Source organism: Nocardia sp. IBHARD005 (assembly GCF_052814245.1).
This window is the reverse complement of record NZ_CP199935.1, coordinates 2,800,402-3,031,087: the sequence shown is the minus strand read 5'-3', so window position 1 is coordinate 3,031,087 and position 230,686 is coordinate 2,800,402. Positions and strand designations below refer to the sequence as shown.

General features: G+C 67.7%; 209 protein-coding genes (2 of these 209 running past the window's edge). 112 read left to right on the top strand and 97 right to left on the bottom strand.

Annotated features, from left to right (window positions below):
• The 3 genes from ACTWPB_RS14145 to ACTWPB_RS14135 all read left to right on the top strand — a co-directional run.
• On the top strand, window positions 1-643 hold the end of the coding sequence (locus ACTWPB_RS14145; protein WP_446226091.1) for a zinc-dependent metalloprotease. It extends 809 nt beyond the left edge of the window; the window shows 643 of its 1,452 coding nt (coding positions 810-1,452); the start codon falls outside the window, past its left edge; its stop codon occupies window positions 641-643.
• 209 nt (window positions 644-852) lie between these two features.
• Complete coding sequence (locus ACTWPB_RS14140; protein ID WP_446226090.1) at window positions 853-1,791, top strand: TOMM precursor leader peptide-binding protein; 939 nt, start codon at window positions 853-855, stop codon at window positions 1,789-1,791.
• Window positions 1,791-3,140 (top strand): ABC1 kinase family protein, encoded by a 1,350-nt coding sequence (locus ACTWPB_RS14135; RefSeq protein ID WP_446226345.1) that lies wholly within the window; start codon window positions 1,791-1,793, stop codon window positions 3,138-3,140. Before ACTWPB_RS14140 ends, ACTWPB_RS14135 begins: the two co-directional genes overlap by 1 nt.
• Window positions 3,141-3,229: 89 nt before the next feature.
• Here ACTWPB_RS14135 and ACTWPB_RS14130 read toward each other — a convergent pair whose 3' ends face one another.
• From ACTWPB_RS14130 to ACTWPB_RS14120, 3 genes are all read right to left on the bottom strand, one after another.
• Window positions 3,230-3,553, bottom strand: a complete 324-nt coding sequence (locus tag ACTWPB_RS14130) for a WhiB family transcriptional regulator (protein WP_446226089.1) — start codon at window positions 3,551-3,553, stop codon at window positions 3,230-3,232.
• Window positions 3,554-3,686: 133 nt separating this feature from the next.
• Window positions 3,687-3,992: a hypothetical protein gene (locus tag ACTWPB_RS14125; RefSeq protein ID WP_446226088.1), complete on the bottom strand. Its 306-nt coding sequence runs from the start codon at window positions 3,990-3,992 to the stop codon at window positions 3,687-3,689.
• A gap of 110 nt (window positions 3,993-4,102) precedes the next feature.
• The gene (locus ACTWPB_RS14120) at window positions 4,103-6,259 is read right to left on the bottom strand and encodes an ATP-dependent DNA helicase UvrD2 (RefSeq protein WP_446226087.1); all 2,157 of its coding nucleotides are present in this window, start codon (window positions 6,257-6,259) and stop codon (window positions 4,103-4,105) included.
• 157 nt (window positions 6,260-6,416) lie between these two features.
• Between ACTWPB_RS14120 and ACTWPB_RS14115 the strand changes: the two genes are divergently transcribed.
• The gene (locus ACTWPB_RS14115; RefSeq protein ID WP_446226344.1) at window positions 6,417-6,650 is read left to right on the top strand and encodes a mycoredoxin; all 234 of its coding nucleotides are present in this window, start codon (window positions 6,417-6,419) and stop codon (window positions 6,648-6,650) included.
• 9 nt (window positions 6,651-6,659) lie between these two features.
• On the opposite strand, the gene nudC is transcribed toward ACTWPB_RS14115, so the two are convergent.
• The 4 genes from nudC to ACTWPB_RS14095 all read right to left on the bottom strand — a co-directional run bounded on the left by nudC (window position 6,660) and on the right by ACTWPB_RS14095 (window position 16,626).
• Window positions 6,660-7,553, bottom strand: a complete 894-nt coding sequence (gene nudC, locus ACTWPB_RS14110) for an NAD(+) diphosphatase (RefSeq protein WP_446226343.1) — start codon at window positions 7,551-7,553, stop codon at window positions 6,660-6,662.
• A 26-nt stretch (window positions 7,554-7,579) separates the two neighbouring features.
• The gene (locus ACTWPB_RS14105) at window positions 7,580-8,635 is read right to left on the bottom strand and encodes a potassium channel family protein (RefSeq protein ID WP_446226086.1); all 1,056 of its coding nucleotides are present in this window, start codon (window positions 8,633-8,635) and stop codon (window positions 7,580-7,582) included.
• Between the two features lie 330 nt (window positions 8,636-8,965).
• On the bottom strand, window positions 8,966-12,697 hold the full coding sequence (locus ACTWPB_RS14100; RefSeq protein WP_446226085.1) for an ATP-dependent helicase: 3,732 nt from the start codon (window positions 12,695-12,697) through the stop codon (window positions 8,966-8,968).
• The gene (locus ACTWPB_RS14095) at window positions 12,694-16,626 is read right to left on the bottom strand and encodes an ATP-dependent helicase (protein WP_446226342.1); all 3,933 of its coding nucleotides are present in this window, start codon (window positions 16,624-16,626) and stop codon (window positions 12,694-12,696) included. The genes ACTWPB_RS14100 and ACTWPB_RS14095 overlap by 4 nt, the downstream gene beginning before the upstream one ends.
• A gap of 115 nt (window positions 16,627-16,741) precedes the next feature.
• On the opposite strand from ACTWPB_RS14095, the gene ACTWPB_RS14090 reads away from it, so the two are divergent.
• From ACTWPB_RS14090 to ACTWPB_RS14030, 13 genes are all read left to right on the top strand, one after another.
• Window positions 16,742-17,530, top strand: a complete 789-nt coding sequence (locus ACTWPB_RS14090; RefSeq protein WP_446226084.1) for an alpha/beta fold hydrolase — start codon at window positions 16,742-16,744, stop codon at window positions 17,528-17,530.
• A 4-nt stretch (window positions 17,531-17,534) separates the two neighbouring features.
• Entirely contained in the window at window positions 17,535-17,825 is a 291-nt protein-coding gene (locus ACTWPB_RS14085) for an MGMT family protein (RefSeq protein ID WP_446226083.1), read from the top strand.
• A gap of 190 nt (window positions 17,826-18,015) precedes the next feature.
• Window positions 18,016-19,755, top strand: a complete 1,740-nt coding sequence (locus tag ACTWPB_RS14080) for an NTP transferase domain-containing protein (RefSeq protein WP_446226082.1) — start codon at window positions 18,016-18,018, stop codon at window positions 19,753-19,755.
• Between the two features lie 49 nt (window positions 19,756-19,804).
• Window positions 19,805-21,244, top strand: coding sequence for an ATP-binding protein (locus ACTWPB_RS14075; protein WP_446226081.1), 1,440 nt, complete (start codon window positions 19,805-19,807; stop codon window positions 21,242-21,244).
• A 132-nt stretch (window positions 21,245-21,376) separates the two neighbouring features.
• A complete protein-coding gene (locus tag ACTWPB_RS14070; RefSeq protein WP_446226080.1) occupies window positions 21,377-21,685 on the top strand; it encodes a hypothetical protein in 309 nt (102 codons plus the stop codon).
• A 99-nt stretch (window positions 21,686-21,784) separates the two neighbouring features.
• Window positions 21,785-23,359 (top strand): alpha/beta hydrolase, encoded by a 1,575-nt coding sequence (locus tag ACTWPB_RS14065; protein ID WP_446226079.1) that lies wholly within the window; start codon window positions 21,785-21,787, stop codon window positions 23,357-23,359.
• Complete coding sequence (locus ACTWPB_RS14060; protein ID WP_446226078.1) at window positions 23,356-23,904, top strand: hypothetical protein; 549 nt, start codon at window positions 23,356-23,358, stop codon at window positions 23,902-23,904. The genes ACTWPB_RS14065 and ACTWPB_RS14060 overlap by 4 nt, the downstream gene beginning before the upstream one ends.
• A complete protein-coding gene (locus ACTWPB_RS14055) occupies window positions 23,841-24,410 on the top strand; it encodes a hypothetical protein (RefSeq protein ID WP_446226077.1) in 570 nt (189 codons plus the stop codon). The genes ACTWPB_RS14060 and ACTWPB_RS14055 overlap by 64 nt, the downstream gene beginning before the upstream one ends.
• A gap of 118 nt (window positions 24,411-24,528) precedes the next feature.
• The gene (locus ACTWPB_RS14050; protein WP_446226076.1) at window positions 24,529-25,047 is read left to right on the top strand and encodes a DUF3558 domain-containing protein; all 519 of its coding nucleotides are present in this window, start codon (window positions 24,529-24,531) and stop codon (window positions 25,045-25,047) included.
• Window positions 25,048-25,057: 10 nt separating this feature from the next.
• Window positions 25,058-25,435: a hypothetical protein gene (locus ACTWPB_RS14045; protein WP_446226075.1), complete on the top strand. Its 378-nt coding sequence runs from the start codon at window positions 25,058-25,060 to the stop codon at window positions 25,433-25,435.
• Window positions 25,435-26,733, top strand: coding sequence for a hypothetical protein (locus ACTWPB_RS14040; RefSeq protein ID WP_446226074.1), 1,299 nt, complete (start codon window positions 25,435-25,437; stop codon window positions 26,731-26,733). The genes ACTWPB_RS14045 and ACTWPB_RS14040 overlap by 1 nt, the downstream gene beginning before the upstream one ends.
• Window positions 26,720-27,475 (top strand): ESX secretion-associated protein EspG, encoded by a 756-nt coding sequence (locus tag ACTWPB_RS14035; protein WP_446226073.1) that lies wholly within the window; start codon window positions 26,720-26,722, stop codon window positions 27,473-27,475. Before ACTWPB_RS14040 ends, ACTWPB_RS14035 begins: the two co-directional genes overlap by 14 nt.
• A 274-nt stretch (window positions 27,476-27,749) precedes the next feature.
• Window positions 27,750-27,908: a hypothetical protein gene (locus tag ACTWPB_RS14030; protein WP_378920493.1), complete on the top strand. Its 159-nt coding sequence runs from the start codon at window positions 27,750-27,752 to the stop codon at window positions 27,906-27,908.
• 50 nt (window positions 27,909-27,958) lie between these two features.
• Here ACTWPB_RS14030 and ACTWPB_RS14025 read toward each other — a convergent pair whose 3' ends face one another.
• Entirely contained in the window at window positions 27,959-28,156 is a 198-nt protein-coding gene (locus ACTWPB_RS14025; protein WP_446226072.1) for a hypothetical protein, read from the bottom strand.
• 284 nt (window positions 28,157-28,440) lie between these two features.
• Between ACTWPB_RS14025 and mtnA the strand changes: the two genes are divergently transcribed.
• The 3 genes from mtnA to mtnC are packed head-to-tail and all read left to right on the top strand — an operon-like array spanning window position 28,441 to window position 31,513.
• The gene (gene mtnA, locus ACTWPB_RS14020) at window positions 28,441-30,270 is read left to right on the top strand and encodes an S-methyl-5-thioribose-1-phosphate isomerase (protein ID WP_446226071.1); all 1,830 of its coding nucleotides are present in this window, start codon (window positions 28,441-28,443) and stop codon (window positions 30,268-30,270) included.
• Complete coding sequence (locus ACTWPB_RS14015; RefSeq protein WP_446226070.1) at window positions 30,267-30,836, top strand: 1,2-dihydroxy-3-keto-5-methylthiopentene dioxygenase; 570 nt, start codon at window positions 30,267-30,269, stop codon at window positions 30,834-30,836. Before mtnA ends, ACTWPB_RS14015 begins: the two co-directional genes overlap by 4 nt.
• Window positions 30,833-31,513: an acireductone synthase gene (gene mtnC, locus ACTWPB_RS14010; protein WP_446226069.1), complete on the top strand. Its 681-nt coding sequence runs from the start codon at window positions 30,833-30,835 to the stop codon at window positions 31,511-31,513. The genes ACTWPB_RS14015 and mtnC overlap by 4 nt, the downstream gene beginning before the upstream one ends.
• Before the next feature lie 13 nt (window positions 31,514-31,526).
• On the opposite strand, the gene ACTWPB_RS14005 is transcribed toward mtnC, so the two are convergent.
• Window positions 31,527-32,429: a hypothetical protein gene (locus tag ACTWPB_RS14005; RefSeq protein WP_446226068.1), complete on the bottom strand. Its 903-nt coding sequence runs from the start codon at window positions 32,427-32,429 to the stop codon at window positions 31,527-31,529.
• Between the two features lie 217 nt (window positions 32,430-32,646).
• Here ACTWPB_RS14005 and ACTWPB_RS14000 point away from each other — a divergent pair, with 217 nt between their 5' ends.
• Window positions 32,647-33,480, top strand: a complete 834-nt coding sequence (locus ACTWPB_RS14000) for an alpha/beta fold hydrolase (protein ID WP_446226067.1) — start codon at window positions 32,647-32,649, stop codon at window positions 33,478-33,480.
• On the opposite strand, the gene ACTWPB_RS13995 is transcribed toward ACTWPB_RS14000, so the two are convergent.
• On the bottom strand, window positions 33,477-34,310 hold the full coding sequence (locus ACTWPB_RS13995) for a helix-turn-helix transcriptional regulator (RefSeq protein WP_446226066.1): 834 nt from the start codon (window positions 34,308-34,310) through the stop codon (window positions 33,477-33,479). The genes ACTWPB_RS14000 and ACTWPB_RS13995 overlap by 4 nt on opposite strands.
• 685 nt (window positions 34,311-34,995) lie before the next feature.
• Between ACTWPB_RS13995 and ACTWPB_RS13990 the strand changes: the two genes are divergently transcribed.
• The 4 genes from ACTWPB_RS13990 to narI are packed head-to-tail and all read left to right on the top strand — an operon-like array spanning window position 34,996 to window position 41,838.
• Window positions 34,996-38,706, top strand: coding sequence for a nitrate reductase subunit alpha (locus ACTWPB_RS13990; RefSeq protein WP_446226065.1), 3,711 nt, complete (start codon window positions 34,996-34,998; stop codon window positions 38,704-38,706).
• Between the two features lie 11 nt (window positions 38,707-38,717).
• Window positions 38,718-40,409, top strand: coding sequence for a nitrate reductase subunit beta (gene narH / locus ACTWPB_RS13985; RefSeq protein ID WP_446226064.1), 1,692 nt, complete (start codon window positions 38,718-38,720; stop codon window positions 40,407-40,409).
• A complete protein-coding gene (gene narJ / locus ACTWPB_RS13980; RefSeq protein WP_446226063.1) occupies window positions 40,406-41,086 on the top strand; it encodes a nitrate reductase molybdenum cofactor assembly chaperone in 681 nt (226 codons plus the stop codon). Before narH ends, narJ begins: the two co-directional genes overlap by 4 nt.
• Window positions 41,083-41,838: a respiratory nitrate reductase subunit gamma gene (gene narI / locus ACTWPB_RS13975; RefSeq protein ID WP_446226062.1), complete on the top strand. Its 756-nt coding sequence runs from the start codon at window positions 41,083-41,085 to the stop codon at window positions 41,836-41,838. Before narJ ends, narI begins: the two co-directional genes overlap by 4 nt.
• Window positions 41,839-42,038: 200 nt before the next feature.
• On the opposite strand, the gene ACTWPB_RS13970 is transcribed toward narI, so the two are convergent.
• The 5 genes from ACTWPB_RS13970 to ACTWPB_RS13950 form a co-directional block, all read right to left on the bottom strand.
• A complete protein-coding gene (locus ACTWPB_RS13970; RefSeq protein ID WP_446226061.1) occupies window positions 42,039-42,398 on the bottom strand; it encodes a hypothetical protein in 360 nt (119 codons plus the stop codon).
• A 200-nt stretch (window positions 42,399-42,598) separates the two neighbouring features.
• Window positions 42,599-44,338, bottom strand: coding sequence for an N-acyl-D-amino-acid deacylase family protein (locus ACTWPB_RS13965; protein WP_446226060.1), 1,740 nt, complete (start codon window positions 44,336-44,338; stop codon window positions 42,599-42,601).
• 11 nt (window positions 44,339-44,349) lie between these two features.
• Window positions 44,350-46,002, bottom strand: a complete 1,653-nt coding sequence (locus tag ACTWPB_RS13960) for a class I adenylate-forming enzyme family protein (protein WP_446226341.1) — start codon at window positions 46,000-46,002, stop codon at window positions 44,350-44,352.
• Window positions 46,003-46,052: 50 nt separating this feature from the next.
• On the bottom strand, window positions 46,053-47,201 hold the full coding sequence (locus ACTWPB_RS13955; RefSeq protein ID WP_446226059.1) for a serine hydrolase domain-containing protein: 1,149 nt from the start codon (window positions 47,199-47,201) through the stop codon (window positions 46,053-46,055).
• The gene (locus ACTWPB_RS13950; RefSeq protein ID WP_446226058.1) at window positions 47,198-48,571 is read right to left on the bottom strand and encodes a flavin-containing monooxygenase; all 1,374 of its coding nucleotides are present in this window, start codon (window positions 48,569-48,571) and stop codon (window positions 47,198-47,200) included. Before ACTWPB_RS13950 ends, ACTWPB_RS13955 begins: the two co-directional genes overlap by 4 nt.
• A gap of 116 nt (window positions 48,572-48,687) precedes the next feature.
• On the opposite strand from ACTWPB_RS13950, the gene ACTWPB_RS13945 reads away from it, so the two are divergent.
• The gene (locus tag ACTWPB_RS13945; protein ID WP_446226057.1) at window positions 48,688-49,305 is read left to right on the top strand and encodes a TetR/AcrR family transcriptional regulator; all 618 of its coding nucleotides are present in this window, start codon (window positions 48,688-48,690) and stop codon (window positions 49,303-49,305) included.
• 2 nt (window positions 49,306-49,307) lie between these two features.
• Here ACTWPB_RS13945 and ACTWPB_RS13940 read toward each other — a convergent pair whose 3' ends face one another.
• A complete protein-coding gene (locus ACTWPB_RS13940) occupies window positions 49,308-51,779 on the bottom strand; it encodes a LuxR C-terminal-related transcriptional regulator (protein WP_446226056.1) in 2,472 nt (823 codons plus the stop codon).
• 271 nt (window positions 51,780-52,050) lie between these two features.
• Complete coding sequence (locus ACTWPB_RS13935; RefSeq protein WP_446226055.1) at window positions 52,051-52,272, bottom strand: hypothetical protein; 222 nt, start codon at window positions 52,270-52,272, stop codon at window positions 52,051-52,053.
• A gap of 176 nt (window positions 52,273-52,448) precedes the next feature.
• Between ACTWPB_RS13935 and ACTWPB_RS13930 the strand changes: the two genes are divergently transcribed.
• Complete coding sequence (locus ACTWPB_RS13930; protein WP_446226054.1) at window positions 52,449-52,874, top strand: hypothetical protein; 426 nt, start codon at window positions 52,449-52,451, stop codon at window positions 52,872-52,874.
• Between the two features lie 55 nt (window positions 52,875-52,929).
• Here the strand turns inward: ACTWPB_RS13930 and ACTWPB_RS13925 are convergent, their stop codons facing one another.
• From ACTWPB_RS13925 to ACTWPB_RS13885, 9 genes are all read right to left on the bottom strand, one after another.
• Complete coding sequence (locus ACTWPB_RS13925) at window positions 52,930-53,382, bottom strand: VOC family protein (protein WP_446226053.1); 453 nt, start codon at window positions 53,380-53,382, stop codon at window positions 52,930-52,932.
• Window positions 53,383-53,462: 80 nt separating this feature from the next.
• Entirely contained in the window at window positions 53,463-53,795 is a 333-nt protein-coding gene (locus ACTWPB_RS13920; protein ID WP_446226052.1) for a TfoX/Sxy family protein, read from the bottom strand.
• 223 nt (window positions 53,796-54,018) lie between these two features.
• Window positions 54,019-54,531 carry a hypothetical protein gene (locus ACTWPB_RS13915; protein ID WP_446226051.1) on the bottom strand — a complete coding sequence of 171 codons (513 nt, stop codon included), beginning with the start codon at window positions 54,529-54,531 and terminating at the stop codon, window positions 54,019-54,021.
• An 801-nt stretch (window positions 54,532-55,332) separates the two neighbouring features.
• The gene (locus ACTWPB_RS13910; RefSeq protein ID WP_446226050.1) at window positions 55,333-56,067 is read right to left on the bottom strand and encodes a sirohydrochlorin chelatase; all 735 of its coding nucleotides are present in this window, start codon (window positions 56,065-56,067) and stop codon (window positions 55,333-55,335) included.
• Complete coding sequence (locus ACTWPB_RS13905) at window positions 56,064-57,308, bottom strand: uroporphyrinogen-III synthase (protein ID WP_446226049.1); 1,245 nt, start codon at window positions 57,306-57,308, stop codon at window positions 56,064-56,066. The genes ACTWPB_RS13910 and ACTWPB_RS13905 overlap by 4 nt, the downstream gene beginning before the upstream one ends.
• Entirely contained in the window at window positions 57,305-57,685 is a 381-nt protein-coding gene (gene nirD, locus ACTWPB_RS13900; RefSeq protein ID WP_446226048.1) for a nitrite reductase small subunit NirD, read from the bottom strand. Before nirD ends, ACTWPB_RS13905 begins: the two co-directional genes overlap by 4 nt.
• 63 nt (window positions 57,686-57,748) lie before the next feature.
• Window positions 57,749-60,301 carry a nitrite reductase large subunit NirB gene (gene nirB, locus ACTWPB_RS13895; protein ID WP_446226047.1) on the bottom strand — a complete coding sequence of 851 codons (2,553 nt, stop codon included), beginning with the start codon at window positions 60,299-60,301 and terminating at the stop codon, window positions 57,749-57,751.
• Window positions 60,302-60,331: 30 nt separating this feature from the next.
• Complete coding sequence (locus ACTWPB_RS13890) at window positions 60,332-61,801, bottom strand: nitrate/nitrite transporter (protein ID WP_446226340.1); 1,470 nt, start codon at window positions 61,799-61,801, stop codon at window positions 60,332-60,334.
• Window positions 61,802-62,140: 339 nt separating this feature from the next.
• A complete protein-coding gene (locus ACTWPB_RS13885) occupies window positions 62,141-63,286 on the bottom strand; it encodes an MFS transporter (protein ID WP_446226339.1) in 1,146 nt (381 codons plus the stop codon).
• Window positions 63,287-63,625: 339 nt separating this feature from the next.
• Between ACTWPB_RS13885 and ACTWPB_RS13880 the strand changes: the two genes are divergently transcribed.
• Window positions 63,626-64,297 (top strand): FadR/GntR family transcriptional regulator, encoded by a 672-nt coding sequence (locus ACTWPB_RS13880; protein ID WP_446226046.1) that lies wholly within the window; start codon window positions 63,626-63,628, stop codon window positions 64,295-64,297.
• A gap of 161 nt (window positions 64,298-64,458) precedes the next feature.
• Window positions 64,459-65,940 carry an MFS transporter gene (locus ACTWPB_RS13875; RefSeq protein WP_446226045.1) on the top strand — a complete coding sequence of 494 codons (1,482 nt, stop codon included), beginning with the start codon at window positions 64,459-64,461 and terminating at the stop codon, window positions 65,938-65,940.
• A 92-nt stretch (window positions 65,941-66,032) separates the two neighbouring features.
• On the opposite strand, the gene ACTWPB_RS13870 is transcribed toward ACTWPB_RS13875, so the two are convergent.
• The 3 genes from ACTWPB_RS13870 to ACTWPB_RS13860 all read right to left on the bottom strand — a co-directional run bounded on the left by ACTWPB_RS13870 (window position 66,033) and on the right by ACTWPB_RS13860 (window position 69,373).
• Window positions 66,033-66,884 carry a TIGR02569 family protein gene (locus ACTWPB_RS13870; RefSeq protein WP_446226044.1) on the bottom strand — a complete coding sequence of 284 codons (852 nt, stop codon included), beginning with the start codon at window positions 66,882-66,884 and terminating at the stop codon, window positions 66,033-66,035.
• A gap of 111 nt (window positions 66,885-66,995) precedes the next feature.
• Window positions 66,996-68,177 carry an adenylyltransferase/sulfurtransferase MoeZ gene (moeZ, locus tag ACTWPB_RS13865; protein WP_446226043.1) on the bottom strand — a complete coding sequence of 394 codons (1,182 nt, stop codon included), beginning with the start codon at window positions 68,175-68,177 and terminating at the stop codon, window positions 66,996-66,998.
• A 119-nt stretch (window positions 68,178-68,296) separates the two neighbouring features.
• A complete protein-coding gene (locus ACTWPB_RS13860) occupies window positions 68,297-69,373 on the bottom strand; it encodes a DUF3152 domain-containing protein (RefSeq protein ID WP_446226338.1) in 1,077 nt (358 codons plus the stop codon).
• A 215-nt stretch (window positions 69,374-69,588) separates the two neighbouring features.
• Between ACTWPB_RS13860 and ACTWPB_RS13855 the strand changes: the two genes are divergently transcribed.
• Window positions 69,589-70,272: a TetR/AcrR family transcriptional regulator gene (locus ACTWPB_RS13855; protein WP_056812916.1), complete on the top strand. Its 684-nt coding sequence runs from the start codon at window positions 69,589-69,591 to the stop codon at window positions 70,270-70,272.
• Window positions 70,273-70,362: 90 nt separating this feature from the next.
• On the opposite strand, the gene ACTWPB_RS13850 is transcribed toward ACTWPB_RS13855, so the two are convergent.
• Together ACTWPB_RS13850 and ACTWPB_RS13845 are read right to left on the bottom strand one after the other, a co-directional pair.
• Complete coding sequence (locus ACTWPB_RS13850; protein ID WP_194826377.1) at window positions 70,363-70,590, bottom strand: DUF3107 domain-containing protein; 228 nt, start codon at window positions 70,588-70,590, stop codon at window positions 70,363-70,365.
• A 181-nt stretch (window positions 70,591-70,771) separates the two neighbouring features.
• Window positions 70,772-71,305 (bottom strand): YceI family protein, encoded by a 534-nt coding sequence (locus tag ACTWPB_RS13845; protein WP_446226042.1) that lies wholly within the window; start codon window positions 71,303-71,305, stop codon window positions 70,772-70,774.
• Between the two features lie 100 nt (window positions 71,306-71,405).
• On the opposite strand from ACTWPB_RS13845, the gene ACTWPB_RS13840 reads away from it, so the two are divergent.
• On the top strand, window positions 71,406-72,278 hold the full coding sequence (locus ACTWPB_RS13840) for a helix-turn-helix transcriptional regulator (RefSeq protein ID WP_446226041.1): 873 nt from the start codon (window positions 71,406-71,408) through the stop codon (window positions 72,276-72,278).
• A 79-nt stretch (window positions 72,279-72,357) separates the two neighbouring features.
• Here the strand turns inward: ACTWPB_RS13840 and ACTWPB_RS13835 are convergent, their stop codons facing one another.
• The 3 genes from ACTWPB_RS13835 to ACTWPB_RS13825 form a co-directional block, all read right to left on the bottom strand.
• Complete coding sequence (locus ACTWPB_RS13835; RefSeq protein WP_446226040.1) at window positions 72,358-73,047, bottom strand: ferritin-like fold-containing protein; 690 nt, start codon at window positions 73,045-73,047, stop codon at window positions 72,358-72,360.
• A 72-nt stretch (window positions 73,048-73,119) separates the two neighbouring features.
• Window positions 73,120-74,553 (bottom strand): RNA-guided endonuclease InsQ/TnpB family protein, encoded by a 1,434-nt coding sequence (locus ACTWPB_RS13830; RefSeq protein WP_446226039.1) that lies wholly within the window; start codon window positions 74,551-74,553, stop codon window positions 73,120-73,122.
• 93 nt (window positions 74,554-74,646) lie between these two features.
• Window positions 74,647-75,699, bottom strand: a complete 1,053-nt coding sequence (locus ACTWPB_RS13825) for an alpha/beta fold hydrolase (protein WP_446226038.1) — start codon at window positions 75,697-75,699, stop codon at window positions 74,647-74,649.
• A 482-nt stretch (window positions 75,700-76,181) separates the two neighbouring features.
• Here ACTWPB_RS13825 and ACTWPB_RS13820 point away from each other — a divergent pair, with 482 nt between their 5' ends.
• From ACTWPB_RS13820 to ACTWPB_RS13795, 6 genes are all read left to right on the top strand, one after another.
• The gene (locus ACTWPB_RS13820) at window positions 76,182-77,900 is read left to right on the top strand and encodes a DEAD/DEAH box helicase (protein ID WP_446226037.1); all 1,719 of its coding nucleotides are present in this window, start codon (window positions 76,182-76,184) and stop codon (window positions 77,898-77,900) included.
• 266 nt (window positions 77,901-78,166) lie between these two features.
• The gene (locus ACTWPB_RS13815; RefSeq protein WP_446226036.1) at window positions 78,167-79,507 is read left to right on the top strand and encodes an IS4 family transposase; all 1,341 of its coding nucleotides are present in this window, start codon (window positions 78,167-78,169) and stop codon (window positions 79,505-79,507) included.
• Window positions 79,508-79,800: 293 nt separating this feature from the next.
• Window positions 79,801-81,036 carry an Rv3212 family protein gene (locus ACTWPB_RS13810; protein WP_446226035.1) on the top strand — a complete coding sequence of 412 codons (1,236 nt, stop codon included), beginning with the start codon at window positions 79,801-79,803 and terminating at the stop codon, window positions 81,034-81,036.
• Between the two features lie 23 nt (window positions 81,037-81,059).
• A complete protein-coding gene (locus tag ACTWPB_RS13805) occupies window positions 81,060-81,677 on the top strand; it encodes an acid phosphatase (protein WP_446226034.1) in 618 nt (205 codons plus the stop codon).
• Window positions 81,674-81,880: a hypothetical protein gene (locus ACTWPB_RS13800; protein WP_446226033.1), complete on the top strand. Its 207-nt coding sequence runs from the start codon at window positions 81,674-81,676 to the stop codon at window positions 81,878-81,880. Before ACTWPB_RS13805 ends, ACTWPB_RS13800 begins: the two co-directional genes overlap by 4 nt.
• 3 nt (window positions 81,881-81,883) lie before the next feature.
• Complete coding sequence (locus tag ACTWPB_RS13795; protein WP_446226032.1) at window positions 81,884-82,561, top strand: endonuclease V; 678 nt, start codon at window positions 81,884-81,886, stop codon at window positions 82,559-82,561.
• A gap of 59 nt (window positions 82,562-82,620) precedes the next feature.
• Here ACTWPB_RS13795 and ACTWPB_RS13790 read toward each other — a convergent pair whose 3' ends face one another.
• The gene (locus ACTWPB_RS13790; protein ID WP_446226337.1) at window positions 82,621-83,013 is read right to left on the bottom strand and encodes a hypothetical protein; all 393 of its coding nucleotides are present in this window, start codon (window positions 83,011-83,013) and stop codon (window positions 82,621-82,623) included.
• A 146-nt stretch (window positions 83,014-83,159) separates the two neighbouring features.
• Between ACTWPB_RS13790 and ACTWPB_RS13785 the strand changes: the two genes are divergently transcribed.
• Together ACTWPB_RS13785 and ACTWPB_RS13780 are read left to right on the top strand one after the other, a co-directional pair.
• Window positions 83,160-84,104 (top strand): diacylglycerol/lipid kinase family protein, encoded by a 945-nt coding sequence (locus ACTWPB_RS13785; RefSeq protein ID WP_446226031.1) that lies wholly within the window; start codon window positions 83,160-83,162, stop codon window positions 84,102-84,104.
• A 251-nt stretch (window positions 84,105-84,355) separates the two neighbouring features.
• Entirely contained in the window at window positions 84,356-84,610 is a 255-nt protein-coding gene (locus ACTWPB_RS13780) for a WhiB family transcriptional regulator (RefSeq protein WP_022567051.1), read from the top strand.
• Window positions 84,611-84,727: 117 nt separating this feature from the next.
• Here ACTWPB_RS13780 and ACTWPB_RS13775 read toward each other — a convergent pair whose 3' ends face one another.
• On the bottom strand, window positions 84,728-86,242 hold the full coding sequence (locus ACTWPB_RS13775; RefSeq protein WP_446226030.1) for a sensor histidine kinase: 1,515 nt from the start codon (window positions 86,240-86,242) through the stop codon (window positions 84,728-84,730).
• A 30-nt stretch (window positions 86,243-86,272) separates the two neighbouring features.
• Window positions 86,273-86,488 (bottom strand): biotin/lipoyl-binding carrier protein, encoded by a 216-nt coding sequence (locus tag ACTWPB_RS13770; RefSeq protein ID WP_387222929.1) that lies wholly within the window; start codon window positions 86,486-86,488, stop codon window positions 86,273-86,275.
• Window positions 86,489-86,606: 118 nt separating this feature from the next.
• Here ACTWPB_RS13770 and ACTWPB_RS13765 point away from each other — a divergent pair, with 118 nt between their 5' ends.
• Window positions 86,607-86,681 carry a 50S ribosomal protein bL37 gene (locus ACTWPB_RS13765; protein ID WP_022597109.1) on the top strand — a complete coding sequence of 25 codons (75 nt, stop codon included), beginning with the start codon at window positions 86,607-86,609 and terminating at the stop codon, window positions 86,679-86,681.
• 84 nt (window positions 86,682-86,765) lie between these two features.
• Here ACTWPB_RS13765 and rsrA read toward each other — a convergent pair whose 3' ends face one another.
• Window positions 86,766-87,023 (bottom strand): mycothiol system anti-sigma-R factor, encoded by a 258-nt coding sequence (rsrA, locus tag ACTWPB_RS13760; protein WP_446226336.1) that lies wholly within the window; start codon window positions 87,021-87,023, stop codon window positions 86,766-86,768.
• A gap of 20 nt (window positions 87,024-87,043) precedes the next feature.
• On the bottom strand, window positions 87,044-87,679 hold the full coding sequence (locus ACTWPB_RS13755; protein WP_174552018.1) for a sigma-70 family RNA polymerase sigma factor: 636 nt from the start codon (window positions 87,677-87,679) through the stop codon (window positions 87,044-87,046).
• Between the two features lie 244 nt (window positions 87,680-87,923).
• Between ACTWPB_RS13755 and ybaK the strand changes: the two genes are divergently transcribed.
• The gene (ybaK, locus tag ACTWPB_RS13750) at window positions 87,924-88,400 is read left to right on the top strand and encodes a Cys-tRNA(Pro) deacylase (RefSeq protein ID WP_446226029.1); all 477 of its coding nucleotides are present in this window, start codon (window positions 87,924-87,926) and stop codon (window positions 88,398-88,400) included.
• Between the two features lie 93 nt (window positions 88,401-88,493).
• On the top strand, window positions 88,494-88,805 hold the full coding sequence (locus ACTWPB_RS13745; RefSeq protein WP_446226028.1) for a hypothetical protein: 312 nt from the start codon (window positions 88,494-88,496) through the stop codon (window positions 88,803-88,805).
• Between the two features lie 25 nt (window positions 88,806-88,830).
• On the opposite strand, the gene ACTWPB_RS13740 is transcribed toward ACTWPB_RS13745, so the two are convergent.
• The gene (locus tag ACTWPB_RS13740) at window positions 88,831-89,616 is read right to left on the bottom strand and encodes an SOS response-associated peptidase (RefSeq protein ID WP_446226027.1); all 786 of its coding nucleotides are present in this window, start codon (window positions 89,614-89,616) and stop codon (window positions 88,831-88,833) included.
• A 62-nt stretch (window positions 89,617-89,678) separates the two neighbouring features.
• On the opposite strand from ACTWPB_RS13740, the gene aroA reads away from it, so the two are divergent.
• Together aroA and rsgA are read left to right on the top strand one after the other, a co-directional pair.
• Complete coding sequence (gene aroA / locus ACTWPB_RS13735) at window positions 89,679-91,019, top strand: 3-phosphoshikimate 1-carboxyvinyltransferase (protein WP_446226026.1); 1,341 nt, start codon at window positions 89,679-89,681, stop codon at window positions 91,017-91,019.
• Window positions 91,016-92,020: a ribosome small subunit-dependent GTPase A gene (gene rsgA / locus ACTWPB_RS13730; protein WP_446226335.1), complete on the top strand. Its 1,005-nt coding sequence runs from the start codon at window positions 91,016-91,018 to the stop codon at window positions 92,018-92,020. The genes aroA and rsgA overlap by 4 nt, the downstream gene beginning before the upstream one ends.
• Before the next feature lie 27 nt (window positions 92,021-92,047).
• Here rsgA and ACTWPB_RS13725 read toward each other — a convergent pair whose 3' ends face one another.
• Window positions 92,048-92,908 carry an Ig-like domain-containing protein gene (locus tag ACTWPB_RS13725; protein WP_446226025.1) on the bottom strand — a complete coding sequence of 287 codons (861 nt, stop codon included), beginning with the start codon at window positions 92,906-92,908 and terminating at the stop codon, window positions 92,048-92,050.
• A gap of 188 nt (window positions 92,909-93,096) precedes the next feature.
• Between ACTWPB_RS13725 and ACTWPB_RS13720 the strand changes: the two genes are divergently transcribed.
• Window positions 93,097-93,414 (top strand): hypothetical protein, encoded by a 318-nt coding sequence (locus tag ACTWPB_RS13720; RefSeq protein ID WP_446226024.1) that lies wholly within the window; start codon window positions 93,097-93,099, stop codon window positions 93,412-93,414.
• Between the two features lie 162 nt (window positions 93,415-93,576).
• Here the strand turns inward: ACTWPB_RS13720 and ACTWPB_RS13715 are convergent, their stop codons facing one another.
• On the bottom strand, window positions 93,577-95,511 hold the full coding sequence (locus tag ACTWPB_RS13715; protein WP_446226023.1) for an N-6 DNA methylase: 1,935 nt from the start codon (window positions 95,509-95,511) through the stop codon (window positions 93,577-93,579).
• A 207-nt stretch (window positions 95,512-95,718) separates the two neighbouring features.
• On the opposite strand from ACTWPB_RS13715, the gene ACTWPB_RS13710 reads away from it, so the two are divergent.
• Together ACTWPB_RS13710 and ACTWPB_RS13705 are read left to right on the top strand one after the other, a co-directional pair.
• Complete coding sequence (locus tag ACTWPB_RS13710) at window positions 95,719-96,177, top strand: MarR family transcriptional regulator (RefSeq protein ID WP_446226022.1); 459 nt, start codon at window positions 95,719-95,721, stop codon at window positions 96,175-96,177.
• Between the two features lie 73 nt (window positions 96,178-96,250).
• The gene (locus tag ACTWPB_RS13705; protein ID WP_446226021.1) at window positions 96,251-96,697 is read left to right on the top strand and encodes a hypothetical protein; all 447 of its coding nucleotides are present in this window, start codon (window positions 96,251-96,253) and stop codon (window positions 96,695-96,697) included.
• 61 nt (window positions 96,698-96,758) lie between these two features.
• Here the strand turns inward: ACTWPB_RS13705 and ACTWPB_RS13700 are convergent, their stop codons facing one another.
• Both ACTWPB_RS13700 and ACTWPB_RS13695 read right to left on the bottom strand, forming a co-directional pair.
• Window positions 96,759-97,427: a type 1 glutamine amidotransferase domain-containing protein gene (locus ACTWPB_RS13700; protein WP_446226020.1), complete on the bottom strand. Its 669-nt coding sequence runs from the start codon at window positions 97,425-97,427 to the stop codon at window positions 96,759-96,761.
• Window positions 97,428-97,483: 56 nt separating this feature from the next.
• Complete coding sequence (locus tag ACTWPB_RS13695) at window positions 97,484-97,816, bottom strand: ArsR/SmtB family transcription factor (protein ID WP_378632642.1); 333 nt, start codon at window positions 97,814-97,816, stop codon at window positions 97,484-97,486.
• Between ACTWPB_RS13695 and ACTWPB_RS13690 the strand changes: the two genes are divergently transcribed.
• The gene (locus ACTWPB_RS13690) at window positions 97,815-97,976 is read left to right on the top strand and encodes a hypothetical protein (RefSeq protein ID WP_446226019.1); all 162 of its coding nucleotides are present in this window, start codon (window positions 97,815-97,817) and stop codon (window positions 97,974-97,976) included. The two genes, ACTWPB_RS13695 and ACTWPB_RS13690, sit on opposite strands and share 2 nt — an antisense overlap.
• Window positions 97,977-98,188: 212 nt before the next feature.
• Window positions 98,189-98,908, top strand: coding sequence for a hypothetical protein (locus tag ACTWPB_RS13685; protein ID WP_446226018.1), 720 nt, complete (start codon window positions 98,189-98,191; stop codon window positions 98,906-98,908).
• A gap of 44 nt (window positions 98,909-98,952) precedes the next feature.
• Here the strand turns inward: ACTWPB_RS13685 and ACTWPB_RS13680 are convergent, their stop codons facing one another.
• A complete protein-coding gene (locus ACTWPB_RS13680; protein WP_446226017.1) occupies window positions 98,953-100,038 on the bottom strand; it encodes a cytochrome P450 in 1,086 nt (361 codons plus the stop codon).
• 236 nt (window positions 100,039-100,274) lie between these two features.
• Between ACTWPB_RS13680 and ACTWPB_RS13675 the strand changes: the two genes are divergently transcribed.
• From ACTWPB_RS13675 to ACTWPB_RS13640, 8 genes are all read left to right on the top strand, one after another.
• Window positions 100,275-101,303 (top strand): 3-oxoacyl-ACP synthase III family protein, encoded by a 1,029-nt coding sequence (locus tag ACTWPB_RS13675; RefSeq protein WP_446226016.1) that lies wholly within the window; start codon window positions 100,275-100,277, stop codon window positions 101,301-101,303.
• A gap of 6 nt (window positions 101,304-101,309) precedes the next feature.
• Window positions 101,310-102,176 (top strand): hypothetical protein, encoded by an 867-nt coding sequence (locus tag ACTWPB_RS13670; RefSeq protein ID WP_446226015.1) that lies wholly within the window; start codon window positions 101,310-101,312, stop codon window positions 102,174-102,176.
• Window positions 102,173-102,499: a hypothetical protein gene (locus tag ACTWPB_RS13665; RefSeq protein WP_446226014.1), complete on the top strand. Its 327-nt coding sequence runs from the start codon at window positions 102,173-102,175 to the stop codon at window positions 102,497-102,499. Before ACTWPB_RS13670 ends, ACTWPB_RS13665 begins: the two co-directional genes overlap by 4 nt.
• 133 nt (window positions 102,500-102,632) lie before the next feature.
• Complete coding sequence (locus tag ACTWPB_RS13660; RefSeq protein WP_446226013.1) at window positions 102,633-103,652, top strand: NAD-dependent epimerase/dehydratase family protein; 1,020 nt, start codon at window positions 102,633-102,635, stop codon at window positions 103,650-103,652.
• On the top strand, window positions 103,649-104,416 hold the full coding sequence (locus tag ACTWPB_RS13655) for a glycosyltransferase family 2 protein (protein ID WP_446226012.1): 768 nt from the start codon (window positions 103,649-103,651) through the stop codon (window positions 104,414-104,416). The genes ACTWPB_RS13660 and ACTWPB_RS13655 overlap by 4 nt, the downstream gene beginning before the upstream one ends.
• Window positions 104,417-104,467: 51 nt before the next feature.
• On the top strand, window positions 104,468-105,982 hold the full coding sequence (locus ACTWPB_RS13650; protein ID WP_446226011.1) for a class I adenylate-forming enzyme family protein: 1,515 nt from the start codon (window positions 104,468-104,470) through the stop codon (window positions 105,980-105,982).
• A 67-nt stretch (window positions 105,983-106,049) separates the two neighbouring features.
• Window positions 106,050-106,301, top strand: coding sequence for a type II toxin-antitoxin system Phd/YefM family antitoxin (locus ACTWPB_RS13645; RefSeq protein WP_446226010.1), 252 nt, complete (start codon window positions 106,050-106,052; stop codon window positions 106,299-106,301).
• A complete protein-coding gene (locus ACTWPB_RS13640; protein ID WP_446226009.1) occupies window positions 106,294-106,707 on the top strand; it encodes a PIN domain-containing protein in 414 nt (137 codons plus the stop codon). Before ACTWPB_RS13645 ends, ACTWPB_RS13640 begins: the two co-directional genes overlap by 8 nt.
• An 8-nt stretch (window positions 106,708-106,715) precedes the next feature.
• Here ACTWPB_RS13640 and ACTWPB_RS13635 read toward each other — a convergent pair whose 3' ends face one another.
• Complete coding sequence (locus tag ACTWPB_RS13635) at window positions 106,716-107,984, bottom strand: phthiocerol/phthiodiolone dimycocerosyl transferase family protein (protein WP_446226334.1); 1,269 nt, start codon at window positions 107,982-107,984, stop codon at window positions 106,716-106,718.
• Window positions 107,985-108,100: 116 nt separating this feature from the next.
• Here ACTWPB_RS13635 and ACTWPB_RS13630 point away from each other — a divergent pair, with 116 nt between their 5' ends.
• Window positions 108,101-108,379 carry a hypothetical protein gene (locus ACTWPB_RS13630; protein ID WP_101466053.1) on the top strand — a complete coding sequence of 93 codons (279 nt, stop codon included), beginning with the start codon at window positions 108,101-108,103 and terminating at the stop codon, window positions 108,377-108,379.
• Window positions 108,376-108,699: a hypothetical protein gene (locus tag ACTWPB_RS13625; protein ID WP_446226008.1), complete on the top strand. Its 324-nt coding sequence runs from the start codon at window positions 108,376-108,378 to the stop codon at window positions 108,697-108,699. The genes ACTWPB_RS13630 and ACTWPB_RS13625 overlap by 4 nt, the downstream gene beginning before the upstream one ends.
• A 16-nt stretch (window positions 108,700-108,715) precedes the next feature.
• Here ACTWPB_RS13625 and ACTWPB_RS13620 read toward each other — a convergent pair whose 3' ends face one another.
• The 3 genes from ACTWPB_RS13620 to secA all read right to left on the bottom strand — a co-directional run bounded on the left by ACTWPB_RS13620 (window position 108,716) and on the right by secA (window position 112,296).
• Window positions 108,716-109,135 (bottom strand): type II toxin-antitoxin system VapC family toxin, encoded by a 420-nt coding sequence (locus tag ACTWPB_RS13620; protein WP_446226007.1) that lies wholly within the window; start codon window positions 109,133-109,135, stop codon window positions 108,716-108,718.
• Window positions 109,132-109,398: a hypothetical protein gene (locus tag ACTWPB_RS13615; RefSeq protein ID WP_446226006.1), complete on the bottom strand. Its 267-nt coding sequence runs from the start codon at window positions 109,396-109,398 to the stop codon at window positions 109,132-109,134. The genes ACTWPB_RS13620 and ACTWPB_RS13615 overlap by 4 nt, the downstream gene beginning before the upstream one ends.
• A 96-nt stretch (window positions 109,399-109,494) precedes the next feature.
• The gene (gene secA / locus ACTWPB_RS13610; protein ID WP_446226005.1) at window positions 109,495-112,296 is read right to left on the bottom strand and encodes a preprotein translocase subunit SecA; all 2,802 of its coding nucleotides are present in this window, start codon (window positions 112,294-112,296) and stop codon (window positions 109,495-109,497) included.
• Between the two features lie 226 nt (window positions 112,297-112,522).
• Here secA and ACTWPB_RS13605 point away from each other — a divergent pair, with 226 nt between their 5' ends.
• The 6 genes from ACTWPB_RS13605 to bluB all read left to right on the top strand — a co-directional run bounded on the left by ACTWPB_RS13605 (window position 112,523) and on the right by bluB (window position 119,464).
• Window positions 112,523-113,935 (top strand): WS/DGAT/MGAT family O-acyltransferase, encoded by a 1,413-nt coding sequence (locus ACTWPB_RS13605; RefSeq protein ID WP_446226004.1) that lies wholly within the window; start codon window positions 112,523-112,525, stop codon window positions 113,933-113,935.
• A gap of 10 nt (window positions 113,936-113,945) precedes the next feature.
• Window positions 113,946-114,491, top strand: coding sequence for a DUF6912 family protein (locus tag ACTWPB_RS13600; protein WP_446226333.1), 546 nt, complete (start codon window positions 113,946-113,948; stop codon window positions 114,489-114,491).
• Window positions 114,492-114,694: 203 nt separating this feature from the next.
• Entirely contained in the window at window positions 114,695-115,825 is a 1,131-nt protein-coding gene (locus ACTWPB_RS13595) for a ferredoxin reductase (RefSeq protein WP_446226332.1), read from the top strand.
• 236 nt (window positions 115,826-116,061) lie between these two features.
• On the top strand, window positions 116,062-117,462 hold the full coding sequence (locus ACTWPB_RS13590) for a fatty acid desaturase family protein (RefSeq protein WP_446226003.1): 1,401 nt from the start codon (window positions 116,062-116,064) through the stop codon (window positions 117,460-117,462).
• 97 nt (window positions 117,463-117,559) lie between these two features.
• On the top strand, window positions 117,560-118,804 hold the full coding sequence (locus ACTWPB_RS13585) for a fatty acid desaturase family protein (protein WP_446226002.1): 1,245 nt from the start codon (window positions 117,560-117,562) through the stop codon (window positions 118,802-118,804).
• 15 nt (window positions 118,805-118,819) lie between these two features.
• Window positions 118,820-119,464: a 5,6-dimethylbenzimidazole synthase gene (gene bluB, locus ACTWPB_RS13580; RefSeq protein WP_446226001.1), complete on the top strand. Its 645-nt coding sequence runs from the start codon at window positions 118,820-118,822 to the stop codon at window positions 119,462-119,464.
• 49 nt (window positions 119,465-119,513) lie between these two features.
• Here bluB and hpf read toward each other — a convergent pair whose 3' ends face one another.
• The 6 genes from hpf to ACTWPB_RS13550 all read right to left on the bottom strand — a co-directional run bounded on the left by hpf (window position 119,514) and on the right by ACTWPB_RS13550 (window position 126,360).
• Window positions 119,514-120,215, bottom strand: a complete 702-nt coding sequence (gene hpf / locus ACTWPB_RS13575) for a ribosome hibernation-promoting factor, HPF/YfiA family (protein WP_446226000.1) — start codon at window positions 120,213-120,215, stop codon at window positions 119,514-119,516.
• Between the two features lie 183 nt (window positions 120,216-120,398).
• A complete protein-coding gene (locus ACTWPB_RS13570) occupies window positions 120,399-121,043 on the bottom strand; it encodes a ComF family protein (protein ID WP_446225999.1) in 645 nt (214 codons plus the stop codon).
• 167 nt (window positions 121,044-121,210) lie between these two features.
• Window positions 121,211-123,019: an MtrAB system accessory lipoprotein LpqB gene (lpqB, locus tag ACTWPB_RS13565; RefSeq protein WP_446225998.1), complete on the bottom strand. Its 1,809-nt coding sequence runs from the start codon at window positions 123,017-123,019 to the stop codon at window positions 121,211-121,213.
• A complete protein-coding gene (gene mtrB / locus ACTWPB_RS13560) occupies window positions 123,016-124,887 on the bottom strand; it encodes an MtrAB system histidine kinase MtrB (RefSeq protein WP_446226331.1) in 1,872 nt (623 codons plus the stop codon). Before mtrB ends, lpqB begins: the two co-directional genes overlap by 4 nt.
• Window positions 124,888-124,957: 70 nt before the next feature.
• A complete protein-coding gene (gene mtrA, locus ACTWPB_RS13555; protein ID WP_056813049.1) occupies window positions 124,958-125,635 on the bottom strand; it encodes an MtrAB system response regulator MtrA in 678 nt (225 codons plus the stop codon).
• Between the two features lie 77 nt (window positions 125,636-125,712).
• Window positions 125,713-126,360, bottom strand: coding sequence for a dTMP kinase (locus ACTWPB_RS13550; protein ID WP_446225997.1), 648 nt, complete (start codon window positions 126,358-126,360; stop codon window positions 125,713-125,715).
• Window positions 126,361-126,436: 76 nt separating this feature from the next.
• On the opposite strand from ACTWPB_RS13550, the gene ACTWPB_RS13545 reads away from it, so the two are divergent.
• Window positions 126,437-126,625 (top strand): hypothetical protein, encoded by a 189-nt coding sequence (locus ACTWPB_RS13545; protein ID WP_446225996.1) that lies wholly within the window; start codon window positions 126,437-126,439, stop codon window positions 126,623-126,625.
• A gap of 87 nt (window positions 126,626-126,712) precedes the next feature.
• Here the strand turns inward: ACTWPB_RS13545 and ahcY are convergent, their stop codons facing one another.
• The 9 genes from ahcY to cofD form a co-directional block, all read right to left on the bottom strand.
• On the bottom strand, window positions 126,713-128,194 hold the full coding sequence (gene ahcY, locus ACTWPB_RS13540; RefSeq protein ID WP_446225995.1) for an adenosylhomocysteinase: 1,482 nt from the start codon (window positions 128,192-128,194) through the stop codon (window positions 126,713-126,715).
• A 57-nt stretch (window positions 128,195-128,251) separates the two neighbouring features.
• A complete protein-coding gene (locus ACTWPB_RS13535; RefSeq protein WP_446225994.1) occupies window positions 128,252-129,409 on the bottom strand; it encodes an alkane 1-monooxygenase in 1,158 nt (385 codons plus the stop codon).
• Window positions 129,410-129,540: 131 nt separating this feature from the next.
• A complete protein-coding gene (locus tag ACTWPB_RS13530) occupies window positions 129,541-130,200 on the bottom strand; it encodes a TetR family transcriptional regulator (RefSeq protein ID WP_446225993.1) in 660 nt (219 codons plus the stop codon).
• Window positions 130,197-130,379, bottom strand: a complete 183-nt coding sequence (locus tag ACTWPB_RS13525) for a rubredoxin (protein WP_446225992.1) — start codon at window positions 130,377-130,379, stop codon at window positions 130,197-130,199. The genes ACTWPB_RS13530 and ACTWPB_RS13525 overlap by 4 nt, the downstream gene beginning before the upstream one ends.
• Window positions 130,376-130,549 (bottom strand): rubredoxin, encoded by a 174-nt coding sequence (locus ACTWPB_RS13520; RefSeq protein ID WP_379298271.1) that lies wholly within the window; start codon window positions 130,547-130,549, stop codon window positions 130,376-130,378. The genes ACTWPB_RS13525 and ACTWPB_RS13520 overlap by 4 nt, the downstream gene beginning before the upstream one ends.
• On the bottom strand, window positions 130,546-131,784 hold the full coding sequence (locus tag ACTWPB_RS13515; protein ID WP_446225991.1) for an alkane 1-monooxygenase: 1,239 nt from the start codon (window positions 131,782-131,784) through the stop codon (window positions 130,546-130,548). The genes ACTWPB_RS13520 and ACTWPB_RS13515 overlap by 4 nt, the downstream gene beginning before the upstream one ends.
• Before the next feature lie 189 nt (window positions 131,785-131,973).
• Window positions 131,974-132,516: an NUDIX hydrolase gene (locus ACTWPB_RS13510; RefSeq protein ID WP_446225990.1), complete on the bottom strand. Its 543-nt coding sequence runs from the start codon at window positions 132,514-132,516 to the stop codon at window positions 131,974-131,976.
• Between the two features lie 100 nt (window positions 132,517-132,616).
• Window positions 132,617-134,008 carry a coenzyme F420-0:L-glutamate ligase gene (locus ACTWPB_RS13505; RefSeq protein WP_446225989.1) on the bottom strand — a complete coding sequence of 464 codons (1,392 nt, stop codon included), beginning with the start codon at window positions 134,006-134,008 and terminating at the stop codon, window positions 132,617-132,619.
• The gene (gene cofD / locus ACTWPB_RS13500; RefSeq protein ID WP_446225988.1) at window positions 134,005-134,991 is read right to left on the bottom strand and encodes a 2-phospho-L-lactate transferase; all 987 of its coding nucleotides are present in this window, start codon (window positions 134,989-134,991) and stop codon (window positions 134,005-134,007) included. The genes ACTWPB_RS13505 and cofD overlap by 4 nt, the downstream gene beginning before the upstream one ends.
• 560 nt (window positions 134,992-135,551) lie before the next feature.
• Between cofD and ACTWPB_RS13495 the strand changes: the two genes are divergently transcribed.
• The 7 genes from ACTWPB_RS13495 (at window position 135,552) to ACTWPB_RS13465 (ending at window position 141,906) form a co-directional block, all read left to right on the top strand.
• Entirely contained in the window at window positions 135,552-135,785 is a 234-nt protein-coding gene (locus tag ACTWPB_RS13495) for a WhiB family transcriptional regulator (RefSeq protein ID WP_133733920.1), read from the top strand.
• Window positions 135,786-135,900: 115 nt separating this feature from the next.
• On the top strand, window positions 135,901-136,383 hold the full coding sequence (locus ACTWPB_RS13490; RefSeq protein WP_194826429.1) for a metallopeptidase family protein: 483 nt from the start codon (window positions 135,901-135,903) through the stop codon (window positions 136,381-136,383).
• Window positions 136,384-136,455: 72 nt separating this feature from the next.
• Window positions 136,456-136,839, top strand: a complete 384-nt coding sequence (locus tag ACTWPB_RS13485) for a DUF3499 domain-containing protein (protein WP_446225987.1) — start codon at window positions 136,456-136,458, stop codon at window positions 136,837-136,839.
• A 52-nt stretch (window positions 136,840-136,891) separates the two neighbouring features.
• Window positions 136,892-138,271, top strand: coding sequence for a phosphomannomutase/phosphoglucomutase (locus ACTWPB_RS13480; protein WP_446225986.1), 1,380 nt, complete (start codon window positions 136,892-136,894; stop codon window positions 138,269-138,271).
• Window positions 138,272-138,407: 136 nt separating this feature from the next.
• Window positions 138,408-139,622 (top strand): tobH protein, encoded by a 1,215-nt coding sequence (locus ACTWPB_RS13475; RefSeq protein WP_446225985.1) that lies wholly within the window; start codon window positions 138,408-138,410, stop codon window positions 139,620-139,622.
• Complete coding sequence (manA, locus tag ACTWPB_RS13470; RefSeq protein WP_446225984.1) at window positions 139,622-140,866, top strand: mannose-6-phosphate isomerase, class I; 1,245 nt, start codon at window positions 139,622-139,624, stop codon at window positions 140,864-140,866. The genes ACTWPB_RS13475 and manA overlap by 1 nt, the downstream gene beginning before the upstream one ends.
• A gap of 125 nt (window positions 140,867-140,991) precedes the next feature.
• The gene (locus tag ACTWPB_RS13465; RefSeq protein WP_446225983.1) at window positions 140,992-141,906 is read left to right on the top strand and encodes a cation diffusion facilitator family transporter; all 915 of its coding nucleotides are present in this window, start codon (window positions 140,992-140,994) and stop codon (window positions 141,904-141,906) included.
• Between the two features lie 70 nt (window positions 141,907-141,976).
• On the opposite strand, the gene ACTWPB_RS13460 is transcribed toward ACTWPB_RS13465, so the two are convergent.
• Together ACTWPB_RS13460 and ACTWPB_RS13455 are read right to left on the bottom strand one after the other, a co-directional pair.
• On the bottom strand, window positions 141,977-143,446 hold the full coding sequence (locus ACTWPB_RS13460; protein ID WP_446225982.1) for a phytoene desaturase family protein: 1,470 nt from the start codon (window positions 143,444-143,446) through the stop codon (window positions 141,977-141,979).
• 276 nt (window positions 143,447-143,722) lie between these two features.
• Window positions 143,723-144,295 (bottom strand): TetR/AcrR family transcriptional regulator, encoded by a 573-nt coding sequence (locus tag ACTWPB_RS13455; protein ID WP_446225981.1) that lies wholly within the window; start codon window positions 144,293-144,295, stop codon window positions 143,723-143,725.
• A gap of 107 nt (window positions 144,296-144,402) precedes the next feature.
• Here ACTWPB_RS13455 and ACTWPB_RS13450 point away from each other — a divergent pair, with 107 nt between their 5' ends.
• A complete protein-coding gene (locus tag ACTWPB_RS13450) occupies window positions 144,403-144,819 on the top strand; it encodes a DUF4267 domain-containing protein (RefSeq protein ID WP_446225980.1) in 417 nt (138 codons plus the stop codon).
• A gap of 60 nt (window positions 144,820-144,879) precedes the next feature.
• Here the strand turns inward: ACTWPB_RS13450 and ACTWPB_RS13445 are convergent, their stop codons facing one another.
• The gene (locus tag ACTWPB_RS13445; RefSeq protein WP_446225979.1) at window positions 144,880-146,244 is read right to left on the bottom strand and encodes a cation:dicarboxylate symporter family transporter; all 1,365 of its coding nucleotides are present in this window, start codon (window positions 146,242-146,244) and stop codon (window positions 144,880-144,882) included.
• Window positions 146,245-146,342: 98 nt separating this feature from the next.
• Here ACTWPB_RS13445 and ACTWPB_RS13440 point away from each other — a divergent pair, with 98 nt between their 5' ends.
• The gene (locus ACTWPB_RS13440) at window positions 146,343-147,896 is read left to right on the top strand and encodes an ATP-binding protein (protein WP_446225978.1); all 1,554 of its coding nucleotides are present in this window, start codon (window positions 146,343-146,345) and stop codon (window positions 147,894-147,896) included.
• On the top strand, window positions 147,893-148,591 hold the full coding sequence (locus ACTWPB_RS13435) for a response regulator (RefSeq protein ID WP_446225977.1): 699 nt from the start codon (window positions 147,893-147,895) through the stop codon (window positions 148,589-148,591). The genes ACTWPB_RS13440 and ACTWPB_RS13435 overlap by 4 nt, the downstream gene beginning before the upstream one ends.
• Window positions 148,592-148,711: 120 nt before the next feature.
• On the opposite strand, the gene ACTWPB_RS13430 is transcribed toward ACTWPB_RS13435, so the two are convergent.
• The 3 genes from ACTWPB_RS13430 to ACTWPB_RS13420 form a co-directional block, all read right to left on the bottom strand.
• Window positions 148,712-150,040, bottom strand: a complete 1,329-nt coding sequence (locus ACTWPB_RS13430) for a cytochrome P450 (protein WP_446226330.1) — start codon at window positions 150,038-150,040, stop codon at window positions 148,712-148,714.
• 103 nt (window positions 150,041-150,143) lie between these two features.
• Window positions 150,144-150,857 (bottom strand): TIGR03089 family protein, encoded by a 714-nt coding sequence (locus ACTWPB_RS13425; RefSeq protein ID WP_446225976.1) that lies wholly within the window; start codon window positions 150,855-150,857, stop codon window positions 150,144-150,146.
• 3 nt (window positions 150,858-150,860) lie between these two features.
• Complete coding sequence (locus tag ACTWPB_RS13420) at window positions 150,861-152,282, bottom strand: LCP family protein (RefSeq protein ID WP_446226329.1); 1,422 nt, start codon at window positions 152,280-152,282, stop codon at window positions 150,861-150,863.
• Between the two features lie 226 nt (window positions 152,283-152,508).
• Between ACTWPB_RS13420 and rfbD the strand changes: the two genes are divergently transcribed.
• The 3 genes from rfbD to ACTWPB_RS13405 are packed head-to-tail and all read left to right on the top strand — an operon-like array spanning window position 152,509 to window position 155,392.
• Entirely contained in the window at window positions 152,509-153,360 is an 852-nt protein-coding gene (gene rfbD, locus ACTWPB_RS13415) for a dTDP-4-dehydrorhamnose reductase (RefSeq protein WP_446225975.1), read from the top strand.
• Window positions 153,361-153,371: 11 nt separating this feature from the next.
• On the top strand, window positions 153,372-154,277 hold the full coding sequence (locus tag ACTWPB_RS13410; RefSeq protein ID WP_446225974.1) for a glycosyltransferase family 2 protein: 906 nt from the start codon (window positions 153,372-153,374) through the stop codon (window positions 154,275-154,277).
• Between the two features lie 35 nt (window positions 154,278-154,312).
• Complete coding sequence (locus tag ACTWPB_RS13405; protein ID WP_378940420.1) at window positions 154,313-155,392, top strand: sugar phosphate nucleotidyltransferase; 1,080 nt, start codon at window positions 154,313-154,315, stop codon at window positions 155,390-155,392.
• A 56-nt stretch (window positions 155,393-155,448) separates the two neighbouring features.
• Here ACTWPB_RS13405 and ACTWPB_RS13400 read toward each other — a convergent pair whose 3' ends face one another.
• Window positions 155,449-157,026, bottom strand: a complete 1,578-nt coding sequence (locus ACTWPB_RS13400; RefSeq protein WP_446225973.1) for a carboxylesterase/lipase family protein — start codon at window positions 157,024-157,026, stop codon at window positions 155,449-155,451.
• A 191-nt stretch (window positions 157,027-157,217) separates the two neighbouring features.
• Between ACTWPB_RS13400 and ACTWPB_RS13395 the strand changes: the two genes are divergently transcribed.
• Window positions 157,218-157,439 carry an FmdB family zinc ribbon protein gene (locus ACTWPB_RS13395; RefSeq protein ID WP_446225972.1) on the top strand — a complete coding sequence of 74 codons (222 nt, stop codon included), beginning with the start codon at window positions 157,218-157,220 and terminating at the stop codon, window positions 157,437-157,439.
• A gap of 50 nt (window positions 157,440-157,489) precedes the next feature.
• On the opposite strand, the gene ACTWPB_RS13390 is transcribed toward ACTWPB_RS13395, so the two are convergent.
• From ACTWPB_RS13390 to ACTWPB_RS13375, 4 genes are all read right to left on the bottom strand, one after another.
• Window positions 157,490-157,765 (bottom strand): SelT/SelW/SelH family protein, encoded by a 276-nt coding sequence (locus ACTWPB_RS13390; RefSeq protein ID WP_446225971.1) that lies wholly within the window; start codon window positions 157,763-157,765, stop codon window positions 157,490-157,492.
• An 18-nt stretch (window positions 157,766-157,783) separates the two neighbouring features.
• On the bottom strand, window positions 157,784-158,182 hold the full coding sequence (locus ACTWPB_RS13385) for a YchJ family protein (RefSeq protein WP_446226328.1): 399 nt from the start codon (window positions 158,180-158,182) through the stop codon (window positions 157,784-157,786).
• A gap of 41 nt (window positions 158,183-158,223) precedes the next feature.
• The gene (locus tag ACTWPB_RS13380; RefSeq protein WP_446225970.1) at window positions 158,224-158,598 is read right to left on the bottom strand and encodes a hypothetical protein; all 375 of its coding nucleotides are present in this window, start codon (window positions 158,596-158,598) and stop codon (window positions 158,224-158,226) included.
• A 61-nt stretch (window positions 158,599-158,659) separates the two neighbouring features.
• Entirely contained in the window at window positions 158,660-161,209 is a 2,550-nt protein-coding gene (locus tag ACTWPB_RS13375; RefSeq protein WP_446225969.1) for an AAA family ATPase, read from the bottom strand.
• 393 nt (window positions 161,210-161,602) lie between these two features.
• Here ACTWPB_RS13375 and ACTWPB_RS13370 point away from each other — a divergent pair, with 393 nt between their 5' ends.
• The 5 genes from ACTWPB_RS13370 to ACTWPB_RS13350 all read left to right on the top strand — a co-directional run bounded on the left by ACTWPB_RS13370 (window position 161,603) and on the right by ACTWPB_RS13350 (window position 172,437).
• A complete protein-coding gene (locus ACTWPB_RS13370) occupies window positions 161,603-164,752 on the top strand; it encodes a DUF5691 domain-containing protein (protein WP_446225968.1) in 3,150 nt (1,049 codons plus the stop codon).
• Window positions 164,749-165,849: an ATP-binding protein gene (locus ACTWPB_RS13365; RefSeq protein ID WP_379433288.1), complete on the top strand. Its 1,101-nt coding sequence runs from the start codon at window positions 164,749-164,751 to the stop codon at window positions 165,847-165,849. Before ACTWPB_RS13370 ends, ACTWPB_RS13365 begins: the two co-directional genes overlap by 4 nt.
• A gap of 49 nt (window positions 165,850-165,898) precedes the next feature.
• A complete protein-coding gene (locus ACTWPB_RS13360; RefSeq protein ID WP_446225967.1) occupies window positions 165,899-168,655 on the top strand; it encodes a DUF5682 family protein in 2,757 nt (918 codons plus the stop codon).
• A gap of 181 nt (window positions 168,656-168,836) precedes the next feature.
• Window positions 168,837-170,000, top strand: coding sequence for a VWA domain-containing protein (locus ACTWPB_RS13355; protein WP_446225966.1), 1,164 nt, complete (start codon window positions 168,837-168,839; stop codon window positions 169,998-170,000).
• Between the two features lie 115 nt (window positions 170,001-170,115).
• Complete coding sequence (locus tag ACTWPB_RS13350) at window positions 170,116-172,437, top strand: ADP-ribosylglycohydrolase family protein (protein WP_446225965.1); 2,322 nt, start codon at window positions 170,116-170,118, stop codon at window positions 172,435-172,437.
• A 138-nt stretch (window positions 172,438-172,575) separates the two neighbouring features.
• Here ACTWPB_RS13350 and ACTWPB_RS13345 read toward each other — a convergent pair whose 3' ends face one another.
• The 5 genes from ACTWPB_RS13345 to ACTWPB_RS13325 form a co-directional block, all read right to left on the bottom strand.
• Entirely contained in the window at window positions 172,576-175,095 is a 2,520-nt protein-coding gene (locus tag ACTWPB_RS13345) for an ABC transporter permease (RefSeq protein ID WP_446226327.1), read from the bottom strand.
• Window positions 175,096-175,151: 56 nt separating this feature from the next.
• Window positions 175,152-175,928: an ABC transporter ATP-binding protein gene (locus ACTWPB_RS13340; RefSeq protein WP_446225964.1), complete on the bottom strand. Its 777-nt coding sequence runs from the start codon at window positions 175,926-175,928 to the stop codon at window positions 175,152-175,154.
• An 84-nt stretch (window positions 175,929-176,012) separates the two neighbouring features.
• Window positions 176,013-176,927 carry a hydroxymethylglutaryl-CoA lyase gene (locus tag ACTWPB_RS13335; RefSeq protein ID WP_446225963.1) on the bottom strand — a complete coding sequence of 305 codons (915 nt, stop codon included), beginning with the start codon at window positions 176,925-176,927 and terminating at the stop codon, window positions 176,013-176,015.
• 163 nt (window positions 176,928-177,090) lie between these two features.
• Window positions 177,091-178,302, bottom strand: a complete 1,212-nt coding sequence (locus ACTWPB_RS13330) for a CaiB/BaiF CoA transferase family protein (protein ID WP_446225962.1) — start codon at window positions 178,300-178,302, stop codon at window positions 177,091-177,093.
• 858 nt (window positions 178,303-179,160) lie between these two features.
• Window positions 179,161-179,931 carry a deoxyribonuclease IV gene (locus ACTWPB_RS13325; RefSeq protein WP_446225961.1) on the bottom strand — a complete coding sequence of 257 codons (771 nt, stop codon included), beginning with the start codon at window positions 179,929-179,931 and terminating at the stop codon, window positions 179,161-179,163.
• Window positions 179,932-180,039: 108 nt separating this feature from the next.
• Here ACTWPB_RS13325 and ACTWPB_RS13320 point away from each other — a divergent pair, with 108 nt between their 5' ends.
• The 3 genes from ACTWPB_RS13320 (at window position 180,040) to ACTWPB_RS13310 (ending at window position 185,209) form a co-directional block, all read left to right on the top strand.
• The gene (locus tag ACTWPB_RS13320; protein ID WP_446225960.1) at window positions 180,040-181,263 is read left to right on the top strand and encodes a protein kinase domain-containing protein; all 1,224 of its coding nucleotides are present in this window, start codon (window positions 180,040-180,042) and stop codon (window positions 181,261-181,263) included.
• Between the two features lie 137 nt (window positions 181,264-181,400).
• On the top strand, window positions 181,401-183,266 hold the full coding sequence (locus ACTWPB_RS13315; protein ID WP_446225959.1) for a protein kinase domain-containing protein: 1,866 nt from the start codon (window positions 181,401-181,403) through the stop codon (window positions 183,264-183,266).
• Window positions 183,242-185,209 (top strand): protein kinase domain-containing protein, encoded by a 1,968-nt coding sequence (locus ACTWPB_RS13310; RefSeq protein ID WP_446225958.1) that lies wholly within the window; start codon window positions 183,242-183,244, stop codon window positions 185,207-185,209. Before ACTWPB_RS13315 ends, ACTWPB_RS13310 begins: the two co-directional genes overlap by 25 nt.
• Window positions 185,210-185,369: 160 nt before the next feature.
• Here ACTWPB_RS13310 and ACTWPB_RS13305 read toward each other — a convergent pair whose 3' ends face one another.
• Together ACTWPB_RS13305 and ACTWPB_RS13300 are read right to left on the bottom strand one after the other, a co-directional pair.
• Window positions 185,370-186,197 (bottom strand): GNAT family N-acetyltransferase, encoded by an 828-nt coding sequence (locus tag ACTWPB_RS13305; protein WP_446225957.1) that lies wholly within the window; start codon window positions 186,195-186,197, stop codon window positions 185,370-185,372.
• Window positions 186,198-186,250: 53 nt separating this feature from the next.
• Window positions 186,251-186,529: a hypothetical protein gene (locus ACTWPB_RS13300; RefSeq protein ID WP_446225956.1), complete on the bottom strand. Its 279-nt coding sequence runs from the start codon at window positions 186,527-186,529 to the stop codon at window positions 186,251-186,253.
• 255 nt (window positions 186,530-186,784) lie between these two features.
• Between ACTWPB_RS13300 and ACTWPB_RS13295 the strand changes: the two genes are divergently transcribed.
• A complete protein-coding gene (locus tag ACTWPB_RS13295; RefSeq protein ID WP_446225955.1) occupies window positions 186,785-187,201 on the top strand; it encodes a hypothetical protein in 417 nt (138 codons plus the stop codon).
• 48 nt (window positions 187,202-187,249) lie between these two features.
• Here ACTWPB_RS13295 and ACTWPB_RS13290 read toward each other — a convergent pair whose 3' ends face one another.
• Entirely contained in the window at window positions 187,250-188,377 is a 1,128-nt protein-coding gene (locus ACTWPB_RS13290; RefSeq protein WP_446225954.1) for an acyl-CoA dehydrogenase family protein, read from the bottom strand.
• A gap of 9 nt (window positions 188,378-188,386) precedes the next feature.
• Window positions 188,387-189,559 (bottom strand): acyl-CoA dehydrogenase family protein, encoded by a 1,173-nt coding sequence (locus tag ACTWPB_RS13285; RefSeq protein WP_446225953.1) that lies wholly within the window; start codon window positions 189,557-189,559, stop codon window positions 188,387-188,389.
• Window positions 189,560-189,757: 198 nt separating this feature from the next.
• On the opposite strand from ACTWPB_RS13285, the gene ACTWPB_RS13280 reads away from it, so the two are divergent.
• Entirely contained in the window at window positions 189,758-190,570 is an 813-nt protein-coding gene (locus ACTWPB_RS13280) for a hypothetical protein (protein WP_446225952.1), read from the top strand.
• A 235-nt stretch (window positions 190,571-190,805) separates the two neighbouring features.
• On the opposite strand, the gene ACTWPB_RS13275 is transcribed toward ACTWPB_RS13280, so the two are convergent.
• Entirely contained in the window at window positions 190,806-191,720 is a 915-nt protein-coding gene (locus tag ACTWPB_RS13275; RefSeq protein WP_446225951.1) for an SMP-30/gluconolactonase/LRE family protein, read from the bottom strand.
• Between the two features lie 161 nt (window positions 191,721-191,881).
• Between ACTWPB_RS13275 and ACTWPB_RS13270 the strand changes: the two genes are divergently transcribed.
• From ACTWPB_RS13270 to ACTWPB_RS13255, 4 genes are read left to right on the top strand one after another with little or no spacing between them, the layout of a single operon-like run.
• Entirely contained in the window at window positions 191,882-192,487 is a 606-nt protein-coding gene (locus tag ACTWPB_RS13270) for an alpha/beta hydrolase (protein WP_446225950.1), read from the top strand.
• 18 nt (window positions 192,488-192,505) lie between these two features.
• Entirely contained in the window at window positions 192,506-192,904 is a 399-nt protein-coding gene (locus tag ACTWPB_RS13265; RefSeq protein WP_446225949.1) for a hypothetical protein, read from the top strand.
• Window positions 192,897-194,198 (top strand): WXG100 family type VII secretion target, encoded by a 1,302-nt coding sequence (locus ACTWPB_RS13260; protein ID WP_446225948.1) that lies wholly within the window; start codon window positions 192,897-192,899, stop codon window positions 194,196-194,198. The genes ACTWPB_RS13265 and ACTWPB_RS13260 overlap by 8 nt, the downstream gene beginning before the upstream one ends.
• Entirely contained in the window at window positions 194,195-194,899 is a 705-nt protein-coding gene (locus ACTWPB_RS13255) for an ESX secretion-associated protein EspG (RefSeq protein ID WP_446225947.1), read from the top strand. The genes ACTWPB_RS13260 and ACTWPB_RS13255 overlap by 4 nt, the downstream gene beginning before the upstream one ends.
• Before the next feature lie 271 nt (window positions 194,900-195,170).
• Here the strand turns inward: ACTWPB_RS13255 and ACTWPB_RS13250 are convergent, their stop codons facing one another.
• Window positions 195,171-199,082, bottom strand: coding sequence for an AAA domain-containing protein (locus tag ACTWPB_RS13250; protein WP_446226326.1), 3,912 nt, complete (start codon window positions 199,080-199,082; stop codon window positions 195,171-195,173).
• A 134-nt stretch (window positions 199,083-199,216) separates the two neighbouring features.
• Entirely contained in the window at window positions 199,217-201,019 is a 1,803-nt protein-coding gene (locus tag ACTWPB_RS13245; RefSeq protein WP_446225946.1) for a DEAD/DEAH box helicase, read from the bottom strand.
• Between the two features lie 62 nt (window positions 201,020-201,081).
• Between ACTWPB_RS13245 and ACTWPB_RS13240 the strand changes: the two genes are divergently transcribed.
• Together ACTWPB_RS13240 and ACTWPB_RS13235 are read left to right on the top strand one after the other, a co-directional pair.
• Window positions 201,082-201,939, top strand: coding sequence for a carbon-nitrogen hydrolase family protein (locus ACTWPB_RS13240; RefSeq protein WP_446225945.1), 858 nt, complete (start codon window positions 201,082-201,084; stop codon window positions 201,937-201,939).
• An 11-nt stretch (window positions 201,940-201,950) separates the two neighbouring features.
• Window positions 201,951-202,571 carry a phosphoribosyltransferase gene (locus tag ACTWPB_RS13235; protein WP_446225944.1) on the top strand — a complete coding sequence of 207 codons (621 nt, stop codon included), beginning with the start codon at window positions 201,951-201,953 and terminating at the stop codon, window positions 202,569-202,571.
• A gap of 7 nt (window positions 202,572-202,578) precedes the next feature.
• Here ACTWPB_RS13235 and ACTWPB_RS13230 read toward each other — a convergent pair whose 3' ends face one another.
• Window positions 202,579-203,757: an amino acid deaminase/aldolase gene (locus ACTWPB_RS13230; RefSeq protein WP_446225943.1), complete on the bottom strand. Its 1,179-nt coding sequence runs from the start codon at window positions 203,755-203,757 to the stop codon at window positions 202,579-202,581.
• A 46-nt stretch (window positions 203,758-203,803) separates the two neighbouring features.
• Window positions 203,804-204,283 (bottom strand): TetR family transcriptional regulator, encoded by a 480-nt coding sequence (locus ACTWPB_RS13225; protein ID WP_446225942.1) that lies wholly within the window; start codon window positions 204,281-204,283, stop codon window positions 203,804-203,806.
• A gap of 371 nt (window positions 204,284-204,654) precedes the next feature.
• Between ACTWPB_RS13225 and ACTWPB_RS13220 the strand changes: the two genes are divergently transcribed.
• Complete coding sequence (locus tag ACTWPB_RS13220; RefSeq protein ID WP_446225941.1) at window positions 204,655-205,398, top strand: tyrosine-protein phosphatase; 744 nt, start codon at window positions 204,655-204,657, stop codon at window positions 205,396-205,398.
• Between the two features lie 10 nt (window positions 205,399-205,408).
• On the opposite strand, the gene ACTWPB_RS13215 is transcribed toward ACTWPB_RS13220, so the two are convergent.
• Window positions 205,409-206,659: a class I adenylate-forming enzyme family protein gene (locus ACTWPB_RS13215; protein WP_446225940.1), complete on the bottom strand. Its 1,251-nt coding sequence runs from the start codon at window positions 206,657-206,659 to the stop codon at window positions 205,409-205,411.
• Window positions 206,660-206,737: 78 nt separating this feature from the next.
• Complete coding sequence (locus ACTWPB_RS13210; RefSeq protein ID WP_446225939.1) at window positions 206,738-207,532, bottom strand: enoyl-CoA hydratase/isomerase family protein; 795 nt, start codon at window positions 207,530-207,532, stop codon at window positions 206,738-206,740.
• A 174-nt stretch (window positions 207,533-207,706) separates the two neighbouring features.
• On the opposite strand from ACTWPB_RS13210, the gene ACTWPB_RS13205 reads away from it, so the two are divergent.
• Both ACTWPB_RS13205 and ACTWPB_RS13200 read left to right on the top strand, forming a co-directional pair.
• Window positions 207,707-208,426, top strand: a complete 720-nt coding sequence (locus ACTWPB_RS13205; RefSeq protein ID WP_446226325.1) for a hypothetical protein — start codon at window positions 207,707-207,709, stop codon at window positions 208,424-208,426.
• Window positions 208,423-209,382, top strand: coding sequence for an ATP-binding cassette domain-containing protein (locus ACTWPB_RS13200; RefSeq protein ID WP_446225938.1), 960 nt, complete (start codon window positions 208,423-208,425; stop codon window positions 209,380-209,382). Before ACTWPB_RS13205 ends, ACTWPB_RS13200 begins: the two co-directional genes overlap by 4 nt.
• Here ACTWPB_RS13200 and ACTWPB_RS13195 read toward each other — a convergent pair.
• Window positions 209,379-210,569, bottom strand: coding sequence for an RNA-guided endonuclease InsQ/TnpB family protein (locus tag ACTWPB_RS13195; protein WP_446225937.1), 1,191 nt, complete (start codon window positions 210,567-210,569; stop codon window positions 209,379-209,381). The two genes, ACTWPB_RS13200 and ACTWPB_RS13195, sit on opposite strands and share 4 nt — an antisense overlap.
• A 165-nt stretch (window positions 210,570-210,734) precedes the next feature.
• On the opposite strand from ACTWPB_RS13195, the gene ACTWPB_RS13190 reads away from it, so the two are divergent.
• The 5 genes from ACTWPB_RS13190 to ACTWPB_RS13170 all read left to right on the top strand — a co-directional run bounded on the left by ACTWPB_RS13190 (window position 210,735) and on the right by ACTWPB_RS13170 (window position 219,648).
• A complete protein-coding gene (locus ACTWPB_RS13190; protein ID WP_446225936.1) occupies window positions 210,735-211,520 on the top strand; it encodes an ABC transporter permease subunit in 786 nt (261 codons plus the stop codon).
• Window positions 211,520-215,125, top strand: a complete 3,606-nt coding sequence (locus tag ACTWPB_RS13185) for an ABC transporter ATP-binding protein (RefSeq protein WP_446225935.1) — start codon at window positions 211,520-211,522, stop codon at window positions 215,123-215,125. The genes ACTWPB_RS13190 and ACTWPB_RS13185 overlap by 1 nt, the downstream gene beginning before the upstream one ends.
• Before the next feature lie 174 nt (window positions 215,126-215,299).
• Window positions 215,300-219,001: a multifunctional oxoglutarate decarboxylase/oxoglutarate dehydrogenase thiamine pyrophosphate-binding subunit/dihydrolipoyllysine-residue succinyltransferase subunit gene (locus ACTWPB_RS13180; RefSeq protein WP_446225934.1), complete on the top strand. Its 3,702-nt coding sequence runs from the start codon at window positions 215,300-215,302 to the stop codon at window positions 218,999-219,001.
• Window positions 219,002-219,109: 108 nt separating this feature from the next.
• Window positions 219,110-219,388, top strand: coding sequence for a type II toxin-antitoxin system Phd/YefM family antitoxin (locus tag ACTWPB_RS13175; RefSeq protein WP_446225933.1), 279 nt, complete (start codon window positions 219,110-219,112; stop codon window positions 219,386-219,388).
• Window positions 219,385-219,648, top strand: a complete 264-nt coding sequence (locus tag ACTWPB_RS13170) for a type II toxin-antitoxin system RelE family toxin (protein ID WP_446225932.1) — start codon at window positions 219,385-219,387, stop codon at window positions 219,646-219,648. The genes ACTWPB_RS13175 and ACTWPB_RS13170 overlap by 4 nt, the downstream gene beginning before the upstream one ends.
• Before the next feature lie 92 nt (window positions 219,649-219,740).
• Here ACTWPB_RS13170 and ACTWPB_RS13165 read toward each other — a convergent pair whose 3' ends face one another.
• Entirely contained in the window at window positions 219,741-220,214 is a 474-nt protein-coding gene (locus tag ACTWPB_RS13165) for a hypothetical protein (RefSeq protein ID WP_446225931.1), read from the bottom strand.
• A 159-nt stretch (window positions 220,215-220,373) separates the two neighbouring features.
• Here ACTWPB_RS13165 and ACTWPB_RS13160 point away from each other — a divergent pair, with 159 nt between their 5' ends.
• On the top strand, window positions 220,374-220,742 hold the full coding sequence (locus tag ACTWPB_RS13160; protein WP_446225930.1) for an ADP-ribosylation/crystallin J1: 369 nt from the start codon (window positions 220,374-220,376) through the stop codon (window positions 220,740-220,742).
• Window positions 220,743-221,486: 744 nt separating this feature from the next.
• Here the strand turns inward: ACTWPB_RS13160 and ACTWPB_RS13155 are convergent.
• Window positions 221,487-222,098 (bottom strand): hypothetical protein, encoded by a 612-nt coding sequence (locus ACTWPB_RS13155; protein ID WP_446225929.1) that lies wholly within the window; start codon window positions 222,096-222,098, stop codon window positions 221,487-221,489.
• Window positions 222,099-222,177: 79 nt separating this feature from the next.
• Here ACTWPB_RS13155 and ACTWPB_RS13150 point away from each other — a divergent pair, with 79 nt between their 5' ends.
• Together ACTWPB_RS13150 and ACTWPB_RS13145 are read left to right on the top strand one after the other, a co-directional pair.
• Window positions 222,178-222,744 (top strand): TetR/AcrR family transcriptional regulator, encoded by a 567-nt coding sequence (locus ACTWPB_RS13150; RefSeq protein WP_446225928.1) that lies wholly within the window; start codon window positions 222,178-222,180, stop codon window positions 222,742-222,744.
• Between the two features lie 100 nt (window positions 222,745-222,844).
• Window positions 222,845-223,057, top strand: coding sequence for a hypothetical protein (locus ACTWPB_RS13145; RefSeq protein WP_446225927.1), 213 nt, complete (start codon window positions 222,845-222,847; stop codon window positions 223,055-223,057).
• Window positions 223,058-223,105: 48 nt separating this feature from the next.
• On the opposite strand, the gene ACTWPB_RS13140 is transcribed toward ACTWPB_RS13145, so the two are convergent.
• Window positions 223,106-223,717: a Uma2 family endonuclease gene (locus tag ACTWPB_RS13140; protein WP_446225926.1), complete on the bottom strand. Its 612-nt coding sequence runs from the start codon at window positions 223,715-223,717 to the stop codon at window positions 223,106-223,108.
• 145 nt (window positions 223,718-223,862) lie between these two features.
• Window positions 223,863-224,930, bottom strand: coding sequence for an NAD(P)/FAD-dependent oxidoreductase (locus ACTWPB_RS13135; protein WP_446225925.1), 1,068 nt, complete (start codon window positions 224,928-224,930; stop codon window positions 223,863-223,865).
• An 82-nt stretch (window positions 224,931-225,012) separates the two neighbouring features.
• Here ACTWPB_RS13135 and ACTWPB_RS13130 point away from each other — a divergent pair, with 82 nt between their 5' ends.
• On the top strand, window positions 225,013-225,597 hold the full coding sequence (locus ACTWPB_RS13130) for a helix-turn-helix domain-containing protein (RefSeq protein ID WP_446225924.1): 585 nt from the start codon (window positions 225,013-225,015) through the stop codon (window positions 225,595-225,597).
• Between the two features lie 139 nt (window positions 225,598-225,736).
• Here the strand turns inward: ACTWPB_RS13130 and ACTWPB_RS13125 are convergent, their stop codons facing one another.
• The gene (locus ACTWPB_RS13125) at window positions 225,737-226,372 is read right to left on the bottom strand and encodes a TetR/AcrR family transcriptional regulator (protein WP_446225923.1); all 636 of its coding nucleotides are present in this window, start codon (window positions 226,370-226,372) and stop codon (window positions 225,737-225,739) included.
• Between the two features lie 68 nt (window positions 226,373-226,440).
• Here ACTWPB_RS13125 and ACTWPB_RS13120 point away from each other — a divergent pair, with 68 nt between their 5' ends.
• From ACTWPB_RS13120 to ACTWPB_RS13105, 4 genes are all read left to right on the top strand, one after another.
• The gene (locus tag ACTWPB_RS13120; RefSeq protein ID WP_446225922.1) at window positions 226,441-227,988 is read left to right on the top strand and encodes a flavin-containing monooxygenase; all 1,548 of its coding nucleotides are present in this window, start codon (window positions 226,441-226,443) and stop codon (window positions 227,986-227,988) included.
• The gene (locus ACTWPB_RS13115) at window positions 227,985-228,818 is read left to right on the top strand and encodes an SDR family NAD(P)-dependent oxidoreductase (protein WP_446225921.1); all 834 of its coding nucleotides are present in this window, start codon (window positions 227,985-227,987) and stop codon (window positions 228,816-228,818) included. Before ACTWPB_RS13120 ends, ACTWPB_RS13115 begins: the two co-directional genes overlap by 4 nt.
• 17 nt (window positions 228,819-228,835) lie before the next feature.
• Window positions 228,836-229,789 (top strand): alpha/beta hydrolase, encoded by a 954-nt coding sequence (locus tag ACTWPB_RS13110; protein WP_446225920.1) that lies wholly within the window; start codon window positions 228,836-228,838, stop codon window positions 229,787-229,789.
• Between the two features lie 92 nt (window positions 229,790-229,881).
• Window positions 229,882-230,686, top strand: the 5' portion of a protein-coding gene (locus ACTWPB_RS13105) for an AMP-dependent synthetase/ligase (protein ID WP_446225919.1). The gene runs 992 nt beyond the window's last position; only the first 805 of its 1,797 coding nucleotides appear in the window; it begins with the start codon at window positions 229,882-229,884; its stop codon lies off the right edge, out of view.

The window sequence follows — 230,686 nt, the reverse complement described above, 5'->3', positions numbered from 1 at the left end:
GGACTACGCGCGCGGCATCAAGATGGACTTCTCCGCGATCGAGGAAGCCGCGCAGGGTATCGACCCGATGTCGCTGAGCGACCCGTCGAAGCTGGAGGAACTGCTCTCCCAGGGCACGTTCGAGCCGCGGACCACGCCCGAGCAGAAGCAGGCGCTCGAGCGCCTGGAGACCCTGCTGGCGCTGATCGAGGGCTGGGTCGATGTCGTGGTCACCGATGCGGTGGGTGAGCGTCTGCCGGGCGCGGGCGCGCTGTCGGAGACGCTGCGTCGCCGCCGGGCGACCGGTGGGCCCGCCGAACAGACGTTCGCCACGCTCGTCGGACTCGAGTTGCGGCCGCGCAAGGTGCGTGAGGCCTCGGCGCTGTGGCGGCGGCTGACCACCGATGTCGGGATGGAGCGGCGCGACAAGGTGTGGGAACACCCCGATCTGCTGCCCGATTCCACCGATCTCGACTCACCTGCCGGTTTCATCGACTCCATTATCGGTGGCAGCACAGGCGCTTTCGACGACCCGCTGGCCCAGCTCGCCGAGACCGAGGCGCGCGAACGCGACGCGGCCGATCTCGGCAAAGCCAAGGCCGAGGAGACCGATCCCGACGAAACCCCGCGTGACGAGGGCGATTCCGGCACCGGCAAGTCCTGATCCGCATCGCCACCGAGGTCGGTGAGAAAATTTCCGATCTCGGTGGCGCAACACGGTTCCGCGGCTGACGTTCGCCGGAAAACACGGCGACGACCCGCCGTACAGCGGCTGTTCACAATTCGAGATCCACGGGCCGACACGCCGAAAGCCTGTGGATAACTACACTTTCGGCGCACCGTGCGCGCCCGCCGGGTACCGATACTTCTGGCATGACGACCACCTCCCCATTGCGCGGCCCGATGCTCCACCCGCGAGTGACCACCCTGGTTCGCCCGTCCGGCACGGTCCAACTCGGCTGGGACCCCGAACGCGCACTGCTCCTGGAAACCACCGACCACGACACCGGAACCGTGCTCGCCTTCCTTCGCCTGCTCGACGGCCTGCAATCGCGGCCCCAGATCATCTGGCGTGCGGGCGAATTCGGTATCAGCCCCGACCGCACCATGGGCATGCTCGCCGCGATCGAGCGCGCGGGCCTGCTGCTCGAACCCGAACCCACACGGGGCAAGATCCGCGGCATCACGGTGCACGGACTCGGTCCGCTCTCCGATGCCGTGGCGATCGGATTGCGGCGCATGGGTTTTCGGCCGACCCGCTCGCGCGAGTACCGGCCCGGCACTGCGGTAGGCGCCGCCACGGGCGATCTGGTGGTGCTCACCGACGCGTTGATGATCGATCCGGGACTGTCGGTGGATCTGGTGGTGCGCCGGGTGCCGCACCTGCAGGTGCGAGTCCGCGACGGGGTCGGCGTGGTCGGCCCGCTCGTGCTGCCCGGCGAGACCAGCTGCCTGCGCTGCGCCGATCTGACCCGGGCCGGATTCGATACCGACTGGCCGCATCTGGCCGCCCAGCTGCTCGGCCGCACCGGACACGCCTCCCCCGCGGGCATCGCGGCGACCACCGCGCTGGCACTGCGCGAACTGGAGGCGATTGTGGCCTGCTCACCGCGGCGGGCACCGCGCACACTCGACGCCACCGTGGAATTGGACCTCGATACCCACGAGATCCAGCGCCGGCCATGGCTACCGCATCAGGAATGCGGGTGCCGGAAGATGACCGCACGTACGCCGGGAACCTCCCCGGTGACCGGCGCCGGATCGGCCGGTGTGAGCATTCCCATGGCACACACCCCGCGGGTTCAGCCATGATGGGTACCGTGTCCGAGATCGTGCGCCGCAGTTCCAGCCGCAATGCCAAGCTGGCCAAGATTCCCCTCGGCATCGCCGGACGAGCCGCTGTCGGGTTCGGCAAGAAGCTCGTCGGCGGTGACAAGAAGCAGATCAACGCGAATCTGAACCAGAAAGCCGCCGAGCAGTTGTTCACCGTGCTCGGTGAACTCAAGGGCGGAGCGATGAAGTTCGGGCAGGCGCTGAGTGTGATGGAGGCCGCCGTCCCGGAGGAGTTCGGCGAGCACTATCGCGAAGCGCTGACCAAGCTGCAGGCCGCGGCACCGCCGATGCCTGCGGAGACGGTGCACCGCGTGCTCGACCAGCAGCTGGGCACCAAGTGGCGGGAACGCTTCACGTCCTTCGACGACGCCCCGGCCGCCTCGGCCAGTATCGGCCAGGTGCATCGTGCGGTGTGGTCCGACGGGCGCGCGGTGGCGGTGAAGGTGCAATATCCCGGAGCCGACGACGCGCTGCGGGCCGATCTGAAAACGCTGTCCCGGATGACCGGACTGCTGTCGTCGGTGATCCCCGGTGCCGATGTGAAGCCGCTGCTCGCCGAGATCACCGAACGCACCGAGGAAGAACTCGACTACCGCATCGAGGCCGCCAACCAGCGCCGCTTCGCCGCCGCGTTCGAGGGGCACCCCACCATCACGGTCCCGAAGGTGGTGGCGGGCGCCCCGAAGGTGATCGTCACCGAGTGGCTCGACGGCACCCCGGTATCGGCGCTGATCAAGGCGGGCGCCGAGGATCCCGAGGGCACCTTGGCGCAGCGCAACCGGATCGCCGAGCTGATGGGGACCTTCCACTTCAGCTCACCCGAACTGGTCGGCCTGCTGCACGGCGACCCACACCCCGGCAATTTCCTGGTGCGCGCCGACGGCACCCTGGCCGTGCTCGACTTCGGCGCCTGCGCGCCGATGCCGGATGGCTTCCCGGAGATCCTGGGCCGAATGCTGGCCCTCGCTGTCGCCGACGACCACGCGGCGCTCACCGAGCTGCTCTACGAGCACGGCTGGGTCATTCCGGGACGTGTGGTGACCCACACCGAGATCGAGGCGTACCTGCGCCCGTTCAGCGACCCGATTCGCACCGACACGTTCCACTTCACCCGCACGTGGATGCAGCGGGTAGCGGGCAAGGCCTCCGATTTCTCCAGCCCCGAGATGAAAACTGCTCGCGCCCTGCAACTTCCGGCCGAGTACCTCACCGTCTTCCGGGTGCTCGGTGGTTCGGTCGGCATCCTCGCCCAGCTCGACGCGGACCTCGGTTTCATGAACCTGGTTCGCACCTGGGTGCCGGGCTTCCGCGCCGAACAAGCCTCGTAGGCGTCGAACACACATCCCCACAACGCAAAACGAACCGCTCACCATGACGAGGTGAGCGGTTCGCTTGCGGTACAACCCTTTTCCCGGGTTCATGCCATGATCGCGACCTTGCGCGGGCGACCGCGGGGGCGCTTGCGGGCGATCACGACACCCTGGTCGAAGATCTCACCGCCCCACACGCCCCACGGCTCGGCACGATCGATGGCCGCGGTCAGGCAGCCCTTGCGGATCGGGCAGGCCGCGCACAGTTCCTTGGCCTGCTCGAGATCGGTGGGGCTCTCGGCGAACCACAGATCGGGGTTTCCGCCCCTACAGGGCAGAGTCAAGGTGGCCTCACGCACGCGAGGGGTCTGCGCCACGGTTCGGCATGTCACGTCAGTAGTGGCCGTCGGCCAGTCCTGGGCGGTGAACACGTCGTTCTCCTTCAGCTCGTTTGCAGTCGAATGTTCGGTGTGCGAACCCGGTGCCTACGGCTGAGGAGCCGAAAAAAAATGGCCACGGATTTCGCTTCGCGCGATCCGTGGCCAGGAGGTCTGGGAGGTTTCCCTACCTAGTTCGACATTCCTGTCGAGACCTGATCACGGTCGCTGGGTGGACGCGGAGGCGGATTGCGCCGGTGAACTCCGGTGCGTAACCGGTTTCCTCGGCGATTGCTGCCGGTGCCGAAACGGCGGTCGGCTGCCAACCCACGCTGGGCTTGTCCTGGAGGAGATGAATGGAAGCTTTGGCATCGCCGCCGGACAGGCCGGTCCCCTGCAGAGCGAGGACCCCCCGGGAGGCGGACATGACAAATGCGTTCACCAGGACGCGATTGCTCATCGCATCGAACGTGGTGTTCGTGTTCGTGTTCATGTGTCTGCCTCCCTCCTGAACTCGTGTGTGAACAATTACCGCGCACCGGGATCACTCTCGGTGCGTGTTCTCCACCATAGGCAATGATCGAGAACCTAACAACTTATTTTCTACCTGGGGTTTTGTGTCGTTGCCCGCACCCGTGATGCGACGATGGCGAGCACGTCGGCGCCGTAGGATTCGATCTTCTTCGCGCCGATCCCCGCGATGGCCGCCAGCGCGGCGTCGTCGGCGGGTAGCTGTTCGGCGATGGCGGTGAGGGTGGTGTCGGTGAAGACCACGAAGTCGCGCCGCTGCAGGGCCTCGGCCTTCTCGGCTCGCCATTCCTTCAGCGCCTCGAGCAATTGCGGGTCGACCTCGCCCGGGCAGCGCCTGCAGCGGCCGAGCATGGTGGCATAGGTGCCGATCAACGGCTTGAGGCAGACCCGGCACAGCGGACGTGGGGCGTCGGCCTTGGCCGGGACTTCGACGGCGATCCGCGAGGCCGAAGAACTGTCCGGAATCAGCCCGTTGAGGAACCGCGACCTGGTCACCGGCCGATAGTCTCCGCCCGCTTGCAGTCGCCGCTGGGTCCACGACAGGCTCAGATGTTCGCGTGCCCGCGTGACACCGACGTAGAGCAGCCGTCGCTCCTCTTCCAGGCCCGCTTCGTCGACCGGCCCGTTCTTCTTGCCGAGCACATGGAAGATCGGCAGCGTGCCGTCGGTGAGCCCGGCCAGGAACACCGCGTCCCATTCCAGGCCCTTCGCCGCGTGCAGCGACGCCAGGGTGACGCCGTCGACGGTCGGCGGATGCTTGGCCTCGGCGCGGGTCGCGAGCTCGCGCAGCAGCGCGGTGAGGTCCATCTCGTCGTCATGGCTGACCAGTTCCTCGGTGAGCTGCACCAGCGCCAGCAGCGAGGACCACCGTTCCTTCGCCTGCGCGCCCGCGGGTTCCTCCGCGGTGAGCCCGACCGGTGCCAACGCGGCGCGGACAAGCGTGATCAGCGACGAGCCACTGCGGGCCTCGTCGGGCAGGTCGTCGCGCGCGTCGGCCTGACGCAACGCCGACACCGCCTGCCGTACCTCCTGACGGTGGAAGAACCCCTCGCCACCGCGCACCTGGAACGGGATCTCGCGCGCACCGAGCACCTGTTCGAACGGTTCCGACAGCGCGTTGGTCCGGTACAGCACCGCGATCTCGGCAGCCGGTGTCCCGGCGGCGATCAGTTTCTCGATCTGCCCGGCGACGGCAACGGCCTCGGCCTGCGCATCGGCGTACTCGGCGAATTCCGGTTCGGGACCCGCCGGGCGCTGGCCGATCAGTGCCAGGCGGGTGCCCGCGATGCGGCCGCGTGCGGCACCGATGACCTGATTGGCCAGCGACACCACCTGGGGTGTCGACCGGTAGTCGCGTTCGAGCCGGACCACGGTGGCGTCGGGGAAGCGCCGGGAGAAGTCGAGCAGGTAGGACGGGGTGGCGCCGGTGAACGAGTAGATGGTCTGGTTCGCGTCGCCGACGACGGTGAGGTCGTCGCGCTCGCCCAGCCACGCGTCGAGCACCCGCTGCTGCAGCGGCGTGACGTCCTGGTATTCGTCGACGACGAAACTGCGATAGCGACCGCGGAACTCGTCGGCGACGGCCGGGTAGTCCTCGAGCGCGGCCGCGGTGTGCAGGAGCAGGTCGTCGAAGTCGAGCAGCAGGCCGTCGGCGGAGGCTTTCGCGGATTCGTAGCCCTGATACACCTCGGCGACTTTGGCCACCTCGACCGGCGCGTCGCGATGATGCCTGGCGGCAGCGGCCGGATAGTCCTCTGGCGCGATCAGGGAGGCCTTGGCCCATTCGATCTCGCTGAGCAGGTCGCGCACCATTTCGGTGGAGGCGCGCAGCCCCGCCCGCTGCGCGGCCTGCGAGACCACAGGGAACTTGCTGTCGAGCAATCGCCACGGCACATCACCCACCACCTGCGGCCAGAAATACCGCAGCTGCCGCAGCGCCGCGGCGTGAAAGGTGCGCGCCTGCACCTGTCCGGCGTCGCCCCCGAGCCCCATCGTGCGCAACCGATTGCGCATCTCTCCCGCCGCCCGTGCCGTGAAGGTCACCGCGAGCACCTGGTCGGCCTTCACATGCCCACCCGCGATCAGATGCGCGATCCGATGCGTGATCGTCCTGGTCTTACCGGTGCCCGCACCGGCGAGCACACAGACCGGCCCCCGCGGTGCCCGCACCGCGGCGGCCTGCTCCGGGTCGAGGGCGGTGAGATCGAGTGCTGGCACGCGCACCATCATGACAGCGCCTCCCGACAACTTGCCGCGACGCCCAACGATCCCACGGCCCGATCGCGCGATCGCGCGCCGTCACCCGTCGGTCCCGGATCGGGCAAGGAACACCGAGCCACCTCTCGACGTTGCACATCGCGTGACTGAAGCAACCCCAGATCTGACGATGTACTCGACCACGTGGTGCGGCTACTGCCGGCGCCTGCGGACCCAGCTCGACGAGGCGGGCATCACCTACTCGGTGATCGATATCGAGGACGATCCCGCTTCGGCCGAGTTCGTCGGCAGCGTCAACAACGGCAACCACGTCGTACCGACGATCGCGTACCGCGATGGCTCCACCGCGACCAACCCGTCGCTGGCCGCGGTCAAGCAGGCATTGGCCGCCCAGCAGGCCTGATTCGCCGAGTCAGTCCGCCCAGGACTCGATGATCGATCGCGCGATCGAGATGGATCCGGGGACGAGCAGCCGTGCGCCGGGTTCCCGCGCCGACCAGTCGCCGACCTGCAAGGCGGCGCGGACCTCGTCGCGGGTGAACCACTGCGCTTCGGCGATCTCGCCATCGGAGAACACGAGTTCCTGGGCGGGATCGCCGACCGCGGCGAAGCCGACCATCAGCGAGCGCGGGAACGGCCACGGCTGGCTGCCGAGGTAGTGGATGTCGCGCAGGTCGACGCCGACCTCCTCGCGGACCTCCCGTTCCACGCAGTGCTCCAGCGATTCGCCCACTTCGACGAAGCCGGCCAGCAGCGAGAACATCGTCTCCGGCCAGCTGTGCTGACGGGCGAGCAGCACGCGATCGGCACCGTCGTGGACCAGGCAGATCACCGCCGGGTCGATCCGCGGGAACTCTTCCTCACCCGTTGCGGTCAGCCGCGACCAACCGCCGCGCGCCGACGTGGTCGCCGTGCCGTCGCCACCGTGAAATCCGGCCCGATCGTGCCAGTTGAGCAGCGCGTACGCGGTGGACAGTAGCTCCGCGGTGAAGTCGTCGACGGCACCGAGCGTCCGCAGATCCTGCAGCGTGCCGTCGAGGTCGTGCGCGCGAACCGCCCAGAGGTGACTGCCATCGACGATACCGAGGAAGACCGCGCCTGCGCCGGGCTCCTCGGCCACCGAAACGGCCGCATCGAAGACGATCTTGCCGTCCTCCACCCGCACTTTCCCGCGCGGGTCGATCCGCAGAATCTTCGCTTTCCCCCACCCTTCGCGCAGGGCGCCGGGATCGAGCCGGGCGTGCTCGGCCCGGTCGATGGTGGAACGTGACAGCAGCGGAACGCTTTTCAGCCGGAACGACACGATGCCGAGCATAGTGGGCGCCGAGGCGACTACTTTCCGGCGCGGCGGATGTAGAGCAGTTTGTCGCCCGCGTCGAGGGCGTCGACCTCGGGTTCGCCGACCCGGATCAGCGCGCCGTTGCGCACCACACCGAGCACGATGTCGCTGAGATGGCGTGGTGATCCGCCCACTTCGCTTGCCTCCACCTCGCGCTCGGCGACGGCGAAGCCCTGCTCGGGCGTGAGCAGATCCTCCATCATCTCCACGACCGTCGGTGTGGTGGTGGCGATACCGAGCAGCCGACCCGCGGTCTCCGAGGACACCACCACCGAGTCGGCGCCGGACTGACGGACCAGGTGGGTGTTCTCCGCTTCACGGATGGCCACCGAGATCTTGGCCGTCTTGTTCAGTTCGCGCGCGGTGAGCGTCACCAGCACGGCGGTGTCATCGCGATTGGTGGCGACGACGACCGCGGAGGCGCGCTGCACGCCCGTCAGGCGAAGCACATCGGATTTGGTCGCCGAACCGTGCACGGTGACCAGCCCCGCGGCGGCGGCGGCCTCGAGCGCGACAGGGTCGGTATCGACCACCACGATGTCGGACACCTGAATCCCGTCACCGACCATCGCATCGATCGCGGTGCGGCCCTTGGTGCCGTAGCCGACGACGACGGTGTGATTACGCACGGTGTGCCTCCATCGCTGAATCTTGAATGCCTGCCGCGACCGTTCGGTCAGCACGCCGAGAGTGGTACCGACCAACACGATGAGGAACAGGACGCGCAGTGGGGTGATGACGATGATGTTCACCAACCGTGCCGACGGGGTCACCGGGGCAATGTCGCCGTAACCGGTGGTCGACAGCGACACCGTCGCGTAGTACATCGCGTCCAGGAACGACAGCTCGTCGCCGGTGTTGTCGCGATAACCGTGCCTGCCGAGATAGACCACTGTCGCGGCGGTGAACAGCAGCGCGATCGCGAAAAGCACGCGACGAGTGAGCGAAACCCACGGGCTGGACTGCACCGCCGGGATCCGCAACAGACCGACCAAGGCGTAGTCGGGACTGCTGCTCAACCCCACCGGGTTGCGCGTGTCACCGAACATGCCTGCTCCTGTATTTTTGGCGGCTGGCGCCGCGTGTTTTCGGCCTGGGAACCTTGATCTTCCCTCCCTACGGGCACTCCTTCGTCGCACCCTTCGGTCAGTCCAGATCAAGGCGGCCGAAAACCGGCGGCTGGCGCCGCCAAGTGACCGGCCTAGTCGACCTCGAGCTTCCCTCGCTAAGGCACTCCCTGGTCACGCTGACAACGGTCAGGCGACGCGGGAACCCCTCGGTCAGTCCGGTTCGAGGCGGCGGAGAACTGACGCTAGCGCCACATCGTTCTCGGCCTGTGCCTCAGGAAGTCGTCCTTCGGCGATCGCAAGACTATCGGCTCAGCCGGTCTCGTGTGGATCGGTGTCGGTGTTTTCCGGTGCGGCGTCGTTTTCCGGTGCGGCGTCGCGGATGAGGCGCTCGAGTTCGGCTGGGCCTGCCAGTTGCTCGGGGGCGATGGTGCGGCCGGAGCGGATGTAATGGAATGCGGCGCCGACACGTTGGAGCATCCGGTCCTCGGACTCGCCGGTGCGGGCGGCCATCAGGCGAGCCCAGGCGAGGCGGTAGACGGCCAGCTGCATGGCGACGGCGGGCTCGTCGGCGGGGCCGGGTTCGGCGCCGGTCTTCCAGTCGACCACGATCCAGCGGCCACCGGGTTCGGCGAACACGGCATCCATCCGGCCACGAATCACCGTGCCCGCGATGCTGGTTTCGAACGGCACTTCCACGTCGACGGGGTTGCGGTGCGCCCACGGTGAGCGGCGGAAGGCGGACTGCATGGCGGCGAGTTCCTGGTCGGCGCGGCCCATTTCGGTGGTGTTGTCGGCGGCGCCGGGTAGTTCGTCGAGGCCCAGCAGCTGTTCGGTGCCGAACCAGGACTGCACCCAGGCGTGAAAGGCGGTGCCGCGCCGTGCCATCGGGTTCGGGGGGTACGGGAGTGGGCGGCGCAGGCGAGCCGCGAGGCGGGTCGGGTCGGCGCGTAGTTCGACCAAGGCGGTGGCGGGGAGTTGGCCAGGGAGTTCCACCTGCTGTTCGGCGAGTTCGGCCGCGGTGAATTCGGCGAGCAGCGCGTCGACATCGTTGATCCAGCCCTCCGGATCGTCGTCATCGGCCTCGCCGTCCGCATCGGCGTGTTCGGATCCGATGCCGGTGGTTCGGTCTTCTCGGGTGCCTCGCGCATCGTCGGGATCTGTTGGCCCGCCACGTAACCGGTCGAGGGCCTCGCGCACGAGTGCGGCGCCCTGTTCGATGGGGTCGCGACGGTTGCCGAGCGGATCGCGTGGCCACTGGGCGGTCGGCGGGTTGTCGGCAAAGGGGTTCACCGCGTCCGGTGGCGGTTGATCATCCCAGCGGGCCACGGTCGCGGCACCGAACGCTTCGCCCACGGGATCCTCGACCGCCCGTTTGAGTTCGAGCAGGAACTCCGACGGCCCCTTCGGCGAGGTGCCCGTCTCGGGCCAGTAGAAAGCCGAAACCAGCAGGACCCGTTCGGTTCTGGTGAGCGCCACGTAGAACAGGCGTCGTTCCTCGTCGAGTCGGCGGCTCTTGAGCGCGTCCTTGTGATCGGCGATCGCGCGTTCGAGTTCGGAGCGGTCGCCTACCCGGCTCAGATCGAGCACCGGCACCCCTTCGCCCGCGTCGGGTTGGGCGCGGTCGCCACGCAGGGTGGTCGGCAGTTCGGCGAGCGCGCCGAGCCATGTGCTCAGCGCGGTGGTCGACGGGAAAACAGTGGCGCTCACGTGGGGGACCGCGACGACCTCCCATTCCAGGCCCTTGGCCGCGTGCACGGTGAGCACCTGCACCCGGTCGCGCGCGACCTCCACTTCGCCCGGCTCCAAACCGTTCTCGACCGATTCCGCCGCGGTGAAGAAGGCGAGCAGTCCACTCAATGATGCGCGCGAATCAGCGGCGTACCCCGCCACGACCTCGGCGAAGGCATCCAGATGCTCGCGGCCTGCGCCCCCGCCCGCGATGGCGCGCCTGGCCTGAGTCTCCACGCCGACACCGAGGGTGCGCTCGACGTCGGCGACGAGTTCGACCAGCGGCTGCCCGCTGCGTTCACGTAACGCGGCCAGTTCCTCGCTCAACGCGGTGATGCGTGCGAACCCGGCCTCTGAATAGTGCTCGGGCAGGCCCGGATCGGCGATCGCGTCGGCCAACCCGGCACGTTCGGTGGGTTCCGGCGCCACCGCACGCAGGGCCGACGCCAGACCGGCGGCATCAGTGATCGCCTCCGAGCCGTCGCCGGGCAGACTGCCGATCGACAGCATCCGGGCCCGCTGAGACAGTGCGGCCAGGTCGGCCACGCCGATCCGCCAGCGTGCGCCGGTGAGGATCCGGACCGCCGCGCTGCCGGTGCCCGGCTCGGCGATCAGGCGCAGGGTCGCCACGATATCGGCGACCTCGGGCGTAGCCAGCAACCCGCCGAGTCCCACGATCTCCACCGGCAACCCTTGCTCGCGCAGCGCCTCGGCCACCGGCGCGGCATCGGCGTTGCGACGGATCAGGACCGCTGAGGTCGGCGGCGGTTCCTGCGCCACCCGCTTGGCGGCCCACTCCCGCGCGATCCGCTCCGCGATCCAATCCCGTTCCTGGGCAATGGTTTCCGTCAGCGCGAATTCCACCACGCCCGCATGCGCTTGGGGTTTTGCCCGCAAGGCGTCCACCGTCGCCCCGCCGCCCGCTCGTGCGAGCGCCCGCAGTGGATCGGCCACCAGATTCGCCAATGCCAGCGCTTCGGGCGGATTGCGCCAACTGGTCAGCAGCGGCAGAATCGGCGCGCGAATCCCTGGGCCGACGGGGAAGTCGGTGGCGAATCGCGGCAAGTTGGCCGCCGAGGCACCGCGCCACCCGTAGATGGATTGCATCGGGTCGCCCACTGCCGTCACCGCGAGAGCTCGCTGACCCACCCGGGATTCGCCTGCCACACCACCGCCGGGGCCGATCACTGACTTATCGCGATCACCCGCAACGGCATTCGGCACAGTATCGGCGGCTGACCGGTCACTCAGACCTGCGGCAGCGCCCCGGTGTGCCTGCCGGGATACCAAGTCCCGTTCATTCACCGCGAACAGGGTGTCGGACTCGTGGGCTCTGGCCGACCGCGTGTCACCCCGGATGCGCACCGGATGCCGAGCCCGATCCTGTTGCACCGCTTCGGCATTGCCGAACAGCGCCGAGAGCAGCACGCGCTGGGCGTGCCCGGTGTCCTGGTATTCGTCGAGCAGGACCAGCTTGAATCGAGCGCGTTCGGCGGCGGCGACTTCCGGGTGGTCGACGGCGAGCTGCGCGGCCAGCGACATCTGGGAACCGAAATCCAGTGCGCCGCGGCGGTTCAGGGCCTCGGCGAGCTGGTGGACCAGCGGCAACAGGGCGACGCGCTCACGTTGCGCGGTCACCACGCCGACCAGCGCCTGACTCGGTCCGCCGCGTTGACGTGGACCGGCGGGCAGCGTGTAGACGAGTTTCTCCAGCTCGGCGTGCGCCTCGGCCAATTGCTCTGGTTCCACCAGGTGTTCGGCGAGCTGCCCGGACAGGGCGAGCACCGCCTCGGTCACCGAGACCGGGGTGCGGTCGGTGTCGAGGTCACCGTCCCAGGACCGCACCACCTCGTGCGCGAGCTGCCACAGCTGGGTCTGGGTGAGCAGCGCCGCCGAGGGCTCCACCGGCAGCAGCAGCCCGTGCGCGGTGAGCAGCCTGCCCGCATACGAGTGGTAGGTGCTGATCTCCGGCTCGGCCCCGGCGACGATGGTGCGCAACGCGCCGCTGGGGTCTATTTCGCGCAGCAGCGGCGCGCCCGCCAACCGTGCCAGCCGCGTTCGGATACGGGAGGTCAGCTGCTGGGCGGCTTTCCGGGTGAAGGTCAGCCCGAGCACCTCGTCCGGGGCGACCAGCTGGTTGGCCACCATCCACACCACCCGCGCGGCCATCGTCTCGGTCTTGCCCGCGCCCGCGCCCGCGACGACCAGGGTGGGCCCTGGTGGCGCGGCGATCACCGCCGACTGCTCATCGGTCGGGGGTGGCAGGCCGAGCGCGTCGGCCAACCGCTGCGGGGTGACGCGCACGCCGCTCACTCGTCGGTCACCTGCCGTCCGGTGTCCTGCACCGGGCAGCTGCCCGCGACCGGGCAATGCCTGCACCCGTCATTGCGCACCGCCAGATAGCCGGGCCCGCGCGTCGCGTCGGCGGCATCGTGAATGGTGGTGCGCCACTGGTCGAGTCCGTCGCTGTCGAGTGCGCTCTGTGTCCGTTCGGCCGCGCCGGTCTTGCGGTTCGATTTGGCGACATAGACCAGCCGCGCGCCACCGGGGTCGACCACCTGGGTCGGCTCGTCCGACTCCTCCTCGTCCAGGGCACCGTGCGCGGCCGCCACCTGATAGGTCGCCAGCTGAGCGTGGTCGGCCACCGCCTTCTCACTGACCGGCGTCTTGCCCGTTTTCACGTCGACAATGACGAAGCGCCCCTGCGCATCCCGTTCGAGCCGGTCGATGCGCCCCCGAATACGCACGGCCCGTGCGCCTTCCGCGCGCGCGGGCAACACGCAGTCCACCGGCACCTCCACCCCGGCCTGGGTGAGCTCACCGCGGGTGGTGCGCACCCAGGCGAGGAAGGTCTCCAGCATTGTCTCGGTGCGGCGTAGTTCCTGTCGCGAATGCCAGCCGTCGGCCGGGTCGACCGTTCTCCACGCCTGGTCCAATGCCGCCCGCACCTGCGCCTCGGGGACATCGCCCGCCAGCGCCTGCACGAGGGTGTGCACGAGGTTGCCCTTCACGGCGTGCGGGTTGTCGCCGTCGGTGCCGCCGTGCCGTTCCAGCGCCCATCGCAGTGGACAGGTGCGCAGCAGTTCGACCGTCGAGGGTGACAACCCGATCGGCGAATCGTCGTCGTCCCAGAGTTCGCGCTGCGAGCTGAGTTCGGCGGTGCCGTACCAGTCGTCGGGGTCGGTACCCGGCACACCCGCGTCGGCGAGCCGGGCCAGCTGACGTGCGGCCCGGTCGCGACGCTCGGAGTCGGCGCGGGGATCGCACACCGCCCCGCGCAGTTCGGCGACCAGCGCGTGCATCACCAGCGCACGCCCAGGATCGGCGACGGGCAGCGCGCCGGGTTCACCGCTGTCGTCGTCGCCGACGAGTTCGGTGAGAAACCGCGATGGCACCAGATCCTGGTCTCCCGCAGCGGATTCGACAGCCGTGACCAGCAATGACCGCCGCGCACGGCTGCACGCCACGAGCAGCAGCCTGCGTTCCTCGGCCAGGATCGGTGCGGCCCGGCTCACGGTCGCGCCCGGATCCACCCCGGCGACCAGGTCGACGAGATCCTCAGTGTGCAACAGCGTGCCCCGCGAGCGCGGGTTGGGCCAGATGCCCTCCTGCACGGCCGCCACCGCCACCACGTCCCATTCCCGGCCCGCCGCGGCGTGCGCGCTGAGCAGTGTCACCGCCTCACCCTCGGCGGTGAGCGGCCGACCCTGCTGCGGAAGTTGCTGGTGCAGTAGATATTCGACGAACCCGTCGATGCTCGCCTTCGGTAGCCGGTCTACGTAAGCCGCTGCGGCGTCGAACAATTCGACGGCGGCATCGAGGTCACGGTCGGCCTGCATGCCCGCGGCGCCACCACGCCGTGACTGCCGGAACCAGCGCCGCTCCAGCCGCGAACTGGTCCACAGTGTCCACAACACATCTTCGAGACCCTGATCCCTTGCCTGCGTTTCCTTCGCCTTCGCCACGGCCCGCAGCACCCGGCGCAACGGTGCCGCTTCGACTTCGGTGAGTCCGTCGACCAACCGCTGCTCACCGACACCGACGATCAGATCGCGCAGCACCTCGGCCGAGGACTGGTCGATCAGCGGCACCGCAGCCGGTGCGGGCGCGGCGCGGGCAGGTTCGGTGACTGTGGTCGCGGCAGGCGGATTCTCGACATCCAGCAGGTCGATGTCGTCGGGCAGGCGTTCGGCGAGGTCCCAATCCGGTTCGGGTTCCGGTCGCAGCGGATCGGCTGGGTCCGGCGGCGGTAGCCAGTCGTCGTCGATCGAATCCGGTTCGGGCTCGGGCATTTCCGGCGGCGGCACCGCCTCGTCCCACAGCAGGAACTGGTCGCCACCATCGACAATGGGCTCAGCGAGCGCACCTGTGCGTTCCAGGTCGAGCACGCTGCGCCGCACACCACGACGCAACCGGCGCAGCGCGATCTGGTCGGCCCCCCCGAGCGGCCCGGACAGCAGGTCCATCGCATCGTCGGGCGAGAACATCGCCTCGATCGCCCGCCGCGAACCCGGCCGTGACGAATCCCCCGCCAACAGCACCCGCAGCGCGAGCACCATCCACGCAGCGCCACGCCGACGCGCCAACGGTTCGGCCACCGCGGGCCTGCGCACCGGCACCCCCGCCGCCAGCAAGGCCCGGCGCAGCGGTGCCAACGACAACGGCACCGACCGCACGATGACCGCCATCGCCGACCAAGGCACCCCATCGGTGAGGTGCGCGCGCCGGAGATGATCGGCGATCAGCGCCGCCTCCTTGGCGGGCGTCGACAACACCCGAACCCGCACACTCGACTCGTCGACGGGCGCCGGATCCTCAGGCGGCAGCCATACCTGCGGCGGCTCATCGGGCGGCAGCCACATATCGGGCTCGTCGTCCGGCGGCGGTTCATCGGGCGGCACCCACTGCGCCGACTCGTCGTCCGACGAACGATGCTGCGGTCCCGGCCCTACCGCTGATTCGCGGCCAGGCGGCAGATCCTCGGATGTGGTTGCCCGCTGCGATAATTCGCCACTGCGCGGACCCACCGAAGCGTCGCTGCCGGGTACCTCGCGAACGATTCGGTCTGCGCGTTCGAACAGATCGTTGTCACCCTCGAGCTCCGCGGCTTCGTCCGCTACCGCCTTGCCCCTGGTCTCGACGGGTTCGGGACGGCCGTTCTCCTGTCCTGGCAGTACTCGGTGTCGTGCGCTGCCCGGCAACTTCGCGGCGATCCGGGCGCTCGCCAATCGAATCGGTGCGCCGCTGCGGTGGTTGTGGCGCAAGATGATTCGCCGCTGGGGGACGGTGTCCAGGTCGGTGAGGAAGTGCGAATCCGCGCCGCGGAAGGTGAAGACCGCCTGGTCCGGGTCGCCCGTGACGACAGTGCTCGCGCTGCCGCTGCCGATGGCACGCACGAGCGTGGCTGCCTGCGGGTCGAGGTGCTGTGCGTCGTCGACGAGCAGGTAGCGGATCCGATCGCGTTCGGCGGCGAGCAGATTCCGGTCACCGGCCAGGGCGTCGAGCGCCGCGCCGACCAGTTCCGCGGCATCGAGGGCGGGCGCGGTGGCCTCGGGTGCGGCGACGCCGACCGACCAGCGCAGCATCGATGCCTGTTCATAGCGTTGGAAGAACCGGCCGGCCGCCACCCACGCATCGTTGTCGTGTTCTCGGCCGAGCGCCATCAATTCCTCGGGGCCGAGCCCGCGCTCGGTAGCGCGCAGCATCAGGTCGCGCAGTTGCTCGGCGAACCCGCCCACTGCCAGTGCGGGCTGCAATCGCGGCGGCCACAGGCCACCCGCCCCGTCTTCGATGTCGGCGAGATCACCGCGCAGCATCTCCCGGAGCACCGCGTCCTGTTCCGCGCCGGTGAGCAGCCGCGGCGGCGGATTACCGTGCAGTTCCGCGTGCCTGCGCAGCACCGAGAACGCGTAGGAGTGCAGTGTGCGCACCATCGGTTCGCGGCTCGCGCCCGGAATACCGCCCGCGGCGGGGCCGAGCTGGTGGGTGATGGCATCGCGCAGCGCGGCGGCCGCGTGCTTGGTATGGGTGAGGACCAGCACCGACGCCGGGTCGGCGCCGTCGACGATCCGGGCGGTCACCAGGTCGACGAGCAGCGCGGTCTTGCCCGTCCCCGGGCCGCCGAGCACCTGCCATGGCCGCCAGCCCGGACGCGGGGGTGCGGGCTGGGCCTGCTCGGCGAACAGCGCGCGAACGGACGCACCCCAAGCCCGCGGCCGGGGCGCCCGCGTTGTCCGGCGCACAAGTCGCACCGAGCTATCCGATCGCACCACATCGGCTATTGCAACAGACCAGTCCGACACACCGGCGCACCCCTACCGGGGGGACACGCTGCGCGACCGGGCGCGACCGGCCAGAATGGCAGTTGTGTCGTCGCTTCATGTGCACCGATTCGGCCCCGCCGACGGTCCCGCCGTCCTCGCCCTGCACGGTCTCACCGGCCACGGCAACCGGTGGGAAACCCTCGCAAACGAGCACCTGCCCCAGGCCAGGATCATCGCCCCCGACCTGCGCGGACACGGCCGCTCCACCTCGCTGCCGCCGTGGGATTTCGACACGATCGTCGACGATCTCGCGCAGCTGCTGCGCGCCGAGACCGACGGCCAGGTCGTCGTGGTCGGCCATTCCTTCGGCGGCGCGACCGGCATCCATCTGGCCCGGCAGCACCCCGACCTCGTGCGCGCGCTCGTCCTGCTCGATCCCGCCATCGGCATCGACGCGAAACTGATCGAGCAGATCGCCCTGGCCAATCTCGCCTCCCCCGATTACACCGACCTCGCCGAGGCCCGCTCCGACAAGCAGGTCAGTGCGTGGGGACCCGGCGAAGTAGCTCCCGAGGTCCTGGAGCGGGAGTTGGCCGAGCATCTCGTGCCGACCGAGGGTGGCCGGGTCGGCTGGCGCATCTTCCAGCCCGCCATCACCTCGTACTGGGGTCAGCTGGCGCGAGGGTTCGTGCTGCCACCCGCCGATCTGCCGACGGTGCTGGTCCGCGCCGCCAAGGTGCAGCCGCCGTATGTCAGCGCGGAGTTCCTGGCCGCCCTCACTGCCCACCTCGACAACTTCACCGCCGAGGTCTGGGACTGTGACCACATGGTCGCCCAAGCCCGCCCCGCCGACACCGCCGCGCTGATCGCCACGGTCCTGTAGCCCGATGGCCGCCACGACAGAGGAACAGGTGGAGAAGGTCCGCGAACTCGTCGCCGCGATCCCACCTGGCCGCGTCTCGACCTACGGCGATATCGCCGCCGCGGCCGGGCTGTCGTCGGCTCGCACCGTCGGCTGGATCATGCGCACCGATTCCGCGGACCTGCCCTGGCACCGCGTCATCGGCGCCGGCGGCAGGCCCGCCGCGCACCTCGCAACCCGCCAGCTGCGGTTGCTCACCGAAGAAGGCGTTCCGATCGTCGACGGCCGTGTCGACCTGCGCACGGCGCGACTCTGAGCGGCCATCTCGCGATCGGGCAGGCCGCACATCACCGCGACATCCAACCGAGTTCGCACGCTTCGGTTTCCGGTCATCGCGAGACGACCCGCTGATCAACCGCCACGCTCGGCCGCGCAGGCTGCTCGAGCATGAGCAGCACGCCTACTAGCATGACTTTCGTGCCGATTACCCGATTCAGGATCATCCGATGACCACCGCCGATGCCATTGTGCTCGCCGGTGGACGAGCCAGCCGGATGGGTGGGGTCGACAAACCGGCGATCGTGATCGGTGGTCGCTCGATGCTCGACGCCGCCCTGGACTCGGTGCGCGACTGCGCCGAGGTCGTCGTGGTCGGACCGCATCGTCAGCTCGATCCCCGGTTCGGGCAGGTTCGTGAGGTGCCGCCGGGTTCCGGCCCGGTCGCGGCGATCGGCACCGGCCTCACCGCACTCGATTCCGCCGCACCCTGGGTGGTCGTGCTCGCGGCCGACATGCCTTTCCTCACCGACGAAACCGTCCACGAATTGCTGCGCACCGCAACCGAATCCACCGCTGATGCCGTGTTCGCGATCGATGCCTCCGGTCGCCCGCAGTATCTCGTCGGCGCATGGCGGCGCACTGCGCTGGTGAGCGCGCTGGCTGGACTGGATTCGCTGGTGAACCAGCCGATGAAGGCCATCGTGCCCGCCGCGACCCTCCTGGTCGAGCTACCGGATATCGCTGACTGCGATACCGAGGAAGAGGTCCGCCGCGCCCGCGAATCCTTGGCCACCGACCGCGCGCCGGCCCGCCTCGACCTCACCGAAGCGCGCGAACGCATCGGCACCGGCCTGACGCCCCTGGTCGCCTACGAGGCCGCGCTGAGCGAAGTCCCCGGTGCCGCACTGGCCGCGCCGATCACCGCCGCGGGCCCACTGCCCCGCTTCGACGTCTCGGCCATGGATGGTTACGCCGTCTGCGGCGACGGCCCGTGGCAGTTACGTCGCGACGTCGGATTCGCGGGCGGCGCGAGGCCGGAGGGCCTGCGTCCCGGCGAAGCGGTACGTATCGCCACCGGCGCCCACGTCCCCGACGGCACCATGTCGGTCCTGCGCGACGAATTCGCCACCATCACCGGCGACGAACTGACCCGCCTGCCCGACACCCCGATCCGCGGCGATGTCCGAAAGAGCGGCGAGAACAGGAAGATCGGCGACCTCGTGGCACCGGCGGGCACGCCGGTCACCGCCGCCCTGCGCTCGGCCGCGGCCTCGGTCGAGGTCACCACCGGCACGGTCCGCGGACCGGTCCGCGCCCGAATTGTCATGACCGGCGACGAGATTCGCAGTACCGGCCCCCTCCAGACCGGCCAGACCCGTGACTCGATCGGCCCCGTCCTGCCAGATCTACTCGCAGGCTGCGGGGTTCGCGTCATCGACCGCGTCCACCTGCGCGACACGCCGCACGGCTTCGACGACATGCTCACCGACACCGCCGATTTCGACCTACTCGTCGTAGTCGGGGCCACCGGCGGCGGCGCGGCCGACCAGCTCCGCACCGCCATCGCCCGAGCCGAAGCCCGCATCCTGGTCCCCCGACTCGCCCTGCGCCCCGGCGGTTCCACCATCGTCGCCGAACTCCCCGCCGGACCGACGATCCTCGGTCTCCCCGGCAACCCGTTCGCCGCGATCGCGGTCCTGCTCGCCCTGACCCCGGCGATCGTCGCCGCCCGCACCGGCTCCCCCCTCCCCCGAAAAATCCTCGGCCCCCTCCACAACGCCGCCGAGATCACCGCCCCGGTCCAGCGCATCACCCCCGCCCGCTACGCCCCCGAGGGCGGCTGGCTCGGCGACCCCACCGTCCGCACCGCCCACCTGGCCGGCCTCATAGACCGCGACGGCCTGGTCATCGTCCCCCCGGATGCCACCGACGGATCAACCGTCGAGTTCCTCCCACTCCCCTCCTGAACAAACTAAGATCAAATCTTAGTAAGATCCCATCTTAGTTAGGTTGGATATGGAGTTCACCGGACGAACCAGAGATCTCGAGCTCCTCACCAACCAACTCAGCTCGGTCACCCACGGCCTCGCGGGCACCCCTGGTCGCGCCGTGATCGTCACCGGCCGCCGCCGGGTCGGTAAGTCACGACTTGTCCAAGAATTCTGTGACCGCGCCGACGTCCCCTACACCGTGTTCCAAGCGACCCGTGGCCGAAATCCCACCGCCGAGCGGGCCGACTTCATCGAGGCCGCGAGCCGGACCGGATCCCCTGGCGCCGATCTGATCCGTGGATTGTCAGCGACCGACTGGAACCAGGCGCTGCGGGCGCTCGCCGTCGCCACCCCGGACGATCGCCCGTCGGTCGCCGTCATCGACGAGGTGCCGTGGCTCGTCGAGCAGGATCACGAGTTCGAGGGCGCGTTGCAGACGGTCTGGGATCGCGACCTGTCCAGCAAGCCCCTTCTGTTGATCTTGGTCGGTAGCGATATCTCGGTCATGGAAGCATTGGGTGCCCGCGACCGCCCATTCTTCGGCCGCGCGACCAAAATGACGATCGACCCACTCGACGTCGCCGATGTGCAGACGATGACCGGCCTCGACGCGGCCGCGGCCATCGACGCCCGCCTCATCACCGGCGGATTCCCCCAGATCCTCACCTCATGGCGAGTCGGCATGGACCGCCTGGACTTCTTGCGCGAATCCACCGCCGATCCGCTGTCTCCCTTGTTGGTAGCAGGCGAGCTGTCCCTACTCGGAGAATTCCCCGAAGGCACGCGTTCCCGCGCCGTCCTACAAGCGATCGGCAGCGGTGAACGCACCTTCAGCACGATCGCCGCCCAAGCGGGCTCGCAGGGCGACCTCCCTGCAGGCACCCTCAATCCCCTCCTGAAAACCTTGCAGGACAAGCGAATAGTGGCCGCGGACCGCCCGCTTTCCACCGTGGCCGACACCAAGAACAAACGCTATCGAATCACCGACTCGTATTTGCGTTTCTGGCTGGCCTTCCTCGAACGCGGCATACCTCTTGTAGAACGTGGCCGCGGCGATCTGGCCCTGTCACGCATCGAGCGATCCTGGACTTCTTGGCGAGGCCGTGCCGTAGAACCCCTGATTCGTGCCTCCCTGCTGCGCCTGCTCCCTGATGAGAACTGGCCCGACACAGAAGAAATCGGGGGCTGGTGGAATCGCACCAACACCCCGGAAGTCGACCTGATCGGCACCGATAGGTCCCCGGTCGCGAAGTCCGTTCACTTCGTCGGCTCGATCAAATGGCTCGACAATCACCCCTTCGACCGCCACGACTACGACGCCCTGAGCCGTTCCCTGTTGGCCATCCCGGGCACGGATCCGAACACTCCACTGGTCGCGGTCTCCCGCTCCGGAATCACCGATGGCGCCCCAGTAGCAGCCTGGTGGAGCCCTGACGAACTGGTCAGCGCCTGGCGCCGACAGTGACACATGATCTGACGTTGCTCGGGCGAGCGGACACAACAGCGAACGGGACAATCCCCTGCTGATCCGATAGGGTCACACCCTTCTAGGCAGACACCGGATCGAGCGATCGGTCGAGTCGATGAAGGGTTGACGGTGGGGGAAATCTTGCAGGCCGACGCGGCCGCGCTTCGAACAATGGCCGCCTCGGTGCGAACTGAGGCCGACAAGATCGGCAAGCCGAGCCCGGCAGAGGCGATCGCGGCGGTCGCGACCGCCATGCCGAATTCAGCGATCGGTGCCGCCGCGGCCCGCGCGAGTGAGCCGATCATGAGTTCCTTGGCACGGATGGCGGCACAGCTGAACTCGCTTGCCGACGGTGCGACCGTCAGCGCGACCAGCTACGAGGACATGGATGCCGCGTTCAAGGCCCAGCTGGACAAATACCTCCATCCGGGGTCGTAAATGCCGGCAACAATGACTCAAATACGCAGTTGGGCGCCCGCGGCCAACGCGGCGGCGAGCGCCGCCGTCGTCACCGCCAACACCGAATTCCGCACGGCGATGACGCAGGCGGGCCGAGCTGTCGACACCACGTTGGCCGGTTGGCAAGGCGACGCCGCCACAGCGGCCGGCCTGCGCCGCCTCGAATACGAGCTCTCAGCCAATCACATCTCAGCGGCGGTGATCGACGCGGCAGACGCCCTCGCCGATGCCGCGACCTTGACCACCCTGTGCACCAACATCCTGACCATCGAAACCGAGGCCAAGGCCAAGGGCTGTGTCGTGAACGACGACGGATCGGTGTCGGCGGCGCGCGCCAACACCGGCAATCCGGCCTTGGACGTCGTCTTCCAAGCCACGCTCGACAACGATGCCGCCGGCTTCCAAAACCGGATCAAGCCGCTGTTGGAAACCGCTGGTACGACCGACGAGAAGGCGGGCGCGAAGCTCGCCGCCGCGATCGCCTCGCTGACCGGGCTGGCGCAGAACCCGCAAGGCACTCCGGCCAGCTCCAAGGTCACCGACATCATCAACGGCAACGCGTTCCTGCCCGACGACCCGAAGGCGATGTACGAGTTCTGGGAATCACTTTCCCCCTCCGACAAAGACCTACTGGCCGCCTACGACCCGAACGTCGGCAACCGCGACGGCATCCCTGCTGTCGAAAAAGACCACTACAACCGCCTCAATCTGACCAACTTGCAAACCAGTGCCCAGTCCAACCTCGATGCGCTCAACGCCCAACACCCCGATTGGGCCGAGGGCAAGAATCTCCCGACGAAGCCGTCTGAACTCGCCCAGTACGAACGGTGGAACGAGTCCCGCGATACGCAGCAGGGACTGCTCAACGGTTACAAGGCGGTGGAGACCCAAGTCAGCCAGACATCGCCGCCGCGCTACCTACTCAGCGTCGACGATGCCGGACACGGAGCGATCGCGTTGAACAACCCCGATTCGGCGAGCAATGTGGCGACCTACGTCCCGGGAACATTCGCAAAGCTGGAAGACATCGACGAAGGAATCGAACGGTCCGACAGGACGCTCGCGTCTGCGAACTCCGCCAGTCCTGGAGCGGCAAATTCGGTCATCACCTGGTACGGCTACGACGCACCACAGTCTCTATTCCCCGAGGCTGCGCAAGATCGCTTCGCCGATAAGGCCGCCCCGGCACTTGATCGATTCCAGGATGGTCTACGTGCGACCCACGACGGTCCTGCCTCGAACAACACTCTGGTCGGGCATAGCTACGGTAGTACTGTCATCGGCCACGCTGCGAGCGGCGAGAACTCGCTCGCGGTAGACAATGTCGTCTTTGTCGGAAGTCCCGGTGTTGATGTGAACTACGCAACCGATCTGCACCTCGACGGTGTGCCGGCTGACCAGAACAAGGCCCACATTTTCGCTTCGGCGGCAAGCGCGGACCCGGTGCCAGCTGTCGGTGGCGTATCACATGGGCTACCCCCGTCCGACGGAGCATTCGGCGCCACCGTATTCGAATCGAGCCACGGATCTCCCATCGACGTGCCCGGGTTTCGCGACTTCCCGTGGAGTTCCGAAGCTCACAGCAGCTATTGGGACCGCGGAAATCCGGGGCTGGTCACCCAAGGCAAGATCATCACCGGGACCTACCGATGATGACCGTGACCAGACTATTCCTTCGAACAGCGGCCGCAGCGATCGTCGCCGTGACGTTTTCAGCGTGCCAGGCGGGAACAAATGTGAACGAAAAGCTGACCATGCGTGATGCTCAGACGCAGTCGATCGAATACCTGACGAAAATGCTGGGCACTCTGCCTCGAAGCGCATATCTCGACCTTGAACACTCGCCGACTGGCACCAAGTTCTCGAGCGGCTCACTCGCGTCGTGTGACGATAACGCGCCAGGCGGGACGAGCCCCGTCAATCTTGGGTTGCAGTACTGGGTCCTCGGCATAGACAAGGCCGAAGCCGACCACAACGTCGACCTAGTTGCCGATAGCTGGACGCGAGCCGGAATCCCAGTAGACCGCAAGCGAGGCACCGGCGACTACCACGTCTACGCGGACACGTCAGACGGTTACCGCCTGGTCGTCGGCCACAATACGTTCAACGATGTGACCGTCATAGCCTCCTCCCCGTGCTTCCCTCGTCCACCAGCCAACGAGCGACCCGATGCACCCACCCGTATCGATCACCCCTAGGAATCGCGATGTCTGAGTCAGTCGAGGGGCGGTTCGAGCAGATCGCGCAGAAAGCGCGGCAAGCGACCGATCGGATCGCCCAGATCCGGGGTACGGCCTATGTTGCCGGGGTTCGGATCGAAGTCGATGCCGATGGGCGTATCACCGCCCTCGAGTCCAACGATCCGGCGATCACGCAAGCGGTCAGGTTCGCCCATGCACAAGCGATGCAATCAGCACAGGAGCTGGCCGCCGACATTCGCCGCGAACTCGCCGATGACCCTATCCTCGCCTCAGCCATGCGCAAACTGGTCGACCCGACCCCGGTGGTCCCCGATCAACAGCCGCGACCATCACCGACGGTGAACCAGCCAGTCGAACCACAGCATTGGCAGCAGCCGAGCCACCAGCGACAAGAGGCCACTCAACAACCACAGTCAACGCGCTATCACCGCGATCGGGTGGTTGGCCCGACCAGCGACGACGATACTGACCCGTATTACCAGCGCAAGTCCTGGCTTGTCTGATCCAGTAGAGTCAGCGGCCAGGAGCACGCGCTACGGCCGCGCTCGGCGGTGGGAATCACGACAACGCGTAGGGGGCCTCGTGCGGGCATGGTGGATAGTCGTTCCAGCGGTTGCGGCCGTGACATTGGCGAGCGGCTGCAACAGAAGCGAGCCGACAGAAACGGCGCAACCGGCAACTACTGCGGTCGTGACGACAAGCGTCGACCCCGAGGCCGGGCTGTGGGATCCCTGCACGTTGCCCGATTCAGCGCTGGCAGCGGCGGGGCTCAACACCTCCACCAAGGAAAAGGACGTCGCGGGCGTCAAGTTCGAGGGTTGGAAGGTGTGCGCCTGGGATGACGCCGCAAAGACCTACGCGCTGACTGTGTTCACGAGCACCCACACGATCGACGAGGTCCGGGCGCGAACCGACTGGACAGACTTCACTGCCGTCCAGATCGGCGGCTACAGCGGCCTCCAGTACCGGCCCGCCGGTTCCGCACATGACGCCGAATGCTCTATCAGCCTCACAGTCGGACGCCAGCTGGTCGATTTCAGTGTCCTGAACCGCCACAGCGCACGCAACATCGCGAAGGATGCTTGCCAGGAATCACGGCGCCTCACGGAGGTTCTGATTCAGAACGTTCCTACGAGCTGAGGAGGTCGCAATGTCGTCGTACATCAACCCGGCTGAGTGGACCACTCTGGCAACTCAGGCCGAGGCTGGACTGCTTTCGATCGATCCGGCAGTCGGCGCCAATCTCACCAAGGCTTGTGACAACCACATCGATGCTTTGGAAGATGTCCTCAGACAGGTCTCGGGGGTAGAACGCATCACGGGGTTCGGGTCGTTCAACTCGAGCCAGATCCTGGAAAAGAAATTCTCGCAAACCGCATCGGGCGGGGACCGCTGCCTCCGCGACACCATCACCCAACACATCGACGCCGTCACCACCGCCAAAGAGGTTGTCCTCAAAGCGATTGCCAACTTCCAGGCCCAAGACTCCTACACCGCAGGTCAATTCAACGGACTAGAGACGAACTGATGACCTACGAGGATTACAAGAACAAGGTGATTGCCGCCCAGGAGCAGTGGAACCAGGAACGCAGCGTCATCTACTTGACGCAGAACCTGGCCAACCTGTCGAGCCTCTTCCAGGGCGAAACTCAACCGCCGCATATCACCGGTACCGATGGTTACGACCACATGTCGCTGGAGGACTTGCAGGCTGCGGTGTCGGCGATGAAACCGAGTGTGGTCCACAGCGCATCCGAGGCATGGAACAAGATCGGCAGTGATCTGTCGACGTCGGTTGTCGCGTTCAACAATGCTTTCGGAGCAAGCGTCAACGCAGAGAACGGCTGGGTGGGGCAGGCCGCGTCGGCTGCCGTCGCCGCGGTGAACAACTACGCGAAACAATCCAGCACGTTGCCTGCTGCGGCCACCGCTGTCAGCCTGAAGCTGGCCGAAATGCGTACCGGCTTGGAGCAGACGCAGGCGTTGATGCCCGGGCTCACCCAGCGGCCGGCGCTGACGAACAAAACGCTGCCGGTCGACGGTGAGATGAAGCTGGACCAGTACACCAATGATGAGGCGCTCGAGGAAGCTCGACGCGTCTTGAGAACCGTGTATTCCCAGGTGGCAGTCCAGTCGGACAACGGGGTGCCCTTCATGCCGACCGCGCCGAAGATCGTCGCCGATGGCGGCGGTGACCAGCCGGTGCCGGGCAACGGCTCCACCGGCGGGAAGCCAAGCAGCGGCAACACGGGCACCACGGCGGGAACAAACCAGCAGGCCGAGCAGGCAACCCCTGGTTCTGGATCACCATCGGGCACCGAGAATCCGGGCACGACAACCGGATCCACCACACCATCCTCGACCGACTCGACCACCGCCGCCTCCACCACAACGCCGACGACGACGACACCATCGGGCTCCCCGACAACCACCACGCCATCCACACCCGGGACGACTCCGACCACGCCCCTCGGTACGACGCCGGGCGCGGGACGAGGCGGCGGCGGCGCACCTGGATCAGGTCGCGGCGGCACAACCGGCGGCGCTCCGAGTCCAGGTCGCGGCACGGCCGGCTCCCCGGTGGCCGGGTCGCCGACGGCCGCGGCCGCGGCCGGAAGGTCAGGGGGTGCGGGCAGTGGCCGCGGGATGTCGGGGATGCCTGGCATGGGTGCGCCAGGAGCGGGCAAAGGGCAAAATGACGATGAGCACAAGGGCGTTCCAGACTATTTGATCACGCAGGAAAATGGCGAGATACTCACTGGGCTCGGGGAGATCAAGACCGTCCCGCCGGTGATCGGCGGTGACTTCGAGAGTGCACAGCAGTAAGTTCACCGCGCAAGAGTTCGAAATCCTCTGGGCGGCATACGGTCGCGACCGATTGCCTTACCCCGTGCAATTCCGCACGGATATCAGCGATTTCGACGAACTGAAACGCATTCGAGACAGCGCGGTAGAAAGCCTGCTGACCAAATACGATCCCTCGATCGAACGTGCCCTCGACACGCTGACGAACCCCGATGCGCGACTGGAGTCGAAAGGGATTGCCGGACAAGACCACCCGCAGATCATTCGATTCCATGGCGCAATCCGTGGGGAAGCGGGCGCCACCCTCATACAGGACCATGGCCCTGCTGATGACATCGGTGGCGACGTCGTGCTCACCTGGTGCAGCGCGGACCAAGTCGCCCACTCCGCAGTGGCGGTGCTGCCCGAGCGCGAACCCGGTACCCGCGCGCCACTCGAGATTCCCCGCGAGCGGATCAGCGCTGAGGACGAACACTTCGAGTTCCGGGCGGGAGCAGTGAGCGCGATGGACCAGATCGACCGCATGTTCCGGCGCTCACGCTCTGGGTACGGTGAGATCGCGGCCTTTGCGGGCGGCGCGGTCGACGCGCGACCGACAACCCCCGAGCGCACCTTCTGGTGGATGGACTACCCGGACGGCCGCTATTACGCCCGCACCGGCGATCCGATCATCGCCGAACCACTCGACAGCAATCGCATGACGGCAGGTATCCGCCAAATGCTTCGCCGCGCCCAGCGCCGCCACTGCGAGGATCACGATTGACCACTTGCCTGGATGGGTATCATGCCCGGCATGAATGTCATTCGCGGTCGGACAAGAATGGCAAGTTTGCGATGTGCGCGGGGCGGAATCAGCCTGCTGACACGCCGAATTTCTGCTGGTCGGAAACCTATTTTGGCCGCAGGTCTACCCCCGCGCCGTATTGGTGCTTATTGTTGGACGGGTCAGGCGTGGGACGCCCCGCACGCGAGGTGGATTGCGTCGGACAGTGCGTTGAAGGCTTTATCCTTTATCCCTCGGAAAGGACCGTGTGGAGATGGCTGACAAGTCTAAAAAAGCACCGAAGAAGATGCCCAAGCAGATGCCGCGCCAGCAGCAGGAGCAGCGGCAGGAGCAGGGGCAGGACTCGCAAGGGATGACGCGAGCAGGCCAGGACGATCGGCGTGATCAGCAGCGCCGCCCCGGCCATCACTGAAATACGTGTGTCGACGAGCCGCCGGTATCGGTACCGGCGGCTCGTCCACGTCATGCCCCGATGCTCAGTAGCGCGCCTGCCCCGGATTCGTCCCGCCCCCACGGCGCCGTCGACGGATCGGGAACGGGCACCGCATCGATCAGGGTGTACTCCTGAACCCGTGCGGCGAATTCCGCGCGCACCTCGCCGGTTTCGGCGATCCGGCCCTGACACAGCACCGCAACCCAGTCGGCGACCTGGTGCGCCACGGCCAGACCGAGACTGATGAGCTGGCCCGGACACCGCCCTTCTCGGGCGTCCTCGGCTCACGCCACCTGCGTGGTGTGAACGTCGGTTCCCGCGTCAAACCCGGGCGGTTTCACCGACACCCACAGGGCATCGGTCAGCGCCTTCCCGTCGGCGGCCTTTGTTCAACCTGGTCTGGTGGGCTGGATGCCGAGCAACGCGCTCCACTCCATGGGTCCGCAGATCCCTCCGTGTCCTCGTCCGATACCGTGCTATCGGCACTGATAGACACAGTAAGGATCCGACCGTGGACGACAGTTCCCTGATCTGGGACGACGGTGTGCTCGTCACCATCGACCAGCGCGGACTGCCGCACGAGGTGCGGGAACTGCGCCTGCGCGCGGTCGACGAGATCATCGAGGCGATCAGCACGCTCGCCATTCGCGGCGCTCCGGCGATCGGGATCGCGGGCGCGTTCGGCGTGGTCATCGCTACGCGGGTACACACGGGCGACGGGGTGGTCGAGGTGGCCGCGGTGCAGGCCGAGGCCGACCGGATCGCCGCGGCTCGACCGACGGCCGTCAATCTGGCGTGGGCGGTCGACCGGGTGCGTGGCCGGATCGCCGACGGGGCCGACGCCGTGCTGGCTGAGACCCTCGACATGCTCGCCGAGGACGGCCGGGGCAACCGTGCCGCCGCAACCTACGCCGCGGACCTGGTGCAACGTCTGTGCGGTGATCGTCCGCTCCGGCTGCTCACCCACTGCAATACCGGCCGTCTCGCCACCAGCGCATTCGGGACCGCGATCGGCGCATTGCGCGTGCTGCACGAGCGCGGTGCCGTCGAGGACGTGATCGTCGACGAGACCCGCCCGCTGCTCCAGGGCGCCCGGCTCACCGCATGGGAACTGGCCGAAGCGGGCATTCCGCACCGCTTGACCATCGACTCCGCCGCCGCATGGGCGATGGCGACCGGTCAGGTCGACGCCGTGCTCGTCGGTGCGGACCGGATCACCGCCAACGGTGACGTCGCCAACAAGATCGGCACCTTCACCCTGGCGCTGGCCGCACGCCACCACGGCATCCCGTTCATCGTGGTCGCCCCGGAGTCCACCCGCGATACCGCGATGGCGACCGGCGCGCAGATCGTGGTGGAACAGCGAGCCGGTGCCGAGGTCACCGGATTCGGCGGGGTCACGACAGCACCGGCGGACACCGCGGTGTTCAACCCGGCTTTCGATGTGACACCCACCGACCTCGTCACCGCGGTGGTCACGGAAAACGGTGTGGTCTACCGGAATTCAGATGAATTCAACGAGCAAGGCCGTGCCATCACGGCTGTCACCACTGCGAACACCGGCGGCACGCGGCCCTTCGCCGAACCGGGCCGGGCGATTTCTGCCACTGCGGTGGCCGACCACGTGCAGGGGTACCACACACAGGGTCATTCGGCGCGGACCTACGGCACCCAGGCTGACGCCGACCGAGGTCGGGAGATCGCCACTACCGCACGTCAACTCTATGAGCGCGGGTGGATGCCGGGCACGGCAGGCAATATCTCCGTGCGGGTCGCCCAGGCTGGACCAGGCGGGGGCGAGGACGCCCTCATCACCGCCAGCGGATTGTCCAAAGGCGAACTGAGCGCGCACGACACGGTGCTGGTCGCGATCGCCGACACCACCGCGCGGCCCGGCCAGAGCCGGAAGCCGTCCGCGGAGACCAGCATCCATACCGCCGTCTACCGCACCCGCCCTGCCGGTGCGGTCGTGCACGTGCACTCCCCTTTCGCCACCGCGCTGGCAACCACCGCCGCGCGGCCCGGCGGCGCGGTGACTCCGGTGCGGATCACCGGTTTCGAACTGCTCAAGGGATTCGGTCTGGCCGACCCGTCGTCGGTGGCAATCCCGGTGTTCCCGAACTGGCCCGACGTCGGCCGCATCGGCACCGACATCGAAACCTATCTCCGCGAAAACCCTGCTGCCCCACCGATTCTGCTCATTACCGGGCACGGGATCACCACCTGGGGTGACACTCTTGCCCAGGCGCGTGATCGCGCCGAATGCCTGGAAGCCCTGTGCGAGTTGATCGCTCGCACGGAACGTACCGACGCCACACCTCTCGAGATCGGACCGACATGACCCTGCTGCAAGTGATGGCCGCCGACAACGCCGCCGACGTCCGGGTGCGCACCACCGACCCCACCGAGATCGGCGCCGAGCTGGCCCAGCACGGCATCGCCTACTCACACTGGGACGTGCTCGCCGACGCCGCCGCCACGGACTCCGACACCCTGCTCGCCCACTACGGCCCGCAGATCGCCGAACTCAACGCCTCGGGCCGCTACGAGCACATCGACATCGCCCGCATCCACCCCGACGCCGACAACCCGGAGTGGCCCGCCACCGCCGCCGGTGCGCGCGCGAAGTTCCTCGACGAGCACCGCCACGCCGAGGACGAGGTGCGCTTCTTCGCCGCCGGCCGCGGCTGTTTCTACCTGCGTGTGGGCGATGCCGTGCTCGCGACGGTCTGCGAAGCGGGCGACCTGCTCTCGGTCCCCGCGGGCACCCTGCACTGGTTCGACATGGGCACCACCCCCGACTTCATCGCCATCCGTTTCTTCGAGGAGGCCGACGGCTGGGTCGGCGACTTCACCGGCGACAAGATCAGCGCGGGCTTCCCCACCCTCGACGAACTGCTGGCGTGACCCGCGCGATCGTCCTCGACATCGAGGGCACCACCAGCCCCACCGATGCGGTCCGCACCGACCTCTACGGCTACACCGAACAGCAGCTACCCGCCTGGCTGGCCGAAAATGCCTCCGGCCCCGCCGCATCGGTGCTCGCGCAGACCCGCGAACTCGCCGAAGAACCCACCGCCGATACCGACCGAATCGCCGCCATCCTCACCGGCTGGCTGCATTCGGACGTGAAGGCCGAGCCACTCAAAGCCGCCCAGGGTGCCATCTGCGCCAAGGGTTTCCGCGCGGGCGCACTGCACGGCCGCTTCTTCGACGACGTGGTCCCCGCCCTGAAATCCTGGCACGACGCCGGCTTCGTGCTCTACGTCTACTCCTCGGGATCCGAACGCAACCAACGAGATTGGTTCACCTTCGCCGAAGGGGGCGACATGTCTCCCCTCATCACCGACCACTACGACCTGGTCAGCGCAGGCCCCAAACGCGAGGCCGGGTCCTACGCCGTCATCGCCGACCGCATCGCCATCCCGGCACCGGAAATCCTGTTCCTGTCCGACCACCCCGGCGAACTCGATGCCGCGGTCGCCGCGGGCTGGCAGGTCATCGGCATCCACCGCCCCGGCGAACCCAATCCCGCACGCCCACCCCACCACTGGGTGAGCTCCTTCGCCGATATCGAGTTCTGAGTCCCGGTGCGTCTCAGCCGACCTGGGCCCTGACCGCGCCCAGCGACGCACCCCGCTGCACTGTCCCGAATACCCGGCGCGCGTGGATCGCGACGGGGCTCGTCGACCATGGTGCCAGGGTGGTGGTGAACATCAGTTCACACCAGGACAGGGCGGGGATCTCGCCGGCGGCGAGGGTGGCGATGAGGGAGAGTTCGGTGTCGTGGCCGAGCCAGGCCGCTACCAGCCAGGAGGCGTCGAGGCGGCCGAGGAATTCCTCGGCGTCCTCGGGCGGGCCGTGGGGGGTGTCGACAGCGAGGTGGACGACGGCGGCGATGGCGTGGCGCATCGTGGCGTCCATGCCGATGGCGTCGTGCAGCAGCAGACTTTCCAGTGCTGAGCGCAGTTCCATCGAGGGATCGAGGGCTAGTTCGTGCATGTCGAGCCTTTCCTGTGGTTCGGACTGCTGGTCGAGGCCGCCGGTGATCGCCCGCAGCGTCGGAATAGCCGGTGGCACCGCTGGATCGACGAGGTCGGTCAGCGGGCCCGACGTCCAGTCGAGCCTGCCGAACGCCTGACACCAGTCCAGCGCCGGATTGTCTTCGGTGACAACGAGATCCAGGGCAAGTCCGGCCATCGACGCGGTGCAGGCCAGGGTGATGGCGTCGAGTCCCTCCTCGCTCACCGACAGGTGCAATGTCACCTTCTCGACCCCGGTGTCCTCGCGTGCTCGGCCCGCGAGCCAGATCGCGCGGCCTGCGGCACCCATCGCGGCGGCGAGCTGGTCGCCGCGCGGATGGTCGGCGTCGGCGTCGATGAACGGGCCGTACCAGATCGCCCTGCCCTCCGCGTCGCACACCGCGAATGTCGCCGACACGCTGTCGCCCGCGGCGGCCAAACTTATGTGGGCGTCCAGCCCCTGCTCCGTAACCCTCATCAATATCCCCGTTTTCCGATTCGAGCCGAATATCGGTACGTCTCCTATCCAATCCGTCATGAACAGACATGTCCACAGGGCGCGCACAAATATTTGTCCCCGGTGAGGTACCAACACTCGCCAGTGAATTCACGGGACCGGCGCTCCACCGAACAGGCGGCACCGCATTCGGCCCGCAACCGGGCGAAATCCGCTGATTCGCTTGTATGTTTCGACCATGCCCTTCGTGCACTCCGATTCTGTAAAGATCCATTTCCGCACCGATGCCGTCCGTGGTCCGACCCTGCTGCTCGCCCATGGATTCCTCATGGACGAATCCATGTTCGACCCGATCCGGAAGGTACTGGCGCACACCGATATCAATGTGGTGGCCTGGGATGCCCGCGGTCACGGCCGCACCGGATACGGCGGCAATCCACGCTTCGATTACTGGGACCTGGCCACCGACGGCCTGCGCGTGCTCGACGCTCTCGGCATCGAGAACGCGATTGTCGGCGGCGTGAGTCAGGGCGGTTACGCGGCATTGCGGATGGCGTTACTCGCCCCCGAACGCGTCACCGGGCTGGCACTGCTCGATACCGAGGCCGACGCGTGCACCACCGATGACGAAACCTATTACGAGAACTTCTTCGACGAATGGTGCGGTGACGGCGCATTGCGGCCATTGGCCGAAGACCTCGCGCCGCGATTGATCGGCGGCACCGATCCGCAGATCTGGCAGACCTGGATCACCCGCTGGCTCGCCGCCGATCGCACCGCGATCCGCCCGGCGGCCGACTGCCTGATCGGGCGCGATTCGGTCGGTGGGCGGCTCGGCGAGATCAGCGTGCCCGCGCTCGTTCTGCGCGGCGAACACGACCACAGCAGCACCGAGGACAAGTGCATCCGGTTGGCGGACGGGCTGGGGGGCGCGAGCGGTGTGCGCACGGTGGCGGGTGCGGGCCACGGCTGCGCGCTGACCCATCCCGAGCAGGTTGGCGCGGCGCTGGCCGCGCTGGTCACGGCCTGCGTCCCGGACGCCGTCGAGCCGGTGGCGGTCGCCGGGATCTAGTGGTCGGGACCGCGAACGCCCAGGTAGTACTGGATGCGGCCGGGATAGGCGACGGAGTCGAGCCGGAACAGCTGGACGTCGACGGTGTAGTTCGCGCCGGTGTGCAGATCACACAGCCGCATGGCGGTGTGCTCGCGCCCGTAGACGGTGTCGCCGTCGTCCCAGATGCGGCGGAAGTCGCGATATTGCGCCAATTCGTCGAGCAGTTCGGTAGCCCAGTCACCGCCGACCTGCTGGCCGATCAGGCCACGCAGCCAGTGCACGGTGAGCGTGGACTCCTTCTCCCATTCCACCATGACTTTGCGCGAGAGCGGATTGCCGAAGAACCAGCGCAGGATATTGACATCCTCGACCAGTCCGGGGAACGCGCGGTCGTAGGATTCGTTGCCCGCGAGCACATTCCAGCGCGTGTCGACATAGGCCGCCAGATCGGGTTCCTGCAGCGCCAATGTCCGGCGCATCTCGGCGCTGATCTCGGCGCGCAGATCCTCGACTGTCGGATTGTCGACAGGGGCGAGCCCGGCAAGATCGAAAAGATGTCTGCGCTCGATATCGGTCACCGGTGCGATCCGGTCGAGGTAGCGCACGAGCGCTTCGATCACCGCACGTGTGGGCCGGTCCCGATCCCCGCTCTCCAAATGCGTGATGTAACTCGAGCTGACCCCCGCCGCGAAGGCGAGTTTTTCCCTCGAAATCCGCCGATCATCGCGAAGTCGCCGCAGCAATCCGCCGAGCGTCGGCGGTTTCGGCGGCCCATCGGGTCCGTCGAACGATGGCTTCGGTAGCACCCCAACCCTTCCTGTCTGCACAGGTTCATCCTGGAGGACCATTCAAGCTCGAACCAACCGCCGACCGGAAAAGATGCCGTTTCTTTATATTGGCGCCGCGCCATTTGGGTAGTTAACCTGCGGCAACTGTGTTCGTGGTCACGAAATGCGGTGTGCTGAACCGAATCAAAAGGATTCCAATTCTCGCCGTTCAGCATTGCTCTAGGATTCCGCACCGCTCGACCGTGGCCACCACGGCCGTCGCGATCGCCACCCCCGCCGCCGACCGGATGCTGCCCCGGATCGCCTCCGGGACCCCCGCCGACGAACGCGACGATCGTCCGGTACGACCTGGTCCGCCCTGCCGCCGCCGGCCGTCTCGACACCGTGCCGAATGCCGTCCCGACTCGGCCATAGCTGTGTGTGGCGTCACATCCGCGCTGTTCAGCGGGCACACCGGGTGTGTAAACAAATGTAAACCGCGGGAGAACCAGTCGTTTCCGAAGCATCACCGCCGACCCCCCGACGCACCCCCCGATCACCGCGTTCGGCCAGCTCGCGGCCCATTCACCCTGGTGAGCCCCCGATCGCGGGTGCCGCCGCGCACCTCCCCCGTGACCACGACATTTCGCCGACCTCACACCTCACCGCGGCCCGAATCCGGATGTGAAAAGTTCGTTTTGCCGAAGGAGTCCGCCTCCTTACAGTTTTCCCAACAGCCCGATTTCACGCACTCGAAGGGGGCGTCGTGGTTAATTCGCGTACGCAAGGTCCGTCGCCCACCGATTTCGGCGACACATTGCTGAACCTCGGTAAGTATTTCCAGCGGGGCGAGGTCTCGCCCGACAACCGGTCCGTCTACAAGGTCGGCGGCCGCGATGCCGACGAGTTCTACCGGGACCGCTGGTCGCACGACAAGGTGGTGCGCTCCACCCACGGCGTGAACTGCACCGGCTCGTGTTCCTGGAAGATCTACGTCAAGGACGGCGTGATCACCTGGGAGTCCCAGCAGACCGACTACCCGTCGGTGGGCTCGGACAAGCCCGAGTACGAACCGCGCGGCTGCCCACGTGGCGCCTCCTTCTCCTGGTACACCTACTCCCCCGCCCGCGTGCGCTACCCGTATGTGCGTGGCACCCTGCTCGACCTGTACCGCAAGGCCAAGGCCGAGCTCAAGGACCCGGTGCTGGCCTGGGAGTCCATCGTCGAGGACCCGGTCAAGGCCAAGGCCTACAAGACCGCGCGCGGTAAGGGCGGATTCGTCCGTGCCGAATGGTGGGAAGCCGCCGAGATCGCGGCCGCCGCGCACGTGTACACGATCAAGCAGTACGGCCCCGACCGCGTGGCCGGCTTCTCACCGATCCCCGCGATGTCGATGGTCAGCCACGCCACCGGCGCCCGGTTCGTGTCGCTCATCGGCGGCTACATGCTGTCGTTCTACGACTGGTACGCCGACCTGCCGGTGGCCTCGCCGCAGGTGTTCGGCGACCAGACCGACGTGCCGGAATCGGCCGACTGGTTCGATGCGGGCTACCTCATCATGTGGGGCTCCAACGTCCCGGTGACCCGTACCCCCGACGCGCACTACATGACCGAGGCGCGCTACCGCGGCCAGAAGGTCGTGGTGGTCTCCCCCGACTACGCCGACAACACCAAGTTCGCCGACGAATGGGTGGCCGCGCGCCCCGGTACCGATGCCGCGCTGGCGATGTCGATGGGCCATGTGGTGCTCAAGGAGTTCTTCATCGAGAAGCAGACTCCGATGTTCACCGACTACATCAAGTCCTTCACCGATCTGCCGTACCTGATCTGCCTCGACGAGGCGGCGGATCAGGACGGCGCTCTCCCCGGCAAGTTCCTCACCGCCGCCGATCTGGGCCACACCGGCGAAGGTGTCGAGCACAAGCCGGTGTTGCTCGACCAGGCGGGCAACCCCGTCGTGCCCAACGGCTCGCTGGGCCACCGCTTCGGCGAGGGCGACGCGGGCAAGTGGAACCTCGACCTCGAGGGTGTCGACCCGCTGCTCACCCTGCTCGGCCATTCCGATGACGCGCCCGCCACCATCGCGCTGCCGCGTTTCGACACCGATGTCGCCGGGTCGATCATCCGCGGTGTGCCGACGAAGATCGTCGCGGGTAAGCGGGTCACCACCGTCTTCGATCTGTTGCTCGCGCAATACGGCGTGGGCCGCGACGGCCTGCCGGGCGAGTGGGCCAAGGGCTACGACGACGCCGAGTCGCCGTATACCCCAGCGTGGCAGGAGGCCATCACCGGAGTGCCCGCCGTTCAGGCGGCGCGCATCGGACGCGAATTCGCCGACAACGCCGAACGGTCCGGCGGCCGCTCGATGATCCTGATGGGCGCGGGCACCAACCACTGGTTCCACTCCGATCAGATCTACCGTGCCTTCTTCACCCTGACGCTGCTCACCGGCTGCCAGGGCAAGAACGGTGGCGGCTGGGCCCATTACGTGGGCCAGGAGAAGTGCCGTCCCGTCACCGGGTGGGCCACTTTGGCTTCCGCGTCCGACTGGCAGCGTCCGCCGCGTCAGATGCAGGGCACCGTGTTCTGGTACCTCACCAATGACCAGTGGCGCTACGACCCCTTCACCTCGGACTCGTTCGCGTCGCCGCTGGGCAAGGGCAAATTCGCCGGTCGCACCGCCGCCGACAACATCGCCCTGGCGAGCCGTCTTGGCTGGATGCCCAGCTACCCGACGTTCAACCGCAACCCACTCGACCTCGCCGACGAGGCCGCCGAAGCGGGCAAAACCCCCGCCGAACATGTCGTCGACGGCTTGAAATCCGGCGACCTGCGCTTCGCCTGCGAAGACCCCGACGCGCCGGAGAACTTCCCGCGCGTGCTCACCGTGTGGCGCGCGAACCTGCTCGGCTCCTCGGGCAAGGGCAACGAGTACTTCCAGAAGCACCTGCTCGGCTGCGGCTCCAACCTGCAGACCACCGATGCGACCGGGGTACGTCCGCAGGAACTGGAATGGCGTGAGGAAGGCGCCGAGGGCAAGCTGGATCTGCTTCTCGCACTGGACTTCCGCATGACCAGCACCACGCTGTTCGCCGACATCGTGCTGCCCGCCGCCACCTGGTACGAGAAGCACGACCTGTCCTCGACCGACATGCACCCCTTCGTGCACGCGTTCTCCCCCGCCATCTCGCCGCCGTGGGAGGCCAAGACCGACTTCGAGGCGTTCCACCGGATCGCGCGCGGGTTCTCCTGGCTGGCCGAAAAGCACCTCGGCACCCGCAAAGACATCGTCGCGGTGCCGTTGCAGCACGACTCTCCCGACGCGCTGGCGCAGGCCGGTGGCAAGGTACTGGACTGGAAAGCCGGCGAGTGCGAGCCGATTCCGGGCAAGACCATGCCCAAGATCGTGGAGATCGAACGCGACTACACCAAGATCGCGGAGAAGCTGGCCGCCCTCGGGCCGCTGGTGGAGAAGCTCGGTCTGACGACCAAGGGCATCACCACCTTCCCCGAGGCAGAGGTGGAGTACCTGGCCGGGCAGAACGGCACCATCGTCTCCGGCATCGCCGCGGGCCGGCCGTCGCTGGCCAAGGACACCCACGCCGCCGAGGCCATCCTGTCGCTGTCGGGCACCACCAACGGCCGTCTGGCGGTCGAAGGGTTCGAGGCGCTGGAGCGTCGCACCGGCACCGAACTGGTCGACCTCGCGAAAGAGGCTGAGGGCAAACGGATTACGTTCGCCGACACCCAGGCGCGCCCGGTTCCGGTGATCACCTCGGCGGAATGGTCGGGCTCGGAATCCGGTGGTCGCCGGTACTCGCCGTTCACCATCAATGTCGAGCGGCTCAAGCCATGGCACACCCTCACCGGTCGCCAGCACTTCTACCTCGACCACGACTGGATGATCGAACTCGGCGAGCAGTTGCCGATCTTCCGTCCGCCCCTGGATATGTCCGCGCTGTTCGCAGAGCCGAGCATCGGCAATGTGAGTGGCAACGGCCTGACGGTGCGGTACCTGACGCCGCACTCCAAGTGGTCGATCCACTCGGCCTACCAGGACAACCTGCACATGCTGACGCTCTCGCGCGGCGGTCAGACGATCTGGATGTCGGACGTCGACGCCAAGAAGATCGGGGTGGCGGACAACGATTGGATCGAGGCGATCAACCGCAACGGTGTCGTCGTGGCCCGCGCGATCGTCTCGCACCGCATGCCAGAAGGCACGGTCTTCATGTACCACGCCCAGGACCGCGCGGTCGACGTGCCGCGCATCGAAGGCGCCGAGGACACCACCAAGGAAGCCAAGGGCAAGCGCGGCGGTATCCACAACGCGCTCACCCGGGTGCTGATCAAGCCCTCGCACCTGATCGGCGGCTACGCCCAGCAGTCCTTCGCCCTGAACTACCACGGCCCCACCGGAAACCAGCGTGACGAGGTCACGACTATCCGTCGCCGCAACCAGAACGTGGAGTACTAACCATGCGCGTAATGGCTCAACTTGCGATGGTCATGAACCTCGACAAGTGCATCGGCTGCCACACCTGCTCGGTCACCTGCAAGCAGGCCTGGACCAACCGTGGCGGTACGGAGTACGTCTGGTTCAACAATGTGGAAACCCGTCCGGGACAGGGTTATCCGCGTCAGTACGAGGACCAGGAGAAGTGGAAGGGTGGCTGGACGCTCAACAAGCGCGGCAAGCTGACCCTGAAGTCGGGTTCGCGTTTCAAGCGCCTGATGAACATCTTCGCCAACCCCGACCTGCCCACGGTCGCCGACTACTACGAGCCGTGGAGCTACGACTACGACAACCTGCTGTCGTCGCCGCCCATGGACACCACCCCGGTCGCGCGGCCCAAGTCGCTGATCACCGGTGAGGACACCAAGGTCACCTGGGGCGCGAACTGGGACGACGACCTGGGTTCGGGTCCCGAGCAGGTCGGCAAAGACCCCATGCTCGGCAAGCTCGAGACCAAGGTGAAACTGGAGTTCGAAGAGACCTTCATGTTCTACCTGCCGCGCATCTGCGAGCACTGCCTCAACCCCTCCTGCGCCGCGTCGTGCCCTTCGGGTGCGATCTACAAGCGCGAGGAAGACGGCATCGTGCTCGTCGACCAGGACAAATGCCGTGGTTGGCGGCAGTGCATCACCGGCTGCCCGTACAAGAAGATCTACTTCAACCACAAGACGGGCAAAGCGGAGAAATGTACTTTCTGCTACCCGCGAGTGGAAGTCGGCATTCCGACCGTGTGCTCGGAAACCTGTGTCGGGCGGCTGCGCTACATCGGCGTGATGCTCTACGACGCCGACGCGGTGCTCGAAGCGGCTCAGGTCACCGATCCGCAGGATCTGTACACCTCCCAGCTCGGCGTGTTCCTCAACCCGCACGACCCGCGGGTGATCGCCGAGGCCGAGAAGGCCGGGATCTCCCCGGAATGGATTCAGGCCGCCCAGGATTCGCCGGTCTACAAGCTGATCGTCGACTACCAGCTGGCGCTGCCGCTGCACCCGGAATACCGCACGATGCCGATGGTTTGGTACGTGCCGCCGCTGTCGCCGGTGGTGGACGTGCTCACCGAGACCGGCCACGACGGCGAGGACGCGCGCAACCTGTTCGGCGCCATCGACGCGTTGCGCATCCCGATCGAGTACCTGGCCGAGCTCTTCACGGCCGGTGAGATCGGCCCGGTGCGCTCGTCGCTGCAACGACTGGCCGGGATGCGAGCGTTCATGCGTTCGGTGAACCTCGGTGAGGAACCCGAGGCCGATATCGCGCCGTCGATCGGCCTCGAGCCCGAGGAGATCGAAGCCATGTACCGGCTGCTCGCCATCGCCAAGTACGAGCACCGGTATGTGATCCCGATGGGCGCCACCTCCAAAGCGCACGAACTGGATTCGCTGGCCACCGGATGCAGTCTCGACACCGACGGCGGGCCCGGCATGACCGCGTTCGACCAGGTCGTCGAGAAGTTCTCGCTCTCGGACACCAATCAGGCCGCGCCCGAGGAGAAGTCGGGCCGGATCAACCTGCTCAACTGGGACGGGCGAAGCACCAGTGGCCTCCTGCCGAGCGCGAACGGCAAGACAACAGGCAACGGGGAGACCGGCAACGGCGCCGGTAACGGCAACGGCAGCAACGGCGCTGCCGTCACCGACACTCCGGTGAGCGGTGTCGCGCCATGAGTCTGCTGTCGATTCGTAAACGGCCCCAACCGGTTACCGAGATGGCCGAGCACGACCGCCTGGTCGTGTGGCGGCTGGCCGCGTTCCTGCTCGACTACCCCGGCGAGCAGACCCTGGCCATGCTCGACCAATTGTCCCAAGCCGCAGCGCGATTGCCCGACGAGGTGCAGGCGCACTTCGCCGAGCTCTTCACCTACCTGCGTGACACCCCGGCGATCGAGGTGGCGCAGAGCTACGTCGAAACCTTCGACATGCGCCGGCGCGCCAGCCTGCACCTGACGTTCTACGCCTTCGGCGACACCCGCAAACGCGGGATGGCGCTGCTGCGGTTCAAGCACGCCTACCGCCAGGCGGGGGTGGAACTCGGCGACGAGGAACTGCCCGACCACCTGCCGGTGCTGCTGGAATTCGCCGCCACCATCGACCCGATCGGCGGCGAACGCCTGCTCGGCGAGCACGTGCCGGTGATGGAGCTGCTGCGACTGTCGCTGGGCGACAACAACTCTCCCTACAGCGGCGTCCTCGGCGCGGTCCTCACCACCTTGCCCCCGGTGACCACCGCCGACCGCAGGCGCATCGCCGAACTCGCCGCCCAGGGTCCGCCCGAGGAAGAGGTCGGCCTCGAACCGTACGCCATGGACCCCGCCCTCTTCGAAGCCACGGAAGGCCGCCGATGAACGCCACCATTCCGCTCCCCGAAGGCCTGTGGCTGATCCTGCCCTACATCGCGGCGACTTCCTTTGTGCTGGGCCATGTCTGGCGCTATCGCTTCGATCAGTTCGGCTGGACCACCCGTTCCTCGCAGATCTACGAGTCCAAGCTGCTGCAACTGGGCAGCCCGCTGTTCCACTTCGGCATGCTCGGGGTGTTCTTCGGTCACGTGATGGGTCTGCTGATCCCTGAGTCCTGGACCTCGGCGATCGGCATCTCCGAGCACGCCTATCACATCGTCGCGGTCGGCGCGGGTTCCGTCGCCGGGCTCATGGTCGTGCTCGGCGTTGCCATCCTGTGCTACCGCCGGATCGCCATCCCCGCCGTGCGCAAGAACACCAGCCGCAACGACATCATGATGTACACGCTGCTGACCTTGGCCCTGGTCACCGGCCTGCTCAACACCTGGGGTTCCAACCTGCTCTGGGGCACCTACAACTACCGCACCACCGTCTCCCCCTGGTTCCGCAGCCTGTTCTCGATCAACCCAGAACCGGGTCTGATGGTCGGCGTCCCCTGGACCTTCCAGCTCCACGGACTGGTCGTCCTGGTTCTCGTAGCAGCTTGGCCCTACACCCGGCTGGTCCACATGTTCAGCGCCCCCATCGGCTACATGACCCGGCCCTACATCGTGTATCGCCGCAAGGAAGTGGACACCAAGGACAAGACCCGCTTCGCGAAGGCCTGGGACGCCCCGGTCACGCCCGACCGCTGGTAGTTCGCGGTGGGCGGCACGATCGCCCGTTTCACCGGCCCGCCTGCCACGCAGGCGGGCCGACGTCGTTTCAGCCCACTCAGCGAGAGATCCCCATCACCGCACCGAATACGTACCCCGCACCACCTAGCCCCCTGGACGGTTGATCACCAGGCCCTCAGGGAGGTATCGCGCGAGAGGCGAAAACCACCAGGGCCTGGTGATCACCTGTCCGACTGGTGATCCCGGTCAGCGAGGGCTTTTCGGGTTGTGGCGAACCAGGATTGGGTGTTGACCAGTCCGTTTTCGTTGTCTTTGCGGCCGCCGGTGAAACCGAAGAGGTCGGCGGCGTAGCGGCTCAGGACGGTGCTCTCGTTCTCTTCGAGGTCGGCGAGGACGTCGGCGTCGTCCAGCACATAGGCGACCACGGCGACCTGGCCTGCGGGCCACTCGGCGCGGTAGTTCGCCCAGCCGTCGGCGCGCACGGCGCGGGCCTTGGCGAGCAGGTCCTCGCGGAGGGCGGCACGGTCGGCGTCGGTGGGCTGACGTGGTTTGCCCCAGGTGATCCGTTTCGCGTCCGACATGTCGAGTCCTCTCGCTGATGTGCGGGTGTTCGGGCGGCGACCAGATTCGGGTCGAACACCACTCGGTCCTCAGGTGAGGGTCGCAGATCGAGGCGGGCCGGTCGCGCACCGGGCTCCGCGTGCGCGACGGGTCGGTACCGAGACCCCGACCGCGAGCAGGTTCGGCTGCGTCGCGACCAGGTCGACGGGCTGTACTCGGCCTACTCGGCGCGCAGGAAATCCCCCACTCGTTCGATGCCGAGTGCCGGATCGGCCTGACCCTCGCCGAAGACATAACGCCCGTTGACGAAGACCGCGGTGACGGTCTCGTCGTTGCGGTTGACCATGCGCGAGAGATTGCCGAAGACAGCGATCGGATCCTCGGCGTAGGCGTCGAGGGTGTCGTCGAGGTGGGCGGGGTCGATCACGACGGCGTCGGCGCGATCGCCCACGCGCAGGTGGCCGGTGTCCAGGCCGTACCAGTCGGCCAGTTCGCCGGTGAGGCGGTGTACCGCGTGCTCGACTGTCATGAACGGCTTGTCGCTGGTCGCGGCGTCGTTGACCCGGCGAAGCAGACGCAGGCCGAAGTTGTAGAAGGCCATATTGCGCAGGTGGGCGCCCGCGTCGGAGAAGCCGAGCTGGACCGACGGGTCGGCGGCCAAGACGTCGGCCACCTCGGGGCGGTGGTTGGAAATGGTTGTGCGCCAGCGCAATTTGTCGCCGTGCTCGACGACGAGATCGAGGAACGCGTCGACCGGGTGCAGGCCGCCGCGGTCGACACCCACCTCACCGAAGGTCTTGCCGATGACGGCCTCGTCGGGGCAGTCCACGATATCGGCGTCGAAGAAGTCACGGTGCCACGCGCGGGGGCCGTACTTGTTGTCGTAGTCCTTGCGGAACGAGCGACGGTACTCCTCGTCCTGCATGAGGTGACGCTGCTGGTCGAGGTGATCGGACAGGTGCAAAGCGGCAGCGCCGGAACCGAATTCCTCGAACACCGGCAGCGAGATGCCGTCGGAGTACACCTCGAACGGCACCGGCAGATGCTGCCAGCGGAAGTTGCCGTCGAGCCCGTTGATGATCTTGCCGACGGCGGGGAACATCGTGGACGCGCCGGGCACGGCCTTCACGTCGGCCGCCGACAGCAGGCTCACCTTGAGCGGATCGCGCCACAGGCCGATGCTCGACACCGCCATCGACACCAGGCTCTTGGGATTGGTGATGTCGGGCCCGCCCTGCAACGCGCGACCACGCTTGCGCAGGATCGTGTTGAGCTTGTGGCGTTCCTTGCCCTTGGCATACGTCGACGGCAGCGTCCGCGAACGGCAGGTCTCCCCATCGAGCTTGTCGAAAAGCAGCTGCTGCGAAGACATTCCGACGAATCCGGCATCGAGTGCGTCGACGAGCAAGCGCTCGATCTCGGCCAGCTCCGCCTTGGACGGCCGCACTTGCTTGCGGGTGGAGCGGTCGAGCCCCATCACCGCCGCACGGATATCGGAGTGGCCGATGAAGCCGGCCAGGTTGGGGCCCAGCGGCAACTGCTCGAGCGCGTCGATGTATTCGCTTGCGGTACTCCAGGTCTGAACGTCGTTCATCGCGCCGACCACGTATTGTCGCGGGATGGCCTCGACCCGGCCGAACAGGTCGCCCGCGGTCTCACCGTCGACGTGCACGGTCGAGAGCGAACACGAACCGAGCAGCACGGTGGTGACGCCGTGGCGCACCGACTCCGACAGCGACGGGTCGAGCAGGACCTCCACGTCGTAGTGGGTGTGGATGTCGATCATGCCGGGCATGACCCATTTGCCGGTCGCGTCGACGACTCGGGCGCAGCCGGTTTCGTCGAGTGGGGTCTGCGAGATCTCGGCGACCTTGCCGTCGGTGATACCGAGGTGTCGAACCGCGGACGGGGCGCCGGTGCCGTCGAAGAACCGGCCACCTTTGATGATGCTGTCGAACATTTCTGACCCCTTTAGATCGCGAGCTCGCGCCTGGCGACTTTACCGGTCGCGTTGCGCGCCAGCGCGTCCGAAGTGATCCGCCAGCGGGCGGGCACCTTGAAATAGGCGAGGCGTTCGGCGACGAAGGCGCGCAGTTCCTCCGGGTCCACCGTGCCCGGTTCGGCGACGATGATGGCCGCCACTTCCTGGCCGAGATCGGGATGACTCACACCGAACACCGCGCAATCGAGGACGGCCGGGTGTTCGGCGAGCACGTTCTCGACCTCGGTGGGGTAAACATTCTCGCCGCCGCGCAGGATCAGGTCGGTCCGGCGGCCCGACACGGTCAGCCTGCCCTGGTTCAGCGTGCCGAAATCACCTGAGCGCAGCCATCTTCGGTCGTCGATCGCGGCCTCGGTCGCCGCGTCGTCGTTCCAGTAGCCGAGCATCACATAGGGGCTGCGGATGCAGATCTCACCCTCTTCACCGTCGCCGACCGCGTTACCCTCCGGGTCGCGGATCTCCACCGCGACCCCGATGATCGCCCGGCCGACCGAGGCGTCGTCCGCGGCCAGGTCGAGCGGGGTGGCGACGGTCGCCGCGGTGCCGCTCTCGGTGAGCCCGTAGCTGGTGGTCAGCGCGAATTGCAGGGCCGGGATCTTCGCCCGCAGGCTGGCGAGCAACGCGGGCGAGGACGGCGCGGAGTTCAGCGAGAGCGCGGTGAGCGAGGACAGATCATGGTGGGCCACATCATGTTCCAGCAGGCGCGAGGCCATGGTCGGCACCGCGGCCCAGTTGGTGACCCGCTCGCGCTCGACCAGGCTCAGTACCCGGCCGATGTCGAAGCCGCCGTGCGGGAACACCGCTGCCGCACCGGTCCGCAGCCGCGGGATGACGAGGTTGTGCAGGCTGGCGATGTGGAACAGCGGCGCGGTGACCAGGTACCGGCGCTCACTCGGTGCGTCGCCGGGCTCCTGACCCATGAACGCGGCGAGCATGGCGTCGGTGAAACGGTGGTAGTCGCTGATCGCCACCATGTTTCGCTGCGAATGGACAACGCCCTTGGGCCTGCCGCTGGTACCGCTGGTGTAGAGGATGACGGCCGGATCGTCTTCGCCGACCGGTGTGCTGGGGATCGCGCCGCCACCGAACTCGGCGATCAGGGCGGGCAGATCCTCGTCCATGGTCACGATGGGCAGCTCGGTTCCCGCCTCGGCCAGCAGCGCGGCCCTTTTCGCGTCCGCGATGACCACGGCCGGCGTGGTGTGCTCCAGCCCGTAGGCGATCTCCCGAGGTGCCCACCAGGCGTTGTAACCGACCGGGATCGCGCCAAGGCACTGCGCGGCCCAGAACGCGATCACCCAGTCCGGGCCGTTGGCGGCGAGGATGCCGACGCGATCACCCTTGCCGATGCCGTACCTGGCGGCGAGCGCGGTGGCCAGCGCGCCCGCGGCCGCGGCGTGCTCGGCGAAGGAGATCCGGCGGTCTTCGGTGACGAGGTAGTCGCGCTCGCCCCATTTCAGGGAGTGCTCGAGCAGTTCACGCAAGCTGGCACAGCGCTGCGCGAAAACCGGAATCGGCACGCCGAGAACGGGTTCGACGGTCATCTCGAACGGTGCGCCGGGGGCGGTGAGGCCCGCGGCGACCTTGGCTACGAATTCCTGCGGGTCTACAGCGTTGGTCATGTTCTTGTTCTCCATCAGGGAATGCGGATCGCGCCGGAGGGTGCCCGGGGTCATCGGGCGCCTCCTACCGCGTCGAACGTGGCCTTCAGATAGCTGTCACACCGATCGGACCCGATCAGACCGGTGGCCATCCGATTCATGGTGTAGGCGAAGGTGATTCGACGATCCAGGTCGTTGACCACCATCGAGCCGCCGTACCCGGCCCACCAGCACACCCGCCCGGCCGGAATATGCGGGAAGGTCTGCGGCCGTGGCAGCCCGTAACCGATACCGAAGCGCAGCGGGGCGAGCAATGCCAGGTCGATGCCGTCGGCCTGCTCGCGGAAGATCAGCTCGATCGTCGCGGGTGAGAGGAACCGCCTGCCGCTCAGCTCGCCGCCGTTGGCGATCAGCGACTGGACGCGCGCCACCGAACGCGCGTTGCCGTGCCCGTTGGTGCCGCCGATCTCGGCCGCGCGCCAGGCAGGCGTTGCGGTGTCGGAGACCTCCAGCCAGGGACTGGTGAGCGTCTTGATCAGCACGCTGTCCTGGTCGAGGGTCGACAGGTCGAAATCCGCCATCTCCGGCGGGATCAGAGTGGCGATCCGGTCGGCGTGCTCGGGGCCGGTACCGATATGGAAATCCGCGCCCAAGGGCCCGGCCAGCTCGTCGGCGAAGAACCGGCCGAGCGAGCGACCGGTGATGCGGCGCACCAGTTCCCCGATGAGATGGCCGTAGTTGATGGCGTGGTAGCCCGAGGCGGTGCCCGGCTGCCACCACGGCGCCTGCCTCGCCAGCCGGGCGGCGGCGGCATCGGTGTCGTAGATGTCGGACAGCTCGATCGGCTTGTCCCAGCCAGAGACACCCGAGGTGTGCGAGAGCAGGTGGCGGACTTCGATGTCGGCCTTGCCGTTCGCCGCGAATTCGGGCCAGTAGTGGGCGACACGCTGGTCGACGTCGAGTTCGCCCCGGTCGACCAGCAGCAGCGCGCACAGCGCGGTCATCGTCTTGGTGACCGAGAAGACGTTGACCAGGGTGTCGGCGCCCCAGGGCGCCGTGTGCTCAGGATCGGCGTAACCACCCCACAGGTCGAGCACCGGATCGCCGCCGACGGTGACGCACAGGGCGGCACCGAGTTCGGCGCCGGAGGCGAGGTGTTCATCGAATGCCGCACGCACCCCGGCGAATTCGTCGCGGCAAAAGCCCGAAGAGGTGCTCATCGCGCCACCTCGGCGGTGACCCGAGCGGGCACCGGCAGTGCATTGCCCGCGGCAGCGGCACGTTTCGCCCCGCGCTCCATCTCCTTGGTCATCGAGCGCACGTACGGCTCGAATTCGGTCTGGATGGTGTGCCGGGGCGAATCATAGTAGCGCCCAATACGTTTGGCTTCCTGCGCTCTGAGCACCTCGTCGATCTGCGCGCGCGGGGGCAGGTGATAGCGGCCGGTCAGATAGGCGGCGACCAGCTTGCTCTGCTGTTCGGCGAAGTTCACCAGCGTCGGCATCGGCTGGGCGAGACCGAGATAGAACAGGTTGTCCACACCGGGCTTCATCATCATCTGGAACAGCGGGAGCCGATTGGCCGCGTCGGGCACCAGCTCGGCGTCGGTGAAGAACGGGAAGCTGATGTGGTAGCCGGTCGCGCAGACGATCACGTCGACCTGCTCGCTGCTGCCGTCGGCGAAATACACAGTGTCGCCTGACAATCGGGTGATCGCGGGCTTGCACTCCACATCGCCGCAACCTGCCCGGTGCAGGAATTCCTCACTCGCCGACGGATGCGCCTCGAAGGGCTCGTGATCGGGCGTCGGCAGACCGTAGGTCGACATCTCGCCGCGGTTCTTGCGCACGAAGCGCTGCTTGAGCGCGAGCGCGATCTTGTCGGGAATCCACGCGGGCATCGAAGCCCGGTCGCCCACTCGGCCGTTCACGTATTTGGGCAGCACCCACACGCCCCGGCGGGCGGACACGAACAGCTTCGCGGCGAGGAAGCGCTGAGAGAGTTCCGAGGCGATGTCGAGGCCCGAGTTGCCCATGCCGACCACCACGATCCGTTTGCCGCGCATGTCGATCGGGTCGAACGGGTCGTTGTAGGCGTGGCTGTGCATGAGCACGCCGTCGAATTCGCCTGGATAGTCCGGGAATCGGGGATTCCAGTGGTGGCCGTTGCAGACGATCAGCGCGTCGTAGACCTCGGTCTCACCCGTCGCTGTCCTCACCCGCCACAGACCCACGTCGTCGCGCTCGGCGGCGGTGACCAGGCTGTTGAACCGGATCCGATCGCGCAGCCCGAAGTGGTCGGCATAGTCCTTGAAGTACTGCAGCAATTGGGAATGGTGCGGGAAGTGCGGCCAATCCACCGGCGCCGGAAAGTCCTCGAATTGCAGGCGGTATTTCGAGGTGTCGATATGCAGGCTCTGATAGCACGCCGACATGCCATTGGGGTTCTTGAAGTACCAGTTGCCACCGACCTCGTCGGATGCCTCGTAGCAGTCGAACGGAATTCCGTTCTCGGCCAGCCTTTTGGCGGCGGTGATACCCGAAGGTCCGGCGCCGACGACGCAGACCTTGGGTAATTGACGTGAATCCATGCACAACTCCTGAGCGGCCTCGGCCACCTGCGACCATGCCGAGTGACGTGGACCACAGAATAGCGGCTCGCTGGACATCATGTCTAGTGAATGGGCGGATCGTCTAAGCTAGGCCGATGACGACCGAACCCGCCCGTCGTGGCTCGTTACGCGAGGAACAGAAGCGCCTGACGAAGGCCAGGATCGTCGAGACCGCGCGCAGCTTGTTCGAGACACAGGGCTACTCCGATGTTCGTGTCGACGACATCGTCGCCGCCGTCGGCTGCAGCCGGGCCACCTTCTACCTGCACTTCGCGAGCAAGGGCGAGGTGCTGCGGGCGATCGCCCAGGAAGGCACGCTGACCAGCGTCCGGGAGTTCTACGCCGATCTGGACCGGGTGCTCACCACCGGCTCTCGTGCCGCGATGCAGGAGTGGATGACCCGCGCGATCTACTGGTTCCTCACCAACAGAGACATGCTCCCGGCCTGGGACGAGGCCACCGCGCTCGAGCCGGAGTTCCGCGCGCTGGCGCGCGAGGGGATCATGACGCTGGCCGACAGCATGCCCGCCTACCTCGCGCGCTGGCCCGAACAGCGCCGCGACGAGGCCAGGCTGCGGATCGAACTACTGGTCGCCCAGCTCGAACGGTTCTTCACCCGATGGGCCATGCAGGGCACCATCGAGGTCACTACCGAGAAGGCCGCCACCGTCCTCACCGATGTCTGGTTCCCCGCGTTGCAGGCGCCGGACTGAGCTCAGAGCAGGCCGAGCACGCGGGCCTGGGCGATCGCCTCGGCACGAGCGTTGACGGCGAGTTTCTGATAGATGCCGCGCAGGTGCGTCTTGACGGTGTTCACCGAGACGCCCAGGTCGGCGGCGATATTGCCGGCCGTCATGCCGGAGGGAAGTTGACGAAGCACAATCAGTTCGGTGTGGGTAAGTTGCGGGGCGCCCGCGGTGGCGCCACGGTCGGCGCGGATCCGGTCGACGAGGGCCGCGTGCTGCCCGAAGTGCGCGCCGATCCGGGCGAGCAGTTCGGCGGCCGCGGGCACGTCGAGGAACGGACGGGTCAGCTGTTCGGTAGCCGCGTGCGCGAGCGCCTGTTCGCAGGCGTCGTCGACCTTGCGGGGACGTTCGAGGCTGTCGGCGGCGACCGCGACCAGCAGCCACGCCGCGACCAGCGATCGCGACGACAACCGCGAGGCCGCGAGCAGCGGTTCCAGCAATGCCAGCACGACAGCGGGGCGATGGACGTAAAGAGCCAGCCCCGCTTCGGCGACAGCCAGGTCCGGGGTCGGGCCGAGCACCCGGGTCGCGTGGTCGATCAACTGCTGCGCGTCTGCCCGTGCTTGTACGCGCAGCAGCAGCCACAGCACATCGGTGACCAGCTCGCCGGTGCCGTGCACCGTGGGAGATTCGTCGAGCAGGCGATGGAGCTGCTTGCTCAGCGTGACCGCGGCGGCCGAGCGATCCGCGGCGTCGGCGAACATCAGCACCCCGGTCATGATCGCTGCCTGACGCACCGGCGCGGGTACCACGGTCTCGTCGGCCGCGACAAAAGGCAGGCTCGGCAGCGGCCGCTCGAAATCCACGCCCTGCTGGTAGGCGCCGTAGGCAGCGAGCACCCTGGCCGCGCAGGCATCGGCCGAACCGGCCAGTTCGTAGCGTCGCGCGCACTCGATCGCCTGGTCCGCCAGCGCGCGTAGCTCGCCGATCCGGCCCGCGATCCCGGCCGCCACGGCCGTCGCGGTTCTCGCGCGGACCGCGACGCGACCCAGACCGGCCTGCTCGGAGTGCACGATCGCGTAGCGCACAGACGCCGCGCCACTGTCGATCTCGCCGCCGTAGATCTCGGCGATCCCGCAGTGCAGCGCGGTGTAGCAGTCGAGGTCGGGCTGTCCGGTCGCCGGCGGCAACGGCCAGCGCATCGAGGACGAATCACCCACCAGGACAGCGACTCCCGCACTCACAGCATGATCGAGGGCGGCCACCCACTCGGCCGGCACCACCGGCGCCGCCGATTCGGGGCCGACGTGCGCGGCCTCGAGATAGACCTCGGCGGCGGCGATATCGCCCGACTCCACCGCGACCGCCGCGCGCAGCAGGCGAACGAAAGTGTCGTGCTCGGCGAAGTTCTCGACGGCGGCGAGCAGAGTGTGGCCCGTACCCTCCAGAACCATGCGCAGTCCCCAGTCGCGCAGGAAGGGCACCAGACCGGGCGCACCCGGCTCGGCCGCGATGTGCTCGAGCGCTGGTCCCGGCATCGCGGCCGCGATGAACCAGGCCGCCACCCGGCGATGACAGCCGGGCAGGCGATCGGGCCTGGTGTACGCCGCCTCGGCGAGCAGGTAGGCCCGCAGGAGCGGGTGGTAGGTGTGCCAGAGCTCGCCCGCGTGGGCGACGGTGTGCAAGGGGAAGTTGGCGCGCAGCAGTTCGTCGAGGATGCGGGCGGCGTCGTCACCGACCAGATCTTCGGCCATCGGCAGGCAGAATCGCGTGGGAACCGCTGTGGCGAGCAAGAATTCGAGCGTGGGGGCCGGTAGCGAGGCGAGCAGTTCGGCGACCAGGAAGTCGGCGACCGCGTGCGAGGGGCGGGCCAGTGCGGTGAGGGCGGTGTCGCGGTCGGTCCCGTCGGCCGACAGGCAGATCGCCGCGATGCGGACCAGTGCGGCCCAGCCACGGGTCAGGTTCTGGACCACGGCGAGCTCGGCGTCGTCGAGCCGGCAGCCGTGCTGGGCGAGCAGTTGGGCGACCCGGTCCGGGGAGAGTGCGAGTTCGGGCGAGCCGATCCGGGTGAGCCTGCCCGCCAGGTCGAGGGTGTGCCAGCGCAGCGGCGGGTCGAAGCGGCTCGCGATCAACGCGGTGACCTGGTCCGGCAGGTGGGTGAGCAGGTATTCGAGGCCTGCGAGCTGCAGTGGGTCGGTGAGCAGGTGGGCGTTGTCGATCACCAGCACTGTCGGCTCGACATCGACCAGAGCGGCGATGAGGTCCGCGGCGCGATCCACCGGCGTGTGCAGCACGCCGGTCGGCACGAAGTCCGGCGTGGGATCGAGGGTTCGGGCGATCTCGGCCAGCAGGTCGGTGCCGCGTTGTTCGGCGACGGTCAGCCACGCGACGCGTGCCGAGCACCTGCGGCGCACCCAGTCGACCAGTACGACGGTCTTGCCGCTGCCCGCCGGTCCGCACAGCAGCACTGTGTGCCCGGTGGCGGCCTGTGCCCGATCCAAGCGCGCGAATGCCTCGTTGCAGCGAACCGGCGCGAAAGACAGCTCAGGGCGACCGGCGCACGGACCGGCCACAGCTACTACGGAGCCGCCACCGTGACAGTCACGAGAACCCGACGACGAAGCCATATTCACCCTCCTGAACACGACATTTACCGCACGGCGGCCGACCTCCGCCGAGATCGACGGTAGGCGAAACGGCGGCTGTCCGGTTGCTGGCGAGGTGAAGTAGGGGCGCTCGTTATCAGATCGAGCTCGACTCGTCGGCGAACGCTCAGTCGGGCAACCGGGACATGCTCAGCAGCGTGAGGCCGAGGGTGTCGATGCGGGCCATCACCCCGCGCATGGCCGTGCTGTCGGCGACGAGGCCGAAGAGGGTGGTCGTCCCGGTGGGCGAATGCGAGCTGGGGCGCAGCTCGGGAAAAGCCGCGAGGACACGCTCGGACAGCTCGCCCTCGATGACGAACTGATAGCGCAGCGGACCCGACGTCGACATGATTCCAGTGTCGCGGCCGGTTGCCGCGGTTGCCTCATCCGCTCCGGGTGAATTCGCTTGTCACCTGCGACGCAACCGGTCCCCACATTTTAAACATTGTTATTTCAGTTTTCGGGACACGGGCCGGATCCGCTGGCTAATGTCGCGCTCATCATCAGCGCGAACAGGAGAACATCATGAAGATCTACCATGCGCGGCGTGCCGGTTTCGGACTTACGGCCTTCACCGCAGTGGCCGCGGCGGCCGTGCTGGCAGCACCGCAGGCATCGGCGCTCGTGCAGGGGATCGCGGTGAGCGGCAGCACCCACTATGTCGATACCGCCTACACCGTCACCGCCGATGTCACGGCCACCTCGTTCCTGTTCAAGGTGACCTTCACCGACAACGGCACCCAGATCGGCGAGCCGGTCTCGGTGTCGAACGGCAAGGCCACCATCACCTGGACGCCGAAGACCACCGGCGCGCACGAGATCAAGGCGGTGCAGGAGCTGATCAGCTCCAAGACCGTCACCGTCACCGTCGCGCCGAAGCCGACCACGCCCGGTGGTGGGAGTACCGGTTCCGCTGACCTGGGTGGGCTGCTGTCGGGCTCGGCCGGCTAGCCCACCCGCACGCCACGGCCGCCGCGAACCTCTCCCCGCGGCGGCCGTTGCGCGTTCAGGCCTGGTCGTAGGCGTGTTGCAGGGCGGCGATGTCGAGCTTGGACATCGAGCGCAGCGCCGTGCCGACGGCGATGACGCGGTCGGCCTCACCACCCATGAGCTTGGGCAGCACTGCCGGGACGACCTGCCAGGACACCCCGAACCGGTCGGTGACCCAGCCGCACGGGCCGGGGGTTCCGCCGCCCTGTGACAGCGCGTCCCAGAGGCTGTCGATCTCGTCCTGGGTATCCACGATCACCTGCAGCGACGCGGCATCGCTGTGCGGGTGACCGGGGCCGCCGTTCATCAAGGTGACGGTCTGACCGTCGAGGTCGAGGGTGATGATGAACGCCGAGCCGTCACCCTGGCGGGTGACCTCGACGATGCGCGAGTTCGGGACGGTCGCGGCATAGAGTTCGGCCGCTGCTTCGGCGTCGGCATCGAACCAGAGGAAAGTATTGACGGACATGATGTGCTCCTTCGGGTAAGTGGCTTGCTTCACCCACTGGTCGGAGCCGATCACTTCCCTTCGACACATCCACCGAACTTTTATTTTCGCGGCAAAGTCGCGGCGAACCGCACCCCGCGTTCGACCCATTCCCGCAGGTCGATGTCGTCGTCGACCGCTTCGGGGGCCACCAGCAGCCAGCCGTTGAGCTCGCGCCCGCCCATCACCATCGGTGTGATCGCCGACCCGTCGAGCAAGGCATCGCCTTCGGCGCGGTCGACCCGCACCAGCAGCCCACCCTTCCCGCTGGCGGCCACGGCCATATTGCCGCCGATCAGGAAGGCGAGGCCGCCGAACATCTTCTTCTCGGCGAGGTCGGGCCGGGGGTAGACGATCTCCCGGATCCGCTCGGCGAGTTCCTCGTCGTATGCCATGGACCCAGTGTGCGCCGAGCCACCGACAAGAAGCCTCAGACGCCGCGAGCGGCGGCGACGACCTGAGTCAGCGCCTCCACTGAGCCAGAGAACTGCTGGAATAGACCTCGTTACCGGCCGAGAAGGTCGCGCGGCACAGCGGGATCGGGTCGGCGGAGTCGATGCGCCGGTACAGGGTTCGCCGGCTCGGCGTTTCCCCGAGGGTCTATCGCGCGAACTTCGACTACGGCGTGATCGGCGGATAGCCGGGGTAGGGCTGGTAGCCCGGTGGCGTCCGCGGCGCGAAGTAGGGACCGGACCGGCCGTTCCACAACAGGATCACCGCGGCCAGCCCGATAGCCAGCGTGACCGTGCTGAACACCAGCGCAATACCGACGGTCGAGGTGACGAACGCCATCACCGTGCCGAAGACATAGAACAGCGCGTTGAGCCCGAAGAACACCGTCCCCGTGATCCGCCCCCAGTTCTTGCCCGCCCGGCAGACCAAGGCCATCCACACCCACAGCCCCGCCGTCACCAGCGAACTCACGACGGCCCCACCGACACTCGCGTACACGAGAAGGTCGAGGCTGTCCCCCCGCAACATCCCACCCGAGGCGTCGAGCGCATCGCTACGAGCTTCGTCGAGCATGGTGAGCGAGTAGGCCATGCTGAGCAGCGTGACCACCGCGCCGGCCAGCATCACGAAGAACGCGATCTGCACACTCTGCGGCAGCACCCGCGGCGAAGAATCCACCGGCGGATAAACCCCTGGCGGCACCGAATACGGATGCCCCGGCCCATACGGCCGCGGCGCCTGCGCAAACACCGGAACCGGCCCCTGCGGAACCGGCGCATAGCCCTGCGGATTCACTGGATTCACAGTCCCCCGCGATGCCGCCTCATCCGGATACGCCGTCAACCCGTCATCCTGCGACGGATACCCCTGACCTGCGGACGAATCTGACACCGAACTCCCCTTCATTCGAAACACACAACCCTAACCCGCAAGCCCCCACGATCCCCGCTGTCACATCGCACCACCCCGCCCACCTTCAACAACCCAGCCTCACCGCACACCCAATACAGCACGCCCACACACCAGCCACACAACCCACGCCCAAGTCCAGGCCCACCGGACAACCAGCCACACAACCCACGCCCAAATCCAGGCCCACCGGACAACCAGCCACACAACCCACGCCCAAATCCAGGCCCACCGGACAACCAGCCACACCCCACCACCAAGCTCCGCCGCCCTACCGCACTCCCAACCACACCCCACCACCAAGCTCCGCCGCCCTACCGCACTCCCAACCACACCGTCCACCCCAAGACCGCCATGACCGCACTCCCCACCCCGCACCCGCGACCCCTGGGGAGCGGCGGCCACGAAGTGGCCGGTCCGCGGCCGGGCCGCCGGTTAGCGCTCGAAAGCGCTGAGCCGAAGGCTCTAGTCTCGAGCGCTAACCGGCGGCCCTCAGGGCCGCGGACACGCGCGCGCCAGCGCGCCAATAAACACAGCGTCAAACCTGCCTGGGACTACCAAACCCCGTCATCAGCGAACGCTAACCAGCTCCCGAGCAGCACTCCGATACCGATCAACAATCAACCGAACAACCCCGGGATGCACACCGATCGGCTCAGCCACCCCATCAGCGCCGGCATCATGCAACCGTTGATGAAAAAGACCGTGCGCCAACAGATAGGAAGCGATGAACACCCGCGATGCACCGGAATCACGAAGCGAGGCAACAACTTCGGGCACCCGAGGCGTCCCGGTCGCCACGTAGGCGATCTTCACCGGCGCACCCAGTTGCTCGGCGAGCATCCCCGCGGCCCGCCGAACATCCTGTCGCGCACGCGAATCCGAAGAACCGGCGGCCGCGAAGACAACCGCGTCACCGGGCTGCCACCCGGCAGCCCGCAACCGCACCGCCATGATCCTGGTCAACGCCGGATCCGGCCCCATCGCCGCCGTCACCGCGACCGCGCAATGTCCGCTCTCGGCGACTTCACGCGGAACGTCTTGATACACGTGATAACCCGAAGCGAGAAACGCCGGAACCACCACGGCGGGCCCGTCGAGATCGCGCAGAACCTCCGAAGGCGAGGGCCCGAGCACGTCGACGAAAGCGGTCCGCAGCGCGGTATTCGGCGCCGAGGACACCGCGACGCCGAGCTCGGCGGCCACCGCATCGGCAAGCGCGGCGATCATTTCCACCCCGCGCGCACTGCGAGTCCCGTGCGCGACCAGCACCAGAGCCGGATCACCCGGCTGCGCGGCGCTCACCACACCCCGATCGCTTGGGCGGGCCGGGGCGACCGAGCGGGCGTCCCGATCCCCGCGGCGTGCGGTGGCGCGACAGCCGCCCGTGCGGGAGGAGTATCGGAGCAGTCGGCCGCGTCCAATGCCAGCCGGTACCCACGCTTGACCACGGTCTGAATCGCCTTGGGAGTACCGAGACCAGCCCGCAGGCGCGCGATCGCGGTCTCCACAGCATGCGTGTCGTCGCCGCCACCCGGCAGCGCGGCCAGCAGGTCCTCACGCGAAACCACCCGACCGGGCTGACGAGCCAGCGAGCGCATCAACGCCATCGGAGCGGGCGCCAGCTGACGCACCTCACCGTCGACGACCACGCAGCCACCACGCACGCTGATCAGATGACCGGCCGCGTAGATCCGGCTGGCGCGGCGCGGAAGTTCTTCTGCCACATGGCGAGCCAGCGCACCCAACCTGGCCCGGCCCGGCATCGTCGTCGACACGCCGAGTTCTTCCAGCGGAGCCGCGGTGATCGGGCCGACACAGGCGGCGAGCACCCGGCCACGGAACGCGTGCAGCACCGACTCCAAGAGCCCGGTTTCCTTGGCGCGCATCAACATCGACGCCACGGCGGGCGCGCTGGTGAAGGTGACGCAGTCCAGGTTGCCGGAGATGATCGCATCGATCATGGTGTCCATCGGCCCACGATCGGCCGGCGGTTCCCACCGGTACACCGGCACCGGAACCACGTCGGCACCCGCGCAGCGCAGCACCTCGCAGAAGTCGGGAACCGGCTCCCATTCGGTGGTCGCGCCGTGCAGCTGCACCGCGATGCGGACGCCTTCGACACCCTCGGCGAGCAGATGATCGAGCACCTCGGCCGAAGACTCCGAGGCAGGCGACCATTCCTCACGCAGTTCGGCCGCGCGGATCGCGCCCTTGGCCTTGGGGCCGCGGGCCAGCATCCGGGTCGAGGCGAGGGTGTCGCGCAGGACCTCGGCCAGACCCCAGCCCTCGGCCGCTTCCATCCAGCCGCGGAAACCGATGCCGGTGGTGGCGACGGTGATCTGCGGCGGATCGGCGATCAGCAGTTCGGTGACACGTTCGAGTTCGGTGTCATCGGCCAGCGGAATGATGCGGATGGCAGGGGCGGACGTGACGGTCGCACCCCGACGGGTGAGCAGAGTACTGAATTCCTCCGCGCGGCGAGCCGCGGTGACGCCGATCGTGAAGCCTGCAAGGCAAGGGCCAGTGTCGGTGGGAGAGGTCATGGGGTCTGCACCGGCTCGTTGGAGACGGCGACGACGCCGCCGTCGAGTTGGACCGCGTACACCGGCAGGGACTGGGACTCGTCGTCGAGACAGCGGCCGTCGATCAACGAGAATGCCTGCTTGAGCAGCGGTGACGCGACGACGGGAACACCGCCGCGATCACCGATGATGCCGCGCGACATCACCGCGGCCCGGCCGAACGGGTCGATATTGCCGACGGCGGCGAGCGTGCCGTCGGTGAGTAGGAACAGAGCCGCCTGACGGCCGCCCTTGAGCAGGACAGCAACGCCGCGCCCCGGGATCAGGAAATCGAGCCGGCAAGCCTGGGTCCAGGTCGCGGTCTCAGTGGTGATGGTGGCTGTGTCGATCACGGTCATCGGTTCCTCCTCCGAACGCCTTACCTATTGGTACAGGCGCCCTGTTTCCGCAGCGTTAAGTGCTTATTTCCCGGCCGGTGCTGTGTCCGAACCAACACCGACGGGCATGCCGGGAAGACCGAGGAGCACTGGCACCTTGCGTTCTCCGCTGTCGTCGAACGAAATCGTCGGGTCGGCTTCGTCAGGGGCGTTGACGAAGGAGACGAAGCGCGAGAGCTTGTTCTCGTCCTCGAGCACGGCCGCCCACTCGTCCTTGTAGCCCTCGACGTGCTTGGCCATGGCGGCCTCGAGGTCGCCGGCGATGCCGAGGCTGTCGTCACAGACGACGGCCTTGAGGTAGTCGAAGCCGCCTTCGAGGGCCTCCTGCCACGGCGCGGTGCGCTGCAGGCGGTCGGCGGTGCGGATGTAGAACATCAGGTAGCGGTCGATGTAGGAGATCAGTGTCTCGTCGTCGAGCTCACCGGCGAGCAGGACGGCGTGCTTGGGTGTCAACCCACCGTTGCCACCGACGTAGAGGTTCCACCCGTGCTCGGTGGCGATCACTCCGACGTCCTTGCCGCGTGCCTCGGCGCACTCGCGGGCGCACCCGGACACGGCCAGCTTGATCTTATGCGGCGAACGCAAACCGCGGTAGCGCTTCTCCAGCAGCACCGCCATGCCGACCGAGTCCTGCTGGCCGTAGCGGCACCAGGTGGACCCGACGCAGCTCTTCACGGTGCGCAGCGACTTGCCGTAGGCGTGGCCGGACTCCATGCCGACGTCGACCAGGCGCTTCCAGATCAGCGGCAGCTGCTCCACGCGGGCGCCGAACAGGTCGATGCGCTGACCACCGGTGACCTTGACGTAGAGACCGAACTCCTTGGCGACCTCGCCGATCACGATCAGCTGGTCGGCGGTGACCTCACCACCGGGCATCCGCGGGACGACCGAGTAGGTGCCGTTCTTCTGCAGGTTGGCCAGGAAGTGGTCGTTGGTGTCCTGCAGCGCGGCCTGCTCGCCCTCGAGGATGTGCTCGCTCGAGGTCGAGGCCAGGATCGAGGCGACGGTCGGCTTGCAGATATCGCAGCCCGAGCCCTTGCCGTGCTTGGCGATCAGTTCGGAGAAGGTACGGATGCCGGTGACGGCGACCACGTCGTACAGCTCGGCACGCGACTGGGTGAAGTGCTCACACAGCGACTTCGACACTGCCACGCCGGACTGTTCCAGCAGCTTCTTGATCATCGGCACACAGCCACCGCAGGAGGTACCCGCGTTGGTGCAGCTCTTGACGGCCGGGATGTCGCAGGCACCCTCGGCGATCGCGCCGCAGATGTCGCCCTTGCTGACGTTGTTGCACGAGCAGATCTGGGCGTCGTCGGGCAGCGCGTCGGCACCGAGCTCGGCGCCGGCCGGGGAGATCAGCGCGGCGGCGTCGGCGGGCAGCGGGCGCCCGACCAGCGGGCGAAGGGCCGCGTACTGGCTGGCGTCGCCGACCAGGATGCCGCCGAGCAGGGTCTGGGCGTCATCGGAGACGACCAGCTTGGCGTAGGTGCCCTTGGCCGCGTCGTGCAGCACGACCTCGAGGGCGCCTTCGGTGGTGCCGTGCGCGTCACCGAAGGACGCCACGTCGACGCCCATCAGCTTCAGCTTGGTGGACATATCGGCACCGGGGAACTCGCCCGCGCCGCCGAGCAGGCGGTCGGCGACGATCTCGGCGGTGGTGTAACCGGGCGCGACCAGGCCGTAGCAAACGCCCTCGATCGCGGCGCACTCACCGATCGCGTAGACGTTGGGGTCGGAGGTCTGCAGGCTCACATTGGTCAGGACGCCGCCGCGCGCGCCGATGTCGAGGCCCGCTTCCTTAGCCAGCGCGTCGTGCGGGCGGATACCGGCGGAGAACACGACCAGCGAGGCGTGGATCTCGGACTCGTCGGACAGGTGCAGGGTGACGTTGTTGGCGCCCTCCTCCTCGATCGAGACGATCGAGGCGGTGCCAACCCCGGTGTGCACATTGAGACCGATGTCGGAGACCAGCTTCTCCAGGATCGCGCCACCACCGGCGTCGACCTGGGCGGGCATCAGCCGGGGAGCGAACTCGACAACGTGCGGGGTCATCCCCATCAGGCGCAGCGCGTTGGCCGCTTCCAGACCGAGCAGACCACCACCGACGACCACACCGTGCGCGCCAGGACCGGCGGCTTCGGCGGCGGCACGGATGCCGTCAAGGTCCTCGATCGTGCGGTAGACGAAGCACTCGGGCAGGTCGTGGCCGGGCACCGGCGGCACGAACGGGTAGGAACCGGTGGCCAGGACCAGCGCGTCGTAGGCGATTACCTCGCCGTTGGAGCTGGTGACGGTCTTGGCTTCGCGGTCGATGGACTCACCGCGCTGGCCGAGCCGCAGGTCGACCAGCTCGTCGCCGTGGTACATGTTGCCGGGCAGCGCCAGGTCATCGGCGTTCCAGCTACCGACGTAGTAGGACAGGCCGACCCGGTCGTAGGCGGGCAGCTTCTCCTCCGACAGGATGATGACCTGCCATTGGCCTGCCTCGTCGCGCGAGCGAAGGGCTTCGACGAAGCGGTGTCCGACCATGCCGTGGCCGACCACGACCACTGTCTTGCGAGTGCTGCTGTTCATGAGAGTGACCTCCTTGGTAGTGGTCGGTTGTCAGCGAGCCGACACGTTTGACGACGACCCGGCGGCCGACGAAGCGTTGGTTTCGGCCTCGAGGACCAGGGACTCGGCCTCGACCACGACAGCGGCGTCGGAGGAAAGGCGCGGACGGCGCAGGAACACCGTCCAGGTAACTGCGGCGCAGAGCACGTAGAAGGCCAGGAAGACGCAGAACGCGGTGGTGGCCGATGCGGTGCTGGCGTAGGAGCTGCGCAACACCATGTTGATGCCGACGCCGCCCAGCGCACCGATCGCGCCGACGAAGCCGATCAGGGCGCCGGAGGTGTTCTGCGACCAGGCCGCTTGCTCGACCGGCGAGACCGGCAGGCTCTTGGACTTGGCCTCGAACACCGACGGGATGATCTTGGTGACGGCACCGTTGCCGAAACCGGACAGGACGAACAGGGCGATGAAGCCCGCGACCAGCAGGGTCATGGTGGCACCGGTGGCGATGCCGTTGTTGCGGTCGGCCATCGACGAGGCGGTGACCACGATCAGCGCGGCGGCCATCATGGCGCCGAAGGTGGCGATGGTGACCTTGCTGCCACCGATCCGGTCGGCCATCTTGCCGCCGTAGGGACGGGCCAGCGAACCGAGCAGCGGGCCGATGAAGGCGATCGACGCGGCGTGCACGGCGGCCTGGGCGGCGGTGTCGCCACCGGCCTTGAAGCTGATCTGCAGGATCTGGGCGAAGGCGAAGCTGTAGCCGATGAACGAACCGAAGGTGCCGATGTAGAGGAAGGCGATCGCCCAGGACTGCGGCACCCGAAGGGCCTTGACCATGTAGGACAGGTCGGCCTTCTGGTTGGTCAGGTTGTCCATGTAGAACGCGGCGCCCACGGCGGTGACACCGACCAGGACGAGGTAGACGGCACAGATCACCGTGGCGTAGTCGCCGCCGAGGGTGACCAGCACCAGCAGGCCGAGCAGCTGGATCACCGGGACACCGATGTTGCCGCCACCGGCGTTCATGCCCAGCGCCCAGCCCTTGAGTCGCTGCGGGTAGAAGGCGTTGATGTTGGTCATCGACGACGCGAAGTTGCCGCCACCTACGCCGGCGAACGCGGCCACGATCAGGAACGTGGTGTAGGAAGTGCCGGGCTGGTTGACGAAGTACAGCGTCAGCAGCAACGGGATGAGCAGCAGGCACGCGGAGAAGATCGTCCAGTTACGGCCGCCGAAGCGGGCGGTGGCGACGGTGTAGGGGATGCGAAGGAACGCGCCGACCAGCGTGGGCATGGCGACCAGGAAGAACTTGCCCGCCGCGTCGATGCCGTACTTGTCGGTGGGCATGAACAGCACCATCACCGACCAGATCGACCACACCGAGAATCCGATGTGCTCGGCGATCACCGACCAGATCAGGTTGCGCTTGGCGACATCCTTGCCACCGGCTTCCCAGGCCGCGACATCCTCGGCATCCCAGTTGTCGATGTCGTGGTTCCGCTTCAGCGTGCTCAAGATTGGGCCTCCCAAAAGTGCGATGGCCCAACGGTAGGAAATGGGTATTGCCGAAATGCTGCGGGAAATGTCGCGCGAATCAACGGTTTCTCACCATCGCCCGATCAGGGAGGTGAGATCAGCCCTTTTGTTTCCAGCATGTATCGCGATGATTTCCGCGCGTAAGGAAGCAGCAAGAAATCATCGGAAACGCCCGTGAGGGTGTGAGCTGCGCCTCCTCTGGGCGATCTTAGGCCAGAGTCACGCCCACCGCACTTCGGCAGGCGACCGACGGTGAGAAAGTTGATTGCGTCAGCGGCGTACCCGGTGAGTTACCCATGTCCTCGCGAGACCTGTCGGCGATTACCAGCTGTCTTCGAGCATGCGGGGTTTGCCTGCCTGCCACGCACCGGCCAGGAGCACGCCGAGGGCGACGAACAGCATCGCGAACGGGACGAGCCAGCCGCCGGTCCAGGTGTGCAGCATGCCGAACAGCAGCGGGCCGAGGCAGGCGATCGCGTAGCCGACGCCCTGGGTGAAGCCGGACAGTGCCGCGGAGCCCTGGGGCGTACGGGTGCGCAGATTGATCAGTGTCAGCGCCATCGGGAAGGTGGATGGGCCGAGCCCGAGCAGCACGACCCACAGCAGGGGGGCCTGCATCGGCGCCACCAGCAGGCCGGCGAAAGCGGTCGCGAACAGCACCATGCAGCCGACGACGACGGGGAACGGGTTGCGCATCCGCGAGACCACGGTGGGCGCGCCCAGCGCCGGGATCAGCCCGATCAGCGCGAACAGGCCGACCATGCTGCCGCCGAATCCGGCACTCGCGCCCGCGTCGGACAGGATCTTGGGCAGCCAGGCGAACATCGCGTAGGTGGTCAGCGAGGTCATGCCGAACATGCCCGCCATCCCCCACGCCACCGGCGAACGCCAGACTTTGCCGGTCTCGGGCGCTTCGGCGGGCAGCGCGGTGGTGTCGACCGTGGCGCGGCCACGCCGATCGCGCAGCACCACCAACCACGGGATCGCGGCCGCGAAGCCGATCAGCGCCCACACACCCATCGAGATCCGCCAGCCGTGCGCTTGGGCCACCGGCACCGCGATGAACGCCGGAACAACAGTACTGAGCTGCACCATCACGATGTAGAGCGAGCTGATCACCGCCAGGTGATCTCCGAAATACCGCTTCACCAGCGGCGGAATCACCACATTGCCGATGCCCATGCCGAGCAGCGCGACCCCGGAGAACCCCAGCAATTCGATGGTCCCGGTGGAGAACACCCGCACCAGCGACCCCGCACCGGCCAGCAGCATCGCCACCAGCACGGTCCGTTCGAGCCCGAAGCGGCGCACGTACAGCGGCGCGATGAGCCCGGCGAGCCCGAACATCGCGGTCGGCAGCATGCCGAACACCCCGATGATCCCCGCGCCGTACCCGATCTCGGCACCGATCTTCTCGGCCAGCGGACTGAACGCGGTGACCGCGGCGCGCAAGGTCAGCGCCGACATGATGATGGCGGCCAGAACGAGCAGCCGACCTTCGATCAGCGACCGCTTGGTGATCTCGGGAGACGGGTCGACGCGACCACGCCGGTCGTCCGCAAGGGTCGACCCGGCGCCAGAAGCTGGCTGGAAATCACGGAGCGGCGGCACCCGGAAATCATAGGATGACCCGACGACTGCTGCCAAGTGACTGTGAGCGATCTCCCGAACGCGAGGACATGGGTAACTCACCGGGAACAGGCCGACGCACAGCCGCCATCCCGCGGCCGCCGACCCAGGTCAACCCCGCGCACAACTCTGGCCTGAAGTCCCGGAGAGGCGGAACAGCCCAGTACCCTTACCAACGTGCAACCCGTCCGGCGAACCAGCCTCATCGCCCAGGTAACCGAACAGCTTCGGGCCGAGGTCCGTTCCGGCCGTTGGCCGGTAGGCCAGCGGATCCCCACCGAACCGGAACTCACCGAGCTCACCGGGACCGGCCGTAATACCGTCCGCGAAGCCGTCCAGGCGCTCGTGCACGCAGGCATGCTCGAACGCCGTCAGGGCTCGGGCACCTATGTGATCGCCACCTCCGAGGTCGGCGGCACCCTGGGCAAGTATTTCGCCGACGCGCACGAACGCGACATCCTCGAGCTGCGCCAAGCCCTCGACACCACCGCCGCGGGCCTGGCCGCGCGCCGCCGCGACGACACCGATATCGCGAACCTGCGGCGCCTGCTCGCCGAACGCAGCAACCGGAATTGGGCCGAAGCCGACCCGGTGGCCATCGCCGCCGACGTCGAATTGCACCGCGCGATCGTCGTCGCCAGCCACAACGCGGTATATCTGGAGTTCTACGATTCGCTGCTGCCGATCATCGAACAGGTGATCCACGCGCGGACCGCGAAATCCGACGACGCGTACGACAGCGAGCACGCCGAGCTCGTGCAGGCCGTCATCGACGGTGACTCCGAGCGAGCCGTGCAGGCCGCGAACTGCTTCCTCGGGTCGCTCATCGCCGAATACCCGGACCGCTGAACAGAACCGCTTACTGAATCCAGGTAACCGGGCTGTCACCACCAGCGAATTCGCGCGGTGAGCCCGAGTTGCCTGGAACGTCACCTGAGGCCATTGTCACGCAACAACCGGCTCCTACCTTTATCTCGACACCGCACAAGCGCTCGATCGAGAGGAAGCCGATGACCGCAATCGCCGCCACCGGCCAGGCGACGGAATCTCCGTCGTTCGAATATGAGAAGAAGGGTCGCTGGCTGACCCAGTGGGAACCCGACAATCCGAAATTCTGGGAATCGGGTGGTGAGAAGACCGCCAAGAAGAACCTCTGGTTCTCCGTGTTCGCCGAGAACCTCGGCTTCAGCGTCTGGGTGCTGTTCGGCTCCATCGTCACCGCGATGGGCGCCGCCGGCTTCACCTTCCTCGAAGGTCTCGGCAAGGGCAATCCGACCGCCGTCGCCAACGCACTGCTGCTGACCTCGGTTCCCACCCTGGTCGGTGCGACCCTGCGTATTCCGTACACCTTCGCGGTCCCCCGGTTCGGTGGCCGGGCCTTCACCGTCTTCAGTGCGGGGATGCTGCTGATCCCGACGCTGGGTCTGGCGTACTTCGTCAACCAGCCGGGCACCCCGATGTGGGTGTTCTTGCTGCTGGCCGCGCTCGCCGGTGTCGGCGGTGGCAACTTCTCGTCGTCGATGGCCAACATCTCGTTCTTCTTCCCCGAGGGCAAGAAGGGTGCCGCGCTGGGCATCAACGCCGCGGGCGGCAATCTCGGTGTGGCGCAAACACAGCTGGTCGCGCCGCTGCTGATCACCTTCGGCACACATCTGCTGGCCAAGGACGCCGCGGGCTACCGGTTCGGCATCACCCTCGCCATCCTGGTCTGGGTGCCGTTCATCCTGATCGCCGCGTTCGGCGCGCTGCGCTACATGGACTCGATCGTCTCGGCCAAGGCCGACGGCAAGTCCTACAAACTGGCGCTGACCAACCCACACACCTGGATCATGTCGTTCCTCTACATCGGCACGTTCGGTTCGTTCATCGGCTTCTCGTTCGCCTTCCCGACCCTGATCAAGGCCAACTTCCCGCATCTGGCCTCGATCGGCTGGATCAGCATGGTCGGTAACCTGGCCTTCCTCGGCGCGCTCGTCGGTTCGTTCAGCCGGCCGGTGGGCGGGTGGATCTCGGACAAGGTCGGCGGCGCCCGCATCACGGTGTTCGTCTTCAGCGGGATGGCCGTCGCGGTCGCGCTGATCATGGTCGCGCTGTCGATGAAGAGCTTCCCGCTCTACCTCGCCGCGTTCCTGCTGCTGTTCGTCCTCACCGGCGCAGGCAACGGCTCCACCTATCGCATGATCCCGTCGATCTTCGGTGCCACCGCCAAGAAGTACGCCGCGGAACACGGCATGGAGATCACCGAGGCGCAGGCCTCGGCTCGCCGTCAGGCCGGTGCCGCGATCGGCGTGATCGGCGCGGTCGGTGCCTTCGGTGGATTCATCCTCCAGCAGGCACTTCGCTTGTCCAACATCAACTTCGGCTCCATGGCCCCCGCCTTCTGGGCCTACGCCGTCGCGTTCCTGGTGATGGCAAGTGTCACCTGGTGGTGCTACCTGCGATCCTCGTTCGCCACAGAGAAGATGCCTTCCCTGGCTTACGCCAAGGTCTAACCACCCCTCACCCCCGGAAGCCACGTTCGGATCCCCTCCCGAACGTGGCTTCCGGCTGTCAGCGTCGTGTTCGGGCCGGTGTGGTTTCCGCGTCAGAGCGCCAACCGAACCATGTCAGCTGTCCTCGCCAGGCCGGGGAAGGCTTCGGGGGTGGAGCGGGGATGCAGGGCGTGCACCGCCAACCGGAACATCAAGGCGCGCAACAGCATTTGTGGCCATTCGGGAAGGGTGGACCAGCGGTCGAGGAGGCCGTCGTCGCCGCCACCCCACGCGAGGGCATCGACTACTACCACACCCGCGGCCCAGGTGGCCGGGCGCCAGTAGGGGGTGATGTCGGTGAGGGCGGGGGTGTGGGCGCCGGTGAACAGGACGGTGCCGAAGAGGTCGCCGTGGACCAGTTGGTCGGGGCTGCGCACGGACTTGCGGAGGGTGGCGAGCTGGCCGATCAGTTCGAGGGAGCGTTGGCCGTCGGGGGTGGCGGCGACGGGGACACCGCCCGCGCGCAGGGAGCGCAGCGGGACCGATTCCCAGGCGGCGCGGTCGGCGGCGACGAACACGTCCACGTCGACCCAGGGCGCGACGGGCGGCTGGACCAGGAAGCGAGGGCGTTCCAATTCCGCTGTCGCCTTGTGCAGGCGCAGCGAGACCGAGACGACCTCGTCGTGGCGGGGCTCGGGGGCACCGTCGACGTAGGTGTCGGCGCGCCAACCGGAGACCACATAGCGACCGTCGGTGGCGCGGACGGGGCGGGCCACCCGCAGCCCGTCGACCGCGAGATGTTCGCGTACTTTCGCCGACCACGCGGCCCGCGCGTGATCGGCGACGGGGCTGAGTACCACCTCACCCATCCGCCAGCCACCGTCCCAGTCCCCTAGGGCAACCGGTGTCACTTCGCGAAGCCCGAATGTGGCTCGCACATGCTCGGGAGGTTCGACTGAGGTCACGGCCGTACCGTAACCCCGCAATCACCGGTGGCGTCCCAAGGCACGCTGTGATACACCACTTCGCGACCTCACCGCAATCAGCGGCGAGGTCGCGAACCGGCAGCTATCGAATCAGTAGACCGGCAGCGACGGATCGACCTGCTTGGCCCAGGCCACCACGCCGCCCTGCAGATGTGTCGCGTCGGCAAAACCGGCGCGCTTCAATGCCGCCAGCGCCTCCGCGGAACGGATACCGGTCTTGCAGTGCAGCACGATCGGCTTGTTCTGCGGCAGTTCGGCCAGTGCCTCGCCGGACAGGATGCGGTCCTTGGGGATCAGGGTCGCGCCCGCGATGTGGACGATGTCCCACTCCACCGGCTCGCGCACATCGATCAGCTCGACCTTGTCGGCGTCGAGCAGGTCCTTGAGCTCGGCGGCGGTGATGGTCGACCCGGCCGCGGCCGCGGTACCTTCCTCCGACACCACACCGCAGAACGCGTCGTAGTCGATCAGTTCGGTGATCGGCTCACGCTGCGGATCACGGCGCAGCTTGATGGTGCGATAGTTCATGTCGAGTGCGTCGTAGACCATCAGGCGGCCCAGCAGCGTCTCGCCGATGCCGGTGATCAGCTTGATCGCCTCGGTCACCATCACCGAACCGATCGACGCGCACAGCACGCCGAGCACGCCACCCTCGGCGCAGGACGGGACCATTCCCGGCGGCGGGGCCTCCGGGTACAGGTCGCGGTAGTTGATTCCGCGTCCGTCGGGGGCGTCTTCCCAGAACACCGAGACCTGGCCCTCGAAGCGGTAGATCGAGCCCCACACGTAGGGCTTGCCCGCGAGGACGGCGGCGTCGTTGACGAGGTAGCGGGTGGCGAAGTTGTCGGTGCCGTCGACGATCAGGTCGTATTCGGCGAACAGCTCCACCGCGTTCTCGGGCTCCAGGCGGATCTTGTGCAGCCGCACGTCGATCCCGGAGTTGATCTCGGTGATGGAATCGCGGGCGCTGTCGGCCTTGGGGCGGCCGATATCGGACTCGCCGTGGATGATCTGGCGCTGCAGGTTGGACGCGTCGACCTCGTCGAACTCGACGATGCCGAGGGTGCCGACACCGGCGGCGGCCAGGTAGAGCAGGGCGGGCGAGCCGAGGCCGCCCGCGCCGATCACCAGGACCTTGGCGTTCTTCAACCGCTTCTGCCCGTCGACACCGAGATCGGGGATGATCAGGTGCCTGCTGTAGCGAGCGATTTCGTCCTTGGTCAGCTCCGCGGCCGGCTCGACAAGCGGCGGCAACGTCCCATTGAGAGACACGTGAGAACTCCTGTATCTATGGCGGCGGGCGCGGCCGTACACCGGTGGCCGCTCTGCTGACTACAACAAGACCTGCCGCGCTGTTCTTCCCTGTTCATGTTCCCGCATGGGCGGGGCCGCTATCCGCGCGGGTACGGCCAGGGGTTGAAGCGGCAGGTCTTGCCGTCGGCGGGGACTACGCCGTGGGGGTCGAGTTGGGCGATGTCGTTGTTCTTGGTGCCGAAGGTCTGCTGCATCATGATCGGCGCGAGGCCGCCGTCGGTCTCGCACGGCTGGTGGCCGTGGTAGCCGATGGCGTGCCCGACCTCGTGGTTGATCTGATACTGACGGTAGGAGCCGATATCGCCGTCGAAGGCGAGCGCGCCGCGCACCCAGCGGACCTCCGACAGCACGACCCGATCGAGGTCGGCGTTGTAGCACGACGAGTCGATCGGGATCTCGAATCCGCACGCGGCGCGGGTGCTCTCACGAGAGGTGAGCGAGAGGCGGAAGTCGGCCGGGCCCGCGTCGATGCGCTGGAAGCCGAACTTGGGGTCGTTGGTCCAGCTTTTCGGGTTGGCCAGGGTGGTCTCCACCATTTTCGCCACGGCGGCGTCGCCACCGAACGGTGAGGTATCGATACCGTCCTCGACTTCGACGGTGTAGCGGAACACACGCTCGGTGCCCACGCCGACCTGGGCGCTGGTGCCCGGCACGATATGCCAGGTGCCCGCCGCGCGGTCGACGTATTCGCCACCCTCCGGCAGCGCACCGAGGGGCAGATCGGCGGGAAACTTGCCGTCGCCGGGAGGTGCGCCGATGATGCCGGACTGCGCCACCTTGGGACTCAGCGCACCGAAGCCGGGATCGGTGGGCGGCGGGATCGGGCCGGTGCGCACCGCGTCGACGGCAACCAGCACGGTGATGGCGAGCAGCACCGGCAACGCGTAGGCACGCCACCCGTAGGCGGAGACGAATCGGCCGAGCGCGCTCTGCTTCTTCGCCTCCCGCTGTGGGCTGCGCGGGCGGCCGTTGTCGTGGTCGGTGGGATCCCAGCGGGCCCGCAGCGGCTGCCGGGATCGATCGGCGGGCTGATAGAGCCCGAGCGGGTCGTAGACCTGCAGTTCCCGCCCCTCTGACGCCGACGTGACAGCACCGGACTCGGAGGGTTGCGTGGAGCGAGCGACATCGCGCCCGCCGTCGGCATGGTCATCCATCCGGTCGGTCACCCCATCAGATTCTCACAGTGGGCATATCCGCCGTGCGGGCGGCCGGAGGAGATCACACGGTTACGGCCCGGCGAACTCTGTGGACTGGTACTACATTTCCAGGGCGAGACGCAGGGAGAACACCGTGCGAGTATCGTTCGTGGGATACCCGGACCGCACACCCGGCGGCCAAGGGACTAGGGAATCGACTATAGAGAGCCGAGATGACTGACCTCGTGGACCGCATGCCCTCGCGCCGATCGGTGCCGGAGACGGTCCCAGCCAAGCGCGGCACCCGCCTGCCCCGTGACGAGCGCCGCCAGCAGTTGCTGCTCGCCGCCAGCGAGGTCTTCGTTCAACGCGGCTACCACGCGGCGGGCATGGACGAGATCTCCCAGGTGGCCGGGGTCAGCAAGCCGGTGCTGTACCAGCACTTCGCCAGCAAGCTCGAGCTGTACCTGGCGGTGCTGCAGAACTACGTCGACATCCTGGTGTCGAGCGTGCGCCAGGCGCTGCGCTCCACCACCGACAACAAACAGCGCGTGCGGGCCGCGGTCGCCGCGTACTTCGATTTCGTCGACAACGAGATGCAGGGTTTCCGCTTGGTCTTCGAATCCGACCTCACCAGCGAACCGCAGGTGCAGCGCCGGGTCGAGCAGGCCACCGAGGCGTGTGTCGACGCGGTGTTCGATCTGGTCGCCCACGACTCGGGTCTGGACCCCTACCGCGCCCGGATACTGGCCGTCGGCCTCGTCGGTGCGAGCCAGTTCTCGGCGCGCTACTGGCTCGAAGCCGATCGCCCGGTCCCCAAGGACGAAGCCGTCGACACCACGGTGTCACTGGCGTGGGGTGGCCTCAAGCACGTCCCGCTGACCGCCGCCCAGCGTGCGTATTCTCAAGATCTCTGACAGCCCCCGAAACAAGAAACGGCCTGCCACCCGTAAGGATGACAGGCCGTAGCCTTTTCTCGAGCAGGCCCGATCAGAAGCCCGACCAGCTCAGACGGTCGCGAAGCCGACTCGGCCTGCGGCGGGGGAACCGATTTCCACGTAGGCGACCTTCGCGGCCTGGATCAGGAACTTGCGGCCCTTCTCGTCGGTGAGCGACACGACGCCGGCGGAGCCGCTCAGCGCATCGGACACCAGCGCCTCGATCTCGTCAGGGCTTTGCGCACTGTTGATGACGAGCTCTCGCGGGCTATCCGAAATACCGATCTTGACCTCCACGGCCAACCTCCGAACGTAAGAGTCCTGTGTTGTCGACTCCCAGGCTAATGCTGTTCCGCCTCTCCGCGTATTCGGCCGCCGATTTAGGTGTCGCTCGGGTTCCTGACCGGGCTTGCGGATACGTGTGACAAACGTCTTGGGCGTACCCGATGAGTTACCCATGTTCGTGCGAAATCAGTGGTCACGGCTCGATCAGTTCGATCTCCAGTTCGATTTTTACTGTGTCGGAGAGCATGCCCGGCATGGCGACGCCGACGCCGAAGTCGGTGCGCTTGATGGCGCCGGTGGCGGAGAAGCCCGCGTGGCGGGTGCCGTCGGGGAAGTCGGCGATGCCGCCCCATTCGACGTCGAGGGTGAGCGGCCGGGCGATCGCGCCGAGGGTGGCCTCGCCGGTGACGGTGAAGGTCTCGGCGATCTGCACCGGCTGGGTGGCACGGAAGCTCAGGGTCGGGCGGTTGGCGACGTCGAGGAAGTCGGCCTGGCGGATGTGGGCGTCGCGGTCGGCGTTGCCGGTGTCGAAGGAGTCGAGGTCGATGGTGGCGCCGAGGGTGGCCGCGCCGTTTTCGCCGACGACGAACTCGGTCTCGAAGCGGGTGAAGCCGCCGCGTACCTTGGCGATCCCGAGGTGGCGAATGGTGAACGCGACCGAGGCGTGGGCGGTGTCGAGGGCCCAGGATCCGGCCTTCAGCTGCTGGGTCTGTGTCGAGGAAGTCATGCCTCCACCCTGACCGGACTGCGGTCCGTTAACCAGACCGCGGTTATCCTGGTCCCCGCAGGGCGTGGCTGAAAGTTCCATGACCAGGGAGGATCGAAGCATGGTTGGCGCAGGTATCACGGATCCTCCGGGCGCTCGGTCGGCGTTCGCGGAGCTTCTCATCGCCCGTCGAGCCGAATTGCGCCCGGAAGACGTCGGCCTTGCCGGCGGCGGCAGGCGCCGCACCCCTGGCCTGCGCCGCGAAGAGGTCGCGGTGCTGGCCGGTGTGAGCGCGGATTATCTGGCCCGGCTCGAACAGGGCCGCGACACGAACCCGTCGATGGCCGTGGTCGACGCACTCGCCACCGCGCTGCGGTTCAACGACACCGAGCGGGCCCATTTCGGCTGGCTCGCGCTGACCACTGGCAGCGAATCCCGTTGCCCTAGTACCGCTTTCGACCCAGCCCTCGATCAGGTTCCCGCCGCGCTCCGCAGCGTGCTCGACGCGCTCGCCCCCACCCCGGCCTTCGCTCTCGGCCCCCGCGCCAACGTGCTCGCCTGGAACAGCGCGTGGGCCGACCTGGTCACCCCACTCGGCCTGCTCGACAACCCGGACATGGTCAACCTCGCCGCCTGGACCTTCCGTCATCCCCTGGCCCGCACCACGGTCACCGATTGGCCCCAGTTCGCCGATCTGCTCGCCGACCAGCTCGCCAGAACCCGCCTGCGCCGCCCCGGCGACGAACGCATCGCGGGCGTCATCGCCACCCTGTGCGAAGAACCCGAATTCGCCCGCCGCTGGCAACCCCATCGCCTGGCCGAAGACCTCCCCACCCTCCTCGGCTTCGAACACCCCACCCGAGGCACCCTCACCTACACGGTGCAGACCCTCTCCGCCGACAAGGATCAGCAAATCGTGATCTGGTTACCACGCGAAACCGCCACTCGCACACCAGAACTGCGCCTGGTACAGCACCGCGCGTCGGGAGAGTAGCGCCACGGGTCGCGCGACACCACCGTTCGATTCCGCCTATCCCAGCACGTCGGGCGCGAGAGCTTCGGTACCCCGGTGATTACAGTCCCAGTTCGGCCATGCGGGCCGCGTGACGCTGCTGCATGCGGTCGAACAGGGTCGCGATGCCGTTGAGATCGCCGGTGGCGGCAAGGACCAGTTCGGCCAGTTCGTCGCGCTGGGCCATCACGAACTGCGCCTGGGTGATCGCCTCGCCGAGGAGGCGGCGGCCCCACAGCGTGAGGCGGTCGCGCTCGGAGCGGCTGGCCGCCACCGCGCTGCGGACCTCGTCGACCACGAACTGGGAGTGGTCGGTTTCGGCGAGCACGTCGCGCACCACATCGGCGACCTCGACGGGCAGCGCGCCGGCGATCTCGGTGTAGAAGTCGGCGGCCAGGCCGTCAGCGACGTAGAACTTCACCATCGACTCGAGCCAGGTCGAGGGGTCGGTGCAGGCGTGGTAGGAGTCGAGGGCGCCCTGGTACTGCGCCATCGCGGCCTCGGGGTCGGCACCGCGCGCGGTGAGCGCCGCTTCCAGGGTCTCGAAGTGCGCGAGCTCGGCGGCCGCCATCTTGGCGACACCGATCCGGCCGCGCAGCGACGGCGCCTGCTTCGCTTCCTCGGCAAGCCGATAGAACGCGGACAGCTCGCCGTAGGCGAGGACCGCGAACAGCTCTGTCACCCCCGCGTGGTCCGCGGCGAGCGGTGCGGTCGAGAAGAATTCCGGCGCGGCAGTGGTCTGGGCTCCCATGACTGTCAACAGTACAGCGTGTCTGAATACTCTGACCGCGTCCAGACACCGCCCTTCTCGGGCGTCCTCACCTCATGCCACTAACGTGGTCCGAGCTTCGGTTTCCGCGTCAACCAGACTGGTTTCACCAACACTCGCAGAGTGTCGGTCAGTGCCGATCTGTCGGCGGACTTTGGTGACCCGGCCCCCTGCTCGGGGGTCCGGGGATCGTGAGAAGTCTCGGTGAATCATCGGCCATTGAGCGAGGTTGACCGCCGCGTTGCGATCACGGTCGCCACGAAACCCGCACTCGCAGACGAACACTCGATCCGCCAACGTCAGGGCCGAGTTGATCGTCGTGCACGCCGAACATCGTCTACTCGACGGGAACCAACGATCGGCGGTAGTAACCACACCACCACGCCATGCCTGCTTGTAGGTCAACAAGCGGGCGAAATCCGCCCATCCGGCATCGCTGATCGCCCGCGCCAGACGACGGTTTCCCATCATGCCCGCCACATGCAGGTCTTCGACTACGAGCCGGTCTTGGGTTTTGACCAGCGCGTTGGCGACCTGATGGGCGAAATGACGACGAATATTGGCGACCCCGTGATGGTGGCGGGCCAGCCTGGCGGCGGCTTGCCGGTGGTTGTGTGAACCTTTCTGTTTGCGGGAACATGACTTCGCCAAGTGACGTTGCCTATCCAGGCCGACGGTCAAGGGCTTGGGCGCGACGATGCGGGCGACTTCGGTCCCGTCAGCGGTCGCGGCAACAGCGAACACACTCAACCCAAGGTCTATGCCTACCCAACCACCGTGATCGCCCTGTTCTCGCGGCTGATGACGGTGAGCCGGGTGTATATCGGAAGCTTCGCAGGTCAGGCTGATCCACCACCGCGCCGCCCGATACGACACGGTGGCATACAGGATTTTCGCGCGGCCTTTGGCAAGCAGACGCCGTAACCGGCGAGTGTCTGCCCGCACCCGGATCGCACCGATCCCAGACAATGTCACCGACCGGGGCCTGCCGTTGTCACCGACCCGGATCTTCGTGCGCCCGGACTTGGAGTGCTTGTTCCGAATCCGGAACGACGGGATGGTCTTGTCCTTTTTCTTGAAACGAGGAAACCCGACGCGCCCACCCGCACGTTTCCCGATCCTAGAGTCCGAGAAAGCTTTCAGAGCATGCCCGCAGTCGACAGCGGCTTCTTCGAACACCTGCTGACACACCTCGGTCCGCCACGCCAGACCTGTCACAACCACCTCGGCTGCTCCGTCCGAGTCGACCGCGATCACTCGTCCGGCGGCTTCGGTCTTCTTCCAGGCGTTGAATGCGTTGATCAGATCGAACCCGGTCCACGGCACCCGATGCTCCGGTGAGGCCTTACGGAGTGCAAGGGCCGTTGTGACAACACCGAGGCTGTGGTTGAACGCGAACCGAGCAGCTCCGGCATGACGAGTGAGCACCGCAGTTTGCTCGACCGTGGGGTCGAGTTGATACCGGAAGCTCGTATGGCGGCTCATCATCGGCGAGTGTGACACAGACCACCGACACCTAATTGCGCGGAGGTCAACCCGACCGAGCTCTCAGATTCCCGCTGAGCTTCGTCTGATCGGTGATCAGTCGCGTTCGGCCAGGAATTTGTCCAGGTGCGCCCAGGTGGTTTCGCGGGCCTCCGGTCCGGTGAGAATGCCGAGGTGGCTGCCCGGCACGACCTCGTAGGTGACCGACGGCGAACCCGACAGTGTGCGCACACCGGCCTCGACGGCGGCCTTGGGGGTGATCACGTCGGACTTGCCGCCGATCAGCAGCACGGGCACGCGCACGTCGGCGAGTTCGATGGTCCGGTCGCGCAGTTCGAGCTTGCCGTTGCCGATGTCGTTGGCCAGCATCATCCGGCCCCACAGCTGGTTGTAGAAACGGCCGGGGTAGCCGGGCATGGCGGCCTGGAAACGGTCGATGGATTCCATCTTGGCCAGGGTCTCGGTGTTCGCGATATTGCTGGCGATGAATCTCGGACGCGCCAGTTCACGGTCGTAGGCGGCGAGCCGGTAGCCCAGCTTGGTCAGCGGTGCCGGAATGCCGCCCGCGGCCCGGACGAACGCGGTGGTCCCCCAGCCGCCGGTGAGGCCGGCGACAGCACGCAGCTGCGGAATACCGAGCATCTTGTCGTAGTCGAGCGGCGGGCCGACCCCGGTGACCGAGCGGATCGGCAGGTCCGGGTTCGCGGCGGCGGTGAGCAGCGAGAACATGCCGCCGATGGACCAGCCGATCAGGTCGACCGGCGCACCGCCGCGATCGGCGCTCACGCGCCGGATCGCCTCGGGCAGGATGTCGGTGACCCAGTCCTCGAAGCCCATCCGGCGATCGGCGAAGGAGATGTCGCCGTAGTCGATCAGGTAGGGCGCACGGCCGGTCTCCACCAGGTAGCGCGCCAAGCTCTGATCGCGGCGCAGGTCGTAACAGGTGGCGGGCGCGGCCAGTGGCGGCACCAGCAACACCGCGGAATCGCTTGCCGCAGACTGGAACTCGGTATCGTAGCGACGCAGCAGGCGGTGCGGCTCGTCCCACAGCACGGTCGAGGGCGCCGGGTCGACGGGCTCGATTCCTGCGCCGAAGCTCAGCGCCCACGCGTTGCGCGCGGCAGTGGTGACGGTGTCGGTGATACTCACGCCTAGAAATGTCTCACACACGGTACCGCCGGTACCAGTGAGCTCGATTACACCCGTGGACACGCGCGAAATCCCGCGCACATGAATTGCGCTGCGACACACCACCCGCGCCGAGGTAATCCGGTGACGAGCCCGTTTTCGCGCGGCATTCAACCACGCCCACATTTCCGATTGCGCAGAATATCACGCTACAATCTCCGTGGACAACGCTAGTTTCGGCGCCCGGACATACCCCGCGGCGTGGCCTCCACCGGCGCAGAGCGCGGGCGGACAGCGGCGATGTCCAAGACAGCAATGTCGAAGAAAATGTGCGCGCAACGAATCCGCATCACCGCAGCGCCGCGCCGATGACACCGTCTCGACGGCCACGCATAATGCCTGGTCGGCGATGGTTATCCGGCGCCGGCCCGGTGAATATCACAGGCGGGTATGTGGTCGTCGCGGGCCGACCGGCCCGCCCCACCTCGTGCGTGCGAGATGCAATGACGAGGAAGGCACGAACACTGAGCAAGATCACTGTCGAAGAGGAACCCGGTGTGGCCGAGACACTCCTGACGGCCGAACTGGACAACACCCACATCCCGCCGAGTTTTGCCGAATTGGGCGTGCGCGAAGAAATCGTGCGCGCACTCGGTGAGATCGGGATCGAGCGCACTTTCGCGATTCAGGAACTGACCCTGCCGCTGGCACTGGCCGGCGAGGATCTCATCGGCCAGGCCCGCACCGGCATGGGCAAGACCTTCGGTTTCGGCGTGCCGCTGCTGCACCGCATCGCCACCGCCGACACCGGCACCACCCCGCTCGACGGCACCCCGCGCGCGCTGGTCATCGTGCCGACGCGCGAGCTGTGCATCCAGGTCACCAAGGACCTGGAGAACGCGAGCAAGTACCTGACCAACCACCAGGGTTCGCTGAAGGTCGCCGCCATTTACGGTGGCCGCCCCTACGACACCCAGATCGCCGCCCTGCGCGACGGCGTCGACGTGGTCGTCGGTACCCCCGGTCGGCTGCTCGACCTGGCGAACCAGAACCATCTGATCCTCGGCAAGATCGGCGTGCTCGTCCTCGACGAGGCCGACGAGATGCTCGACCTGGGCTTCCTGCCCGATATCGAGCGCATCCTGTCGATGGTGCCCGACAAGCGTCAGACGATGCTGTTCTCGGCCACCATGCCGGGCCCGATCATCACCCTCGCCCGCACCTTCCTGACCAGGCCGACGCACATCCGCGCCGAGCTGGCCAACGATTCCGCGGTGCACGACCGCACCGCGCAGTTCGTCTACCGGGCCCACGCGATGGACAAGGCCGAGCTGGTCGCCCGCGTGCTGCAGGCGGAGTCGCGCGGCGCGACGATGATCTTCACCCGCACCAAGCGCACCGCGCAGAAGGTGGCCGACGATCTCGCCGAGCGTGGTTTCAATGTCGGCGCCGTGCACGGCGACCTCGGTCAGATCGCCCGTGAGAAGGCGCTGACCAAGTTCCGCAAGGGCACCATCGACGTGCTGGTCGCCACCGATGTCGCCGCGCGCGGTATCGACATCGACGACGTCACCCACGTCATCAACTACCAGTGCCCCGAGGACGAGAAGACCTACGTGCACCGGATCGGCCGCACCGGCCGCGCCGGGCGCACCGGTGTCGCGATCACCCTCATCGACTGGGATGAGCTGCACCGCTGGGAGTCGATCAACAAGGCGCTCGGCCTGAACATGGCCGACCCCGCCGAAACGTACTCCCGTTCGCCGCACCTCTACAGCGACCTCGGCATCCCCGAGGGCATCACCGGCGTGATCCGCAAGCCCGCGGCCCCCACCCGTGACGACGACGCCGTAGTCGAGGAGCGCACCGAGCGCCCCAAGTCCTCGCGCAGCCGCCGCCGCACCCGCGGTGGCAAGGCCGATGCCGAGGGCACCGAGTCGACCACGACCACCGAGTCGGCGGACAACGCCGACGAAGCGGCCGACGGCGACAAGCCCGCCCGACGCAGGCGCCGCCGCCGCAAGCCCGCCGAGGCAGGCGAAGCGGGAACCGAGTCGACCGATGCGGGAACCGCGGAGTCGACCGAAGCGTCCACCGACGTCCCCGATTCGGCTCCGGCCGACAACGAGGGCGACGACACGGCCAAGCCCGCCCGCCGCAGGCGCCGCCGCAAGCCCGCGGAAGCCACCGCGTCCGACGCAGCGGCCACCGTGGACGCCTGAGCGCCAGCTGGGGAGACAGCCAAGCAGCCATCCCCAGCTGAACCGTTCACCCAGAAACCGCCATGACCGCACTCCCAGCCACGCACCCGCGACCCCTAGGGACAATGCCGCGCAGTTAGCGGGTGGACAGGTCTGTCAAGCGAGTTGGCTTGTCAGCCTTGACCATTCACCAATAAAACAGCGGAACTGCTGGTAGAGAGGTTTTGTCCTCCAAGACAAACCACTTACCAGGAGTTCCGCTGCCTGTTCAGTCTGTCATCAAAAGAGTGTCCGTGGTCGCGGCCGGGGTTTTCGCGCCCGGACATGTGGGTGAGTTGACCCAGATCGTGCCCTTCGACATGGTCGACGCCGCGCTGGAAACGTCGCGGACCGGACGCACACGGGTCCGCGAGCTGCCCGCACGAGTTGTGGTCTACCTGCTCCTGGCTGGGGCATTGTTCTCCGAGCTCGGATACACGCAGGTATGGGCGCGGATGGTCTCGGGTCTGGACGGGCTCACAGTAGCTCGACCCGGATCCTCGGCATTGGCTCAGGCCCGTCGCCGAGTTGGTCCCGCCCCGCTGGCAGCGTTGTTCGGTATCCTCGCCGGTCCGACCGCGGGCGCGACACGATGGCGGGGATTGCTGGTGTGCGCCATCGACGGCACGAGCATGTCGGTACCCAACAGTGATCACAACCGTGGCTCCTACTACCGACTACACAGCGGCGATCTCGATTCGGGATATCTGATGTTGCGGTTGGTGGCCGTGGTGGCTTGTGGCACCCGCACCGTCATCGACGCGGTGTTCGGCAGCTTCGGGGTCTCCGAGATCGCGTACGCACCCCGCTTGTTCGGCTGCCTGCGCGAGGGCATGGTGGTGCTGGCCGACCGGAATTTCGCTGTCGCGGCGTTGATCGGGGCGATCGCGGAAACGAAAGCTGACCTGCTGATCCGGGGAAAAGCAGGACACACGATGCCGGTGATCGAGACGCTGCCGGATGGTTCCTGGCTCAGCGTGAAAGGCCCGGTCGTGGTGCGGGTCATCGATGCGCAGATGGTCATCTCCGCCGGTGGGGTTGCCCGCACGGCCCGGTATCGATTGTTGACCACTCTGACCGACTACCGCCGTTATCCAGCGATGGAGTTGGTCGAGCTCTACCACCAGCGGTGGGAGATCGAGACCGCCTACGCCGAACTCAAATCGAGCATGCTCGGTGCTCGGGTGCTGCGCGCTCGCACCCCCGCCGGAGTCGAGCAGGAGGTCTACGCGTTGTTGGTCGCCTATCAAGGGATCCGGATCGCGGTCGCCGATGCCACCGGCACCGATCCGGGTGTGAGGCCTTTACAAGCCAGCTTCAGTATCGCTCTCAATACTGCACGTGACCAGCTCATACACGCAGCCGATGTGGTGGCTGGAACCAGTATTGATCTCGTCGGCAAGATCGGTGCGGCGGTCCTGGCGCAGTTGTTACCGCCACGTCGATCGCGTCAGTGCCCGCGTGTGGTGAAGAGGGCATTGTCCAAGCACCGCGCGAAAGGAGTCATCGACCGCACCAACTACTCGTCTGTTGCGATCTCGATCAACCTATGCGAGTTACCGGTATTGACATCAGCCCCGGCGACCTAACTGCGCGGCATTGCCCCTAGGGAGCGGCGGCCACGAAGTGGCCGGTCCGCGGCCGGGTCGCCGGTCAGCGCTCGAAGCGCATGCGCCGCAGGCGCGAGTCTCGAGCGCTGACCGGCGGCCCCTCAGGGCCGCGGACACGCGCGCGCCAGCGCGCCAAAAACACAGCGTATCCAGCCTGGGACTACCGAACCCCGAATCCCAGCCAGCCGCCCCCACAATCCCTCACCGCCGAGGCTCCCGTCCACGCAACGGCAAACTCGGCCCAGTGATACCCATCGGCTAGTGTCGCTGTCGTGCTCGCACCCGAACGGCGGACGCGCGCCGACATCTTCGTAGCAGTCGCGATCGCCGTCACTCTCGTAGTGGCGGCGTTCGTCGTCTGGGCGCGCGCTGATGCCACCGGGACCGATTCGGTCACCGCGGCGTCCCCCGCTCCCACCGTCACCGCGGCTACCCAGCTGCCCACCACCTTGGGTGAGCAGTGGCATGCCGCCGACGAGTCGAGCAGGCGGGCGCTCACTTCGGGCAATGTGGTGGTGACCGGCGACCACGGCACCGTGAGCGGGCGCGATCCGGTCACCGGAAAGCAGTTGTGGTGGTATCGCCGGGATATGCCGCTGTGCGGGGTCGAGTCGCAGTTCGGCACCGTGATCGCCACCTATCGCGATCAGCGTGGGTGCAGTCAGTCGGTGATGCTGGAGGCCGATACCGGTGAGCGCCGGGTCGCGCGCAGCAGCTACATGGACGACGAAATCCGGGTCACCGGTGACGGCACCTACCTGCTCGCGCTCGGTGCCGACCGGCTGGAGATGTGGCGTTCGGATCTGGTGCGCACCCTCGAGTACGGCTACGTCGATGCCCCGGTGAATCCGAATACCCAGCCGCGCAACGGATGTGCGCTGCGGTCGGCCGCGTCGAGTTCCTCGCGCCTTGCGGTGCTCGAACGCTGCCCCGGCGACACGACCGACCGGCTGACGGTGCTCAACCCGGCACCGAAGGAATCGACCGCCCCCGAGGAGTACGGCTCGCGGGTACTCACCGCACCGGGCGCCGACGCGCCTGAAATGCGGGTAATCGCGGTGTCGGACAACAAGATCGCCGTCTACTACCCCCCGACCCCACCCACTGCCACCGGCCTCGGCCTGCCCGCCAGGATCGTCGTGCACGACGGCACCGGCAACGAGATCGCGACCCATCAGCTCGCCGCACCGTGGGACGAGCGCGCCACGGTGACCCGCCTCGGCGCGGCCATCTACGTCTTCACCGGCGACAGTCTCATTGCCTTGAGCTCCAGCACATTACAGCCGGTGTGGACGGTTCGCGATGCGCTCGGCACCCCCGCGCTGATGGCGGGCAGGCTGCTGGTCCCGGTCCCCGCCGGGCTGCTCGCGGTGGACAGCGGCAACGGCACGACCGTCGCCGAGATCCCGATCGAGCGCACGGACTACCGCGGCGACACCATCGCCACCGCCGTCTTGGGCACCATGGTGTTCGAACACCGGGGCGGACAGCTGTACGCGCTGGGCTGAACCCGCACTGCCATGATGGACCCATGTCCACACCCGATGCCCGCCTGGTCCTGCTGCGCCACGGCGAAACCGAGTGGTCGAGTCAGCGCAAGCACACCAGCTTCACGGACTTGCCGCTGACCGAGCTGGGCGAGGCACAGGCCGTCGCAGCCGGGCTGGTGCTGAAATCTCTCGACCTGCGCGATCCGCTCTGCGTCACCAGCCCGCGGCTGCGGGCCAGACACACGGCCGAACTGGCAGGCCTGTCGCCGATCGAGGTCGACGACGATCTGGTCGAGTGGAACTACGGCGAGTACGAGGGCATCACGACCGCGCGGATCCGCGAGATCGTCCCCGGCTGGACCGTGTGGACCGCGCCCGTCCCCGGCGGCGAGACGGCCGAGCAGGTGGGCGCCAGGGCCGACCGGATCCTCGCCCGGGTCGAGCCGCGGCTGCCACAGCGCGACGTGATCCTGGTCGGGCACGGGCATTTCTCGCGGGTGCTGATCGCGCGCTGGGCGGAGTTCGCGGTGCGCGAGGGCCGCCGGTTCGCGATGTCGACCGGCGCGGTGAGCGTGCTCGGCTTCGACCACGACGCCCACGCCATCTGGGGCCACAACCTGACGACCCGCACCGAACCGATCGAAGGAGTCTCGCGATGAGCGCACTGGTCCGCCGCGCCACCCCCGACGATGTGCCCGCGATGGTCGGGCTCGTCCACGATCTGGCCGAGTACGAGAAGGCGCCCGCCGACACGCCGTCGATCGAGTTCTACCGATCCCTCGGCGCCGCACCGCAAGACGAGTGGGTCGGCTATCGCCTCGCCGGTGCCGAACTGCCGGCACTGGCCGCCACCGCGGGCTGAACCGTGCGCATCGCATTGCCCCACGATTGGCCACGGACGCCCGACGAGGCGATCGCCCTCCAGGACGAACTCCGCCCTTCGGTATCCACCGAAAACCCTGCGCCGCCGCAATTTTCGACAGCGGCGGGAATTGATTCGGCGTATGCCGCCGACGGCACCGTAGCGACGGCCGCGGTAATTATCGACATCGCCACCATGGAAACGGTGGAATCAGCAGTCGCACACGGCATTTCGGAATTCCCTTATGTGCCGGGTCTACTCGCGTTCCGGGAACTGCCCGCGACAGTTGCCGCATTGGAAAAGCTCACCGCCACACCGGATCTACTCGTATGTGATGCACAGGGTTTGGCGCATCCCCGGCGTTTCGGATTGGCGTGTCACGTCGGGTTGCTCACCGGAATTCCGACCATCGGTGTCGCCAAATCGGTGTGGGGCGAATACCGCGCGCCGGGGCCGCGCCGCGGTGACGCCAGCGACGTGACGATCGACGGCGAGGTCGTCGGGCGAGCGCTGCGCACTCGCGACGACGTGAAGCCACTGTTCGTCTCGGTCGGCCACCGCATCGACCTCGACACCGCCTGCGACCGGGTACTGGCCCTCACGCGGGGTTTCCGGCAACCCGAAACCACCCGCCGAGCCGATCACCTGTGCCGCGAGGCACTGCGCGCGGCCACGGCCTGACCTACGGCCGCTCGTCGTCCTCGGGGATTTCGCCGTATTCCTGCCCGACAACCGTCAGACTACGAACCGTCTTCTGAGATTTCGCCGTATTCGTGAGCCATGAACCGACTCGTGGCAGGGGCGAACAGCGCGGCCAATCCGGCGACCGCGACGAGCCCGAGCAAACTTCCCCACAGCGGCTGATGCGAGTCGGTCAGCAACGACCAGGCCACCGGCAGCAGCAACACGTTCGCGATGACCGCGATGGCCCGCCCCCAGCGTTTGCCGCGCAGCAGCCCGATGCCCGCGGCGAGCACCCCGCCGAACAGCACCCCGAACCAGATCGCGGTGCCGACCCCGCTGGCCGCGGACTGATCGTGTCCGGTCAGCGCCCGCACGATCAGCACGATCGCGGTCACCACCCCGGCCAGCCCCTCCAGCGAAACCAGCCCACCGGCCACCCGCACCGTCATCGGGATACCGGTCGACACCTGGTCGCCGCTCGCGCGCTGGTCACCGTCTGTCACGTCCTGCTCTGCCACGTGCCCCAGCCTACGACGACGCGTCGTGGCGCCCGGCGCGCGCCGGGTGTTCGCCCGCGCGCATTACCCTCGGCACTGTGCGGACGCTGCTCATTGTCAATCCCAATGCCACCTCGACGACCCCGGCCACCCGGGATCTGCTCGCTCACGCCTTGGAGAGCCGAACGCAGCTGACCGTTGCGCACACCCAGCATCGCGGCCACGCGGCCGAACTGGCCCAGTGGGCATCAACGCAGGAAATGGACCTGATCGTCGTGCACGGTGGCGATGGGACGGTCAACGAGACCATCAACGGCTTCCTGCCGGTGCCCCAGGTCGGCGACGACCAGGTGTGGCGCCCTCGCCTCGGGATCATCCCGGGCGGTTCGGCCAATGTCTTCGCCCGCGCGCTCGGCATCTCCCCCGATCCGGTGACAGCAACCAACCAGCTCATCGATCTGCTGGCTCGCGACGCCGACCGCCGGATCGGGCTCGGCCTCGCCGACGACCGGTGGTTCACCTTCAGCGCGGGCGTCGGCCTCGACGCCGATGTGTGCGAGGCGATCGACGCCGCCCGCGCCAAGGGTCGCAAGGCCACGCCCGCGCGCTATCTGCGAACCACGGTGCGTCAATTCTTCCGGGCCCGGCGCCAGGATCCGCGCGTCACGGTCGAGGTCACGGGACGGGATCCGCTCGAGGAGGTCTATTACGCCTTCGTCACGAATTCGAGTCCCTGGACCTATCTGGAGGACCGCCCGATTCGCACGAATCCCACCACCACCTTCGAATCGGGCCTCGGCGTGTTCGCGGTGCAGTCGATGAGTGTGACGCGCACCCTGCTGCTTGCGCGGCAGTTGCTGGCCGAGAATGGAAACCCCAAGTCGCCCATGCTTTTCCGCGCCGACGACGTGCCGTCTGTGCGAATCGAGACGGGCCAGGAGATCGGCCTGCAAATCGATGGCGACTTCATCGGAAAACGCAAGATGGTGCATTTCACAGCTGTCCCCAGCGTGCTCGACGTGGTGGCCCCCAAGCCGTCCTGACACCCGGGCATCAAGAAAAATCTCCAGGTTGCGCTGCGAAAACCTGGCGACGCGAGTACAAAGGACCGGGCAGGTTCCCCTTGTGGGGACCTAGAGCGTGATCTCCCCCACGGTGCGCCGGAGACCTATTGACATCTACGGTGATCGTGAAAGCATTCACAAGCAACCGTGCGGAAACATTCGAGTCGCACAAGTGAACGATCCACTAACTACAGGCGCCCTTTGTGGCGCCCTCGCAAAGGAGCAGAGGAATGGACTGGCGCCACAAGGCCATCTGTCGCGATGAGGACCCCGAACTGTTCTTCCCGGTGGGTAACAGTGGTCCTGCGCTCGCGCAGATTGCCGATGCCAAGCTGGTCTGCGCCCGCTGCCCCGTCACGGCCGATTGCCTGTCATGGGCCCTGAAGTCCGGACAGGATGCCGGCGTGTGGGGTGGAATGAGCGAAGACGAGCGTCGCGCGCTCAAGCGTCGCAACGCGCGCACCCGTACGCGTACTTCCGTCTAAGTCGACGGACCTGGCGTTGCCGGGCCTTCAGCCCCCGGCCCGGTAACGCATGTGTGAGAACCCGGCACCTTACGGTGCCGGGTTTATTGTTGCCTACCAGCATTTTTCGCCAGATTCTCAGCGCCCGGAACGACGTCCGAGCGGAACCCGCAACACCGCGTCGGTGCCCACTTCGGCACCGGGATGCAAACCGATCGAGCCGCCGAGTTCCGAAGTCACCAGGGTGCGCACGATCTGCAATCCCAACCGGTCGGAACCTTCCAGACTGAACCCTGCGGGCAGGCCACGGCCGTCGTCGGAGATGATCACGTCGAGCCAGCGCGCCGATCGTTCCGAGCGAATCGTCACGGTACCGTTCTCGCCCGCGTCGAAGGCGTGCTCGATCGCGTTCTGCACCAGTTCCGTCAAGACCATCACCAGCGGTGTCGCCCGCTCCGCGGAGAACACCCCGAGCGAGCCCGCCCGGCGTACCTTGATCCGCGCGGTGTGCACCGTCGCCACATCCGCCATGATCGGCAGCAGCCGGTCGATGACCTCGTCGAGGTCGACTTCCTCGTCCACCGACATCGACAGCATCTCGTGCACCGAGGCGATGGAGGTGACCCGGCGCACCGATTCCGTCAGTGCCACTTGGGCTTCCGGGTTCTCGGTGCGGCGGGCCTGCAACCGCAGCAGGGCCGCCACGGTTTGCAGATTGTTCTTCACCCGGTGGTGGATCTCGCGGATCGTGGCGTCCTTGCTCAGCAACGCGCGATCACGCCGCTTCACCTCGGTGACGTCGCGCACCAGCACGGCGGGCCCGGCCAGTTCCCCACCCGGACGCAGCACCAGCGTGCGCAACAGCACCGTCGCCCCGCGGGCCTCGACCTCCATCCGGCGCCCGGTGCGCCCGGCGAGTGCGGCCTGGATATCGGCAACCACTTCCTGCGCGTCGAACGGATCGGTGATCAGGGAACGGGTGGTCACCGCGAGATCCTGACCGACGAGATCGGCCTGCATCCCCATCCGGTGATAGGCCGAGAGCGCGTTCGGGCTCGCGTAGACGACGATGCCCTCGGTGTCGAGGCGGATGAAACCGTCGCCCGCGCGCGGGCTGGAGTGCGTCGCCGCCCGATCCTCGGGCGTCGGGAAACTGCCGTCGGCGATCATCTGGCACAGATCGTCGGCGCAGGACACATACGCCGCTTCGAGGGTGCTGCGCACCCGCGCCCGTGCCAGGTCGGAATCGCGGCTCAGCACGGCGATCACGTCGTCGCCGCAACGCACCGGAATCGCTTCGCGCACCGCGTGTACCGGGCTCGGGTGATAGACCCCGCTCACCTCGACCTCGGTGTCGGTGCGCACGGTGTTTCCGCTCAGCAGGGCATCGAAGACCTGCGGGAAATCGGCGCGCGAGGCGGTGGTGTCGACCTTGTCCTCGAGATGCACGGTGGGCGCGGTCGTCGGCCGGATCTGGGCCACACAGACCACATCGGATCCGTCGACGACCGGGCCCGCGCCCACCCACAGCAGCAGATCGGAGAACGAGAGGTCGGCAAGCAACTGCCAATCGCCCACCACCCGTTGCAGATGGTCCACGGCGATGCCGGGAAGGTCGGTGTGTTCGGCCAGGAGCTCGCTCAGTGTTGCCACGCTGGATCTACCGCTTCGTTTTCGTGTGACTTATGCGATGGTGGCGATGAGGTCGCCCGCCTGTAAAACCTGGCCCGGCGCGACGTCGACCGAGGTGACGTCGCCCTCGACCTCGGTGAGCACCGGGATCTCCATCTTCATCGATTCGAGCAGCACCAGAGTCTGGTCGACCTGGACATGCTCGCCCACAGTGACCTCCACAGCGAGCACGGTCGAGACCATCTCCGCGCGCACTTCTTCAGGCATGGCACCCCGTTCACTAGTCGTGCGGCCCCCGCGATGCGACGGTGGCCGGTATCCGCCGAAGCTACAGCCTTACACACATGAAACAATGGCTCTCGACCAGACAGAGAAGGGAGCTCCCATGGGTAAGCGTGGACGTAAGAAGCGCAGCCGCAAGGGCAACGCCGCAAACCACGGCAAGCGTCCTAACGCTTGAGTCGTGCCGCTGCGCACAGACGACAACAGCACGCTCTCTCTCGATCACAAGGAGAGAGCGTGCTGTTTCCGTATTCAGGGCTGATCAGCCCTCGGTGGTCTCGATCCTGGCATCCGTGATCGTCCGGTGGATCTCCAGCTTCAGGCGCTCGCGCAGACCATCGGGAGCGTGCTCGCCACCGCATTTGCGGCTGAGCAGACCCTTGATCTTCTCCTCGATGCCGTAGGCCTCGATGCAGGGGCTGCAGTGGTCCATGTGCTCCCGCAGGCGCTCCCGAGTGGCGTTGTCGCACTCGTTGTCGAGCATGAGCCACACATCCGCGAGGACCGCGGTGCAGTCCATGTCGAGATCGGGATCGTCACTCACTTGACTACCTCCTGGCGTTCCCCACGGTCGAATCCACGTTCGCGCGCCACGTCGGCGAGCAGGCCCTTGAGCTGCTTGCGTCCACGGTGCAGCCGAGACATCACGGTACCGATGGGGGTGCCCATGATGTCGGCGATTTCCTTGTACGGGAAGCCCTCGACATCGGCGTAGTACACCGCCATCCGGAATTCCTCCGGTAGCTGCTGCAGCGCGGACTTGATCTGGTCGTCGGGCAGCGCGTCCAGCGCCTCCACCTCGGCCGAGCGCAGTCCGACCGAGGAGTGCTCGGCGGTGGCCGCCAGCTGCCAGTCGGTGATCTCGTCGGTCGGGTACTGCGCGGGCTGACGCTGCTTCTTGCGGTAGGAGTTGATGTAGGTGTTGGTCAGGATCCGGTACAGCCAGGCACGCAGATTGGTGCCCTCCCGGAACGACTTGAACCCCTGGAACGCCTTCACGAACGTCTCCTGCACCAGGTCCTCGGCATCGGCCGGGTTCCTGGTCATCCGCAGGGCGGCGCCGTAGAGCTGATCGATCATCGGGAGCGCATCGCGCTCGAACCGGGCCGCCAGCTCGGCTTCGTCGACTTCTGTGCCGGACGCACCGTCGGACACCACGTCGTCGTCGCTCGTCACACCAATCCCTTCGATCGCCGTAATAGCCGAATCTACCGGCACAGCGGAATCGATCGGCAAGCGCGCACCCCGTGGCAGGAGAGGACGTTCCTCGAGCAGCAGTGTCACTATCTCTCCTTCACGTCTTCGGCGGACCGCGCTGGCTTGTCACTTGTGTGCAACATGCACCCCCGCGTTCGTGTTCCCCTACCGGGCGGAAATGTGGTTGCCGGGTGGGGTGTGGCCCCGATTAAGGTGAGGCGCTATGTCGACTCCCGCGATCAAGGCCCTCTGCGGTATCGCCCATCGCGTCCATTCCTATTCCCACGATCCGCGGGCGGAGTCCTATGGCGACGAGGCAGTCGACGCACTCGGCGACGAGCTGGGAGTGCACGCCGCGCAGATCTTCAAGACGCTGGTGATCGAACTCTCATCCGGTGCGCTGGCGGTGGCCGTTGTCCCGGTGCCCGCGCGGTTGTCGTTGAAGGCGGCGGCCGCCGCGCTCGGCGCGTCGAAGGCGAATATGGCCGACAAGACCAAGGCCGAGCGCACCACCGGCTATGTGCTCGGCGGGGTTTCGCCGCTGGGTCAGCGCAAGAAGTTGCCCACTGTTGTCGACGCCTCCGCGCTCGACTGGGATCGGGTGCTGTGCAGCGCGGGTAAACGCGGTCTCGAAATCGAGTTGGCGCCCGCGGACCTGGTGCGCGCCTGCGCGGCCGTCACCGCGCCGATCACCAGCTGAGGCAATCCGATCGGCTCGTGGCTCCGAATTCACTTCGGTGCATTCTGCGCCCGGTACGACCGATTCGATTCGACCAGAGGATGTGATGCGAAAATGTCCGCTCGTTCGACGATCGCCGCCCTGTCCGGTGCCCTGTTGATCACTTTCGGCGCTGCCGCTTTAGCCCCCGCCACCGCGGCTCCGCAGGTGGTCCCGCCGTCGCAGGCCGAACCCGGCGACTATCCGCTCAACGGCCAAGGCGCCACGCCGAGGAGTTCACCGAAGACCGCGCCGGAAACCGATCAGAGCGCCGATAAGGCGGAGAAGCTCGGCGGCGGGGTCGCCACCGAGGTTATCGATCTGGTCACCGGAATCATCAAGTGCGGGTTGAACATCGCCACCGATTCGGTGCCCTGCTCGCTCTGAATCCGGTACCCGAGGTCGGGCATGATCACAGCAATGTGGTCTGCCCGGCCTCGTCGTCGTGGGTCGCGTCGAGCAGGAGCAGTTCTGGGCCGTTGTTACGCACGTTGTTCACCAGGGTGGAGACCGGGCGCGCCACGATCGTCGCCAGTTCCGCCTGCGAGGGCGGCATCAGCAAATCAGCGGGCGCCGGGTGGTCCGGGTCCAGCCATGCGTCCCAGTGTTCGCGCAGCATCGGCAACGGCATCCGGTCGTGGATGTCGGCCAGCTCGCCGCTCGCGTCGGTGGTCAGGATCGTGCACGACATGAGCGGCTCGGAGTCGGGTTGGCCGCGATCACGCCAGACCGACCACAGTCCGGCCATGTAGAGCAGGGAACCGTCGCTGTGCGACATATAGAAGGGCCGCTTCACCGCTTTGCCCTTGCCGGTCGGCGCCGGCTCGACCAGCCACTCGTACCAGCCGTCCATCGGCACCAGACACCGCTTGTGTTCGACCGCGTCGCGGAACGACGGCGCGGTACTCGCCTTGTCGGCCCGCGCGTTGAACAGCGGCTTGCCCTTGGCGGGCACGCCGGGTTCGGCCGCCTTGGTCCAGTGCGGGATCAGGCCCCAGCGCATGCGCCGGATCCGCAGGCGCGGATCGTCGTCGGGTTCGCCGTGCGCGTGCCGTTCCACGACGGTGAGCACCTGGGTGGTCGGCGCGACGTTGTAGCTGACGGCGGCATCCGGCTCGTCGAGCCCCGTCTCGTCGACAGCGTCCAGTTCGGCCGCCAACCGGCCCGGATTCGTGGTCGTCGCATATCGTCCACACATAAGGGTCAAGATACGCGCGGGGACCGACAGAAGACCTGCTGACGACACCACCCCACGCCGAAATGCGCACCACCGGTGTGTCCGAACCGCACATAAGCGAAGATGGGGGCGTGAGTTTCTGGCCTGCGCCCCATATCGAGGTCCCCGTCCACGCGACCGTGACCCTGCCCGGTTCGAAGTCCATCACCAACCGCGCGCTCATCCTGGCCGCACTGGCCGATGGGCCGTCCACGCTCACCGGTGCGCTACGCAGCCGCGACACCGACCTGATGATCGGGGCCCTGCGCGCCCTCGGCACCGAGATCACCGGCGACGCCGAGACGCTCGAGATCACCCCGGCTCCCCTGCACAGCGCCGCGGTCGACTGCGGCCTGGCGGGCACCATCATGCGATTCCTGCCGCCCGCCGCCGCACTGGCCACGGGCGATGTCGCGTTCTTCGGCGACGAGCAGGCGAAGCTGCGCCCGCTGACCACCATCCTCGACGCCCTGCGCAAGCTCGGTCTCGATGTCGACGGTGACGCGCTGCCGTTCGTCGTGCACGGCACCGGCGCCCTGCGCGGCGGCACCGTCACCATCGACGCCTCGGGATCCTCACAGTTCGTTTCGGGCCTGCTGCTCTCGGCCGCCCGCTTCGACGAGGGCATCACCGTCCACCACGACGGCAAGGCGCTGCCGTCGATGCCGCACATCGAGATGACCGTGGAAATGCTGCGTCGCGCCGACGTGGCCGTGCAGACCCCCGCCGATTCCGGCAACGCCCAGACCTGGACCGTGGCACCCGGCCCGATCCGCGCGGTCGATTGGGACATCGAGCCCGATCTGTCCAACGCCACCCCGTTCCTGGCGGCGGCCGCGGTGACCGGCGGCGAGGTGAGTATCCCGATGTGGCCGCGCGGCACCACCCAGCCCGGTGACGTGATCCGCGAGATCCTCGTCCGGATGGGCGCCGAGGCCCGCATCTTCGACGGCATTCTCACCGTGGCAGGCCCGCAACGCCTGGCGGGCATCGACATCGACCTGCACGACGTCGGCGAACTCACCCCCACCGTCGCCGCACTGGCCGCGCTGGCCGATTCGCCCTCGCGCCTGCGTGGCATCGCCCATCTGCGTGGGCACGAAACAGACCGTCTCGCAGCACTTTCCGCCGAGATCAACCGCCTCGGCGGAAATGTCACCGAGACCGAGGACGGCCTCGAGATCGTGCCCGCCCCGCTGCACGGCGGTCGGTGGCACTCCTACGCCGATCACCGAATGGCCACCGCCGGTGCGATTCTCGGGCTGCGCGTGCCCGGCGTGGAGATCGAGGACATCGGCACCACCGCCAAGACCCTGCCGACCTTCGTCGCGCTGTGGGAACAGATGCTGGCACCCGCGTTATCCGGCGAGGGGGTGGCGCGCTGAGCCGCCAGGGGCGATCCTCAGCCAGCTACGACGAATCCGATGTCCGGGTGCGCCCGGGTAAGGCGTCGTCGCGTCCCCGGACCAAGACCCGTCCGCAGCACGCCGACGCCGAGGCCGCCATGGTGGTGGCCGTCGACCGCGGCCGCTGGGGGTGCGTGCTCGACGGCGACTCCGACCGGCGCATCGTCGCCATGCGCGCCCGCGAGCTGGGCCGCACCCCGATCGTCGTCGGCGATCAGGTCGACGTGGTGGGTGACCTCACCGGCAGGCCCGACAGCCTGGCCCGCATCGTGCGGGTGAGCGCGCGCAGCACCGTGTTGCGCCGCACCGCCGACGACACCGATCCGTTCGAGCGCATCGTCGTCGCCAATGCCCAGCAGCTGTTCATCGTTGTCGCGCTGGCCGATCCGCCGCCGCGCACCGGTTTCGTCGAGCGGGCGATGGTGGCCGCGTATGCCGGTGGGCTGGAACCGATTCTGGTGCTGACCAAGCGCGATCTGGTCGCGGAATCCGAATTCGCCTCCGCCTTCGACGGTCTCGATCTCAAGATCCTCTACGCCGGCATCGACGACCCGATGGAGCCGGTGCTCGAGATCGCGAGCGACCGGCTCACCGCGTTGATCGGACACTCCGGTGTCGGCAAGTCGACGATGGTGAATCGTCTTGTGCCCGACGCCTATCGGGCGGTCGGCGAGGTGTCCGGAGTCGGCAAGGGCAAGCACACCTCCACGCAGTCGGTGGCCTTGCCGCTACCCCAGGGCGGCTGGGTGATCGATACCCCCGGGGTGCGTTCCTTCGGTCTCGCCCACATCACTCCCGACGATGTGATCGCCTCGTTCACCGACCTGGCCGGTGCCATCGAGAACTGTCCGCGCGGCTGCACCCACCTCGGGCCGCCCGCCGATCCGGAATGCGCGCTCGATCAGCTGCCCGGCACGGAACGGCGGGTCGCCGCGATTCGCACGCTGCTCACCGCCCTGATCTCCAATGATGCTTGGTAGCAACCGATTCCGTGCCGGGTCAACTTTTCAGAAGCTGAACGACCCGGTATCGACGCCGCCACCATCGCCACCGCCGCCGTCGGTCGGCACTTCGGCCACGGTGACCGTTGTGGTGGTCGACGAACTCGCCACACCGCTGCGCCCGGAGAAGGCCGCGCCGATGCTGTAGGAGCCCGCGGCACCCGGCGTCCAGACGATGCTCGCCTTGCCGTTCGCGCCGACCGGGATGTCGCCGAGCACGTTGTCGCCCGCCTTGAACTGGATCGTGCCACCCGCGGCCGGCGGGCTCACGCTCGCCTCCAGGGTGACGGCCTTGCCGACCTGCGCACCAGGCACCTCGGTGATGGTGGTGCTGGACACGGCGTCGCCTGACACCGTGATGGCCGGACCCTTGCCCTGATAGGTGCCGTCGCCGAGCGAGCCGCCATAGTGCATCGACGTCGGCAGCGGAGTATCGCGGGCGCAGTTCACGCCGACCTTGTACTGGATCTCGAAGGTCTGCGATTTCGGCGAAATGTTCGGGTACACCGGGTATTTGGTGATGCCGAACTCGGCACGGACCCAGTCCGAGGACGACGTGTCGATCGACACCACCTCACCCGACATCTTCGCCGAGCCCGCGACCGGGGTCAGGCACGCCGGGTGCAGATCCTTGATCGAGTAGATGTACTCCACCGGAATTCCGGTGCGCTCGAACTTCGTCGTCACGGTCACCGTGTCGCCGACCACCGGGTTGGTGTTCGACACGGTCCTGGTGAAACGACTGTTGCCGTCGTCCCAGGTGATAGCCGCCGCAGCGGCCACGGCCGATCCCGGAAACGCCGTCATCGCCAGCCCCGCCGCGGCCGCGAACATGGCCACACGCTGCGCTCTTCTGTCCACCATCATCTCCTCTCCCAGTACGCCGGACGCCCTCGACGTCGTCGAGGCGCTGATTCGCCCGAGTGGCGAGCAGTAGATCACGCCGTCGTACCCGGCGGAACCAAATCCGAAATAGATATCGTTCAGATTTCGAATTCGACTCGCGTCGGCTCGCGTTCACAACCTCGACACGGTCCGCCGGTACCGTCATGCCCATGAAGCCACCGGCGATCGGTTACCTGCGCCGCGACATCTCAGGTGTCGCCCAGTCCTGGGATGAAACGCAGATCCGTTCCCTAGCCGAGCGCTTGGGTTACCGCTTCACCAAGACCGTCGTCTTCAGCGACCGCACCGACGACCCGATCGGCCGCCTGATCGACGTGGTCACCACCACCGAAGCCGCCGCGATCGTCACCCCCAGCCTCACCCACCTCGGCACCGACCTGCCCCACCGCATCGCCGCCGCCTGCGACATCATCACGGTCTCCCCCGAGATAACCCACGCGAGAACCCTCCCCGCACTTCCCGCTTAGTTCAGCGCGCGGTAGCGGACCTCCCCAGCCCCCCGGAGATCTCATACCGTCCGTCGGTCGCACCCAACGCCCGATACGGTCCACCGCACGATACTGCGCCCCACCCACCGTCGGCGGCGCCGACAGACGAGCAGTCCGATCGGCCCGGTGCGAGGTGGTCGGTCAGTTTTCGGGGTGGGGTTCCAAGGCGCCCGCGGTGAGGCCGGTGGCTATGAGGTCGGCGGCTCGGTGGGCGGCAGTGGCGGTGGCGTGGGCGGCTACTCGCAGGTGGTGGAGGCGGCGGAAGGCCTCGCCGTAGGTCTTTTGATCGGGGAGCGCGAGCAGGGGAATGCGGAGGCGGGCGGGGTCGAGGCGGATGGTGGTCGTGCCGTACATGGCGGCGGCGTTGTCGGGGCTGCCGATGAAGCCGGCGAAGAACCACGGGTCTATGCGGGTGGGGTCGGTGCGGAAGACGAGGACGCCGGCGGCGGGGACGGCGCCGATGTCGGTGCCTTCGGCGACGCGGGTGCCCTGGGCGGCGCCGTGGTCGTCGCGCAGGCGGGCTACCAGGACGTCGCCTTCCTCGATCGGGTCACCGACGGGCGCACCGGGGGCGGTGAGGCCAGAGGGGGCGCGGCTGTTGAGCAGGTCGTGGCCGGTGAGGACCGGGCGCTGGGTGGCGTCGGCGGCGACGGCGTCGGGGGTGCTGCTGACGATACGCACGGCTTTGCCTGCGATCAGGTTGCCGACCGCCACCGAGCGCCACACGGTGCCCGGCGCCGAATCCCATTCGCGGACAGCATCAGCGATGGCATGCAGTTGCGTGAGGTTCTCACCGAGTTGACCGATGGCGGCGCGGGCCGAGGCCGAGGCGCGGTCGGGGTCGACGGCGGCGCGCACCTGCCGGGCGGGCGTGAGATCGACGTCGTCGTCGAGGACATCCATGACCCGGACCACGGCGGTCACGTCGGGGACGGTGGCGTCGTCACCCTGGTCGAAGGCATGCCACGCGGTGACGACAGTTTCGGCGAGGGCCTGCCAATCCGGTTGTTCTCCACCATGATCGGGTAAGCGGGTCGTATCGGCGAACAGCAATGTATCTTTCGGATACCCCTTGCCCGGACGCCGAAGGACCCACAGTTGCAGCCCTACCTGGCGCGGAGTCGACGCGCCGGGCGGTAAGGCGATCACGGCACGTAATGCGCCCGCCCGCAACAGTTCCATTCTGATGCGGCGACCCGAAGACCTGGCCGCGACAGCGGGTGGGAGCAGCAGAACAGCGGTGCCGCCGGGGTGTAGATGGGCGATGGCGTGCTGGACCCAGGCGAGTTCGGATTCGCTGCGCGGGGGTACCGAATACACCCAGCGCGGATCGAGCGCCAGTTCATCGGCGCTCCAATCCCGTTGCGAATAGGGCGGATTCGATAGCACCGCATCGAACTCGACATCGGTGAACGCGTCGGCGAGCAAGGCATCGCCCGTGCGGATATCCGTTTCGGCCCGGGGAGCCAGCGTACTGAGCAGCGCGGCGGTGCGGCTCGCCTGTACTGGCAGGATGTCCTGACCCGCCAGCCGGTCGGCGCCGATCCGGGCGGCCTCGAGCAACAGGGTGCCGCCACCGCAGGCCGGGTCGAGTACCGAGCGCGGGGCGGGCGACGCGGACGCGGCGAGCACGTCGGCCATCAAGGCGGCAACGGATTGATCTGTCGGGTAGATGCCGGTACTCGGACCGTCGAGGCCGCGTTCGGCCAGCACCGCCAGTGTCTGCTGCACGCCGACTTCGCCGATCGCCGCCCGCACCGCCTCGTGCGCCGCATCCTCGGCCGCACTCGTGGGGTCGGCCACGAACGCCATCAGTCCCGCGACATCCTCGGGCGCGACCTCGGAGCGCAGCACGGTACGCAGGTGCTGCACAGGAGAATCCGCCGCGGTGACCCCATGTCCGCGCAACCAGTGCTGCACCTCGGCGAGGTCGAACAGCGGCCGCGATTCGGAGCCCCCCGGCACCGGCGCGGGGAAGTCGGCGTGCCGGCGGCGCCAGTTGCTCACGGTGGCGCGGGTGACACCGGCCAGCCGGGAGATCTCGGCGGCGGCGACGGTGGGCGTCGAGTCTGACAAGGGGTCTCCTCTGGTCAAGGTCGAACCTTACACATCATCGTTGACATAACCCGACGTCAGTACACATGTTTTCAATGTCCACAGTGAAAACATTCCCCGGCGCGAACGGACCTGACCGAGAGCGGAATCCATGCCGCGATCACCCCCGCCATGGCGAGGCGACGGCCGGAATACGACTGTTGCGGTCTCGTGCGGGAAAATGGGGTGGTGACCACCGAGAACGAGCGTCCTGGACCGCCGGCTACGAGCCCGAGCATCTTGGTGATCACGATGTCTCGGCGGGTGGAGGCGGCGTTGGGGGTGGAGTTGGGGGTGCTGGATTTGACGGTGGCCCGGTTGGGGTTGCTCGGGCATATCAATGGGGTGCCGGGGGCCTCGTTCAGCGAGTTGGCGCGGATGTCGGGAACGAGTGTGCAGAGTGTGCATGCCGCGGTGAAAGGCCTTGTCGGGGCGGGGTTGGTGCAGGATCGGACGGCGCGGGCGGGGTCGGCGTCGGCGATCGAGTTGACGGCGGCGGGGGCGGGGTTGCTCGCGGAGGCACGGAAGGCGGTGGCGCGGGTGGACACTCAGCTGTTCGGCGCGGAAGCCGATCCGATTCTGCGGCGCGTCGGCGCGGCGATCGTCGACGCGTTCGCCGGGGAATTCCCGCCTCGACCTCAGGCGTGACGAATCCAACCTTCAATATGACTGAAGCTCGAGCTAGGCTTCAAACACAGTGAAGGTCGGAGGGAGTCGGTAGTTGGAACACGTCTTGCTGTCCGTGCATGTGCTCGCGGGCATCGTCTTCGTCGGCGGCTCAGCGGTCGCCACCAGTCTTTTTCCCCGGTACGCACCGGTCGCCGGTGGGCCGGATCCGGAGTCGGTACGGAATAGGCCGGTCGCGGTCGCCATGCACCGGATCGCCGGGAACTACGCGAAACTCGCGATCATCGTGCCGGTGATCGGCATCGTGCTGGCCACGATCCAGGGGCGGATGAACGAAATCTGGATCACCACCGCGATGGTGACCACCGCCGTGGCGGGTGGGCTGCTCGCCGTGCAGATCGTGCCGATGCAGCGCGAAGCCCTCGACCAGCCCGACGACGGCAAGCGCCTGCGCGTGCTGTCGATGCTCGCGGGAATCTACAACCTGCTGTGGACGGCCGTGGTCGTGCTCATGATCGTCCGTCCCGGATCCGCCACGTGAACGGCGCGCGCCAACCCCGCCCGCTCCGAGTTGTCGCCGAATTCACCTGAGCGACAAGCATTTACAGAACATCGAGCACCGCCGCGGCCAGTGGACCGGCCGAGGCGGGGTTCTGACCGGTGTGCAGATTGCGGTCGGCTTGCAGGAACGGCGCGAACGGTTCGCCGCTGTGATAGTCCGCGCCGAGTTCGATCAGCCGGTCTTCGAGCAGCCATCTGGCCTGGTCGGCGAGCCCGCCCAGACGTTCTTCGGCATCGCTGAAGGCGGTGAGGCGGTAGCCCTCGAAGGGTGAGGGCCCGCCGGCGGCGGTTGCCAGGATCGCCGCAGGGCCGTGGCAGACCAGCGCGAGCGGCTTGCCCGAGTGCAAGGTATCGACCAGCAGCGCCGCCGAATCCTTGTTCACCGCGAGATCTTCCATCGGTCCGTGGCCGCCCGGATAGAACACCGCGTCGTAGTCGGCCGACCTCACGTCGCCGAGAGGGATCGGATTCGCCAGCGGTGCGGCGCCTTTGATGGTCTCAGCGACTCTCCGTGCACCCTCTTCGCCACCGTTGGGCACCGGCGCCAGACTCGCCAGATCCACCGGCGGCTTCATTCCACCAGGTGTCGCCACCACGACGTCATGGCCTGCCTCGGTGAATGCCCGGTAGGGCGTGGCGAATTCGTCGGCCCAATAACCGGTATGGCGTTTGACATTGCCGGACAACGTCCAGTGATCGGCACCGGTCATTACGAACAGAATCTTCGCCATCATCGCCTCCGAGGGATCGCAGGTGGATTTCGACGTCAGTGCTTGGCGCCGATGGTGTGGAGAATCTCGTGGATGATCGGGTCGGTGAGCCGGTTGGTGACCGATCGGCCTTCCCGGCTAGAGGTGACGCAACCCTCGTGGCGCAGCACGCGCAGAGCCTGGGAAATCGCGTTCTCGTTGCGGCCGACCGCGGCGGCCAGCTCCCCGACGCTGATGCCGGGCGAGCGGTGCAGGCACAGCAGGATTTCCAGGCGACCAGGGTCTGACAGCAGGTCGAAGCGTTGGGCCCATTCCCGGATCTCGACATCACCGATCGCGCGACGGCCGAGTTCGACCGGCGACCCGTGCAGTGTGCGTGGCTCTCCCATGGCGCTGCCCAGCTTAATCGCCGAGTGGACGCCGACGGCACCGCGCGCTTACCCGCGGCTCGACGAAGGGCGGCGGGTGCGGGATCGAGTCGACCCGGAGCGGGTGTTCGTCTCCGACCTCGCACGGCGATTGCGGGTGGTCACCGGACTGCGACTTTGATGTGTTTCAGATCACCAGGGGTGAATTGCGAGCGAAAGTTCTTAACAGCTAATCGAATTCATCGAGAATGACGCACGTCACTGTCCGTTTTGAACTCTTAGGACTTTCTAAGTTACATTCCAGCAACAAACAGTTGGACACTTGATCATGGGTGCTCGATCGAGGGCCTGCGCTCCCCCGGGAGCACCGCCATTGACGGAAAGACTGCATTCATGAACATCAGCAAGGTTGCCGCAACCTCCGCACTTGTCATCGCCGCGCTCGGTGTTGCCACCGGCACGTCGCACGCCGCTCCGGCGCCTGCTCCCGCGCCCATCCCGGCCTTCCTCGACGGCGTCGGCCAGGGCGTGCAGCAGGTGCTGCCCGGCATCAACTGGAAGACCGGTATCGAGGGCGACGCGGTCGTCGTGCAGACCGACGCGGGTTCGCTCACCACCGACAACAACCAGTTCCAGGTGCGCGACAACCAGGGCAATGTCGTCGCCGCCCTGCCGCTCGCCTACACGCTCAACGACCTCGAGTACCCGATCGACGCCGACATCGACGGCACCCGCGCCACCCTGACCCCGCGCACCGACGCGGCCTCGGCCCGCCCGTCCTCCCTGCTGAAGGACGTCGTTCGCCAGGACGCCTTCGATGACGCCGTCGGTGCCGCGGCCACCCAGTTCGGCATCATCACCGCCATCGGCACTCTCGTCGGCACCCTCATCGGCGGCCTCGCCGGCTGCGCCATCGGCGGCGTCGGCGGCCTGGTCCTCGGCATCCCGGTGCTCACCCTCGGCGGCGCCACCGGCATCGCAGGCTGCCTCGCCGGTGCCGCCGTCGGCATCCCGCTCGGTGCCGCCGCGGGCCTGGTGCTGACCGGTGTCCCCGCCGCGATCGCCATCGGCATCGGCTTCAACAACCGGATCAACGCACCGGAAAACCAGTAGTAGACCTCGCGAAGGCCCCGTCCCGGACGGGGCCTTCGTGCTGTTCACGGTGCGAGACGGATCCGCAACTTCTCGTAGGTGGGGATGAAAACCTTTCTGCGATAACGACGTTCGACGATTTCCCAGGGGCGGCCGGTGACGGTCAGCGCAACGAGTAGCGCGGTGAGTTCGGAGTGGACGAGCTGGGCGCCGAGGCAGAGGTGGCGGCCGCCGCCGAACCAGAGCTGGCGGGTTTCGGGGTTGTAGTCGCGGTCGACACGGAACTCGCCCGCGGCGTTGTTGATGGTCCAGGTGAGGATCTTGACGTGGTCGCCAACGCGGAGGTCGCGGTCGGCGATGCGGACGTCCGCCGTGACCGAGCGGCCGACGAGGTAGGCGGGGCTGGTGACCCGCAGGGTCTCGCGGACCGCGTCGGGGAGCCGGTCGGGCGCGGCGAGCAGGGCGCGATGCTCGCCGGTGTCGTGCATGATCGCGACCATTCTGGTCATGGCGCTGGCGAGAGTGTCGGTGCCCGCCACAGCCATCAGGATCGCCAGGCCGCCCGCGTGCTCCACATCCAATCCGAGTTCACGGCAGCGGCCGAGAGTGGTATCGGGCTCGGCGCGGGCGTACGCGGCGGGGACATTCACCGCGAGCTGGGTGGCCAGCTCACGCGCGCGGGCCAGGGCGACGGGGTCGAGCGTCGTCGAGGCCATGGTGCCGAAACCCAGGTTGACCAGCTCTTCGACATGATGGAACAGCCGCAGGAACAGGGCGTCCTCGTCGTCGGTGTAGTCGCCACCGATAGCTGCGGCGATGTCTTCGGGGCGCATGCCGACCAGGTCGGAAACGCTGCGGCCCACCAGGATCTGCGCGCGGGCGGCTATGTCGACGGTCTCCCCCGCGGCGAGCCGCTCGCGCAGGTCACGCAGGTCGGGACCGATCACGCGCTCGACCAGGGCGTCGGTGTGGGTGAGGGTGAACAGGTCGCGCACCTTGGTCCGCAGGTCGGTATGACCCGGCCCTTCGAACAGATCCTCGACCCAGTCGCCGATGACCTGCGCCCACCAGTGCCCGGCCGCGCCCTCGGACACGATGCTGAAATGCGTGCTGTCGTTATAGATCTGGCGGGCCACCAGTGGATCGGCCACGAACCAGCCGAGTGTGCGAACCTTGCGGATCGGCCGCGCGAACCTGCCAAGCAGCAATAATCCAGGCAACCAGGGTTGACCTGCGGCGAGTAGGGTTAGTTCATGGCGTCGGGCCGAGCTCCACACCCCGGCACAATCTAATCGACCCGGCCCGATTAGTGAAGGTCTGTGGCTAGGATCGGCGAGATGCGCTGGTGGTGATCTGTGCATCACGCGATATCTGGAAGTGAACAAGCATGGTGAGATCGACAATCGAAGCCGTCGGCGCATATCTGCCGGCCAGGGAAGTGACCACGGCGCAGTTGCTGGCGCAGCTGGCTGTCGACGCGCCGCTGGATCTGGAGAAGGTCAGCGGGGTCAGGGCGCGCAGGGTACGCGGCGAATCCGAGGACTCGTTCACCATCGCCCTCGCCGCTGCCCGTAGCGCACTGGACAATTCGCGCTACGACGCCGCCGAGCTGGACGTGATCATCTCCTGTTCGATCACCCGGACCCGTGGCGAGGACTTCTGCCTGGAACCGTCGTTCGCCCTGATGCTGCGCACCGTGCTCGGGGCCAACCGGGCGATCCACTTCGACGTGTCCAATGCGTGCGCCGGGATGATGACCGGAGTTCTGCTGCTGGACAGGATGATTCGATCCGGTGCGGTGCGTCGCGGCATGGTGGTGTCAGGGGAATGCATCACGCCGATCGCCGATACCGCGGTGCGGGAGATCTCGCAGAAGTACGACCCGCAGTTCGCCTCGCTCACCGTCGGTGATGCCGGAGCGGCGGTGGTGCTCGACGGTACCGACGGGCCCGGGCTCGACTACGTGGAGCTCAACACCAGCGCCGCTTTCGCGAAGCTGTGCCTCGGGATGCCCAGCGATCAGGGACCGGGGGTCGCGCTCTACACCGACAATCGCGCGATGCACAACGAGTCGAGGTACCTGCTGTGGACCTCGCGGCAGCTGGAGTTCCTCGCAGCCCGCGGTTCCAGCTTCGCCGAAGAGAGTTACAACTACCTGATCCATCACCAATTCAGCGGCCCTGCCGTGGAATTGATCAACAAGATCGCCGAGCGCGAATTCGACGCGGCGATGCCGCCGGGGCTCGCGGTGCTCGACAGATACGGCAACACCGCGTCGACCTCACATTTCGTGGTGTTGCACGACGCGTTGCGGCAGGGACTGATCGCGCCGGGGTCGAAAGTATTGCTGGTACCGGCAGCGTCCGGGGTGGTCGCCGGATTCTTGTCGGTGACAATCGGCGATCTGCGGGTATAGGACAGTATGGGAATCATCATTTCTTCAGCCACGACGCGCAGCGGCGGCGTCAGCTCGGTGGGTCAGGCGGCCGACGCCGCGGGCGCGGCGTTGGCGGGGGCTGGTTGTCGGCCCGACCAGGTCGACGCGCTGATCAACGTGGGGGTTTATCGCGATGCGAACCTCGTGGAACCGGCGGTCGCGGCGCTGATCCAGCAGGCCGCGGGGATCGGGTTGGACTACCGGCGCGGTGACGTGCCATGTTTGTCGTTCGATCTGATGAACGGTGCCTGCGGGGTGGTGAACGCGGTGGGAGTGGCCGCCTCGCTGCTCGCCGACCTGCCTTCCGGGCATGTGATCGTGGTTTCCGGCGATGCGCATCCGTCGGGGCAGGCAGGCGCGGAGTTCGCGTTCGAGCCTGTCGGGGCGGCTTTCGTCCTCGAGAATTCCGCTGAGGCCGCGGGTTTCGGCGGCGTCCATGTGAGCGCTGGTGACGTGCTGCCCGATCCGCAGGGGTATGTGAAGTTGTCCGCGATGGGCGCCGAAGGGCGCTCGTCGCTGACAGTGGAATTGCTCGCCGGGACAGCGGAACTCGTCGAACACGCCACGATCGCCGCGCGCGAAGCGCTGGCAGCCGACGGTATCGACGCCGCGCAGGTGGTGCTGCTGTGCGGCAAGCCGACAGCGGATTTCGCCGGGGAACTGGCTGCCCAGCTCGGTGTGGGTGCGGTGGTGACCGACGACTTCGCCGCGGACGCGCACACTTCCGCGCTGACCGCCGCGTTCGTGGCCGCACGTGATGCGGGACTGGCCGATCGGCCGTTGCTGTTCGTGGCCGCCGATGGTGGACCCACCGCGGCGGCGGTGACCTATCGAGGGGTTGGTGTGCGGTGAATACGCCGCGACCTGGCAGCCATCGCGCGTCCGCCGATACCTCGACGGGGGTGCCGAGCCGGGCAACGGTGCTGGCCTTGCGGTCGATTCCGGTGGTCGGCTGGGTGTTTCTGATCGTCGGTGTGGTGCGGCCGTTGCGGGCCAGGTGGTTGCGGGTGGCCTTCTGGATCGATGTGGTGCTGAGCGTCGGGGTACATGCCGCGCAGATCCCGGCAGCGCGGAAAGTGGCCGCTGACCGGGGCATCTCGGCTCGTCGCGCCGCCGTGATGACGATGCTGCTCGGGGCGACCTGGTGGAAGACGTTGGGCGAGGGCGAACGGTGATCGATACGCCGGGCGTGGGTGGTGCGGCCACCGGGTTCCCGTCGGCCAGGCGGGTGATCGGTGCGCTGAGGTGGGGCACGGTGGCTCTGCCCGGCTTCGGCTCGCGAGTTCGTCGACGGTACAGCGTGGCGCGATGACTGTGCTGGTGACCGGCGCGAGCGGGTTCGTCGGTAGAGCGATCGTGGGTGGGCTGGTGGCGCGGGGAGTGCCGGTTCGGGCGATGGTCCGGGATTCGGCTTCGGCGCCGGAAGGTGTCGAGGTGGTCGTCGCCGATCTCGGGGACTCCGCCGCGCTGGCGCGGGCGGTCACCGGGGTGCGGGCTGTGGTGCACGCTGCTGCCCTACTCGGCGAATTCGGCAGACCTGCTGAGTTCTTCGCGGTCAATGTGGCGGGAACCGATCGGCTGGTGCAGGAATCCGCGGCGGCCGGGGTGGAGCGGTTCGTGTTCATCGGGAGCCCGAGCGCGTTGATGGCACCCGATGGTGGGGACCAGCTGGGGATCGATGAGACGGTGCCCTATCCTGCACGGTTTCTGAACAGCTATTGCGAAACCAAAGCTGTCGCTGAGCAATTGGTACTCGCCGCTAACGCACCCGGGTTCACGACGTGTTCGTTGCGGCCGCGGGCGGTGTGGGGGCCAGGAGATCGGCGCGGGCCGATCGTGCAGATTCTGGCGAAGTTGCGTGCGGGCCGGTTGCCGGATCTCAGTGGTGGACGCGATGTTCGGGCTTCGCTGTGCTACATCGACCATCTCGTCGACGCCGTGGCGCACGCACTGGAAGCCGAGAATATCGGCGGGCGAGCGTATTTCGTGGCCGATGCGGAACCGGTTTCGGTGTGGCCGACGCTGGATGCCGTGGCAGCACGATTCACGGTGGCCAGGCCGAGCCGCACGGTGCCCGCGCCGGTGCTCGGTGGGACATTGGCTGCGATCGAAACACTGTGGCGGATACCGGCGGTCGCACAGCGGTGGAATCCCCCCTTGTCGCGGTACGCGGTCGCGCTCGTCACGCGGTCGGCGACCTACGACATTTCACGCGCGGAGCGGGAACTGGGCTATCGGCCGACCGTGCCCTTCGCGACCGGCCTGGACAACTTCCACCGCTGGGTCACCCAGATCGGCGGGCTCGACCGGCTGCTGGAGGACATGTGAGTACTCGCGAACCGGGCACACTCTGGGTGGTGATTCCCGCCTTCGACGAAGAAGGTGGCATCGGCAAGACCCTGGATGCCCTAGCAGCGCAACAGGACACGGATTTCACGGTGGTCGTGGTCGACAACAACTCGACCGATCGCACCGTCGAGGTGGTACGGACATTCGCTTCGACGCATCCGGTGCCGCGCATCGTGATGATCGACGAGCAACAGAAAGGCACTGGCGCTGCCGCCGATACCGGAATGCGCTACGCGATTTCGCAGGGCGCAACCTACCTCGCGCGCACCGACGCCGACTGCCTGCCCGCCCCCGACTGGACGCGCCGGATCAAGGCCGGGTTCGACTCCGGTCTGCGGCTGGTCAGTGGTCAGCTGATTCCTCGCACCGACGAAGATGTTTCGCGGATCGACCGCACGATCATCCGGGTGGCCCTGGAAGTAGCGTCGGCCTTCGGCAAAGTGCGTCCGGGCAATCGGGATCCGAAATACCTCGGGCCGTATGTGATGACGCCGGGGTGCAATGTGGCGATCACCGCCGAATTGTATGTCGCCGCCGGGGGTTTCCCGCGGACCGCGATCGAGGATCTGCACGAGGATCGGGCGCTGGTCAACGCGGTGCGCACGATCACCACCGACTACGGCTTGCGCCGGGACATGCGGGTGTACGGCTCGAATCGCCGGGTGCGCGCCTGGGGTATTCGTAAGACACTCGCTTGGTACGCCGATCATCGGTATCGGCCCGAGGTGGTCGATATCCGGTGAGGCGCGCCAGAAACACCCGCGTACCGTCATCGACTACCGAGGGGACCACCGATGACCGATTTTCTCGAACGGCTTGCCGCGCAAGCTGAACGGATTCCGGATGCTTCGGCGCTCGGCACGGTCGGCAAGCGCGCGTTCACCTACCGGGAACTGGTCGATACCGTCGGCCGGGTGGCGCACAACCTCGGCGAGGCGGGGTTCGCGGCGGGTGATCGGATGCTGTTCTCGATCCGGCCGAGCGTGTCGTCGGTGCTGTTGATCTTCGGGGTGATCGCCGCGGGCGGGACGATCGTGTTCGTCGACCCCGGAGTAGGGCCGGAGCTTTTCGCCAAGCGGGTCGGCGTGGTCGAACCTTCCTGGGCTGCCACGGAATCGCTGCTGTACGCGGTGAGCGGTCCGCTCGCCCGCTTCGGGCGCAAGAAGGGGTTGGAACTGCCGCGCTTCGGCGCGCTCGGTGTTCGACATATCCACAGTGGCGTGTGGGTGCCGGGGACGCCGTTCGGGTCGATTCCACTGCGGCGGTTCACCGGTGATGCGCGCGAAACCGCGCTTCCTTCCACGGATCCCGATGCGGCGGCGTTGATCGTGTTCACCTCCGGGACCACCGATGAGCCGAAAGCTGTTGTGCACAACCGTGCTTCGTTGAGTGCGGGGCTTTCCGCGATGGGCGGGCGAACAAGTCTCGCGCCCGGCGCCTTCCTGCACACCGAGCAGCTCATGATGGGGTTGCCCGCGCTGATGGCGGGGGCGCGGTGGGCGATGCCGCGATATCCGCGGTTCGGCACGCATATCGACCCGGTCCGATTCACGCGGAATCTGCGGAGCGCGACGCACGCGTTCTATACCCCGGCCGATCTGGCTGTCGCACTCGATGCTGTCGAAGCCGGTGATCTTTCGGCGCCACCGCAGCTACGTCAGGTGGCTCTCGGCGGGGCACCTGTCACTTCCGCACTCCTTCGCCGGGCGCAGAAGTCGTTGCCCGACACCGAGTTTCTCGCGATCTACGGAATGACGGAGATCCTGCCGGTGGCGGTCGCGACCGGCGCCGCCAAGCTCGCACACGACGGGGATCTGCTCGGGGCACCGGTACGGGGCGTGACGGCGCGGATCGCCGACGATGGCGAACTCGTGTTGTCCGGCCCGAATCTGTGTCGCGGATATCTCGGCGGGGAGCCACTGACCGAGATCGCGACCGGCGACCTCGCGCGCTGGGACGGCAAGCAACTGGTCCTCACCGGACGCAAGAAGGACATGATGATCCGGGGCAAGACCAACATCTACCCGGGGTTGTACGAGCCGGTGATCACCGCGATCGACGGAGTACGCGAGGCGATCATGGTCGGCCTACCGGACGAGATCGGCGACGAGCGGATCGTACTCGCTGTGGTCATCGAGCCTGGAGCTGGGGACGTCGTCGGGCTACTTCGCGAGCGATTGCCGAAAGTCATCGACACCACCGCCGTGCCCGATGACATCGTGGTGCTTGACCGGATTCCGGTCAGCGGACGGACCAACAAGCCGGACCGGGCGGCACTGCGGGAGCTCGTGCGCGGTCTGCTCACCTAAGCCTGCGAATCCGAACCTCCTGTAGCATTCTGTACACCACGTAGCGCCCGCGCGTACACTCACTCCTATGAAGCAGATCCAGCAACGCGACCTTCGCAACGACAGCGGAAAAGTGCTAGCCGCGGTCGAAGCAGGTGAGAGCTTCATCATCACTCGCAACGGCAACCCCGTGGCCAAGCTCGAGCCGCTCGCCCGACGGACCTTTGTGCCTGTCTCCGAGCTGGCCCGTACCAGTGCCCGACTGCCACGTGTCGACTATCAGCAGTGGCGCACCGACCTGGACGCGATGATCGACCCGGAAATGCCCGACGGTGAGTGAGTCCGTCGAGCCACTCCACATCCTCCTCGACACATCGGTCCTCATCGACTACAGCGACGTTCAAGCGAGCCTGCCTGCCGCCGCGGATGCCGCGATCAGCGCCGTCAGCGTCGCCGAACTCGCGGCAGGGATCCACGCCGCCAAGGATCCGGTGCACCAGGCACAGCGCCAACTGCGGTTCCACTGGGTTGTCCGGTCGTTCGAACCGCTCCCGTTCGATATCGACACCGCGCACGTATACGGGTCGCTGGCGTTGCTGGTCGAGCAGATCGGCCGCAAGCCCCGGCGCCGGGTCGCTGACCTGCAGATCGCGGCCACGGCCGTCCAACATGCGCTGCCGCTCTACACCCGAAATCCCGACGACTTCAAGGGACTCGGTCCGCTGATCAACATCGTCGCCGTGTAGCCGCTGAGTCAGCGGGTGACGGAGCGAATGGTTCGGTCGGCCATGGACTCGATGGTTGTTCGCGGGAGCATCGTGTCGACGTAGCAGAAGGTGATCGACATCGTGGTGCCGAGGGTGGCAACCGCAACGGTGAGGGCGCTGGCGCAGGAGTTCGTTCCGGCGACGGTGAGAGCGGTGATGTGCAGGGGCTCAGGGGTTTCGGGTGGGGTCAGGCTTCCGAGGTTGCTGAGGGTGACGTTCCAGGGGGCACGGCGATCGATGAGTTCGATGGTGCGCCTGCCGGATTCGAGGGAGCGGGGGCAGCCGTAGCGGATGGCGGCCAGGGCGGTGAGGTCGTTGTTGTTCGCTAGCCGCTGGGCCAGTTGGCTTTTCGCTGCACGGGCCGCCTCCCAGAGGGAGTGGGCCGGGCCGTAGGGGACGACAGTGGGGACTACCGCGGTGAACATGCCGGGCTCGTCGTCGGCCGGGGGCGGGTTCAGGCGGGAGCGGACGTCTACCGGGATGCCGATGCCTGCGACGCCGGAGGGTCGGGGGGCGAGTTCGCCGAGGGCGTTGGCCAGCGCGGCGGTCAATGCGGCGTTGATGGTGACGTCGTGCTGGTGGCAGCGGGTGCGAAGGCCGGTGAGAGTTTCACCCTCGATGGTGCGAATCACGGTGCGGGTGCGGCGAATCGGGAGCGGTGGCGGGGTACCGGGCAGGCTGGTCGGGCGGCGGGCCATGGCGGTGAGCTGGCCGGTGATGTTGGCGCGTAGGCAGCGTACGAGGCGCGTGTGCGCGGGTGGGATGAGGTCGTCGGGGGCCGGGATCGGTGGGCGCGAGGCCGTGCGGAGCGGAGATCCGAAGGCGTAAGCGAGGATTCGCCACACCGATGATGCCATCGAGCGGCCGTCTACCAGGACGTGGGACAACACGAGGATCAGGTCGTGGTGTTCCTCGGAAGTGCCTGGGCGCCAAGCCAAATCGATGAGTCGTCCCGGTGCCGTCGCCAGGTCGATGGGCTCGGCCAGCTGTTCGTCGAAGACCGTGCGCCACTCGTCGGGGTCATCGGCGATGCGGTGCAGGACCGGTAGGTGCGGGTCGGCGGACGGGGCGAAACGCGGGCCGTCGACAACCGTTGTTCGCAGCAACGGAAACTCCGCGACCAGCGCGTCGGTGGCCTCTTCGAGACGGTAGGCACCGATCGGGCCGCGCACCCGCAATCGGACGACGCAATTGGCCGGCGACAACTGATCGACGAGCCAGAACCACCGTTCCGATGCCGACAGCGGCCGCATCACCTCACCCAACGCGGCCTCCCTTGTATCGGCAACTGTGTCACGCGAGCGTAGCGAACCGGCATCCGCTCGATACTCAGCTCTTTCACATGGTGTTACTACATGCGTATTATGGACTTATGGGTTTCGAGTGGCCTGATTGGGCGATCGCTCACCTGATCGGCATCGAACCCAGCGAGGTTCGGCAGGTCCTCGCAGCGTCACGACGGTGGCCACGCCCGGCTTTCGACGGCCAGGTGACCGTCCTGACGGTGTGGGGGCGCACCACAGCAGGCCGCCCGCTGATCGTGGTGATGCGACAGCGGGAGGACTGGACGTGGGTGATCATCGGCGCACGCACGATGCGCGCCGAGGAACTGGCGCAATTCGAGCAGTGGGAAAGTGGGAGCCAATCATGAGCGAGCCAGGACTTCCGTCCAGCAGAGAAGAACTCGCCGACTTCATGGATCGGCTGAGTTTCTCCGACGAGCCCACCGACGCCCCACCACGCCTTCCCGTCAACGAAGACATCATGGTGACCACGTCGATCCGCCTCCCCCTCGGCCTACACAGCCGCCTGAAAACCCTCGCCGACGAACGCCGCGTAGGCGTGTCGACCCTGCTCCGAGAATGGGCCGAAGCGGCCGTCGCCGATATCGACGACGAAGACCAGATGATCTCCCTGGCCGAAGCCAAACGCGCGCTTTCGCGCGTCCACCCGATCCACCGGGCCAGTTGACGATCTAAGAGTGTCGCTATCGCGGTGAAGTGCCCGCCGCTGCCGGCAGCACGCGAACCGTGCAGGTGATTCCAGGAGCGTTCGCCAACCGCGAATCAGTGGTGAGCAAGTCGCAGCCGTAGGCCTCAGCCGCGGCGACGTAGGTGGCATCGTAGGCGGTCAGGTTGTCGTGTAGCTCCCATATTCTCGGGACGAGAACGCGGGTTACCGGGACTTCGGGGTCCAGCTTTTCCACGGCGGTGACCGCTCGGGCCGCTTGCTCGGTGGTGATGGTGCCCGCCCGGGTGAAGCGGCGGATCACCGAGAGGACCTCGACAGTCCAGTGCTGCGGGGCGATCCAGCGGTTGTCGGCTTCCAGGGCGGTGCGACAGCTGTCACCGAGGGGATCAGGATTCAGGAGAGCATGGACGAAGACCGGGGCATCGACCACGATCACTCGCCGATCTCCGGACCGTCCAGCACCGAATCACGCTCCGCGCGTTCAGCATCCAGGGCCACCACGACTTCCTGCGCGGTGAAAGCGACGTCCCACGTCGCGGGACTGAACTGTTTGAGAACCGCGATGTTGTCCTGACGGCGAGCTTCATCGCGGACCAGGTCGAACAGGAAAGCCTGCAGCGACTGCCCTCGTCGCTGCGCCAGCGCGACCAACTGATCACGCAGCGGCTCTGGAACGTCACGAATCTGCAAGGCGACCATGCATGCAATTGCACATGCACGACTGACGGGTCGGAAGACGACCGAGGCCTCCGCAAAAAAGCGGGGCCTCGGTCGTGCTGATCAGCTAGCTCTGTCTCAGCGGCGGCGCTTGCCGCCCTTCGAATCGGTGCGAGCCGCTTCACGGCGTTCGCGGCGGGTGCCCGACTGCTGGCCGCCGCCGTATTCCTGGGCGTCGGAGTGGGATTCGGCGCGGCCGTCTTCGGCGGGGCCCGAGTAGTTCATCGCTCGGGGTGCCTGGTCGCCGATTCCCTTGGCACGCAAGGCCGGTGGGGCCTGGGTTTCGGTGGGGGTGGCCTGGGGGCGGGCGCCGACGGGGGAACGCAGGCCCTTGTCGATCGAGACGCCTTCGGGCTGGGGCTGCTGGACTTCCACCTGGAGGTTGAAGAGGAAGCCGACCGACTCCTCTTTCAGGCCTTCCAGCATGGCGGCGAACATGTCGAAGCCTTCGCGCTGGTACTCGACCAGCGGGTCGCGCTGGGCCATGGCGCGCAGGCCGATGCCCTCCTTGAGGTAGTCCATCTCGTAGAGGTGTTCGCGCCACTTGCGGTCCAGGACCGAGAGCAGGACCTGGCGTTCCAGGTTGCGCATGGCGCCTTCGCCGGCGAGGCCGTCGATCTCCTGTTCGCGCTTCTCGTAGGCGTTGTGCGCGTCTTCGAGGAGGGTCTCGCGGAGTTCGTCGCGGGTGAGTTCGCCCGCGTCGCCGGTGGCGGTCTCGCCGGCGAGTTCCTTGTGGTCCAGGCTCACCGGGTAGAGGGTCTTGAGGGCGGTCCAGAGCTTGTCCAGATCCCAGTCCTCGACATAGCCCTCGACAGTGGCACCGTCGACGTAGGCGGTGGTCACGTCGGTGATCATGTTCTGAACCTGACCCTCCATGTCCTCGCCACGCAGGATCTGGTTGCGCTCGCCGTAGATGACGGTGCGCTGCTGGTTCATGACCTCGTCGTACTTCAGCACGTTCTTGCGGATCTCGAAGTTCTGCTGCTCGACCTGGGTCTGTGCGCTCTTGATGGCCTTGGAGACCATCTTCGCCTCGATCGGCACATCGTCGGGCAGGTTCAGCCGCGTCATGATCGACTCGAGCGCGGCACCGTTGAAGCGGCGCATCAGCTCGTCGCCCAGCGAGAGGTAGAAGCGGGACTCGCCCGGGTCGCCCTGGCGGCCCGAACGTCCACGCAGCTGGTTGTCGATCCGACGCGACTCGTGGCGCTCGGTGCCGAGCACGTAGAGACCGCCTGCCTCACGAACCGTTTCGGCGTCGTCCTCGGTCTGCTTCTTGACCTGCTCGAGCGCGGAATGCCAGGCGGCCTCGTACTCGTCGGGGGTGTTCACCGGGTCGAGGCCCTGCTTGCGCAGCAGGATGTCGGCGATGATGTCGGCGTTGCCGCCGAGCACGATGTCGGTACCACGACCGGCCATATTGGTGGCCACGGTGACCGCGCCGGGACGACCGGCCTCGGCGATGATCTGGGCTTCCTGCTCGTGGAACTTCGCGTTCAGCACCGAGTGGGCCACACCGCGTTTGGTGAACTGCTTGGACAGATACTCCGAGCGCTCCACGCTGGTGGTACCGATCAGGACCGGCTGACCCTTCTCGTGCCGCTCGGTCACGTCGTCGACGACCGCGGCGAACTTGGCCTCTTCGGACTTGTAGATCAGGTCGGCCTGGTCCTTGCGGACCATCGGCTTGTTCGTCGGGATCGGGACCACGCCGAGGTTGTAGATCGAGTGCAGCTCGGCGGCCTCGGTCTCGGCGGTACCGGTCATGCCGGACAGCCTGGTGTAGAGGCGGAAGTAGTTCTGCAGGGTGATCGTGGCCAGGGTCTGGTTCTCCGGCTGGATCTCGACCTTCTCCTTGGCCTCGATCGCCTGGTGCATGCCCTCGTTGTAGCGGCGGCCGACCAGGATGCGGCCGGTGAACTCGTCGACGATGATCACTTCGCCGTCGCGGACGATGTAGTCCTTGTCGCGCTGGTAGAGCTCCTTGGCCTTGATGGCGTTGTTCAGGTAGCTCACCAGCGACGAGTTCGCGCTCTCGTAGAGGTTGTCGATGCCGAGCTGATCCTCGACGAACTCCACGCCCGCCTCGTGCACACCGATGGTGCGCTTCTTGATGTCGGTCTCGTAGTGGACGTCCTTCTTGAGCAGCGGCGCGATGCGCGCGAACTCGGCGTACCACTTCGAGGAGGCGTCGGCCGGGCCCGAGATGATCAGCGGGGTGCGGGCCTCGTCGATGAGGATCGAGTCGACCTCGTCGACCACGGCGAAGTTGTGACCACGCTGGACGAGATCGTCCAGGGAGTGAGTCATGTTGTCGCGCAGGTAATCGAAGCCGAACTCGTTGTTCGTGCCGTAGGTGATGTCGGCGGCGTAGGCCACCCGACGCTCGGCGGGGGTCATCCCGCCCAGGATCACGCCGACCTCGAAACCGAGGAAACGGTGCACGCGGCCCATCCACTCGGCGTCGCGCTTGGCCAGGTAGTCGTTGACCGTGACCACGTGCACGCCATCGCCGGAGATGGCGTTGAGGTACGCGGGGAGCACACAGGTCAGGGTCTTGCCCTCACCGGTCTTCATCTCCGAGATATTGCCCAGGTGCAGCGAGGCGCCACCCATGATCTGAACCTTGTAGTGCTTCTGGTTCAGCACGCGCCAGGACGCCTCACGCGCCACGGCGAAGGCCTCGAGCAGCAGGTCGTCGAGGGTTTCCCCGTCGGCGTAGCGCTGGCGGAACTCGTCGGTCTTGGCGCGCAGCTCGTCGTCGGTCAGCGCTTCGATCTCGTCGCCGTACGCGATGACCTCATCGGCGAGGTGCGAGAGCCGCTTGACCATGCGACCTTCACCAATCCGTAGCAACCTCGTCAGTGTCAGCGCAGGCACGGGTCTCGTCAGTCCTCTGGTCGGAGTGTCTTTAACGGCGATGGTAGTCCGCAGACCACCGTACCCGGCGGCGTGGACCCGTGCCCGACGTACCGGGGCAGTCATTGCCCCAGGTCACAATGCCCGGCGAGCCTCGTTGCCCGGCACCGCGATTCACCTGCCGTGACGTAGGATGTAGCGCGTGCCCGATCAGCGCCATACGGCACCGAAAGGAGCTTCGGAGCGCGTGATCACGAGATTGACGCCGCAGGACGCGTCGTTCTATCGGCTCGAGTCGAGCAGCAACCCGATCCACATCGGCTCTCTCGCGATCCTGAACAACTCCGCCCCCGACGGCGAGGGCCAGGTACTCGACTACGAACGCCTCGTCGACCTGGTCGAATCCCGGCTACCGCTGGTACCGCGCTACCGCCGCAAGGTGCGCGAGATCCCACTCGCCATGGGCAGGCCGGTATGGGTCGAGGACAGTCGCTTCGACATCAGCTATCACATCCGCCGCTCCGCGCTGCCCGGTCCTGGCAGCGACTGCCAGCTCTACGATCTCGTCGCCCGGCTCGCGTCGCGACCCCTGGATCAGGGGCGACCGCTGTGGGAGATGTATCTGATCGAAGGGCTCGCCGACGGGCGCGCCGCGGTGTTCACCAAGTCGCACTCGGCGCTCGTCGACGGTGATACCGCCCTCGAGATCGGGCACGTGATCCTCGACAACTCCCCGCTGCCGCGCGAACTGGCCGACGACTCGTGGCGGGCGCCGCGCGAACCCACCGATGTGGAATTGCTGGCCGGGGCGCTGTCGCAGCTGGCCGCGCAGCCGCGCGAAGCCTACGGCGTGATGCGCGACGCGGGATCGAACGCGTTCGGGGTGGTGCGCGGCACGCGGATGGCGGTGAAGGCCGCGGCCAATGTGGTGCGCGCGGCGACGTCGAGCGCGGCGCCGGACAGCCCGCTCAACGCCCGCACCTCGCGCAGCCGCCGCTTCGACGTGGTGTGCACCGATCTCGACGACTACCGCACGATCCGCAGGCATTTCGACTGCTCGATCAACGACGCGGTGCTCGCGGTGGTCACCGGGGCGCTGCGCAACTGGTTGCTCTCCCGCAACGAAGCACTGGTCGAGTCGACCAATCTGCGCGCGGTGGTGCCGATGTCGGTCTACGTCGACGGCGACAACCAGCTGACCCCGGCCAGCGAGGTGTCCTCGTTCCTCATCGATCTGCCCGTGGGCGAACCGAATCCGACGATGCGCCTGTCGCACATCTCGCACGCCACCGAGGCCGCGGGCAGGCAGCGTCGCGGGGTGCGGGCCCGCACGCTCGTGCACCTGGCCGGATTCGCGCCCGCGAGCCTGCACGCGATGAGTGTGCGGGCGGCGAGTACCTTCGCCGACAACAGTTTCAATCTGGTGATCACCAACGCGCCGGGACCACAGACCGCGATGTACATCGGCGGGGCTCGCATGCTGGAGATGTATCCGGTATCGCCGCTGCTGCGCAATCAGACCTTGAGTTTCGGGCTCACCTCGTACGACGGTCAGGTCTTCTACGGACTCAACGCCGACCGCGACGCCATGGCCGACATCGATGTTCTCGCGGCATCGGTGCACGAATCGATGGAGGAGTTGCTCGGTGCCTGTCTCTGAGAACGACACGATGCGCGTCTACATCCCGGCGACGATTCCGCTGCTGCGCCAACTCGTCGACGAGCAGCAGCTGCTCCCGCTCGGCGCGACCGCGTTCGCCGTGACCCCAGCCCTGCGCGAGGCCTACGCCGCGGGCGACGACGAGGAACTCGCCGAAGTGGCGATGCAAGAAGCCGCACGGGCCTCCATGCGGTTGATCGCCGCCGAGCGCGACGGGCTCGACGATCCCGACGACGACGCCCAGGGCGAAGCGGCCGGCCCGGGTAGCCCGGTGTATCGGCGCGCGGTGATCGCGGCGGATGTGCCAGGGGCGAAGCTGCGGCCCGATCTCGACGATGCGGTGGTGAAGCTGTCGGGGGCGATCAGCTTCAAGCAGGTCGCCGCGGTGCATGTCGACCTTGCCGAGGCGGAGCCGCAGGTCGCCAAGGCCGTGGACGTCATCGATGCCGCCGACCTCGGTGATACCGACGCGGAATTCGTCCTCGGCGACGCCGAGGACCATCAGCTTGCCTGGTACGCGCCACAGGAGCTGCCGTTCCTGCTCGAACTCCTGTAATTCGCGGTTCTCGGCCCTGTCACCCCGATTCTTCCCTCCCTGCGGGCACTCCTTCGTCGCACCCCTCCGGTCAGTCCGAAACCGGGGGTGGGCCGAGCACTCAGAATGTTCACAACTAGCGCTCAACCTACGATGCCGTAACCTGGCTGCGAGCGAGTCACCCCACGGTGGCTCGAATGCACGACAGGGAGAAATCGCAGCGCATGGTCCTCAATAAGTTCCGGGAATGGCTCGAAGCACCGGCGGCGCAGGTCGCCGATCGCGGCGGCAAGCTCAACGTGTTGCGCGGCGCGGTAGCCCGGGTGACCACTCCCCTGCTGCCCGATGACTATCTACACCTGGCCAATCCGCTGTGGTCGGCGCGCGAGCTGCGCGGGCGCATCGTCGAGGTGCAGAAGGAGACCGCCGACTCGGCGACGCTGGTGATCAAGCCGGGCTGGGGCTTCGATTTCAAGTACCGCCCTGGGCAGTACATCGGCATCGGCATCCTGATCGACGGCCGCTGGAACTGGCGTTCCTACTCGCTGACCTGCCCCCCGGACTGGACCGGCGAGGGCGGCAAACGACTCATCTCCATCGCGGTGAAGGCGATGCCGGAGGGCAAGCTGTCAAGCCACCTTGTCAACGGGGTGGCCGCGGGCACCATCGTGCGCCTTGCCGCGCCGCAGGGCGGGTTCGTGCTGCCCGAGCCGCCGCCGTCGAAGGTGCTGTTCCTCACTGCGGGCAGCGGTATCACCCCGGTGATGTCGATGCTGCGCACGATGGACCGCCGCGACGGCGTCAACGACGTGGTGCACGTCCATTCCGCGCCCACCGACGCCGATGTGATGTTCGGCGCGGAACTGCGCGCCCTGCACGACAAGCACCCCAGCTTCGTCTCCCACCTGCAACTCACCGATGAGCAGGGCCTGTTCTCCCTGGCCGGCCTCGACGAGCTGTACCCCGACTGGCGCGAACGCGAGACCTGGGCCTGCGGACCGGCCCCGATGCTCGACGCGATCGAGCACCACTGGAAGAACGCGGGTGTGGCCGGCAAGCTGCACATCGAACGCTTCGAGGTGGAACGCTCCGCGATCGGCGAGGGCGGCACCGTGACGTTCGGCACCACCGGGCGCACCCTCACCGTCGACGGTGCGACCAGCCTGCTCGAAGCCGGAGAATCCGTCGGCGTGCAGCTGCCCTTCGGCTGCCGGATGGGCATCTGCCAGACCTGCGTGGTGACCATCTCCGCCGGACACGCCCGCGATCTGCGCAACGGCGACGAACGTCAGCCCGGTGACAAGGTGCAAACCTGCATTTCCGCCGCCGCGGGCGACTGCACGCTCGACATCTAACCGGTTGCCGAACCGCTGACCGGGTACCCTCGATGTATGCGTCGGGCACAACCCGTGACCGACGGCAATCGGTTAGGCCCCTCGCTTCGATCTTTGCCTGCGGGCGCGACTTAGGATCACTCACAGGCCGAACAGCATCGAGGGCGCGAACCCGAGGCGCGCAGCGCCCGGTACTCGGCCGTCTCGATCTGGACTGACCGCGGTACCAGCCGCTCGTAAACACAGGAGGACCCCCGGTGGCCATCACCGATATCCAGGCCTTCGCCCATCTGACGGCGGCCGACATCGAGACACTGGGGAAAGAACTCGATTCGATCCGCCGCTCGGTGGAGACCTCGCGCGGCGAACACGACGCAAAGTACATCCGCCGCACCATCGCGGCCCAGCGCGCCCTCGAGGTCGCCGGGCGCGCGGTGCTGTTCGGTAGCCGTAACCGCTGGGCCTGGCTCGGTGGTACCGCGATGCTCTCGGTCGCCAAGATCATCGAGAACATGGAGCTCGGCCACAATGTGAGCCACGGCCAGTGGGATTGGATGAACGATCCCGAGATCCACTCCACCAGCTGGGAGTGGGACATGACGGGCCCGTCGGCGCAGTGGCGGCGCGCGCACAACTATTCGCACCACACCTACACCAATGTCCTTGGCAAGGACGAGGATCTGGGCTTCGGCATTCTGCGGATGACCCGCGACGAGGCGTGGCGCCCGCTGCACCTGGCACAGCCCGCCGCCAATCTGCTGCTTGCCGCGACCTTCGAGTGGGGTATCGCACTGCACGATCTCGGCATCGAGAAGGAGCTGGCCGGGGTCGATCCCGGCGCGAAGACCTCACCGCAAGATATCGAGTTCTACCGCAAGGCGGGCCGCCAGGTCGCCAAGGATTTCGTGCTCTACCCAGCACTGACCGGACCTGCCTGGAAGTCGACGATCAAGGCCAACGCCACCGCCAATCTGGTGCGCAATCTCTGGTCCTACGCCGTGATCTTCTGCGGGCATTTCCCCGACGGCGCGCAGAAGTTCACCTCAGAACAGCTCGACGGGGAAACCCAGGGCGAGTGGTACCTGCGCCAGATGCTGGGCAGCGCCAACTTCAAGGCCGGTCCCGTGATGGCCTTCATGAGCGGCAACCTCTGCTACCAGATCGAGCACCACCTGTTCCCCGACCTGCCGAGCAACCGGTACTCGGAGGTGGCGGTACGGGTGCGCGAGCTGTGCGACAAGTACGACCTGCCCTACACCACCGGCTCGCTGGGCAAGCAGTACCTGCTGGCCTTCCGCACCATCCACAAGCTGGCGCTGCCGGACCGCTTCCTCAAGCGCACCGCCGACGATGCCCCCGAGACGTCATCGGAGCGCAAGTTCGCCGGTATCTCACTGCCCGAGAGCCTGCGGGTCGACCCGGAGACCGGCAAGCGTTTCGGTCTGCGTTCGGCGCTGCACGATGCGAAGGTCACCCTCGAGATCAAGGCACGGCACGAGAAGGAAGTGCTGCGCGAGGCGAAGACGGCGCTCAAGGCACGAGCCCGGCAGGAGAAGCTGGCCTTGCGCGAGGCCAAGCGGGCGCTCGGCGAACGCGCTGTGCGCGAGCGGGGGGTACTGCGCGCCAAAGCAGCTCGCCGCATGGCTCGCCACGCCTGATAACATTTACATCTCAATTGCGCAATAGGACTTATCACACATTTCGTCCCGAAAATCGCCAACCTACGCTCTCGTAACTTACGGTACTGTAGCCGCCATGGCGATCTCGGATGTCAAGGAATACGCGCACCTCACCGCAGCGGATGTCGAAGCTCTAGGTGCGGAGTTCGATGCGATCCGCCGGGAGATCGAATCCTCCCGCGGAGCGGCGGACGCGCGCTATATCCGCAACGTCATCCGGTTACAGCGCGCGCTCGAGATCAGCGGCCGCACGGTGCTGTTCGCCAGCTTCCTGCCGCCGGCCTGGCTGGCCGGTGTCGCCCTGCTCAGCTCCGCCAAGATCATCGAGAACATGGAGATCGGGCACAACGTCATGCACGGGCAGTGGGACTGGATGAACGATCCGGAAGTCCACTCCACCTCGTGGGAGTGGGACATCGTCGGTCCCTCCGCGCACTGGAAGATCACCCACAACTTCCTGCATCACAAGTACACCAACGTGCTCGGCATGGACGACGACATCGGCTACGGCCTCCTGCGCGTGACCCGTGATCAGCGCTGGATGCCGTTCCACCTGGGCAATCCCATCTACAACTTCCTGCTGCAAGCGCTGTTCGAGTACGGCGTCGCGGTCCAGCACCTCGAGCTGGGCAAGGTCGCCAAGAAGAAGTGGGACAAGGACTCGCCCGAGTGGAAGCAGTTCGAAGCCGACCGCACCCTGGTACTGAAGAAGATCGGCAAGCAGGTCGCCAAGGACTACGTGGTCTTCCCGCTGCTCACCGGCCCGTCGTTCGTAACTACGCTCACGGCCAATATCGCCGCCAACGTGATCCGCAATGTGTGGACCAACGCGATCATCTTCTGCGGCCACTTCCCCGACGGCGCCGAGAAGTTCACCAAGGCCGATATCGAGAACGAGACCAAGGGTGAGTGGTACCTGCGCCAGATGCTCGGCAGCGCCAACATCACCGGCGGACCGCTGCTGAACTTCATGAGCGGCAACCTCAGCCACCAGATCGAGCACCACCTGTTCCCCGACCTGCCGAGCAACCGCTACGCCGCCATCGCGGTGCGGGTGCGTGAGCTGGCCGAGAAGTACGACCTGCCCTACACCACCGGCTCGCTGCCGGTGCAGTACTTCAAGTCGTGGCGCACCATCCTCAAGCTCTCGCTGCCGAACAAGTACCTGCGCCACACCACCGACGACGCGCCGGAGACCAAGTCCGAGCGTCTGTTCGCGGGCAACACCACCCCCACGATCGACCCGATGACCGGCCGTCGCCAGGGCTTGCGCACCGCACTGTCCGCCGGTCGTAAGCTGGCCCGCCGTACGGTGGCCTGAGGCGGCTGCGGTTGGATGGTCGGCGTGAATGCCGACCACCTGAGCGTCTACGACGCGATCCGTCTGCGTCGCGATGTGCGCGCCGAGTACACCGGCGAGCCCGTCGACGACGACACCCTGTTACGGATCCTCGACGCCGCGCATCGCGCGCCCAGCGTCGGGAACTCACAGCCGTGGGACTTCGTCGTGGTTCGCCACGCCGGGACGCTGCGCCGTTTCGCCGAGCACGTGGCGGACAAGCGGGTCGAGTTCGGTGCGTCGCTGCCTGCCGAGCGGGCGGCGACATTCGAGCCGATCAAGATCGACGGGATCGTCGAGAGCGGCACGGGTGTTGTTGTCACGCACGATAATTCACGTGGCGGACCGCAGGTACTCGGCCGGGCGAGCGTGCCGGAGACGGGCGTGTACTCGACAGTGCTCGCCATCCAGAACCTGTGGCTCGCGGCGACCGCGGAGCAGGTAGGGGTGGGCTGGGTGTCGTTCTACGATCCGGAATTCCTGCGTGAACTCGTCGGCCTCCCCGCCGGGATCGAGCCGGTGGCCTGGCTGTGCGTGGGGCCGGTCAGCGCATTCCAGCAGGTGCCGGATCTGGAACGTTTCGGGTGGCGGTCGGGACGGTCGCTGACCGAGGCCGTGCATCACGAAACCTTCGGCGGCTGAACAAGATCCGGACACCCGCCGAGAGCGGATGCCCGGATCGGTCATGGTTCTAGGCCAGCTTGATCAGGCCGTAGTCGAAGGCGTGTCTGCGATAGACCACCGACGGGCGGTCGGTCTGTTTGTCGTGGAACAGGAAGAAGTCGTGACCGACCAATTCCATCTGATAGAGGGCGTCGTCCACCGACATCGGTGTCGCGGTGTGCACCTTGGTGCGCACGATGTGGCCGGGGCCTGCCTCGTCGACTGCCTCGTCGTGGTCGTGGGCAGCAGAACCGTCCGGCTGGGCGAACAGCGACTCGTCGACCAGTGTGGCAGTGGCCTGCGCGACCGAGACCGGCGTCTTGTCGCCGTAATGCACGACGCGCCGCTTGTCCTTGGACCGGCGCAGTCTGCTCTCGATCTTCTGGGTGGCCGATTCGAGCGCGGCATAGAAGCTGTCGGCGCATGCCTCGGCACGCACGATCGGTCCACGGCCGCGCGCGGTGATCTCCACGCGCTGACAGGCCTTGCGTTGACGACGATTGCGTTCGTGGAACAGTTCCACATCGAAGAGGAAAATCGACGGGTCGAAGCGCTCTAACCGAGACAGCTTCTCCGCGACGTAGATTCGATAGTGGTCAGGGATTTCGACGTTGCGACCGGAGACCACCACTTCGGCGTTCGGAGTCTCCATATCGATCGTCTCGGTGGCACCGTTCTGTAGTGCCGTGGGGTCAGCATCTTGCACTGATGCCCGTGAAGAAGTCGTCACGCGTACCTCCCGGATATGGCCGCACAACTACGAACGTAGGGCGGCGGGATTGAGCTGTGCCGATCGGGAATCGCCCGGCACCTGTCTCCGCGGCACCACCTCCCAAACTTGTGGTTCGGTGTGTGCTCGCGACGCTAGTCCGCCATCGGCGAGTCCGCCACTGTTCACGCGAACTTTCCTCCGTCAAGCCGCGCAGGTCACCAAAACCGCCCGCGGAACTATGCCGATTCGGCTAAGAACACGTGTCGATTCACAGGCGGTGGCGCCGGTGGTCAGTACATCGTCGACCAGTACTACCTGCGCATTCGCACCGATGGCGACCCATTCGGCCGGATCGGCGACGGTCATGATCTTGCCGCGCAGATTGTGGGTGCGCTCATGCTGGGTCAAGCCCACCGAATCCCGGACGCCGCGCCCCATCCGCAGCAGCGGCGCGGTTCGGCACTCGATCAGCCATCGGGCCGCGACCGCGACCGAGCGCGCCACCGGGTCACCGCCACGGCGACGGGCCGCCGCGGTTCTGGTGGGTGCGGGCACGAGCAGGAGGGGGCGGTCGGCGGCGCGCAAGCGGGCAAGCGCATGGGCAAGTGCCAGCCCGAGTGGGGCGGCGAGGTCGCGCCGGCCGTGTTCCTTGGCCGCCAGCACCGCCCGCCTGCCCACGCCGGAGTAGGGGCCAAGCGCCCAGCACGGAACACCGGGATCGGCGCGCGGCCGCACCCGGACGGGACCACGGCCGAGTTCAGCGGCGCACTCGGCGCACCAATTCTCGCCGGGCGAACCGCACCCGCCGCACCGGTCGGGCAGGATCAGATCCAGCAGCACCGTCATAGCGAGCGAGTATGGCAGTGGGCACTGACATGCTTCGTCGCTCGACGGGCATCGTTCTCGGCGCGCCTCCGCCGATGGACTGACCGAAGGGTGCGACGAAGGAGTGCCCGTAGGGAGGGAAGAGGTGGAGTTCAGCGCCGAGAACCGCGGCACCAGCCGCCAATAATTCAGCTCGGCAGGACCGGCACAACCCGTTCTCCGGTCAATCCGGGTACCTCGCGCCAGAAACGGTCATTGCGGGTCGGATCGGCGGTCTGAAGCTGCAGGACGGCCCGGGAATCGGCCACGTACTGCGTGGCCGGGGCCGCTGTCACCACCCGAACCGGCGGGGTGAGGTTCTGCGAGGTCACCGCACTGAATTGGGAGCCGTCGATGGAGACGGTGAAGACCGGGTCAACATTGCCTTCACGGGCGACCATGATGGTGTCACCGGTGACCCAGCTCAGCGAGACCGCGCGTGAGCTCAGGCCGAGTGCCAGCGGCAGCGGGGAGGTGAGCGCGTACTTGCCGTCCGGCCGCCGTTCGACCACCGCGACATAGACCTTGCCGTCGGCGATCAGCGCCGCACGCACACCGGTACGCGAGACCACCACCTCGCTGATCGGCGGCCGCGGTGCGCCTGCGCCGTCGAACAGGGCCGAGATGTCGACGTTCTCGGTGGAGACGTTGCCGGTGGCGCGATCGGTGACCGCCCGGATGACCCGGTCACCGTCGATCACCGTCCAGGCGGCACCACCGTCGCTGGTCCAGGACGGGCGGGCGATGCTTGCGCCCTCGGCGACCGCGAACGCCTTGGCGCCGTAGTTGCCGATGAGCAGGGTGCGGGCCGGTTCGGGCGCCGGTTTGCCGGAGTCGGCGACCGCGGCGACGAACTGGCCGTCGGCCGAGATGCCGACCGACTGCAGGTTCGTCGCCTCGCCGAAGGAACCACTCGGCGTGACGATGCCGTCCGGGGTGACCTGGACCAGAGTGCCGTTGCGCAGGGCGTGCAGGCCGATCCGGTTCTGGCCGGGCGCCGAGGCGCTGTACTGGTCGACATCGGCCACCGACCAGCCGTTGGCGTATCGGTCGTCGAGCGGTTTACCGTCGGCGAGCAGCACATACGGACCGAGGATGTCGGCACCGGACAGCGTGAGTACCACCTGCGCGGCGAGAAGTTCGCGCTCGCGCTGGCCGAGTGAGCCGAGCCCGGCGAAGTCGATGCGCACCCCGCCGATGCCGATCCCGACATCGCCCGGTTCGTTGTTGGCCTTGGTGATCGGACCGCGCAGCGAAACCGGCTGCGCCAACGGGTTACGCACCACCGGGGCGATCGTCGATTGCGGGCCTTCGGCGAGCATGCCGATCAGTCGCTCGGTGAGCTGGGCGCGTGGCACCGAGATCCAGCGCGGATCCGGGACGAGCAGGGAATTGCTCGGGTCGATGTAGTGCAGGAGGTAGCGGTGATAGGACTTGGCGAAGGCGTCGTTGTCCATCACGACACCCGGCGGCAGCTCGGTGATCCGCCACTCGCCGTCGATCTTGCTCATCTCGATCTTGTTCTCGAGGGTGCCCTCGGTGGCGCGATAGCCGCCATCGCCTGCGAGCTCACCGACTTTGCGGGCGCGCAGCACATAGCTGGCCTTGTCGCCCGAACGCGATTCGCGCAGGGTGTCGGGGCGGTCGTCGACGATGGTGGTGCTCGCCTCGTCGTTCCAGCCTGCCGCCGTCTCCGGTGCCATGTACTGGCGGGCGGCGGCGTGCTTGTTGGTCGGGTCGGCGCTGGCGGTGAGGAAGTCGCCGAGCAACAGGTCGGGGTCGCGGCCGGAGATCGGCGGGGTCGGCCCCGCCGAGGTGGGGGCGCGGTTGATCGTGCCGAGGGCCTGCGGTGCGGAGGACTCCGGCAGGCTGGCGCAACCGGTGAGCACCATCAGACCGGCCAGCACCGCCGCGACCAGTGCGGCGCCGCGCCGATCCCGACGATCACCACTAGTCATGACTTCCCGTCTCCGGTTTCGGTTGGCGTCGGCTTATCGGCGTCGGCGGGGAGGGGGTGCCGGCCGTTGGTCGCCGGGTGCGTGCCAGCGGCGGGCGGTTCGCTGCCGGGCTCGTTCGCCGATGGGTCGGTGTCCTGCGGTTCGGCAGCCCCCGGCACCACAGCCGTCGGGTCGGCGACAGCCGGATCGACATCCGCCGGCTCGGCCTCCATCTCGACAACACTCGATGGCGCCTCCGTCGGCTCGGCGCCGGACGGCTCGACGTCGACGATCGTCGGCTCGGGTTCGGCTTCGGGCAGTGCGGGAACCTTGCGCAACATCGGTTCCAGCGCGAGCGGACTCTGACCGAGCTTGCGGCCGCGCACCATCGGGAGCAGCAGCCGGAAGCTCGCGCCGACGCCCGGATCGCCCCACGCTTCGAGCCTGCCCTCGTGCAGATTCGCGTCCTCGACGCTGATCGACAAGCCCAGCCCGGTACCACCCGAGCGACGCACGCGCGACGGGTCCGAGCGCCAGAACCGGTTGAACACCAGCTTTTCCTCGCCCGGCCGCAGCCCGACACCCTGGTCGCGGACCACCGTCGCGACGGCATTGGCCTCGGCATCGCCGCGCATGCGGATCAGCACCGGCTTGCCCTCGGAATGGTCGATCGCATTGGCGAGCAGGTTGCGCAGCACACGCTCGACGCGACGTGGGTCGACCTCGGCGACCACCGGCTCCTCCGGCAGGTCGATCACCACCTCGACCCCGGCGTCGCGGGCGAGGTGGCGCACCGTGGAGATCGCGGCACGCGCGCACATCCGCACATCCAGCGACTCGACCTGCAGTTCGGCCACACCCGCGTCGTGGCGGGAGATCTCGAGCAGGTCGTTGAGCAGGCCCTCGAATCGGTCGAGCTCGTTGACGAGCAGTTCGGAGCTGCGGGCAAGGGCGGGATCGAGATCGTCGCTGGAGCCGTGGATGAGGTCGGCAGCCATACGCACCGTGGTGAGCGGTGTGCGCAGTTCGTGGCTGACGTCGGAGGTGAAGCGGCGCTGCAGATTGCCGAATTCCTCGAGCTGGGTGATCTGGTTCGACAGGCTCTCGGCCATCTCGTTGAACGCCTGCGCCAGCCGCGCCATGTCGTCCTCGCCGCGCACCAGCATGCGTTCTTTGAGTCTGCCGTCGGCGAATCGGCCCGCGATTCGCGCCGCCGACCGGATCGGCAGCACCACCTGCCTGGTGACCAGCGCGGTGATCGCGGCGAGCAACACCAGCAGGACCACGCCACCGATGAGCATCGTGCCGCGCATCAGCGACAGACTCGATTCCTCACTGGCCAGCGGGAAGATGAGGTAGATCTCCAGGGTCGCGACCTCGGCGCTCGGGCTGCCGATCACCAGCGCGCGCCCGCGGTAGCCGTCGGGGTCGGCGACGGTGGTGAACTGGTAGGAGACCTGATTGCGCTGGACGAACCGGCGCAGCTCTTGCGGTACCTCCGAGAGCGGGCCCACCGCGATCTCGTGGGGCGGCGTGCCGCCGACCATCGCCAGCGCCGAGTCGAAACTACCCGCGGCGCCGCTGGACTGACCGGTGCCGCCACGGCTGGACAGCGCGGCTCGCGCGTCCGCCAGCTGCTGCTCCTGGCTGTTGCCGGATTGGAAGCCCGACATCTTGTTCTCGATCGTGCTGCGGGCGCGATCCATCTCCTCGACAGCCGCGTTGATCTTGGCTTCGAGGAGCCGGTCAGTGATCTGACCGGTCAGCACGACCCCGAGGATCGTGATCACGATGAGCGAAAGGGTCAACGTCGAAACGATGACTCGCAGCTGCAACGACCGGCGCCACAGATGGCCGAGCGCGGTCCCGACGGCCTGAAACCAGGCCATGATCGGGCTCGCCCACCGCCGCAGCTGCGCCACTGGACCAGTGGTCACAGCGGCGCCCCGCAGTGACCGATCACGGCGGTCCGGCCTTGTAACCGACTCCGCGCACGGTCAACACGATCTCGGGGTTCTCCGGATCCTTCTCGACCTTGGCGCGCAGTCGCTGCACGTGCACGTTCACCAGACGGGTGTCGGCGGCGTGCCGGTAACCCCACACCTGCTCGAGCAGTACCTCGCGGGTGAACACCTGACGAGGCTTGCGCGCGAGCGCGACCAGCAGGTCGAACTCCAGCGGGGTGAGCGAGATCTGCCCAGGGCCGCGAGTCACCTTGTGCGCGGGCACGTCGATGACGATATCGGCGATCGAGAGCAGCTCGGCGGGCTCGTCCTCGGTGCGGCGCAGGCGCGCTCGGACGCGGGCGACGAGTTCCTTCGGCTTGAACGGTTTGACGATGTAGTCGTCGGCGCCGGACTCCAGGCCGAGGACCACATCGACCGTGTCGGTCTTGGCGGTGAGCATGACGATCGGAACGCCGGAATCGGCCCGCAGCACCCGGCATACATCGATGCCGTTCATGCCGGGCAGCATCAGGTCGAGCAGCACCAGATCGGGGCGGATCTCCCGCACCGCTGACAGGGCCTGTGTGCCGTCGCCCACCACATGCGGGTCGAACCCTTCCCCGCGCAAGACGATGGTCAGCATCTCAGCGAGTGCCATATCGTCGTCGACGACCAGAATCTTGGGCTTCATAGTCCTATGTTGTCATCTCCCAGGCCAGGATCGGGCCGCCACGCCATTAATGGTGCGAACCCGTCGCGTATCCAACCTTATCCGGAAGAAATTTCCGAGCAGAGGGTGAGTAACGCAGGCCTATCGTCATCGGATCGGTATGTCCACCACCGGCCGAACCAGTCGCGGTCGGCGAGTTCACGATAGACCTCCCCGGTGCGCTGCTGCAGACCGCCGTCCCGTTCGTAGGCATCGAGGGCGCGCGCGTCGTCGAGTTCGCCACGGCGACGGGCACGTTCGGCCGCCACCTCGGTGGACACGTCGAGCAGCACGGTGAGATCCGGCGCAAGCAATCCGAGCCTGCCGAACTCCAGATCGCCCACCCACGAAACGATTTCGCCATCGGCATCCTGATGCGCCCGCGCGGCCGAGTAGGCGGCGTTGGAAGCCACCCAGCGGTCCAGGATGACGATGTCGTTGCCGCCCAACAGGTCCGACAGTTCCGCGCCTGCGGCGGCCCGGTCGAGCGCGAACATGATCGCCATCGCGTTGATCGACTCAGCCAGGTCGCCATTGCCTCCGCGCAGCGCTTCGGCCGCGAGATCGGCATGGATCGAGTGCCCGTATTGCGGAAAGGCCAGACTGTCGGCCCGCAACCCTTTTCCGGACAACTCGGCGATCAGCCCATCGATCAGCGTGCGTTTACCCGCCCCGTCGAGCCCTTCCACCGCGATCAATACGCCCATGCGGTGAGATTACCGCGCGCCGTCCCCCCAGAGTTGCGGGCTGGCCCGCGCCCGGTCGGCCAACGAGGATTCCCCTATGAGAAAGATCGTTCGCACCACCGCTGCCACGCTTGCCATCACCGCCGCCTTCGCCTGCGGCACCGCGTCCGCACAGACCGGCAACCCGGACGCGGGATCGTCGACGGCTTTCCACTCGCTGATGTGCGCGGTGCTCGGCATCAGCAGCGAACACAACATCTTCTGCACGGGCTTGATCATCGGCTAGCGGGCGCAGAACCCGGCGCCGGCCCGTGCGGGCACGACGACAGTGGCCCGCCGGCCGGATGGTCGACGGGCCACTGTCAGGTCTGGATCAGTAGCGGTAGTGGTCGGGCTTGTACGGGCCTTCCACGTCTACGTTGATGTACTCGGCCTGGTCCTTGGTGAGCTTGGTCAGGGTGCCGCCGAGGGCTTCGACGTGGATCTTGGCGACCTTCTCGTCGAGGTGCTTGGGCAGGCGGTAGACCTCGTTGTCGTATTCCTGCGGCTTGGTCCACAGTTCGATCTGGGCGATGACCTGGTTGGAGAAGCTGTTCGACATGACGAACGACGGGTGGCCGGTCGCATTGCCCAGGTTCAGCAGCCGCCCCTCCGACAGCAGGATGATCGCCTTGCCCGACTCGAAGGTCCACTCGTCGACCTGCGGCTTGATGTTGATCCGGGTCGCGCCCGAACGCTCCAGCGCCGCGATATCGATCTCGTTGTCGAAGTGGCCGATGTTGCCCAGGATCGAGTGATCCTTCATCGCCTTCATGTGCTCGAGGGTGATGATGTCCTTGTTGCCGGTCGAGGTGATGACGATGTCGGCATCGCCGATCGCCTGCTCGACGGTGACGACGTCGTAGCCGTCCATCAGCGCCTGCAGGGCGTTGATCGGGTCGATCTCGGTGACCTGCACGCGCGCGCCCTGGCCTGCGAGGGACTCCGCGCAGCCCTTGCCGACGTCGCCGTAACCGCAGATCAGCACCTTCTTGCCGCCGATGAGCACGTCGGTGCCGCGGTTGATGCCGTCGATCAGCGAGTGGCGGGTGCCGTACTTGTTGTCGAACTTGGACTTGGTGACCGAGTCGTTGACGTTGATCGCCGGGAACACCAGCTCACCCGCGGCGGCGAACTGGTACAGCCGCAGCACGCCGGTGGTGGTCTCCTCGGTGACACCCTTGACCGAGTCGGCGATGACGCTCCACTTGGTCTTGTCGGCCTCGAGGCTCTCGCGCAGCAGGTCGAGGAACACCGTGTACTCGGCGGAGTGGTCGGCGTCGGCGGGCGGGACCACACCGGCCTTCTCGAACTGTGCGCCGCGCAGCACGAGCATGGTCGCGTCGCCACCGTCGTCGAGGATCATGTTGGCCGGCTCGTTCGGCCAGGTGAGCATCTGCTCGGCGGCCCACCAGTACTCCTCCAGCGTCTCGCCCTTCCAGGCGAAGACGGGGATGCCTGCGGGCTCGTCTTCGGTGCCGTTCGGGCCGACCACGATGGCGGCGGCGGCGTGATCCTGGGTGGAGAAGATGTTGCAGGAGGCCCAGCGCACGTCGGCACCGAGGGCGACCAGCGTTTCGATCAGGACGGCGGTCTGCACCGTCATGTGCAGCGATCCGGAGATTCGCGCACCCTTGAGCGGAGCGACGTCGTGGTATTCACGACGCAGCGCCATCAGGCCCGGCATCTCGTGCTCGGCGAGGCGGATCTCCTTGCGGCCGAATTCGGCCAGCGAGAGGTCGGCCACCTTGTAGTCGATGCCGTTGCGGACGTCAGCGGTGAGCTCGGTGCGCGCGGGGAGTTCTGAGGTCGTCACGTTGGCTAGGTTACCGTCTGTGGCCGCGCGAGTTCCCAGCTCCGTCGAGGTGGGGCCTCAGGCCGCCGCGCGGTATCTGGCCAGCAACCGTCGCGGCTTCTCGGGCGCGACATTGGCCAGGCTCAGGTCGCCGCCGTAGTGAGCCGCGACCCGGGGGTCCATCACCGCGCGCCACAGCGGCGGGACAGCGGCCAGCACGATCATGGTGGCGTACCCGGCGGGCAGCTGCGGTGCGTCCTCGGTGCTGCGCAGGGTCTGATAGCGGCGCCCGGGGTTGGCGTGGTGGTCGCTGTGGCGCTGCAGATGGAACAGGAAGATGTTGGTGACCAGGCGATCGGAGTTCCAGCTGTCGCGCGGGGAGCACCGTTCGTAGCGGCCGTTGGGCTTGCGCGCGCGCAGCAGCCCGTAGTGCTCCACGTAGTTGACGGTCTCGAGCAGCGCGATGCCGATCGCGGCCTGGATGGCCAGCCACGGCAGAATCGCCGGGCCGAACACGAGCGTCAGCGAACCGAACAGCACCGCCGTGATCGCCCAGGCCTGCAGGATGTTGTTCTCGACGCTCCACCAGCCGCGACGCTGCCGGTACAGGCGCGCGCGCTCGAGTTGTACGGCCGAGCGGAACCCACCGATCACGCTGCGCGGCAAGAACTCCCACAGCGATTCACCCAGCCGGGCGCTGGCCGGATCCTCGGGGGTGGCCACGCGTGCGTGGTGCCCGCGATTGTGTTCGACGAAGAAGTGCCCGTACCCCGATTGGGCCAGCGCGATCTTCGACAGCAATTTCTCAGCACTCTCCACCCGGTGGCCCAATTCGTGGGCGGCGTTGATGCCGATGCCGCTGACGAAGCCGACCGTGGCGGCCAAACCGAGCTTGTCGACGAGGGCCAGCTCCGGGCTTGTCCACATGAAGCAGGCCACACCGAGGCTGATCAGCTGGATGGGCAGGAACAGGTAGGTGCACCACCGGTAGTACCGGTCGGCGGAGAGCGCCGCGTAGTCCTCGTCGCGGGGATTGTTGCCGTCTTCACCGACGATCCAGTCCAGCAGGGGAATGGCGATCAGGACGATGACCGGCCCGATCCACCAGAACACTTCAGCCTTGGTATGGAACACCAGCTGGGAGGGCAACAGCGCGCACGCCGGGGCGATCAGCCCTAATGCCCAGAGATACCGTTTGGGATCACGAAAATCCCCCGGTTTGCCAACCGTGTGCACACCCGCTCCGCTGTAAGTAGACCAATCGTCGACCGATGTGAATACTGACAGATCGTAGGCGCGTTACACACCGGCAGATCATCAAACGTGGTGATGGTTACACCGGAGCGAATCAAGGCTGGTGACTTCTCTCAGTGACCCACTTCACTCGACGGGACGCGCATGCCTCGTACCTGCACAATTGCCTCGACATACGGACTGAGCAGGGCGCTCATCTCGGCCGGGGCGTCGCGTTCCGGCACGGGCGGATTCGGGATGTAGCTCAGCGCGATGCGGACCAGCGCGTGCGCGAGCACGTCGGCCTCGGCGTGCGTCGCGTCCACCCAGCTGTGCATGAAAACCTCGGTCAGGCGGGTGGTGGCGTGCTCGAGCAGCGGGGCCGCGTCGAGGGTGATCAACCGCAGCAGGTCCGGCTTCATCTCCCCGCTCAGCAGCGAACGGACCAGCGGGTCGCCCGCGGCGGAGAGAAAGAACCCGGTCATCCCGACCCGGATCGCCGCGCGCGCGTCACCGACATTGGCGTCGAGCGCCTCGCGCACACGGTCGACGAGGTCGTCGGCCAGGCGCAGCGCGTAGGCCTGCGAGAGCCCCGAGCGCGAACCGAACTCGTTGTAGAGGGTCTGCCTGCTCACCCCGGCCCTTGCCGCCACGTCACCGAGTGTGACCTTGGACCAGTCACGCTCGGTGAGCAGCTCGCGCATCCCGTCCAGGACCGAGTTGCGCAGCAGTTCGCGCGCGGCCTCCTGGTACGGGATGCGCGAACCTGTGCGCGGAGTGCCCGCGACGCTCACGAACGTTCGATCTCGACCATGAAGAAGTCGGACTTGCGGGCACCGCAGTCCGGGCAGGTCCAATCGTCGGCGATGTCGTCCCAGCGGGTGCCGGGCGCGATGCCGTCGTCAGGCCAGCCAAGGGCCTCGTCGTACTCGAAACCGCACTGTGCGCACTGGTACAGCTTGTAGTCGGTCACTGCGAAACTCCTACTGCCTCGAAATCGATCTTTTCCCGCACCCCACAGTCCGGACAGCACCAGTCGTCAGGAACGGCAGTCCACAGTGTGCCAGGCGGAAATCCTTCGCGTGGCGCGCCTTTGGCTTCATCGAAGACGAAATCACACACCGGACATCTGTAGGCACTCACGATCCGACCTCGCTTCCGTACTTTGCCAGCACCTGCTCCCGGCGCTTGGGTTCGATATTGGCGCGGGTGACATCCCCGCCGTAGTGCGCGAGCACGCGCTTGTCCATCACCCGGCGCCAGATCGGCGGGAAGTAGCCGAGCAGGATCATGCTGGCGTAGCCGCTTGGCAGGTTCGGCGCACCGTCCCAGCTGCGCAGCGTCTGGTAGCGACGAGTCGGATACGCGTGATGGTCGCTGTGGCGCTGCAGGTGGTAGAGGAAGATGTTGGTGACGATGTGGTCGCTGTTCCAGCTGTGCACCGGCGCGGGCCGTTCGTAGCGTCCGCTCGCGGTCTTCTGCCGGACCAGGCCGTAGTGCTCGAGGTAGTTCACCGACTCGAGCAGACTGAAACCGATCACCGCCTGCAGGATCAGGTAGGGCAGCACCTCGATGCCGAACACCGCGATCAATCCGAGCCACAACACCACCGACATCGCCCAGGCGTTGAGCACATCGTTGCGCAGCGTCCACGGACTCTTGCCGAGCCGGCCAAGACGTTGCTTCTCGAGGTGCCAGGCCGAGCGCAGGCTGCCCGAGACCGTGCGCGGCCAGAAGGCCCAGAAGGACTCACCGATGCGCGAACTCGCGGGGTCCTCCGGGGTAGCCACCCGTACATGGTGACCACGGTTGTGCTCGATGTAGAAGTGCCCGTAGAACGACTGGGCCAGCGCGATGCGCGCGAGCCAGCGTTCCAGTCCGACCTTCTTGTGGCCGAGCTCGTGGGCGGTATTGATGCCGATACCGCCGATCATGCCGACGCTGATCGCGATGCCGATCTTGTCGACCACGTTGGCGCCGCCGGCGAAGCCAAGCCAGTGCAGGTTCGGCGCGGTGATGATGTAGCAGGCGAAGATCAGCGAGGCGTACTGGAACGGCAGGTACAGGTAGGTGAGGTAGCGGTAGTACTTGTCGTTCTCCAGGTACTCCATCACCTCGTCGGGCGGGTTGTCGCCGTCCGGCCCGAAGAACAGGTCCGCCAGCGGGATCACGAGGTAGACCAGCACCGGGCCGAGCCAGAACGGGACCTCGGCGAGGCGATGCCAGCCGAGCTGGTTGAGGCCCCAGATCAGGGGGATCGCGATGGTGAACAGGCCGGTCGGGGCGAACAACCCCCATAGCCACAAATATCGCTTGGAATCTCGCCACTGCGGCGGCGCGGCCGGCCGCTCGGACGCGTTGGCATCAGTCGACATCATCGTCTCCAGTTCCGAGGCACATCTCACACCTGTGATGTGCACAACTATCTACCACAGACGATATGCCCGAATGTGTCCGCCGTCTAGACAAATTCCTCCCTTTGTAAAGCTAGATGGGCATGACAACGCCTGCCGGCAGGCGTGTCCCAACCTGGACATGGTCGCCGTCGTTACAGGTCAGTGATCTATTCAGGGTCCTTTACATAGGGCCTGTGACCGAACCAGGACGTCGGCGCCCGCCGGTAGCCCGTCGACCGGCCACCACCGCAGATCGGTCGATTCGGAGCTGCGAACCGGTACCGCGTCCGGGGGCGCGACGATCTCGAAGAGGAGGTCGAGATGCCGCGTCGGCACGCCGAGCGAGCACGTGATCGGATGCGCCTGCACGCCGTAGAGACCCGGCGTGAGGACCAGGTCGGGGATGCCGGATTCCTCCACCGCCTCCCGCAGCGCCGCGTCCTGCACGGTCTCGTCATCGGGTTCGCAGTGACCACCCAGCTGGATCCAGCGACCCACGCGCGGGTGCAGGGTGAGCAGGATGTCGCGGCGATCGTGGGACAGCACGATCGCCGACGCGGTGATGTGGCCGGGGGCGTGTTCGCGCAGGCAGCCACGGGGCGCCGAACCGAGGAAGGCCAGGATCGCTTCGCGCAGTGAATGATCCGCGCCGGTCTCGGGCTGCCAGTGCGTGAGCAACTCGGTCGCCGAAGCGTGCAGCGACTGCGCGCTCATCGACCCGGCTCCGTCACCACACCGCGCTCCGGCAGGGCGACTCGCACCGGCTCCGTGGTCATGGCACGCCGCGCCGACGCGTCGGCGTGCACCTTCTCGCTCACAGTTCCACCAGTCCAGCGCCGGCCGAGCCGACGGCGCGCGGTGCGGGTTCCTCGAGGGGATGACCGATCGCGATGGCGCCCAACGGCATCCAGTCCTCGTCGAGCCCGAGGACCTCGCGCACGATCTCGGGCGCGAAGATCGTGGAGCCGATCCAGCAGCTGCCGAGGCCGTCGGCGGCCAACGCGACCAGCAGGCCCTGCACCGCCGCGCCGACGGCCACCGTGAACATCGTCTGCTCGGCGGCCTGGCGACGAGCGTCGGGGTACTCATGGGCGCCGTCGGGCACGCAGAACGGGATGATCACTTCCGGCGCGTCGAAAAGGATGCGGCCGCGCGCGATTCGACGCTGCACGCGTTCGGGGTCGAGCCCGTCAGCAGTGAGGTCGGCACTCCACTTCTCGGCCATGGCCTCGAGCAACTGCGCCCGCAGGCTCGCCTCGCGCAGCCAGACGAAGCGCACCGGGCGCGTGTGGTGCGGTGCGGGCGCGGTGAGCCCGACCGCGACGGCGGCGCGGACCCGTTCCGGGTCGACGGCTTCGTCGGTGAACGCGCGCACCGAACGGCGCAGCGGCACAGCCTCTTTGCGACCCATCTCGATCGCCTCGGCGGTACCGAGCCAGAACAGGTCGTCGACGCCACCGCGCAGCAGCGTGGCCGCGGTCGACCCGTCGTCGTCGGGGTGCAGTCCGCGCACCACTGCCACCGGGACCCCGCCGAGCTTGCCCTTGACCAGATCGGCGGCCGCGGCGAGTTCGTCGGCGATGGCCACCTGCGTGACGTGGAGTTCGTTGCCCTGCCCATCAACAGAGCCGGCGTAATCATGGAGCACCCGTAGCCCGGCCGACCCGATGGCGGCGTCGATCTGCCCGTTACGCCAGGCCCGGCCCATGGTGTCGGTGATGACGACGGCCACGTCGACGCCGAGCAGCCGGGCGAGCACGGCGCGCAGGGATTTCGCGCTGCCGTCGGGATCGACAGGCAGCAGCACCAATTCGCCCTCGGCCACATTGGAACCGTCGATACCGGAAGCCGCCTGCACAATGCCGAGCCGATTCTCGGTGATGAGGGTGCGTCCCTTGCGCGCGAGCACCCGAACGGCTTCCTCCTCGACGAGCTGACGACGCCTGGCATCGCGTTCCTCGGGGTCGATCGGCGCGACGACGATCCGTCCCTCGACCTTCGACACGATCTTGCTGGTGACCACGATGACGTCACCATCGGCGAGCCAGGGTGCTTGCGCCGCAAGGTGTTCGCCGATGTCGTCACCGGGCCGGAACTCCGGCAGGCCGGTCACCGGCAGGATCCGCAACTCGGCGGCGGCATGGTCGGGCAACGCGCCGATGCCAACGTCCGGTCCGGTCGAGCGGACCGACTCCTGCGCGCTCATGCCTTCACTCCCGCCAATTCCAGTGCGGCGCGCGCCATTTCAGCGGTCGCCTCGGGGTCGCTCATCAGCAGCGGCACGCTGCGCACCTCGACGCCCGCAACATCGGCGGAGTCGGTGGAGTGCACCAGCCACCCGTCGAGGATGCCGGTGGCCGAGCGGGCGCCGTAGTGGCGGCCGATCGCCTCCGCGGTGGACTCGACGCCGATCGCCGCCAGGCACTCATCGGCCATGCCGCGCAACGGCTTTCCGTCGATCACCGGCGAGAGCCCGATCACCTTGGCTTCGCTGGTGCGCAGCGCACCCCGGATCCCGGGCACGGCGAGGATCGCGCCGATGCTCACCACGGGGTTCGACGGGGCCAGCAATACGGCGTCAGCGGCGCCTATGATTTCGGTCACATTCGGCGCCGGAGTGGCCCGCTCGGCGCCGATCGAGGCAAATCCGTGGGTCGGGAGGGCCGCGCGATACCGCACCCACCATTCCTGAAAGTGGATCGCGCGACGTTCGCCAGCGTTGTCGGGATCGCTGACCACCACGTGGGTTTCGCAGCGATCGTCGGTAGCCGGGATCAGCCGCACGCCCGGTTGCCACCGATTACACAGCGCCTCGGTGACCGCGGACAGCGGATACCCGGCGCGCAGCATTTCGGTGCGAATGAGATGGGTGGCGATATCGCGATCGCCGAGGCCGAACCAATCGGGCTGGGCGTTGTATTTGGCCAGCTCCTCTTTCGCGTGCCAGGTTTCGTCGGCGTGGCCCCAGCCACGCTCGGTATCGATACCACCACCGAGGGTGTACATGCAGGTGTCGAGGTCGGGACAGATGCGAAGGCCATGCATCCAGACGTCGTCGCCGACGTTGACGATGGCGGAGATGTCGGCTTCGGGCAGCAGCTGCCGGACGCCTTGGAGGAACCGGGCACCGCCGACGCCGCCGACGAGAACGGCGATCCTGGGCTCGCGCACCGCGTGTTGTGCAGTCACAGGGTCACAGCCTAGTGAGTGGCGGTTGCCGGTTGGTTTCGCGCCGAATTCCAGCGAAGTTGCTGACCATTTGCCACAGCACATAACAAGATCAACACGAAAGGCGGGTGCGGAGTGTAACGGAAGGGTGACGGCGGGTTGACCACCGGCAAGTGCGGCGTGTCTAATCACAGACATGTCATTCCGGTCACCGCGAGAGGGCATAGCGCGGGGGCGTTTGCGAGAAGGTTCCAACTCGCCTGAAACGACCACAGCGCGAGGACATCGCGCAGCGGACGTGCGAGAGAAGGTTCCCACTCGCTGGAAGGCAGGCTCGGGGAGCCCGCGAGACTACATCGCGGTGTTGGGCCGTCGGAGTTCCATCGGACCGACGGAAAGAATCATTCTGCGCTAACACATAGTGAGGAGGCGGAACGATGACCGAAGATCTGGTCTCGCCGACCGATTCCACAGCAGGCGCAGCTCACGCTGTCTGCGCTGACATGAGCTGGCAGGAACCGGACGTGGTAAGCGAAGTCGCGGCTCCCCGGCTGAGTCTGGTCGATACGGGCTTCGACGAAATGTTCGAGTCGATCGAGGAGCAGTGGCAGGAACGTGCCCTCTGCGCTCAGACCGACCCCGAGGCGTTCTTCCCCGAGAAGGGCGGCTCGACGCGTGAGGCCAAGCGAATCTGCTTGGGCTGTGAAGTACGTGACCAGTGCCTGGAATACGCACTGGCACATGATGAACGCTTCGGAATCTGGGGCGGTCTCTCGGAACGAGAGCGTCGCAGGCTGAAGCGCGGAATCGGTTAAGTGACTGTTCGAAAGTAGACTCTCTCCAGGCCTGGCCCGGAGCCACGCAGGCGCAGTACGTCGGTGTCTCCGGGCGAACGCCCTTCACGGTGGCTGCGAGAGAGGTGAAAGACCCATGGCACGTTCCCGGCGTCATTCCCCGGCACCCACCGCTCGTTCGGTGACCCGCCGCGGCCGCGGTGTCCGTGGCCCCATGCTCCCGCCAACGGTGCCCGCCTGGCGCACCAGGGGCCAGAAATTCGATCGGCTCGTGCTCGAGGCGTTCGCCCCACTGGACACCCGCTGGCACGATCGACTCACCAAGCTCGATATCGCCGTCGACGATGTACCGAAAATCCGTCCGCTGCATCCTGATTCGGTCACCTGGCCCGACGAGGTCGTCGCCGACGGACCGGTACCACTGTCGCGGCTCATCCCCGCGGGCGTCGACCGCCACGGTGCGGCCACCCGCGCCAGGGTGGTCTTGTTCCGCAAGCCGCTGGAATTACGGGCCGCCGATCCCGACGATCTGGTCGAGTTGCTGCGCGAGGTACTCGTCCAGCAGATCGCGACCTACCTCGGTGTCGACCCCGATCTGATCGATCCCGAGCCCGAATAGACGTCCTGCGCCTCCGCTCTTCAGGGCGTGTCCATATCCACTTTCGGGCCGCGGAGGGTTAATCTCGACGTCGTGATCCCTCTGCGTCGTTGCTGCCGACCCGGCTGCAAGAACCCGGCTGTAGCGACGCTGACTTATGTGTACTCCGACTCGACCGCCGTCGTCGGACCCTTGGCCACCGTCGCCGAACCACACTCCTGGGATCTCTGCGAAACGCACGCCTGCCGCATCACCGCGCCCAAGGGCTGGGAGCTGGTCCGCCACGAAGGCGGCTTCTCCTCGAGCACCCCCGACGACGACGACCTCACCGCCCTGGCCGAAGCGGTCCGCGAAGCGGGCCTGCGCCGTCGCCCCGCCGAAGCCGACCAGCCGGGCTACCGCGACAACTCCCCCTCGGCCCCCCGCACCACACGCACTGGCCGCCGCGGCCACCTCCGGGTTCTGCCGGATCCGTAGCTAGCCCGGCCAGGATCCCGAAGAGTCGGTGGAGCCCGCTAGGGTTACGTCCATGACGACCCTCGCGCGCTCTGGCGAACTCGTGAATGCCGTGATCAAGGCTTATGACGTCCGCGGGGTGGTGGGCGAACAGATCGACGAGTCGTTCGTCGGCGATGTGGGCGCATCCTTCGCTCGCCTGATGCGCGAAGAGGGCGCCACCCGCGTGGTGATCGGCCACGACATGCGCGATTCGTCCCCCGCACTGTCCCAGGCTTTCGCCGCGGGCGTGCGGGCCCATGGCCTCGATGTGGTGCACATCGGCCTCGCCTCCACCGACCAGCTCTATTTCGCCTCCGGCAAGCTCGGCTGTCCCGGCGCCATGTTCACCGCCAGCCACAATCCGGCCGAGTACAACGGCATCAAGCTGTGCCGGGCGAACGCGCTGCCCGTCGGCCAGGACACCGGGCTGGCCACCATCGCCGCCGAGGTCATCGCGGGTGTGCCCGCCTACGACGGCACACCGGGCACCGCGACCACGACCGATCTGCTCGCCGATTACGCGACCTACCTGCGCGAGCTGGTGAACCTCGACGAGATCCGCCCGCTCACCATCGCGGTCGACGCGGGCAACGGCATGGGCGGCCACACCGTGCCCGCGGTGCTCGGCACCCTCGCCCCCGTCACGATCGTGCCACTGTACTTCGAACTCGACGGCTCGTTCCCCAACCACGAGGCCAACCCGCTCGATCCGAAGAACCTCGTCGACCTGCAGGCGCTCGTCCGTTCCAGCGGCGCCGACATCGGCCTTGCCTTCGACGGCGACGCCGACCGCTGCTTCGTCGTCGACGAGCGCGGCGAGCCGGTCTCGCCCTCGGCGATCACGGCCATCGTGGCGCAGCGTGAGCTGGCCAAGGAGCCGGGAGCCACGGTGATCCACAACCTGATCACCTCGCGCGCGGTGCCCGAGCTCGTTGAGGAGCTCGGTGGCAAGCCGGTGCGCACCAGGGTCGGGCACTCGTTCATCAAGCAGGAGATGGCTTCGACCGGCGCGGTGTTCGGTGGCGAGCACTCGGCGCACTACTACTTCCGCGATTTCTGGGGTGCCGACTCGGGCATGCTGGCCGCGCTGCACGTGCTGGCCGCGCTCGGTGAGGGCCCGCGTCCGGTCTCGGACCTGATGGCCGCCTACGACGTGTACGCCGCCTCGGGCGAGATCAACTCCACCGTCGCCGACGCAGCCGACCGCACCGCCGCCGTGCTCGCCGCGTTCGCCGACCGCACCGAGTCGGTGGACCGGATGGACGGCGTCACGGTCGACCTGGGCGGCCATGCCTGGTTCAACCTGCGCGCCTCGAATACCGAACCGCTACTTCGACTCAATGTCGAAGCCGGATCGCAGGCCGAAGTAAACGCACTCGTGACCGAGATCCTGAGCATCGTCCGCGCCTGACTGGGAAGATGAAACCAGTACCCGTGGAATCACATGCCCGGTATTCGGCGACGGCAGATTACGAGCATTGCCGGTGCCCGGCTGGAATAGTGGAGTCACAGACGACACAGCGCGATGAGGGGAGGTGGATTCGGCGATGATCGCTGGAACACCGGTATTCGACCTCGACGACGCCGAGTCGCTGGCGGCGGCCGACACGGGCGGCGCCCTGCGCTCGGCGGCCTCAGGCGGCGCCCAGGTGCGTGCCACGGCCGCCGCGGTCGCCGAAACCTCGCTGATCGAACGTCTCTCCGACCTGCGCCCGCGCAGCCTGGTGCTGGTCGCCGGATCGGGTCGCGCCGCACGCGCGGCCGGGCTGCTTGTCGCCACGCTCGGTGACCGGGCCGGGCTGCCGATCGTGCCCGTCACCGCGCTGCCGCCGTGGGTCGGCCCGCTGGACGTGGTCCTGGTGGCCGGCGACGACGCGGGCGATCCGCGGCTCATCGACGCCGTCGACCGCGCCCTGCGCCGCAGCGCCGAAGTGGTGATCGCCGCGCCCAACGAGGGTCCGTTGCGCGCGGTCGCCGCCGGTCGCGCGATCGTGCTCGAACCGCGCGTGCCCGTGCTCGACCACAATCGGCTGCTCCGTTTCCTCGCCGTCGGGATCGCGGTGTTACGCGGTGTCGACGCCCAGCGCAGCGGCCCGGCCACTCCCGATCTCACCGCGCTGGCCGACATGCTCGATGCCGAAGCACTGCGCGACGGCCCGACCAACGAGGTCTTCCACAATCCGGCCAAGACGCTCGCCGCGCGCATGCACGGTGTCGGTGTCGTCCTCGCGGGCGACTCGCCCGCCGCGGTCGAACTGGCCGGTCACGGCGCCGAGGTGCTGCTGCAATCGGCGGGCAGGCTGGCAACGGCTACCGATCTCGCCGGCGCCGTCGCCGCGGTCGGCCGCCTGGCCGCGACCACCGGCGGCACCGCGCCCGGTTTCGACCCGCTGTTCCACGACGAGGAGCTCGACGGACCCGCCCCGGTCGACCGAGTGCGGGTGCTCGCCTTGAGCGTGCACCCCGATCAGGCCGCCGCCCGGCGCAAGCTCGCGGTCTTCGAAGGCGCGGGCGCGGGACTGGTCGACGCCGATCTGGTCCATGCCGATGTCGATGAGCTGCAATCCCAGCTCGCCGACCCGGGTGCCGCGCTCGAACGAACCGCTGCCGAGTCCGCCGCGGGGGGCGGTCACGGCAGCGAACTCGAGCAGCTGGCCGTGCTCGCGCTGCGGCTCGACATGGCCGCGGCTTATCTTCGGCTGACCGGTGCGCGCGGTGTCGCCGCGCCCGAACCGGATCGATACGACGGGGGACGCTACTAGTGCAGGAACTCGTTGGTGCGCTGCGTTCCTACGCATGGGGGTCGCGCACCGCGCTCGCTCAGCTGTGCGGAAGGCCGGTGCCATCGGCCCATCCCGAAGCCGAACTCTGGTTCGGCGCGCACCCGGCCGATCCCGCGCACGTGCAGACCGACTCGGGCACACGCTCACTGCTCGAGGTACTCACCGCCGACCCGGTGGGCGAATTGGGCGCGGTGGCCGGCACTTTCGGCGCCCGGCTGCCGTTCCTGCTGAAGATCCTCGCCGCCGAGGAACCGCTGTCGTTGCAGGCCCACCCGAGTTCGGCGCAGGCGCGCGCCGGATTCGAACGGGAGAACCGCACCGGCGTCGCGCTGGATTCGCCGCTGCGCAACTACCGCGACGACAGCCACAAGCCCGAACTCGTTGTCGCACTGGAGCGTTTCGAGGCGCTGGCCGGGTTCCGCGACCCGCATCGCACTGTCGAATTGTTGCGCGCGCTCGACGTGCCCGGCCTGAATATCTACGCCGAACTGCTTGCCGCCCAGCCCGATTCGGCAGGCCTGCGAACCCTGTTCACCACCTGGATCACGCTGCCGCCCGCCGCGCTGTCGAAGCTGCTGCCCACGGTGCTCGAGGGCTGTGTGCAGTACCTGTCCGGCAAGGGCGCGCGTGCGTTCACCGCCGAGGTGCGCACCGCGCTCGAACTGGCCGAGGTCTACCCCGGCGACGCGGGGGTCCTCGCCGCGCTCCTGCTCAACCGGCTCACCCTCGAACCGGGCCAGGCGCTGTTCCTCGCGGCCGGCAATCTGCACGCCTACCTGCGTGGGGTCGGCGTGGAGATCATGGCCAACTCCGACAACGTGTTGCGTGGCGGGCTCACCCCCAAGCACGTCGACGTGCCCGAACTCCTGCGGGTGCTCGACTTCGAACCGATCGACCTGCCGGTGATCGAACCCGAACCCGGCGACGACGGCGGTATCCGATACCGCACGCCCGCACCGGAATTCGCACTGTGCCGCTTCGACCTCGCCGCCGAGGACGAGCCGGTCGTGCTCGCCGACGCCGGGCCGGGCATCGTGCTGTGCACCGCGGGCACGGTCGAGCTCTCCGAGAACGGACGCACCCTCGTCGTCGAACGTGGCGGCGCGGCCTGGATCTCCGCCGCCGACACCGATATCAAGGCGCGCGCGCTCCGCGGCCCCGCCCAACTGTTCAGCGCCTGCGTCGGCGACGGCGACGGCGACGGCGACGGCGACGGCGACTGAGCTGCGCCCGAGGCGCGAAACCGCCGCCATCGCCGCGGCACCGCGCGAGAGACAAATGATCGCATCGCGGCTGTGTCCTATTAGGCTGTGGCGAGTCGTGTTCAGTGAACAGAAGGGCGGCCGGCATGTCGGCTAGTGGTGGCAAGAAGGCGATCGTCGCGGCGTTGACGGCCAATGCGGGGATCGCGGTGGCGAAGTTCGTCGGCGCGTTCATCACGGGGTCGGCGTCGATGATGGCCGAAGGCGTGCACTCGGTCGCCGACACCGCGAATCAGGGCCTGTTGCTGTTCGGGCAGAAGGCCGCCGCCAAGGATGCCGACGAGCTGCACCAGTTCGGGTACGGCCGTAACCGCTACTTCTACTCGTTCGTCGTGGCGCTGGTGCTGTTCACCCTCGGCTCGGTGTACGCGATCTACGAGGGCATCCACAAGGTCCAGCACCCCGAGGAGCTGAGTCAGCCGATCGTGGCGGTCGTGATCCTGGTGATCGCGATCTTCCTGGAGACCTTCAGCTTCCTCACCGCCGTGCGCGAATCCAGGCCGCTCAAAGGCAATGCGAGCTGGTGGCGGTTCATCCGTAACTCGCGCAGCCCCGAGCTGCCGGTGGTGCTGCTCGAGGACACCGGCGCGCTGATCGGCCTGATCCTCGCCCTCGGCGCGGTGGGGCTGACCATGATCACCGACAACCCGATCTACGACGGCATCGGCACCCTGGCCATCGGCATCCTGCTCGGCATCATCGCGATCGTGCTGATCGTGGAGATGAAGAGCCTGCTCATCGGTGAAGGTGCCACCCCCGAACAGGGTCGTGCCATCCACGAGAACCTGGTCGACGGCACCAAGATCACCTCGGTGATCCACCTCAAGACCCAGTACATCGGCCCGGAGGAAATGCTGGTCGCGGCCAAGGTAGCCATCGCAGCCGACCTCGATATCGCCGGAATAGCCGAAGCCATCGACGCGGCCGAAACCCGTGTCCGCGCAGCGGTCCCGACCGCCCGCCTCATCTACCTCGAGCCAGACCTCTACCGCACCCAGTAGTTCAGCGGCCGGGTCGTGTCGCTCGAGCCCGGCGAGGTCCACAACACACCGATGAAGCCGAGCTGAGCGGCTACCGGTAGGCGGGCGCCGCGCCGCGCAACAGGTCGAGTGGGTCGGTGACGATGCCGAAACGGTTGCGCAGCAGGTGTTGTGCCGCGTGCAGGCCCGGCATTCCGTGGACGCCTGGCCCCGGTGGGGTCGACGACGAGCACAGGTAGGTGCCCGGAATCGGGGTGGAGTAGGGGTTCCAGCGAGCGAGCGGCCGGAACAGGGTCTGGCGCGTGGTCATCGCGCCCGCCGAGATATCGCCGCCGACGTAGTTGGCATTGTGCGCGGGCATGAACGCCGCCGGTCGCACGTGTTTCGCGAGGATCAGGTCGCGGAAACCGGGCGCGAAGCGTTCGACCTGGTCGATCACCTGGTCGCTGATATCGCGATCGGTTCCGTTGGGAACGTGGGCATAGGTGTAGAAGGTGTGTTGTCCCTCGGGTGCCCTGGTGGGGTCGACCACGCCGGGCTGAATGGCCAGGACGAACGGCCGATCGGCGAATCTGCCTGTGGCGACCTGATGTTCGGCGTGCATGGCTTGCGCCCTGGTGCCGACCAGGTGCAGGGTGCCCGCCAGGTCGGCGCCCGGCGCGGCCCACGGCACCGGTCCCGACAGGGCGAAATCGACCTTGCAGGCGGCGTTGCCGTACTGAAAACGCCCGAGGCTGTTGCGGTATCGCGACGGCAGCCGGTCACCGGCGATGCGAAGGAGTTCGGCGGGCGAGGTGTCGAACAGCACCGCGCGCGCGGTGGCGAGTTCGGCGAAATCGTCGACCCGATGCCCGGTGCGCACCTCGCCACCGAGGCTTTCGATCTCGGCGATCATCGCGTTCGGGATCGCCTGACTGCCACCGCGTGGGATCACCCAGCCGCCCGCGTGCGCGAGGGTGCCGAGCAGCAGGGCGGCGCCGACCGCGGGGAAGGCGCGCGGTGAGGTGATGGCGTGGGCGGCCACACCGCTGAACATCGCGGGCGCGACGTCACCGCTGAAACGGTTGTCGGACAATGGAGATGCCTGTTCGAGCAGTCTGGTCGCGAACTTGATGCCCGTGCCGACGCGCAGCGGTGGGTGCCGCAGGTCCGACATGGCCAGCTCGACCACCTCGGGCCAGTGCTCGACCAGCGGCGCGAACAGGTCTCGCCACGCCCGGCCGTCGCGCCCGAGGTCGGTGACCGTGGATTCGAGGTTGCGCCAAGCCAATCCGGCGGTCCCACCGTCGAGCGGGTGTGCGTAGGACACGGTCGGGGCGAGAAGTTCGACGCCGTGCGCCTTTAGATCGAACGCGCGAAAGAAGGGCGATGCCAACGCCATCGGATGCGCACCGGCACAGATGTCGTGATGGAATCCGGGCAGGGTCAGCTCGGCGGTGCGCGATCCGCCGCCTGCTTGCTCCTGCGCTTCGAGGACCCGCACCGACAACCCGGCCCGAGCGGCGATCACCGCCGCGGCGAGACCGTTGGGCCCCGACCCGACCACTACGACTTCCGCCATTGTCGCCCCTTCGCACGTGTGCCTACCTGCTCCAACCTACGCGGAACTGGCCCGCGCGCCGATGAGTGTTCACTCACCGCCCCCAGCAGCGCAATCCCGAGCCGCCCCGGACAAGCCAGCGCTGTATGTCTACCCACTGCATGTCTACCCGCTGTATGTCTCTACCAAGGGCGGGGCCCGCCCTGATCTGGACTGAGTGGAGGGTGCGACGAAGGAGTACCCGGAGGGAGGGAAGATCTCCGGGCCCGAAGGGCCCCGCCTCGAGCGCGCCAGCGCTCAATCCAACGCAGCCCCGTCGACCAGCAAGGCGATGCGCCGTTCGCGTAGTTCGGGGCGCAGCCGAGCGCTGCGCTCGAGCGTCGCGAGGCCGTGCAGGGAGGCCCAGACGACTTCGGTGCGGGCGCCGAGGTCGTCGCCTTCGGCGTACGGGGTGAACATCGCTTCCAGACCGGCGAAGGCGTCGCGCAGCGGCTGCGGAGCGTCGAGGCCGAACTCGAGGTCGGTCTTCTGCTCGAAGATGGCGTCGTAGCGGGCCGGGTTGTCGGTGGCGAAGTCGAGGTAGGCGCGGGCGACATTGGCGACCACCTCGGCATGAGTGGTCGCCGCCTCCCTGGCCACCTTCAGTTTCTCGGCGAACTCGACACAGCCCTGCAGGGCCACGGCGCCGACGATCGCCGCCTTGTTCGCGAAGTGGCTGTAGAGCACGGGCTGGCTGTATTCGATGCGGTCGGCCAGTTTTCGGATGGTGACCGCGTCCCAGCCGTCCGCTTCGGCCATCTCACGTGCGGCGTCGATGATCCGCTGATGCCGTTCGGCGCGGTCGCGTTCCTTGCGCTGTTGTGTACTCATGCTTGAAATTCTAGCAGCGCTAGACAAGATGGCGAGGGTGGGTTAGGGTTCTCTCAACACCTAGCGCCGCTAGATTTCAGAGCACAGTAAAGATTCAGGAGCACATCATGACCACCTCGCGCATCGCCACCGGCCTCTCCCTGCTCGGCGGGCTCTTCATCATCTACGTCGGCATCAACTACCTGATCGCCCCGGAGGCGACGGCCGCGGGCTTCGGCCTGCCCGCTGTGCCCGAGGGCGACGCGGTGGCGTTCCTGAACCTCAAGGGCGTTCGTGACATCGTCAGCGGCGTGGTGATCCTCTCCCTGCTCGCCACCAAGCAGCGCTTCGCGCTCGGCGTCGCCATGCTGGCCACCTCGCTCACCCCGTTCGGTGACATGACCACCGTCCTGAGCTGGCAGGGCTCCACCGCCACCGCGTTCGGTGTCCACGGCTTCACCGCGGTACTGGTCGCGCTCGCCGGTGTGCTGCTGATCCGCGAGCGCCGCGTGGGCTCGACCGAACGCCCATTCGTCGCCGCATGAGCCGCCGCTGAAGCCACCGAAAGGCCCCGCGACTTCTCGTCGCGGGGCCCTTCGGCTATCTCAGTGCGCGTCGACCGCCTGTGCTGGAACAGGTTTCGTGATGTCGACGGGGGTATCGACCTCGTGGTCGTCGACCATCGTCTCCTCGCCGAAGGGCAATTCCCGGTCGAGCACGCGACGGGTCCGGTCGGCGTCGACGGTCTCGGTCCAGGTTCCGATGAGCAGCGTGGCCACCGCGTTGCCCGAGAAGTTGGTCAGCGCACGGGCTTCGGACATGAAGCGGTCGATGCCGACGATCAGGCCGACGCCGTCGAGCAGGTCGGGGCGGTGGCTCTGCAGGCCGCCGGCCAGGGTTGCCAGGCCGGCGCCGGTGACGCCCGCGGCGCCCTTGGACGCGATGATCATGAACAGCAGCAGGCCGACCTGTTCGCCGAGGTTCAGCGGTGTGCCCATGGCGTCGGCGATGAAGATCGAAGCCATCGTCAGGTAGATGGCGGTGCCGTCGAGGTTGAACGAATACCCGGTCGGCACAACAACACCCACCGTCGTCTTCGCCACGCCCGCGTGTTCCATCTTGGCGATCAGCCGCGGCAGCGCCGACTCCGACGACGAGGTCGCCACGATCAGCAGGTACTCACGCGACAAATACCGGCACAGCTTCAGGATCGAGACGCCCGAGACCATCCGCAGGATCACGCCGAGCACACCGAACACGAACACCAGACACGTCAGATAGAACGCGATCATCAGCGTCGCCAACTGCACCACCGCCGACCAACCGGTCCGGCCGACCACGTTCGCGATCGCGCCGAACGCGCCGATCGGCGCCAGCCACAGGATCATCGACAGGATCCGGAACACCAGCTTCTGGCCCAGCGCGACCGCGCGCAGGATCGGTGCGCCAGCATCGCCCATCGCCTGCACGGCGAACCCGACCAGCAGCGCCACGAACAATGCCTGCAGCACGCTGCCCGCGGTCAGCGATGACACGAGCGTGGTCGGCACGATGTTCTCGATGAATTCCCACGTGCCGCCCGCACTGTGCGCCTGATCGGCGTATTTCGCACCCGCTCCCGAGGTGCCGACATCGAGTCCTTCCCCCGGATCGATGAGGTTGCCGACGACGAGCCCGATGCCGAGCGCGACCGTCGACATCGCCAGGAAATAGCCGATGGCCAGGCCACCGACCTTGCCGACGGTGGCGGCCGCGCGCACCGAACCGATGCCGAGGACGATCGTGCAGAAGATCACCGGTGCGATCATCATCTTGATCAGGTTCACGAACACGGTGCCCAACGGTGCCAATGACTGACCGAATTCCGGGGCCACCCGGCCGACAATGACGCCGGCCACGACCGCGACGATCACCGCGATGTACAGCCAATGGGTATGGTCGCGTTTCTGCGCTGCGGTGGTATCACTCATGCCGACGAGCATGAGGAACTATTGTGACGGCCGTCACTTTGGTCCATAAGTTTCATATCTGCGCATAACGTTCGAGAAATCCAGGTCGGAGGCAAGAGGTGCGACGAGGACGACTGTCGCTCGCGGGACAGGCCTTCGCATGGCAGCTGGTGGTGCTGGGACTGCTGATCGCCGTCGGCACCATCCTGGCCGTGTTCGATGCCAGGCGCGACCACGATGTTGCCGCGGAAATGCAGGTCAGGGATGTCGCGGTGACGGTGTCGCGGTCGCCGTCGACCCTGGCCGCGGTGAACTCGCCCTACCCGAGCGGGCTGCTGCAGCCGACCACCGAACGGATCAGAGCGGCCACCGGCATGGACTTCATCGTCGTGATGGCACCCGACCGCACGCGCTACACCCACACCAACCCCGACCTGATCGGCAAGCCGTTCGTCGGCAGCATCGACGGTGCACTGGCAGGTCAGACCCTCACCGAGACCTTCACCGGCACCCTCGGCCCCTCGATCCGCGCGGTCACCCCGGTGTACGACAACGGCCGGGTGGTGGCGCTGGTCTCGGCCGGAGTCACCCGAGCCAAGATCACCACCCAGGTGGCCTCCCAGCTGCCCCTGATCCTCGGGGTGGCCGCGGTGGGTCTCGCGCTGGCCGCGCTGTCGTCGTTCCTGATCAGCCGCAGGTTGCGCCGCCAGACCCACGGTCTCGCCCCCGACGAGCTGCGCGCGCTCTACGAACACCACGACGCGGTCCTGCACTCCGTGCACGAGGGCCTGGTGGTGTTCGGCGCCCAGGCCGAGGCCGCGGAGGTGGTCAACGATCAGGCGCGCACCCTGCTCGACCTGCCCGACGGGCCCGTGCACCGCAGTGACCTGCCCGTCTCGCTGCAGCAGATGAGCGGGGGCGTGGTGCGCGACGAGACGCACGTGACCACCGACCGCATTCTGCTGGTCAACCAAGACCTGGTCAGCTGGGAGGGCCGCGAGATCGGCACCGTGCTCACCATCCGCGATCAGACCGAACTGCGCGCGGTGCTCGGTGAGCTCGACTCGGTGCGCGGCTTCGCCGAATCGCTGCGCGCCCAGGCGCACGAGGCCGCCAACCGGCTGCACACCGTGGTCACCATGGTCGAGCTGGGCCGCCCCGACGAAGCGGTGGCCTTCGCGACCGCGGAGCTGCAGCTCTCGCAGGTGCTGATCGACCGATTGCTGGCCGCCGTCGGCGACGCGGCGCTGGCCGCGCTGCTGCTCGGCAAGGTCGACCAGGCCGCCGAGCGCGGGGTGAGCCTTGCCATCAGCGAGGACACCGCGCTCGACTCCACCGATCCACTGTCCGCGCACGAGACCGTGACCCTGGCAGGCAACCTGATCGACAACGCGATCGACGCCGCGGCGGGCACCGTCGACAAGCGCGTGGAGGTCTCGGTGTGCCATCGTGACAGCGCGCTGTGGGTCCAGGTGTCCGACAGCGGACCCGGTATGTCGGCCCAGATGTTCTCGCGTGCCGCCGAACGCGGCTACACCACGAAATCCGACCACGCGGGCCTCGGCCTCGCTCTGGTGCACCGCCTCGTCGACCGGCATCGCGGCACCATCACCACCACGGCCGCACCACACAGCGCGGTCATCGTTCGCATTCCGCTGAGGGAGACACCTTGATCCGGGTTCTGATCGTCGAGGACGAGCCGTTGATCGCCCAGGCCCACCGGGCCTATCTCGAACGGCTCGACGGTTTCGTCACCGGTGGCGTCGTGCACACCGGACGCGATGCGCTGCGGGTGGCGGCCGAGGCGATCGCCGACGGCGATCCGTTCCATCTGGTGCTGATGGATATCGGGCTGCCCGACATCAGCGGGCTCGATGTGGCCGCCGCGCTCAACGGGCTGCAACCGCGCCCCGATGTCATCGCGATCACCTCCGCGCGCGAGCTGAACATGGTGCGCAGTGCGGTGGCACACGGTGTGGTGCTGTATCTGCTCAAGCCGTTCACCTTCGCCGCGTTCCGCGAAAAGCTGGAGCGCTACCGCGGTTTCGACACCGCGCTGCCCGCGGGCGAGGCGGCCCTTTCGCAGTACGACATCGACCGCGCGCTCGGTGCCCTGCGCACCGCCGACCAGCGGGCCGGTGCGCCGAAAGGCGTTGTGCAGCATACGCTGGAGGAGGTATCGCGCGCGGTTCGCGCGGCCGAATCCGGGATCACGGCCACCGATGCCGCTGCAGCCGTTGGTGTTTCGCGGATCACGGCGTGGCGGTATCTCGAGAAGCTCGCCGACGACGGACTGGCCGAGCGCCGCGCCGATTACGGCCGCGCCGGTCGCCCGAAGACCCGCTACCGCTGGCGCGCGAGCACCTAGCCGGACGAAGTTTGGCCCACCACCGAAGTCCGGCCGCGCGAGGATCGCCGTCATCGGTGGGCACGCGCCGAGTCGGGTCCGGCGAAAGCTCCTGCGGTAGTCGGCTGACCGGCGCCTGATTCAGGCGGGCCGCGAAGCGCCTGCCAGATCGTCGGGCGCCGACGTTCGCGCGACCGGGCCCAAGTCGACCGGCATGTGCTCGAAACCGTGCAGTGTGAACAGGTTTCGGCGGGTCGGCTCGCCGCGTAACCGCAGGTTCGGGTAGCGGGTGTAGAGCGCGCGCAGGGCGTGCACCGCTTCCATCCTGGCCAGGCTCGCGCCGAGGCAGGCGTGGATACCGCTGCTGAATGCCACATGCTCCCGGATATTCGGGCGGCCGATGTCGAAACAGTGCGGGTCGGGGAAGACCGCCGGGTCGCGGTTGGCCCCGGCCAGCGACAGGATCACCGTCGTCTTGGCCCGGACGCGGTCGCCGTCGATCTCGACATCCTCGAGCGCCTGGCGCGCGGTGGTCTGCACCGGCGGGTCGTATCGCAGCGTCTCCTCCACCACATCGGGCCAGCGTTGCGGATCGTCCTGCGCGAGCGCGAGCTGATCGGGATGAGCCGACAGCGCGGCCACCGCGTTGCCGATCAGGTTGACCGTGGTCTCGAAACCCGCTCCCATCAGCAGACTCGCACCGGCCTGCAGCTCGGCCAGACTCAGATCGCCCGAACTCACCAGGGTGGACAGGATGTCCTCGCCCGGAGCGCGCCGCAGCGTGGCGATGTGGTCGGCGAGGAAGTCGTCCATGTCCTCGATCGCCCTCATCGCGGCGCGGTAGGACCGCCACGATGTGCCGATGTCGAGCAGCGGTGTCACCGTGTCGCCCCACGCGAGGAACCGGTCCCGCTCCGCGGGAGGAAAGCCGAGCATCTCGGCGATGATCGCGATCGGCACCCTGGCGGCGAAATCGGTGATCAGATCGACTGAGCCGTCCGCGGGCATCGCGTCGAGCAGTTCGGCCGTGACCACCTCCACCCGATCCCGCAGCCTGGCGATGGCGCGCGGGGTGAACGCCGAGGCCACCGGCTTGCGCATTCTCGTGTGCTCGGGCGGGTCGATGACCAGCATCGATGGCGGCTCAACCGGATTGGGCGGCACCGTGACCCACTCGGCGAGCTTGCGCCACGGGGTCGGCAGATCGTTGTCGAGGGCGGGCCGCACCCCGAATCTGGGGTCGCGCAGGATCGCTCGGACCTGCCCATGGTCGAACGCGGCCAGCGACAGTGGCGTCCTGACCAATCCACCCGATCCGCGCAGTTCATCGATCAACGGATAGGGATCGTGCACACCCCGCTGCCCGGCGAGCAATGTCGCGAACGGATCGCCGCGACGGACTTGCCTGCGCAGGATCGCCCGCGGTGCTCCGTGCTCGGCCGACCATCGAACCCAGTACTGCGCAATCATCGCCACCCCTGCCACTCTGCCGAAGTCTTGCTTCCACAGTACGGACATGGTGTGACACGCGACACGTCCCCGAGGCGGATCCGAACCTATACCTGGGTAGGAGCTAGCGCCGAACGGTCACCTTCTCGGTGAGGACCCGATGGTCGATACCGGCCGGATCGGGATTGACGACCTGCACCAGCGAAGCCCCGGCGAACAACACCGCGACGAACCCGTCGATCACTTCCTCCACCGTGTCCCAGGGTGTACTCGACAGCACCCGGTCACCAGCGGAGAACCCTTGCAGCGCGGCGGATCTCCGAGACATGGTCAGCACTTCGTTCACCGAGAGGCCGTCGAGCGCGGCCCGGAATCCACCGGGCAGGAACTGGTCACCGTGCACCCGCACCGCGGTCGCGAAATCGGTGACCCCCACCGGCAGATCACGCACCGGTGTCCCCATCGCGTCCAGCGACAGCACCGCCACCTCGCCGACACCGTCGGCGTCGTCGAGCCGGTCGGGGGTGACCAGCGCGAGGTCGGCATCGGGATCGGGCGTGAGCACCACTTCGGTCCCCGCCCACCAGCATCCGAGCAGCACCGCGGCGGTCTGCCAGTGCGCGGGCAACAGCACCGCGACCCTGGCGCCGGGGGTGAGCGCGAATTCGTCGCGGATCAGGTTCGCGGTCTTGGCGGCCCAGTTGGCCAACGTCAGCCCGGACAGTTCGATCCGCGCGCCGGTGGCGTCGTCGTACCAGGTGACGCGTGGTCCGGCGGGATCGCGTTCGAGAATCGGGTCGAGGAGGGCGTCGGTCAGCGTCGAATTCGGCTCACGCATGGGTCAATTCACACATTTCGGTCCGTTCTGGCCTGCATCGATCGGCGGGGCGGGCGGTATCGGTGTCGCGGTCGCCGAGGATGTCGCGTCGAGATCGAACATGCCTGCCGCGGCCGAACCCGGACCAGAATAGTCGCTCGCCAGGACCACGCTCACGGTATCCGCCGACACTGTCGCATCGGCGACCACCGTCAGGCCACCGAGCACCTCGGCGACCGCCGCCGCCTTCGGGTCGGTGGCATCGGCGGCCAGCACGCGACTCGAGCTGACGCCGCGGCCGGTGTAGTTGCCGATCGTGCCTTCCCGGAAGCCCTTGCTCGTCAGAGCCGCCGACACCTTGCCCGCGAGCCCGGTGGCGCCACCCGCGTTGAGCACGCTCACCGTCACCGTCGAGGTGTCGATCTTCGGCGCCGCGTCTTCTTCGGTCTTCTCCTCCCCCACCAGCGCGGCGACGAAACTCTGCACCGTCTTCGGGTCGACCTTGACCACCGACTCCCCCGCCGAGGTCATGCTGTTGAGATCGGAGACAGGAATGGTCTCGAATTCCACCTTGCCGCCGGACAGGTCCTTGAGCTGCTGCAAAAAGGCCAGCACGTCCCAGTCCTCGTCGAGCACGACGGTGCGCCCCACCGCCTCGCTGATCTCGCTGAGCTTGCCCGGATTGGCGAGGGTCTTGGCATTGAGCAGCTGGCCGACCAGCTGCGCCATGAACACCTGCTGACGCACGATCCGGTCGATGTCACCGCGTTCGAGATCATGGCGCTGACGCACGAAGCTCAATGCCTCCTGACCGTCGAGACGCTGGCGGCCTGCCGGGAAGTCCGCGCCCGACATCGGTTCGTCCACCGCCTGATTCAGGCACACCTCCACCCCACCGACCGAGTCGGTGAGCAGCACGAAGCCGAGCAGGCTCACCTCGGCGTAGTGGTCGACGGTGATGCCGGTCAGGTTGGCCACCGCTTTGATGAGGGCCTGCCTGCCCGCTGTGGTCGACTCCTTTTCCGCGTCGGCTTCGGATTTGCCCTCGGCGAGCAGCTGCGCGCGTTCGGTCTCCTTGGTCGAGCCGTAGGCGGAGTTGATCTTGGCCTTGCCCTGACCGCCGCCGACATCGACGTAGGAATCGCGCGGGATGGAGATCGCGGTGGCCGAGCGGCCGTCGTTGGGGACACGGATCAGCACGATGGTGTCGGTGTTGGTGCCCACCTCGTCGCCCGCGTGCAGCATGGCGCGTTCGGTTTTGGTGAGCGGGTTGCCGTGCGCGTCAGTGCGGCTGTCGACACCGACGAGCAGGATGTCGACGGCGCCGTCGCGGCCACCGCCGAGGCCGAGGCCACCGATCCGGTCGATATTGGCGATCAGGTTGTCGACACTGCGCCAGGCGAATCCGGTCAGTGCCAGCACCAGCACCGCCGAGATCGCCACCATCAGTTTCGCCGGACCGAAGGTGCCAGCAGGCGCGCTGACCGGTCTAGTCGACTCTCGCACTCGTGCATCCTCTCGACGAACTCCGCGCCCGGTCAGCTCTTCCCCCCGGCAAACACGACCTTGTCGTCAGCCCGGGCTCGTTCGCGGACACCGGCCATCACAGGCTAACCAACAGTTACCACACTCGGGCCCAACCGCAGGTGCTCCGGCGTGCCAGACTGGCCGCGTGAACGCCGATTTCCCCGCCCCCGCTCACCTGATCGTAACCGGCGCACGTGGTCTGCTGGGGCAGCAGATCCTGCGCCTGGTACCCGATGCGCATGGCTTCGGGCGGGCCGAAATCGACATCACCGACCGCGCCGCCGTCGATGCCGTCCTCGCACCGGGCGCCGTGGTGATCAACTGCGCGGCCTACACCGCGGTGGACGCGGCCGAAACCGACGTCGAGGCCGCCTTCGCCGCCAACGCGACCGGACCGGCCGTGCTCGCGGCCGGCTGCGCCGCCGCGGGCGCGCGGCTGATCCACGTGTCCACCGACTATGTCTTCCCCGGAACCGCGAGGACGCCGTACGAACCCGGCGACCCGACCGGACCGGCCACGGTCTACGGACAGTCCAAGCTCGCCGGTGAGCAAGCCGTGCTCGAGCTGGGCGGACATGTCGTGCGCACCGCCTGGGTGTACGCCGGTGTCGAGGGGGATTTCGTCGCGACCATGCGCAGGCTGGAGGCCGAACGCGACACCGTCACGGTGGTGAACGACCAGCTCGGCTCCCCCACCAGCGCCGCCGACCTCGCGGCCGCGCTCCTCGAATTGAGCACCCGCCCCGACGCCCCCCGTGTGCTGCACGCCACCAACTCCGGCACCGCCACCTGGTTCGACCTCGCCGCAGCGGTTTTCACCGACCTCGGCGCCGACCCGCACCGGGTACTGCCGTGCGCCTCCAGCCAATACCCCAGACCCGCACCGCGCCCGGCGTATTCGGTGCTGTCCCCCGCGGCCTGGGACGCGGCAGGCCTCACCCCGCTTCGCTCCTGGCGTATCGCACTCACCGACGCACTGCGGCGGTTGTCCGACTAGGCTCCGCAGTCGTGAACGCAGCAGACGCAGCCGATTCTCCAGCCCCCGCCGGCCTTGCCGTGGTCACGGTGACTTATTCACCGGGTGAGCACCTCGAGCACTTCATCACCACCCTGGCCGACGCGACCAGCGAGAAGCCGCAGGTGATCCTGGCCGACAACGGCTCGACCGACGGCGTCCCCGAACTCGTCGCCGAGGCCAACTCGCACGTGACGCTGCTGCACACCGGCGGCAATATCGGCTACGGCGGCGCCATCAACCGGGCCGTCGCCGAGATCGATCCGTCGATCGAATTCGTCATCCTGGCCAACCCGGACATCCGCTGGGGCGTCGATTCCATCGACAAGATGCTCGAGGCGGCGAAGCGCTGGCCGCGCGCGGGCGCCTTCGGGCCGATGGTCCGTGAGCCCGACGGCAGCATCTACCCGTCCGCACGTCGGGTACCCGGGCTCGCCGACGGCGCGGGCCACGCCGTTCTTGGCTCGGTCTGGCCGAAGAACCCCTGGTCGGTGCGCTACCGGCAGGAGAACGAGGAGATCTCCGAGCGGGTGGTCGGCTGGCTGTCCGGCTCGTGCCTGCTGGTGCGCCGCGCCGCGTTCGACACCATCGACGGTTTCGACTCGCGCTACTTCATGTACATGGAGGACGTGGACTTCGGTGACCGCATGGGCAAGGCGGGCTGGCACAATGTATTCGTCCCGGACGCCGAGGTGACCCACGCCAAGGGCCACGCCGCGGGCAAGCATCCGGAATTGATGCTGCCCGCCCACCACGCCAGCGCCTACCGCTTCCAGGCGGACCGGCATCCACACTGGTGGCAGGCACCGTTGCGGGGCGCGCTGCGGGCCGGACTTGCGGTTCGCTCCCGGATTGCGGTTCGATCGGCGCTGCGTGAGCAAGCGCGAACCGGCGCCTGAGTAGGCACCGGTCCACTGTGAACAGGGGAAACTCGATGGCAGGCAATGCAGGCACCGACGCGGTCATCCTCGTCGGCGGACAGGGCACGCGGCTGCGTCCGCTCACCCTCTCGGCGCCCAAGCCCATGCTGCCGACGGCCGGGCTGCCGTTCCTGACCCACCTGCTGGCCAGGATCGCCGAGGCCGGGATCACCCACGTGGTGCTCGGCACCTCCTTCAAGGCCGAGGTCTTCGAAGAGCACTTCGGTGACGGCTCCGAACTGGGCCTGGACCTGGAGTACGTGACCGAGACCGAACCGCTCGGCACCGGTGGCGGTATCCGCAATGTGCTGCCCAAGCTGCGCGCGGACAACGTGATGGTGTTCAACGGCGACGTCCTCGGCGGCACCGACCTCGGTGCGATCCTCGACACCCACGAGTCGACCAACGCCGACGTCACCCTGCACCTGGTTCGCGTCAGCGACCCGCGCGCCTTCGGCTGCGTGCCGACCGACGAGAACGGCCGGGTCACCGCGTTCCTGGAGAAGACCCAGGATCCGCCGACCGATCAGATCAACGCGGGTTGCTATGTGTTCCGCCGCGAATACATCGAGAAGATCCCCACCGGCCGTCCGGTCTCGGTGGAACGCGAGGTCTTCCCCGCGCTGCTGGCCGAGGGCGCCCGCGTTCAGGGCCACGTCGACGCCTCCTACTGGCGCGATATGGGCACTCCGGAGGACTTCGTGCGCGGCTCCGCGGACCTGGTCCGCGGTATCGCTCCCTCGCCCGCTCTGCCCGGCCAGCGCGGCGAGTCCCTCGTCCATCCCGGCGCGGGTGTGGCACCGGGCGCGCTGCTCATCGGTGGGACCGTGGTCGGGCGCGGCGCCGAGATCGGCGCGGGTGCGCGACTGGACGGCGCGGTGATCTTCGACGGCGCGGTAGTCGAGGCGGGCGCGACTGTCGAACGCTCCATCATCGGCTTCGGTGCCCGCATCGGCCCCCGCGCGCTGGTCCGCGACGGTGTGATCGGCGACGGCGCCAACGTCGGCGCCCGCTGCGAACTCCTGCGCGGCGCCCGCGTGTGGCCCGGCGTGGTCATCCCCGACGGCGGCATCCGCTTCTCCACCGACGTCTGATCCACCCGACGCTGGGCCGCCGGGATTCTCGTCTCGGCGGCCCGGCGTCGTGCTGTTCAGCTGAAGCCGACAGCCTGATCGCCCCAGGCGGTGTGGAGATCGGCGTCGGGGTTGTCCACGACGCGGTCGATGGTGTCGATGAGCAGGGTGGTGCGCGCGGTGGGACGGTAGTGGGGCCAGTGTTTGGAGCCGTCGATGGCGGCGGGGACACTGTGTTCGGCGAAGGCCAGCCAGCGGCGCTGCATGCGGCCCGAGACCGCGACCGACGCTTTGCGCCCGCCGAGCCAGAAGGTGGGGTCGTGGTTGAAGGTACCGAAATTGCCGAAGACATAAGGCAATTCGGTGGCATGACCGGCTCCCACCCTGGCCGCCTTCAACATCGGGGTGGCGTAGTCGAAGCGGTACATCCAGGTCGGCGAATGCTCGGCATGTCCCTCGGCGACCCAGGCCGCGGGCATCCGGAAGGCCGCGTCGGTCGACATCGCCAGTGCCCCACGGGTTTTGGTGAGATCGGGGTAGGCCGAGGTGATCTCGGCGATCCGCTCCGGCGACATCTCGGGATGCGACGCGGCGACATCGCGCAGCATCGCGTTCACCGCGTCGGGCGTCACCGGCATGATCGGTGAGCGCAGCACCCGAAACAGTGACGCCTCATCGCGATTGGTGCCGATCAGCAATGGCACGCGATGCGACAGCCCCTGCTGGAATCGGTCGATCGGGTAGCCCGGCAACAGATTTCCGTCGACGACCGGCGCCGCGGCGAGCCTGCCCGGTTCCTTGATCGGCACCTCGTCCAGCAGCACCGCACCGACCTCGACGAGCTGTTCGATCGGCAACTCCAGCAAACGATTCGCCTCACCCGGCCCGAGTTCGAGCAGCTCCAGATAACGCTGCCCGACGACCGCGGCCCGCTCCTGCCCGAACACCGTAGTGGCGGGTGGACTCTGGACGATCGCCTTGTGGAACAGTCCGCCCGCGACGGGTGAGGTGAGCAGTGCGGTAACGCATCCCGCGCCCGAGGACTCACCGAAGAGGGTCACATTGCCCGGGTCGCCGCCGAACGCGGCGATATTGTCGCGCACCCACGCGAGCGCGGCGAGCAGATCGTGCAGGCCGAGATTGGCGGTGAACTGCTCGCCGAACGAGGACAGATCGAGAAAGCCGAGCACCCCGAGCCGATAGTTCACCGAGACGACCACCACCTCGCCCGCCTCGGCCAGCTTGCGCCCGTCGTAGATGGACTGGGCGGCGGTGCCCAGGCAGTAGGCGCCGCCGTGTACCCAGACCATCACCGGGCGCGGTTCGTCGTCGCTTGGCTCCGGCCTCGGTGACCAGATATTGACCCACAGACAGTCCTCGCCCATCTGCAGGTCGGAATCCACCGGCACCATCGCGCCCATGGCCTGCGGTGCGATATCACCGAAGACCACGCAGTCGCGTACCCCGTCCCAGGGCTTCGGGGGCTGCGGCTCGGCGAAGCGAGCAGGTCCGGCGGGTGCGGCGGCGTAGGGAATGCTCCGCCAGACGGCGACCGGCCCGTCCCAGGTTCCACTGACCAGGCCGTATCCGGTTTCTGCCAGCGGGTCGGCATCGTGGGCTCGCGCGTCCGGATCGAAATCGGGCTGAATGCTCATCGCACACCTCCTAGCCGGCTCGACCGCACGGGTGCCTGTGCGTTTGCTCCGCTGGTCGCAGCACCTGGTGACTTCCTACGAGCGTACGTGCGCACTGCCCGAACGCGCCGCCCTACGCGCCATTTCCGCAGGTAACCGTTACTCCGCGGAACAGAAGTCCATCGTGCGCCATTGCTGCCTACACTGTGCCGATGCCGAACTACAGCTTCCGGTGTCGTTCCTGCGGCGACACGTTCGACGTCAACCGGCCGATGGCGCAGTCCTCGGACCCGGCCACGTGCCCCGTCGGCCACGACGACACCGTCAAACTGCTCACCACCTTCGCGGCGGTGGGGCGCGGCACGGCTGCGGCCCCCGCGCCCGCGCCACGCCCGGCAGGTGGCGGTTGCTGCGGTGGTGGCGGCTGCTGCTGACCCGTTGACAGAGGGTGCGCGGCCGCAGCTGTCCAGCCGCCGCACCGTCGTCAGTCGCGGCGGTCGACGTGGCCGAGGTCGCGGTCGGGTGCGATCCGGTCGCGAACCCGTTGCTTGAGGACGGCGATATCGGGGAAACCGCCGTCCGCCTTGCGTTCCCAGAGCTGTTCACCGTCGAGGGTGATGCGGAAGATGCCACCCTGGCCGGGAACCAACGCCACCTCCCCGAGTTCGGTGGCGAAGGTGGACAGCAGTTCCTGGGCCATCCAGCTCGCCCGGAGCAGCCAACGGCATTGGGTGCAGTATTCGATCGCGATACGGGGCACGTGAGCAGTATCCCCGTTTCAGGCCTGGAACGTCCCGTCGAGGTAGACCCATGCCCCGGCGACCCGGACGAAGGTACTTATCTCGTGCATCGCGTCACGCGTGCCGTCGAGCTTGTAGTGGGCGATGAATTCGACGGTGCCGTTGTCGTCGAACGGGCCGCCACGCTGGGTCCCGATGATCTCGAGAAACAGCCATTGCTGATCCTGGTCGAGTTCCAGCTCGGCCGGGCGAGTGCTGGGATGCCAGGAGCGCAACAGATAGTCCACATCGCCGACGACATAGGCGGTGTACCGCGACCGCATCAGCGTCTCCGCGGTCGGCGCGGCCTTCTCCCCCGCCAGAATCGGCCCACAACACCCGTCGAACGGCTCACCACGACGACACGGACACGGTCTCACTTCACCCATACCGCCCATCCTGCCGGACCAGCCGGCTACCTCCCGCACCCCGGCGTCGATCACCCGAACGGCTGCTGCGCGAGGGGAGCCAGCTCCAGCACCCGTGCCAGCTCCGCCGTCTGATCCCGCCAACGCCGCAGATCGGTGACACTCGGCGCCATCTCGTAATCGAGGTGATGCGCCGCGCGCGACAGCGCCGCCCACAGCGCACCGATCTGACCGGCGGCTTCCGGCCCGGCATACACCCGCAACGCCAGCAGTTGAGCGCGCATCGGACACCGCATCAGCTCCGGCGCGACCTGCGCCCACAGCTGATCCACCGCCTGCTCGAGCGCCAACCGCAGAATCCACGCCACCGCCCGCGACCACACCCCACCGGCATCCGACACCGACCCGTCCAGCAAATTCTCGGCCGCTTCCAGCCGCTGTGCCACCGAAGGCCGTTGGCTGAACTTCGCGCGAGCCGGCCTGCCACGACGATTCATAGCGAGCCGCTCATGTTCGCACCGCGTTCGGCTCGTGGGCTCGCAGCCAGGTGATGAATCGTTCGGTGTCACTGATCAATTCACGCATCGGACGGTCGATCGGCACATGCGCGCCCGCGGTGGCATCACGCAGGACGCCGACGAGCCAGCGTCCGCCGACCGCGCTCAGGTGCTTGTTCAGGTCGTCGACGCGGGCACTGACGCCCATGATGGCGAGGGTGATCATGGCGCGGGTGGTGTGCGCGTTGCGCACGCGCCGTTCCACTTCCCCGTGCTCGAGACCGCCTGCCAGCAGTTCCTGGCGGGCCTTGGCCAGCCCGGCCGCCTCGATCGCCGAACGGCAACAGGTCGCGACGAGTTCGTCGGCGATGGCGGCCGGAAGCTGCGGTGTGCGGAGCAGGGATCGGGCGTCGTCGAGATAGCGGCGAACCGGGTCGCCGGTCACACGCACCTCGACGATCGAACGCTCACGACGCTGGACTTCGAGCACTGTCGCATCGAGCTGCATGCGACGCACCGCCTCGGCGAGGCGCTCGTCGTGGGTGAACACCACCACCTGTCGCGAGGCCGCCACCTCGGCGAGCACCCTGGCCAGCCCGTCGACCTTCGCGGGATCCATCGCCTGCACCGGGTCGTCGATCATCACGAACCGGAAAGGGCTGTGCGCCACCGTGGCTCGCGGCAGGAACAGCGACAGTCCGAGCGCGTGCAGCTCGCCCTGGCTCATCACCCCGAGCGCCGCGCCGTCCACTTCGTCGACGGTGACATCGAGCAGCACCCGCCGCGCCGTCCCCGCACTGCCCTGCAACCGAATCGCACCGAGCTCCACATTGCTCTGCTGGCGCAGGGTGCTCCACACCCAGCGCGCCGTGGTCTCCAGCGGCCGCATCCGCTCCCCACGGATCGTCGCCGTCGCCGCCTTGAGCCAGTCGGCCGCCTTCTTCACCACCCGCAGCTCACTCGCGTGGTCGGCGACGGCGCGGGCGGGGTCGAGCCAGGCGAGAATGCGCGGGACCAGCGGCGACCACACCGCGTCGAGCCGATCCAGCTCCGTGCGGGTATCCCTTTGCAGTGCAGCGAGTTCCACCGCGAGGTCGGAATGAATTGCGCGCAGTCGATCCGGGAGCCGATCGTCGTAGCCGGCTGTCGCGAGCACGGCCCACTCCGACCAGAGCTGCCCGACGATTTCGCGCTGTTTACGCAACGAGTCCGTGGTGCCGTACGAATCAGGTTGCCCCGCAAGAGACTCCGCCCGGCGATCCACCGGATCGAAGATCGCCGGCACGTCCGCCGGGTGCGGGCGGCCCGCTGCGCCGGTACCGCCATGGGTGGCCGTGCCGAGCTCGATCGGTAACTCCGTGGGGAGGCTGCGCGCCGCCACGAAAGCGGTGTCGAATTCCGCCGTTGCCGCCTGCAATGCCGCGAGTTCTGTGGTGCGGTGCGCGATTTCGGAATCAGCGGCAGCGAGCCAGTCGGCGTCGAGTTCGTCGCGTCCGCAGACCGGGCAGGGGCATGAACCCGCTGCCGTAACGTGTTCGCGTGCCCGCGTGAGCAATTCGAGAACTCGCAGATCGGCGTCGGTATCGGCCGTCGCGTGGCGTGACACATTCCGGGCCGCTTCGGCGAGCCGGTCCGCCGTGGCGGCGACCCGAGGGGCATCGGGCAGCGTCAGCCGCAGGATCGCGTGCAAGCCCGCAGGCCCATCGATACCGAGGACCGAGCCCGCTACCGCGCCTGCCACCGCGTCGAGATCGGGGTCCGGCGTACGCAGCAGGTCGGCTACCTCGCGCGCGCGTTCGTCATCGGCCTCGGCGAGCTCGACCAGCAAGTCGGCCCGGGACTGACGCGAATCCCGCACGGCGCGTTCGAGTTCGAGTTTGCGCAGTCTGATCTGCTCGGCCGCGGCGGCCAGCTCGTCGAGGCCGAGGAGGCGATGCAGCGCGTCGAACAGGTCGCTCGGCTTCCCGTCGACGAGCGCGCCGAGTTCGCTGTAGGACAGGAACGGCCGGTACAGATCGAGCCGTTGCCGCCGTCCACGCGGGTCGATCGACGCCGCTGGTTCGGATCCGCGCCGCTCGGTCCACTGCGCGCCGGCCAGTTCCGCACTCGCGTCCCAGCTGGTGGCGACCGCGAGTTGCGGCTGCTCGCCCGCGGTGAGCAGCTCGACATCGATCCGGGCGGTATCGGGCTCGTGTAGGTTGCGCCAGCCCTCCCGCCATGCGGTCGAGCGGCCGTCCCAGCGCCGATTTCCACCGGTCAGCGCGAATTCCGCGGCCTCGGCGAAACTCGACTTCCCGCTGCCGTTGCGACCGACCACCAGCGTCAGGCCGGGCCCGGGATTCAACCGCAGTGTCGCCGCGGGCCCGATCCCACGAAAGCCCTGCACGGTGATCGACCGCAGGAAGACCCCGGTATCACCGGAATCGGTGGCGGCCGAGTCACCGTCGACAGCTGAGAGCGCGGCGAGCACGCATTCGGCGACCCGTTCCTCCACTGCCGGGTCGGCGGCGAGCTCGCGTGCGACCACCTCGGCGATCCGATCCGAGCACACTTGCGACATCCCCCTTCGCGTCGGCGCGCAACGCGGCGATCCTGGTGGAAACGCTACCCGATCGCCGGACGTTCGCCCAGGGGATGCGCAGGGCCCCAGCGAATCTGCCCGCGGGAGTGGAATGGCCATCGCGGTGCCTCGGCGGCCCTCGATGTCCACCCCTCGCCCACCCCGGCGGGCAGCTCGATGAGGTGTTCACACCCGCGTTACGCTGCGTCGAGCAGCGCGGGCGGTCCGGGCGGTGCCGAACAGGTCAGAATGCCAGACATCGCGGGTCACGGCAAGGGCTGGAGCACGAAACTTCCACAGCACCAGCATTTTCCAGGCGCCTCGTCGACAGGGGCCGCTAGTTGTCGGTGGGTTGCGGTAGATATTCGGCGAACAGAGAAACGGGGGAAACCGATGACCGAGCAACGCACGCCGTGGACCGAGGACCAGGTCCGCGCGCTCGCGCCCGACGCGAGCTCGCTGGCTGCCGCACGCAAGCTGGCCGGTCGCTGGCGCGAGACCGGCACCGCAGGCAACGCGGTGTGGGGGCTGTGTCAGGGCAGCGGTGCCAAGCCGTATCAGGCGATCGTCGACCTGGACGGGCCCGCGTACAAGTGTTCGTGCCCGAGCCGCAAGTTCCCCTGTAAGCACACGCTGTCGCTGTTGCTCACCTGGTCGAGCGGCCAGGCGCCCACCCAGGATGCCCCCGCCGATTTCGCGGCCGAGTGGCTGGCGGGGCGGGCCGCGAAGGCCGCCGCACCGCCGAAGGCCAAGGCCGCGAGCACGCCGTCGCAGGCCACCGTCGAGCAGCGGCGCAGCCGCGTCGCTGCCGGGCTCACCGAACTGGAGATCTGGCTGACCGACCAGATCCGCACCGGCCTGGCCCAGACCGATCGTTCGTTCGCCGCCTATGAGGCGATCGCGGCACGGATGGTCGATGCCCAGGCGCCCCGCATCGCCGAGACCCTGCGCAGGTTGCCCACCGCGGTCGTCACCACCGAGCACTGGCCCGAACTGCTGTTGCGCGAGTACGCCCGCCTGCACCTGCTGGTTCTGGCCCATCGCGGGCTCGATGCCCTCCCCGAGCCGCTGCAAGCGGGAATTCGCACCCATGTGGGCTACCCGACGTCGGCCGAGTCGGTCCTGACCGAGCCTGCCGTGCGGGATCGCTGGCTGGTGCTCGGCATGCGGGTGAGCGAGCAGGAGCGTCTGCACACCCGTCGTATCTGGTTGCGCGGTCGTAGCAGCGGACGATGGGCCCTGCTCATCGAGCATTCCTTCGCCACCCCCAATTTCACCGGCGAGGTGCCCGCGCCCGGCAGCGAGGTGGACGCCGAACTGCACTATTACCCCGGCGCGGCATCCCTGCGTGCGCAATGGGGCACCCGCCACGGCGTACCCGAACCCTTCACGACCGTCCCCGCTGTCGGCGGCACCACGATCGACGACGCGCTGGACGCCTACGCCACCGCGTTGAGCGACGATCCGTGGCTGCGCGCCTGGCCCGCGCTGCTCACCGATGTGGTGCCGGTGCTCGACGAGCACGGTTGGCAGCTCGTCGCGTCCGACGGCACCGCGCTGCCGCTGCCCGCGGGCGTGCGCCCGTGGCGGTTGATCGCCGTCGCGGGCGGTCACCCGGTGACGGTGTGCGGCGAGTGGCGGGCCGACGGCTTCGACCCGATCTCGGTCTTCAGCGCGGGCGAAGTGAGCGACCTGGAAACCGAGTTCCCCACCGAGACAGTTCCGAGCCCCGCGCTGGCCGAACTGGTCTCGGTAGCCCTGCTCGGCACCGCCCGCCGCAGCGCCGACGGCGTCCACCTCGACCCCGCGGTCGCCACCGCCGTACCGCAGCACGCGGGCGAACCGGCCACCCGGCTGCTGCACACCGCCGCGCTGCAAGACCTGTACCTGCGCGGCGGGCGACTCCCGCGAACCGCGTCGAAACCCGAACCCGCCGTGGACGACCCGCGCCCTCTCCTGCCACGTCCGGCTGCCGACCGCCTCAGTCGCCTGCTCGCGGACAAATCCCCGTTCCTGCCCGAATGGTTCGCCGCAGCGACACCCTTCGACTTCCGACTTCCCGATGTGCTGTGCGTCCAGGCGCTGTCCGCGGCCTCCGACACTGCGCTACGTGCACCGCTGCTCCGCTTGGCGGGCCGCCGTGGGCGCTGGCTCGCCGCCCGTAATCCCGCGTGGACGAAGCTCGTAGACGAGTTCCCCGGCGAAGCATCGGTATCGGCGGAAGCGCCGAACGGCAACCGACTGTCCGCCGCAACAGTGGGCGCCGTCGGCACTCGCGAGGCCGACACCCGCGTCGACACGGATGCTGTCGCAGATAGACCCCCGAGCGCTGACACGGCCGCGCGCGCTGCCACTGGCGCCGGCAATGGTGCTGACGCTGGCGCTGGCGCTGGCAATGACGCTGACGCTGGACCGAGCATCGACACGGGCTCGACCTCGGACACGGGCTCGACCTCGGACACGGGCTCGACCTCGGACACCGGCGCAAGCGCGGGTGTGGCTGTGGCACAAGATGTGTGGCTGTTCGGTACCTCCGGGGAGCGCAAGGATTGGTTCGCGCGTACTCGCCGGGAGAATCCGACCGCTGGTCTGGCGGTGTTGACCGCGGCTTGGACTAAGGAGTCGGGGCCGGTCAAGGCGGAGCTACTCGGGTTGCTCGCGGACGGGCTGAGTTCGGCCGATGAAGCTCTGCTCGAGCGGGCACTCGATGATCGGCGCGGCGATGTCCGGCGCACCGCCACCACGCTGCTGAACAAGCTCCCCGAAGCCGCTTTCGGGCGGCGGATGGCAACCCTGGTGGCGTCGTGGATTCGGGTGGAGGACGACGGCACCGTCGAAGTGACGGTGCCTGCGGAGCTCGACGCGCAGGCCCGGCGCGATGGCATCACCGATGCGACCGATCAAGCGAAATTGCGCTGGGATACCCCTGATTCGACGATCACGACCCTGCACCAGGCGATCGCCGCGACTCCGCTCACCGCGTGGGCCCAGATCGTGCACTCCACCGGCGAGAACACCGCGACGACCGCGCTGACCTTGTCACTGCCACCCCGCTATGCCAAGGCGATCGTGGACGGCTGGGTCGACGCCACGCTCGCCCAGCACGACACCACCTGGGCCCGTGCGCTGTTCGCCCACGCCACGCCGACCGAGCAGGCCGTGCTCCGGCGCCGCGAACTGTTCACCCTGCTCGATGCCGCCGACCGGATCGAGCATGTGCTCGATCTCGACGCCCACCAACTCAACGAACTCCACGCGATCCTGCCCGGCCTCGATCACCCATGGCCGGTACCCGTCGCCACCCACGTGCTGCGTCTGCTCGGCGAGCGCGCCCGCACCACCGCGCGTCAGCCGCATGCCAGTGCCGGCGTGTACACCGACAGGGCGCTGCTCACCGCGGCGAGCGTCCACCTGCCTGTCGAGCTCGCGACACCCATCACCGCGCTCGCCGACACCACCGACGATCCCGCCTGGCAACAGGCATTCCACCGACTCGCCCACGATCTCACCGACCGCGCCACCATGCTCGAGGAGCTGCGATGACCACCACCGAACCCGCCACCACCCTGCTGCGCCCGCACGCCGAACAGGCCTTCGCCGACGAGCTGGCCGCCCTGGCCCGCGTCGACGACCGCGTGCGTCCGCCGTCCTGGCAGCTGTCGCCGTGGGCGGTGGTCACCTACGTCCTCGGTGGCACCCTCGACGACGGCACCGTGATCACCCCCAAATATGTCGGCCCGCGCAGGCTGATGGAGGTCGCGGTCGCGACCCTCGCCACCGACCGCGCGCTGTTGTTGCTCGGCGTGCCAGGTACCGCGAAAACCTGGGTGTCAGAGCATCTTTCAGCCGCGATCAGTGGCGAGTCGACGCTGCTGGTGCAGGGCACCTCCGGCACCGCGGAAGAAGCGATCCGCTACGGCTGGAATTACGCCCGCCTGCTCGCCGAGGGGCCGAGCGACGCCGCCCTTGTCGCGTCGCCGGTGATGACCGCGATGCGAACCGGCGCCATCGCCCGCATCGAAGAGCTCACCCGCATCCCCTCCGATGTGCAGGACGCGCTGATCACCATCCTGTCCGAGAAGACCCTGCCGGTTCCCGAACTCGGCGGAGAGGTGCAGGCGGCCAAGGGTTTCAACGTCATCGCCACCGCCAACGATCGCGACCGTGGCGTGAACGATCTCTCCTCGGCCCTGCGCCGCCGTTTCAACACGGTCGTGTTGCCGCTGCCCGCGGACGAGGATTCCGAGGTCGCCATCGTCAGCCGTCGCGTCGAACAGCTGGGCGCCGCATTGGAATTGCCGACCGTGCCCGCCGCCGCCGAGGAAGTCCGCCGCGTGGTGCGGGTCTTCCGCGAACTGCGCTCCGGCATCACCGCCGACGGCCGCACCAAACTCAAATCCCCCTCTGGCACCCTGTCCACCGCGGAGGCGATCTCGGTGATCACCAACGGCCTCGCGCTGTCCGCCCACTTCGGCGACGGCGTCCTGCGCGCCTCCGACATCGCGGGCGCCGTCCTCGGCTCGGTGATCAAAGACCCGGTGGCCGACACTGTGGTCTGGACCGAATACCTCGAGGCCGTCGTCCGGGAGCGCCCCGACTGGGCCGACTTCTATCGAGCCTGCCGCGAAATCGCCGGCTGACACCCAACCGCCGGGGAGGACGGAACACACAGCACACATGGGGTTTTCGATGAGTCAACGCAACAAGGCGGCCCAGTCTGCCACTGGCGAGTCCCTACCGGGCGATCCGGCGGGCGGTGCCGATATCCACAGGAGCCCCGGCGCGGGCAAGGACGCCGATGCACGTGGGGGTGCCACGAGCGCAGAGGCCGGTGCGGGGTCGGAGACCGACACGGATTCGAGCGCCGGTGCGGCGAGCGATCCGCCGGTAGATGCGGTAGCGGTGACGCGGGTGTTCGGCATCCGTCACCACGGGCCGGGATCGGCGCGCTCGCTGCGCCACGCACTCGAGGAGTTCGGTCCCGACGCCATCCTCATCGAAGGTCCCGCAGACGCTGATCCGCTCGTCGGGTTCGTCGCCGCCGACACGATGACCCCGCCGGTCGCGCTACTCGCCTACGTCCCGGATTCGCCTGCCCGCGCGGCATTCTGGCCCTTCGCGGTGTTCTCCCCGGAATGGCAGGCGATGCGCTACGGCGTCGACCACGCCGTGCCCGTGCGCTTCTGCGACCTTCCGGCAACCAGCGTCCTCGCCGACGACGACGACGCTCGCGGTGGCGGTTCCGATCCACTCGCCGCGCTCGCCTCGGCCGCGGGCTACGACGACGCCGAACGCTGGTGGGACGCTGTCGTCGAATCCGTCCCCGACAGCGCGGCTTTCGACGCGATCACCGAAGCGATGGCCGCCCTACGCGAGGACGCCCCACACCCGGCGACCGGCGCCACGCCGCACGCGGCGGACGCACCACCACCGATCGATGCGGCGTCACTGACCCACTCGAATGTTCCCGACCCAACCGCTCCCCGCAGGGCGAGTCCACCCGAACAGTCTTCGCCCGACCGTGCGACGGCTCCCGCCGAGCCGCAAGACAACACGACACAATCCGGCCCGGGGATGCCCGGCGCGGCGCCACCACCGAACAACAAGGCACCCTTCGACCCGTCTGCACCAGCGAGCGGCGCAGCCCCGATGGGCACCGAACCGGACGATGGCGCTGAAACGACTTCCACGGCAGCAGAATTCATGTCTCCGGTGGCGCCGGATCAGGGTTGCCACGCCTTCGCGCCGCTGGTTGTCGATCACCACACATTGCGGCGGGAGGCGCATATGCGGGAGGTGATGCGGAAGGCTCTCAAGAATGGGGCGAAGCGGCTGGCCGTGGTGTGCGGCGCCTGGCATGCGCCCGCGCTGACGGGCCCGCTGGGGCCCGCGGCTCCGGATAAGCGGCTACTCACGGGCTTGCCGAAAACGAAAGCGGCGCTGACCTGGGTGCCGTGGACACATTCGCGGCTGGCGGCAGGCTCGGGCTACGGGGCAGGCGTCACCTCGCCCGGCTGGTACCACCATCTGTTCACCGAGACCGAGCGGCCGGTGGCGCGCTGGCTCACCAAGGTGGCGGGGGTGCTGCGCAAGCACGATCTGCCGGTGTCGAGCGCGCACATCATCGAGGCGGTTCGGCTGGCCGACACCCTCGCGGCGTTGCGCGGCAGGCCGCTGGCGGGATTGTCCGAGGTCACCGAGGCTGTGCGGTCGGTGATGTGCGGTGGCGACGAGACCATGCTGCGGCTGGTGATCGATGAACTCGTCGTCGGCGAGACGCTCGGCGGTGTCCCCGAGGACACCCCGACGGTCCCCTTGGCCGCCGATCTGCGGGCGCGCAGCAAGACCCTTCGGCTCAAGCAGGAGGCTCTTGCCCGCACCGTCGACCTGGATCTGCGCAAGGAACGCGATGTCGAACGCTCGCATCTGCTGCACCGCCTGCGCCTGCTCGGCATCGACTGGGGCACTCCGACCACCGGCGAGGTCCGCAGCACCGGCACCTTCCGCGAGACGTGGACCCTGCGCTGGGAACCGGAATTCGAGGTCCGCATCGTCGAGGCCGCGGTGTGGGGCACGACTCTGCGCACCGCCGCGGAGACGAAGATCCTCGACACCGCGAGCCGCGACGACGTCACCGTCACCGCACTCGCCGACGCACTGGAAATGGCCCTGCTGGCCGACTTGGGCGGTGCCACCGAAGGTTTGATCACCAGGCTCGAAGCGGCCGCCGCCCTCGACCACGACGTCACCCACCTGCTCGGCGCCCTACCCGGCCTGATCCGCACGCTGCGCTACGGCGATGTCCGCGGCACCGACACCAAGGCGCTCGCCCACGTCGCCGACGGTCTGCTGGTACGGATCTGCGCGGGCCTGCCCGGCGCCGTCACCGGCCTCGACACCGACGCCGCGCAGGCCCTGCGCACCCAGATCGACGCCGCGCACACCGCCATCAGCACCCGCGACGACGAGCATTCCGGCACCGAATGGCTGGCGACCCTGCAACGCATCGCCGACCGCGACGACGTACACGGTGCGATCGGCGGCCGCGCGGTGCGCCTGCTCTGCGACGCCGAACGCATCGACGACACCGACTCCGCCCGCCGCCTGGCCGCCGCGCTGTCCATCGGCAACACCCCCGCCGCGAAAGCCGCCTGGATCGACGGCTTCCTCGGCGGCCGCGGCCTACTCCTGGTCCACGACCGAGAGTTGTTGCGCCGCATCGACGAATGGCTCCGCGACCTCAACGAGGACCAGTTCGTCGCCACCCTCCCGTTGCTGCGCCGCACCTTCGGCTCCTTCGAATCCGGCGAGCGCCGAGCCATCAGCCAGGCCCTACGAGACACCGGCTCAGCACCGACCACCCCCGCGGGCCCCACCGCCATCGATCCGATCCGCGGACAACGGGCACTGCGTGCGGCGACCGCGATCCTCGGAGCCGCAGGATGACCCACCTCCACAGACATCGAACGCCGGGCGGCGCACAACGCCAGGTCTCACAACCGTTCTCCGCAATGCCGCGAACGGATTTCGCACCACGCATCGAGTGCGGCGCGATCATCACGGCGGCCGCGCCCGGCACCCTGCCCGTACCGCATCCCGATCTCTCGCTCGATCACCAGGAGCATCGATGACCGATCCCGACGAAACACAGTCGCGCCGTTGGCGTCTGGTGCTCGGCACCGCCGCCGACGAGCACCTCGGCGGCCTGTCCTCCGGCGCGGATCAGGCAATGGACCAGGCCCTGAGCGCCCTCTACAACACCGGCGAGGCCGGCGGCTCGACGAAAAGGTCTGGTGGACTTGGTGGTTCGGCTCCACGGGTAGCACGCTGGCTCGGCGATATCCGGAGCTACTTCCCCGCGACGGTGGTCGAGGTGATGCAGCGCGACGCGGTGGAGCGACTGAACCTCACCCAGTTGCTGTTGGAGCCGGAGCTGCTGGAGTCGGTCGAGCCCGATGTGCACCTGGTCGGCACCCTGCTCGGCCTTAATCGGGTGATGCCCGAAACCACCAAGGCCACCGCGCGGATGGTGGTCGAGAAGGTGGTGCGCGAGATCGAGCAGCGCATCGCCGCCAAGACCGTGGCCGCGGTGTCGGGCGCCATCAACCGTGCCGCCCGCACCCATCGCCCGAAACTGCGTGACATCGATTTCCATCGGACCATCCGCAAGAATCTCGCCAACTACCTGCCCGAACACCGCACCATCGTGCCCGAGCGGCTCGTCGGCTACGGCCGCAAGTCGCAGTCGATCCAGCGCGATGTGGTCCTCGCCATCGACCAATCCGGTTCGATGGCGGCCAGTGTCGTCTACGCCTCGGTCTTCGGTGCGGTCCTCGCCTCCATGCGGTCGCTGAAGACCTCGCTGGTTGTGTTCGACACCGAGATCGTCGACCTCACCGACCAGCTCAGCGACCCGGTCGACGTGTTGTTCGGCACCCAGCTCGGCGGCGGCACCGACATCAATCGCGCTATCGCCTACTCGCAAACGCTGATCACCCGCCCCGCCGACAGCCTGTTCGTGCTGATCTCCGACCTCTACGAGGGTGGCGTGCGCAACGAGATGCTGCGCCGCTGCCATGCGATGAAGGAGGCCGGCGTCCAGGTGGTCGTGCTGCTCGCCCTCTCCGACGAAGGCGCACCCGCCTACGACCACGACAACGCCGCAGCACTGGCAGCGCTCGGCATTCCCGCTTTCGCCTGCACCCCCGACAAATTCCCCGACCTGCTCGCCACCGCCTTGGACCGCGGCGACATCACTCGCTGGGCCGACACCAACGCCCCGGCGGTGTGACACACCTGCCGAGCGGACACCAACGCCCCGGCGGCGTTACGCGTGGGACCCGCCGCGCTTCGCGTCCGGGCCAACTAGGCTGCCAACGATCGGGTTCGGTGAACGGGGTGAGGCGATGTTGCGGCGCGGGGCGGTGTTCGCCGGTTTCGTCATCGAGCGTGAGCTGGGGCGCGGCGGGATGGGCGCGGTGTACGCGGCAAGGGACCGCAGGCTGCCACGGCTGACCGCGTTGAAGTTGATGCACCGTGACCTGTTCGCCGACTTCGAGATCCGGGCCAGATTCGAGCGCGAGGCCGACCTCGTGGCCCAGCTCGACCACCCGAACATCATCACCGTCTACGACCGTGGCATCGACGAGGAACAACTGTGGATCGCGATGCAGTTCGTGGACGGTGTCGACGCGTCGGCGGTTCCGGTAGCGCAGTTCGGGAGCGAGCGGGTCGCTCAGATCGTCACCCAGACCGCGAGCGCCCTCGACTACGCCCACCGCCAGGGCGTTCTGCATCGAGACGTGAAACCCGCCAACATCCTGTTGTCGCGCACCGCGGGTGTCGGCGCCGGCTTCGACGAACGAGTGGTGTTGACCGACTTCGGCATCGCGAAGCTCCTCGACGACACCGGCGGCCTCACCCGCACCGGCCAGTTCACCGCCACCATCGCCTACGCCTCCCCCGAACAACTCAGCAGCGCCCCGCTCGACGGCCGCGGCGACCAATACTCGCTGGCCTGCACGGTATTCCGCCTCCTCACCGGCACCGGCCCCTTCGACGCACCCAACCCCGCCACCGTCATGCTCGGCCACCTCAACACCCCACCCCCCGCGGCCAGCACCCGCCGCGCCACCCTGCCCACCACGGTGGACGCGGTCCTGTCCAAGGCCATGGCCAAGGACCCCACCCACCGTTTCCCCACCTGCACCGCCTTCGCCACCGCACTCACCGAAGCTCTCGGGGCACGCTCCACCACCAACATCGCGATCAGCACGGAGAACCCCGTGCACGGGCGAACCACCTTCCCTTCCGTGCATCCGTCCGGCACCGCGTCGCACCCGCTCGCGACGCCGGCCGGTGCGCTCACTCCGATCGCCGGATCCGAGGCCGCGCCGCCCGAAGGATCGAGTCATGCTGGGCGTCGGCACGACCCGACAGCTATCCGCCACACCACCACCGCGCCGGACAGCCACTCCTTCGCCGCCAATGGTGACGCAGCCGCTGTGACGGGGGCCGTGTCGCGGGATCAGTGGCGCTCCACGGTTCGTGACGGCAGCCCCGGAAACGGCGCGCGTCCAGCGACGGGCGCGGCGCTGTGGGCGCAGCGGGTGCACGGCTGCCTGCTCGGCGGGGCGATCGGCGATGCCATCGGCGCCCCGGTGGAAACCCGCTCGCTGCTACAGATCCGCGCAGAACACGGGCCCGCCGGCGTGATCGACGCGGATCCACTTCGCATTTCCGAAGAGACCCAGCTGACCGCGTTCACCGTCGAGGCGCTGATCCGAGGCTCCGTGCGGGCTAGGGCAAAGGGCATCGGCGGGGCGACGATGGGTTTGCTCCAGCAGGGGCTGCTCGTATGGTTACGCGGGCAGGTCGCCGACCTGCCCGACCAGCCGTTCACGCTCTACAGCGCCCTCAGCAAATACCCCGAGCTGACCGAGCAACGCGGCGTGGCCAATTCGGTCTACACCGCGCTGCGCCACGCGGCGCAGCGGCGGGCACCGACGAGCCCCCTCGGCACCCGCGACCAACCCATCAACCACTCCAAGGGCAGCGGCGCGGTGATGCGGGCCGCCCCGTGCGGATTCGGTTACGCCGCAGACCGTTCCGGCGCGGCTACCGACGCCGTCTTCGAATTGGGTTGTGATGCCGCCGCCCTCACCCACGGACATCCCAGCGGCTGGCTCCCCGCGGGAACTGTGTCCGCGCTGATCTATCAGCTCGCGCGCGGCGCCGACTTCGCCACCGCGCTCTCCATTGCACGGGTCGAGCTCGCGAGCTACCCCGAGCACGAGGAGACCTCGGCCGCCGTCAATGCCGCACATCGACTGGCCGCTCGGATCGAACGGGAAAGGCGTTATCCCACCGCCGAAGACGTCGAAACCCTCGGCCAGGGCTGGATCGGCCCCGAAGCTCTCTCGATCGCCGTCTTCGCCACCCTCGCCGCGGAAGGACTCGGCGGCACTGCCCACGACATCGTTCGCACCGGACTGCTGTTGTCGGTCAACCACTCCGGCGACAGCGATGCCACCGGCTCGATCACGGGCAGCCTGCTCGGCGCTCGCTACGGCCACTCCGCGCTGCCGAGCGGCTGGGTGAACACCGTCGACGCCCGCCGAGTCCTCGACCTGCTGGCTACCGACTACTGCACCGAATTCGGCGTCACCCCACCGACAGACGAGCACGGGCAGCCGACTCGTGCATGGTTCGACCGTTACCCGGCCTGACACACCGACCGCGCCGAACGTTCACACCATCGATCGACCGTCGAAATTCGCGCCCGATCACCCGAATTGTGAACGCTGAGCGCAGACAACGAACGGCTCCCCGCGGACAGAGTCCAGCGCAGAGCCGTTCGCCGGGCCCTACAGATCCGCGATAGCCGCCAGCGGGGGCGTCCGCGCGGCCCGCACACCCGGCCACACCGCGGCCAGCACACCGACCACGCCCGACGCGACCAGCACGATCACCAGCTGCGACCAGGGAATAGTGATCTGGTCGATGCCCATGTCGCGCAGGGTGCGCAGGAATCCGACGCCGAGCGCGATGCCGAGCACCAGCCCGACGATCGCACCGAAGATGGCGATCAGCATGGACTCCAGGTAGATCGTGCGCCGCACCTGCGCACGCTGGGTGCCCACCGCGCGCAGCATGCCGATCTCGCGCCGACGCTCCACCACCGACAGCGCGAGGGTGTTGATGATGCCGAGCACCGCGATCACCACGGCCAAGGCGAGCAGCCCGTAGAGGATGGCGAGCAGGGTGTTGATCTGCTTGCCCTGCGCGCCCTTGAACTCCTCGTGGTCTTGGACCTGCACCACCACGAACGGTTCGGTGGCCTTCTCCAGGTTCGCCCGCATCGCGGTGAGATCCGTTCCCGGCACGGCCTTGACCAGCACGAAGATATTGGTGCGCAGGCTCTGCGGCATCAACTGCTCGTAGACGCCGGGATCGACGACCATGGGTCCGAGCAGCGGTGTGTTGGCGTAGATGCCGGCGACGGTGAGCTCGAGCTGCTTGTTGTCGAGGCTGGTGATGGCGATCTTGTCGCCGGGCTGCCAGCCACGAGCGGCCGCCTCGGTCTCATCGACGAGCGCGCCACCGGCGGGGATCGTGCTCGTGCCGCTGATCATGTCGATGTCCATCACCGGATCGATCGGGCCATCCGGCGAAGTGGCGCCGATCTGATCGTCGCCGACCTTGAACGCGACGACCCGGATCCCGGTGACATCACTGATCCCGGGCACCTCGGTGCGCACAGCGTCGACCGCACCGATCGGCGCACCGATCATCTGCGGACCGGCGAGCACGTATTCGGCCTTCACACCCCTGTCGATCAGCACACCGACACTGGTTTTCGCCGAAGCGCCGAGAATGCCGATCGCCGAGACCAGCATCAGGCCGAGCGTGAGCGCGAACGCGGTGGCCGCGGTGCGACGGGGGTTGCGCGTGGCGTTGTTGCGCGCCATCTGCCCGATCGGGCCGAACGGCCTGGTGAGCACCCCGAGCACGAGCACCATCGGCCGTGACAGCGCGGGCGCCGCCAGCAGCACAGCCAGGATCAACCCGAGCGCACCGACACCGACGGTCACCGCCGAGCCCTTACCGGTGCCCTGCGCACCGACGTAGACGAGCACCCCACCGGCAACGGCCATGACCGCGCCGATCACCGTCCGCACGTGCAAAGAGTCACCGGCACTGGCGAATTCGGAACGCATCGCCTCCACGGGCGGCACCTTCGCGGCCCGCCGAGCGGGGGCGTAGGCACTGGCCACGGTGACGATCAGGCCGACGAGCAGCGCCACGATCGCGGTCCGCGGCAGCACCGTCAGCGAACCGGTGGGCAGTCCGAGATCGAAAGCGTTGAGCAGCACCGACAACCCGTACGCCAACCCGATACCGGCGGCCAACCCGAGCGCGCTACCGATCAACCCGATCACAATGGCCTCACCGACCACCGACCGACCGACCTGCTGACGGCTCGCCCCGATCGCGCGGAGCAACGCGAGTTCGCGCAGCCGCTGGGCCACGATCATCGAGAAGGTGTTGTAGATGATGAACGTGCCGACGATCAGCGCGATCGCGCCGAAGGCGAGCAGGAAGTAGTTGATGAAGGTGAGTGCCTCGGAGATCTCCTTCTTCAGGTCCTCGCGGACCTGGTCGGAGTTCTGCACCTTGTAGTCGGGCAGCCCGGCGGCGAGCTGGTCGCGCAGGTCATCGGCCGAAACTCCGGGCGCCGCCGCGATATCGGCGTAGGCCACGTGCGAGCCGTCGGTGAACAGCTTGCGGCCCTGCGGCTCGGTGAACATCACCGCGACCACACCGCCGCCCTCGGCACCTGGCATCTCGTAGATGCCCGACAGTGTCACCTCGAAGGGATCGCCCTTGGAGGGAATCAGCACCTTCGTCTTGTCGCCGACCTTCAGCCCGGCCTTCTCGGCGCCCCCGGTATTGAGCGCGATCTCGTTCGGCTGGGTGGGCGCGGCACCGGCCACGAAAGTGTCCGGTTCCTCGACGGACTTGTCCGGCGGCAGGTAGGACAGCCCGAAACTCGGTGCGCCACCGGTCTGGACAGCCTTCTTACCGTCGGGCTCGAGCAGCACGACCGGGCCGTTCACGGCGGGAGCGACCCGCGCGACACCCTCGTACTTGGCCAGCGCGTCGACGATATTCGTCGGCAGACCCAGCGATTGGCGATCCGCGGGGCCGACGCGCACGTCCACACCCTGGGCCTGGCCTTCGAAGATGCCGTCGAAGGTGCGCTGCAACGTGTCGGTGAAAACGAACGATCCGGAGATGAAGGCGGTCCCGAGAACCACCGACAGCAGGGTCAATGCCAACCGCACCTTGTGCGCGGCGAGGTTACGCAGGGCGACCTTGCGCATCGGCCCACCGGCCACCCGGCCCCCACCCTTCATCGAATCGCTCGGCGATGCTGCGTTCATCGGGTTTCCAGCGCCTTCATCCGGTCGAGGATCGAATCCTGAGTCGGGTCACGCAGCTCGTCGACGATGCGGCCGTCGGCGAGGAACACGACGCGGTCGGCGTACGCGGCCGCCCGCGGGTCATGGGTGACGATCACGACGGTCTGGTGGAACTCGTCGACCGAGGCACGCAGGATCGAGAGCACCTCACCCGAGGAATGCGAGTCCAGGTTGCCGGTCGGTTCGTCACCGAAGATGATCTCCGGTTTGCCCACCAGCGCACGCGCACACGCCACGCGCTGCTGCTGGCCACCGGACAGCTCGGACGGCCGGTGCTCGAGGCGGTCGCCGATGCCGAGGCGCTTGACCACGGTGTCGAGCCATTCCTGGTCGGGCTTGCGACCCGCGATATCGAGCGGGAGGGTGATGTTCTCCAGCGCGGTGAGCGTCGGGACCAGGTTGAACGCCTGGAAGACGAACCCGATCCGGTCACGCCGCAGCGCCGTCATCTGCTTGTCGGACAGGCCGGTGAGCGGGGTGTCACCGATGCGTACCTCGCCCGCGCTGGCGCTGTCGAGCCCGGCCAGGCAGTGCATCAGCGTCGACTTGCCCGAGCCGGATGGACCCATGATCGCGGTGAACTCGCCTTTGGCGAAGTCGGCCGACACTCCGTCGAGGGCCTTGACCTGTGTATCTCCCGATCCGTACAGCTTGACCAGATCGAGCGCGGCGGCCGCGATATCGGTGGCGGCCGCCGCATCGACGGCCTCGGTCCCCATGGCGTGCGAAGTCATGCTGTCCAGTCTGGCTGGCAGGAGTTCACCGCGCCATCCGGGATCCCCCCGATACCGCAGGTCTTACCGACCTCTCAGTGACAGCTAGTGGACGACCCACTCGAACGCGTCGGCCGCGGAACGCGCGCCTTCCAGCGCGCGGGAGCGGTTGGGTTCGCCCAGCTCGGTGAGGAGCCCTTCGGTGAGGCCGACCAGATCGGCCAGCGAGGCCGGGGTGAACCAGTCGGGCCTTGTGGCGAAGAGGATGTCCTCGGAGGCGGTGTTGCCGCTGGCACCGGGGGCGAAAGGACAGCCGCCGAGGCCGCCGAGCGCGCCGTCGACCATGGTGGCGCCCGCGGCGACCGCCGCGAGGGTGTTGGCCACACCCATGCCCCAGGTGTCGTGACCGTGGAAGACGATGCGGCGCGGCGGTGTGGTGTCGCGGACAGCGGTGACCAATGCGCTCACCTGACCGGGGTGGGCCTGGCCGAGAGTGTCGGCCAGGACGATGTCGGCGGCGCCGTCGGTGCGCGGGTCATTCGCGATGGCGAGGACCCGCTCCGGATCGACGGGTCCGTCGAACGGGCAGGTGAAGGTGGTGGCCAGGCACAGCTGGATCTCGCCACCTGCCTGGTGGGCCAGGCGGATCGCGTCGGGCATCGCGGCCACCGAGGTCTCGGTATCGCGGCCGATATTGGCCTTGTTGTGCGCGTCCGACACCGACAAGCAGTACTGGAAATTGCGCGCACCGGCCGCTGCGGCCTTCTCGACGTGGCGCGGCGTAGCCACCCACACCCAGCATTTCGCCAGCTCATCGGGGGTAAGCGCCGCGATCAACTCGAGCGAATTGGCCATCGGCGCAACGAGATCGGGCCGCGCCATCGAACCGATCTCGAGTGCGGGCACACCGGCGGCGAGCAGCCTGCGCACCACCTCGACCTTCCGCTCGACGGGCAGTACCTTGCCGGTGAGCTGCAGGCCGTCGCGCAGCGTCACGTCCCGCAACAGCGGTGCGGTCATCGCCGCTGCTCGGGTTCTTGCGTGGGCACGCACATCACGCCACCACACGGTTTGTCGCCGACGCTGGCCGGCGTGGGGTGGACCGTCGGACGCACATGACCCGGACCGTGCGGCTCCCACTTGTTGCGCACCGGCGGGCGGCGCCTGCCGTGTACTCGCCTCGTCACAGTGCCTCCAGCGCGTCGATCTGATCTTCACTCATCCCGAGCAGCCCGCCGAGCACTTCCCTGGTGTGCTCGCCGAGGTCGGGGCCGACATTGCGGATCGGCAGCGATGCGCCCCCGATCACCGGGACGATGCCACCGAAACCCACCTGTTTGGGTTCGGCCTCGCCCACGTCGACGGGGAACATCTGGATCATATTGCGTGCGCGGTACTGCTCGTCGGCCACGATGTCGGCGGCGGTATAGATCGGGCCGCACGGAATGGCGGCGTCGTCGAGCACTTTCAGCGCTTGCGCGCGCGTGCGCCCGATCGTCCATTCCGCGATCGAGGCGTCGAGGCGCTCACGGTTGCGCCAGCGGCCGGAGTTGTCGGCGAGTTCGGGGTCGACGGCCAGGTCGGGGCGGCCGATGACCTGCATGTACCGCTGGAAGATGGCGTCGCCGTTGCCACCGATGATGATGGAGAAACCGTCGCTGGTCGGGTAGGCGTTCGACGGTGCGATGCCCTCCATCCGGCCGCCGACGCGCTCGCGATTGATGCCGTAGGCGAGGTGGTCGGGGATCAGCGATTCCATCACCGACAGGATCGACTCGTTGAGCGCGACATCGATGATCCGCTCCACCTGCGGCACCGGACCCGCGACCCGTTCGCGCTGGAACAGCGCCATCACGGTCCCGAACGCCGCGTAGATGCCCGCGATCGAATCACCGATCGATACCCCGGTACGCACCGGCGGCCGGTCCGGATCGCCCACCAGCTCACGCAGTCCACCGACCGCCTCCGCGACCGCGGCGAATCCGGGCCGAGCGGCCATCGGCCCGGTCTGCCCATATGCCGAGATACGCGTGATCACCAGCTTCGGGTTCGCTTCTTCGAGCGCGGCTGGCCCGAGCCCCCACTTCTCGAGCATCCCCGGCCGGAAGTTCTCGAGGAGCACATCGCACTGCTTCACCAGGTCGAGCACGATCGCGCGCCCCGCCTCGGTGCGCAGATCGAGCACGATCGACTTCTTGTTGCGATTGACGGTGCGATACAGCATCGAGGTATCGCCACCGTACAACCGCCAGTTGCGCAACTCGTCGCCCGTTCCCGGGCGCTCCACCTTGATCACCTCGGCGCCGAAATCGCCCAGAATACGTCCGGCAGTAGGAGCGGCAACATAGTTACCGAGTTCCAGGACGCGAACACCGTCCAACGGCCGAATACTCATGCGCCCAGTATGGCGGCCCACTCGCCATAGCTCGCGCCCCCCTCGCCCACCAACCCCAAGCCCATCCTCCCCCACCCCAGCCACACCCCAAGACCGCAGCCCTACCGCTCCCAGCCCACACCCCCACCCCGAGTCCGCAGCCCTACCGCGCTCCCAGCCCACACCCCCACCCCGAGTCCGCAGCCCTACCGCGCCCAGCCCACACCCCCACCCCGAGTCCGCAGCCCTACCGCGCCCAGCCCACACCCCCACCCCGAGTCCGCAGCCCTACCGCGCCCAGCCCACACCCCCACCCCGAGTCCGCAGCCCTACCGCGCCCAGCCCACACCCCCACCCCGAGTCCGCAGCCCTACCGCGCTCCCAGCCACACCCCACACCCCGAGTCCGCAGCCCTACCGCGCTCCCAGCCACACCCCACACCCCGAGTCCGCAGCCCTACCGCGCTCCCAGCCACACCTCCAGACCCCAAGACCGCCATGACCGCACTCCCGACCCGCACTCCCGACCCCTGGGGAGGGACGGCCACGAAGTGGCCGGTCCGCGGCCGGGTCGCCGGTTAGCGCTCGAAAGCGCACGCGCCGCAGGCGCAAGTCTCGAGCGCTAACCGGCGGCCCTTTGGGCCGCGGACACGCGCGCGCCAGCGCGCCAATAAACACAGCGTATACCGACCTGGGACTACCAAACCCCAGGTCAGCACCACTTCTCAGCTAGCGAGCAACGTCACCCTCAGGGTGGCGCGGAGGGCGTGGTCGACCGTCATGGGGATCACCTGTCGTTCTCGATCGGTAGGTATGCGTCAAAGCACACCGTGAATCCCGTTCGACAGACAGGTTGTGCCTCGGGGCGATCCCAACACCCTCAGCCGATGTGCTCGCGCAGGTAGGCCAGGTCCTCGGCGACCCCTTCGGCCGGGGTTTCCAGGATGACCGGTGCACCGGCCGTGCGGCAGACCTCGGCGAGCAATTGCGGGTCGATGGTGCCGTCGGCGAAATTGGCGTGCCGGTCGGCGCCGGAATCGAATTCGTCGCGCGAGGAGTTCAGGTGCACCAGGTCGATGCGCCCGGTGATGGCCTTGATCCGCTCGACCACCCCGACCAATTCCTCACCACCCGCCCACGCGTGACAGGTGTCGAGACAGAAACCGGCACCGTAGTCCCCGACCGCGTCCCACAGTCGCGCGATCGAATCGAAGTGCCGTGCCATCGCGTGATTGCCGCCCGCGGTGTTCTCGATCAGGATCGGCACCGCGAACCCGCCCTTGTCCTGCTGACGTTCGAACAGCTTGCGCCAGTTGTCGATACCGGTATCGAGCTCGGCATCGGAGCGCACATGTCCCCCGTGCACGACCAGCCCGAACGCACCGAGCTCGGCCGCCGCCTTCGCCTGCTGTGCCACCGCGTTGCGCGAGGGCATCCGCAACCGGTTGTTCAGGCTCGCCACATTGATCTGATAGGACGAGTGCACGACAACATCGATCGGACTGGCCAGAATCTCGGCGGCCTTGGGATGCGGCTGGGGTTTGTCCCAGCTCTGCGGATCGACCACGAACATCTGGACAACCTCGGCACCGAGCTTCTCACCGAAGCCGATCGGATCGCTCTCGTCGCGAACGTGTGCTCCAATGCGCATAGATCCCACCCTAATATCAGGCACCGACAACTTCGGCCGATGTTGCACCGCGGTGGCTTCGGGAGATACATCGGTAGAATTTCGGGCGGCTGCTCTGCCCTGGAGGGGGTGACTCGCGTGTTGCGCAAAGGCGACGTGTTCGCCGGGTACACGATCCGGCGTGTGCTCGGCCAGGGTGGCATGGGCGTGGTCTACCTGGCCAGGCACCCGCGTCTGCCCCGGCTGACCGCGCTGAAACTGCTCAGCCGCGAGCTGTCGGCCGACGAGGAGATCCGCCACCGCTTCGAACGCGAAGCCGATCTGGTCGCCCAGCTCGAGCACCCCAATATCGTCAATGTCTACGACCGCGGCACCGATGACGATCAGCTATGGATCTCCATGCAGTTCGTGGCAGGCACCGATGTCGCGACCGCCGATGTGAACGTGCTCACGCCGGGCCGGGCGGTACAGATCGTCGCCGAGACCGCCACCGCACTGGACTTCGCGCACGCCAGTGGCGTGCTGCACCGCGACGTGAAACCCGCGAACATCCTGCTCGCCAAGCCGCCGATCGGGCGCCCGGAACGCGTGGTGCTCACCGACTTCGGCATCGCGGCGGTGCGCGACAGCGAGACCACGCTGTCCTCGGCGGGCACGATCACCGCCACCCTGGCCTACGCCGCGCCCGAGCACCTGGCAGGCGCACCGCTGGATCATCGCGCCGATCAGTATTCGCTGGCCTGCACGCTGTTCTGGATGCTGACGGGCTCGGTGCCGTTCCCCGGACCGAGTCCGGGCGCGGTCATCCAGGCGCACCTGAGCAAGCCCATTCCCCCGCTGCGCAGTCTGCGCCCCGATCTACCAGCGACGCTCGACGCGGTGCTGGCCAGGGCCACCGCCAAGCGAGCCGAGTCGCGTTTCGCCAGCTGTGCCGAGTTCGCCCAGGCGGCCAAGGCCGCGCTGTTCGCGGTGCCGGGGCCGTGGCATCACCAGCAGCAGTACACGGCGGCGGGCGTGATTCTGCGCGCCCGCGACCCGTACCCGCAGGCACCGGGATATCCCCGGCCGCAAACCCCGGCACAGCCTTACCGCACCGCACCACCGCCCCCCACCCCCGCGCAGCCGCACCCACACGCGCACACCCCGCCGACCACCCCCGCGCAGCCGCACCCACACGCGCACACCCCGCCGACCACTCCGGCGCAGCCGCACCCGCATGCGCCGCGGCCGTCCACGGGCGTGCCCGCGGTGCCACCGCGGCGCGGTACCGCTCGCCCCGGCACTATCGATTTGCCTGGTGGCCGTAACCATCCCGGCTATATCGTGCCGCCCCAGCAGCGGCGTCCGCCGTGATCGTGGCAGCCTTCGACGTCGTCGTCTGCTGATAAGGTTTCGTTGATTTTCCCGTGGCGGGCAACCTCGGCCGCGGCTTTTATGCTGTACGCGCGTGCGCTGGTGGGTCCCGGCGCGCGGCGGGAAGTGGAGCAGACATGCTGGCCAACGGAGATGTCTTCGCCGGCTACGTCATCGAACGGCAGCTCGGTCGTGGTGGCATGGGTTCGGTCTATCTGGCCAAGCACCCTCGCCTGCCGCGGATGACGGCGCTGAAGTTGCTCAATCGCGAGATGTTCTTCGACGCCGAGGTGCGGGCGCGATTCGAGCGGGAGGCCGATCTCGTTTCGCGCCTTGATCATCCGAACATCGTCACCGTCTACGACCGCGGACACGACGACGAACAGCTGTGGATCTCCATGCAGTTCATCGACGGCGTCGACGCGGCATCGGTGGATCCGCAGACACTGCCGCCTGCTCGCGCGCTGCAGATCGTGAAGGAGACCGCCGACGCGCTGGACTACGCGCACGGCATGGGCGTGCTGCACCGCGACGTGAAACCGGCCAATATCCTGCTCGCCCGCTCGGGCGCGGGCCGTGGCGAACGGGTCTACCTCACCGACTTCGGCATCGCCCGATTGCGCGACGACACCGGCCATCTCACCCAGACCGGCACCTTCACCGCGACGCTCGCCTACGCCTCGCCCGAACAGCTCACCGGCGCCGCACTCGACCACCGTTCGGACCAGTATTCCCTTGCCTGCGCGCTGTTCTGGCTGTTCACCGGTTCGGGACCGTTCGCGGCGACCAACCCGGCCGCGGTTATCCAGGGCCACCTTCAGCAACCGCCGCCGTCGTTGAGCAGTGTGCGGCCCGGACTCTCCTACGCGCTGGACGGCGTGCTCGCCAAGGCGATGGCCAAGCGGCCCGATGACCGGTTCGATTCCTGTTCGGACTTCGCCGAGGCCGCGATCGAGGCGCTGAACAGTCCGAGCGCGCCCGCGCTGCCGATTCCCGGTTCGCGACCTGGCACCGGCGGGGCGCTGCCGATCGCCGGGCGACCCACGACGGGCGGCGCGATTCCGCAGACCGGTCTGCCGTATCCCGTTGCCACACAGGGTCCGATGACCGGCGGCCAGATGGGCACCGCCCACGGCCCCATGACCGGCGGGCAGATGGGCACCGGCCAGGGCCCCATGACCGGTGGCCAGATGGGTACCGCCCACGGGCCGACGACCGGTGGCCAGATGGGTACCGTCCAGGGGCCGATGACCGGCGGTCCGATGGGTACCCAGCGGCCGATGAACCAGTCGCCGACCGGCGCTCCGCAGAATCCTTACGCCCAGCAGTCGCGCCCGCAGTACCAGTCCGCGCCGCGGCCACAGGCCAGTGGTTTCACCCAGTATCCGCAGGGACAGCGACCGCCGTCGAAGTCCAACACCGGGCTGATCATCGGCATCGTGATCGCGGTGATCCTGGTGATCATGCTGCTGATCGGCATCGGCATCGCGGCCAGCGGCGATGACGCGGGCGGCGGCGACCGCACGACGACAACGACAGCGGCCGAGCACATCACCCCGAACGCCGCGGCCATCAGCGCCGAATTCGGCCGGATCGTGCCCGCCACGGTCGACGATTCCACCGGGTACAACGGCGCCACCTGCTGGGAGACCGACAACAGCGATCCGCCATCGCCCGCGGAAGGCGAACCCGATTTCGGCGCCTGGGTCCATCTGTGGAGTTGCTTCGGCGGCGGCAACAGCGACGACCCGTTCTACCGGATCTACGCCTTCGACTCCGCCGCCGACGCCAAGTCGGTGCTCGACGGCCTGCCGCCCAACACCAAGTCCATCGACAGCAACGGCGGCAAGCAGTACACCAACTACAAATACACCGACAACGGGAACAAGATCATCACGCAGTTCACCGGCGACCCCGACCGCGCCCAGTTCCTGATGTACACCGACGGCTACGGCACGTCCGACGAGGTGCTGCGCTGGTGGCGCTCGGCACCGCTGAACTGATGTCGATGCAGAACGAGGGCGGCGTTTTCGCCGGATATACGATCGAACGACTGCTCGGCCGTGGCGGCATGGGCTCGGTGTACCTGGCGCGCCATCCGCGGCTGCCGCGCCGCACCGCGATGAAGCTGCTCAACCGGGAGTTGTTCTTCGACAACGAGATCAAGGCCAGGTTCGAACGCGAGGCCGACCTCGTGGCGCAGCTCGAGCACCCGAATATCGTCACCGTGTACGACCGGGGTGTCGAGAACGATCAGCTGTGGATCTCGATGCGCTACATCGACGGTGCCGACGCGTCGTCGCTGCCCTCGCCGGTCGACCCGGCGCGCGCGGTCCGCATCGTCGCCGAAACCGCGGCGGCACTGGACTTCGCGCACAGCCGAGGTGTGCTGCACCGCGATGTGAAACCCGCCAACATCCTGATCGAACCGGTCGACGGCACCGAACGCGTCTACCTCACCGATTTCGGCATCGCCCGCCTGCACGACGACAACGCCGCCAAGCTCACCCAAACCGGCACCTTCACGGCCACACTGGCTTTCGCCTCCCCCGAACAGCTCGCCGGCATCACCCTCGACGGCCGGGCCGACCAGTACTCCCTGGCCTGCACGCTTTTCCGGCTCCTCACCGGAACCACCCCCTTCGATGCCACCAACCCCGTCGCGGTGATCCAAGGCCACCTCCAGCAACCCCCGCCCCGAGCGAGCACCCGCCAATCGGGCATCATCCCCGCGCTGGACGCGGTCCTCGCCCGAGGCATGGCCAAGCGCCCCGAAGAACGCTTCGCCACCTGCGCCGAATTCGCCGCCGCCGCGCAGCGGGCATTAGCCGGTCACCCGGTCCCGCAGCAGATTCACGGCTCGGCGCCGACCAGGACCTACCCACCGAACTCGTCCTTCACCCCGGGCGCCGGTTACCCGGTTGCCGGACACACCGACCCGAATTCACCGGGCGGACAGACGCCATGGCCGGGCACAACCGGTCCCGATCAGCCGTGGGCCGCAGGCGGCCAACCAGGGTACGGCCCGCAGTGGGGAGCCAACGGCGCGCCGGGCCCTGGTCAGCAGTGGCCTGCCGGAGTGGGCGGTCGATCGTGGCCCGCGCAGCCGAGTCCTTCGTGGCCGAGCGGGTCGTCTCCGTACCCCGCGAGCGCGCCGAATGCCCTCGCGCAGCGTCCCCGCGACGCCGGGCGTTCCAGGCAGACGGGCGGGCGCCCGTCGGTCGCCGAGGAGTATCTCGGGAAGAAACGGAACTCACGCTGGGAGGGGTCGCCGATCGGCTGGCTGGCGCTCATCGCCGCTGTGGTGTTCCTCGGCTGGATTCTCATGAAGGCGTTCGGCGATGACGGCGACGCAGGCGCATCGGGTCGGCCGGGTCTCGAAACCTCTTCGGTCACACCGTCTTCCGTGGACGCGACTACCTCCGCGCCCCAGCGCTTGACGTCGACTACGCGTCCGGCCACCGACCGGCAGATCGTCGGCGCCAACGCGGCACAGCTCAGCGACGAGTTCCCCCGCATGCTGCCGCGCACCTCGGCGAGCAACCTCGTCCACGCCGGTTCAGGTCTGGGCAACGCGGGCTGCCTCGCCTACGACCGCGCGAGCGCCGTCCGCCATTCCGACGACGCCGATATGGGCGACTGGTCGGTGATGTGGCATTGCTTCGGCGGTGGCAACAAGGCCAGCTACGAGTTCTTCCACTACCCCTCCGCGGGCCTGGCCGCGCAAGCGATCTCGGGCCTGCCCGCCAATGACGTGCGCCCCACGACGCACACCGACCGCACCTACACGAACTTCGTCCTGCACGACAGCCAGCCACGATCACCGCGCATGGTCACCCGCTTCGACGGCGACCCCGGCCGCGACAGCATGCTCATGTACAGCCGCGGCTTCATCGCCGACGAGGCGCAGATGCTGGATTGGTGGCACGCCGCCCCGCTGGTCTAGGCGTACCTCCGCATTCGCTACGGCCGTGCGCGGCTGAGGACCGCTGCGCGACTGCGCCCTTGGGCGTACCTCCGCATACGCTCCAGCCATGCGCGGCTGAGGACCGCTGCGCGACTGCGCCCCTTTGGCGTAGCTCCGCATTCGCTACGGCCGTGAGCCCTCAGGCGATCAGCGCGTAGTGCACGAAGTCGCGCACCGGTTCGAAGCCGATTCGCTGGTAGATCTTGTTCGACGTCGGATTGGCCAGGTCGGTGAACAGGCAGGCGTCGGCGCCCTCCGCGCGAATCCGGCCCGCGACCGTGGCGGTCAGCGCGCTCGCGAACCCGTTGCCCCGGAACCGCGGTGGGGTGTAGACCGGCCCGATCCTGGCCCAGCCGAGCACCGCCGCGTGCCGGGCAACCAGCGTGACGGGCTTACCGTCGTGCTCCCACAACCACGAGGTTCCGGCCTCGATACGCCTGCGCATCGCCGTCTCGTCGAGTCGCTGTGGCACATCGGCTTCCATACAGAACTCCTCGGTCATCGCGATGCAGACGGCCATATCGTCGACGGTGGCCTGCCGCGGTGCGCCCTGCGCGTCGGGCACGTCCAGGGTGCCGAGGCGGAACAGGCGGACCGAGAACGTCTCGCTGTAGGTGCCGCTGTTGGTCTTGGACCAGTGCGCCGCGAAGGCAGCGGCGTCGGCTTCGGCGCCCTCGACACTGCTCAGCGCGATGTCATGTGCCGGGAAGGCATCGGCGACGGCCGAAATGGCGTGTGCGGGCAGCTCACCGAGGTAGACGGCGCCGTTCGTGCACTGCGCGAGGCCGACGACCTCGCCCGCACTGTTACGGACGCTCAGGAATTGCGTCACCATCCCGCCGGACCTGCCGTTGATCTGGTTCACCAAGGAAGTGGCGATGACCGTGTGGCGCAGTGGATCACCATGCAGGAACGGCCGCACGTCGTCCAGGAACCGGGCCGCGTCAGCGGTGATTTCGATGAGCACCGTATCGACGGTAAGCCTTCACACCCGGGGCCGCATTCGAATTATGAGGTGTATCAGGTTGTTTCGTGCGCGTCCCGATCGGTGCGCAGCTTCAAGAGGATGAGACCAGCCGTGCAGGCCAGGATCAGCCCGGCGACGGCGATCTCCACGTGCAGGCCCGCGATACCGAGGCCGGCGCCGACGAGTCCGCCGACGAAGAACACCCAGCCCATGATCCGTGCGGCAACCGCGAAGGCGCGATTGCCGGGCGGTGTCGATGACACATGCCCAACGGTGGCCGAATCGGTGTTCGCCGCCGCGGTTTCCAGCCGGGGTGTCGAGAGTGCTCCCATGAGATTCTCCTCGATGACGCCGATCAGATACTTGCGTCGCGCAAACCTCGCGCGTCAGGGGTTTCGGTCCGGGCGTCTCATGCGTAACTTTGCTCACACGCTACGACTCGGCGACGTCGAACGTGCGCGACACGTCCCCACGACACGCCGAATTGATCAATCCGATATCTGGACCACTTGCGTTTAAAATGCGCTCTTCGGCCCGACCTGAACTACTGTGAGGCGATCTCGAAGCCGACGAGGAGTAAGCAGGCGATGGATAACAGCAGGGCCAAGTTCGTGGGTCCGGCAGTCGCTGTTGGCGCGGTGTCGCTCGGACTGATCATCATCGGTGCGTGCGGTGTCGGACAACAGGATGTCTATGTTCCGGCGCCGCCGTTGAGCGCGGACCTGGCCGCCGCACCCGCGCGGGCCGCGGACGAACCGACCTCGACGACGGTGCACATCTCGATCCCACCGTCGCCGAGCTGGCGGATCGCGCCGTACATGTCGCCGCGTAAACCGTTCAGCCTCAGCTCCACCGAGACCTCACCGTCGGAGACACCGCCCGAGGGCGAACCGGCTCCCGAGTCCCGCCCCGCCGAGGCGACAACGGAATCCCGGTCGCCAGAGGCGGCGCTGCGCCCGCCGGAGATCACCGAAACCCCGGCCCCCACTACCGCCGAGGGCTGACACGACAATGGTGCGCACCCGAACCGGGCACGCACCATCATCGAACCGCTACAGCTCGACCAGGTCGTACTCGCCGATCCGATCGGCCAGCTCACGCCGATGTTCCAGCGCCCCACCGAGTGTCTGCCCGATCGCGGTCAACCGGGCGACATAGTGGCTCACCGGATACTCCGCGGTGACGCCGATGCCACCGTGCATCTGGATCGCTTCCTGGCCGATGTGCTCGGCGGACTTGCCCACCTGCAACCGCGCCCGTGAGGCGACCACCGGATCGTTGCCGCCGTCGGCCAGCGCCGCCGTCGCGTACAGGCTCATGCTGCGGGCCAGTTCCAGCGAGACGTAGCAGTCGGCCGCCCGCTGGGTGAGCACCTGGAACTTCGACAGCGTGACCCCGAACTGCTTGCGGGTCTTGAGGTATTCGGTGGTCAGCGTGAGCGCGACCTCCATCGCCCCGACCGATTCCGCGCACAGTGCCGCCTGCGCGTAGCCCAGGGTCAGGGCGATCTGTTCGGCCGCGTCGACGTTGTCGCCGAGCAGTGCGCCGGTCGCGTTGCCGAAGTCGAACTGGGCCGCGCGGCGACCGTCGAACGTGCGATACGAACGTCGTTGCACACCAACCTGATTCGGGTCGACCAGGAACAGTCCGGTCCCGCCCCCCGGCAGTAGCGCACTGACGATCAGCTCGTCGGCGACATCACCGCGCAGCACCGGATTCTTCACCCCGGTCAGCGCGTACCCGTCACCGTCGGCCACCGCCGCGGTGGTGAGCTCGGTCGAGGGCCACCGGATGCCGGGCTCGGTGTGGGCGAAGGCGAGCAGGATGGTGCCCTCGGCCAGCGCGGGCAACAGCCGTTGCCGCTGTTCGGCGCTGCCTGCCAGCCGCAGCAATTCGGCCGGGATCACCACCGAGTCGAGCACCGGCTCCGGAGCCAGCGCGCGGCCGAGCTCCTCCTGCACCAGCATCGCCTCGACCGGGCCGGCGCCGACGCCACCGTCCTGCTCGGGAATGGTCAGCCCGAGCACCCCGAGGTCGGCGAGCTGCTTCCACACCGTGCGGTTCCAGCCGGGGTCGGTGTCGCCGGCCTTGGCCAGCGCCTCGCCGTCGTAGAACCGGTGCAGCAGTTCGCGCACGGTGTCACGCAGCATCGTCTGTTCGTCGGTCAGTGCGAGTTCCATGTCAGCGCCTCACAATCCGAGGATCGTGGAGGAAATGATCGAGCGCTGGACCTCGCTCGAGCCTCCGTAGATGGTCACCTTGCGGTAGTTCAGGTAGCCGGGGCCCGTGTGCTGGGCCCACGCGGGCGAGGCGATGCTGTCGGCGCCGACCGGCAGCGCGTCGGCGCCCGCGATGTCGAGCAGCAGTTCGGTGGCGGCCTGCTGTAAGTCCGTGCCCTTGAGCTTGAGTACCGAGGATGCCGGATTCGGCTTGCCCTCAACAGAGTTGGAGACCACCCGCAGCTGGGTCAGTTCCAGGGCGAGCAGTTCGTTCTCCAGCTCGGCCACCCGCGCCGCGAACACCGGGTCGTCGAGCAGTGTGCCGCGCCCGGTTCTGGTGGCGCGGGCATAGTCCTTCGCGAGACCGAGCTTGACCTTGGTCTTGCCGACGCCGGTGATGGAGGTGCGTTCATTGCCGAGCAGGTACTTGGCGTAGGTCCAGCCCTGGTTCTCCTCGCCGACGAGCTGATCGGCGGGCACCCGGACGTTCTCGAAGAACACCTCGTTGACTTCGTAGCTGCCGTCGATCAGCTTGATCGGGCGCATGGTGACACCGGGCGATTTCACGTCGAAGAGCAGGAAGGAGATGCCCGCCTGCTTCTTCGGCGCGTTCGGGTCGGTGCGCACCAGGCAGAAGATCCAGTCGGCGTACTGGCCGAGCGTGGTCCAGATCTTCTGGCCGTTCACGATGTAGGAGTCGCCGTCGCGCACCGCCGTGGTGCGCAATGAGGCGAGGTCGGAGCCCGCGTCGGGTTCGGAAAAGCCTTGGCACCACCAGATGTCGAGCGCGGCGGTGGGCGGAAGGAAGCGCTGCTTGAGCTCCTCGGAACCGAACTGCGCGATCACCGGGCCGACCATCGAGGCGTTGAATGTGAGCGGCTCCGGCACCGAGGCCAGCTGCATCTCGTCGAGCCACAGGTGGCGCTGCATCGGCGTCCAGTCTTTGCCACCCCAGGCGACCGGCCAGTTCGGCACGCACAAGCCGTTGTCGTTGAGGATCTTGTTCGCGGTGACGATGTCCTCGCGGGACAGATCCTCGCCGTGCTTGACCCGGTCACGGATCTCGGCCGGGATCTCGGTCGCGTAGAAATGCCGGAGCTCGTCGCGGAAGGCGACCTCGTCAGGGGACAGGGCTAACTTCATACAGGTCTCCCAGTTACTCGTAGCCGTCGAAGAGAAACCTACCCTTCGGTAATCCCCGGTGTCGACTACATCACACTCCGATGACTGTCCCAGCGGCGCTCGCTCCACCGTCGGCGGCTCGGCGACCCGTGCGACGACCTGGTACGTTGCCAGACGAACCGGACTATCCGGCGACGAGCATCCACCGAGGAGTTACGGGTGAACGGCAGATCCATCGCAGGTAGAGCGGCGGCGGTCACCGCGGCGAGCATCAGCGCGCTGGCACTGCTGGCCCCGAGCGCGGCCGCGACACCCACCGACGACGCGATCGGCCACCTCACCCACCTCGCCGGCGACGACACCACGGCGAAAGCCGGTGTCGGCGCGATCGCGAGCTTCACCAGCATCGTCGGCGTCGACACGCTGCGCGACATCTCCACGCAGTTCAGCCCCTTCACCTACGCGGCCCCCACCTTCGGCTGCGGCAGCAACGGCCCGATCACCACGATCATCGCCGCGGCATCGTTCGAAGGACCGGGCCCGCGCACCGAGACGAGCCTGGCACCGGGCGACATCCGCTTCAGCGCGAGCCCGCGCCACACCGGCGTTCCGCTGGCATCGGGCCTCAGTGTTGCCTGGGTCAATGTGAACAACGGTCAGAGCGGCATCGTCGGCCTCGACGACCAGACCGAATTCGCTCTGCCGTCACTGTCGAAGACGGTGCGCAGCGGTGCGGGCACGGTGGTCGCCTCGATGTGGGGAACCATCGACTACGCGGGCGCTCGCTGCGTGATGACCCCGACCGTCGGCACATTCGTGGTGCCCGATCTGCCGGTGGCGGTCCCCGAAGCCCCCGCGGCTGCGCCCGCCCCCGATCCTCGGGCCGTCAGCCCGGGCTCGGGCGAATCATCCTCGGGCACCCCGACACCGCAGGCCCAGGCCGCCCCGGCGCCCGCTCCGGCCCAAACGATCCAGCCTGCACCGGTGCCCGCTCCCCCGGCCCCACCGGCGGCGGCCAACGTCGGCGGCTGAGCCGACTCTCACCGGACGATCCCCACAGACGGCGGAGCCGACTCACCGGACAACCCCCACAGACGGCGGAGCCGACTCACCGGACAACCCCCACAGACGATTTGAGCGACTCTCACCGAACGATCCCATGATCGGCGAGGACGAATTCGCCGATCGGACAGCGGTGCGCCGGATCCGCGGGTCACCTAACGGCTGGGTCAGCCGGTTGGGCAGAACAGCCGCGTCGACGGACGAATCAGCTGATCGGGCGGATCCGCAGGACGGTGCCTTCCTCGGAACCGGCGAGCAACGCGGACGGGTCGGCGGGGTCGGCGACGACCGCGGTCAGCGGTTGGGTGGCGACAACAGTGCAGGCGGCACCGGTGGCCGGGTTGACCCGGACGAGGCGGCCGGCCAGCGTCGTGACGTAGAGGGCGCCGTCGCGGACGACCAGGTCGTCGACGAAATCGGGCAGGTTGCCGAACGACGTCAGGTCGGCGACGGTGGTCGCCGCGCCCGGGTTGGTGCGCGAGAGTCGCAGCACGCGACCGACCGGGCCGCCGCTGCCGGCGAAGTTCGCGGTGACATAGACCGAATCACCCGACACCACAACACCGTTGGGTCCGTCGATGCTGACGGCCGACCACCAGTCCATGTCCTCGCTGCCGTCGCGGCGCAAGCGGTGCAGGCCGTTGCCGGTGGTCACATACAGGTTGCCGTCGGCGTCGAACGCGGCACCGTTGGGCTGCGGGAACCCGGTCGCGAACGCGACGGGGTTCGGGCGCGCTGCCGCCGGGTCGAAGCGGACGATACCGCCCGAACCGGCCAGCGGCGAGTTGCCGGTGACCACGTACAGCAATCCGTCGGGACCGAGCCGGACCGCACCGGGCGATGGCACGGCGACAGTGGCGGTGAGTCGCCCGTCGCGGTCGTAGCGCTGCACCTCGCCGCGCATGACCCGCGACACCCACAGGTCACCCTGGGCATCGATGCCGAAGTTCTCCGACCAGTCCAGCAGCGGCACACTCGACCTGATCGCGACGTCTTGGCGCGCCTGTCCGCACGATGACAGCGGCGCTGCGCCCGCGATGGCACCGGTACCGAGCGAGGCGCTGGTCACGACGGCCGCGCCGACCACAACACGGACGACGCAACGACGGAACGACAACATCTGCAACCCTCGACTCTGTTGAACCAGTTCGACGCGCGAAGTCTAACGGCTGCGGGCCCACCATGTGCGGCCCACGTCACCCGCGGTTCCGGTCACCGATGTCCATGGACTGGTGCTGTCCCCCATGACAATTGAGTCAGCGCGGCGGTGATAATCGAGGCGTGCCCTATTTCGACAGCGAGCGTGGACGACTCCACTGCCGGTGCTGGTCCATCGACCAGCCCGCGGCGAGGCTGGCGCTGTTGCCCGGTACCGGTCAGCACAGCGGGCACTACCACCGCTTCGCCGCGGCATTGCGTCCCGCCGGGATCGAGCTGTGGACGCTGGACACCTCGGGGCAGGGACTGAGCGAAGGCGATCCCGACGCGCCGGGCACCATCGACGAGCTGACCGCCGACGCGCGGGGATTTCTCGAACTCGTCCGCGCCGATCATCCGGACGCGCCGGTGTTGATGGGCCACTCCCTCGGCGCGGTCACCGCCGTGAATCTCGCCCGCGAAAACCCGTCTGAGCTGGCCGGACTTGTCCTCTGTGGCACCCCGCGTCGCGTCGCCGACGCGGTGGGGGATCCCGGTCTTGCGCTGCTCGCGGTGCACGGCGTGGACGACCGGCGGGCACCCATCGATGTGATCCGGCTATGGACAGCACGGCACCGATCGGTAGATTTGCGCGAGTACGCCGACGCCGGACACGACCTGTTGCACGAACCGGTGCACCATCGGGTGGCGGCCGATATCGCGGAGTGGGTACTCACCGCGGTGCGATGAACGACGAAGGGGGAACCGGTGCAACCGAACCGAACGGGGCTGCCGAATACGGCGGCTCTCGGCCAAGCCGTCGACGAGGGTGGGCTGTGGATCGACGGGGTACTCGTCGCCGACGGCGCGCCCGAACGGTGCGCGCTGCGCTACGAACGACTGGCCGATGAAGTCGAAGCCCAGGTGCGGGTTCTCAGCCAGGCCACGGTCATCCCCGGTTTCGGTGGACTTGCCTCGGGCGGCGCCCTGCGTACCGGCTTCGAGACCAAGGCGACCGAGGCACTCGACGAACTGCGCGTCTACGCGAGCACCGCGCGCGAGCTGGCCGCGGTGTTCCGCGCCGCCGGGGTGACCTACCGCGATGCCGATCAGGCATTGGCGGGCGCGGTCGCCGCGATCGAGGTTCCCGGTGGTGGCGATGCGTAGCATTTCCGGCCGCACCGACGCGGACTACGTATCCGTCGTCGAAGTCTTCGACAACCTGTCCCATGCCGAAATCCACAGTGCGGTAAGGCAACTCGACCCGGCGGCACTGGCAGGCGCGGCCGGGACCTTCTTCACCACCGCCACCGGCCTCGGTGACGGTATCGAGATCGCACACGGTGAGATCCGGGCCGCCATCGCCGACGGCTGGCGCGGCGCCGCGGCACAGCGGGCCTGCGACGCCGTGCGCGACTTCGAGCACACGGGTCGGCGCATCGCCGATGTCTTGACGGCGGTCGGCGTCCGGCTCAGTCAGGCAGGCGACGCCGCCGAGTCCATTCGCACCGCCGTCGCGGAACCCGCTGGTACGCAGCCCGATCCGGCTGCGGCGCTCCTCGACTCCGAGCAGGCGGCGACCAACGCCACGATCACCCGCGAGGCCGAGAACGCTCGGCTCGACGCGGTGGCGGCGATGGAGACGATCTACGCCGGAGCCTTCCTGCCGACCGGGTCGGGGGTGCCCGCGTTCACCGGGATCGCCACGGAGACAGGAACTGCCGCTGCCGGTGCCGCGCCGTCGGGTGCCGTGCCATCGGCCGGAATCCCGCAGGTCACCGCGCCCGCGGTCATCGCATCGACGACCACACCGGCAACCGTCGCCGCCGCCACGATGCCCGCCGGGTCCTCGCCGGTAGTCGGCGGCACGAGCACGACATCGACAAGCAGCGGCGCGCTCCCGGCCAACGGGAACGCCGCGGCCCCGGCACAGGGGACGGCCCCAGCCGCCACGACCCCGGCCGCTGTCGCGAATCCGGGTCGGCCGCTGACCAACTCCACGGGAACTGCGAGCACCACCCCGGCTGGGCCGGCGAGCACCACCCCGGCATCGACCACGGCACCAGGGTCGAGGCCTGCGGGCAGCCGCCCACGCCCCGCAACGGCCGACACCGGTACCACCGCGGCGGCCTCCGGTCAGGTGGCCGAGGCCGCGGCAGGCAGCGATGGGCGGCAGGAACGTGATCCCGCGGTGGCCGGTGGTGAGGCCGCGGCCGGGATGGGTGCGGGCGCGATCGGCGGCATGATGGGTGGGGCGATCGCCGCCGCGGATCAGACCCGGCCCTCCGGTAGGCCGCGGCCTGCCCCGGTGGCGGAGCCAGAGGACGAGGAAGACGAGTTCCTGCGGTTCCTCGAGGAGGAGCCGACCTATCTCGAGCCCGCCGACGAGGTGAACGCGCTGATCGGAAAGATGGATCCGACCAGTCCCGCCGTGCTCGGTGAGTGGACCGAGCGGGAGTGAACTGGCACTTCACCCCGGACCAGTTCGCGCTGACCTGGGCACGCACGGACGGCGACCGGATCCCCTATCCACTCGCCGTCCGTGCCTCGGCACGCGACACCGTCGAGCGCGCCGCCCAGCAACCCGCGCTCGACGCCTGGTGCGCCCGCACCCTCGACGCCGACCTCGCGGCCGCCCTGCGCGTGCTGGCGAAACCGGAGATCCGGGTCGAGGTGTGTGGCCACGCGCCCGCGCCGGTGCGGATGCTCGGCGCGGTCACCGCGGATGTCGCGGTGCTCGCGGTGCAGGATCCCGGCAGCGCGCCCGACCGTGGCGGCTCGGTCCACGTTCAGGTCGGCAGCACGAAACGTCTTGCGGCCCAGGTGTTTTCCAAACTTCCGGCGCAACCTCCCGGCCTCGTACCGCGCATCACAGCCCCGGCGACTCGCGTCGGCGAGGACAGCCGCGATCTGGTGACCGCCCCCGTCGCGGGCCCGTCCGACGCCGCCCGCATCCGCAGGCTCCTACAGCGCCCCCGCAGCGGCATCGGCCAGATCCTCGTCGCGGCGGGCACCGACCCGAAACCCACCGGTGTGCTGTCCTGGATCGACCTCACCGGCGACGGCCGCTACCTGGTCCACGCCAGCCGGCACATCGACATCACCCCCGCCACCCCCGATTCCGCCGTCGAATGGATACGCCGCCTACTCCGCAGCGTCTGACTACCCCACTCCACCACAGTCCACACCGAAGAAAGCCCGCCTCGATTGGTCCGGTAAGCCCCACATCCCCCTCCCACTCCCGGGCCGGTAAACCCCTATGTGTCCCTACCCAAAGGGGCCCGCCCCGATCTGGACTGACCGGAGGGTGCGACGAAGGAGTACCCGGAGGGAGGGAAGATCGGGGCCTCAGGGGCCCCGCTCGAGCGCGCCAGCGCTCCAAAAACACAGCCACCAAACGACCCTGGGCGGGCAAGCGCCGATACCCAGCCCGCTAGCCGAGCTGAAGAAACCCTGCCAGGTCGGCCAACTCCTCCGGCGTATCCGGAAGATACTCGGTGAGCAAAGGCGAGCGGATAACGATCGCCTTCCACATAGCTCGACACAAAGTGGCGTGAATGACAGTGCGCGACAACAGAGGTCGCATCCCGAACGGCGCGTCAGCAGGTGTCGATGTAGTCATCGACAGCAGAACCACAGCGGCTTCCCGACCCCGGAACCGGTCGGGCGTCCCCACGAGCACATCTTCGATCTTGGCGCGGGCCAGCAGCGTTCGAATGCGCGCCACCTGGGCGGCGTAGGGGGCGACGACGAAGATGTCGTGGGGGTGGAGTTTGCGGGTTCCACCGTCGGAGGTCCAGGTTTCGCCGAGCAGGACGCGCACCCGGCGCACCACTTCGCGCGCCTCGGCGTCGGATTCGGTGGCGCTGCCGCGGTGCTCGACGAGCACCGTGCTCACGCCGGGCGCGATCCCCGCCAGATCCCTTGTCAGCGTGATCGCCTCGTCCGCGCGTAGCCGGCCGTCGTAGCAGCTCGCCGACACCGGTTCACAGACCGCGGGGTGCATGCGCCAGGTGCGGTCGAGGAAGTAGCCGCGGTCGACCGGCAGCGTCGCCGCCCCTTCGCACAGCCACTCCAAGGCCGAGACCTGCACGGGCTGTGGATGTTTCGCCTGCGACCTGGCCGGGACGGGGTCGCCGATCAGCAGCAGATTGCGCGCGCTCACCGCGACCGCGACGGTATCGGCCAGTGAGCATTCACCGGCGTCGGCGATCACCAGCAGATCGAGGGCGCCGGGTGCGATCAGCCGGTCGTCGACGAAATCCGCGGTGGTACCGCCGATCACGCAACCGTTGACAGCATTGTCGAGGAACCGTGGATACCGGGTGGCATCGATCGCCGACCATTCGAGGCCGACCGAGGCGACGTCCTTCTTCGCCACGAGCTCGGGCAGCAGTCCCGCCTCGACGACCGCGTCGAAGATCCGCTCGATCACCGCGTGCGACTGCGCCACCACCCCGATCCGCCACTTGTGCCGGGTGACCAGCCGCTCGAGCGCACGCCCGGTGATCCCGGTCTTGCCGGTGCCGGGCGGGCCGTGCACGGCCAGGTACGAGGCGTCCAGCGCACCGACGGCGTGGGCGAGGACAGCGCCGAGGTCATCGTGGGGGTGCGGGAGCGCCATCCCGTCGCGCAGCCGTGGCGCGCGACGCAACAGCAGGTCGTAGACCGCGTTCTCCGGAACCCACGGCAGGCTCATCAGCAGGTCCTGCGCGGTGAACTCCAGCGCGGCCTCGATCTCGGCCTCCCCATCGGGCGGGCCGGGAGCGATAGCCGCGGGCAGGTCGTCGTAGGGCGGGCAGCCTGCCGGGAGCAGTTCTTCCAGCCGGACGGTGTCGTCGAAATTCGGGTCGACGGCGCACCCGAGCACGGTGGCGGTGGCGGTGGCGCGGCGGCCGAGCGTCTGGGTCATGCCCGCCGCGGCGGCACCGTCGTAGATGGTGACCATCTGCGTGCCGGGGGTGAGCGTGGCGCCCGTGCCCAGCCTGCCGGTGAGCGTGAGGTAGCGGCGCATCGTCGGAAGTTGCGGCGTGCGATGCCATTTGGTGTCGACCGTTCCCCATTCGACGACGAGCACGCCCGGCGCGTCGGCCCAGTCGCCGACCGGATGGCCGAGCCGATCGATGTGGGCCCACCAGCGGGGCTGCCGTTCACGCCGGTGATAGCCGAGGACCGCGGCCGTCAGGGCGGCGGCGCGCGCCGAATCTCCGTGCGCGTCAGCGGCGAACTCACTGAGCGCCGCTTCCAGCGAGCCGGGGTGCAGCGAGGGCGGCACATCGGATTCCGCGACGGCGAACCGAGTGCCCGGCACCGCGATTCCCGCGTCGGTCGCGCGATCGAGCAGCCAGTCGCGGATACCGAGAATCGTCGCCGCCCGGCCGGGCGTGTCCGGCAGCAATGCGGCGAGTCCCGCTGCGTCATAGGACTGTTCACCGATCAACAGCGCGGTACGCACGATCGGTGCCAGGTCGACCAGCGCGCCATCGGCCAACAGCTCATCCAGCAGGTCGGCACCGGTGCCGAGCCGGCCGGCCCCATCGAGTAGCGCCGTCCGAATATCCGACCCGTAGTGGTACACCCGCACATCCGGATCCGCCGCCCGATGCTCGGCGATGATCTCCAGCAACTCCTCGAACACTCCCCCGCCCTGCGACGGCGAGGCGGTCGCGACACTGTGAGCGCGTTCCATGACAGCGTCAGCCGAGCCGAATTCACCGGTCCCGCTCCGGTCACCGGCCACCGCACGATTGAAGCCGGCGGGGCCGCGGGTACCGGCTGGATGTGCATCGGCCGCCGTCACATCGGCCGAGTCGCTGATGACTATGCGTGCGAAAGCGATGGTGTCGGCCTCCGACAGATCGGCACCGCCGCCCGCACGCCCGGGGCAGGCGGGCGTCGGTTCGGCGCTGGGGTAGCCGCCCGGATTCGCCGGTTCGACGCCGTTCGGCCCGAAGACCACCGCGTTGGTGTCCATCGGATCGACCGAAGTGCCACCCGAGCCCACACTGTGCGGCCGGTCGACACCGGCGACTACCGGCCGGAAGACGATGCCACTCGCATCGGCGAGTTCGAGTCCGGTGCTGGTGCCGTGCCGGTCGAGGTCGATGACCAGCGCGAGGTCGCCCGAGCACGGGGCGGGCAGGGCGCCGAGGGCTGCGGCGTCGCGGAGGGTGAAGGTGGGACGGCCGGTGCGTTCGCGGACGAGTTGGAGCTCGGCTTGTGTGCGCAGCGCGGTCAGCGTGCGGGGGGCCAGGCCGGGGACGGGGGTGTTACCGGTGGCGAGGCGGTCGATCGTGAGCACGCCCGCCTCGCGCAGCCTGGCGCGCTGGGTGGGGCGAATTCCCGCGACCAGCAACAGGTCTCGCGCGGTAGCCGCCGCCGCACGGCAGCTCGGACAGTGCCCGCACGCCAGGTAGCGGGGGTCGCCCCACTGGACGGGCAGCAGTTCCGCCAACTTGTCCTCGATGATGAGTTCCACGCGAGCCCGCCGCGCCGAATACACCGGCGCCAGTTCATCGGTCACGTCGCGCCGCACACCATCGGCTGTCCACAGATACGCCGACGGATCGACAGACCCGCCCAGCTCGGCGAGGGCATGCGCACAGGCCGCCGATTCGAGACGAGCGCACAGCAATTCGCGCGCCGGATCGGCTTTGACCGCGTGCACCGACGCCGCGGCCCGCTCGAACGGCGTCCGACCGGCGGCCAACTCGCGACGCAGGATACGAATGTCGGCGGGCGGCACGGCCATCGCCCCGACGGGACTGCCGGTCCGCTCGTCCGCCCATGACACCGACGCCGAGCCGATCTGGCCTGGCGACAGCTCCCGGCGCGGGGAGTTCGACGGTGCGACAACCGAAACCGGGGCCACGTCCAGGAAACCCGTTGCCGCGGAATCGAACTCCACCCGGGCACGGGAATCGCCGAGCACACCCAACGCGGCCCGTCCGACGGCACTGTGCAGCGTGTATCGCGGTTCGTTCTCGGCGCGGACCACAAGATCTGCCCGGCAGGCGAATCGACCGTCGAAGAACACCGCGCCGTAGATCGCCTCGGCGCTGGAGCTCAACGCTCGCGCGGTGTGCTCCGCGGCGCAGGTCAGCGCCGCGATCCGGGCAGCCGCGCCCCCGCCGAGCACCTCCGGCGACGGGATCCGGACCAGCCTGTCGCCGAAGTGGGCGACCAGTTCGGCGGACGGTTCGGCCGTGCGCACCAGCGGGGCGGTCGTGTCGGGGACCCCGGGCAGGTTGCCGAGTGCCGCGTCGATTCCGCGCAGCACCGCGAACTCACAGTTCGCCGCGCGCGCGAGATCGCCGACGGCACCGACCACCCGATCACCGGACACGAACAAGCGCGGCCCTCCTGTGTTCACGCACACCCGACGCCCAACACCTTAACCAGCGTTGCGAGCGACCAGGGCACTACCCGCGGACAGGGCGAAACACGCCTGACCTCGGCCCCGGCGCCCACAAGCAGGGCTCAGGTGCGCGGCTTGCGCCGTTCGGTACGCGGACGCGCCTCGCGGTCGCGGCGCGGGCCACGAGCGTTCAGTCGCTGCGCCGGTGCGCCCTGGTCGGGCGTCAGCTGGATCAGCACGCCGCTGATCCTGGTGCGCCGCAAGGCTTCCAGGGTTTCGTTGGGCAGGTTGGCCGGCAGCTCGACAAGGCTGTAGTCGGGCCGGATGCTGATGTGGCCGAAGTCGCTGCGACGCAGGCCACCCTCGTTGGCGATGGCGCCGACGATCGCACCGGGGACCACGCGATGGCGCTTACCGACGCTGATCCGGTAGGTGGCGAGTTCTTCGCCGTTCTCCCGGTTGAACGACGGCGGACGCGGGGCGCGGTCCTCGTCGTCGTAGCGGCGCGGGGCGCGCTCACGGTCGCGATCGAAGTCACGCTCGCGGCGCGGCGCGGGCTCCGGCTCGGGCGCCATGAAGAAGTTGTCGCCATCGTAGCCACCGACGGCAAGTGCGGCGGCGATATCGGCGAGCGGGGTGTTGTGCTCGGCCTCGTAGTCCTCGATCAGCTTGCGGAACAGCGCGATGTTGTCCGAGGACAGGTTCTCGGTGATCGAGTCACCGAACTTCGCGGCACGGGTCGCGTTGACGTCGTCGACCGAGGGCAGCTGCATCTCGGTGAGCGCGCTCTTGGTGGCCCGCTCGATCGACTTGAGCAGGTGACGCTCGCGCGGGGCGACGAACAGCAGGGCCTCGCCCGAACGGCCGGCGCGACCGGTGCGGCCGATGCGGTGCACGTAGGACTCGGTGTCGTGCGGGATGTCGTAGTTCACCACGTGCGAGATGCGGTCGACGTCCAGACCACGCGCGGCCACATCGGTGGCGACCAGGATGTCGATCGAGCCCGACTTGAGCTGGCCGATGGTGCGCTCACGCTGGTTCTGCGCGATGTCACCGTTGATCGCCGCGGCGGAGAACCCACGCGAACGCAGCTTCTCGGCCAGCTCTTCGGTGGCCTGCTTGGTGCGCACGAAGATGATCATCGCCTCGAAGGCTTCGACCTCGAGCACGCGAGTCAGGGCATCGAGCTTGCGCTGATGCGACACCTGCACATAACGCTGGGTGATGTTGGTGTTGGTCTGAGACTTGGACTTGACCGTGATCTCGACCGGATCGTTGAGGTACTGCTTGGAGATCTTGCGGATCACGCCCGGCATGGTGGCCGAGAACAGCGCGACCTGCTTGTCCTTGGGAGTGTCGCGCAGAATGCGCTCGACGTCTTCCTGGAAGCCCATCTTGAGCATCTCGTCGGCCTCGTCGAGCACCAGGTAGCGCAGCTGGGTCAGATCCAGCGTGCCCTTCTCCAGGTGGTCGATCACGCGGCCGGGCGTGCCGACGACAACGTGCGCGCCGCGGCGCAGACCCGACAGCTGCACGCCGTAGCTCTGCCCGCCGTAGATCGGCAGCACGTGCAGACCCGGGATGTGCGAGGCGTACTTGCCGAACGCCTCGGCGACCTGGATCGCGAGCTCACGAGTCGGCGCGAGCACCAGGGCGCTCGGCTTCTTCTGCGCGGTGTCCAGATTCATCAGGATCGGGATCGCGAATGCCGCGGTTTTGCCGGTGCCCGTCTGGGCGAGGCCCACCACGTCGGCGCCGGACAGCAGCGGGGGAATCGTCGCCGCTTGAATCGGGGACGGCGACTCGTAGCCCACATCGGCGATGGCCGCGAGGACGCGGTCATCGATCCCGAGATCGGCGAAAGTCGGGCCGGTGTCGTTCCTGTCGTCGTCGGCAGGAACGCTGTCGACCTCATTTGTACTCATTGACCTGTACTTTACTGCCTGGCGGTAGCTGGCCCAACCACCAGGTGAATACGGTGAGACCTATGCAACTGCGCGACGGGTCAGCACATCAGGAACTTACGCCGGTGACAGTGGGGATCGCGGTGGTCCAATTCGCCCCGGGAACCGACCCCGAAACCAATCTGGCGACCCTGCGTGAACACGTGCGGACGGCGGCCGCGGCGGGTGCGCGCGTGGTGCTCGCGCCCGAATACTCGATGTTCGCTGTGACCCGTCTCGATGAGCGGGTGCTGGCGATCGCGCAGCCGCTCGACGGCCCTTTCACCATCGGGCTCTCCGCGCTCGCAGCCGAATTCGGGGTGTTCCTGGTCGCCGGAATGGTGGAGTTGCCGGCACCGGGGGCGACGCGAATCAGCAATACGCTCGTCGCGCACGGGCCCGACGGCGCGCGCGTCGCGGTGTATCGCAAGGTGCATTTGTACGACGCGTTCGGACATCTGGAATCGGAGGTGGTGGCGGCGGGCCCGCTCGTCGCGCCTGCGACGTTCGCTGTCGACGGTGTGATATTCGGCATGCAGACCTGTTTCGATCTGCGTTTTCCGGAGGGGTGTCGGCGTGTCGCGGCGGCGGGCGCCCACGTGTTGCTGCTGCCCGCGCAGTGGATTCCGGGACCGGCCAAGGTCGACCAGTGGACGACGCTGCTGCGGGCGCGCGCCATCGAGAACACGGTCTACGTGGCGGCGGCCGATCAGTGCGCGCCGCGCGGTGCGGGCGCGTCGATGATCGTGGATCCGGCGGGGACGGTGCTTGCCGAACTCGGCGACGATCCCGGCGTACTCACCGCGACGGTGGATCCAGCGCATCTGGCCAGGGTGCGCACCGCCAATCCCAGCCTGTCGCTGCGACGCTTCGCCATTTCCGAGGCGCCGGCAGCGGAGTAGCGTTCGAGGCGATGGTGTACCCGGATCGCACAGCGGCGGGCCGCGCCCTCGGCACGGCCCTCGAACACCTGCGGGCCACCCGCCCCCTGGTGCTCGGGTTGCCACGCGGGGGTGTGCCCGTCGCGGCGGCGGTGAGCGCGGCGATCGGCGGGGAACTGGATGTGCTGCTGGTGCGCAAGCTGGGGCTGCCGTGGCAGCCGGAGCTGGCGATGGGCGCGCTCGGCGAGAGCGGGCTTCTGGTACTCAATCGTGATGTTGTCGAACGCAGCGGGGTGAGCGCCGAGGCCTTCGACGAGGTGGAGCTGGCCGAGCGGGCCGAGCTGCGCCGTCGGCAGGAGATGCTGCGGGTCGGGGAGCCGATTCCCCTGGCGGGACGCACGGTGGTGATCGTCGACGACGGGATGGCGACCGGGGCGACGGTGGTGGCCGCGTGCCGGGTGGCGCGGGCGCAGCGGCCCGACCGCCTGGTGGTGGCCATGCCGGTGTCCTCGCCCGAGGCGGCGCGCCGCGTCGAGCGCGAATGCGATGAACTCCTCTGCCTGTGGACGCCCGACGACCTGGGCGGGGTCGGCATGGCCTACCGCGATTTCCATCAGCTCGAGGACGAAGAGGTCATCGAGCTACTGCGTTGAGGCGCCCTCAGCCGAAGCACTGCCCTTCGCCTCGATAGGTGGGAACGGTTGTGCGCGTTCCCGATTCATCGATGAGGTGGATCTCGGCGAAGCGTTCGCAGAGCTCGCCCGCCTTGGCGTGGCGGAACCAGACGCGGTCACCGATCTCGAGTTCCGCGCCACCGGCCAGGGGGGTCTGGACCTCCCCGGCGCCTTCGGAGCCGAGCAGTTTCAGACCCGCGGGCCACACGGGAACCGGGACGCGGCTCGGTCCCGCGGGGCCGGAGGCGATGTAGCCGCCCGCGAAGACGGTCGCGATGGCCGGGGCGGGTTTGCGCAGGACCGGGGTGGCGAAGAACAGGGCGGGGCGGGGGGTGAAGGAGCGGTAGTGGTCGAACAGGGTCGGCACGTAGAGGCCGGAACCGGCGGTCACCTCGGTGACATCGGGATCGGTGATCGAGACTTCGATCGACCCGGTGCCGCCGCTGTTGACGATTTCCAGCGGGCCGGTCACCGTGCGTACCGCGTCGAGTACCCGGGTGCGCCTGCGCCCGATGTCGATGGCGGACAAGCGTTTCACCACGCGCACCGCCGGATTGCTGTCGGGCAGACCGGCGATCTGCGACTCGTAGGTCATCACGCCGACCACATCGAATCCGCGGCGCAGCGCTGCGGCGGCCAACTCGTCGGCCTGCTCGGGACTGCGCACCGGCGAGCGCCGGGCACCCAGATGCAGCGGGCCGATGCGCAAGGCGGCGTCGACATCGAGGCAGACGCGAGGGTGGACCAGGTCGGTGCCCAACGCGGCGCGGGTGAGTTCGAGCTGGGCGACGTCGTCGATCATCAGCGTGATCGCTGCGAGCAGGGCAGGGGCGGTGGCGAGTTCGGCCAGGGCGGCCCGGTCGAGAACCGGGTACCCGAGCAGGACATCGCGGGCTCCGAGGCGGGCCAGCCAGATGGCCTCGCGCAGCGAGTACGCCATGATCCCGGCGAAGCCGTCGCGGGCGGTGAGTCCATCACCGAGCACCCGCTCGAGCACGGCCCGGCAGCGCACCGACTTGCTGGCCACCCGTACCGCGATGCCGTTCGCACGCCGAACCAGGTCGGCGGCGTTGCGGTCGAGCGCGGTCAGGTCGACGGCGGCCAGCGGCGGGTCGAGCTCCGCGGTCGCCGCGTGCACATGGTGCAGCGATGTCGTCTGGGTCACCCGACTACTGAACCACCTATTTGGTCAGTCGTCCAGCATTGCGGGGTCAGCTTTCGACAGCCTTCAGGGTCAGGCAGCCGACCAGGTCGTCGATCACCACGAGGATGGTCTCGTCGTTGCCATCGGCGAGCCAGCGCAGCACCGCGCCGTGGAACACCGAGACGAGGTAGCCCGCCACCGAGTCGACCGGCTCGAGCCACTGCGTGCCGGACAGGCGCGCGCACATTCCGAGGAAGTCGGCGGCCTCGTCGTCCATCTCACGGAACATTGCCACGGCGGTCGGATCGCCGATGGTGTCACCCGAGGGCACCCACCGCTGGCGCAAGGTCTGCAACGCGGCTTCGTAGGCGGCTATTCGCCGGGCGGGAGCGGCCCGCACCAGCGGCCAGTAGGTACTGAGCCCGGCATGCAAGAACACCCGCAGTGCTCGAACGCCGGTGGCGTGCGAACTGGCGGCGGCTTGTTCAACGGCATCGCATACGGCGGGCCGTAGCGAAATTTCGGTTAGTTCACGGCTGACGCTCAACGACGACTCCTCGGCAACAAATATCGCTGCCCGCGGCGATGCGAGCTTGGGTGGTCACCGAGCTCGATCTTAGAAGATTTTCAGGGTTCATGAACTGGTTCAGCCATCCTTTTCAGACTGAAAGATTGTTTTGTTATCCGAATGCGACCTTTTGTAAAACCGACCATACGGCCCAATTTGTCGCATTCCTGGATATCCGACCACCCCCGCGCCGGAATCCGCGCATCTGGTCGATTGTACAAGTAAGCCCTGGTCAGCTCCCGAGGTGTGGGCGACGGCACAGTGGCAACCATCGGAACGGAGGCGACACATCCGATGACAATCCGCGAACTCGGGCGCGGCGGCGCCGGGGTCGCCGATAACCTGGTCAAGTGACCCTTTCGCCTCCTGCCGATCAATTCGCTCTCAGCGGCACCTTCAATTTCCGCGATGTGGGCGGTCTTCGCACCGCCGACGGCACCACGGTGCGCCCCGGCGTCCTGCTGCGATCGGCCCAACTGAGCGGTCTGGACGACAAGGGCCACGACACCCTTCGCGAATGGGGCGTCACCGATGTGCACGACCTGCGCGGCATCGTCGAGATCGACCACATCGGCCACGACACCCTGCCCGATGACGTGCGCCTGCACGTGACGCCGTTCGATTCGCGCATGGAGGAGGCGCCGCCACACGAGGCGAAGACCGTCTCCGCGTTCGCCCACATGATCGAGGTCTACCGCGCCTTCCCGACGCTGCCCGAGGCGCACACCGCGATCGCCGAACTGGCCGGCTCGATCGTGCGCGGCGACGGCGCGGTCCTGGTGCACTGCGCGGCAGGCAAGGACCGCACCGGCTGGGCGGTCGCCACCGTGCTGCGCGCCGTCGGCGTCACCGAAGAGGACATCTACACCGACTTCCTGGCCAGCAACGCGGCCGTCGAGCCGCTACGCAGGCTGCTGGAACCGAAGATCGGCAACGGCGACGCACTGTCGGCGGACCTGCTCGGCGTACGCGAGGAATACCTGCGCACCGCCGACGCCAGCGTGCGCGAGATCCACGGCGACATCGAGACCTACCTCACGACCGTCGGCCTCACCGGCAGCCTGCGCGAGGCCCTGCGCTCCCGCCTGGTGTGACCAGCGCCGATCACAGCCCACTGACCCGGCGAGCAGGGTCCCTCCGAACCAGCCCGTCAGCATCGATACTGACGAAATCGCCGGTGTGGAACCAACTCCCACTGAACCGAGCGGCCGAGGCACCGGGGTTGTTCCAGTAGCGACGACTGACATTCGGTCCACGACACAGCAATTCGCCACGCCCGGCGCTTGCCTGCGGCCCGGACAGCGCCAATTCCGTTCCACCGAAGGCGAACCCGAGAGTCGCGTCGGAGTCGGCGAGCTCGGTGTCGTCGACCACCAGCCCGATGCCACTGGTCTCGGTGGCCCCCCAGACCGACCACTGCTTGGCAGCGGGAAACAGCCCACGCAACGCGGTGGCGAGCGTGGCGGGGGCCGCCGCGGCAGCGCGTTCGGACCGGTGACAGGCCTTGCTGACCCGGCGCACACCGGCACCGGTACGGCGGGCGAGGAGTTCGGGCACCAGTCCCGCGAAGATCCGCGGCGTGGCCGAGACAGTATCGATCCGCTCGGCCACCAGCACGTCGGAAAGCCGGCGGGCACCCGGCGCGAGGACGACCGTGCCGCCGACGGCGAAGGTGGGTAGCAGCTGATCGACGCACCCGCTGGCATGGGCCAGTGGCAGCAACACCAGATTGCGCAACCCGTCGGCGGGCAGCCCGAGCGCGCCGACCACCGACGACACCGCCGAGAGCAGGTTCTCATTGGTCAGCTCGACACCGGTGGGCACCGGCCGGCGAGCCGCGGCGCCGGTGTAGCAAAGCAGGGCCGGATCATCCAGGGCCGCACCGTCGTCGATGTAGGCGGTGCTGTCGGGCAGTTGCCCGTCGGGGCCGAGCACGAAATCGGCCCTGCTGTCGGCGATTACCCGGTCGGCGATCGCGGTGGGCAAGGCGTCCGGCACCAGTACCGGCACCGCGCCCGAGAGCAGCGCGCCGAGAAACGCCTGCACCCAGCGCGCACTGGTCGGCATGTGCACCGCGACCCGATCGCCGTAGCCGATGCCGTGGTCCTGCAGGCCGCCCGCGATCCGCGCGGCGCTGTGCCAGAGTTCGCGATAGGTCAGGCGCGGGCCGCCGACCTCGACGACCGCCTCCCGATTCGCGAACGAGTGCACCCGCAGGTCGAGCAGTTCGGTGAGGGCGGGGCTGAGGTCGCCATAGCGCAGCACGCCGTCGGAGCCCCGCCGCAGCTGCGTTGCCGCACTGGTGGCGGGGAACTCGAAGACGGCCGCGCCCGGTTCGTTCTCGCCATGACCCATCCGGACCTCCGTACGTCGATACAGCCGCACCTTTGACTATATGACGTGGATCACACCACTGTCAGGCGCTCGGCGTGCTCATTCGCCGCGATAGGTCGCCTTACCCGGTCCGATCTCGAGGAAACTGCGCACCGCACCGCGCAGGTCCGCGGTCGCGAACAGCTCGCCCGAGACCTCGGGCGTCACCGAATCCGCATGTGCCACACCGCCGCAACGCCACGCGCCGATGATCTGCTTGGTCGCGGCGTGCGCACGGGTCGGTCCCTCGGCGAGGCGGGTGATCAGCGCACCAGTCGCGGTTTCCAGGTCCTCGTGGACCGCGTTGACCACGCCCCACTCGGCCATCGTCGCCGCGTCATAGAGGTCGCCGGTCATCACGAATTCGCGCGCGCGGCCCGAACCTGCCCGCTCGGCCAGCCGCTGCGGTCCGCCCATCGACGGTGTCAGCCCCACGACCGTCTCCACCAGACCGAACTTCGCCTTCGGCGCGGCCAGGATGAAGTCGCAGGCGAGGGAGATCTCGAAGGCCGCGGTCAGAGTGAGTCCGTGCGCGGCGAACACCACCGGGCACGGCAGCGCCTCGAGCGGGTGGATGATCCGCTCGAACAGCTCACGCCACAGCTGCGCGCCCTCCTCGACAGTGCGGCCGTCGAAGATGTTCACATCGACACCGCCCGAGACGACCTTGCCCTGCGCCCTGATCAGCAACGCACGCGGCGGCAGCGCGCTCACCGCGGCGATATCGGCGATCAGCGAGGCGATGAGTCTGCGATCGAACAGGTTCAGCGGCGGGTGGTCGATGGTGATCGTCGCGAACTCGGCACCGGCTTCGGTGAACTCGCGGATGAGTCGGGTTGGCTGGGTGTCACTCATCGGTTCAGCGTAGAACCCGGGCTCGAGACCTACAGAGCTAGTCGGACCGGCCGGTAGGAACCGGTCACGCACGTCACGGAACCGCGGGCTGTCGGTGGTCGTTGGCATGATGAGCTCTGGGGTACGGAAGTGCCCTACAGTTCGACTCGTTGGGGCGAAGAGGAGGACGACGCCGTGTTCAAGAACGCGATCGAAAAAGCCGTGGTCGATGTGCTCGACACCGGGTCCAAGCTGCAGGCGCCGGCCGTACGCCGCTATGTCGGGTTCCTGCGTGAGCGTCATCCCGGGGAGAGTCCGGCCCAGATCGTGACACGGCTCGAGAAGCAGTATCTGCTCGCCGTCACCGGCAGCGGCGCCGCGGTCGGCGCCACCGCGGCGGTACCCGGGGTCGGCACGATCGCCGCGCTCGGGGCCGTGAGCGCCGAGACCGTGTTCTTCATGGAGGCGTCGGCGGTGTTCACCCTGGCCCAGGCGGCGGTGCACGGCATCGAGCCCGAGGACAAGGAAGCGCGGCGCGCGCTGGTGCTTGCGGTGGTTCTCGGCGATGCCGGGATGGCGATCGTGCAAAAGGGGCTGAGTTCCCAATCGAAGAATTGGGCCAACGCCCTGGCGTACAAGGTCCCCGGTATCGGCGCGATCAACAGCAAACTGCTGCAACAGTTCATGAAGCGGTTCATCACCAAGCGCGTCGCGCTGATGGCGGGCAAGGTGCTGCCCGCCGGCATCGGCGCCGCCATCGGTGGCGCGGGCAACCGGGCGCTGGGCAAGGTCACCATCGAGAACGCGCACAAGGCTTTCGGTCCCGCGCCCGCGATGTGGCCCGCCCCGCTGCACAACGTGATCGATGCCGATCCGCTGCCCGCGATCGGTACCGGCGAGGTGAACAAGAAGTGAGCAAGAGCCGCGGTGGTGATGCCGTGCTGGTGCGTGGCCTCGGCAAACAGTTCGGTCCGGTGAGCGCGGTCCACGAGATCGACTTCGCCGTGCCTGCGGGTTCGGTGACCGCGCTCGTCGGGCCCGCGGGCGCGGGCAAGTCGACAGTGCTGCGGATGGTGCTCGGGCTACAGCAGCCGACCACGGGCAGTATCGAGGGCGGCGACCGTGGGCCCGCCGCGGCCGGGGCGGTGCTGAGTCCGCGCGGACTGCATCCGGCCCGCACCGTGGCCGATCAGCTGTGGAGCTACGCCCCGGTCGCGGGTGCGTCCCGGCGCCGTGTCGCCTCGGTGCTCGACGAGACCGGCCTCACCGCGGTCGCCGAAACTGTTGTGGCACAGCTACATCCGGGCCAGCAGACGCGTGTGGCCCTGGCGATGGCCTTACTGGCCGATCCCCCGCTACTCGTGCTCGACGATCTGTACGCGGGTGCGAACGGCATCGAACGCGGCTGGCTGCACGATCTGCTGCGCCGCCACGTGACCCGCGGCGGCACCGTGCTGGTGAGTTCGGACGCGCTGGCCGATGTGGTGCCCAGCGCCGATCAACTCGTGGTGCTCAGCGAGGGCACTGTCGTCTGGCAGGGCACACCGGCCAAGCTCCGCCGTGGACATCCCGACCGGCTCGTTGTCGCCGCGTCCCCGTCTATCGCGCTGGCGACCGCGCTGGCAGGGCGCGGATTCACCGACGCGGTCATGCGACCCGACGGACGCCTGGCCGTCGCCGAGGCGAGCGAGGCGACCATCCGCTCGATCGCCGAGCTCGCGCAGGTACGGATCGGCAGCATCGTCGCCGACCCCATCCACCCCGATCGGGTGCTCGCCTCGCTGACCAAACCGCGCCGCCATCGGCACACCGTGCCCGCACCGAATCCCGCCGCGTACGCCCCGGCGCCAACCAATGGGATGCCCCGTTAACCCTTCCCCGCGGCTGACGCCAGGGGATTTCTGACTCGGACCGCGCCACCCGCATCCCCGGAAGGAGGCGAACAGTGTCTTACGTCGTCAACACCAGCACGGTCGAGATCTACCGTGGCCAGAATCGTCCTGGCGGCGTTCCGATCGCGGTCTGCGGTGTAACCACAGCACTCGCACCGGAAAATTCGTTCGGCGAGCCCGAGGCGCTGCTTGGCTATCGCGAAGCACTCCGAGCACGTCATCGTGGTGTAGGCGGGCGCAACCAACACCACCCTCCGGCCCACCCGCACGCCACGCTCGATCAACTCCCGCTTGGTCGCGCCGATCGCGGCATCCGCGGCCTTGCGCGCCATCGTCGAGCGGGCCAGAAACTTCGGCTTGAAATCCTCCACCGCGATCGTCTGGTGATCAGCCACGACACTACGCGCCCACACCCGGGCGACGTGCGTGTTCTGCCGGGCCGCCTTCTTGTGCAACCGCGCGGCCGCACGCCGGGCCTGCTGATACCCCTTCGACGCGGCGACTCCACGCGGGCGCTTGCGGCGGGCCATCTTTCGCTGAGCCTTCGCTACCTCAGCTGCGCACCGCGTGCGGTGACCGCCGTACGGCAGGTCGAAGGCAGGGTCGGTGGTTGTTGCTGTCGTGGTGACACCCCAGTCGATGCCGATCCTGCCGTTAGCAGCGGGCAACGGCTCGACGTCGCGGCGGACCACGAACGACGCGTACCAGTGCCCGAGACAGTCCTGATAGACGCGAACCGACGTGGGTTCGGAGGGCAGTTCACGCGACCACACCACCGGGACCGTCACCCCACCGGCCAGTCGCAGTCTGCGATCACGGATCGAGAACCCGCGAGTGGTGTACTCCAGCGACGGCAACGTCTTCTTCCGCGACTTGACCCTCGGGCGACCTCGACCGGCGACCCGGTAGGAATCGTTGAGCGTGGCGGCGTAGGTCCGCAGCGTCTGCTGTTGGGCGACCTGCGAACCATCGCGAAGCCACGGCGTCGACGCGCGCGCTCGTGTGAGCAGCTTCGAGAGCTTGCAGAACGTGGGCTTGCCTCCGCTGCGCTGCTGGTGGACGGCTTCGTTCCACAGGAACCGGCAGCGGTGCCACTCCTCGAGCAGTGCGCGCTGCGCGTGCGCGCCGGGGCGCAGGCGGTAGGTGTAGCGCACGGGCTCGATCACACGTTCGACTATACGCACCGGCTGTGGGCCAACTCATACTTCGACATCTGGTCGGCGAGCACCCTGGGAGACAGTTAACGCTATGTGGAAAACCAGACCAACCCGTACGCAGCACTCCGATTCCTGCCCATGGCTGAAGCCAGGGGTCTCCTCGGAGCTTTTCCGATGACCACCTCCGTGATCCCCGCCGATCTCGTTCCCGGTATCGACACCGAGGCGCGCAAGGTCGTCGCGCTGCGCCAGACCCGGCTGCTGCTGGCCGCGCCGGTGGCGCTGGCACTGGTCGGCACGCTGATCACCGCGATCATGTCGGGACCGGCCGATCCGAAGGGTCAGCCCGCGACAGGTGCCGCCACGATCGGTCTCTACCTCGGGATGATCGCGGTCTTCGTGGTCGCCGCGCTGATCGGCATCGCCTCGACCGGCGGTGAGTACCGCCACAAGACCATGGCGCTGACCGTGCTGTTCGCGCCCGATCGCGACCGGCTGGTCACCGCGAAATACGTCGCGGGAGCCGCCTTCGCGTTCGCTGTCGCGCTGGTCGCCGAACTGGTGAGCTTGCTGGTGTTGCTGGTCGCGGCGCGCGGGAAATTCGAACTCGGCTGGCGGCTGATCGAGGTGCTCGCCGCCGGGCTGCTCGTGGCCATGTGCTGGGCGGTGCTCGGCGCAGGCGTCGGGCTGCTGCTGCGCACATTCAGCGGAGCCGTGTGGCTGGTGCTCGGCTGGGCCTTCGCGCTCGAACCGCTGATCTGGGTGGTGGCCAAGGGTTTCGGCGCTGGCGGATTCGCCGCGATGCTGCCCGTCTCGGCCACCGTGGCCGGGGTGAGCGCGGGCTCGTTCGACGAGGCCGAGGTCTTCGCGCCGACACCGGCGGCACTGGTGGTGCTGGTGCTGTGGACCGCAGCGGTCGGCGTCGTGGGGTGGTGGGACCTGCGCAACCGAGACCTGTAGTGCCTGCCACCGCGGGTTCGTCCGGGTGGATCCGCAGGCTGTGGCGCCTGTGCCTGGAACATCCACGGCTGCTGGCGGGCATCGCGGTCTCGGTGCTGGCCGGTGCCGCCGTCGCGATCGCCGCGCCGCTGGCCACCAAACGCGCGGTCGACGCCGCCCAGATAGGCGACACCTCGGTGATCGGCAGTGCCGCCGCCCTGCTCGCCGTGCTGGCCGCGACCAGGTTCGTCGTCACCTTCGCGCGCAGGCTCTGGGCGGGCAAGCTGTCGCTGGAAGTGCAACACAGCCTTCGGATTTCGCTGCTCGCCGCCCTGCAGCGACTCGATGGCGCCGGCCAGGACGCGATTCGCACCGGGCAGGTGGTGTCACGGTCGATCACCGACCTCCAGCTCGTGCAGGGGCTGCTGGCGATGGTGCCGTGGTCGGGGCTGGCGGTATTGCAGTTCGTGCTGTCGGCGGTGGTGATGGTGTGGTTGAGTCCACCGCTGGCGCTGGCCGCCCTGCTGGTCGCGCCCGCGATGGCGGTGATCGTGTTGCGGATGCGGCCCAGGCTCTACGCGGCGACCTGGTCGGCGCAGCAGCGCGCGGCCGACCTGGCCGAACACGTCGAGCAGACAGTGACCGGTGTCCGGGTGGTGAAGGGCTTCGGGCAGGAGTCCCGGATGGTCGACATCCTCGAAGATCACGGCCGTCTGCTGTTCGCGGAGCGGATGCGTGCCGCGCGGATCAATGCCAGGTTCGCGCCGGTGGTGTCGGCGCTGCCGCAGGCCGGGCTGGTCGCGGTGATCATCGTCGGCGGGGTGCTGGCCTCGCACGGCGCGATCGGCATCGGCACCTTCCTGGCGTTCACCGCCTATCTCGCCACGATGACGTCCTCGGCCCGCACGATCACCTCGGTGCTGATCATGGCTCAGCTCACCAAAGCCGCCGTCGACCGCGTCTTCGGGGTGATCGACGCGGCGCCGGTACTCGTCGATCCAGCCGACCCCACCGAACTACCGCCGGGACCGCTCGGGATCGAATTCGATGCTGTCAGTTTCGGTTTCGAGGCCGGCCAACCGGTCTTGCAGGAACTCGATCTCACCGTGCGCCCCGGCGAGACGGTGGCGGTGATCGGCCCGGCGGGCTCGGGCAAGTCCACGCTCTCGCTGCTGCTGCCACGTTTCTACGCACCCGACGCGGGCCGGATCAATCTCGTCGGCACCGACGGCACCAGGGTCGACCTGGCCGATCTGCGCGCCGATGAGCTGCGCGGCGCGGTCGGTGTCGTCTTCGACGATCCGTTCCTGTTCTCCGACACCATCGCCGCCAATATCGCGCTCGGCAGGCCCGACGCCACCGACGCCGAGATCACCGCCGCCGCGACGGCCGCCGCCGCCGACGAGTTCATCGCCGCACTGCCGGAGGGCTACGACACCGTCATCGGCGAACGCGGGCTGACGCTCTCGGGTGGACAACGCCAGCGCATCGCCCTGGCCAGGGTGCTGCTCACCCGGCCCCGCGTGCTGGTGCTCGACGACGCCACCTCCGCGGTCGACGCCGTCACCGAGGCCGAGATCTTCCGCCGGCTGCCCGATCCGGGCGGACGGACCACGCTGATCCTGGCGCACCGCGAATCGACCCTGGCCCAGGCCGACCGCGTCATCCGGCTGCCCGCGCCCACCGGATCGGTGGTGCCGGCAACGGCCTCGATGACCGCACGCCTCAGCGACGCGGGCAAGCCACGGTCGATGTCGTCGGCGTCGAACGACCTCAGCGAGACACCGGAACTGCGCGCCGCGGTCGATGCCCTGCCACCGGCCACCGAAGACCCCGCATTGCCCGGTGACCTGCGCGCACCCCAACCCGACTTCGGCCTGCGCGCACTGCTGCGCCCGGTTCGCGCGCTGGTGTGCGTGGTCGTGGGGCTGCTCGTCGCCGACGCCCTGCTCGGCATCGCCTTCCCGCCGCTGGTCCGCTATGCCATCGACACCGGTGTCACCGCGGGCGACGACACCGCGCTCGTCATCTCGGCGGTGATCGGGATCGGTCTGGTACTGGCCGGCTTGGTGGTCGGCGCCGCGGTCACCGTGCTCACCGCGCGCACGGGCGAGCGCGTGCTGTTCGGGCTGCGGGTGCGCAGCTACGCCCAGTTGCAACGGCTCGGCCTCGACTTCTACGAACGTGAACTGTCCGGCCGCATCATGACCAGGATGACCACCGATGTCGACGCGCTGTCGACGTTCTTGCAGACCGGGGTCGCCACCGGGCTGGTCGCGTTGATCACTCTGATCGGCGTCGCCATCGGGCTGTTCTTCATCGATGCCGGGCTGGCCGTGGTGGTGCTGGTCGCCGTGGTGCCGATGCTGCTGGCCACCCTGGCCTTCCGGCGGGTGTCCTCGGTGGCCTACACCGTCTCGCGCGAACGGGTCTCGGCGGTCAATGCCGGATTCCAGGAGAACATCGCGGGCCTGCGCGCCGTGCAGGCCGCCCGCAACGAGCCGGCCGCGGCGCGCCGCTTCGCCGAGTACTCCCACCGCTACCGCGATGCCAGGATCCGGGCCCAGCGCGCGATCGCGGCCTACTTCTCCTTCGGCCTGGCTTGGGCCGATCTGGCCCTGGCCGTCGTGGTCTATCTGGGCGCCAACGCCGTCGCCGACGGGCGAACGACCACCGGAACGTTGGTCGCCTTCGTGCTCTATCTGGGTCTGTTGTTCAGTCCCATCCAGGATCTGTCCCAGGTCTTCGACGGTTACCAGCAGGCCAGAGTCGGTCTGCGGCGCATCGGTGACCTGCTGCGCACCACGTCATCGATCGCCGCCGACCCGGCCGACGCGATTCCCGTCGACCGGCTGCACGGCGAGATCGTCTTCGACGAGGTCCACTTCCGCTACCCCGGTGCGAGCGCACCCGCCCTCGACGGTGTGAGCTTCACCGTCCCCCCTGGCGCAACCCTGGCCCTCGTCGGCCCGACCGGCGCGGGCAAATCGACCATCGTGAAGCTGCTGGCCCGCCTCTACGACCTCCCACCCGAGCCGACAGCGGGCGCGATCCGGGTCGACGGTGTCGATCTTCGTCACTATGTGCTCACCGACTTCCGGACGCGGCTGGGAATCGTCGGGCAAGAAGTTCACTTGTTCACCGGCGACGTGGCGAGCAACATTGCATTCGGGCAAACATTTGCCACACCAGTGGACATCGCGAGGGCGGCCGAGAATGTCGGAGCGACGGAAATGATCGACGGTTTACCCAGGAAAATGCATCACCCGGTGGGTGAACGCGGACGCGGGCTCTCGGCCGGGCAACGCCAGCTGATCGCACTCGCCAGGGCCGAATTGGTCGATCCCGACCTGCTCCTGCTCGACGAGGCCACCTCGACACTCGACCCGGAAACCGAGGCATCGGTGCTGGTAGCGAGCCGATCGCTGGCGCGGGGCCGGACCACCGTCGTGGTCGCGCATCGGCTCGCGACAGCGGCGCGCGCCGATCTGGTCGCTGTGGTCGAACACGGCCGTATCGTGGAATTCGGCGCGCCGTTGGACCTACTCGCCAGTCAGGGCCATTACTCCCGACTCTGGGCGGCGGGCACTGAGGCAGAGGGCATAGTGTCGACCCAAGACCGGTAGCGACGCCTGTCAACCGCTGGGCATATGCTCGGTGAGGGCGCATCGGCAGCCATCCGCTGATTCCCCTGCCGGGCACGTCACAAACGTCGCAGCGCGAAGAACGAAATGAGGCGAACACCAGCTGTGAGCAGCTCAACTTCCCAGTTCGGACAGAACCAGTGGCTAGTCGACGAGATGTATCAAAAGTTCAAACAGGACCCGTCCTCGGTCGACGCGAGTTGGCACGAGTTCCTCGCGGACTACACGCCGGAAGCCACCGAATCCGGTAACAGTCAGGCACCGGTCGCCTCCTCCGCTCCTTCAGCAGCCGCAGCACCCAAGGCGGCAGCTACTCAGGCCCCGGCTCCCCGAGCCGTGGTAGCGACGGCACCGCCGAAGCCCGCCGTGGCTCCGGCCCCCGCTCCGGCTCCGGCCCCCAAGACCGTGCGCACACCGCAGACCACACCTGCACCGGTGTCCAACGCAGCGGCCACCGCCGCGCCGAAGGCTGCCGCCGCGGGCCCGGAGAACAAGGTGCTGCGCGGCCCCGCCGCCGCCATCGCCAAGAACATGTCGGCCTCGCTGACGATCCCCACCGCTACGTCGGTGCGCGCGATCCCGGCCAAGCTGATGATCGACAACCGCCTGGTGATCAACAACCACCTCGCCCGCACCCGCGGCGGCAAGATCTCGTTCACCCACCTGCTGGGTTACGCGATCGTGCAGGCGATCAAGGCGTTCCCGAACATGAACCGCCACTTCGCCGAGATCGACGGCAAGCCGAACTCGGTCACCCCGGCCCACACCAACCTGGGCCTGGCGATCGACCTCCAGGGCAAAGACGGCAGCCGATCACTGGTCGTGGCGGCCATCAAGGAAACCGAAGACATGAGCTTCGGTCAGTTCCACGCGGCCTATGAGGACGTCGTCCGCCGTGCTCGCGAGGGCAAGCTCGGCACCGACGACTTCTCCGGCGTCACCATCTCGCTGACCAACCCCGGCACCATCGGCACCGTCCACTCGGTGCCGCGCCTCATGCCGGGCCAGGGCGCGATCATCGGCGCCGGTGCGATGGAGTACCCGGCCGAGTTCCAGGGCATGAGCGACGAGCGGATCGCCGATATCGGCGTCGGCAAGCTGATGACGCTGACCTCGACCTACGACCACCGCATCATCCAGGGTGGCGAGTCGGGCGATTTCCTGCGCACCATCCACAACCTGCTGATCTCCGACGAGTTCTACGACGAGATCTTCCACGGCCTCGGCGTGCCGTACGAGCCGATCCGCTGGCGCAAGGACATCAGCGCGCGCGGTGTCGACAAGAGCGCCCGCGTGCTCGAGATGATCGCGGCCTACCGCAACCGCGGTCACCTGATGGCCGACACCGATCCGCTGCGCCTGGTCAAGGACAAGTTCCGCAGCCACCCCGACCTCGATGTAACCGAGCACGGCCTCACCCTGTGGGACCTGGACCGCACCTTCGACGTGGGCGGTTTCCACGGCAAGGAGCGGATGAAGCTGCGCGATGTGCTGTCGATCCTGCGCGATGCGTACTGCCGCCACGTCGGTGTGGAGTACACCCACATCCTCGAGACCGATCAGCTCAAGTGGATGCAGGAGCGGGTCGAGCAGAAGCACGTCAAGCCGACGGTCGCGCAGCAGAAGTACATCCTGAACCGGCTCAACGCCGCCGAGGCGTTCGAGACCTTCCTGCAGACCAAGTACGTCGGCCAGAAGCGCTTCTCGCTCGAGGGCGCCGAAGCCGTCATCCCGATGATGGACGCCACCATCGACCAGTGCGCCGAGTACGCGATGGACGAGGTCATCATCGGCATGCCGCACCGCGGTCGCCTCAACGTGCTCGCCAACATCGTCGGCAAGCCGTACTCGAAGATCTTCACCGAGTTCGAGGGCAACATGAACCCGGCGGCCACTCACGGCTCCGGCGACGTGAAGTACCACCTCGGTGCGCACGGCCAGTACCTGCAGATGTTCGGCGACAACGAGATCGCGGTCTCGCTCACCGCCAACCCCTCGCACCTCGAGGCGGTCGACCCGGTGCTCGAGGGCCTGGTGCGCGCCAAGCAGGACCTGCTCGACAAGGGCGACGGCCCCGACGGCTTCTCGGTGATGCCGCTGATGCTGCACGGTGACGCCGCGTTCGCCGGTCAGGGCGTGGTCGCCGAGACGCTGAACCTGTCGGGTCTGCGTGGTTACCGCGTCGGCGGCACCATCCACATCGTGGTGAACAACCAGATCGGCTTCACCACGGCGCCAGAGAACAGCCGCTCCACCGAATACTCCACCGACATCGCGAAGTTCATCGGCGCGCCGATCTTCCACGTCAACGGTGACGACCCGGAAGCCTGCGACTGGGTGGCTCGCCTCGCGGTCGACTTCCGCCAGAAGTTCCGCAAGGACGTCGTCATCGACCTCGTCTGCTACCGCCGCCGTGGGCACAACGAGGGCGACGACCCCTCGATGACCCAGCCGGAGATGTACGACATCATCGACACCAAGCGCTCGGTGCGTAAGGCCTACACCGAATCGCTGATCGGCCGTGGTGACATCTCCATGAAGGAGGCCGAGGACGCGCTGCGCGACTACCAGGGTCAGCTGGAGCGCGTGTTCAACGAGGTCCGCGAGCTGGAGAAGTACATTCCGGAGCCGTCGGAGTCGGTCGAGGACGACCAGAAGGTCCCCGCCACCGTGATCACCGCGGTCGACAAGTCGGTGCTGCAACGGATCGGCGACGCGTTCCTGAACACTCCCGACGGTTTCAACGTGCACCCGCGCGTGAAGCCGGTGCTGGAGAAGCGTCGCGAGATGGCCTACGAGGGCAAGGTCGACTGGGCCTTCGCCGAGCTGCTGGCTTTCGGTTCGCTGATCGACCAGGGCCACGATGTGCGCCTGACCGGTCAGGACTCGCGTCGCGGCACGTTCACCCAGCGCCACTCGGTCATCATCGACCGGATCAACGCCAACGAGTACACCCCGCTGCACAACATCGGCTCGGAGAAGCCGGGTTGGTTCGCGGTGCACGACTCGGCGCTGAGCGAGTACGCCGCCGTCGGTTTCGAATACGGCTACTCCCTTGGCAATCCGAACGCACTGGTGTTGTGGGAAGCGCAGTTCGGTGACTTCGTCAACGGCGCGCAGTCGATCATCGACGAGTTCATCTCCTCCGGTGAGGCCAAGTGGGGCCAGCTCTCCGACGTGGTGCTGCTACTGCCGCACGGTCACGAGGGTCAGGGTCCCGACCACACCTCCGGTCGCATCGAGCGGTTCCTGCAGCTGTGCGCTGAGGGCTCGATGACCGTGGCGGTGCCGTCCACCCCGGCGAACTACTTCCACCTGCTGCGTCGGCACGCGCTCGACGGGATCCGTCGTCCGCTGATCGTCTTCACCCCGAAGTCGATGCTGCGCAACAAGGCTGTGGTGTCCGACGTCAAGGACTTCACCGAGTCGAAGTTCCGTTCGGTGTTCGACGAGCCCACCTACGAACAGGGCATCGGCGACACCACCAAGGTCAAGCGCATCCTGCTGACCTCGGGCAAGCTCTACTACGAGCTGGCGGCGGAGAAGGCCAAGCACAAGCGCGACGATGTGGCCATCGTCCGGGTCGAACAGCTCTACCCGATCCCGACGTACCGCCTCAACGAGGCACTGGCCAAGTACCCCAACGCGACCGACATCGCCTGGGTCCAGGAAGAACCGGCCAACCAGGGCGCCTGGCCCTTCTTCGGCCTCAACCTCCCCGAGGTGCTGCCCGAGCGTCTGGGCCGTCTGCGCCGCATCTCGCGTCGCGCCATGTCGGCCCCGTCCTCGGGTTCGTCGAAGGTGCACGCCGTGGAACAGGCCGAGATCATCGGCGAGGCTTTCGAGCCGACCACGTAGTTCTTCTCGCACAACGACCGACGCCGGGTGGATCATCACGATCCCCCCGGCGTTCGCCGTTCCCTGGGACTCCTGCAGTGTGTACACCGATCGGCGTACGCTTGTCTCATGGACGATCAGCTCAGCATCAGGGAAGCTCGTGCCCAGTTACCCGCCGTCGTCACTGCTGCTGCCCAAGACGGGCATGTCACCGTCATCACTCGCGCGGGCGAGCCCGCTGCTGCCGTGATTCCGCTGTTCATGCTGGCCAAACTCGAAGAGTGGGAAGATGAGCAGTTGGGCCGCATGGCCGATGCGGCGCTCGCGGAGGGTGGTGAACCCGCCAACATCACCCTCGGCCAGATGATGGACGACATCCTGGCCCATGGCCACGAAGGCGCAGCGTGAAGTACGAATTCTGCTGGTCTCCCACCGCCCGCCGCGCATTGCGTTCGATTCCGCAGCACGACGCCATCCGCCTGCTGATGGCATTGACCCTTCTCGGCGACGATCCATACCGGCGCGACGGCGTAGACGTAAAAGCGCTGACCGGCCGCCCCGGATTCCGCCTGCGAGTGGGGAGCTACCGACTGGTCTACGAAGTGGACGACGGCAAACTGGTCATACTCGTGGTCACCGCCGGTCACCGCCGCGATATCTACGAATAGACCCAACAGTTCCCTTGGCCGACTCGAGCACGCGCGTCAAGGTCCGGGCAATGTCGGCCGCGACTACTGAATGAGTCGCCGGCCACCGATACTCAGCGTGGCTCGACCCAGCGGCGCAGGGCGTCGATCGTGGACTCCGGAGAAGTGTTGAAGCAGAATCGAATTCCCGGAGACAGATCGGCGGCGACGTTGACCAGCCGCTCGAACAGCAGGGTGTGTTCGGGAGCCATCCGCACGCCCGCGCCGATCATCGCGACCCGAAAGGTGCCGCCCGCCGCGCACTCGCGCAACTTCGCCTCCGCCGCATCGGGGTCGGCAGGCAGCTGGCAGGAGACGATATCGAATCCAGCGGCGCGCAAAGCGGATTCTCCTGCCTCGATGCGGGCGGTCAGCGTGGCTTCGTCGAGGTTCGGGTAGTTGGAGTAGTCGACGGCGCTGGGGTGCAGACCGATCGAGAGCACGGTCTGGGATGAGTTCTGTGCTGGCACTGGATTTTCCGATCTGATCAGATAAACGGCGACGGATACGCCCGCGAGCAGGATGGCGAGCAGTGCGCCTACTTTCACCGCTCCTGCTTTCACCACGGCGCGGTGCCCATTCTGTCGAAAAATCCGCCGGTCGGCCCGTCCCGCTCGATCGTGGCCATCGCGACAACAGCATCGGTCCCTTCGGCCACGGTCTGAAACCCGCTGGCCCCCGTCACCTGACCCGATTACGGTTCCTGGATGCACACAACGACACTGTGGCGCCCGACCGGCCCCCAAGAGCTCGCCCTGGTCGCCGAATCCGGTTGGCGTACCTGGCCACCGCGTCTGCCCGACCAACCGATCTTCTACCCGGTCCTCAACGAGGCCTACGCGATCCTCATCGCCAGAGACTGGAATGTCGCAGCCTCCGGCGCGGGCTACGTCACCCGTTTCGAGGTCGACACCACCTACCTCGACCGCTACGACGTGCAGCAGGCCGGTGGCCGCGACATCCTCGAATACTGGATCCCCGCAGAGGATCTCGACGAATTCAACCGCAACATCGTCGGCGGGATCGAGGTCGTCCGCCGCTTCCCCGGCGACGCACCCCTGCCCGCAACGGCCTGAACCTCGTTCTCCGGCTGCATGATTCGAAGCGATACTCTTCTCTGCACGAGGCAACTCGATGACGACTGGCCACATCGGTGGATTCGGGCGTCGGGGCGGAGCGCGCACACCTTCGTCACGAGCTACGAGGTACAGACCCACTCACGCAGCCAACTCACTGCCGCCCAGAGCAATAGACCCCTGAACTGCCTGATACGACAATAGAATTGCTCAGTGCTATAGGAGGCTGATTCGCAATGCTCGGCGTTGGACTGTTGCTGCTGTGTGCCGGGATGGCCGCACTGTTCGCCGAGACCAAGTGGGTATCGCTCCTGTGGTTCGGCGCGGGAGTGCTGAGTATCGGGATACATTGGGCCAACAAGCACAGAATCCGCCGATTGTGGTTGCAGGGGCGGCTGTGTCGAGGCTGCTGGGGCAGCGGCGACGACTCCAATGGCCGCTGTAGCGGATGCGACGGCTCCGGCCGAGCCAGACCTGAGGACATCCCTCACCAAGGCATAGCTGGGGCGATACCGAGGCCGGATATCGTCAATCCCGGCTATCGGCCCCAGCCACGGACGTTATCGGTTCGCCTGTGGTCTCTCGGCAGCTTGCGCAGTCCTCAATGCAGGCCGAAGCCGCTACGATTCCGAATCCGCGATTTCTGCTTCCCCGCGATCCGAACTCGGGTGTATCAGGAGGACATCGATGCCGCGCAGCGCAGGGTCCGGCCCACGCCCCGGCCCTTCCCGGTCGGCTGGCGCCTCAGATGGCCCGGTTCGGTATGGCCGCGCGGATCGAGGCGGCCGCGGCCTGCGGGTCGTCGGCCCAGAAGGCGACGGCGCTCGTGGTGAAGTCGCCGTGCGTGGTGCGGAAGGTCCGGGGTTCGGCCAGCAGGACGCGGACATTCGTCGAGCTGCCGACGATCACGGCTAGCGTTTCGTCGCCGGTTCCGGTGAGCTGCACCGACTTCGCGCCGTCGTAGGCCCGCAGATCGTGCCGGACCGCCCGGATGTCGGCTAGGGCGATATCGAGGCCGAAGCGTCGCAGATAGCGCACACGCAGGACGTCAGCGGTGAGCACGTGTGGATACATGTGGTGCGCGGCCAGCATTCCAGCCATCCACAACAATCCCCAGACCCCGAGACCCAGGGCGACGATCCGCGCCGCGGGCCACGGAATCAGCAGGTGAACCGCCGGGATCTCCACTGCGCTGACCACGATGAACGCCCAGATGACCGCCGACACCGCGCCCGCGTACCGAATCGGTGTGCCGCTGCCGGTGTCGGGACGGCGGGCGACTGCCCGCCCCAGGCTCACCCATATGTCGACCTCGAGGCGAACGAAAGACCGTGCGAGCTGGATGATCGGGCGCATGGGACCCTCCTTTTCAATACACTCGCATTGTAAAGAAATGGAGCACGGCAATACAAGTGCATTGTGAAAAGATGGGCTGATGCCGAAGCGGGTGGATCACAGTTCTCGACGCGCGACGATCAGCGATGCGGTGATGCGCTTGCTCGCCCGCGACGGCCTGGAGTCGATCAGCCTGCGCCATGTCGCCACCGAGGCAGGGGTCTCCGCGGGCCAGGTGCAGCACTATTTCCCCAGTAGGGAAGCGATGATGGAATTCGCCACCTCCACCATCGCCGACCGGGTCGCCGCCCGAATCTCCGCGGCGGGCCCCGATCTCGACCTCCACCAGATGCTCACCGCGCTGCTGCCCACCGACCCCGAATCGGCCGCCGATGCCCGCATCCTGATCAGCTACCTGGCCTTCGCCTCGGTCCGCCCCCAGATCGCTGAAACCCTGGCGACAAACGGACTCGGCTTCCGCGACCACGTCGCCGCCATGATCACCCACCACCCCGACCCGACGACCGCCGCCGACACTCTCCTCGCCCTACTCGACGGCCTAGCCCTCCACGTGACCATCGGCCAACTCTCTCCGGAAAGGGCCCGAGCCTTGCTGGCAGCGGCAATCGATGACGTACAGGGCCACCCGCGCAGCGCGCCGAACTGATCGACGGCCCCGGTTTTCAGGGCTACCGGTCGGTCGGTTCAGGGGGCATCATCCTTCTCGTCCACTCTGTGGCAACACTTTTCGAAAATTGGGAGACAGTGTGTCGATCGGGAAATTCGTGATGGCCTGCGCGGCGATTCTGGCGCTCGGCGCGTTGGTACCCGCAACCGCGGCGGCCGCGCCGACGGTAGCTGTCGAGGTCGCGGACAGCGGCAGTGCCAACGCGAGCAGCGGGAGCGCGTTGCTGACGATGCTCATCAGGGAAATGTTCAAGCCGTGCCCGTTCAGCAGCACGGTGTGCCCGGCGACCTGAGTTCTGCCGGATGGCCCCGCCGCGACCTGCGTCGGGGCCATTGTTGTGTCAGACGGAGCCTTTCGGGTCCGTGGCGCGGGCCAGATCGAGGTCGAGGGTGAACGGGACGTCGACCTTCAGGCGGCCGTGGTGGATGCCTGCGGTCGAATACTTGCGCTGCGCAGGATCTAGTTCGTAGGCGTACACCACCGCGCGGCCGTCGACGTTCTCTACGCGCCAGAAGTGCGGGATGCCCGCTTCGGCATAGAGCTGGGGATTACGGTGGCGGTCACGCTCGATCGAGTCCGGCGAGACGACCTCGATCGCGAGGACAACGTCTTCCGGCCGGAATGTCGTCTGGTCGAGGCCGGTGATGCCCGCCGCATCGACGACCATCACGTCAGGTTCAGGTCGCTGACGGGGACCGAGCGTCACCGTCATCTCCCGAATTACGGCGAGTTTCGCTGGAACCTGCCCGATCAACTGCCATTCGAGGAACCTGATCAGCAGCAGGTGAAACATCTTCTGCGGACTCACGAACACCAAGCTCCCGTCGACGAGCTGCGTATGCGGCGGCAGTTCAGCCAAACGGTCCAGGTCTTCGGCGAAATATCCCCCCGGTGGCGGCACCGGCCAGCTCAGCGGGGCCCTGTCCCCTGATGGCATCGGATCCGCGGTCATCGGTTCCTCGCTCGTCGCTCGGCGATCGTTTGACCTGCCAAGTATGGCATGACCGCCGTCGTCCGAACCCTCGCTCGGCCGGGTCATCGCACCACCGCGGACTGCGATCGGCCCTCGACGATCGCGGCGCCGAGGGCCGATCGCCTCACACCGATGCTGATTCGTTCCAGCCGGCTCGGGTTCGGTGTTCAGCTACCGCGGCCGCGGTTTCGGCCATCACCAGTTCCGCGTTGATCTGCGCACCGGCCATGGCGCCGGCTGCGGCGGCCGCGCCGACCTGCGCGGACGGATCGGTGGCGTTGCCCGCGATCCAGACACCGGGGACCGAGGTGCGGCCTACGGGGTCGGCGGGGATGTGCTCGCCCATGCCGGAGGGGTGCGGTTCGGGAACAAGGCCGAGATCGGTGAGGAAGGTGGCGCGGGTGTTCATGCGGGGTGCCACGACCAGTGCGTCGCGTTCGATGACGGTGCCGTCGGCGAGCTGGACGCCCGTCAGACGGTCGGCGCCGAGCACCTCGACGACCTTTCCGTCGACGATCCGGATGCCACGTGCCACCAGCTTTTCCGTGTCTTCGTCACTCACCGGGCCCGCCGTGTGGGACAGGAAGACGATGTCGTCGCTGAGCTGACTGAACAGCAGCGCCTGGTGCACCGACATCGGGCCGCTCGCCAGCACGGCGATGCGCTGGTCGCGCACCTCCCAGCCGTGGCAGTACGGGCAGTGCAGCACGTCGTGGCCCCAGTGTTCGCGCAGACCGGGGACGTCGGGGAGCTCGTCAGCGAGTCCGGTGGCGACGAGAACGCGCCGGGCGGTCACGGTTCGCCCGTCGGCCAAGATCACCTGGAAGTCAGCAGAACTCACCGCACCGCCGTCGGCCGCACCTGTCGCACGCGGTTCATCAGCGAACGGCGAGGCGTCGATATTCTCACCGGATCGCACTGTGCCCACACCGGCTACCGCGGAAACCTCACCCGACACCACGTGTCCGCCGTACCCGCGCACTTCAGCGCGCCCGAGCTCGAGCAGCTCCAACGGGGACATCCCCTCCCGTCCCAGCAGTCCGTGCACTCCCTGAGCAGGTGCGTTACGCGGCGCCCCGGTGTCGATCACGGCCACCGAGCGCCGCGAACGCGCCAGCATCAGCGCGCCGTTCAGCCCTGCGGCTCCGCCACCGAGCACCACTACGTCGTACGAATCTTCCAGCTGTGTCATCTCGACCTCCTTCGAGAATCCACAGTGCACGCCAGCGGCAAACACTGGCAAACTTGTTTGCCGACATGGCAAACTGGAGAGCATGGACGACCTCGATCAAACCCTCGACTCGGTCGGCCCCCGGCTGCGCACCCTGCGCAAACAGCGCCAGACCACCCTCGCCGACCTCTCCCAGGAAACCGGCATCTCGGTCAGCACTTTGTCCCGCCTGGAATCCGGCGCCCGCAAGCCCACCCTGGAGCTACTGCTCCCCCTGGCCAAGGCGCACGGCGTCACCCTCGACGAACTCGTCGACGCGCCACCCACCGGCGACCCGCGCATCCACCTGCGCCCGATCACCCGCCACGGCATGACCATGCTCCCGCTCACCAAACGCGCGGGCGGCATCCAGGCCTTCAAGATGATCATCGCCCCCGGCGCGCGCAATCGCCCCGACACTCCGCAGGTGCACGAGGGCTACGAATGGCTGTATGTGCTCAACGGCCGCCTGCGCCTGATCCTCGGCGACAACGAAGTCATCCTCGCCCCGGGCGAGGCCGCCGAATTCGACACCCATGTGCCGCACTGGTTCGGTGCCGCCGACGAGCAGTCGGTCGAATTTCTCAGTCTCTTCGGCAAACAGGGCGAACGCGCCCACTTCCGCGCCCGCCCGAAGGGTTCGGCCTGACAGCGGCGACGGGCCAGGACTCCAGGCCCTGACCCGTCGCGTTCAGCCGAGCGTGCAGCTCGCGCGTCCGCAGATGTGCTCGAGTTCCTGGTGCTGGGGCATGGTCTCGTCGGTGGTCACAATCCCGTGAACACCGAACTCAACCCTGTAGCGCGGCGATCAACGCCGGACTCAACGCCAGCGCGGGCAGCGACTCCACCAAGAGGTCGACCAGTGCCTCGCGACTGATCGGCTTGTCGATCATCCAGGTGAGGATGGTCTCCTCGACGAAGGCGATCCAGCCGCGAATGGCCAAGGTGAGCCGGGCCAGATCGGGATCCTCGGGCGGCAGCGGCAGTTCGCTGACGATGAGATCGGCAATGGCACCACGGGTTTTGTTGACATAGTCGGCCAGGTCGGGAGTGATGCTGGCGGGCCCGCGCAGCACCGAACGGTAGGACGTGGAGTTCTCGGTGGCGTAGTCGACGAACCGTTCGATCGAGTCGCGCAGCATGTCGAACAGCGACAGCTCACGGTTGGGCATGATCGCGGTGAAGAACTCGGCGCTCACATGCCGGGCGATCGCCTCGTGGAATTCCTGCTTGGAGGCGAAGTAGTGGAACAGCAAGCCGCGCGAGATGCCCGCTTGCTTGGCGATGTCGTCGATCGCGATGTCCTCGAGCGACCGGTCGACAAGCATTTCGACACCGAGGGTGATCAGCTGCAGCCGACGCTCCTCGGGGCTGAGCCGCACACGCTTCGTCTCTCCCGCACTCCTGGTACTCACAACAGCCATCCTAGCCGCTACTGAATTCGGCTCAATAGCTGTTGACTCCGCCTCAATAAGGCCGTAGTCTGCAATACATGAGTCGTAAGGTTACAGACAATGTTGTCGTGCCCCGGGTCGCCGAAACCCGCCACGTGAAGACGATCATCGTCGGCAGCGGGTTCGCCGGGCTCGGTCTGGCCATCCGCCTGCGCCAGGAGGGTCGCGAAGATTTCCTCGTGCTCGAGCGCGGCAGCGAAGTCGGCGGCACCTGGCGCGACAACACCTACCCCGGCGCTGCCTGCGACGTGCCTTCGCACCTGTACTCCTACTCGTTCGCGCTGAACCCGGACTGGACGCGCTCGTTCTCCAAGCAGGGCGAGATCCAGTCCTACATCAAGGGCGTCGCCGAGCGCTACAACGTGCTCGACCGCCACATCTTCGACTGCGACGTGCAGAGCATCCGCTGGAACGACGCCACCACGCAGTGGGAGATCGGCTCCACCAAGGGCAACTTCACCGCCGACACCGTGGTCTCCGCGGTCGGTGCGCTGTGCGAGCCGTCGCTGCCCGATATCAAGGGCATCAACGACTTCGAGGGCGAGATCTTCCACTCCGCCCGCTGGAACCACGACGCCGACCTCACCGGCAAGCGCGTCGCGGTGATCGGCACCGGCGCCTCCTCGATCCAGATCGTGCCCGCCATCGCGAGCAAGGTCGCCACGCTCGACGTGTACCAGCGCACCGCGCCCTGGCTGTTGCCGCGCGTGGACCGCCCGTACCTGCTGCCCGAGCGCCTGGCGTTCAAGCACCTTCCCGGCGTGCAGCGCCTGTCGCGCGCGGCCATCTACGCGGCCCGCGAGACCCAGGTCGTCGGCCTGACCAGGTTCCCCGTGCTGATGAAGGCCTTCGAAGGCCTATCGCGCGCCAAGCTGGCCATCGAGATCCGCGATTCCGAACTGCGCAAGAAGGTCACCCCGAACTACCGGATCGGCTGCAAGCGCATGCTGATCTCCAACGAGTACTACCCCGCGCTGGATCGCGACAATGTCGACGTGATCACCGACGGCATCGACGAGGTGAAGTCGGGTTCCATCGTGACCAAGGACGGCACCGAGCGCGAGATCGACGCGCTCATCGTGGCGACCGGCTTCCACGTCACCGACTCCCCGGTCTACGAGACTGTGGTCGGCCGTGACGGTCGCTCACTGTCGGAGGTGTTCGACGAGGTCGGCCAGCAGGCGTACAAGGGTTCCTCGATCGAGAACTTCCCGAACATGTTCTTCCTGGTCGGCCCGAACGTCGGCCTCGGCCACACCTCGATGGTGTTCATGATCGAATCGCAGATCAACTACGTCGCCGACGCGCTCGCGACCATCGACGCCAAGGGCTTGCATACAGTGGAGGTCCGCAAGGACGTCCAGCAGGCCTACAACCGCGAACTGCAGGACAAGCTCGCCAAGACCGTCTGGAACACTGGCGGCTGCGCGAGCTGGTACCTGGACAAGCACGGCAACAACACCACCCTGTGGCCCGACTTCACCTTCCGGTTCCGCAGTCTCACAAGACAATTCGATGTAGATGCCTACAATGTGACAACCTCTGACGCCTCGCGCGCCGACGATCAGAAAGTGGTAGCCCAGTGAGCAAAGATGCTTACTTCACGAACAAGGTATGCGTGATCACCGGAGCCGGCTCCGGCATCGGCCGCGCACTGGCCGAGAACCTGGCCGCGCGTGGCGCCAAGCTCGCGCTCTCCGATATCGACGCCGAGGGCCTGGCCCAGACCGTCGCCTCCTGCGAGAAGCTGGGCGCGCAGGTGAAGTCCGACCGGCTCAATGTGGCCGAGCGTGAGTCGTTCCTGCTCTACGCCGATCAGGTGAAGGCGCATTTCGGTGTCGTGCACCAGATCTACAACAACGCGGGCATCGCCTACCACGGTGACGTGATCAAGACCGAGTTCAAAGACATCGAACGCATCATGGATGTGGACTTCTGGGGTGTCGTCAACGGCACCAAGGCGTTCCTGCCGATGCTGATCGAGTCCGGCGACGGCCACGTGGTCAACGTCTCCAGCCTCTTCGGCCTGGTCGCCGTGCCCGGCCAGGCGGCCTACAACTCGGCCAAGTTCGCGGTGCGCGGCTTCACCGAGGCGCTGTTCCAGGAGATGAAGGTCGCCAAGGCGCCCGTCAAGGTCACCTGTGTGCACCCCGGCGGCATCAAGACCGCGGTCGCCCGCAACGCCACCTACGCCGAGGGCATGGACGGCGCCAACGCCGCCACCCTGTTCGACAAGTACCTGGCCATTCACAGCCCGGAGATGGCCGCGCAGACCATCACCGAGGGTGTGCGCAAGGGCCAGGCCCGCGTGCTGATCGGCTGGGAGGCCAAGCTGCTCGACGTGAGCGTGCGCTTCCTCGCCTCCGGCTACAGCCGGATCTCGGCCGTGGTCAACGGCCGCTTCATGCCGAACTGACAGATCCAGGAAACTCCATGCGCGAGTTCAAGATTCCACTGCCGATCGCCCGCACGGTGCTCCACCCGGTGTTCCGGGTGACACTCAACGCGCGGCTACCGGTCGTGGTGCAGCGCGCTCTGCTCGATGCGGTCTCCCGGCTGCAACTGGTGCCCGACGGTTCCGTCGTGCAGCAGTTGCAGCTGGGTGGGCGCCCCGCCGAGCGCGTGATCGCCGAGACCGCCATTCCGGGTTCGCGTACCCGGGCGGTCCCGCCGGAACGTGCCGCGGGCGCGATCTTGTACCTGCACGGCGGCGGCTACGTGGTCGGTTCGATCGCCACGCACCGTTCGCTGGTGGCCGGGCTCGCGCGCGAGAGCTCGTGCGCGGTGTACTCGCTGGACTACCGGCTGGCGCCCGAGCATCCGTTCCCGGCCGGTCTCGACGACGCCGAGGCCGCGTTCCTCGACCTGGTGGGCAATGTCGGCTACCTGCCCGAGCAGATCTGCCTGGCCGGTGACTCGGCAGGCGGCGGCCTGGCGATGGCGCTGGCCCAGCGATTGATCGAACGGCATCAGATGACGCCCGCCGCGCTCGGCCTCATCGCGCCGTGGGTGGACCCCACCGCGGTGCCGAGCAGGGACCGCGACCTGGTGCTCAACTGGACGTGGTCGCGGGCGTGCGCCGCCCACTACCTCGGCGACGCCGCCGCCACCGAAGCGGGTTACGCCCCGCTGTCGGGAAACCTGATCGGCCTGCCGCCCACCTATGTGCAGGTCGATGTGAGCGAACTCCTGCACGACCAGTGTTGCAAGCTCGTCTCAGCCTTGCGTGGAGCGGGCGTGCACGTCCGCTTCACCGAAACCCGCGGCCTCTGGCATGTCGCGCAACTGCAGGCCGCGCTGGTCACCGAAGCAGCGCTGGCCCTGAGCGAACTCGCAGAATTCCTGCGAGAAGCAATTCAGCCAGTATCGATTGACGATTTACGATAAAGCCTGGTGACGTGCAATTCGGGCGGCGATATCGCGACCCGCCCGAACGTGTCGTAGATTACTGGCGAGTAGAACCCACTGGAAGGGCACAGATGCGAGAGTTCGAAGTTCCGGCTTCCTACACCATCCCGGACGAGGCGAACAATTCCGACAACGTCTTCCGCTTCGCGCAGGAGACACCGAACACGGTCTTGTTCAACGTCCCGAACGGCAGCGGCGGCTGGAACGACGTCACCGCAGCACAGTTCGCGAAGGCCGTCACCGGCGTTGCCAAGGGCCTGATCGCCTCCGGCATCGAGCTGGGCGACCGCGTCGCGATCATGGCGGCCACCCGCTACGAGTGGACGCTGCTCGACTTCGCGATCTGGGCCGCCGGTGGCGTGACCGTCGCGATCTATGACAGCTCGGCCGCCGAGCAGGCCAAGTGGATCCTGCAGGATTCCGAGACCAAGCTGCTGGTCGTCGAGAACGGCAAGCACCGCGCCACGATCGACGAGATCGAAGCCGGTTCGCTGCCCGCGCTGGCCGAGACCCTGCAGATCGACAAGGGCGCCATCGACACGCTCACCGAGCGCGGCGCCGAGCTGGACGACTCCGTCGTGCACGAGCGTCGCAAGCAGGTCGGCGCGGCCTCCCCCGCGACCCTGATCTACACCTCGGGCACCACCGGCCGCCCCAAGGGCGTCCAGCTGACCCACGCCAACCTCTACGCGGAATCGCGTTCGGGTGGCATCGAGCTCAGCGCGTTCGTCTCCGAGGGTCAGAAGACCCTGCTGTTCCTGCCGCTGGCGCACGTGTTCGCCCGCGCCGTCGCGCTGATCGCCTTCGATTCCAAGGTGACCATCCGCCACAGCTCGGACTGGACCACCCTGGTCGAGCAGTTCGGCGACTTCAAGC

Coding starts and splice junctions, on each gene's coding strand:
- ACTWPB_RS13150 (WP_446225928.1), top strand. CDS start 222,178: ATGCCGAAGCGGGTGGATCACAGTTCTCGACGCGCGACGATCAGCGAT.
- ACTWPB_RS13995 (WP_446226066.1), bottom strand. CDS start 34,310: ATGGTCCTCCAGGATGAACCTGTGCAGACAGGAAGGGTTGGGGTGCTA.
- ACTWPB_RS13295 (WP_446225955.1), top strand. CDS start 186,785: ATGGATAACAGCAGGGCCAAGTTCGTGGGTCCGGCAGTCGCTGTTGGC.
- ACTWPB_RS13585 (WP_446226002.1), top strand. CDS start 117,560: ATGGCGATCTCGGATGTCAAGGAATACGCGCACCTCACCGCAGCGGAT.
- ACTWPB_RS13805 (WP_446226034.1), top strand. CDS start 81,060: ATGTCCACACCCGATGCCCGCCTGGTCCTGCTGCGCCACGGCGAAACC.
- ACTWPB_RS13155 (WP_446225929.1), bottom strand. CDS start 222,098: ATGCGCCCGATCATCCAGCTCGCACGGTCTTTCGTTCGCCTCGAGGTC.
- ACTWPB_RS14015 (WP_446226070.1), top strand. CDS start 30,267: ATGACCCTGCTGCAAGTGATGGCCGCCGACAACGCCGCCGACGTCCGG.
- ACTWPB_RS13955 (WP_446226059.1), bottom strand. CDS start 47,201: ATGAGCACCTCTTCGGGCTTTTGCCGCGACGAATTCGCCGGGGTGCGT.
- ACTWPB_RS13140 (WP_446225926.1), bottom strand. CDS start 223,717: ATGACCGCGGATCCGATGCCATCAGGGGACAGGGCCCCGCTGAGCTGG.
- ACTWPB_RS13110 (WP_446225920.1), top strand. CDS start 228,836: ATGCGCGAGTTCAAGATTCCACTGCCGATCGCCCGCACGGTGCTCCAC.
- ACTWPB_RS13275 (WP_446225951.1), bottom strand. CDS start 191,720: ATGTTGTCGTTCCGTCGTTGCGTCGTCCGTGTTGTGGTCGGCGCGGCC.
- ACTWPB_RS13700 (WP_446226020.1), bottom strand. CDS start 97,427: ATGACCGGTGCCGATCACTGGACGTTGTCCGGCAATGTCAAACGCCAT.
- ACTWPB_RS13335 (WP_446225963.1), bottom strand. CDS start 176,927: ATGACCGCACCGCTGTTGCGGGACGTGACGCTGCGCGACGGCCTGCAG.
- ACTWPB_RS13445 (WP_446225979.1), bottom strand. CDS start 146,244: ATGAGTGATACCACCGCAGCGCAGAAACGCGACCATACCCATTGGCTG.
- ACTWPB_RS13120 (WP_446225922.1), top strand. CDS start 226,441: ATGAGTCGTAAGGTTACAGACAATGTTGTCGTGCCCCGGGTCGCCGAA.
- ACTWPB_RS13190 (WP_446225936.1), top strand. CDS start 210,735: ATGACCACCTCCGTGATCCCCGCCGATCTCGTTCCCGGTATCGACACC.
- ACTWPB_RS13855 (WP_056812916.1), top strand. CDS start 69,589: ATGACTGACCTCGTGGACCGCATGCCCTCGCGCCGATCGGTGCCGGAG.
- mtrA (WP_056813049.1), bottom strand. CDS start 125,635: ATGAAGCCCAAGATTCTGGTCGTCGACGACGATATGGCACTCGCTGAG.
- ACTWPB_RS13240 (WP_446225945.1), top strand. CDS start 201,082: ATGCAACTGCGCGACGGGTCAGCACATCAGGAACTTACGCCGGTGACA.
- ACTWPB_RS13720 (WP_446226024.1), top strand. CDS start 93,097: ATGAAGCCACCGGCGATCGGTTACCTGCGCCGCGACATCTCAGGTGTC.
- ACTWPB_RS13935 (WP_446226055.1), bottom strand. CDS start 52,272: ATGTCGACGTCGGGTCCGCTGCGCTATCAGTTCGTCATCGAGGGCGAG.
- ACTWPB_RS13490 (WP_194826429.1), top strand. CDS start 135,901: ATGGCACGTTCCCGGCGTCATTCCCCGGCACCCACCGCTCGTTCGGTG.
- ACTWPB_RS14120 (WP_446226087.1), bottom strand. CDS start 6,259: ATGATGGTGCGCGTGCCAGCACTCGATCTCACCGCCCTCGACCCGGAG.
- ACTWPB_RS13325 (WP_446225961.1), bottom strand. CDS start 179,931: ATGCGCATTGGAGCACACGTTCGCGACGAGAGCGATCCGATCGGCTTC.
- ACTWPB_RS13830 (WP_446226039.1), bottom strand. CDS start 74,553: ATGATGAGCCGCCATACGAGCTTCCGGTATCAACTCGACCCCACGGTC.
- ACTWPB_RS13965 (WP_446226060.1), bottom strand. CDS start 44,338: ATGTTCGACAGCATCATCAAAGGTGGCCGGTTCTTCGACGGCACCGGC.
- ACTWPB_RS13615 (WP_446226006.1), bottom strand. CDS start 109,398: ATGGTCGCCTTGCAGATTCGTGACGTTCCAGAGCCGCTGCGTGATCAG.
- ACTWPB_RS13375 (WP_446225969.1), bottom strand. CDS start 161,209: ATGTCGCAAGTGTGCTCGGATCGGATCGCCGAGGTGGTCGCACGCGAG.
- ACTWPB_RS13625 (WP_446226008.1), top strand. CDS start 108,376: ATGAGCGAGCCAGGACTTCCGTCCAGCAGAGAAGAACTCGCCGACTTC.
- ACTWPB_RS14060 (WP_446226078.1), top strand. CDS start 23,356: ATGATGACCGTGACCAGACTATTCCTTCGAACAGCGGCCGCAGCGATC.
- ACTWPB_RS13905 (WP_446226049.1), bottom strand. CDS start 57,308: ATGACCTCTCCCACCGACACTGGCCCTTGCCTTGCAGGCTTCACGATC.
- ACTWPB_RS13725 (WP_446226025.1), bottom strand. CDS start 92,908: ATGATGGTGGACAGAAGAGCGCAGCGTGTGGCCATGTTCGCGGCCGCG.
- ACTWPB_RS13300 (WP_446225956.1), bottom strand. CDS start 186,529: ATGGGAGCACTCTCGACACCCCGGCTGGAAACCGCGGCGGCGAACACC.
- ACTWPB_RS13495 (WP_133733920.1), top strand. CDS start 135,552: ATGTTCGAGTCGATCGAGGAGCAGTGGCAGGAACGTGCCCTCTGCGCT.
- ACTWPB_RS13695 (WP_378632642.1), bottom strand. CDS start 97,816: ATGGGAGAGCCACGCACACTGCACGGGTCGCCGGTCGAACTCGGCCGT.
- ACTWPB_RS14075 (WP_446226081.1), top strand. CDS start 19,805: ATGGAGTTCACCGGACGAACCAGAGATCTCGAGCTCCTCACCAACCAA.
- ACTWPB_RS13545 (WP_446225996.1), top strand. CDS start 126,437: ATGAGAAAGATCGTTCGCACCACCGCTGCCACGCTTGCCATCACCGCC.
- ACTWPB_RS13505 (WP_446225989.1), bottom strand. CDS start 134,008: ATGAGCGCGCAGGAGTCGGTCCGCTCGACCGGACCGGACGTTGGCATC.
- ACTWPB_RS13480 (WP_446225986.1), top strand. CDS start 136,892: ATGACGACCCTCGCGCGCTCTGGCGAACTCGTGAATGCCGTGATCAAG.
- ACTWPB_RS14000 (WP_446226067.1), top strand. CDS start 32,647: ATGCCCTTCGTGCACTCCGATTCTGTAAAGATCCATTTCCGCACCGAT.
- rsrA (WP_446226336.1), bottom strand. CDS start 87,023: ATGGACTGCACCGCGGTCCTCGCGGATGTGTGGCTCATGCTCGACAAC.
- ACTWPB_RS13465 (WP_446225983.1), top strand. CDS start 140,992: ATGTCGGCTAGTGGTGGCAAGAAGGCGATCGTCGCGGCGTTGACGGCC.
- mtrB (WP_446226331.1), bottom strand. CDS start 124,887: ATGGCCTGGTTTCAGGCCGTCGGGACCGCGCTCGGCCATCTGTGGCGC.
- ACTWPB_RS13285 (WP_446225953.1), bottom strand. CDS start 189,559: ATGAAGTTAGCCCTGTCCCCTGACGAGGTCGCCTTCCGCGACGAGCTC.
- ACTWPB_RS14125 (WP_446226088.1), bottom strand. CDS start 3,992: ATGAACACGAACACGAACACCACGTTCGATGCGATGAGCAATCGCGTC.
- ACTWPB_RS14105 (WP_446226086.1), bottom strand. CDS start 8,635: ATGTTCGGTGACACGCGCAACCCGGTGGGGTTGAGCAGCAGTCCCGAC.
- ACTWPB_RS13845 (WP_446226042.1), bottom strand. CDS start 71,305: ATGACTTCCTCGACACAGACCCAGCAGCTGAAGGCCGGATCCTGGGCC.
- ACTWPB_RS13345 (WP_446226327.1), bottom strand. CDS start 175,095: ATGCGCAAGGTCGCCCTGCGTAACCTCGCCGCGCACAAGGTGCGGTTG.
- ACTWPB_RS14065 (WP_446226079.1), top strand. CDS start 21,785: ATGACGCAGGCGGGCCGAGCTGTCGACACCACGTTGGCCGGTTGGCAA.
- nirD (WP_446226048.1), bottom strand. CDS start 57,685: ATGACCGTGATCGACACAGCCACCATCACCACTGAGACCGCGACCTGG.
- ACTWPB_RS13330 (WP_446225962.1), bottom strand. CDS start 178,302: ATGAGTATTCGGCCGTTGGACGGTGTTCGCGTCCTGGAACTCGGTAAC.
- ACTWPB_RS13930 (WP_446226054.1), top strand. CDS start 52,449: ATGAAGATCTACCATGCGCGGCGTGCCGGTTTCGGACTTACGGCCTTC.
- ACTWPB_RS13885 (WP_446226339.1), bottom strand. CDS start 63,286: ATGTCGGCGCTGACCTTGCGCGCCGCGGTCACCGCGTTCAGTCCGCTG.
- ACTWPB_RS13160 (WP_446225930.1), top strand. CDS start 220,374: ATGCACACAACGACACTGTGGCGCCCGACCGGCCCCCAAGAGCTCGCC.
- ACTWPB_RS13510 (WP_446225990.1), bottom strand. CDS start 132,516: ATGAGCGCGCAGTCGCTGCACGCTTCGGCGACCGAGTTGCTCACGCAC.
- ACTWPB_RS13130 (WP_446225924.1), top strand. CDS start 225,013: ATGGACGACCTCGATCAAACCCTCGACTCGGTCGGCCCCCGGCTGCGC.
- ACTWPB_RS13920 (WP_446226052.1), bottom strand. CDS start 53,795: ATGGCATACGACGAGGAACTCGCCGAGCGGATCCGGGAGATCGTCTAC.
- ACTWPB_RS14040 (WP_446226074.1), top strand. CDS start 25,435: ATGACCTACGAGGATTACAAGAACAAGGTGATTGCCGCCCAGGAGCAG.
- ACTWPB_RS13400 (WP_446225973.1), bottom strand. CDS start 157,026: ATGAGCATTCAGCCCGATTTCGATCCGGACGCGCGAGCCCACGATGCC.
- ACTWPB_RS13950 (WP_446226058.1), bottom strand. CDS start 48,571: ATGGATTCACGTCAATTACCCAAGGTCTGCGTCGTCGGCGCCGGACCT.
- lpqB (WP_446225998.1), bottom strand. CDS start 123,019: ATGACTAGTGGTGATCGTCGGGATCGGCGCGGCGCCGCACTGGTCGCG.
- ACTWPB_RS13125 (WP_446225923.1), bottom strand. CDS start 226,372: ATGGCTGTTGTGAGTACCAGGAGTGCGGGAGAGACGAAGCGTGTGCGG.
- nirB (WP_446226047.1), bottom strand. CDS start 60,301: ATGAACAGCAGCACTCGCAAGACAGTGGTCGTGGTCGGCCACGGCATG.
- ACTWPB_RS13290 (WP_446225954.1), bottom strand. CDS start 188,377: ATGGAACTCGCACTGACCGACGAACAGACGATGCTGCGTGACACCGTG.
- ACTWPB_RS13365 (WP_379433288.1), top strand. CDS start 164,749: ATGACCACCACCGAACCCGCCACCACCCTGCTGCGCCCGCACGCCGAA.
- ACTWPB_RS13235 (WP_446225944.1), top strand. CDS start 201,951: ATGGTGTACCCGGATCGCACAGCGGCGGGCCGCGCCCTCGGCACGGCC.
- ACTWPB_RS13745 (WP_446226028.1), top strand. CDS start 88,494: ATGTCCGCTCGTTCGACGATCGCCGCCCTGTCCGGTGCCCTGTTGATC.
- ACTWPB_RS14030 (WP_378920493.1), top strand. CDS start 27,750: ATGGCTGACAAGTCTAAAAAAGCACCGAAGAAGATGCCCAAGCAGATG.
- ACTWPB_RS13385 (WP_446226328.1), bottom strand. CDS start 158,182: ATGGGCGGTATGGGTGAAGTGAGACCGTGTCCGTGTCGTCGTGGTGAG.
- narI (WP_446226062.1), top strand. CDS start 41,083: ATGAACGCCACCATTCCGCTCCCCGAAGGCCTGTGGCTGATCCTGCCC.
- ACTWPB_RS14115 (WP_446226344.1), top strand. CDS start 6,417: ATGTACTCGACCACGTGGTGCGGCTACTGCCGGCGCCTGCGGACCCAG.
- ACTWPB_RS14005 (WP_446226068.1), bottom strand. CDS start 32,429: ATGAGGGTTACGGAGCAGGGGCTGGACGCCCACATAAGTTTGGCCGCC.
- ACTWPB_RS13650 (WP_446226011.1), top strand. CDS start 104,468: ATGACCGATTTTCTCGAACGGCTTGCCGCGCAAGCTGAACGGATTCCG.
- ACTWPB_RS13780 (WP_022567051.1), top strand. CDS start 84,356: ATGGACTGGCGCCACAAGGCCATCTGTCGCGATGAGGACCCCGAACTG.
- ACTWPB_RS13455 (WP_446225981.1), bottom strand. CDS start 144,295: ATGAGTACACAACAGCGCAAGGAACGCGACCGCGCCGAACGGCATCAG.
- ACTWPB_RS13875 (WP_446226045.1), top strand. CDS start 64,459: ATGACCGCAATCGCCGCCACCGGCCAGGCGACGGAATCTCCGTCGTTC.
- ACTWPB_RS13340 (WP_446225964.1), bottom strand. CDS start 175,928: ATGACTTCGCACGCCATGGGGACCGAGGCCGTCGATGCGGCGGCCGCC.
- ACTWPB_RS13405 (WP_378940420.1), top strand. CDS start 154,313: ATGGCAGGCAATGCAGGCACCGACGCGGTCATCCTCGTCGGCGGACAG.
- ACTWPB_RS13215 (WP_446225940.1), bottom strand. CDS start 206,659: ATGGGTCATGGCGAGAACGAACCGGGCGCGGCCGTCTTCGAGTTCCCC.
- ACTWPB_RS13450 (WP_446225980.1), top strand. CDS start 144,403: ATGACCACCTCGCGCATCGCCACCGGCCTCTCCCTGCTCGGCGGGCTC.
- ACTWPB_RS13800 (WP_446226033.1), top strand. CDS start 81,674: ATGAGCGCACTGGTCCGCCGCGCCACCCCCGACGATGTGCCCGCGATG.
- ACTWPB_RS13550 (WP_446225997.1), bottom strand. CDS start 126,360: ATGGGCGTATTGATCGCGGTGGAAGGGCTCGACGGGGCGGGTAAACGC.
- ACTWPB_RS14045 (WP_446226075.1), top strand. CDS start 25,058: ATGTCGTCGTACATCAACCCGGCTGAGTGGACCACTCTGGCAACTCAG.
- ACTWPB_RS13740 (WP_446226027.1), bottom strand. CDS start 89,616: ATGTGTGGACGATATGCGACGACCACGAATCCGGGCCGGTTGGCGGCC.
- ACTWPB_RS13350 (WP_446225965.1), top strand. CDS start 170,116: ATGTTGCGGCGCGGGGCGGTGTTCGCCGGTTTCGTCATCGAGCGTGAG.
- ACTWPB_RS13675 (WP_446226016.1), top strand. CDS start 100,275: ATGGTGAGATCGACAATCGAAGCCGTCGGCGCATATCTGCCGGCCAGG.
- ACTWPB_RS13175 (WP_446225933.1), top strand. CDS start 219,110: ATGGACGATCAGCTCAGCATCAGGGAAGCTCGTGCCCAGTTACCCGCC.
- ACTWPB_RS13355 (WP_446225966.1), top strand. CDS start 168,837: ATGACCGATCCCGACGAAACACAGTCGCGCCGTTGGCGTCTGGTGCTC.
- ACTWPB_RS13645 (WP_446226010.1), top strand. CDS start 106,050: ATGAAGCAGATCCAGCAACGCGACCTTCGCAACGACAGCGGAAAAGTG.
- ACTWPB_RS13515 (WP_446225991.1), bottom strand. CDS start 131,784: ATGATGTCGACTGATGCCAACGCGTCCGAGCGGCCGGCCGCGCCGCCG.
- ACTWPB_RS13690 (WP_446226019.1), top strand. CDS start 97,815: ATGGCGCTGCCCAGCTTAATCGCCGAGTGGACGCCGACGGCACCGCGC.
- ACTWPB_RS13790 (WP_446226337.1), bottom strand. CDS start 83,013: ATGACGGTGCGGGTGGCCGGTGGGCTGGTTTCGCTGGAGGGGCTGGCC.
- ACTWPB_RS13660 (WP_446226013.1), top strand. CDS start 102,633: ATGACTGTGCTGGTGACCGGCGCGAGCGGGTTCGTCGGTAGAGCGATC.
- ACTWPB_RS14135 (WP_446226345.1), top strand. CDS start 1,791: ATGGGTACCGTGTCCGAGATCGTGCGCCGCAGTTCCAGCCGCAATGCC.
- ACTWPB_RS14080 (WP_446226082.1), top strand. CDS start 18,016: ATGACCACCGCCGATGCCATTGTGCTCGCCGGTGGACGAGCCAGCCGG.
- ACTWPB_RS13970 (WP_446226061.1), bottom strand. CDS start 42,398: ATGTCGGACGCGAAACGGATCACCTGGGGCAAACCACGTCAGCCCACC.
- ACTWPB_RS13925 (WP_446226053.1), bottom strand. CDS start 53,382: ATGTCCGTCAATACTTTCCTCTGGTTCGATGCCGACGCCGAAGCAGCG.
- ACTWPB_RS13770 (WP_387222929.1), bottom strand. CDS start 86,488: ATGCCTGAAGAAGTGCGCGCGGAGATGGTCTCGACCGTGCTCGCTGTG.
- ybaK (WP_446226029.1), top strand. CDS start 87,924: ATGTCGACTCCCGCGATCAAGGCCCTCTGCGGTATCGCCCATCGCGTC.
- ACTWPB_RS13425 (WP_446225976.1), bottom strand. CDS start 150,857: ATGCGTGAGCCGAATTCGACGCTGACCGACGCCCTCCTCGACCCGATT.
- ACTWPB_RS13595 (WP_446226332.1), top strand. CDS start 114,695: ATGGTCCTCAATAAGTTCCGGGAATGGCTCGAAGCACCGGCGGCGCAG.
- ACTWPB_RS13475 (WP_446225985.1), top strand. CDS start 138,408: ATGATCGCTGGAACACCGGTATTCGACCTCGACGACGCCGAGTCGCTG.
- bluB (WP_446226001.1), top strand. CDS start 118,820: ATGGTCGGCGTGAATGCCGACCACCTGAGCGTCTACGACGCGATCCGT.
- ACTWPB_RS13460 (WP_446225982.1), bottom strand. CDS start 143,446: ATGGCGGAAGTCGTAGTGGTCGGGTCGGGGCCCAACGGTCTCGCCGCG.
- ACTWPB_RS13600 (WP_446226333.1), top strand. CDS start 113,946: ATGCGCGTCTACATCCCGGCGACGATTCCGCTGCTGCGCCAACTCGTC.
- narJ (WP_446226063.1), top strand. CDS start 40,406: ATGAGTCTGCTGTCGATTCGTAAACGGCCCCAACCGGTTACCGAGATG.
- ACTWPB_RS13570 (WP_446225999.1), bottom strand. CDS start 121,043: ATGACGGTGCTGCTGGATCTGATCCTGCCCGACCGGTGCGGCGGGTGC.
- ACTWPB_RS13210 (WP_446225939.1), bottom strand. CDS start 207,532: ATGAGTGACACCCAGCCAACCCGACTCATCCGCGAGTTCACCGAAGCC.
- ACTWPB_RS13960 (WP_446226341.1), bottom strand. CDS start 46,002: ATGACCAACGCTGTAGACCCGCAGGAATTCGTAGCCAAGGTCGCCGCG.
- ACTWPB_RS13820 (WP_446226037.1), top strand. CDS start 76,182: ATGACGAGGAAGGCACGAACACTGAGCAAGATCACTGTCGAAGAGGAA.
- ACTWPB_RS13420 (WP_446226329.1), bottom strand. CDS start 152,282: ATGGTGGCGATCTCGGCGGTGCTGGTGCTGGCACTGACCGGATTCGCC.
- ACTWPB_RS13685 (WP_446226018.1), top strand. CDS start 98,189: ATGAACATCAGCAAGGTTGCCGCAACCTCCGCACTTGTCATCGCCGCG.
- ACTWPB_RS13945 (WP_446226057.1), top strand. CDS start 48,688: ATGACGACCGAACCCGCCCGTCGTGGCTCGTTACGCGAGGAACAGAAG.
- ACTWPB_RS13245 (WP_446225946.1), bottom strand. CDS start 201,019: ATGAGTACAAATGAGGTCGACAGCGTTCCTGCCGACGACGACAGGAAC.
- aroA (WP_446226026.1), top strand. CDS start 89,679: ATGCGCACCACCGGTGTGTCCGAACCGCACATAAGCGAAGATGGGGGC.
- ACTWPB_RS13315 (WP_446225959.1), top strand. CDS start 181,401: ATGCTGGCCAACGGAGATGTCTTCGCCGGCTACGTCATCGAACGGCAG.
- ACTWPB_RS13630 (WP_101466053.1), top strand. CDS start 108,101: ATGGGTTTCGAGTGGCCTGATTGGGCGATCGCTCACCTGATCGGCATC.
- ACTWPB_RS14085 (WP_446226083.1), top strand. CDS start 17,535: ATGGCCGCCACGACAGAGGAACAGGTGGAGAAGGTCCGCGAACTCGTC.
- ACTWPB_RS13395 (WP_446225972.1), top strand. CDS start 157,218: ATGCCGAACTACAGCTTCCGGTGTCGTTCCTGCGGCGACACGTTCGAC.
- ACTWPB_RS14090 (WP_446226084.1), top strand. CDS start 16,742: ATGGCAGTTGTGTCGTCGCTTCATGTGCACCGATTCGGCCCCGCCGAC.
- ACTWPB_RS13260 (WP_446225948.1), top strand. CDS start 192,897: ATGCGTAGCATTTCCGGCCGCACCGACGCGGACTACGTATCCGTCGTC.
- ACTWPB_RS13430 (WP_446226330.1), bottom strand. CDS start 150,040: ATGATTGCGCAGTACTGGGTTCGATGGTCGGCCGAGCACGGAGCACCG.
- ACTWPB_RS13360 (WP_446225967.1), top strand. CDS start 165,899: ATGAGTCAACGCAACAAGGCGGCCCAGTCTGCCACTGGCGAGTCCCTA.
- ACTWPB_RS13180 (WP_446225934.1), top strand. CDS start 215,300: ATGTATCAAAAGTTCAAACAGGACCCGTCCTCGGTCGACGCGAGTTGG.
- ACTWPB_RS13860 (WP_446226338.1), bottom strand. CDS start 69,373: ATGGATGACCATGCCGACGGCGGGCGCGATGTCGCTCGCTCCACGCAA.
- ACTWPB_RS13670 (WP_446226015.1), top strand. CDS start 101,310: ATGGGAATCATCATTTCTTCAGCCACGACGCGCAGCGGCGGCGTCAGC.
- ACTWPB_RS13835 (WP_446226040.1), bottom strand. CDS start 73,047: ATGGGAGCCCAGACCACTGCCGCGCCGGAATTCTTCTCGACCGCACCG.
- ACTWPB_RS13370 (WP_446225968.1), top strand. CDS start 161,603: ATGACCGAGCAACGCACGCCGTGGACCGAGGACCAGGTCCGCGCGCTC.
- narH (WP_446226064.1), top strand. CDS start 38,718: ATGGCTCAACTTGCGATGGTCATGAACCTCGACAAGTGCATCGGCTGC.
- ACTWPB_RS13135 (WP_446225925.1), bottom strand. CDS start 224,930: ATGACACAGCTGGAAGATTCGTACGACGTAGTGGTGCTCGGTGGCGGA.
- ACTWPB_RS14140 (WP_446226090.1), top strand. CDS start 853: ATGACGACCACCTCCCCATTGCGCGGCCCGATGCTCCACCCGCGAGTG.
- ACTWPB_RS13840 (WP_446226041.1), top strand. CDS start 71,406: ATGGTTGGCGCAGGTATCACGGATCCTCCGGGCGCTCGGTCGGCGTTC.